The following is a 230686-nucleotide window of genomic DNA, read 5'->3' on the forward strand; positions in this document are numbered from 1 at the left end:
GGGCAGCACGCCCAGCACTGCGGCGATCGAGGTCATGCAGATCGGCCGTAACTTGTCGACCGCGCCCTTGATCATGGCCTCCCGCTTGTGCAGGCCCTGTTCGCGGCGCAGGACGTTGACCTCGTCCATCATCAGGATCGCGTTGTTCACCACGACGCCGATCAGCATAACGCCGCCCAGCAGGCCGAGGATGGACAGGGAATTGCCCGTCAGCCAGATCGCCAGGAACAGGCCGAGATACGAGAACGGCACGGTCATCATGATCATGAACGGCTGGGTCCACGATTCCAGGATGGCCGCGAGCAGCAGGTAGGTCAGGAAGATCGCGATGAGGACCACGGTTTTGAATTCGCCGAACGCCTCGGCCATTTTTTCGGCCATGCCGAGGAACATGACGCGGTATCCGGCCGGCAGGCTGGCTGCGATGGATTGACCCAGTTGCTCGACGGCGGTCCCCAGGCCGGCGCCGGGCGCGAGGTCGGCATAGACGCGCACCACGCGCTGTTTCTCGCTGCGGATGATCTGCACGGGCTGCTCGGAGTTCTCCAGCGAGGCGACGGTCTCCAGGTGCAGGGGCTTCCCGCCGGCGCCGGGCAGGTTCAGGGCCGGCACCTGGTCGCGGCCGGGTTCCTCGGCGTACTTGACGCGGATGTCGTAGGTGCGGTCGCCCTTCTTGAAGGTGGAGGCGATGAGCCCCTCGATGTCGCCGCGGAGGGCCAGGCCGAGGCCCCGGGCCGGCGCGCCCAGGTCGTGCAGGATCGCGCGGCGGGGCCGGATCCGGACCTCCGGCTTGCCGACCCGGATGGAATGCTCGATGTCCACGGTCAGCGGGTTATCTTCCGCCATGCGCGCCGCCTCGCGGCCCAGGCGGTTCAGCGTGTCCAGGTCGTCGCCGCTGATCTGGGCCTCGATCATCTTCGACGCGCCGCCGATGGTCGACGGGATCATCACGGAGTACTGGCAGCCCGCCTCGTCCTCCAGCAGGCGCCGGTACGCCTCGCGCACCGACTCGATGCCCTCCTTCCGCTCCGTTTTCGGCGCGAGCCGGACCAGGATTTCCGCGAGGAACGGGCCCTCGGAAACCTGGCCCAGCATGCCCTGGACCTTGCCGACGATCACCAGGCTGTCGCGCACCTCCGGCCGGCCCTCGAACTTCGCCGCGACGGCCTGCGCGCGCCGGGCTGTCTCGTCCACGTTGAAGTCGCCGGGATATTCCAGCTTGATGGACAGCTCGCCGGAGTCGGCCTGCGGGACGAAGGTCATGGAGACCCGGGGCGCGACGAAGACGAGGCCCGCCACGCAGAGCGCCAGGGTGACGGCGACGAGCAGGCCGCTCCGGCGCGACGCACGAAGCAGGGAGCCGCGGTAGGCCGCCTCGAGCTTTTCGTAGAACCGCTGCCACGGCCGGAACAGCCACTGCAGGCGCCGGTTGAACCGCGGCTCGTGCCGCAGCAGCAGGGCGGACAGGATCGGGGTGAGCGTGAAGCTCATGAAGAGGGACGCCAGCGTCGCCGCCGCGATCACCACGCCGAAGCAGCTCAACATGCGCCCGCTCAACGAGCGCATCATGCCGACCGGGATGAACACCACGATGTTCGTCAGCGCGCTGGCGAGCACGGCCACGGCGACCGCCGCCGTGGCCTTCTGCACGTCGTCCTTCACCCGGTCGCGGTGCCCGGACAGCTTGGCCGCGATGTTCTCGAGCACGACGATGGAATTGGTGACCAGGATGCCCACAGAGATGCCGAACGCGGTCAGCGTCGGCGTGTTGAGCGTGTACCCTAGCGACGGCATGATGGTGAACGCCGCCACGATGGAGGCCGGCATGCTGATGAACGCGATGAAGGCCGTGCGGATGTCCTGCAGGAACAGCAGCAGGATGGCGCCGGTCAGCAGGATGCCCTGGACCACGCTGCTCCAGGCGTCGTCCACCGTGGCCTCGATGAAGTCCGCGTCGTCCCGGAACCAGGCCAGCTCCATGCCGCCCGGCAGTTCCGGCCGGAGCTGTTCGACGGCCTCCCGCACGCGCTGGACCACGCGGACGGCATTGGCCTCGCCCTTCTTGACGATCTTGACCGCGATGCACGGCCGGCCCCGGAAGTAAGCCGCGGCCTCGACGCGCTCCGTGCCCATTGTGACGTCCGCCACGTCGCGCACGTAGACGCGCTCGCCGGCGACCACGCCGACCTGCAGGTCGGCGAGATCCTCGATCCGCCCCGCCTCGCCGTCGAACGTGACGGTAAACTCGCGCGAGCCGTCCCGCAGCGAGCCCGAGGGGATCTTGATGTTCCCCTCGCTGACCGCCCGGGCGAGGTCGGGAACGGTCAGCCCGCGCGCGGCCAGCTTCCCGCGGTCGGCCAGCACGTGGACCTCGCGCGTGGCCCCGCCCGTGATCTCGACGTTCGCCACGCCGGCGAGGGTGGAAAGCCGGTCGCGCAGCCGGTTGTCGGCGTAGTCGTACAGCTCGTCTGTCGCCAGGTCGCCGGTGAGCGCAAGGGTGACGACCGGCCGGGCGTTGACGTCGAACTTCAGGATGTTGGGATCCTCCACGGCCTCCGGCAGGTCGGCGCGGATGAGGTCGATCTTCTCCCGGACGTCCATGGCCGCGAGGTCCACGTCGCGGCTCAACTCGAATTCGATCAGCGTCTGGCACACGTTGTTCATGCACGTGGAGTGCAGGTGCCGGATGCCGTCCACGGCGACGACGGCGTCCTCGATCTTCTTCGCGACGGAGGTCTCGATCTCGTCGGGCGCGGCGCCGGGATAGACCGTCAGCACCGTGATGAACGGTAATTCGACCTGTGGCATCAGGTCCAGTCCGAGCTGCCGGTAGGCGAAGGCTCCGAAGAACAGCACCATCAGGATGACCGTGGTCATCGCGATGGGCCGCTTGATGGAGGCATTGGAAAGAAACATGGCGCGCTCCTTTCCCGGTCAGTCGAGGCGGACCCGGTCGCCGTCGTTCAGGAACGCCTGGCCTTCCACGACAAAGCCCCGGTCGAGCAGCGCGTCCGCGTCGAGCAACTCGGTGAACCCGTTGTCCGCGGGCCCCGGCCTGACCGGCGTCAGCACGGCCCGGTCCTCCTCCACGGCGAAGACGACCGCTTGGCCGCCGCGCAGGCCGATGGCCGCGGTCGGCAGGCCCCAGCCGCGGTGCTCGTCGAGCGTGACATCCACGTCGCAGAGCATGCCGGGGGCGTACCCGCGGGCGTCCGGCAGCGCGGCCCGGACCTCGAACGTCCGCGTGACCGGGTGAACCGAGGGCGCCTTGTATGTCACCGCGGCTTCCACCGGTTCGGCGCCGCGGGCGATCCGCAGGCGTGTCCGGTTCGTCTCGACCCGGCCGTAGTACTCCGCGCTCAAGACAAAAACCGCCTCCAGCCGGGCCGGGTCCTCCAGCTCGAAGACCGCCGCCCCGGCCGAGGCGTATTCCCCGAGCTCGACCAGCTTCCGCGTCACGGTGCCCTGGAACGGCGCGGTTACCGTGGAGTCGGCGAGCTGTTTCTCGGCGATCTCCAGCGCCGACCGCGCCTGCGCCTCGCGCGCCTTCGCCAGGTCCACCACCGCGCGGGCGTGGAGCAGCCCCGCCTCGGCGCTCTTGAACGCCGTCTCGGCCTGCTCGAGCGCGTTGAGCGTCACGGCCTTGTCGTCCCGGTAGAGCTTCTGGAACCGCCCATAGTCCAGTTCCGCCTTGGCGAAAACGGCCCGGGCCTCCGCGAGCGCGGCCTGGGCCTCGGCGCGGGACGCGGCCGCGACCTTCAGGTTGTCGCGCTCGATCTGGACCTTGCTTTCCAGGCTGGCCTTGTCGGTCTGGAAGAGCGGCCGGCCCGCTTCGACCGCCGCGCCCTCATCTACGAAGACCTCTTCGATCGTGCCCGCGACGCGGGCCGCGACGCGCGCGCGGTCCACCGCCCGGACCGTGCCCTGCACGCGCAACGCGCTCCGGAAAACCCGCTCCTCGGGTTGCGCGACGCTAACCTTGATCAGGCGGGCCGCGCCGGCCTCCCGGGCCGGTTTCCGGCCGCAGCCGGCCAGGCAGAGAAACAGCAGGATGATGCCAAGCCCGGCGACGATGCGCGGAAGATCATTCTTTTTCATGTTCGGAGTCCTTGTTCATGCCGATGACATCGCGGAAGACCTGCACCGTCATCGAGCGCGCGTAGCCGGCGCTCGCGAGGGCCGCCGCGGCGGCCTCGTCGGCGGCCAGGGCGTCCAGGTAGCGCGACAGGTTCTCGTAGCCGGATTCGTATTGCGCGCGCGCGTCCTTCCGTTCCTGCCCCGCCGCCCGGGCATTCTGCTTCGCGACGTGCCACTGCTCGTCCGCGTCCCGCACGCCCTTCCGCGCCTCGAGCACCTGGAGCAGCACGGACAGCGCGGTTTCCTCGCGCTCGACGAAGGCCTGCCGTTTCTGCGCCCGCGCCGCGCGGTAGGCCTGGATGTTGCGGAAACCCGTGAACAGCGACCACGCGCCCTGCAGGCCCGCGCCCCAGTACTGGTCGTTGACGGTGTAGGAATCCGACGTCGTGTAGAAATTCGCGAAGCCGTACAGCTCGGGCAGGAAAAGCGCCAGCGCGCGCAGGATCTCGTTCTTGTGCAGGGCGACCGCCTGGTCGCCGGCGTACAGCTCCAGCCTCTGCCGCAGGGCGATGAAGAGCCATTCCTCGACCGGCCGGGCTTCCACGGCCTCGGGATCCAGGACCGTCGGCTTCCCGTCCGGCGGCCCGGCGGCGATCCGGCGCAGCGCGGGATCGTCGATGGAGTCCGCCCGGAACGAGGCGTCCGCCAGCGGCCAGAGGTTCAGGGCCTCGAGCAGGCGCGACCGGGCGAGCCCGGCCTCGCGGTCAAGTTGCGCGGCCCGGAGCCGGGCGTTCATTTCCAGGGCGCGGACCTGCTGCAGGTCCGCGTCCCGCGCGTAGCCTTCCCGCGCGAGGGCGGCGACTTCCTTCCGCAGCGCGTCGGCCGCGTCGGCCTGGCGCCGGGCGGCCGCGCGCCGAGATTCGAGCACCGCCAACTGGAGAAACAGGCCGGAAACCTGGACATCCACGAACTGCTCCGCGCGCTCGCGGGAGAGGGCCCGGATGTCCGCGCCGCGCCGCGCGGAGGCGTAGAGCAGCCAGGCGTTCGGGGTGAAGACCGGCTGGGCGATCCGGATCGAGGCGAGGCGGATGTCCTGGTCCTGCGTTTCAACGGGGCTCTCGCCCATCCGGCGCAGCGCGGGCTCGCTCAAGTTGACCGCCTCGAACTGGGCCGAGACCTGGGGCAGGTAGGCGCTGAAGGCGGCTTGGCTGTCGATCCGCGCCAGGCGCTCGGCCAGCCGCGCGCCTGCGAGCGAAAGGCTGCGCTCGCGCGCGATCGCCCGGCAGTCCGCCAGCGAAAGCGAAGGGCTGTATTTTTCCAGGACCGCCTGCGTCTCGGCCACCAGGTTGGAGGACCACGCGTCGGCATGGTGCGCGCGCTGCTCGGCCGGCGTCAGGCTGGAACAGCCGGCGGCCAGCAGGGGAAGAAGCAGAAGGTGTCGGGGAAGAGTCTTCACGGCGTGGCCGTCCGGAAGGATAGGCGGGCGGTGATGCTGTCGGCCACGTGAAGGGCGGTTCGCTCAACCCAGTCCTCGCGGGAAAGACCCGGAGGAAACAGGTGGGCGTCCCACGGCGGCGCGCGGTGAATGTACACCACCACCTGCGAGGCCGCCGAGATCTCCCAGATGCGGACCTCGACCTCGTCGACGTCCTTCGGCAGGCCCATGCGGAGCAGCATGCCCAGGCTCATGCGCAGCGGCTCGAAGAAGCTTTCGTACAGGACGGGGAATACACTCGAGGGCCGCGTGCGCTCGTGGGCGGTCAACTGAACCATCCAGCGCGTGGGCGGCTTTTCCTCCGTGACCAGCCGGAGCGCCGTGCGGAACCATTCCAGCAAAGCGGCCTTCCAGGAATCCTCGTCGCGGACCGTGGAAGGGATGGCCATCAGGGGTTTGCCCACATTTTCGAACAAGGACTGGAAGACCTCGTGGTACAACTGCTCCTTCGAGCGGAAGTAGTAATTCACGGCGGCCACATTGACATCTGCCGCCTCGCAGATTTCACGCACACTGGTCGGCCCGAAGCCCCTGTCGGCGAACTTTTCCATCGCGGCCAGAAGAATGCGCTTTTTCGCATCTTCTTTATTTAAAACATGTTCAGTGTTCATGTGCACCGTATAAAACAAATGTATCAAACGATTGTTTTAACTCTATGCCGAGTTGGAATGGTTGTCAAGCGGGGGCCGCTAAAAATCGGCGAACACGAAGGTATGGTCGGAGGAAGGATTAGCGCGCCGAGGATCGAGATCGATGCCGGACGCCCGGCTCGTCTTGGCCGTGGGCGGCGAGGCGAGGATGTAGTCCAGCCTCCAGCCCAGCCCCCGCTCCACCGCGCGCGGGGTGCGGTAGTCGAAGAACGAGTACTGGCCCGGCTCGGGATGGTGCTTGCGGAAGACGTCCGTGAAGCCCCACGCGAGGCACTGCTCGAACGCCTCGCGCGCGGCGCGATGATAGCAGACGTGGTTTTCCCGTTCTTCGGGATTGTGGACGTCCAGCGGGGTGCGCGCGACGTTGAGGTCACCGAGCCAGATCACGCGGTCGCGCGGTGTGAAGTGCCGGTCGAAATAGTTCCGCAGCCGGGCGTACCATTCGATCTTGTACCGGTACATCGGGTGATCCACCTCGCGGCCCTGCGGGACGTAGGTGTTGATCACGTGCAGCTTCCCGAAGCGCGCGTGGATCAGGCGGGTCTCGTCGGCCGGGCCCTGGTCGTCGAACCCGAACCGCACCTCGTCGGCCGGCTTTTTCGAAATGACGGCGACGCCGTTGTAGCCCTTCTGGCCCCGGAACGCGGCGCGGTAGCCCGCGGCCTCGATCGGCTCGCGCGGAAAGAGTTCATCCACGACCTTGGTTTCCTGGACGGCGAGGATATCCGGCCGGTTTTGCTTCAGCCACGCGAGGACAACCTCCAGCCGGGACCGGATCGAGTTGGCGTTGAACGTCGCGATCTTCATGCGCGCGCCGCGGACTCCTGCTCCTTGAGCAGTTTCCGGATGCCCTTGCCGGCCAGCGCGAGCAGGCGGTCCAGTTCCTCGCGGGAATACGGCGATTCCTCGGCGGTGCCCTGGACCTCGACGAATTTACCCGAGGCGGTCATGACCACGTTCATGTCCACGGCGGCGGCGAGGTCCTCCGTGTAGCACAGGTCGAGCAACGGCCGGCCCTCGACGATCCCGACGCTGACGGCGGCGACGGCCTCGCGCAGGGGGTCTTCCTTGAGCGCGCCCTCTTTCAGGAGCTGGTTCACCGCGCGGCGCAGCGCGACCCACGCGCCGGTGACCGCGGCCGTCCGGGTGCCGCCGTCGGCCTCGATCACGTCGCAGTCGAGCCAGATCGTACGCTCGCCCAGCTTGTCGAGGTCCGTCACGGCGCGCAGGCTGCGGCCGATCAGGCGCTGGATCTCCTGCGTGCGCCCGCTCACCTTGCCCGTGCTGCTTTCCCGCGAGCTGCGGGGCTTCGTGGCGTAGGGGAGGATGCTGTACTCGGCCGTCAGCCAGCCGCCGGACACGTTCTGCGCCCGCATCCAGCGCGGGACGCCGGCCTCGATGCTCGCGCCGCAGATCACGCGCGTGCGGCCGAACTCGACGAGGACGGACCCGGCCGCGGCCGGGGCGAGGTCGGGGATGAACCGGATGGGCCTCAATTCGTCCGGCGCGCGGCCGTCGGCGCGCGCGGCCTTTTTCGCGGGCGCGGTCATGTGGCGTCCAGCGTGGCCCCGAGCTTCGCGGGCAGATCGGCGACGGCGACGCGCTCCTGTTTCATTGTGTCGCGGTCGCGGATGGTGACCGTGCTGTCCTCTAAGGTCTGGAAGTCCACGGTGATGCAGAACGGCGTGCCGATCTCGTCCTGGCGGCGGTAGCGGCGGCCGATGGCGCCGGCGACGTCCCAGAACGCGGGCCAGCGGCGGCGGAGCGTGTCGAAGATGCCGCGGGCCTTCTCCACCAGCTCCGGCTTGTTCTTCATGAGCGGGAACACGGCGACCTTGACCGGCGCCGCGCGCGGGGCGAAGCGCATGACCGTGCGGGCCTCATAGCCCTGGGGAGGCTGTTTCCCGGGCTCGGCGGGCAGCGGGGGCTGCCCGGCGGCCTCGGCGGTGGGCACCCACTCCTCGCGGTAGGCCTCGCAGAGCAGCGCGAGCGCGATGCGGTCCACGCCGGCGGACGGCTCGACGACGTGCGGGACGAACTTCTGCTTCGTCTCCTCGTCGAAGTACTCCATGGACTTGCCGCTGAATTCCTGGTGGCGGCTCAAGTCGAAGTTGCCACGCGCCGCGATGCCCTCGAGCTCCTGCGTGCCGAACGGGAAGTCGTACATCACGTCCACGCAGGCGCTGGCGTAATGGGCGAGCTCTTCCTTCGGGTAGACGTAGCGGTGCAGGTGGCCCTCGGGCAGGCCGATGGACTGGTACCACTTCATCCGCTCCGCGACCCAGTACTCGTGCCACTCCGCGTCGGTGCCGGGCTTGATGAAGAACTCCAGCTCCATCTGCTCGAATTCGCGCGAGCGGAAGGTGTAGTTGCGCGGGTTGATCTCGTTGCGGAAGGCCTTGCCGATCTGCGCGATGCCGAACGGGACCTTCTGGCGCGCGACCTCGAGGACGTTCTTGAACTGCGCGAAGATGCCCTGGGCGGTTTCGGGGCGGAGGTAGGCCACCGTCGAGGCGTCCTTGACCGGCCCGACATTGGTCTCGAACATCAGGTTGAAGAGGCGCGCCTCGGTGTACTCGTGCGGGCCGCCCTGCGGGCACTTGGTCTCCGGCAGCTGGTCCGCGCGCCAGCGGCCCTTGCATTTCTTGCAGTCCACCATGGGGTCGGCGAAGCCCTGGACGTGGCCGGACGCCTCCCAGATGCGCGGGTGCATGATGATGGAGGAATCGAGGCCGACGATGTCGTCCCGGTTCTGGACCATCGCGCGCCACCAGGACTCCTTGATGTTCCGCTTGAGCTCGACGCCCAGCGGTCCGTAGTCCCAGAACCCGTTGATGCCGCCGTAGATTTCGGAGCTCTGGAAGATGAAGCCGCGGCGCTTGCAGAGCGAGGCCAGGGCTTCCATGGTCAGTTGGGCTTTGTCCGTTGTCATGGGACCGGCATGGTGCGCCAGCGGGGGCGAACGGGTCAAGAGGTTTTGGGGAAAGGGTTCAGGGCTTAGGGTTCGGGGTTCAGGATCTGAACCCTGACCACCGAACCCTGAACCCTTTTCAGGCCACCCACACTTCCACGTTCCGGCAGCCGGCGACGGCGAGGCCGGCGGGCAGGCTTTCCGGCGTGTCGAGGAGCTTCCGGACCACGGCGGCTTTGTCGGGCCCGGACGCCAGGAAGACGACTTCCTCGACGTGCTGCAGCAGCCCCGGCGTAACGCTGATGCGGTGCGGCGGGTTCGGGCGCCGGACGGAGACGGCGAGCCGGCCCGCGCCGCGCCGGACGTCGGTCGGGCTGAACAGCGACGCCGTGTGCCCGTCGGTGCCGAGGCCCAGCAGGCCGAGGGTGAAATGCGCGCCCCCGTGCAGCAGGGCCTGCAGGTCCCGGTGGTACTGCTCCGCGGCCTCGTCGAGGGGAAGGCTGGTGTTCACGCGGAGCAGCCGGTCGCCGGGCACGGACAGGGCGGTGAACAGGTCCGCCAGCGGCCTGAAATTGCTGTCCGGGTGGGTGGGCGGGACGTAGCGCTCGTCGCTCAAGAAAAAGCGGAGCTCCGGGGCGGCAACGACGCCTTCGGCCGCGAGCGCGCGGTAGGCGGGAAGAGGCGTCCGGCCGCCGGAGAGCATGACGGCCCGCCACCGGGGCGACGGGTGGGGCGCGAGGTGCCGCGCCAGCAGCGCGACCGCGGCGTCGGTCAACTCCTCCGGCGAGGCGAATCGGCACAGTTTCATTCGCATTCGATCCCTTCTCGCGCGGCGAGTTCGCGGGTGGCGGCGGGGCCGGCGCTGCCGAACGGATAGGGCTCCGGCCGGACGCGGTCGATTTCCGTTTCGTGGAGGATCGGGGTGAAGATATCCCAGGCGGCGGCCAGCTCGTCGGCGCGGATGAAGAGGCTCTTGTCGCCCCGCAGGGCGTCGAGCAGGAGGCACTCGTAGGCGTCGGGGATGATCTCCTTGAACGCGGCGTGGTAGCGCAGGTCCAGCGCGGTTTCCTCGAGGCGGAGGGCCAGGCCGGGCGCCTTGTTGATGATGCGCAGGTTGATGGCCTCGTCGGGCTGCACGCGGATGATGAGGTCATTTTCCGGCAGGACGGGCAGCAGCCGGGCGAAGGGATTGCCCGGCACCGGCCGGAAGCGGACCCGGATTTCCGCGAGCCGCCCGTCGAGCCCTTTGCCGGCGCGCATGAAGAACGGGACTCCCCGCCAACGGTCGTTTTCGACGCGCAGCACGCAGGCGGCGTAGGTGGGCGTGACCGAGTCCGGCGCCACGCCGGGCTCCTCAAGGTACCCGGGCTGGCGGCGCCCGCGGCGCTCGACGCCGGTATACTGGCCCAGCACGAGGTCTTTTTGACGAAGGGGCGGGATGGCCCGCAGGACTTTCACCTTCTCGTCGCGCACGGCGCGGGCGTCCACGGCGGCGGGGCGCTCCATGGCCAGCAGGGAGAGGATCTGCAGCAGGTGGTTCTGCATCACGTCGCGTATGACGCCGATGCCGTCGTAGTAGCCGCCGCGCGAGCCGATGCCGATGTCTTCCTTCCAGCAGATGTCCACGCCCCGGATGAACTCGCGGCTCCAGAGCGGCTCGAACACGATGTTGGCGAAGCGAAGGACCAGCAGGTTCTGGACGAGTTCCTTGCCGAGGTAGTGATCGATCCGGTAGATCTGCCGTTCGCTGAAGACGTGGACCAGTTCGCGGGCCATTTCGTCCGAGGACGCCCGGTCGCGGCCGAAGGGCTTTTCCATCACCACGCGCGACCAGCCGCGGCCGGGGCCGCACGTGACGAGCCCGGCGTCGGCCAGGGCGTGGGCCACGTCGAGGAATACGGACGGCGGGATGGCGAGGTAGAAGAGGCGGTTGACTTCGGCGGTTTTCTCGAAGCCCTTCATGCGCCGGAACAGGTCGAGGAACGAATCCGCCGAGTGGTACTGGCCGGCCTGGTAGTGGCAGCGCGCGAGGAATCGGTCCATCCACTGGGCGCAGTTCGCGCCGGGCACATAGCGGCAGGTCAGGTGCTCCATCGCCTTCTGCCGGAACTCCGTGTCGGTCATGGGCGTGCGCGCGAAGCCGTAGAAGCGGACCTCGGGCGGGAGGAGGTTCTGGCTGAAGAGCGAGAAGAGGGCCGGCAGGATTTTTTTCTGGGCCAGGTCGCCGGAGGCGCCCACGAGGACGAGGCTCAACGGCTTGTCATGTTCCACCTGGAGCGTCGGCGTTTCGGTCATGGCGAAGGGCCTCGTCGTGGCGGCAGTGTACGCGAGGCGGCGGGTTTTCTCAAGGGGGCGGGCCGGTTGAATAACGGCGGGCCGGGCGCGTCGAAAGGAAAGAGAGGATGGACGCATGAGCACGTTCATGAACAGGGCGGCAAGGCGGTGGGGCGGCGTCGCGCTGGCGCTGTGGGGACTGGCGCTGTGCGGTTGCGAGGAGGACTACTGTGGCGGCTGCGGCGACCCGCCGCCCGCGGTGGTCGTCGAGGAGCCGGCCTATCCCTACCGCGTCGAGGTCTACGTGGCGGATCCCGCGGGATTCGCGGTGGCCTACGCGGACGTCGAACTGATCGTGGCGACCGTGCCGGAGCGGCGCGTATCCGGGTTCACGGGGTACGACGGGGTGGCCTGGTTCGAGGTCGACGCGTCGCCGGGCGTGACGCTGGTGGCCTACGCCAGCGCGCCCGGGTTCGAGAGCAATGCCGGAGACATCGGCACGTACGCCGGCGCCCAGGTCCTGCACATCGGGGTGTGTCTCTTCCCGTTGTACTGAATCCGCCCCCTCGGCCATACTTTGCAAAGTATGGCCGGGGGTCTTGCACATCATTCGGCCCCAGATGACGTGCTCGCGCCGCCCTCGTCCCGCGGCGGGAAAAATAACTCGCCGGAGGCCAGGGCCGGGGGGAGCACGCGAGGCGGGCCTCCGAACTGATGCACCCGCGGCACAAGGCCGCAGGGGTCTTCAGAAGGGATGTGCGGTACAGAGGTATGTCCGCGGCGGAAATCATGTCTCGCCAAGCGCGGCGGGCGTTATATAGTTCCCCCCCGATGGATGCCGCGGCCGCGCGCATCTTTCCGGGAGCAGGCGATGAATTGGTATCTGCGGAAGGCCGGGAGCGAAACCGTATACGGCCCGGTGGACGAGAAGAACCTCGAGGCCTGGGCCGCCGACGGCCGCGTGGCGCCCAATGACCTTGTCTCGGCGGACCGGCGGGAATGGAAGCCGGCCCCGACTGTTTCCAGCCTGAAGATGGAATGGGTGGCTCAATTGCCCGACGGCAAGCCGTTCGGGCCCGTGCCGTCCCAGGCCCTGCGCGAGTTGATCCGCAGCGGCGAACTGAAACCCGACACCCCCGTCCGATCCGCGAAGTCAGGACTGACCATGACGCTCTCCGCCCTGTTGGAGAGCGAAGAGAAACCCTCCGCGGCCGAGTTGAAATGGAAGGCCGAGGCGGAGGCGGCACGGAAGGCGTCGGCCGAATCGGAAACCCGCGCCGGCCAGGCCGATGCGGCGCTGAAAACAGCCCGGGAGACGCTGGCCCGGACGGAGCAGGAGCGAGACCGGGCCCTGCAGCGCGCCGCGGAGGCCGAGAAGAAGGCGCTCGATCTGGAAAAAAATGCCGAGGCGGCCGAGGCTCGGGCCCGGGCGGCGGCGGAACAACGCGCGGCAGAGCAGGCGAAAGCCGCGTCGGCCGCCGAGCGCCTCGCCGCCGAGACCCGGACCCTCCAGGAGCAACTGGACCGGGTCCGGCGGGAGACGGACGACGCGGCCGCCGCCGCGGCATCGGAAGCCGCCCAGGCGCGGGGTCGCGCCGAGCAGGCCGCCCGGGAAGCCGCGGAGGCCCGGGCCGCGGCCCAGAAACAAACCGCCGAACTGCAGGCGCGCTCCGCCCAGCTCGCGTCGGCCCGGGCGGAGATCGCTACCTGGAGGGAGCAGTGTGAGCGCGCCCGCGTCGCCGCGACGGAAGCGGCCGCGCAGGCGGAAAAGGCGCGGCAGGAGGCCGCGAAACCGTCCGCCGACCTGGTGCCCCGCGACCTCCTGGAAGAAGCGCGTCGGCGCATCGCGCAACTGGAGCGCGGGTACAAGCAGGCGCTGCAGACGGTCCAGCGCAGTCTTTCGGCCAGGGTCGGGGAAAACCAGTCCATGCCGCCCGAGCAACTGCGGCGGGGGGATATCGCGTGAGCCGGTCTCCATGAAAAAACGAAACTACACGATACGGGAGGCCGGGTTCGCGGATGCCCCGGCGATCTTCGCCATCATCAAGCGGCACCCGGACGAGTTGGTGCCCCGCCCGGTCAGCGATATCATCCAGAACATCGACCGCTTCCTCGTGGCGGTGGTGGACGGTGCGATCGTCGGCAACGTGTCCTGGGGCATCCTGCCCGAGATCGGGCAGGCCAAGCATCCGACGATCGAGATCAAATCCGTGGCCGTGGACCGCGCCTACCGCGGCACCGGGATGGGGCGGGCCCTGGTCCAGGCCGCGATCCGGCGCGTGAAGAAGCTGAAGCCCGAAATGGTGATCGTGCTGACGTTCAAGCCGGACTTTTTCCGGAAGTTCGGGTTCGCCGAGGTGCCCAAGGAGAGCATCATGCACAAGCTCTACACGGGTTGCGTGAACTGCACCAAGTACGATTCCCCGTTCACCTGCCCGGAAGTCGCGATGGGCTTGAAGTGGAAGTACGAGCCGCCGGCGCCCCGCGGGAAGTAAACCGCCTACTCCAGGCACACCAGCATCAGGTTGCCCTCGCCGGCGTCGGGCGCGATGATCATGTGCGCGAGACGCGAGGCCCCCGGCAACTCCACCGTCTGGCGCTCCTTGCCGGAGCGGATGAACTGGTCCAGCGGAGAGCCGTCCTGGATCTTGTCGAGCAGCCCCAGCAGGTCGCGCGCGGCCTTGTTCATGGCGACGACCCGGTGGTCCGCGTCGAGCAGCATGGCCGCCAGGTGCAGATCGTCCAATTCCTCCAGCAGCACGTCCTTGACCTGCTCGAGGCGCCGGATGCGGCCTTCCTGCTCGGCGCGGACCTCGTCCACCTTCTCATCGATCCGGGTTTCGATTTCCGCGGCGATGATATCCGCCGCCTGGGGCGGCGTGGCCTCGTTCTTGGAGACGGCGTCGAATACGCTGCTTACGAATTCCCGCAGAGGCCGGCGCCCGGAGGCGACCGGTTTCTGCCCCGCCAGGCGCGGGGGGGCCGCCCGAATCTCGGACGTGGTTTCGGACTCCAGGTCCCAGGATTTCGGGGCCGCGGACTTCATGGCGGGCCGGGCCGGTGATGCGGGCCCGGCCTTGGGGGCGGCCGGACCGGCCGCCGCCGGGCCGGCTTTCGCGGCGGCGCCCGTGGCCGGCGGATAGACGACGCGCTCGCGGCCGATGATGCCGTATTTGATCTTCTGTTCGAGGACGTGCCGGATGCCGGCGTTTTCCAGGCACAGGGTCAGGCCGCTCGTCTCCAACTTCCTGTCCGTGGCGAGCATGATGCCGGCAAAAGCCGAGAGTTCCGATGCCGTCAGGCCGGGCAGCAGCGAAACGCCCTTCACCCCGCGGTCCTCGAACCATTTCGCGGTGCTTCGCATCAGCCCGGATTCGGGTTCGAGCGCGAGCGCGCCGTGGCGGATCTGGCCGTCGGCGAAGTACAGGACCACCTCGCCGGCCTCGTCCATGGCCGCCGCCAGCGCGGCCAGCTGCTGCTCGACCGCGCGCTGGAAAGCCGGGTGCTGCACCTGGTACATCCGCGCGGTGCTGATCAGGCCCGCCAGCGCGCGCGCGGCGGCGGTCACCTGGCGGAGGCGCGGGTCGTTCTTTTCGGGCGTGCTGGCTGGGGGCGGCATACGGCTCTTCCTTTGTTACAAAAGAACAATCATCGTATTTTCAGCCGTCCTTGTAAAGCATAACGCGCGCTCGCCCTGCGCCGAATAATGGGCTTGCAGTTTGGGCTCCCGGCGACAAGATGCCCGCAGCCCCGAGGTGCCTCATGACGAAACTGGAACGCCTGGTCGCGGCCCTGGACCGCGAACTGCGCATCGATCAGTTCCGCGATGCGTCCCGCAACGGCCTGCAGGTGGCCAACGACGGCCGGGTCCGGCGGATCGAGTGCGGCGTGGACGCCAACCTGGAGTTTTTCGAAGCCGCCCGGCGCCGGGGGGCCGACCTGCTGATCTGCCACCACGGCTTGAGCTGGGGCGATTCCATGACCCGGCTGACCGGGGTTCAGTACCGGCGGGTCGCGTTCCTCATTCGAAACAACATGGCTTTGTATGCGGCGCACCTGCCGCTGGACGCTCACCCGCGGCTCGGCAACAACGTGCAGATCGCCCGCGCCATGGGCATTCGCGGGCTGAAGCCGTTCGGGAACTACCACGGACAGGTGATCGGCTGGGCGGGGCGCCTGGCAAGCCCCATGCCGTTCGCCGCGTTCAAGAAGCGCGCGGAGCGCGTCCTGCGCCACGGCCTGCAGACCATGGAGTACGGCCCGGCGACGGTGCGGACGGTCGCGGTGGTGTCGGGCGGCGCGGCGGACCTGGTCGAGGAGGCGGGGCGCAAGGGGCTCGACGTCTTCCTGTCCGGCGAGCCCGCCCTGCAGGCCCGGACCCCGGCGATGGAATACGGAGTGCACGCCGTCTTCGCGGGACATTACGCCACCGAACTCTTCGGCGTGCGCGCGGCCGGCGCATACCTGACCCGCCGCTTCCGGGTGCCGTGCGAGACGCTGGATTTCCGCGTGCCCTTCTGACGGGGCCGCGGCCCCGCCTTTTTTTGACTTGAGCCCGGCCGGGTTGTGGTGTTTGTTCACCCTGTTAAACCCAGAAGGAAAACCATGAGCAACAAGTTCTACGAGTTGGCGCAGCAGCAGCGGGTGGCCCTGACGCGGTTCATGCAGGACATCGTTTCGATCCCCTCCTTGAGCAGCCAGGAGGGCGCGGTCGTCGAGCGCATGGCCGCCGAGATGAAGAAGCTGGGGTACGACGAGGTCATCATCGATCCCATGGGCAACCTGATCGGCCGGATCGGCAACGGCCCGGTGAAGATCGCCCTCGACGGGCACTGCGACACCGTGGACGTCGGCAACGCCTCGCTCTGGAAGCGCGATCCCTTCAAGGCCGAGGTCGAAAACGGCATCCTCTACGGCCGCGGCGCCAGCGACCAGAAGGGCGGCGTGGCTTCCGCGATCTATTCGGCCGCGCTGCTCAAGCAGGCCGGCTTCCCCGAGAAGGCCACGCTCTACGTCGTCGCCTCCGTCCAGGAGGAGGATTGCGACGGGCTCTGCTGGCAGTACATCATCAAGGAGGACAAGATCGTCCCCGACGTCGTCGTCCTCACCGAGCCGACCAGCCTGAAGATCTACCGCGGGCACCGCGGCCGCATGGAGATCGAGGTCTCCACCGAGGGCCTCTCGTGCCACGGCTCCGCCCCGGAGCGCGGCGTCAACGCCGTGTACAAGATGGCCCCGATCATCCAGGACATCGAGAAGCTCAACGAGCGCCTGCCGCCCCGCGCCCCGCTGGGCAAGGGCACCGTGACCATCAGCCACATCCGCTCCACGTCGCCCAGCCTGTGCGCCGTCGCGGACAGTTGCACGATCCACCTCGACCGCCGCCTGACCGTGGGCGAGACGGAGGAGACCTCGGTCAAGGAGCTGTACGACCTGCCCTCCGTCAAGGCCGCCGGCGCGAAGGTCAAGGTGCTCGAGTACGCCGTGCCGAGCTTCAAGGGCCTGACCTACCCGACCAAGAAGTACTTCCCGACGTGGGAATTCCCGGAATCCACGCCGCACGTGCAGAAGGCCGTGGCCGCCTACCGGGGGACGTTCGGCGGGGAGCCGGAGGTCGGGCACTGGACCTTCAGCACCAACGGCATTGCCACGGCCGGCATGCACGGCGTGCCGAGCCTCGGCTTCGGCCCCGGGCACGAGAAGTTCGCGCACTTCCCGGACGAGCAGATCGAGATCGAGCACCTCGTCCGCGCCGCGGCGTTCTACGCCGCGTTCGTGAAGGAGTTCGCGGGCTGACGCCGCTGTAGCCGGGATCGCCGATCCCGGCCACAATCCCTGGCGCCCTCAATCGCAATAGCTGTGGTGTCCCGCCGGCGCGGCCGCGGCCGCGCCGGCCTGGCTTCGGCCGCTCATCCGCCTCCGCCACAGCTCCGCCAGGCCGCCGCGCGCGGTCTCGCGGTAGGCGCTTTGCAGGTCCGCGCCCGTCTGGTACATGACCTCGATCACGTCGTCGAAGCTCACCAGGTGCCGCCCGTCGGTGAGCAGGGCGAACACCGCGCATTCCGCGGCGCGCAGGCACGCGGTCATGTTGCGCTCGATGCACGGGATCTGGACGTAGCCCTCGATCGGGTCGCAGGTCAGGCCGAGGTGGTGCTCCATGCCGATCTCCGCCGCGTACTCGATCTGGCGCAGCGTGCCCCCGAGCAACTGCGCGCCCGCCGCCGCGGCCATGGAGCAGGCCGAGCCCACCTCGCCCTGGCAGCCGACCTCCGCGCCCGAGATCGACGCGTTGGCCCGGATTACCGATCCGAACAGCCCCGCGGTCGCCAGCGCCTCGAGGATGTCGCGGCGGGGCAGCCCCTTGACCGTGTGATAGTAGTAGAGCATCCCGGGCAGCACGCCGGCCGCGCCGCAGGACGGCGCCGTGACGATCGTCCCCCCGGCCGCGTTTTCCTCCGACACCGCCAGCGCGAAGGCCGCCAGCAGGGCGAGGTCGCGCTGGGGGCTGGCCAGGTCGCGGCCGCGGAGCAGGGTCGTGCGCGCCTTGCGCGCCAGCTTGAGCGGGCCGGGCAGGAAGTTCTCCCGGCTTTCCAGTCCCCGCCGGACGCTCGCCTCCATGGCCTCCCAGATGGTCTCCAGACGCGGCCACGGGTCGCGCTCGGTTTGTTCCACCAGTTGCCAGAACGGCAGGCCCTGCGCCTCGCAGACGGCCAGGTGCTCGGTGATGGTGCGGCCGGGATAGCGCGCGGGCTCGTCATCCCCCACGGGCCCGCTGTCGTCCCGCAGGTTGCCGCCGCCGATGCTGTAGACCGTCCACGAATCCGTCACGCGGCCTCCGCCGTCCAGCGCGTCGAACCGCAAGGTGTTCGGATGCTTCAGGCCGCCGGTTTCGGTGTCCCAGGCGAACTCGACCGGGATGTCTCCGAGCGCGCGCCGGATGCTCTGGTCCGTCAGGTGGCCGCGCCCGGTGGCCGCGAGGCTGCCGAAGAGCGTCGCGCGGATCGAGGCGGGCGGCGCGGGCTGCCGGGCGAGGAAGCGGCGGGCGGCGCGCTCGGGCCCGATGCTGTGCGAGCTCGAGGGGCCGGCGCCGATCTTGTACAGGTCGAAAATCGAGCCCACCACGGGCTGGTCCGTCTTCATGCCGCGATCATACTAGCCGCTGGCGGCGGCGGCCGCAAGCCGCTCCGGCCGCGCTTGCGCGCCGCGGGCGGCCGGAGTAAGGTAGCCGCCCGATGTCGGGCACCCTCTTCAACGCGGCGGGAAAGCAGGAACAGGCCGAGATGCTCCGCGCGATCGGCGCGAAGGATTTTGACGACCTCTTTATCCACGTCCCGGCCGAATACCAGACGAGAGAATTCCGCCTGCCCGCCGGCCGTTCCGAGCTGGAGATGATGCAGGTCCTGCGCGGCCTCGCGGCGCGGAATTCGGCGCGGCTGATCAATTTCTGCGGCGGCGGCTTCTACGACCACTTCATCCCGGCCGCCGTGGACGCCCTCTCCTCTCGGGGCGAGTTTTACACCGCCTACACGCCGTACCAGCCCGAGGCGGCGCAGGGTACGCTCCAGGCGATCTACGAGTATCAAACCGCCATCGCGCGGCTGACCGAAATGGACGCCGCCAACGCCTCGCTCTACGACGGCGGCACGGCCCTCTTCGAGGGCGTCATGATGGCCCTGCGCATCACCGGCCGGCGCCGCGTGCTGGTGGACCAGGGCGTCAGCCCGATCTACCGCACGATGCTCCGCAGCTACACCGCGAACCTCTCCATTGAGTACGAGGAGATTCCGCTGTCCGGCGGCCGGGCCGACCGCGTCGCGTTCCAGGCCCGCCTGAACCGCGACGTGGCCGCGGTCGTGCTGCAGAACCCGAATTTCTTCGGAAGCGTGGACGACCTGTCCGACCTGGCCGCCGCCGCGCGGGCCGTCGGCGCGCTGGCGGTGATGTCGGTGTACCCGGTCGCCCTCGGCCTGCTGAAAACGCCGGGCGCGATGGGCGCGGACGTCGCCACGGGCGAGGGCCAGAGCCTCGGCTTGCCGCTCTCGTTCGGCGGGCCGTACCTCGGCTTCATGGCGGTCCGGCAGGCCCACGTGCGCAAGATGCCCGGCCGGATCGTCGGCGCGGCGAAGGACGCGCAGGGGCGGCGCGGGTTCGTGCTGACCCTGCAGGCGCGGGAGCAGCACATCCGCCGCGAGAAGGCGATGTCCAACATCTGCACCAACGAGGCGCTCTGCGCCCTGCGCGCGGTGATCTACCTCTCGCTCGTCGGCAAGCGGGGGTTGGTGGAGGTCGCGCAACTGTGCGCCGCGCGCGCCGCCTACGCGCGGGAGCGGCTGCTGGCGATCCCGGGCGTGAAGCCCGCCTTCGACGCGCCGTTCTTCAACGAGCTGGCCCTCGCGCTGCCGCGGGACGCGTCGGAGGTCGTCAGCGCGCTCATCGAGCAGGGCCTTGCCGCGGGCTTCCCGGTCGGGCGCTATTATCCCGGCATGGAAAACGTCCTGCTGCTGGCCTTTACCGAGAAGCGGACGAAAGAGGAGATCAACATCCTGGCGGCCAAGCTGGAGGCCCTGCTGTGAATTTTTTAAACGCAAAGGCGCAAAGGCGCAAAGAAGGAAACAGGCAGTACTCAGATCCTCTTCGCGTCTTTGCGTCTTTGCGTTAAAAAACGGTCATGAGGTTACTATACGAAAAGAGCGTGCCGGGGCGGCGGGCGGCGCGGATGCCGGACGGCGCGGACGAGTCGCCGGCCCATATCCCGGCGGCGCTGCGGCGCGAGCGGCCGGCGGACCTGCCGGAGCTGGCGGAGGTCGAGGTGGTGCGCCATTTCACCGCGCTCTCCCGCCTGAACTTCTCCGTGGACACGCACTTCTATCCGCTCGGTTCCTGCACGATGAAGTACAACCCCAAGGCCTGCGAGGCCGCGGCCGCGCTGCCGGGCCTGGCGGACCTGCATCCGCTCTGGCCGCAACTGCGGCACGGCGGGATGCTGACGCAGGGCGCGCTGCAACTCCTCTATGAGACCGAGCGGATGCTCTCCGAGATCACCGGCATGGCCGAGACCACGCTTCAGCCGCTCGCGGGAGCGCACGGGGAGCTGACCGGCGTGATGCTGATGGCCGCCTACCACCGCGACCGCGGGAACCGCAAGACGCACATCCTCGTGCCCGATTCCGCGCACGGCACCAACCCCGCCAGCGCCGCGATCGCGGGCTACGACGTCGTCAGCGTGCCCTCGGACGCCTCCGGCCGGATGGATCTCGATGCCTTCCGCCGGGCGATCAACGCGGAGACCGCGGGCGTGATGATGACCAGCCCCTCGACGCTCGGCCTGTTCGTCGCCAACAGCCGCGAGATCGCGGACCTGGTGCACGCCGTGGACGGGCTGATGTACTACGACGGGGCGAACCTCAACGCCATCCTCGGCCGCTGCAAGCCGGCGGAGATGGGCTTCGACGTCTGCCACCTGAACCTGCACAAGACGTTCGCCACGCCGCACGGCGGCGGCGGGCCGGGCGCGGGGCCGGTGGGCGTGGCGGAGAAGCTGCGGCCGTTCCTGCCGATCTCCCGCGTCGTGAAACAGCCCGACGGGACCTTCGCGCTGGACTACGACCTGCCGAGGAGCATCGGCTACATCGCGCCCTTCTACGGCAACTTCGGCGTGATCGTCCGGGCGTACGCGTACCTGCTGATGCTCGGCCGCGAGGGCCTGCGCGAGGTCAGCGACATGGCCGTGCTGAACGCGAATTACATCCAGGAAAAACTGCGGCCCCACTTCGAGGCCGTCGCCGCCGGGCGCTGCATGCACGAGTGCGTGTTCAGCGGCAAGCCGCTCGGCGCGCACGGCGTGCACACGCTGGACCTGGCCAAGGCGCTGATCGACCGCGGCATCCACCCGCCGACGGTTTATTTCCCGCTCAACGTGCCCGAGGCGATCATGATCGAGCCGACGGAGACCGAGACGCGGGAGACGCTGGACCGGTTCGTGGACGCGATGATCGAAGTAGCCGGCCTCGCGAAGACCGATCCGGAAGCCCTGAAGCGCGCGCCGGTCACGACGCCGGTCGGCCGGCTCGACGAGGTCGCCGCCGCGCGGAACATGGACTTGGTGTACCGCCGTTGAGGACGGAGTGCGCCGGCAAGTCCCGATCGCGAAGCGCATCGGGACGCGACGGCGCTCTCGGCAGCGTGCCGGCGCTTGACGCCGCGCAAGAGCGGTGTCGCGCTTCGCTTGCCACCGCGCTCCGGCATTAGCGCGGATGCTCGCCGACCAGCGCCTTGAACACGCCTTGCAGCGCGGCGCCGAGGATCCCGGCCCGGATGGAACCGACCGGGGTCCAGCGGTCGAGCGCGCGGGCGGGGCGGACATCCGAGGCGGCCTTCAGCCACAGCTCCAGGCCCGCCACGGATTCCACGGCGCCTTCCAGGGAGTAGAGGTTGATGTGGGGTACCCCGCGGCTCAAGGCCACCGAAACCACTTCGCGCAGGTCGTGCACGGACCGCATGCCGTGCAGGTAGGAGATAAAGTGCTCGTCGCCTCCGAACAGCAGGGCGCGCTCGCGGTGCTCCGGAAACCCGCTTTGGTCGCCGATCAGCCCGAGGTCCAGCGCCGCGCGGTCCCCATGGAAGCGGTGGGCCAGCGTCGCGTAGCGGTTGACCATGGTGACGTACTGGGGCTGCGTCGCGTGGTAGCGGTAGGTGATATACGAGATGCGGTCCCAGCGGATCATGCTGAACGGCGCGTTGAGGGCGTCCTGCGCCGTGGTGTTGCCGTAGCGCAGGAAATCCAAAAACACGCGGTTGGCCGCGCCCATGACCCGGACCTCGCGGTCGTGCAGCTCCTCGATCAGCGCGTTGAGGTCGGCCACGGACGCGGCGAAGCGTTTCGCGTTCTTTTCGCGGCGGAGCGTGCGCGCAAGGCCCGGGATGTTGAACCGGCGCACGTGAGCGAACAGCTCCTTGCCCAGTAGGGGGCTGGGCTCGCAGTCGAACACGACCCAGCGGGCGTCGAGGCGCTCCTGCTCCGCCCACTCCAGGAACCGGAGCGCGAGCGCGCGCGTGGCCGCGATCGTGTCCTCGCCGACGTACAGGTGTTCCTCGTACGGGTGCAGGAACCATGCGACGACCGTGATCTTCCGCGCCGCGGCCTCCCGGTAGACGCGGGCGAGGTCCGGGTCGCCGATTTCACCGGGCCCGACGTGGAGCAGCAGGTCGCAGCGGTACTGCGCCAGCAGCGGCAGCGTGCCCAGCACGTCGCGGTAGGGCATGAACTCGCACCAGATGGCCAGGCGGGGGGGCGCGGCGCAGACCGGCGCTCCGCTGAAGCAGGCCAGCCAGCAGCCCAGCCAGATCGATCGTTGTCGGATGAAGCCCATGGCCGGCGAAAAAAGGTAGCCACAACGCTCCCGTGCGGCAATTACTTCCTGGCGAGCGCCTTGAAGAAGGTGTAGCAGAAAACCCCGTCCGGCTCCGTCGTGCGGTACAAGGCTCGAAGGCCTTCGTCGAAGGCGCCCGGATCGAGAAGACCGTCGCGGAGGGCGGGCTCCCGGACGCCCTCGATCATGGCGGTGAAGGTGTTCTTCGTGAAGCCCTCGACCAACTCGGGCCGGCTGGAATCGGCGTACACCATCCGGGGCGAGACGGCCACCCCGTCGAAACCCGCATCGAGGAGCAGGGGGTACAGCCGCCGGCCGATCATGGCGTCGCCGCCCGCCCGGCGCTGCAGCTCGACCTGGCAGTGAATCGCGCGGCGGGCGGCCTCGCTGTCGGGATGGAAATACGCCGAGCCGTGGTCGCCCTCGATCACCGTGATCGTGCCCCCCGGCCGCAGTTGATCCTTCAGTATCCGCAACGCTTCCACGGGCCGGGCCAGGTGTTCCAGGACAAAGCATACGAACACGTGGTCGAAAGTCTCCGGGCCGAAGGGCAGCTTGAATAGGTCCGCCTGCTGAAAGTGCACGTTGACCAGGCCTGCCGCCGCTACCTGCCGCCGCGCCTCCGCGAGCGAGCTTGCCGATATATCCACGGATGTGATCAGGGCCTGCGGACTGTTTCCGGCCAGGGTGACCGTCTGGGCGCCGACGCCGCAGCCGGCTTCCAGGACCCGGCTGCCGGGCGGGTACCGCGTGTCGGAATGCAGCAGTTCGACCAGCGTCGAGGCCTGGTCCTGGAGGCGGAGATTTTCCCGGGGATGGTACCCGTGCACGTAGGTGTTATCCATGCGAAGCCCCTCCGTGATTCACCCTCGGCGGACGAGCCTGGCCGCGTAGGCTCCGTCGGTCTTCGAACCGGGCGGGCGCAGGGTGCGTTCCGCTTCCATGGAAAAACCGGGATGCTCTTTCAGCCATGACCGGACCTGCTCTTCGTCCTCCTCGGGCTCGAGGCTGCACGTGCTATACACGATCCGGCCGCCGGGGGCAACGGTGACGGCCAGCGCGTCGAGCAGCGCCCGCTGCTGGCGGACCGCGCCCCGCAGGCGGTCCGCGTTGAACCGCCAGCGGGCGTCGGGCCTGCGGCGCAGCACGCCCGTGTTGGTGCAGGGCGCGTCCGCGAGGATCGCATCGAACCCGCCGCGCGCGTCCGGCGGCAGGCCTTTTTCGAGCAAGGCGGGATCGTCCGCGCGCCCTTGCGCCACGCGCACGAAATCGTCCTGGAACCGCGCCAGGTTTTCGCGGAGGCGGTCCAGGCGCCCGGCGGAGGCATCCATGGCGACGAGGAGCCCTCGGCGCTCCATCCGCTCGGAGATCAGGATCGTTTTGCCGCCCGGCGCCGCGCAGGCGTCGAGTACGCGTTCGCCCGGTTTCGGCGCGAGCAAGTCCACGGCCATGGCGGTAGAGGGATCCTGGACGGCGAACCAGCCCTCGGCGTAGCCGGGCAGGGCCTCCACGCGGTGGCCGTGCGGCAATTCGAGGAAGCGGGGATCGGCCGGGTGGGGGCGGACCTCGATGCCGGCGGCGCGGAGCCGTTCTGGAAAGTCCGCCGGGGCGCCGCGGGCCGGTCGCAGCGCCGCGGCGGGCGGCGTGTTATTCCATTCGCAGAGGCGGGCGGCGGCGTCGACGCCGTAGCGGGCGGTCCAGCGGTCCAGCAGGATGTCCGGATGGGAGAGGCGGATTCCGGGCGGCTGTTCCGCCAGGCGCGCCAGCAGGTTCGCCCGGTCGGCCTGCGCGCGGCGCAGCAGGGCATTGACGAAGCCGGCGGCGCGGGGGCCCTCCGCCGCGCGCGCGGCCTCGACGGTTTCGTGGACGGCGGCGTGGTCCCGCATGCCGTCCATGAAAAGCAGTTGCTGGAGGCCGACGAGCGCCAGGGCGTCCAGTTCCGGCCGGGGTTGGCGCGGCGCGAGCTGCGCGCGGAGCCAGTCCAGGGCGCGCCAGCCGCGGATGACCCCGTAGGCCAGTTCCATGGCCAACGACCGTTGGGTGGCGAGGCGATGGAGCAAGCGATCCGGAAACAGACCCTGGCTCAACCAGGCCGAGATGACCCGTGCCGCATCGAGGCGCGCCTTCGCGGATTCGGACGTGCGGAATTCCGTGTTCAAGACCGGGGGCGGAGCGGGGCGCCGGTCATGGTTTGGAAGGGTGCCGGTGTGGGATGATATTCAGGCCGCTCGGCACGTGATAGATATCCGTACAGACTGGAGTGGTGAGAGGTTTAAAGGTTTTCTTCTCCTCGCTGATCCCCCACAAATCCTTCAGCGCCATCACGCCCGTGTACTCCGGTTCGGGACTTTCCTCGTGCCTCCCCCATTTAAAAAAGCGCATCGTCCTCTCCGTTATGGAAAAGTGCTGTCCTCACCTGCGCAATATGTACCTAAACGTTTTACTCGTGTAAAGGCCGCACGCATTTTTTTACCGCGGTGCGGCCGGTCAAGGCTGCCGGACCCGGACGCGGAAGTACAGGCGATCCGCCGCGCCCATGGCGCCGGTATAGACGTTGACGGGCGCGGAAGCCGCGATGTTGGTCTGGAACATTTGCCAGGCGCCGCTGGCGGCGTTGGTGCGGAAATCCACGTCGTAGGTGCGGCCCGTGGCGCTCGGCCAGGCCAGGACGGCAGAGCCGGGTGTGGCCGCGCGGCGCGTGTCGACCTGGAAGACCGAGGTCTTGTTGGTCGGGATGGTTTCCGCCACGTATTCCTGCCAGGTGAGGGCCGTGTCTCCATCCTGGTCGCCGAGGGCGGCGTTGTCGAAGTCGGCGGTCCAGCCGTGCTGCGCCAGCCACCACTCGGGCACGTCGTGGACGGCCAGGCGCGCGGCGAAGGCCGCCGTCACCTGCCGCGGCCCATTCATGATGACCGTGATGGTGGCGTTCGTTTCCTCGCCGGAGGGCGCGTCGCCGCTCCATGCGTCGAAGTCGTAGTAGTTGGAAGGGGTCGCGGTGATCGTCACGTTGCTGCCCAGGGCGGCCCAGCGGTCCGCGGCGTTCACGCTGCCGCCCGCGCCGGACTCGCTGTTGAACCAGTAGCCGGTGGACCACAGCCAGGTCACGGTCGTGTTCGTCGACATGGTGAACTGGCCGGTGACGTTGGAGGTCCCGGAGGCCGGCGAGGAGCCGGTCCGCGTCCAGCCGGTCAGCAGGAACTGGGTGGTGCCGGCCGTGACGGGCGAATTCAGGTTGGTGCAGGCGCGGACCGAGCCGGCGGCGGCGCTGTCCTCGGCCGAGCCCGAGCCCGGGCCGGCCAGGTCGATGACCGTGATCGTCAGGCCGTTGTAGAGGAAGGTCGCCGCGAGGCTGTGGTTGTTCGTGACATTCGTGAACGTGTACGAGTTCGTGGTCCCGATCGAGGCCCCGTCCACCTTCACGTCGGCGATGGTGTAGTTGGTCGCGGCCGCGATGGTGAAGGTCTTGTTCTGGCCGAAGTTGACCGTGCTGTTGGTCGGCGAAATGGATCCGTTCGGGCCGGCCAGCACGTAGATCACCGCCGAGGTCGCCGGGACGGCGGCCTGCTCCAACTGGAACGTCTTCATCACGGCCATGTGCTGCATGCCCTCGACGCCGGAGTCGGTGCTTAGCGCCGGCGAGGGCGGGGTGGCCCAGACCCGGGTGTCGAAGACCATGCCGTACGGGAAGCTGGTGCCGCCGACCATGGTGTTGGTGTGTTTGGGGACGAGGTTCGTGCTGGTGAGGACGTAGTCGTAGTCGCTGTCGCGCCCGGCATTCGTATCCATGTCGCCGCTCTGGTCGCGCGACTGCGGCTGGTCCACGGCGATCGCGGAGAGCGTGGTGATGCAAGCCTCGCTGCGGGTGGGGGTATTCAGGTCACCCGCGATGGCGATCAGGGCGTGGGCCGGCCAGTTGGACTGGATGCAGCCGCGCAGGTACGTGGCCTGGTTGTTCCGCTCCGTGCTCCCGGTGGTCAGGAGGTGCACGCTGACGACGTAGAGGTCCTGCGTCCCGGGGATGTCGATGATCGCCCAGGCCATGTCGCGGTTGGACACGTACGGGTCCGCCCACTGACCGGAGGACAGGATCGGGTACTTGCTGATGATGCCGTTGGGGATCTGTTCGCCGTCGGTTTCCACGTAGTAATAGTGGCCCGTGCTGAACGCCGCGTCCACGAGGGCTCGCGCGCCGCTGGCGTAGTTGAATTCCTGGACGCCCACGACATCCGGCTGCAGGGCTTGGAATATCCGGATGCCCGGGTCGTGGTAGGCCTGGTCGGTCCCGCTGGAGAGGTTCGCCGCCATGACGGTGAACGACACGTTGGACGTGGACGTGGCCGGATCGATGAAGACCGCGATCTGTTCCGAATCCGAGCCGTCCTCGTTGTAGGCATGGAACGTCGTGACCCAGGACCCTGTGGCCGCCGGGTAGGCCCAGTTCAACTCGCCCGACCCGTCGCCGTAATCCACGAACACCGCGCCGTCCGGCAGGTTGCTCGCGACGAGCGAGACCGCGTCGTCGTCCGGGTCGCTGGCGCTGACGGTGAAGATCAGGCTGGATCCCTGCGTGCCCTCGCGGCTGCCCACCGCGGCCAGCACCGGCGGATCGTTGAAATTCCAGGTTCCGCTGGTGAGCCCGATGTCGTCCACGTAGTAAAACTCGCTGGTGGAGTTGTTGTCGGCGGCGATCTTGACGCTGACGCTCGAGGAGCCGTCGGGGATGCGTATGCGGATGGTGGCGTAGCCGTCGGCCCCGTCGCCGTTGAACGTGACCGGCGTGCCGGCGGTGGTATGGGCCACCCCGCCGGCCGAGTAGGACCAGGTCAGGTTGGCGACCGCGTCCGTGGGATTGGCCTCCTGGAGGGTGATGTCGGGGTCCGACGGGAACTCGCCGCCGTCCAGCGCGACAAAGACCTGCAGGCCGTCATAGTTTTCCACGCCGCCCGTGGACGCGCAGTGGAGGCTCAACATGATGGAACTGTGGCCGCTCAAGTCCACGTTGCTGAAGGTCAGGCTATCGTAGCCTCCGATCCGGCGCCCGTACCCGCCCGTGCGGGCCGCCGCGGCCAGGGTGGCGCCGTCGCCGCTGAAATCCCAGGTGTCGTTGGTGGACCCGTCGAAGCCCTGGAAGACGATGGTCCCGGTCGGGGCCACGGGGTTGACGAAGACCGTGATGGTTTCGTCGTCGGCCCCGTCGTCGTCCGCCGCGTTGAAGGTAACGGAATAGGTGCCGGTGGGCGAGGCGTTGGTCCAGAGAAACGAGCCGGCGCCGTTGGTCGGGAAAAACGCGGCCCCCGCGGGGAGGTTGCTGGCCGTCAGCGTGATGGCGTCGCCGTCCAAGTCGGTGGCGGACACCGTGAAGTTCAACGTGTTGCTCTCGATGATGGACTTGTTCCCGATGGAAGCCAGGACGGGCAGGTTGGTCGGCCCCGGCGGCAGGGATACGGTGATGACGATGGTCTCGGTGGCGACCCCGTCCTTGTCCGCGGCATAGAAACTCGAGGTGTACACCCCGTCGGGTGAGGCGCTCAACCACACGAAATTGCCGTTCCCATTGGTCGCGCTGAACTCCGCGCTGGGCGGCAGGTTGCTGGCCGTCAACGTGATGAGATCGTCATCCACGATATCCACGGCCTGCACGGGGAACATCAGGTTGTTCGAGATCGTGATGGACTTGTCGCCGATGGGCGCGAGGATCGGGGGCGCGTTGGATTCCGCGGCCGCGGTGGCGGCATAGCGGACCTGGTCCACGCTCCAGCGGGTGGAGCGATAGGAGGGCGAAACGTAGTAAAAGGCGACGAACACCTGCTCCTGGCCCACGTAGGCGGTCAGGTTGTTGGTGTGCTTGGCCCAGACATTCCGGTCCGCCGGGCGGGTATAGGAGAGGTCGGCCCAGGACACGCCGGCGGCCAGCGGGTCGCCCGTGCCGGGATAGTTGGTGGAAATCTTGACCGTGATGTCGTTGCCGCTGTTTTCCCGCTTGGTCCAGTAGGTGAGGATCGGATCCGTCACGGCCGTCAGGTTCAGCGCCGGGCTGATCAGCCAGTCGTCGCTGCTGGTGCCTTCCATCTCCATCTTCCACGAGGTGCTTTCCGCGCCGGGGAAGTTCACGCGCGACCAGTTGTCGCCGCTGGCCCGGCTGTAGTTGGTCCAGCCCTGCCACCCGTCCTCGAAGTCCCACAGGTTGCTGGTGACCGCGGACGCCGGCGGGTTGACCGTGATCGTGAGGGTCTCGAAGTCCGCGCCGTCCTTGTCCGCGGCGTAGAAGCTCGTCGTGTAGACGCCGTCGGGGCTGGGCAGGGCCCACGTGAACGTGCCGTGGCCGTTCGTGGAGGAGAGCACCGCGCCGGCCGGGGCGTTGCTCATCGTGAGCGTGATGGGGTCGTTGTCCGCGGAATCCGTGGCGTCAATGGTGAACTGGAGCTGGACGGCCTCCTCGGTCACCTTGTTTCCGATGGCGGCCAGGACCGGCGGCTGGTTGGTCGGCAGGCTGCTCGCCGCGTCGTAGTACAGCTCCACGAACTCGTTGGAGAAGTTGGACGCGTCCGCGTACTCGCTGATCCGCAGGCCCGCCGTGCCGTTGCCGGACGCGCCCGCGCCGGGCGTGGCCGTTTCCAGCGCGGCGGACGACCAGTTCCCTGCGTCCGAGGCGGCCCCCCCCAGGTTGGTGCGCTGGACCGACATGTATTGCGGGTTCAACGAGGCCGGGGTCGTGCCGTCCACCAGGACGCCCGAACCGTTGAGCAGCGTGTACGTCTCGCCCCCGTTCAACAACGGCAGGGTGCCGCCGGAATTGAGGAAGAGGACGTTCGTCCCGAGCGTAACCCCCCACGCGGCCTCGAACACGGACTGGTTTGCCGCGCGGGCCACGACGACGTACTGGTTCGGGCCCACCGTCGTGCTCGCCGGGAAGGTATAGGTCTGGGTGGCGTTGGACTGGATCAGGCTGTAGCCGCTGATGTCCAGGGAGGAACCCCCGCCCCCGGCGGCCGGGTTGACGGTGATCGTAATGGACTCCTCGTCGGAGCCGTCGTTGTCCGCCGCGTTGAAGGTGACGGAATAGGTGCCGGTGGGGGCGGCATTGGTCCAGAGGAAGGAGGCGGCCTCGTTGGTCGGGTAGAAGGCGGCGCCCGCGGGCAGGTTGCTGGCGGTCAGGGTCACCGTGTCGCCGTCGGTGGGCGTGGCGGTGACGGTGAACTGCAGGTTGCTGCCGACACCCACGGACTTTGCCCCGATGGCGTTCAGCACCGGCGGCGTGTTGGTCGAGCCGGCGCTGTAGTCCGTCACGGTCATGTCGTCGATGATGAGGTGCCCGTACTGGTTGTCGTTGAGGATGCGGATGCGGATCGCGCTGCTGGCGTCGTTCACGTTGGTGCTGTAGAGGGTGAACGTCGTGCCGGTATAGACCAGCGTGCCCACGTCCGTGTACGCGCCGCCCGCGACGGATTTTTGCACGCGGAACGTGCCGCCGCCGGTGTTGAGTTCGCGCCAGTAGAAGGACACCGTGCCGACCGTATCCAACGCGGGCGTGGCCAACTGGGCGCCGGCCGTGTCGTCGTTGATCCGTACCGCCCGGCCCGTGCCGCCGAGCGACGCCGAGGCGGCTTCGCCCAAAACGGAGAGGCCGGTCCAGGTCCCGCTGGACAGCAGGACGTTGCCGGTGATGTAGGAGCCGTTGGTGAAGGTGTCAAAGTTCTCGACAAAGTGGTCGGCGGCGAAAAGAGAACAGGGCCGCCCGCATAACGCGGCCGCCAGAATGCAAAGGGCTCCCAGCCTAAATCTCGGCATGTAAAACCTTTAAGTATTTCTGCGTAAAGTTGAAGGGTGACTATACCCCCGTGCCGCGCTGGTGTTTAGTCTGCCGCCCATACTTTTCGGACCGTGTTGCGGTTGATTTTTCGCCGGGAGCGGGGCATGGTGCGGCCGATGTTCCGAATCATCATGCTGCTGGGCGCGCTGCTGTTGGCGTCCTCCTGCGCCACGACACCGAAAGAGGCCCGGCGGCCCCCGGACCGGACGCTGAACATGACCGTCACGGCCTATTGCCCCTGCGGGAAATGCTGCGGCTGGCGTCGCAACTGGCTCTTCCGCCCGGTCATCAGTTCGGGACCGCGCCGCGGCAAACCCAAGGCCGTCGGCGTGACCGCCTCCGGGACAAAGGCCCGGCCCGGCACCATCGCGGCGGATACCCGCCTCCTGCCGTTCGGCACCGTCCTGTACGTGCCGGGCTACGGCTACGGCCGGGTCGAGGACATCGGCGGCGACATCCAGGGCCATCGCCTCGATGTCTTCTTCAAGCGGCATTCCACGGCCGAGGCGTGGGGCGTCCAGCGGTTGCCGGTCCGCGTGTGGTACGCGGCGCCGGCCGCCCGCTGATGCACACCCCCTCCGCTCCTGAACCCTGAACCCTGAACCCTGAACCCATCTTCCGATTCCACGCGACAAGCGGGGCCGGATGGTGTAGTGTAAAGGCGGTTTCAAAATAGGAGGAAACCTATGAGTCGCTGGGCATGGATGGCGGGCGCGGTGATGGCGGCGGTGCTGATGGCGGTCCCGGTGATGGCGGAGGAGGCGGCGCTGCAGGATGTCGAGTCCACCTTGGTCCAGGCGGTGGGCTACGACGCGGCCACGCAGACGCTGACGGTCAAGCTGGTCACGGACGGCAGCGTGTACGAGTACTTCGGCGTGCCGCAGGAAGTCTACGACCAGTTCATGGCGGCGGAGTCGAAGGGGAACTTCTTCGCCAAGAACATCAAGAACGTCTACAAGTTCCAGAAGAAGCAATAACGAAACCCCGGCCTCGAAAGGAAGGCGCAAGGCGCCGCTTCCGGGGCCGCCGGCTGCTTTCTTGAAAGCCCGCCCCGCCGGTTCGGCGGCGCGGGCTTTCTATGGTCTCTGGCCCGGCGCGGGTCAGCCGCGCGGGGGACGATCCTCGCGCGGGCGCGCCTCGTTGACGCGGACGGCCCTCCCGGCGATTTCCTGGTTATTCACGGCCTCGATGGCCTTGCGGCCCTCGTCGTCGTTGGACATTTCCACGAAGCCGAAGCCCCGGGAGCGTCCCGTTTCCCGGTCTTCCACGACCTTGGCCGACTTGACCTGGCCGAACGGCTCGAACGCGGCGCGGAGGTCCGCGTCGGTGGCTTTAAACGACAGGTTCCCGACGTATATGTTCACTCTCGTTGCTCCTGCGTGCTCGCTGCCCATTCCCGCCTTCCGGAAAGAGGCCGGCAGCAGGCCTCTCGCCGAGCATGCTGAAAGATAGGGGAGGCCCCGGGCCCCGGCAAGCCGATAAAATCGGGGCGGGCTGGGCGGTCAAAAGTTCGTCTTCGGGCGCCCGGGGCTCCGGGCCAGGGCGGTCGTCCGCCCCTCGAGAAGCCGGAGGCCGGCGCGTTTCAGCGCGCCGGGCACCGGAACCAGGACTTGCGCGCCCTGCGCCGTGACGGCCGCCTCGACCTCGTCGCGGGCCAGGGTGTTCCACCGGATCGGCCCGTCGGCGCACCGGGAAAATACCCAGGCGGTGCGCGTCTTCCGGGCTGGGCTCATGTCGGTGCGGATCCGGCTCTTCACGCGGGCCAGCAGCCGGAGCCGCTGCCAAGCGCCCAGCCGGCCTTCCAGGGCTTCCTGCAGTGCGGCGACGAACTGCCGGTTCCGGTCCATCCGCCCGAAGTCGGTGTCGGGCTTGCGCAGCCGGACGAACTCCAGGGCACGCCGCCCGTCGAGGTAGTTCCAGCCCGGCCCGAACCACACGGCGTAACCCCGCCCGCCCTTCACGGGGAAGAACGAGCGGTCCACCACGAGGTGGTCGATGTACACCTCCACGCCGCCGATGGAATCCACGATATCCTGCACGATCGGGAACCCGAGCACGACGACGCCGTCGATCGGGACGCCGAGCAGGCGCGACACCGTCTCTCGGGCCGCCCGCCGTCCGCCGCCCGGCACGCCGAAATAGTCGCCGTAGAAGAGGGCGGTGTTGATGCGGTTGGTCTGCAGGGTCGGCAGGCCGCGGATCGGCACGTACAGGTCGCGCGGCAGGGAGAGCCCGCTCATGCTTCGCCTCGCCGGGTCCGCGCGCAATACGAAGATGGCGTCCGACCGGCCCGGTTCCGACGCGGATCGCGTGTCCGAGCCCAGGACCAGGATCGTGAACGGCGCGGACGCCCATTCCGACCGCACCTGCCAGGCGGTCAGCCCGGCGGCGGCCAGGAGGCCCGCCCACAGAACGGCGCGCCGGGCGCCATGACGGCTTTCTCTCATGCGTGCAAAAACAGGCCCACGATAGGCGTCCGGCCCGTTTTTGTAAAGCGGCACCGGGCCGCTTGACTTTGGCGGTCCGGCGTTCAAAATGGCGCCTTTCACATCGGCCGGCGTCCGCCCCGCGGCGGTCCGGCGGGTAAAGGCGGAATCTATGTCGGACATACAACTTCAATGCCTCGGTTGCAGCAAGGCCTTCCTCGTTTCCGATGACCAGGCCGGGCTCCTGGTCCCGTGTCCCCAGTGCGGCCGCCAGATCGCCGTGCCCGTGCCGTCGGACCAGGCCGAGCGCGCGCCGAAGCTGGCCCTCCGCCGGGAGGGCCCCCTGGCGGCCGTCGGCATGAACTGCCCGTCCTGCGGCGCGACCATGCCGCCGGGCGCCGTGCTCTGCGTCGAATGCGGATACGATGTGCGCAAGGGCGTCCGGCTTGGCGAGACCCCGGGCTGGCCGCCGTACGTGCGCTGGCTGATCGCCGGCGCCGGCGTGATCATCGTGGTCATGCTCGTGAAGACCTTCCTGCGCCCCCATGCGATTTCCGAGATCGCCGCGCCGGCGCCCGCGGTGCAGGCCCCGCCGCCCGCGCCGACGGCGCCCGTGCCCGCGCCCGAAGCAGCCCCCGTCGCGGAGCCGGCGCCCGCCCCCCCGCCGGTGCCGGTCCCGCCGTCCGAGACGAACGCGCCCCTCGCCGAGCCGGAGGTTTCCGCGGAGGAGCTGACCCGCCTGGAGGCGGATTACCGCGCGTCGCTCCAGGGCCGCCTGGACCAGCAGCAGCCGCTCTACCGGCCGGGCGACGTCGTGGAACTGCGCAAGGTCAACGGGCTGGTCATCCGCGGCAAGCTCAAATCGGTGGATGCCCAGAACGCGCTGGTACTGCGCGAGGAGGGCGAAGCCTCCGTGCCGCTGGCCGAGCTCGACCGGGAAAGCCGGGTGCGCTGCGACGCGGCGTTCCGGGACAAGTTCATCGAGTACCTGGTCAAAAAGAACATCGGTTCGATCCGGCCGCCCGAATCCCCCTGACCGGCCGCCGGCTCTGAACAGCGGCCGGGCCGAAGGGTATTTTTTCCCCCGGGGTGCAGGGATAGCCTGTATTGACGACCACAGCCATGAAAGAGAAGCACAGCCTTCACGAACTCGAAGCCGAAGTGGCGGAACTGACGCGGCTGCTGGTGCAGTCCGAGCGCGCCCAGTCGCTGGGCGCGCTGTCCGGCGGCGTGGCCCACCATTTCAACAACCTGCTGTCGGTGATCCTCGGCTATTCCTCCTTCGTGCTCAACCGCGAGTCCCTCTCGAAGGAGGCCGCCGAGGCGCTGCGCAAGATCGCCGAGGCCGCCCAGCGGGGGCGCCGCCTGACGGAGGAGATCCTGGCGTTCCTCGGCGGCGACAGCGAGGAGGTCAAGCCGTGCAGCGTGCACGACACGCTGCGCCACGTGCTCTCGCTGCTCGAATCCCAGACCGGGACCGCCATCCGCGTGCGCACCCATTTCGACGCCCGCCGCGACACGGTCCTCTCCGTGCCCAGCGCCATCCACCAGATCGTCTTCAACCTCCTGACCCACGCGATCGACAGCCTGCCGGGCGGCGGCTGGCTGGAGGTCAGCACGACGAACGAGCGCATGGGCGGCGAGGCCGGGGAGCGCGAGTTCCTGCAACTCGACGTCGTGGACCTTTCGGAGAAGGGGGCGGAGCCCCGCCGCGCCGCGCCCGAGGCCGGCGCGCGCAAGAGCCTCAAGCTCTCCAGCGCCTACGGCATGGTCGGCCGCCTCGAGGGCTCGCTCGTCATCACCGAGCAGGGCGACGCGGGGAGCCGCGTGCGCGTCCTGCTGCCCGTCGGCGCCGCCGGCGCGGCGGCCCCCGAGGAGACGAAGCGCCGCCGGCGCCTGACGCCGCGCGTGATCTGGGTGGTCGACGACGACCCCATCTTCCGGGAGATGTGCCGCCAGGTCCTTTCCGACAGCGGCCACGAGGTCGAGGAACTGGACAGCGGCTCGGCGTTCAAGGAGCGCTGGCGCAAGGGCGGCGCGAAGCCCGACCTGATCATCATGGATTTCAGCATGCCGGAGTACAACGGCCTTCAGCTCTGCGAATGGCTCAAGGCCGAGGGCGGTCTCGTGCCCGTGATCCTGGTCAGCGGCTTCGCCGCCACGCAGCCGGACATCGCCAGGGCCCTGCGCCTGAAGCGGACCTCCTTCCTCCAGAAGCCCTTCTCGTTCCGCGAGATGACCGACGTCGTCACCATGGCGATGGGCGAGACCCTGATCGGGGAATAAAATAAGGGCGCCGGCAAGCGGCGCCCCTACTTCGTTCCCCGCGGAGGTCGATCAGAATTCGAACCGCACGCAGCCGCCGAGGATCGCCGTGTCGGTGTCCACGTCGATGTCGCCCCATTCCGTGAACTGGTAGCGGCCGTAGATGTCCAGGTGGAGGGCATCCGGCAGGACTTCCAGGTCCAGGCCGGCGCGCAGGACGTAGAACGGATCGTCCGCCCAGTCCTTGATGGGATCGCCGAAGTAATAGATGCCGACGCCGACGCCCGCATAGATCCAGCTGCCGAGGATGGCGAACGCCTGGGGCGCGTAGTCCGTGTCCCCCCGGCCGAGCACGCCGTCCGGGAAGAATTCCACGTCGGCCTCGATCCGGAACATCTCCGACGGACAGTACTGGTAGGACACGAGGTAGGACAGGCCGTCCTCGTCGAAGTCCTCGTCCACGTCGTCGATCACGCGCCAGTAGTTGACGCCGCCGCCGAGCCGGCTCTCCTGCGCCGCCGCCGGCATCGCGAACACGGAGACAAACAACAGCGCCAGCAGTACACCGATCGCTTTCTTCATGCTTTTCTCCTTTGCTGATGACGGCGCGCCTCGCGCCGGGCCGGCATATTGCCAGCTAATTATTCATTCTAGCAGACTTCCGCCGCGCGCAAGAAAAAAAGTCAACAAGATCGCGCTTTTGTGGTAAGCATGGAATCGTTTAACCATGGGAGTTCAACACATGCGCCGAACCATACTGCCCTCCATGCTCCTGCTGATTGCCGGCCTCGTGTTCACCGCGCAGGCCGATCCACCGAACACCGCGATCCTCGACGGCCGGCCCACGGAGTACGACGGGACCGACCTGGCCGGCACGTTCACCGGCGCGCCGCTGTGGGTCGGCAGCCTCATCACCAACCTGTACGTCACTTGGGACGAGGCGTACCTGTACGTCGCGCTGCAGGGTTGGGAGGCCGACAACAAGCTGGTGGTCCTGCTGGACGTGGACCCCGAGGCCGGGACGGGCGCGACCACGACGACCAACTGGGTGAACGTGGACCCTGCCTACATCAAGTACAACTGCGTGGGCTGGCAGGCCTCGGACGCCGCGGCCGACAGCTTCGGCCTGGATTACATGCTGGCCTCCGAAGGCTATTATAACAACGTCCTGCGGATTACCTACGACGGCGTGACGCTGGACACCAACGCCGTCGAGGCGCTGTTCGACCAGGGCAACGGCGCCGGCCCGCGCGGCACGCCGGTGGATATGGTCGTGCAGGCCGACGCGACCGCCTGCGACCTGAAGGGCTTCGAAGCCCGCATCCCTTGGAGCGTGCTGTACGCCGGGACCCGCTTCGGGACCGTCGACGCCGGCAAGGTCGTGCCGTACGGGGCGCGGCTGCGCCTCTTCGCCAACCTGCACAATAACGCGCCGGACAGTTCCTATAGCGCGTCGGACGTCATTCCCGCGCAGGTCAGCGCGGGCGCGGCCTACGCCGACGGGCTGCTCACCACGGCCGATTATGTCACGCTGGACGTGGACGCGGACAACGACGGCTTCCCGGACGTCGCCGCCGGCGACGTCAACGCGCCGTTCATCCGGGCGGTCGCCGGCGCGCAGTCCAACTCCATCGTTTACGCCCGCTTCAACGAAGACGTCGTGGAGGCGACGGCGACGAACCCGGCGAACTGGGAAGTGGGCGGGGGGATCCCGGAATCCGTGGACAAGCTGGCCGAGGACGCGTTCCTGCTGCACCTGACGAACGACCTGCCGGCGGCCGGGACGCTCGTGCCGGTCCGGTCGTTCAACATCGAGGACGCGGCGACGAACAGCAAGACCGCGTCGCTCTGCCTGTTCCCTTCGGACTCGGGCATCGCCACCGCGGTGACCGTCCGCTTCGTGCTCCAGACCGCCTCCGGGTTCGGCCGGACGAACGGCCTGGCCTACCACCTCAACGGCTCCACCGAGCCGCTGGAGTGGGGCTACCCGCCCTCGACCTCCATGCCGCTGGCGCTGCTCGGCGGCCCGCTCACGTCGTACTTCCGCGATGTCACCTTTCCGCCCGGCACGCCGACCCGGATTTACTACAAGTACAGCGGCATCCTGAAGAACACCGGCACGAACAACTTCGAGGCGATCCGCCTGCACAACTACGCCGACGCGTCGCGCTGGCTCACCCTGCCGACCGACGGCAGCAGCCTCGTGGTCACCGACTACCTCGGCGCGGCCGCCCATCCGTGGCGCGACCCGAACGACACGAACGTGGATCATTACGCGGCGTTGTACGCCGACGCGCGCCGCGGCGACGCCGGCGTGCGCGAGCGCGTGACCATGACCTTCCGGCTCGACCTTTCCGGCCGCGACCTCTACGGCGTCCAGCGCGTCCTCGTCGTCGGCGGCGACCCGCTGCGGGGCTACAACCGCAGCGGCACGGGCGTCAGCGACTGGCCGGGCAATGCCGCCGTGGTCGGCTGGGACCTCGGCGGCGTGGAGTTGGTGGACGACGGCACGCTGGGCGACGCGGCCGCCGGGGACGGCATCTACTCGCGCACGTGGGGCTTCACGACCAACGGCCTCGACGCCGCGCTCGTGGGCGATCCCTATTCCCTGGTGGGGGGGCGATTACTTCAGCGTGCCGTACGCCGGGAGCTGGGCGGACCGGCGTACGCCCCGCAGCTTCGCCTACAAGTACGCCGTGGTTTTCGGCGTCGAGGACGCGCTGCTGGACCCGGCCTCGGATGTCGAGTACTACATCGAAACGGGCGCGACGAACATCGTGCTCGACCCGTACGTGTGGGCCAACAGCGAACTGCCCTTCGCGCCGGCGGCCAACCCGCCGGAGCCCTACGCCCTTCAGCCGGTGGCCGGCGGGACGCGCGTCCTGTTCACGAACGCGATCGGCGAGGCCCAGCACGGCGTCCAGTTCTCCACCAACCTGGCCGCGGGCTGGGTGGATTACGGCCAGACGGCCGCGGGCTCGGGCGGGAACTGGACGGTGACCGTGGAGAACGCCAGCAACCCGATGTTCTTCCGCCTGTACGCCGGGGCGCATCCCTTCCAGGGCGTCTGGTGGGATCCCAACCCGCTGCCGGAAACCGGCGGGACGATGCGGATCTACTACACGCAGTACAGCCGCGGGCTGGCCGGCGACCGCAACGTGCAGATCGCGGGCAACTGGCCGGCCTCCGGCTGGGGGCCGCTCCCCATGACCTTCATCGGCGACGGCACCTGGTACTACGACCTGGCGGTGGACACCAATGTCATCGCCAGCCCGAACTTCGAGTTCAAGCCGCGCAACGTTTCGGGCACGGTCTGGGAAGGCGTGGGCGGCGGCGGGGACAACTACCGGGCGTACCGCGGCACCCTGCGCTCCACCTGGACGCCGAACTCGCCGACGAATGGCGGGACGATCACCATCACGTACGACCAGGCCGGCGGCCCGCTGGCGGCGGCGACCAACATCAATGCCCACCTCGGGTTCGACGAGACCTGGAACAATCTGACCACCAATGTCATGGCCAATATCGGGGGCACGGTCTGGGAATTGTCCATCCCCATCCCGACCACCGCCGTGTTGAGCGTGAACTGGGTGTTCAACAACAAGTACAGCGGCACCACGACCAACTGGGACAGCGAGAGCGGCGGCGGCCGGGTGTGGCGCGCCTTCATCAACAAGTAGGGGAGAAATCCATGAGCAGACCGCGCCGGGCGTTCACGTTGATCGAGTTGCTCGTGGTCATCGCGATCATCACGATCCTGATGTCCATCCTCATTCCCGTGGCCAAGCTGGGCGTCGAAAACGCCCGGCGGGCCACCTGCCGCAGCAACCTGAAGCAGATCGGCGCCGCGCTGTACCTCTACGCGGCGGACCCGGTGATGAACGGGGAGTTCACCCTCATCCGGCCCCGGCAGACGCCGCTCATCCGCCAGTGGCCCCTGCCGAGCCACGCCATGCTGCTGGGCGGAGCGCAGCCCGCCGGAGGCTTTGTCGACCCGACCTTTGTCAGCAACCGGGTGCGCAGCCTCCTTGTGGATCCCAAGGTCTGGGTGTGCCCCAGCGACAAGATCGACGGCGACAACAAGACGCCCGTGACGCCGGCGGCCACCATCGCGGCCCTCAACCGTTTCAACATCAGCTACATGTACATCGCGGGCCACCGGCTCACGGCCTCCCCGGAGAACGCGGCCGTCGCCCCCCTGATGTGCGACGAGGCCAACGCCACGGAAAACGGCTCGGCGACGCCCGGCGACATGCCGGACATCACGGAAGACGACAACCACGGCGCCGAGTACCGCAACGTGCTTTACCTCGACGGCCACGTGGCGGCGATCCAGAACGCCGACGCCGCCAACAGCATCTTCACCAACCTCGTCAACACCGCGATCCTGCAGAGCATCGACTGACCCCGGATTGTCTTGAGCCTGACCGTCCACGTGAAAGGGTGGCAGGCGGCGGCCTTGCTGCTGGCCGTCCTCGGCCTGTGGCTCTTCGCCCGCGCGCGGGCCTACCGCACCCTGGACACGGAGGCCGTGGAGGCGATCCGGCCCTGGCTCGCCGCCGCGTACATGTGGAACGCGCTGGGGGAAGCGGACCGGCCCTTTGAACGGATGACGGCCTCCGAGCAGAAGGCATTCTCGGACAAGGTCCTCGCGGCCGGCCGCGTGCGGATCACCTCGATCCGCGCCCGCGGCTCCGGGGACCATATCGTCTGCCGGGTCGAGGTGTCGGTGGACGGCCAGCCCCCGTCCGACGGCAAGACGGTCCGCTACTACGCCATGCGCTACTCGTCGCTCACCGGCTGGACCTACGAGGACGAAACAAGCCCGCTGCTGTACTACCTGACCCTATTCTGAATGTGGAGGCGGGCCGCCCCCGGCCCGCGCCGTCCCGCGACAAGCGCCGCGCGGGCGCGGCGTCTCCAGGGTCACTTACCGCAGATCGCCCGGATCGCCTCCCGCGCCGCGACGAGGCCGAAGACCCCCGTCACGCAGCAGAGACTCCCCAGTGTCCGGCGCGGGCGCCCGCGGCGCAACGCGCCGTCCGCCTCCGGCGGCGCCGGCGGGTGCCAGGGCGGTTCGTCCGAGTACACGCAGAGGACATGTTTCTGCAGCTCTTTCGGAACGCGGCCGCGGACTTCGCGGGCCAGCGGGCAGTCGCGCGTTTTTGAAAGCGGCGCCACTTTCACCGCCAGCGGATCGCCCCGGTTGGCCGCGCCCATGCAGGAGATCACCGCCCGCGCGCCCGCGCGGACGGCGGCGGTCAGCAGGGCCGACTTGGGCCCGACGCTGTCGATCGCGTCGATCACCACGTCCGGCGGCCCGGCCAGGATTCGGGGGAAGGATGACTCGTCGGCGAACAGTTCCAGCGCCTCGACCCGGCCGTCCGGGTTGATGTCGGCCACGCGCGCCGCGGCGGCCTCGACCTTCTTGCGGCCGAGCGTCGAGTGGAGCGCGGCGAGGTGGCGGTTCAGGTTGCTCGCGCGGATCTCGTCGAAATCCGCCAGGCGGAAGCGCCCGACCCCGGCGCGCGCGAGGGCCTCGAGCGCGAACGAACCCACGGCCCCCAGGCCGGCGATGACCGCGAGGGCCTCGCCCAGTCTCGTCACGGCGTCCGGGCCGAGCAGCAGTTCGTTGCGCGAGAAGAAGGCTGCATCGCGAGTCATTTTCTCGCCTCCCCGGCGACCTTGTGTCGCCGGAAGGAAAGGTTCCGGGCATTTTCAAGCGTGACGCGCGCCGTCTCCTCCAGCGTCCACCCCCTGATTTCCGCCAGCGCCCCGGCCACGTAGACCAGGTGCGCCGGCTCGCTCAAGGCCGGAACATGGGCAGAACCGTCAGCGGCGCGAATGACCGGCGGCAGGTCGGGGGCGTCGGTTTCGATGAGCAGCCGTTCCGCTGGCGCCCGCGCGGCGGCCTCGCGCCCGCGCCGGTTGTTCGAGCGGGTGATCGTGCCGGAGAAAGAGAAGTACGCGTTGAGTTCCGCCAGTTGTCCCATGAGTTCCGCGGGCCCGGAATAGGAATGCAGCACCAGGCCGGGCTCGTGGCGGCCGAACTCGCGCAGCAAGTCGGGCAAACGGCCCCAGGCGCGGCGGCTGTGAATCCATACGGGCCGGCCGAGCCGCCGGGCCAGTTGCAACTGGGCTAGGAAGACCTCTTCCTGTTCCGCGTCGTTCCGGTCCGGGATCGCATGGTCGAGCCCGATTTCCCCGACGCCGGCGCCGGGGTGCTCGATCAGCAGGCGTTCGAGGTTCTCGATCCATTGTGCGGAACGTTCGCGCAAGTACCACGGGTGAAGGCCGAACGCGGGGACGAGGTCCGCGTGCCGCCCGGCCAGTTCCGCGACGCGGGGCCAGTCGGATTCCGTCGAGCCGCAGCAGATCATCCGCTCGATGCCGGCCGCGCGGGCCCGGGCCAGGACACCGTCGAGGTCGGGCGCCAGCCGCTCGTCCTGCAGGTGGCAATGGGCGTCGATCCATGACCAGGCGGCGTCGCGGGAACGCCGCCCTCCATCCGCTTGTTTCTGGAGGGTCGAGCTCCCGCGAGACCGTAAGGATTCGAGCGCGGCCTGAAGGTCCGCCGGCAGCGGGGCCTGGAAGCGGCATTCCGTCCCGGCGCGCGGATCGCGGAAGGCGATCTCCGCCGCGTGCAGAAAAAGCCTCGGGATATCTTCCGAAGCGCGCCCGTACAGGCGGTCGCCCGCGACCGGATGCCCGGCCGACGCGAGCTGGCAACGGATCTGGTGCGTGACCCCCGTCCGGATGCGCACGTCGAGGAGCGTGTGCCCGGGCAGGCGCTCGCGCGGCTCGTATTCCGTGATCGCCCGCATGGGACGGCGGCCGCGCGTTCCGTCCCGGACCACGATCATCCGGTGCGCCTCGCCCCCCGCGTGCGCCAGGAACTGATCCAGCCGCCCCCCGCGCTCCACGTGGCCGATCACGAGCGCCACGTATTTTTTTTCGACGGACCCGGCCCGGAACTGGCGGCGGAAGAAGTCATAGGTGGCTTCGTCCCGCGCCGCCAGGAGAACGCCCGAGGTGTCCGCGTCCAGCCGGTGCGCGATGGCCGGGAACAGGGGATCGGGCCCGAGGGCCGACAGTTCCGGGTAGCGGGCGAGCAGGGCGCTGACGAGCGTGTGCGCGTCGCCGGGCTCCAGCGGGTGGACGGGCAGGCCCGCGGGCTTGTCGAGCACGAGGAACGCCGGGTTCTCGTGGAGCACGGCCAGGGGCAGTTCCGGGTTGGGCGCGGCCTTCCAGTCGGTGGTCTCCATCAACTCGACGATTTCGATCCGGTCGCCCGCCGCCAGCCGGGTTCCCTTGGCGGCCGGCCGGTCGTTGACATGGACGGCCTTCCGCTCGATGGCCCGGGTGACCAGCGGCCGGGTCGTGCCCGGCAGGCGCGCCACGAGAAAAAGGTCGAGCCGTTTCCCCGCGTCCGCGGGCGGCACCTCAATGACATGTTGACGAATCATAGCCTGGCGGGAGGCCGGCCCCGGCCGTCGCCGCCTACTTCGATTCTTCGCCCAGCACCCACCGCCCGTTGAACCAGAAATACTGGTCCGGGTGTTCGCGGATGACCTGGTCGAAAAACCCGATGACGTAGCGCGTCATCCGCTCGATATCCGAATCCCGGTCGAGCGCGGGATCGGGATGGATCGGCGGGAAGCCCAACCAGCGGTGCCGCGTCCAGCCCTCGCGGACGGCATAGGCCGGGATGATCGGGACGCCGGCCTCGCGCGCGAAGGCGGCCATGCCGGCGGGGATCTGGGCCGTGTGCCCGAGAAACGGCACGGCCACGAACTGCGCCTTGGCCCGCAGGTCCGGCAGGATGGCGAGCACCTTGCCGTGCTGCAGCCCCTTTACAATACCCATGAAGCTGTGAGCCTCGCGGAGGAACGACTCGATGCCCGCGGAGGCGCGCACGCGGTTGAGCCATTCGTAGGTGAGCATGTTCTTCTGGCGGCGGACGATGATCATCAGCCGGGCTCCCAGGAGCTGCATCCCCACGCCGGCCAGCTCCCAGTTGCCCATGTGCGGGACGGCCAGGACGGCTCCGCGCCCGTCCTTCATGTTCTCGAACAGCAGGTGGACGTCGCGCTGGTCCACCACGCGGTGGATCCACTCGCGGGTGACGAGGGGCGTGCGCATGGACTCGATGCCGTTGAACACCAGGTTGCGCCACGCCAGCCATAGGATTCGTCTGCGCTCGCGGGGGGATTTCGTGTCGCCGAACACCTGGGCGATCCGCCTTTCGAACTTGCGCATCCGGCGGCGGGCGACCAGGAAGGCCAGCCGGGCCAGCGCCCAGCCGAGGGCCAGCGCCGCGCGGTGGGGCAGCCGCCCGACGAGCGCGGTCAGGCCGCGCACGAGTCCGTATTCCACGTAATCGCGCACCCGGTGTTTCATTCGTCCTGCTCCACCACGATCCGGAACCCGACGTCGGCGTCCCGGTAGCCCGCGGGAAAGGATACGCGGTTGTACACGCGGAGGAAACGCGGATCGTTTTCCGCCCAGCTTCCGCCGCGGGCGAAGGCGCCGCCGGCCGGGTCCGGCGCGCACCACTCGAAGACATTGCCGGCCATGTCGCGCAGGCCGTACGGGTTGGGTGGGTAGGAGCCGACCTCCCGGGCCTCTTTCGCGGCGAAGCAGGCCCGGCCCTCGGGCGCGCCCCAGCCCCAAGGATAGCGCGCGCCCTCGAGCCCGCCGCGCGCGGCGCGCTCCCACTCCGCTTCCGTCGGCAGGCGGACGCGAAGCCTGGTCCGCTCCGAAAGCCAGCCGCAGTAGGCCTGCGCGTCGGCCAGGCTGACCCAGGCCGCCGGGCGGCGGGCCTGCCCGCGCGCCGGCCGGAACCGGTCCCCGCGGCGGACGATCTGCGGCGAGCCCGGGTAGCCCGCGGCGCCCGGGGTATTGAGCCATGCGACCCACTCCCGCACCGTCACCTCGTGAAGGCCCATGCGGAAGGCCGGGACTTCGACCTCGCGCCGTTCCTGCGGGGGCTCGGCCTCGCGGCCGCCCATGACAAAGCGGCCGGCCGGGATGGCGGCCAGGGGCGGCGCGCCCGCGGCGCGGTCCCCCGCTTTCACGACCCCGCCGACGAGCCCGCCCCCGAGCAGCGCCAGCGCCAAGTCTCTTCGTATCCTGCCGTGTCCGCCCATGGTGAAGACCCGCGGTTGTTGTAAAGGGCTTATAACCGCAAGACTGTGCTTTGACAATCTCCGCGAAACGCCCTATGCTTCTGCGCTCTAACTCCAGAGTGGAGGAATGCCCTCATGAAAAGCGATGCCTCGAGTCGTGATGGATCCGGATCCCTGGCCATGGGCCTCCTGCCGCTGGTGGCCCTGGGCGGTTTGCTCGGCTACCTGCTGGCGGGGGATATTTTCTCGGCCTCGATCCGCCACCTGGCCGCCTGCTTCAGCCTCGGCCTGGTCTGGGCTTACCTCTTCCTGCAGTGGCTGGACCTGGTCTCCGAGTACATCGCCTTGAAGGGCGACCCGGCGCCGGCCGAACTCGATGTCGCCGACCGCGCGGCGGTGTCCGCCCACCTCGAGACGCTCTGCGCCTCGTCCGCCTTGCGCGCGCGCCTTCGTCACCTCCTCAAGACGTGGAGTCTCGGATGGCAGCCCCGGCAGGTCATGGGCCTGGCCGGCTTCCAGAGCGCCCAGGCCAGGGGCCAGTTGTATGGCGGCGTGGTGTTCGCGCTCCTCCTGCTGGTGGTCGCCGTGTGGCTCCAGGGGAACACGATGTGGTTCTGGGGCGGGATGATGCTGCTGGGCCTGACCGTGCTGGCGCGCCAGACGCTGCTCCTGCGCGTGGACCGCTACATCGAGTGCCGGCTCCTCGCGCGGCTGCCGTGCAACATCCCGCAGACCGCCATGACCGCCGCCGACCTGGCCGGCGCGCTGGGCGGGGCGATCCAGGCGGCGTTCAAGAACCACGTGCCGCAGCCCGATGCGATGGCGGCCGCGATGCGGTCGGCCGTGGAGGGCGCGATGCAACAGGTGGCGGCCTCGGTCGAGAAGCTGCAGAAGAGCGTCGGGGAAGGCCAGGGCGCCGCGGCCGAGAAGGTCGCGCAGGCGCTGTCGGCCGCCACCGCCGATCTCAAGGCGGTCAAGGAGTCGCTCTCCTCGGCCACGGGCGATCTCAAGACCGGGCTGGCCGCGGGCGTCGGGCAGTGGAAGGGCGTGCTCGAGGCGCATTCGCAAAGCCTCGACAAGTCCCTCGCCTCGATCCCGGGCCAGCTGGCCAAGACCTACGGCGAGGGCGCCGGCCAGGTCGTGGCGGCTTTCAAGGACCACGCCGAGAAAGTCGCGGCGGCCAGCCAGGGACTCCAGGCCCAACTCGACCGCGTCGCGCAGTTCGGCAAGGAAATCGAGAAGGTCCTCCACGTCCAGCAGACCGTGGACGGCACGCTCAAGGCCGTCGCGGCGACCGAGGAGTTCCGCAAGACGCTCGACGTGCTCAACAAGCACGTCGAGGCCTCGGACAAGCTGCTGCGCGAGGCGGCCAAGCCCAAGACCATCCGCCTCGTGGAAAGCGACCCCGACGCGCAGGGCTGAAAAAGTGGCGCGGCCGTCCCCGGCCGCGAAGAGCGCGGGCGGGACGCCCGCGTCACGGCGCGCGGCCTCAAGCTTCTTCCGTCGCCGGCGGGGCGCCGGCCGGGGGCTGGATCTTGTTCACCCGCAGCGGGAACCGTACCTTCAGGTCGCCCTCCAGCAGGATTTCGATCCAGTGCGTGCCTTCCTCCTGGAAGACCACGTTCATGAAGGCCTCGATGTTCGTCGCCGTGGCCTCGGCGTTGGGCAGGCGCACGGGGATGTCCTTGCCCTCGGCGAGCGTGGTCAGGCCGTCGGGCCGCAGGATGCGTGTCCGCTGCTGGAAGGTGCCCTCGCCGCTGCACCAGCGGGTGACCATGAACAGCCGCGGGTAGACCAGCGGGAACTTCGGCGCGCCAATGGCGTCGAAGAGCCCGATGAGGATGAACTTGCCGTTCCGCTCCTGGCGCACATCGTCGCACAGGATGCTCGATTGCAGGTCCGGTATCATGCCTGGCGCCTTCGGGTTTTCCATGGCCCGAGTATGGGGTCCCCTCCGGCGAAAGAGAAGCCGGAAAGGCGGGTCCTTACCGCACCTTCTTCTCTTTGCGCCGCTTCTCGACGATGGCCTCGGCGAGGGCATCGGGCACGGCCTCGTAGTGTTCGAAGTGCATGCTGAACGAGGCGCGGCCCTGGGTCAGGGTTCGCAGCGCGTTGGCGTAGCCGAACATCTCGGCCAGCGGCACGAGCCCCTCGATGATCTGCATGTCGCCCTTCTTGGTCATGGACTCGATGCGTCCGCGCCGCTGGCAGACGGAGCTGGCGCACGGGCCCATGAACTCCTCCGGGGCGACCACCTCGACGGACATGACCGGCTCGAGCAGCTCGGGCTGGCCCTTGAGAAACATCTGCTTGAACGCGATGCGGGCCGCCTCCTGGAAGGCGAAGTCGTTGGAGTCCACCTCGTGGTACGACCCGTCGTAGAGCGAGATCCGCAGGTCCACCACCGGGTACCCGGCGAACGGGCCGGAGCGCAGGGCCCGGACCACGCCCTTCTCGACGGACGGGATGTATTGCAGCGGGATGCGCCCGCCGACGACGTCGTTGACGAACTCGAACCCGCCGCCGGGCGGCAGCGGCTCCAGTTTCATGCACACGTGGCCGTACTGGCCGCGCCCGCCGGACTGCTTGATGTACTTGCCCTCGCCGTCGACGGCCACCGTCGCGGTCTCGCGGTAGGCCACCTCGGGCCGCCCGACCTTCGCCGTCACGTTGAACTCGCGCTTCAGGCGGTCCACGATGATCTCGAGGTGCAGCTCCCCCATGCCGGAGATGATCGTTTCGGAGGTCTCGGGATCGAAGGCCACGGTGAAGGTCGGATCCTCGTCCGCCAGCCGGTGCAGCGCCTCGCCCAGCCGCTCCGAGTCGCCCTGCGTCTCCGGCGCGATGCTGATGGAGACGACGGGGGCCGGGAACTCGATGGCCTCGAGATGGATGGGCTGATCCTCGTTGCACAGCGTGTCGCCGGTCCGCGTGTCGGTGAGGCCGACGACGGCGACGATGTCGCCCGTGAAGGCCTCGGTGATCACCTCCTGGCGGTTCGCGTGCATGCGGAACAGCCGGCTGACGCGCTGGGTTTTGTCGCGGCTGCTGTTCAGCACCGTCGAGCCGGATTCCAGCCGGCCGGAGTAGATGCGGATGTACGTGAGTTTGCCCATGTGCTTGTCGGACACCACCTTGAAGGCCAGGGCGGAGAACGGGTCGTCGTCCCTGGGCTCGCGGGTGTTCACCTCCGGCTCGCGCGCGCAGATGATGGGCGGGATCTCGTTCGGGGCGGGCAGGCAGCGGATCACGCCGTCGAGCACGCGCTGGATGCCCTTGTTCTTGAAGGCGGAGCCGCAGTAGACCGGCACGACGCGCCGGGCGATGGTGGCCTTGCGCAGGATGCCCAGGATCTCGCCCTCGGTCAGGTCGCCCTTCTCGACGAACTTCTCGAGCAGGGCGTCGTCCTGCTCCGCGCACTTCTCGACGAGGTTGGCGCGCCACTTCCGCGCCTTGTCCATCTTGTCCGCGGGGATGTTCTCCTCGCGGAACGTGGTGCCCTGGTTGTCCTCGTCGTAGTAGATGGCCTTCATGGCGACCAGGTCGATGATGCCCTTGAACGATTCCTCCTTGCCGATCGGCACGACGACGGGCACGGCATTGGCGCCGAGGTCGGTCTGGATCTCCTCCAGGACGGCGAAGAAATCCGCGCCCACGCGGTCCATCTTGTTGACGAAGGCGATCTTGGGCACGTTGTACTTTTCGCTCTGGTGCCAGACCTTTTCCGCCTGGGGCTCCACGCCGCCGACGGCGCAGAAGAGGGCGATGGCGCCGTCCAGGACGCGCAGGCTGCGCTCGACCTCGACCGTAAAGTCCACGTGGCCCGGGGTGTCGATCAGCGTGATCTGGTGATCGCGCCAGGTGGTCGTGGTCGCGGCGGACGTGATCGTGATGCCGCGCTCGCGTTCCTGGGGCATCCAGTCGAGCTGGGCGGCGCCGTCGTGGACCTCCCCGAGCTTGTGCGTCTTCCCCGTGAAAAAGAGGATGCGCTCACTGACGGTCGTCTTGCCGGCATCGATGTGCGCCATGATGCCGATGTTCCGTATATTCGAAAGCGGTACCTGTCTGGGCATGGTGTCTTCCTTCCCGCGGGGGTTCGGTCGCGGTTCTGCGCGAGGTCGTCCCGGCCGTAAAAAGGCGGCGACTATGCCGGGGGAACCCCCGGCAGGCAAGAGAAAAAAGCGCTAAACCCCGCTGTTTTCCGGCGGCGCAAATTCTTTTTTGGCATCGGGCTCCCGGATGGGCTATAAGGAGTCCCGGTACCATGGCGGAAGAGTTCGGCGATCCCGCGGAGCGTAAAATTTGAAGACCGTACCGTTTGTCCATTTGCATTTTCACACGGCGTACAGCTTGCTGGACGGGGCCTGCCAGCCGGACCGCGTGATGGAGCGGGCGCAGGAGCTCGGCATGGCGGCCGTCGCGATCACCGATCACGGCGTGCTCTACGGCATCGTGGACTTCTACAAGCAGGCGCGCAGCCTCGGGATCAAGCCCGTGCTGGGCTGCGAGGTGTACGTGGCGTCCGACGGACGGCGGGAACGGAACGCGAACGCGCCGCGGCATCACCTGGTGCTGCTGGCCGAGAACCTGCAGGGCTGGCACAACCTCGTGCGCCTCGTCTCCCTCGCGCACCTCGAGGGCTTCTACTACAAGCCGCGCATCGACAAGGAACTGCTGGCGCAGCACCACGAAGGGCTGATCGGGCTTGCGAGCTGCCTGCACGGCGAGGTGGCCGCGGCCTGCGCGCACGAGGATACGGCCGCGGCGGAGCGCGCCGCCCGGGCCTACACGGAGATCCTGGGGCCCGGCAACTTCTTCCTGGAGATCCAGGACCACGGCCTGCCCGAACAGAAGACCGCCAACCGGGGCATCCTGGAGGTCGCCCGCCGGACCGGCCTGCCCGTCGTGGCCACCAACGACGTGCATTACCTCCGCCCGGAGCATGCCGAGGCCCATGAGGTGCTGCTCTGCCTCCAGACGCAGACCGTCATGACCGATCCCAAGCGAATGCGCTATGCCTCGAACCAGTTCTACATGAAAAGCGGCGAGGAGATGCAGCGCCTCTTCCCGGACCATCCCGAGGTCCTGGCGAACACCGTGGAGATCGCCGACCGCTGCAACGTGGAGCTGCGCCTGGAAAAAGACCTGCACTTCCCGAAATACGAGATCCCGGGCGGGAAAGACGAGAAGACCTACCTCGAGCAGCTCGGGCGCGAGGGGCTACGGCGCCGCTACGGCATCGAGGACCTCGATCATCCGAAGAACGACGCGGAAAAGAAAATCCGCGAGCGGTTCTTCTTCGAGCTGGGCGTGATCGAAAAGACCCGGTTCCTCAACTACTTCCTCGTCGTCTGGGACTTCGTCCGCTTCGCCCACGAGCAGCATATCCCCGTCGGGCCCGGCCGCGGGTCCGGCGCGGGCAGCATCGTGGCGTACGCGCTGGGCATCACGGGCATCGACCCGCTGCGGTACAATCTCATCTTCGAGCGGTTCCTGAACCCGGAGCGCATCTCGCCGCCGGACTTCGACATCGATTTCTGCCAAAGCCGGCGCGGCGAGGTGATCGAATACGTCCGCGAGAAGTACGGGCGCGATAACGTGGCCCAGATCATCACCTTCGGCAGCCTCGGCGCCAAGACGGTGATCCGGGACATCGGGCGCGTGCTCGAGATCCCGCTAGGCGAGTGCGACCGGTTGGCCAAGATGGTCCCGGACGATCCCAAGATGACGCTGGAGATCGCGCTCAAGCAGAATCCCGAGTTCCGCAAGGCCCGCGACACCGAGGACAACGCGCGGCGCATCCTCAAGTATGCCGAGGTGCTGGAGGGCCTGCCGCGCAACCCGGGCACCCACGCCGCCGGCGTGGTGATCGGCGAGAGGCCGCTGATTGAACTCGTTCCGCTCCAGCGGGATAAGGACGGCGAGGTCATCACGCAGTTCGAGATGGAGCCCCTCGGCGAGGTCGGCCTGCTGAAGATGGACTTCCTCGGGCTGAAGACCCTCACCGTCATCCAGGAGGCCGTCGACCTTGTCCGGTCCGGGCGCGGCGTCGAGCTGGACATGGCGAACCTGCCCATGGACGACGCGGCGACGTTCGACCTGCTCAACCGCGGCGACACCGTCGGCGTGTTCCAGGTGGAAAGCAAGGGGATGCGCGACCTGCTGCGGCGTATCGGGCTGACGCGCTTCGAGGACCTGATCGCCATGATCGCCCTCTTCCGGCCCGGCCCGATGAACATGCTGGACGACTACGTCAACCGGAAGCACGGCAAGGTCAAGCTCGCCTACGACCATCCTCTGATGGAGCCCATCCTCCGCGAGACCTACGGCGTCATGCTCTACCAGGAGCAGGTGCAGCAGGTGGCCAACGTGCTGGCCGGGTTCAGCCTGGGCCAGGGCGACATTCTCCGGCGCGCGATGGGCAAGAAGAAGAAGGAAGTCATGGACGAGATGGAGGAGAAGTTCGTCCAGGGCTGCCAGAAGACCAACCGCATCCCGCCCCGCGTCGCCAAGAAAGTGTTCGAAGACATCTCCCGCTTCGCCGGCTACGGCTTCAACAAGTCGCACAGCGCGGCCTACGCCATTCTCTCCTACCAGACGGCATGGCTGAAGACGCACTACCCGGTCGAGTTCATGGCCGCGCTGCTCTCGAGCGAAATCGGCAACACGGACAAGCTGCCCCTGCTGGTGGCCGAGGCGCGCGAGATGGGCATCGAGGTCCTGCCGCCGAACGTCAACGACAGCGAGGTGCGGTTCAAGCCCGTCGGCGACGCCATCCGGTTCGGCATGGCGGGGGTGAAGAACGTCGGGACCGGCGCCGTCGCGGCGATCGTCGCCGAGCGCGCGGAGCGCGGCCCGTTCAAGGGCCTGGTGGATTTCTGCGGGCGCGTGGACGCCCAGCTCGTCAACAAGAAGACGCTGGAGAGTTTGGTCAAGTGCGGGGCCTTCGACTTCAGCGGGATGTCGCGCGGGCGGCTCTTCGCCGGCCTGGACTTTGCCGTGAGCCATGCCGCGGCCCTGCAGCGGGACAAGCGTAGCGGGCAGACCTCGCTCTTCGACCTCCTAGCCCCGACGGAAGGGACGCCCGCCCAGGACGAACTGCCCCCGGGCGAGCCGTGGCCGGAAAGCCAGATGCTGGCCGCCGAGCGGGAGCTGCTGGGCTTCTACATCTCGGGCCACCCGCTGACCGCCTACGAGTGGGCGCTGCGGACCTTCGGCGTGGCCAACATGGCGGGCCTGGAGGCCGTGCCGTCCGGCGGCGCCGCGCGGGTCGGCGGCCTCGTCGCGCAGTTCCAGAAGAAGTTCACGAAGAAGGACGAGAAGCCGATGGGCGTGTTCCGGCTGGAACTGCTCGACGGCGCGGTGGAGGCCGTGGCGTTTCCCGACGCGTTCCGCGAGTACGGGGTGCACCTCCAGGATGCCGCGCCGGTGATGCTCTGCGGCGTCGTCAAGAAAGGCGACCAGACCAAGATCGAGGTCCAGGAGATCTACCCGCTCAAGGACGTGCACCGGATGTTCGCCGAGCGCTTGAGTGTGCACGTCCCCGCCGCCGGGCTCGACGACGCCAAGCTCTGGAAGATCAAGGAGCTGCTGGCCCGTCATCCCGGGCCCACCCCGGTCACGCTCTGCCTGCAGTTCCCGACGGGCGAAAAGGTTTTCGTCAAGGCCGACCGGACGTTTCACGTCGAGGCGGCGGAGGCCCTGGTCCGGGAGCTGGAGCACGTGGTGGGCGAGGACGGCGTCTACGTCGAGGTCGTCAAGCGCGCGTGCCGCAAGGAGAACGGCGCGCGCAACGGGCGGGGCCGGTGGGGCGGCCGCCCGGACTGAAGGCGGCCCGGCGGGATCAATGGATGCTCAACCAGTCGCGCACGGCCCCGGCGGCCGGGCTTTCCGGCTCCAGCTTCAGGAAGGCCTCGTAGTGCCGGCGCGCGAGCCCGTAGGTGCCGGCCTTGTCCGCGTAGAGCAGGCCGAGCGCATAGTGCGACGCCGCGTGGTCCGGGTGGGTTTTGAGGATCAGGGCGTATTGCTCCGCGGCGGCCTCCACCTCGTCCTGCTCCGCGAGCAGCACGGCCAGGTTGTAGCGGGCCGCCACGAGGTCCGGCTGCCGCTCCAGGGCCAGGCGGTAGGCGTCCTTCGCGAGATCGAAATCCCGGCGGGCGGTGTACACGATGCCCAGGTTGAAAAACGCCGTGGCGAAGGAATCGTCGTTTTCGACGGCCCGCAGGTAGTAAAAGACGGCGCGGTCCACGTCGCCCTGCTGCTGATACGTCGTGCCGCGGTTGTAGGCCTGCACGGCGGCCTGGAGGTCGCGGGTGGCGGGCGGCTTGAAGGACACGCGGCGCGCGCCGTCGCGGGATTCCGCGCGGGCCGGGGGCGCGGGGGGAGGAGGCTCGGGCGCCGGCGCAGGTTCCGGGGGCGGCGTCGGCGCAGGCTCGGCGGGTGCGGGGGGCTCGGGCCGCGGGGGCTGCAGGACCTTCAGGCGCTCCCGGGCTCGCACGACCCGCGGATCGCCCGGGAAGCGGCGCTCGAATTCGCGGTACGTGCGCGCGGCGGGTTCGGGCATGTCCAGCGGCTGGTCGTAGAGCGTCGCCATGAGCCAGAGGGCCTCGGGGTTTTCCGGTTCCTGCTGGACGACGGCCCGGCAGGCCACGAGGGCGGCATCGAATTCGCCCGTTTTGACGGCGGCCTCGGCCAGCCCGAGCTGGGCCAGCGAAAAGCGCGCATCGAGTTCCACGGCCTTCTTGAAACTCTCCAGCGCGGCGTCGGCTTTCCCTCGCTCGGCCAGGAATCGTCCTAGCGCGTAATGGGCCCGAGCCTGCTGCGGCGCGAGTTGGACGGCGGCCTGCAGGGCCTTCTCCTGCTTGCCGGCCTCGCGCTGCCGCTCTGCCCGGCCCGCGGCTTCAAGGCACAGGTGCAGCGCCGCGGCGGTATGTCCCCTGGCCGATTCCGCGGCCGCGTTCTTCAGCAGCGCCTCGTAGGACTTGGCCGCCGGAAGCGGAGAGGGCGAGGGGGCTTGGGGCGCCGCCGATTTCTCGGCTTTCTCGGCGGCCATGTCGCCGAGGGCGCGTCTCGCGTACTCGGCTTGGGGCCCCGCGTTCGCCGCCGTGTCGCCGCGAAGGGCCTCCAGGTATTTCCCGAAATAGGACTCCGCCTGTGCCGCGTCGCGTCCCTCGTGCAGCCGGGCGAGATTGAAGAGCGCCGGCGAGTACCGGGAGTCCTTTTCCAGCGCCTGCATGAAGTAGAACACCGCCGGGTCCCGTTGGCCGGCCCGGGCCTCGACGCACGCCAACGCGTTCAGGATGCGTGCGGATTGCGGCGCGCGCGCCAGGGCGACGGAAAGCACGCGCCTCGCTTCCGCCCATTGTCCCGACTGCGTGTACAGGGCGCCCATGAATTCCAGCGGGCGCGGGTCCCCGGGCCGGGACAGCGCGGCCTCCTGGAACAGCGACTCCGCGCGGGCGGGATCGCCGCTCTCGAAAAAGATCACCGCCGTGTTGTACAGGGGTTCGGGCAGATCGGGCGCCAGCCGGCGGCTGGCCTCGAAGGCTTCCAGCGCGGGCTGCACCTGGCCCATGCGCCAGCAGGCCACGCCGAGAAAGTGGTACGCCGCGGCGTTGTCCGCGTGGCCCGGCCGCCGCGCGATTGCTTTCTCCAGCAGGGCCCGCGCCCGGACCCATCGCTCGCGGTTGAATTCGCGCAAGCCGAGGCTGTATTCCCGTTCGCCCGGCGCCCCGCCGCAGCCGCCCAGGAAGCCCAGGCCCAATATGAACAGCGCGGCCGCGCCCGCCAGGCTCTTGAGTATGCTTCCCATGGTTTCCTGCCCGCGCCTTCAGGATAACGCAGGAGACAGAGCGCGGACAAGGAAAAGGGGGCGCCCAAATGCGCGGACAAGGTTGCCCCCCGCGACGGTCTTCTCCCGCGCGAAGCGCGCTGCTTTGAAGCGCCGATGGATATCGCCCGGCATCCGAAAAGCCGGCCGCTCATCCCGAGCGATAGCGAGGGATCTCGCGAAAGAGAACGGCGGGTGGGTTCGGCGGAGGGTCCTCTCCGGGGCCGTGATCGAAACGTGTCCTGCCGGTCCAGACATCGGCATCATGAAGCCGGCGCTGATGTTTCAGATCACGCGAGCGTCCGCGCGCCTTGCACTTCCCATCCGGCCGCCGCGGACGTGACAACACGCGGCCCTCCAGGTTGCGATATCACGAAGCCTGTGCTGAAGAACGCTGGAGGGCGCCGCCCCGTCTGCGCCTTCGGTTCCGGAGCGCGACAGGCGGTCCACCCCCCCCGGCTTGTTGCCAACCCGGCGTGCCCCGCCGGGCCCGGCCGCCGGTCCGATGCGAGTTTGCGCACGGCCAAGTCAGGCCGAGACCCAGACGGTGCGGGTGCGCGGTCCGTCGAATTCGCACAGGAACACGCCCTGCCACGTCCCCAGCCGCAGGTGCCCGCGCTCCACGAGAACCCGGACGGAGGAGCCCATCAGGCTGGCCTTCACATGCGCCGCCGCGTTGCCCTCCGCGTGGGCATAGTCGGCCCTCCACGGGACCACGCGCTCCAGCGCCGCCTCCAGGTCCGACATCACGTCGGGATCCGCATGCTCGTTGATCGTGATGCCGGCCGTGGTGTGAGGCACGAAGACGGTCACCGCCCCGTCCCGCACGCCCAGCGCGGCCGCCGCGCGCTCGACCTCGCGCGTGATATCCACGAAGTCCGTGCGCCGCTTCGTCGCTATGGAGAAGGATTCCATGGCGCCGACGATGCGCCGCGAAATCCGTAAAATCAAGCCATCGTCATCACCTCCCCCCGCGGCGCGCGGCCCGGCCAGCACGCGCGCCTTCACCAGTAGAAAGGAGCGAGGCCGGATCCATTCCACGAAAAAGAGCGGGCCTGTGCGGCGGCCGCTGCGTGCGGGTGGGGGCGATCTTCTTCGGCCTCGACGAACGGGCCGTTCTGCGATAGCGTGCGGCCCAACATATCCCTTGAAAGGAGGGTTTCGTGAAATTCATCAGGTGCCTGTGTCTGCTGGCGGTCGTGGCGAGCCTGGCCTCGTGCTCGGGCGGGAAATATGCCGACGCGAAAGCCGCCATGAACGATCAGATCTCGTTCATGGACGACTTCGTCTCCCAGGTCGAGAAGGCCGGCAGCGGGAAGGAAGTCGCCGCCGCCGTGAACCGCTACTCCGAGAGAATGTCCGCCATGATGGAGAAGAGCGAGAAACTCAAGGAGAAGTACAAGGGCGAGGATCTCGAGAATGCGCCGGAACTGAAGGAAGAGATGGAGAAGGTCAAGGCCGCGGCCATGAAGTTTGCCCAGGCCTTCATGAAAATCGGCACCCAGTACGGGGACGATCCGGAAGTCCAGGCCGCCATGGCCAAGTGGCGCGAGAATATGACCAAGATGGCGCAACCCTGATCGCGCCGCGGACTTCGGCGAGATAAGCCGACAAGAACCCCGGCGGGCTTGCCCCGCCGGTGAACGAGGGCGGGGACCCCTCGCCGGGCGTGGTCCTCGCCCTCTGCCTTCGTCAGACTACGGAAGAGTGATTTGTGTGCCGTCCGGCCGCGTGATGACCGGGTCCTCGCCGAGCGGATTGATCGTCAGCGTATGCCCGGGCGGGAGCGCGAGGGAGCCGGGCCGCAGATACGGCTCGATGTCCGCCTCGGTGACCTCTTCGCCGTCGTTCTTGCTCTCCTCCAGCGCCCACTGCTGCTTGGCGGCGTCCACGAGCCGCAGCGTATTGATCATCTGCGCGTGCTGCGCGTGTGAACGCGCCCTCGTGAAGCTGGGGATGGTGATGGCCGCCAGCATGCCCGCCGGCATGGCGGCGCCGAGGAGCAGGACTTCCCGCCCGCCGGTCGGGGTCACGGAATGCGTCAGGAGCCCGGTCGGCTTGACCACGCGCACGCTCGCGACCGAGCCTTTCATGCTCCAGCCAAAGAAGAGGTCCATGAGTTCGAGCGTCAGCTCGGCTTCCTCCTCATCCATGTCGCCCCGGATGGCGCCGCGCTGGATCTCGTACGCGGCGGCCTTGAGCCGCTCGTCGATGAACGTCAGCCCGTTATGCTCCGCGGGCAATCCCTGTGTCAGGGCCTGGAAGCCCGCCTCCGCCTTCAAGCCCGGGGCGCCGCCGAGCACGGCTACAGCCTGGGCGAGGACGTCCGGCGTGGAGCCCGCCAGCAGAAATCCCTCGTGCTGCGCGAGCGCGGGCTGCAGCGGGAACGGGGCCTCGGCGACGGCGGGGGAGACGTGGAGCGTGGCGCCCCCGGTCTGCTGTTCCTCGAAGGTCAGGCCGCTCCCGCCCAGGAGCGTCAGGAGGAGTTGCATCAGTGAGTCGTCCTTGACGCCGATCGCGATCAGCAGCGAGGGCTCGGGCACCTCGATCCCTTCCTCCCCGAGGGGCAGCGGCAGCGTTTTTTCCTTCGAGAGCTGCACGGACACGGCCAGTTCCCCGCTCAAGGAGGCCAGCAGCGCGTCGAGGTCCGCGCCCGCGGACGTCTTCAACTCATCCACGGCGGCCCGCATTTCCTCGTGCGCCTGTTCGCTTCCGACCTCGCGCACGGCGGCCTGGAGGAAGGCCCAGATGTCGGCGGGCTGGATATCCGCGGAGACCACCAGGGCGGCATCCGCGGGCAGCAGGTCCAGCACGCGCAGCGCGCGCGGGGCGCCCCCGAGCATGCGCCAGAAGAGGGGCTCGTTCTCCGCCGGCCGGCGGCCGATGAAGCTCTTGACCTCGAACAGCCCGTCCGGCCGCGGCTTGGAGCTCAAGCCGACGCTGACCCCGTCGTACAGGCCCTGGCCGCGCAGGAAGGCGTCCAGCCGCCGGAAGACATCCGCCGCCTCGGCGGCCGAGTCGTCCTGCTGGGCGACGCGCTCCATGGCCGCCTTGAACTTTCCGAGCAGGCCCTCGACCAGGTTCTCGATCTGGAAATACACGAACATGTCGCCGTGCAGGTCGAGTTCGGCGGCGGCCTGGTCGAACAACTCCGCCGAGCGCGCGGGATCGCCCGCGCGGGCGCCGGAGGGCAGGAGCAGCGCCAGCGCCATAACGGCACCGAGCCATCCGGAGTTAAACTTGCGAAGGCTGCCGCGACGCGTCTTCATCCGTGGTCTCCTTGTTTGTGGGGTTTGAACAACTGGCGGAGAGGGTGGGATTCGAACCCACGTTACCCTTTTGGGGTAAACACGCTCTCCAGGCGTGCCCAATCAACCGCTCTGGCACCTCTCCGCGATGACATAATAACCTGGCGCGACGCGCGTTACATGGCGCGCGCTGCGCCAGCCCTGATTTCTGTTACACGACTATTGCCATCCGCACGAGCACATACAGATCCGTATCCGCCACCCGGCGCCATTCAGAACCAGCGGCAGCCAAGCTACCAGCACGCCACCGGGGAGGCAAGCGGCAATCAGGCTCCGGGCGCGCGCCACGCGCCACGGTGAAGCCGGCATGAATTTTGTGGACGGCTTGGTCACATCCGCCGGGGTTCACCCGGTCTTTTTTCATAGCCTCGTGGGCGCGCCCCGGATAGAATCTCCAATCGGAAATTGATCCATCATGAATCATCGGTGCGGTTCGCTAACGGCGGTCGCGGCGGGACTGGTGGTTTCCCTCCTTCTTTTCTCGGCGTGCGATCCGCTTTCACGCCCGCCGCCCGAGACAGCCCTGCCCGCCGACTTCGAGCTCCGCTGGAGTAGCGGCGCGACCCACGCGGAGTGGGGGCGCAAGGAAGGAACCTTGAACGCGCAGGGCGAACTGGTCTGGGTCGAAAGCCGCGGCTCCGGTGACGAGGCCACCCGCACCGAACGGCGGGGCCAGGCGAGCCGGGAGCAGCTCGATGCCTTGTGGCGCGCGATCCAGGAGCACCGGTTCTTCAACCTGCGGGAACAGTACTCGAATCCGGGCGTCCGGGACGGTTTCTCCAGTTTCATCGCGGTCCAGGCCGGCGGCCGGGAACACAGCGTGGCCGTGATGAACACCCGGCAGGAGCGGTTTTCCGAAGTCATGAAGGTCCTGGACGCAATACGCCGGGAGGTCATCCCGGAGGAGCCGGAAACGGACTGAAAACGCCGCGGCCCGTGAATACGCGCGGGCCGGGGACGTCTTTACAGGCAAGCCGTCGGGGCCGCAATAAGTTGCCGATTCCCTGGGAGAAGACGACATGGTTCCGAAATTCTGCAGCCAATGCGGCGCGGCGCTGACCGCCGGCGCGAAGTTCTGTGAACAGTGCGGAACGGCCATCGCGGGCATGACGGCGGCCGCCCCGCCGGCTCCGGCGGTGGCGCTGCCGCAACCCGGCACATCTCCGCCGCCCGCGCCGACACCCATACCGATCCCGATTCCGGCACCGGCGCCCTCCCCATGGGCCGCCGGCCCTGCGCCACAGGCCGCGCCCTGGGTCTCGTCTCCCCAGGCAACGCCCTGGGCTTCTTCGCCCCGGGCCGGTCCGGCCCCGATCGTGGAGGGAGCCCCGTACGCGGGGATCGTGCAGCGCTTCGGCGCCCTGCTGGTAGACGGATTCCTGCTCGGTGGCCTCTGGTGGCTGGCCGGAGGCCTGATCATGAGGCAGCTCTATACGTGGTTCTGGCGGATGGGCCTTTCCCCGACCACGGGGATGTACGCGATCGGCATCCTGGCCGGCTGGCTCTATTTCGCCGGCCTGGAGTCCTCGGCCCGGCAGGGCACGATCGGGAAGATGATCTGCAAGATACGGGTCGTGGACCTGCAGGGCCGACGCATCGGGTTCGGCAAGGCGACCGGGCGCTACCTCGCCAAGATCCTCTCCGCCCTGCCGCTCGGCCTCGGCTTCCTCGCCGCCGCTTTCAGCCAAACCAAGCAGGCGTGGCACGACAAGTTGAGCGGGTGCTTTGTGGTGATGGACATGCATACAACATAGAAACATCGCCTAATTATGCAACAATTCAATCGCAATTTCAGCATCCTCTTGTTGTTTGCGTTGCTGTGGATTGTCCCCAAGCATTGTCATGCCGAATTTATACGCGAAATTGTTTGGCCACGTTTTCCTACTGATTCCGAGATCGAGAAGGCATACCAAGTCGCCTCACAATTAGATCATCCGCTCTGGGTTTCAAAAGCATATAAATTCCATAATCCACGATTACTCAGGAAGAATGTAGATGGGCGGTTGTATTCGTATACGATTGACGATGGAGCTGTGAATGCCCGGATGGGGGTTGTATTCTACAAGGTTGCAGGAGGGAAAGTACTATGGTCGTGGCTCGATTATGATAACGCGCAGAATGAGTGGAAATTCAGGACCCAAGTGCGCGGGGAAGGATCCTTCACAGATGCAGAACTGATTAGGAAAGCAGAGATTGAAGTAGATGAGATTTACAAGCCCGAATCAAATCATGGTTATGGGTATACTCCAGGATTCCCAGATCTGGATTCTTCAGAATGGGAAGTAGTTACTGGCTCCGGCGGCACAAGTGATTTGCCGGTGCTCCCCATCGCCGTGGGCACAGGCGTGACGCTCGCGGTGTTGGGTGCGGCGAAGAAGCTGCTTGCGAAGAGCAATGCCGCGCAGAAGCCGCAAGCCCAGGAGAAGGCGGAGAGTCGGGACAAGAAGAACGAGGTTGTCGGCTATGTCCTGCAGTTGAGCTCCGACCGGCTGGAAGTGGCTGTTGGGCGGCCGGCGCCGTTGCGGGTGAATGTCTGGAAGGTGGATGGCTGGGGCACGCCGACTGTAGCGACAGATGCGAGCATCACCCTGTCGCATCCCAACACGCGGGAGATCGTTGTAGATCCGGTGACGGTTAATGGCGGCGTTCTGAATGCCTCCGTCCGCCTGCTTGGGACGCCCACAGTCCCGGAAGCGGAAATCAAAGTGCGCGCGCAAACCAATACAAGCAGCCATGAAGCGACCGTCAAGATCGGATGGGTTAAAAAGGCAAGGTTCAGGCTCAAGGTTCGCCCATCCGATCTCCAAGAGCTTTCTCTCAACAATCCAGAAGTCAGGAACTCACTGGCTCGTGAATTTTATGTGGACATCAACATCCCCTAGAGAGGCGATCTAATGCTTCTATTACTATTAGTTCTTGGCGCGTGCCTGCTGACGGCCTTTTGTTTCCTTATCTGGCGGGTTGTTTCCCTGGAAAAAGCCTATGCCTGGGATCCAAACTCTCACGACAAAATGGCCTGCTACGCCCTTGACATGCTGCAGCAGTTGAACCCGAAAAGCCTTTTCGGCTGGGTGCTCGACCTGAGTCGGAAACACCCGGCGGAGACCTTTAGGAATGCCATCGAGATGCAGATCCGGCGGGGCACGATCGACGAGGATATGAACTCGATTATCCTTGTCGAAATACCGAAGTTCCGTGGTGTCAACGGGGCGTATCATTTCTACAATCCTGATCCTAACAATCCTAACCCCAAAAAGGGATTGAGTGACTCGGACTGGGGTACAAAACTATTAGGTGATATATCTGGTTGCGAAGTGCCCATGCCAAGCGCGCTAGAGCGGGCGACCTTCCGTGCTGCGAAAGCCGACCCAGGCTGGAACATGCGTGGACTTATCAATCGGAACTGGCATTTGGACAATGAGGGGCGCAACTACACCATATTGGACGCCGTCCTCTATCTGGAGTGGGGGTACTCTCACCTGGCGTTTTACGCCATCGGAAGAGTTCTCCACTTGCTCCAGGACATGGCGGTGCCGGCTCACACACGAAACGACTCGCATTCCGGGGAGTGCGGCGATTCGAAGGACCCGTTGGAGCAGTACGCCGCTAAAGAGGATGGTAACTACGAGATTTGGGACTTTCGCCCCGCCCGGAAGTATCCTTCCGGCGCCTCAGATATATTCTGGCAGGCCATCGAATCCTATGGATCCCATAAAAAGGCACAGCCCGCAGCGCTTTTCGTTGAACTGGCCAAGTGGTCCAACAGTGAATTCTACAGCCACAGCACGATCCCTGGCAATGGCGACTCCCATGACCCGAACGATCCAAGCAGGAAGCTTCTCCGGGGCGACAAAAGGGTGGACTGGAAAAAGTGCAGTCCGAACCCTGCGGCGCTCTGGCGGGTGCTGCGCAAGTTCGGCGACGGCCTCGAACATGCCTTCCGCCAGATGTTCCCGCAGGCTCCTGCGCAGTGGCAGCACGGCCAGCAGCTTGGCCAGAACATCCTTACAATTTGCGCTGGTGAAAACGGCGGCATTGCCGAATTGCGAAAAGCACTAGTCCTTATTCAAAGCACCTATTCTAGCTACATCAGAATCTACTTCGAAAGGGAATACGACTCCGGGGTCTGGAGGCCCGAAGACAGCCATCGTGCTGAGGGTCCATTGTTGGACAAAGGCCTAATGCACCGCTGCGCGTTCTTCTCTAGGCTGTATAAGTCGCTGGACATCAACCGTCTGTTGCAGCTTGCCGAGAGCCAGACGAGTGTCGACCAAGTGATTATGCAGTGGGTGGACACAATCCCCGAGGAGGGAATCCTATACGGCTATAATAATCTACATGGACCGTGCGCTCTCTCCGAAAACCAGATCCAAGAGCAATACCTTCAGACTGAGTCGACGGCTGTAGCCTACTGTGCTCACATGCTGAACAACTGGTTTGAACAAGCTTTTCGCCCCGGCCAAGGGCGCGGGCTTGGAATATGGCTTAACAAGTACTTCGCGCCAAGCGAGCGTCCCGGGATCGAGGTGCTTCGAGCGCCTTCGAACGACGAGACTCTGAAAGCCGACGTCGGGGCGGTAATTGGCGTGGCCAACCACCTGCCGGTGCCTTTGCCCCTGACCATCGAGATCGAATTGGTCAAGGACGGAACCGACAAAGAGTTATGGGAGAACGGACTGTCGCTGGACGTAATGACATTGAATTCAACGACCGCATCTATGGGGGGCGGTGGGTCGTCATCAGAGGCCAGTAATTCTCAAGTGTTTTTTGCTCCCGAGTCACAGGAAACACTAGTCTTTTCACAGGACTGCCCAAAGCAGGAGTTCCAAACGCAGGAGGTTAGTCCGTACAACCGCGCGACTCTCACAGGATTTCGCGTTCCCTCGTCTGGCAACCAAGGCGGCATCACTCGGGAGCAGGAGGCCAGTCTGAAGAAACTTGAACTACTGCCCAAGGGCGGGGGTGACAATCAGTTTCATGCATTCCTGATCCACCTAAAACCGAACGGTCAGAAATGAAGCCCGGGGGAGCTAAGGCACTGGCCTATGATTAAATGCTTTGTAATTGAAGGCGAAAGCATGCGTCCTGCCCTGCGGGAGGGCGATGTCATCGTGGCTTGTGGTCTGAAACGGCATCCTCGGGTGGGGGAGGTGCTCGTCTTTCGGGCTCCATTGGACGGCCGGGTGGTCGTCCACCGAGTGGCGCATGCGCTTGACAGTGCGGTGGTAACCCGTGGCGATGCCAATGCTTATGCCGATCCACACGTGATTGATCTCGATCAGATAATTGGTGTTGTAAAGCTGGCGATTCCCTGGTTGGGCCGCTTCTTATACCCGCTTCGCAAGGTTCGCCCGGCATGACAAAACCGTCCAACTGCCCGCTCTGTGGCGCCGAACTGAACGAGGGTTCAACAGTCTGCGATTTCTGCGGCCTTCCAGTTGTCACAGAGACTATCGATACTAAGTGGACAGAGGGGGTGTCCGCCCCCATGCCGCCGGCGCTCCACACGGGAGTCGCCAGTTCTGTCGATCAATCCTTCTCGCCCCGCGTGGCGGACCGATCCCTCGGGCCCCCCAAGACTTCGCCTGCGGCCGGATTGTCGTCATGTTGTGCTGGCTGCGGTGCGTCGTTGTCGCCCGGGGCCCGCTTCTGTCCTTCGTGCGGTAATCCGATAGCGGTCATAATAGCCACCGCCGGCATAAATTGTGTATTCTGCGGCAGATCTGTTAAGGCCGCCAGCAAGTTCTGTTCCGAATGTGGGCGTCCGGTCGAACGCAAGGATCGGCCACAAATCTGCTCGCAGTGCGGGCAGCCGATCAAGACAGGGGCCAAGTTCTGCGGTGCCTGCGGGGCGCCGGTCGCCGGGGGCAAGGGCAAGGAATGAAAGAGGAAGAATGACGGCGAAGTTTTGCAAGCAGTGCGGGGCGCCGCTGAATACCGGCGCGGCTTTTTGCGGCGGGTGCGGGGCCCGGTTCGAGGCGCCGGCGCCGGCCATGTCGTCGCCGTGGGCCGGCGGCGCGAGCCGTCCCGCCATGGCCTCGCCGTTCGAAAGCGCCGGGGCGGCAGGACGGGGCGCGGCCCGCGCGGTATCGGCCGCGGCGCAGATATTCAAGGGCGGCGGGGCCATGAAAGGGCTGGCGCCGCCCCGCTGGAACGTCGTGGTGGGCGAGACCCTGCCGTCGCCCATGGACTTGCTGAAGGCGAAGGCCGGGGAGATCCTGCGCGGGCCCGTCCGGAAACTGGCGGACGCCGCCCGGCAGGCCGTGTCCGCGCCGGCACCTGCTTCGCCCGCCCCGCGCGCGGCGGGTTCCTTTTGCGCCGGCTGCGGGGCCGCTTTGAAGCCGGGCGCACGGTTTTGCGGGCATTGCGGGAACCGTTTGGCGTAATATCAGGCAAGATGTATATCGAGCTTACAAGAAAGGAATGATATGGACCCGGTAACCATGGTCATCATAGCAGTCGCGGCAGTGCTCGTGCTGTTCCTGATCGGCACGTACAACAAGCTGGTCGGGCGCCGGAATGCCGTGATGAACGGCTTCGGCACGATGGACGTGCTGCTGAAGAAGCGGTACGACCTGATCCCGAACCTCGTCGCCGCCGTGCAGGGCTACATGCAGCACGAGCGGGCGGTGCTGGAGCAGATCACGGCCTTGCGCGCGCAGGCCGTGTCCGGGCGCCTGACGACCGAGCAGATGTTCGCCACGAACGCGCAGTTGGGAACCTTGCTGGGCGGCCTGCGCGTGGCGATCGAGAATTATCCCCAACTCAAGGCCAACGAGAACGTGCTGCACCTGCAGGCCACCCTGGCCGAGATCGAGGAGCAAATCTCCGCCGGGCGCCGGGCTTACAACGCGACGGTGCTGAACCTGAACAACGCGCTGGATATGTTCCCGTCGAGCCTGGTGGGGATGCTTTTCGGGTTCCAGCGCGCCGCGTTCTTCGAGGCCGGCGCGGAGGAGCGCAACACGGTCCCCTCGGTCAATATCGGCGCGCCGCGCTGACCATCGAGATCCTCAACTCAAGGAGGCTGTCATGTTCTGCCCGCAATGCGGAGGCTCGGTAAAGGACGGTGCAAAATTCTGCGAGGCGTGCGGCGCGCCCATGGCGGCAGCGCCGCCGCCGCCCGCGCCGGCGCCCCCGGCGGCGGTCCGGCCCTCCCCGGCGCCGGCCATGTCGGATCCGTTCGACACCTCGGCCTCGTCGGTGCGCAGCGCCGCTTCGCATAACAGCCAGGCCCTCATGGTGCCGGCGGTTATCATCGTGCTCGTGGTCGTCGCCGGCCTGGCGCTCTGGATCAGGCACAAGCGGAAGGAGCCCGGTCCCGCGGCCCCGGTCGAGGTGGAGCAGGCGGCCTCGCCCGTCGAAGAACCGGTTCCGTACGAGCCTCCGCCCGTGAGCGACGAGCCGGTTTCGCCATCGGGCAGCATCCCGTATGAACCGATGCCGGATTGAGGAGCGAGACCATGTTCTGCACGCAATGCGGGCAACAACTGAATGACGGGGCGCGATTCTGCACCGCGTGCGGCGCCGCCGTGGCGGCCCTCGCGGGGAGGGGGGCCGCCGCGGCGCCGGAGCCGCCGCCCGCGGAAGCGAAACCGCAGAGCCCCGACCGGATGCCCGTTCGGACGGAGGCCGAGTTTAGAACCTTCTATCAGAATTCCATTCTCCCCGCGCTGAAGGAAGTCGAGAAGCTGCGGCTGGAATGCCGCCGCCGCATCGTCGCGGTCCGCTGGATCACCTGTGCCTTCATTGTGCTGGTCCTGGCGATAGCCGTGGGATTGAGCAGCCTATGAACGCATCAGCCCGGCAGCCCAAAACGAGGGGGACGAAGGTCAAGCACGCGGTCATTGGCATAGCCATCACGCTGGGCATCATCTTGCTCTTCATGGTTTCCGTTGATCCGGGGATACTCCAGAAGCCGGTTTCACTCCTGATGGCCTTCGGCGCCCTGGTCGTGGCTACCGCCGTTTTGAATTTCTTCCTGGCCCTTGGCCGCTGGAAGCACAGAGCCTTCGTGAAGTACCACGACCAGTACAAGAAGACGGTCATCGAGGCCCTCATCCGGTTCATCGAGCCCAGCCTGAAGTACGAGGCCGACTCCCGCCTTTCGAAGAAGCTGTACGAACGAAGCGGGCTTTATCCGAGGCCGTATGGCCGCTATGAAGGCGACGACTTGATTTCCGGGAAGATCGGGAAGACGCCGTTCTCCTTTTCCGAGCTGCATACCCAGTACGCCACGGAGGGAAAAGACATTTTCGGCAATCCCAAGGACATCTGGCACACCATCTTTTACGGCCTGTTTTTTGTGTGCGAATTCAACAAGATGTTCAAGGGCCGGACCTACGTATTCCCGGACAAGCTGGAGAAGAGCCTCGGCGACCTCGGCGCGGCGTTGCAGAGGGAAAAGACGGCGTTCGGCGAACTGGTCAAGCTGGAGGACCCGGAGTTCGAGCGGCTGTTTGCCGTGTACGGGACGGACCAGGTTGTGGCCCGCTACGTCCTCTCCACGAGCCTGATGGCGCGGCTGACGGCGTTTCAGAAGAAGGCCGGGCGGGAACTCCGGCTTTCGTTCGTGGACTCCGACCTCTACGTCGCCATCCATTACGGGCACAACCTGTTCCAGCCCCCGCTTAACCGGTCGGCGATCAGTTACGACGACATCCGCGGCTACTTTGAGGCCCTGCAGCTCGTGCTGGGCATCGTGGACGACCTGAACCTCAACACGCGGATCTGGGGGGCGCGCGCGGTGGAGCACTTGAAGGCCAAAAGCGGCTCGGACGCCAACGAAGAATAACCGGCACGATGGAGGCCGGGAAAGGAATGGGCATGAAGACGATCGGCATGGCGGGGGCGGTGTTGTTGAGCGCGGTCATGATCGCGGGCGCGGCGGAGTGGGTGACGGAAGGAACGTTCAGCGCCAGTTCCACCTACGGGCCGAACACGCGCGGGAACGTGTTCGACGGCGGGCACTGGTGCGGCGCCAAGAACTGGCAGGACTGGATCCAGCTGGACTTTACCGAGCCCGTCGAGGTGGCGGCCATCAGCATCGGCATGGCCGGCACGGACATCACGACCCAGGACGCCCTCATCACGATCAAGCTGCAGGGCGAGGACGGCGCGTGGGTCGTCGTGGATGAACTCAAGGATACGAACGTCAACTATGAGGAGCTGTCCTTCGAAAAGCGCGGGAATTCCGTGCCCACCTATCGCAAGGACTTCGATCCCGTAGTGGCCAAGAGCTTCCGGCTGGAGCTGGTCGGCCACGGCTGGTTCCGGGCCGAGGATATCCGGATCTGGCGCGCCGGGGCGGAGGTATCTGTCGAGGCGCCCGCGACAGAGGAAGCCGAGCCCGGCGCAGAGGAACTCTCCGAAGACACCGAACGGATGCCGGAGTAGGCGGGTGGACGCTGTGCCGTCCCGCGCGCAAGCGGTTGTTTTTACCAAAACGAAAGGGTGAACGATGAAGGGCTCCGTTTCTTTTTTCATGATCATTTCCGCCGCCTTCCTGACGGTCTCTGGCGTTGCCCGCGCCGGGCCGGATTGGGCCTCGATGCAGCAGGAGATGAACGCCCTGGAGAAACAGAGTGCCTGGCTCGGCAAGGTGGCCCTGTTGGAGCGCGCGGGAGAGTTGGCCAACCAGGGCAACCTGGTTGCGCGCGTCGCGCTGTGCGGGGCGTACCTGGACGAGGACAGCCCCTTCCATGATCCGAGGGTCGGCGCGGTGCTGGCGCGCGACGTGGCGCGGGAACTGCAGGAGTGGGCGGACCAGGGCGACCCGGAAGCGCAGTGCTACCTGGCGGATTTCTACGACGAGGGCTGGGGTGTGGCGCAGGACGAAGAGCGGGCTGTCGACCTGATGCGCCGGGCGGCGGATGCCGGGCTGGCCAAGGCCCAGGTGGACTTGTGCAGGCGCTACCTGTACGGCGAGGGAGTAGAGGAGGATCCCGACGAGGCGGAGCGGTACCTGGACCTGGTCTTGAGTTCGCTTGATCCTGAAGCCTGCTTCGCCGTGGCTTTCGCCTACGGCGATCCGTATCTTTCGATCCGGGTCAAGGACAAGCAAAAGGCCCTTCATGCCTACGAGATGGCCGCGCAGTATGGACACGCGTTTTCCGCGTCCATCCTGGAAGATCTCTATCGAAAAGGAGAACAGGTCCCCCAGGACACCGCAAAGGCGGATTCCTGGCGCCGCAAGGCCGCCGAGCTGGGTTGGTCCGGCGCGGCCTACGAGTTGGCCGAGGAAGCCGTGGAGCAGGAGAACTTCGAGCTGGCCGTCCGATGGTTCAAGGTGGCGGCCGAAAACGGCTGGGCCCTCGCTTGCGAAAAGCTGGCTGAAATCTACGAGGCCGGCCAGGGCATCGAGGCCGACCCCTTCGAGGCCGGCCAGTGGCGCGAGAAGGCCGAGACCCTGCGGCGGGTCGAGGCCCTGGAGCGCGAGCCGGAGAAGGATCGCGTCTCCGAAGAACCCATCGAATCCGATGCGGAGCCGGAGCCTCCGTCCCTGGAGGACAAGGGCTTTCCAGCGATGCCCGATTGAACGGTCGCGCCGGCCGCGAGGCCGCAACCGATCCCGCGATGAGTCGTAACAAGGAGAATGAAGCATGAATCCGCTTGCTGTGATCCTTCCCCCGAGCCTGCGCGCGTTCACTTCTCCCCGGCCGCTCCGGAGCGGCCGCGCGGCTCCATGGCTCATCGCTTTGCCGCTGCTCCTTGCGTTACTGCCCGGGGCGAGGGCGCAGGAAACGGTGGGCGACATCATCAACGCGGCGCAAAAGGTCGGCACGGCCGGCTTCACGAAGTACGACGAGGCGCTGGTGCTGAAGAACATCAAGCAAATCCACCAGTTGCGCGCGCAGGGCCGGATCACGGACGCGCAGTACCAGAACGTCATGTCGTGGCACCAGGTCGAGAACGGGGCGCTGGGCCGGCAGGCGGGCGCCAAGACCGGGCTGATCGTTTCGTTCCAGCAGGTGGACCCCACGGCCGGGGCTTACCGCACGGGCTCGGACACCGATTTCCACGTCCGCCGCAAGGACGGCAAGCCCGTGACGCTGGAAGATATCCAGGCCGTCGAGCGCGCGTACCGGGTGCTGGTCAACGAGGAGGTGAAGAAGCGCAGCGAGGCCTCCGGCAAACGGGTGAACCCGTCGCCTTCCGCGTTCAACACCGACACGGACTTCATGGCCGCGACGGACGGGACCAGCGAGCAGGAGTTCAAGCGCATCGCCGAGTATTTCAAGTCCAAGGGCGCGGACGTGTACACGCGGTACGCCGCGGCGCAGGTGGAAAGCCAGTTGCGGAGCGGCGCGCCGGTCACGCTCGAGGGCGGCCACCAGTACATGGAGGAGATGCAGGACCAGGCGGCCAAGAAGCAGGGCAAGATCGACAAGCTCAAGGCACAGCTGGCGGGCGCCACCGGCCAGGCCGCCGCCGAGCTGCAGGGCCAGATCAACACGCTGGAGTACGAGCGGAACAAGTACATCGCGCGCATCACCAAGGTCAGCGCCGCGCTGGCGGCGCAGGCGGGCGCGCCCCCGCCGCCGGCGCTGTCCACGGAAGGCAACTATGCCGCCGCCGGCCGCCTGCAATTCGCCAAGACGCTCGGGGCCATCGCCGGCAGCTCGTCCGCCAGTCCCGAGATGCGCAGCGAGGCGGGCTTCCTCCTGGCCCTGCGCCTGCACGGGCTGCCTTCCAGTTCCAACGAGCGGGGCGCCATCCTGCGGGAGCTGGAGCCTGCCGTGGCCACGCAGGTGAAGGCCCAGCTCGTGCAGTTCAGCCTGCTCGACAAGACCCGCGAGGATCCGTCGCAGCTGCAGCGCCTGCGCGCGTTCCTGGAGAAGACCCAGACCGGCCAAAAAATGGTGGCCCACATGGCCTGGGCTTTCGACGAGCTGACCAGGGAGCGGAGCCGGGCCACGTCGTCCGCCCAGTTCCTCCAAACCCTGTATTCCGAAATGCGGGCGACGGGTCAGCAGGCCGGCAACCGGGCCATGCAGCTGTCGATGCTGCTGGGGCTCGCCGAGCAGGTCCGCGCCGCGAAGACTGATTCCGAACTGGCGATCGCGGTCGGCAAGACCCTGGCCTCGCGGACGTACTACGGGCTGATCGCCAGCTACATCTACACGGGCGTGGTGGAACAGGACGGTGCGGCCCTGGCCAAGGGCTTGATCATCCTGTTCTGCCCGGAGGCGGCGATCCCGGACGTCGTCAAGGCCATCGGCGACTCGGCGATCGCGATCACGACCAGCGTCGCGTTCGACAAGCAGTTGATGGCCCTCTACCTCGCGGCCCGGTTCGATCCCAAGACCGGCGACCTGCTGGGCATCGGCTCCTACAACGGGCCCGGCGCGCCCCACCAATTCCTTGACGACGCGCTGCTGCCCGGCGGGTACAACGCCGTCAAGGGGCTCTTCGACGAGGCCTTGGCCCTGGCCAAGCAGAAGAACCTGTCGGTGGAAGTCCTGGGCGGTCTCAACGCGGTCGGCGCACAAGCCCTGGTACGGGCGCTCGACGCCACGGTGATCAACGGCGAGCCGCTGGTGATGAAGGAAGACGGCCGGGTCCAGGAAGCCTGCGCCCAGGTGCGCACGGTGACGTCCGTGATCAACGACTTCGTAGAAGGCCTCGGGTTCGCGGACAGCGTGCCCCGCCAGGTGGACGGGTCCTGGTCGCACCCGAACCTCGAACCGTCCGCGCAGCGAAAGCTGAAGGAGCTGCTGGTGTTGCGCAGCCAGAAATGGGCGGACGTCAAGCAGGCCCTGGGCGACGCCATCCGCGCCAGCCTCGAAACGCGGTATCGCGCGGAAAAACAGCTCGGTGAGGGGGACCAGAAAGCCCTCGAGATGCTCGCCGAGATCGAGCAGATCCTGCGGGAACTGGGGATCTACAACTTCGGCATGGCCGCGATGGACTACGACGCGTCGTTCAACTTCATCCAGCGCGCGTTCTTCGTCAGCGCCAAGGAGCAGAAGATCAAGGCCATGGAGGTCATGCAGCGCTACAAGGCCGCCTACTCCGCGATCCTGGCCCTGCGCGAGACGGCCGAGAGCGTTTGCGCCGCCAACGGCGGCGGCCGGTTCACGCCCCGCCTGCTCACGGGCACGCCCCCCTTGACGGCCGATCCGGACCTCGACCGCGCCATGGCGGTCAAGTTCATCCAGACCGCGGTGAAGCAGTGGGAGAAGGACAAGGGAACGCTCCTGTGGATCAAACGCGACGGGCTCAACGACAACCTCGCCGGGCTGGATAGCGATTTCGACAAGCGGATCCTGCGGGAATACTGCGATTCGATCATGATCCAGTACAACGCCGAGGCGATACGCGATGCCTCGGCCCGGGCGGGGCAGCGCCTTCAGCAAGTCAACCGCACCGCCGGAGTCGATCCCGGCGCGGAGATCGTCGAAACCCCCTGGGGGTGGCAGGTCACCCAGGAGCAGAGCGAGAAGAGCCCGGCGCAAGCGCGCGCCACGATCACGCGTGAGCTAAACCGCCAGATGCAACTACTGGACGAGTTCAAGGAAAAATACAAAAAGCAGGATGGCACGCTGGTCATTCGCCCTCCCGCCGCCGTGCTCGAGGAACGCGCCGAGGCGCAGAAGATGTATGTCTTCCGGGTGGAGTCCCGCCACGTCCCGGCCGAGGCGGTGTTCACCTGGTTCGTGAACGGCCGCGAGGGTGGAAAGGGAGGGACGATATCGCATGCCTTCGCCGCCGCCGGTATCCACACGGTCACCGTGGTGGCGGCCTGGGTGCCGTCGGCGCGCGTCAAGCGGGCCGGGACCGCGAAAGCGGAGCTGCGCTGCGCCATCGGGGCGCCCGGCTCGCAGGCCGGCCGGGAACCCGTGCTGACCATCGTGGTCCCGGCGGAACTTGCCGAAGGAAAAGGGGTTACGGGAAAGAAGTACAGCTTCGGCCTGGCGCCGACAAATATCCCGGACAGCGCGGTTTTCTCGTGGTTCAAGGGCCTGGAAGCGCTCCCGAAGGGCAAGACCATCGAGCTGACGTTTGCGGAAGCGGGGCGCGTGGACCTGTCCGCGTCCGCCGAGTGGGCCGTCGCGGGCGAGGCGGCCGTCGAGGAAGTCTGGGCGCGCGCCTCGTTTACCATCGGCCCGGCCGGATCCGGCGCCGTGCGTATCGAGGGGCCGGCGACCGCGAAGGCGGGCGAGGAAGTCACGCTGACGGCGGTGATCCCGCCGACGGCGGGCCTGCGCGCGGAGGACGCCCGGTACGAATGGAAGGGCGCGGAGAAGAAGCCGGGCGGGAAGGCCGTCTTCAAGCAGCCGCCGGGCGAGTACACCGCGCACCTCGACGTCTACGTCCAGGATGCCCTCAAGGGCTCGGCGGATCACCCGATCAAGGTGACGGAGCCGCCCGTGGAGATCAGGATCACCCAGCCCGCGGACGGCACGGAGACGTCCCAGTCCACGACGCCCCTGTCCTTCACGATGACCGGGCACGAAAACGTCGCCAGGGTGTCGGTGATCTGGAACGGGAATGCGGCCCAGGTGCCGGTGGGGCCGGCCTTCACGGAGGACACCCAGGCGCTGGTCCCGGGCGACAACACGTTCGTGGTCGAGGCCGCCACGAAGGACGGGAAGACCGTCCGCAGCGCCCCGGTGCGCATCAAGTCCACGCAATCCCCGGAAAACCGGTTCCGGTTCCACATGAAGTGGCAGACCGAGGACACGGACATTGACCTGCACCTGTCGGCGCCCGGCGGCGGCCATTGCTTCTACGGGAACAAGCCCACGGACTTCGCGGAGCTGGACGACGACGACCAGCACGGCCCCGGCGACGAGATCATCACGCTCCGGCCGCTGACCCGCGAGGGCCGTTACCGGCTCTACATCCATTACTACGCCGACAACATGTCCGGCCGGGATACCCCGCCCGCCACGCCCGTCTCCGTCACGCTGCTGGACGGCGCGCGCCCGGTCCAGACGTGGAACCTCTCGCTGGGCGGCGTGGGGGATGAGCAGACCGTGATGACCTTCGACTGGGGCGTGACGGTCGAGATCCTGCCCCCGCCGAAGAAGCGCGTGATCATCGGCGAGACCATGGCGCTGGAGGTCAAGGCGGCGGCGCCGCAGGGCGCAAACCTGTTCGGGACCGCCACGCCCGCCGGGAAGATGACCTATCTCTGGCTTTCCGACAACAACGTGGCGTTCTCGCCCGACGAGAGCGAGAAAGGCCGGACCGTGGCCCGGTTCACGCGGCCCGGGAAAACCCGGATCCATGTCGCGGCGCGGACCGTGGAGGGCGGAAGCCAGAAAGTGGTCGCGCGGTCCGAGGACGTCGAGATCGAGGTCGTGCCGCCCGGCCTGACGCTCGAATTCGAGCCGGCCGAACCCTGCGTGGGCCAGGAGGTCACGGCCCGGGTCGTTGCCGAGCCGCCGCTGCCGAAAGAAGCCCTTCGATTCCAGTGGTATGTGGATGGGCCCACGGTGCGCTACGGCGCCAAGGAGGCCGGCGCCTACGTGTGGGAGTACACCTTCACGCCGAAGAAGCCCGAGCCGATCAGGATCCGGGCCGAGGCCATCACCACCGAGGGCGACGACGATGCCGGCGAGGCGGTCAAGACCTGCACGGCCCGGCTGTACGAGATCCAAACCGCGGTCAAGGGCGCGGTCTTTTCGCCGACACCGGCGAAGCCCCGCACGGACTTCAACACGGACGAGCATGTCGAGGTCGAGGCGTCTATCGCCCCGACCCCGGACGGCGACGTGCGCTGGAGATGGACGGCCAACGAAGGCACGACCCTGACCGCCGATATCAGCAAGACCGCCCGGGCCTACCGGCACGAGCCCGGCGTCGCGATGTTGACCGTGACCGCCCGGAACGGGGACGACGTCATCCTCGGCACGGGCACGGTCAGTTTCACCGTGGTCGAGGGCGGCACGGGTCCGAAGGCCTCGCAGAAGAAGATGGACGAGGCCCGCAAGGCCTGGGCGGCCGGGGAGATAGACAAGGCGGTCACGCTCGCCGGCGAGGCGCAAACGGCCAATCCAAAGGACGAGGCCATCCGGCGCGAGGCCGACCAGATGCGCAAGGACCGGGACGCCATCAAGCTTGCCGTGCGCGACGGCGAGGCTTTGCTGGGCCAGAAGAAACTGGCCGACGCGGAGAAGAAGGCGGACGAGGCGCTGCAACTGAACGGGAAATATCCGCCCTCGCTGGCCCTGCGCGACAAGATCGCCCAGGCCAAGAAAGACATGGTGGACGGCTGGCAGCGGGAATACCAGAAGGCGCAGACCCAGTACAACGCCGGCGACTTCGCCGGTGCCCAGGCCACCCTGGCGCCCGTGCTGAAAGGCATCCAGGAATCCGCCGGCCTCGCCCCGCCCGCGCTGGCCGGACAAGTCCAGGACCTGCAGAAGAAGATCGAGGCCGCTATCGCGCAGCTCAAGAAGGTCATGGCCAAGTCCGCCGAGATCACGGGCCTGCTGGGCCAGAACAAACTGCAGACCGCGATCAAGGGTCAGAACGACCTCGTGAACCTGGCCACCGGGCTGCCCGGCGATGGCGCAAAACGCATTAAGGACGACATGGCGAGCAAGATCGCCGCTGCGCAGCAGAAGTACAACGCCTTCATCGGCCAGAAGGACCAGGCCCACAAAGCCGCGGCTGACAAGCTGGACTGGAAAGCGGCGAAGCAGGCGGCCGAGGGCAAGCGGGAATGGGAACTCGCCCCTGCGGACGAGAACAAGCTCAAGGAACAGGTCGCCACCGCCGAGCGGAAGATCAAGGAGCAGGACGACGCCCTGAAGGCCGCGGACGCGGCGGAGCAGCAGGCCGGCTCCGGGACGCCCGCCTACTTCCTCGGCGGGCAGGCGGACCAGGCGATCCAGGATTTGAAGCAAAAGCAGCAGTTGTTCGGCTCGTGGGATCCGCGCCGGGCTCGGTTCGACCAGGCCATCCGGAAACTGGAAACCCGCAAGAAGGGGGAAAGCCTTTGGAGCCAGGCGAAGAACCTTTACGAAAGCGAATTTCCCAGGGTACAGGACCCCTACGATACCACGCTGCTGGAGAAAATCCTGGGCCTGTGCAAGCAAAGCCTGGACTTCGCGCCCGTCGAATCGCGGCGCGGGTTCCTCGTCACGCTCGAGACGCTGATCCGCGAGCGCAGGGAGAAGGCCGAGAAAAAGCGGAAAGCCGACCAGCTCTGGAAACAGGCCAAGGATCTCCTGGAGAACAACGGGGACATGAAGACCGTGGAATCCCTGTGCACCCAGAGCGTCCGGATCGATCCCTATCCCAGCGACGCCCACAAGGACTGGCTGTCGAAACTGCAGAGGGCCAACAAGCTGTGGGCCGAGGGCAAGCAGTTCATCGAGCCGCCGAAGGACATGGAGAAGGGCCTCGCCACGTGCGAGGAGAGCATTTCTCTGGCGTCCAACAAGTCCCGGCGCGATTTTGTGGCCGGCCTCCGGCAGCGACGCGCCCAGGCCCAGACCCTGCGCGGCGAAGGCGAACGAATCGAACAGGGCGGCACGATCCCGGACCTGCAGAAGGCCCTCGACAAGTACAGGGAGAGCCTGCGGCTGTGGCCCAATGCGGAACTGGAAGCCTACATCAAGCGGCTGCAGGCGAAACTCGACGGCATGATCGCGGAGGTCGTGCGGGGCCGGGAGCGGAAATACATATTCAGCAATTACAACATAGACGGCGTAAGCGAGGGATCGCCCCAACCCCCCTCGTTCACCGTCCAGACGCCGCAGTTGATAGAGTTCATCTGCACCTATCACTATAACGGCGCCAAGGGAGCGCAGCCTGGCACGATAGGGCTGCGCGACCAGAGCGGCCGGGTCTATGGCCCGTGGGAAGCCGGCATCGACGTGGAACTCGGGGGACGCTGGACCAACATAAACTGGGTCGTATTCCCGGGCATCACGATACCGCCGGGCACGTACACGGTGATGGATTCCGAAACGGCGACGTGGTCGTACAACAGTGTTTCGCGCGGGATCGGCTTCGCGCGCGTCGGCGGGTTCGCGCAGCCGGTCACGGTTTCCAGGGATTGCATTATGAGCGTGGCCATGTCGGGCTGCGGGGCGGGAGGCACGGCCGTTGACGAGAACGGCGTCGAGCACACCTACACGTTCTTCCAAAGCTCGGTGACCGCGACCGTCGGCGCCGCGCAGCAGGCCCGCATTACGGTCACCATGGGGGACGGGAAAGAGTACAAGGCGGAAGGCACCGGCCGTGCGGCCCTGACCTTGATGATCCCGCCCAATAGCCGGTACACGGTGCATATCCAGAACCTGACCGCGACCGGCCACTGCGAGTCCGTTCAGTCCTTCGAGACGGACGAACGGGGCCAGCCTCACGAGGCGGGAAGCATCGAGAAGCCGAAGCCGCCCGAGTGGGTCAAGAAAGTGACCGCGGCGGACTTCGTGGGCAGCTACCAGATGACGGATCCCACGAGAACGTTTGAGGCCTATAACGGCACGTGCGTATTGAGCGACGGCGGAACCGGTATCGCCCAGGAGCAAAACTTTGGCAAACTGGTCGGTAACGATCATGAGGTGGCCGGGGGTTACTACAAGATCCTCTGGCAGTTCAATCCCGGGAAGAACACCTTTGTGTTCAACTGGCGGACGCAGCCCGACCGCAGCACCTGGGGTTACTTTGAGGGGCAGATCTCGGGAGAGAGTTCCTCCGATTTCACCTTGAGCGGCCGCTGGGCCAACGGAAATCCCGGGCAGCTGCGCCTCCGCCGGACCTCGCAACCCCCGGTCCCGTCCGTCAACTTAAGCGGCAAGTGGATTGCCTATCAGAACAACAACAAGGTGGCGGACTGCGAAATCCGGCAGGACGGCCAGAATCTGGTCTTCATCATCACGAGTCGCACCCCGGCGCCTCGTTCGACCGGCAAGTTCCTGGATGCCGGTACGGTGGTGGCCACCGACTGGAATGCGGCCAGGGCCACGATCCGGGACGGCGGCCAGCGGCTCGACTGGGGCGATTCGGAATGGGTGCGGCCGGGCACGAATCCGACGGGCGTGGGATCGGGATCCTCGACCGGCGAGGGCTCGACGGACACGACAGCCTCATTCAACCCCACAAAAGATCCTGCATTGCTGCAGGAAGTCGTGGGCAGATGGCGAATCGTTATTAACACATATCCCGGATGGCTGGAGCTCAACAGCGGGCCAGAAGGATTGACCGGGCGAAACATCACGGATAAATGGGGCGTCTGGGTTAATCTTGTCAACCCGCAATATGATCCCGTGTTGAAGGAGATCAGATTTGGTCAAGCCAATAGCGCACAACAATTCAGAGGAACGCTTCGAAATGGCGCTCTAGAGGGGACCTTTGATGGCGTTTACAAGTGGTCGGCTACGCGTTGACCTCCGAACTAAAAAAATCGCGGACGTGTAGGCAAGATTCTGAAGATTCATTTCCTGGCGAGGGCTCATATGAGAGCTCATCTACTCAGTATTTCTGTGTTTCTCATCGCCGGCTGCGCGACGGTGGAGCTGGCGATGGACTCCGACGCGTACAAGGACAAGTGGGTCCGGGTGACGGAAGGCGACATGGGCGAGGAGGTTGATGGATCGCCCCTTTTTATGCCCGTAAAAAAGGAGCCTGCCATGAAAACCAGTGATGCGCATTCACCTCCCGGCGGCATGACCCGGCGCGAGTTGATAGCGCTGTCCTCGTTGGCCGTGGCGTCATAGGCAGCTCTTACAGACTTTTACGGCATTGGCTCGGAAATATTTCATGCATAATATACTTTTAATTAAACGGTTACATAATATTATGAAAATTCGATATGGAATATCGATATTTCATTATTGTATTAATAACTCATGATTGAGCGATCTCAACTGTTTCACGCGGTGGGGACGGCCTTGGGAAGAAATCCGGTAGCTGTCCTCCTGGGCCCACGCCAGTGCGGCAAAACCACCCTTGCCCGCATGGTGATCCGGGATCGGGCGGATGTCACTTTCTTTGACCTTGAGGATCCCGCCACGCTGGGGAGTTTTGACAACCCGGCCCTTGTCTTGCGCGATTTGCGGGGGTTGGTGGTGATTGATGAGGTGCAGCGGCGGCCGGACCTTTTCCCCCTTCTGCGTGTCCTGGCTGATCGCGATCCTTTGCCGGCGCGCTTCCTTCTGCTGGGAAGCGCTTCTCCATCCCTGTTGCGGCAGTCCTCGGAATCCCTGGCGGGACGCGTCGAGTTCATTGAAATGGGCGGGTTCAGCCTGGCCGAGATAGGGCCCGAGGCCTGGAAGAAACTCTGGTCTCGCGGCGGCTTCCCGAGATCGTTCCTGGCGGAGTCCGATCCGAATAGTCAAAGTTGGCGCGATCAGTTCATCGCGACGTTCCTGGAGCGGGATATTCCGCAACTGGGTTTGAATCTTCCCGCCCTGCAACTTCGCCGATTCTGGAGCATGGTGGCGCATTATCATGGCGCCAGTTGGAACAGCTCTGAAGTGGGAGGGGCCCTGGGGGTGGCCGACCACACGGCCCGGCGGTATCTGGACATCCTGTCCGGCGCCTACATGGTGCGCATCCTGCCGCCCTGGTTCGAGAATCTTGGCAAACGACAGCGCAAAGCGCCCAAGGTGTATCTTCGCGACACGGGGCTGCTACATCGCTTGCTGAATATCGGTGAAGGCGCGGCTCTGTTTTCGCATCCCAAGTGCGGCGCTTCGTGGGAGGGCTTTGCCCTGGAGCAGGCCGCCAGGGTCCTCGGGCTCACGGAGGTCTACTTCTGGGCCGTCCACGGCGGCGCCGAGCTGGATCTGTTCTGCCCGCGGAACGGGAAGCGTTACGGGTTCGAATTCAAGTACAGCGATGCCCCGGCAATAACTAAATCCATGCGAGAAGCCTGCAAGCTCCTGATGCTGGAGCGGCTCTTTGTTGTGTATCCCGGCCCACGGGAATACCCGATGGCCGACCGGGTGTCGGCCGTTCCGTTGTCCGGGCTTGGCGCCATTTCGATATGAACTGCGATGGAAATGAAAGGACCCTGCCATGAAGACCAACGATGAGCATCCCCCTGTCGGCAGAATGACGCGGCGCGAGTTTATGGCGTTGTCGTCCCTGGCCGCGGCGGGGGCGCTGACGGGGTGCGCCACCAATCCGGTGTCCGGCAAGCGGCAGTTGATGTTCTTCGGCAAGAGCAGCGAGCTGGAGTGGGACCAGGAGTCCGCGCCGCACCAGTTCTCGGCCGACTACGGGGCGGTGCAGGACGCCGCCCTGAACGCCTACGTCGCCGAGGTCGGCGGCGCGATCACGCCGCACGCCCACCGGCCGAACCGGCCGTACAACTACCGGTGCGTCAACGCCTCCTACATCAACGCCTACACCTTCCCGGCGGGCAGCATGGCCACGACGCGGGGCATCCTGCTGAACCTCCAGAACGAGGACGAGCTGGCCGCGCTGCTGGGCCACGAGATCGGCCACGTCAACTACCGCCACACGGCGGAGGCCATGACCAAGAACCTGATGATCACCGGCCTGGTGATCGTCGCCGCCCTCGCCGTCGAGGCGAGCACGGGCGAGGAGGAGTACACGCCGTGGATCACGGGCCTGGGCGCGCTCGGGTCCGGCCTGCTGCTGGCGAAGTACAGCCGGTCCAACGAGCAGGAGGCGGACAAGGTGGGCATGGATTACATGGTCAAGGCCGGCTACAGCCCCGAGGGCATGGTCGGGCTGATGGCCATGCTGAAGAAGCTGGACGGCGAGAAGCCGTGGCTCGTGTTCCGCATGTTCTCCAGCCACCCTTGGGGCAGCGACCGGTACGACGACGCCGTCAAGCGCGCCGGCTCGAAATACGCCCATCTGCGCGGGCAGCCGCTCCGCCGGGAGCGGTACATGGACATGACCGCGTCCGTCCGGCGCGCCAAGAACGTGATCGAGGAGATCCAGAAGGGCGACGACGAGCTGTCGGACGAGAAGCTGGACGCCGCGCTGTCCCACTACGGCAACGCCCTGCGGGCCGGCGCCGACGACTACGAGGCGCTGCTGAAGATGGCCAACGCCAAGCTGGCGCAGGAGAAGCCGTCGGAGGCCCTGAACTTCGCGCGCAAGGCGCGGGCTGTGTATCCCGCCGAGCCGCAGGCCTGCCACATGACCGGCATGGCGCACCTGGAGTTGCGGCGCTACGGCGAGGCGCTGGAGCAGTTCAACGAGTATGCGAACCTGCTGCCGGGCAATCCCCTCATCACCTACTACCGGGGCCGCGCCTGCGACGGCATGGGCCGGAAGGCGGACGCCGCCGAGTTCTACCAGCAGTTTCTGAACCAGGTGGAAGCCGGCGAGGAAGCCGAGTATGCGAGGAAAAGACTGACGGAGTGGGGATTTCTGGAGGAGGCATGAAAATGAATAGGACCGCGGCTCCTTGTCGTTGCCGGATGTTCCTTCTGGCGCTTGGGCTGGCCGCCTTGGTGGCGGCGTCCGGCTGCATCATGCGCATGATGTACGCGGATTGGCCGAGCGAAGTGGCGATGGAACCGGAGATCGTGCGCCTGGCTGGGCTGAATACCGAGCATGACGATTACAATGTCGGACTCCCGCCCCCGTCCATGGGCTTCGACGCCCTGCTGGTGTTCGCGAGCAATGCGCGTTCGCAGGGTCGGACGTTCGGTATCGAGACCGGGCGCCTGCGCGTCCGGCAGGATCCGTATTCGCCCTATGAAAAGAAGGACATGAGGCGCCCCGTGATCCAGGCTGAACGCGGCGGGCGGTTCGCTTTCATCCCGGAATCCCCGCACAACGTGCGGGGGCCCACGGGGTTGTTCAACGCCCCCAGGAGGCCGCGGCCCTATCCGCTGGTCTATTCCAATCTTCCTCCCGCGGAGGCCCGGCGAGGCACGAACGACCGGACGGCGAAAATCGTCGCCGATTTCGACAGCGGCGGCGCAGGGTATGTCATGGTGGCCGAACCGTTGTCCTGGAGCGAAGGCGGCCGGCCGGGGGACGGCGATGCCTGGATGTTCGATTTGGACGAGGGCGGTCGCCGGGACCTGTATTTCGTCGGGAAGGATGGAAAGCCGCGGCCCTTCTTCGGGAACCTGCCGGAGGCGGACGACGCCTATGCGACGTATGATTTCCGGCGGGACGAGTTGTACTTCAGCTCGAACCGGTCCGGCCGCTGGCAGCTTTACCGCGTGAAGAACCGGCCTCGCGTCCAGGACTTCAACCAGTGGCTGGGCGACGCCTCGCGGGCCGCCGACATCGAGCCGGCGCGGGAGTTCGAATCCGACGGGAACACGATGGCGCCGGTGGTGGACGGCGACTGGATGTTCTTCGCGTCCGACCGGAAGGGCGGGTATGGGCAATACGATATCTATGCCTCCAAGCGCGGCGCGAACGGCTGGGAGCGGCCGGTCAACCTCCAGAAGCTGATGCCGCGCGGGGTATCGCTCAATACGAAGGCCAATGAGTTCCGGCCGTGCGCGTTGTCCCTTGGAATCGCGCTCGAAGGCAACGCGGGTCATCGTTTCGACCAGCGGATCCTCGTGTTCTCGTCCGACCGCCCCGGCGGGCTGGGCGGCTATGACCTGTACCTGACCGCGTTACCCGAGAAGACGAAGGACTGAACACGCCGACTTCCGCCGTCGGTAGTCTGTAGTTCCGCTGTTGCAGCTGGATGCGCGCCCGCCAGGGGAGGCAATCATGACGGAGCTTAAAAAACAGTTCTGCGGACAATGCGGAGCGCCCCGGGCGTCGACTGCGCGCTTCTGTACCCGTTGCGGCCAGGCCTTTTCCGCGACCGCGCCCGATGCGGGCCCCGCCATGGCGCCCATGCCGGCCAAACCGCCGCCGCGGGAGATGTCCAGCCCGTGGCACACAGCGCCCGGGCCCGGCGCGCCTGCGCTCAAACTGGCGCGAGTCCCGGACCGCCCGAAGGCCGGTCCCGGCAAGCGAAAGGTCGGGTGCCTCGGCTGCCTGGGCAAGATGCTGCTTGTCCTGGCGCTGGCCGTCGGCGTCGTCGCGCTCGTGGTGTTCATCCGCGGCCGGCAGCCCAGCCGTAACATCGTGGTCGGCAAGCGGGTCTTCGTCACGAAAGAGAAGGTCGGCCCGGAGGGCGGCCGCGTCGCCGTGGAGGCCCCGGGCCATCCGCTGAACGGGTTCGCCATCGACGTGCCGAAGGACGCCTACCCGCGGGCGGTTTCGTTCGACATCGGCTACCAGCCGATCCGGGAGCACAACTTGGGCCCGGATTTCCATCCCGTGACGCCGCTCATCAGCGTACAGAATGGCGGCGGGTATGCGGAAGACCCGGTGACCGTGACCATCCCCGTCCCGGACGACCCGGACAAGTTTGCGATGGCGTTCTACTACGACCGCCGGTCGGGCCGGCTGGAGGGCCTGCCCCTGGCGGGCTCGGCCCCGGGAAGCATCACCGTGGTCACGCGACACTTCAGCGACGTGGTGGTCAGCTCGATCGATATCCGCATTTTACAGGGAGAGGTGGATGTTGACACCGGATTCAAGCCGGGGTTCGACGATTGGCAATTCACCAACCATGGATCGCTTGCCGCTCCCGTGGGTCATTGCGCGGGGCAATCCATCAGCGCCATGTGGTACTTCTATGAAAAACGGCCGGGCGAGCGGTGCCTGTACGGGCGCTATGACAACAACGACCGCGGCTACGGGACCATCGACTTCTGGCAGGACGATTCCTGGGGATATCGCCTGGCGTCCGCCGTGCAACGGGACTGCAATTGGGACCGTCAGGCCGCTCAATTCATGCGAAAGCTGCAAGCGTATCAAGACCGATTGACGATGAACGCCTTCAGGTACTCCATGCTGCTTACGCGCTCTCCCCAATACATTGCGCTGGCCTCCTCCACCGCTCCCAACCGGCATGCCGTCATTGCCTATCGAATCGCATCCGGCCGCCTGTACGTGGCGGACCCCAATTACCCGGGCATCGAGCGCTTCATCCGCTACGAGGACGGCCGGTTCCTTCCCTACAACTCGGGCGACAATGCGACGGCCATCGCGGAAGGCAAGGAAATATCCTACGACCGGATAGGGTACTGCGCGGGCAGCGCGCTGGTGGACTGGCCCCAGGTGGCCCGGCGCTGGGGACAGATCCAGGGCGGTGTGGCCGGCGACGATTATTTCGACGACGCCTTTACCCTGAAGGTGCTGGAAGCCGAGGGCGATCCGCCGGAGGAGGAATGGGTGGAACTGGCCGACGGCTATGAAACCGACGAGGGCAAAACAGCGCGGCCCCGGCCCGACCTGCGGGGCAAGATCGCCGTGGCGCTCTTCACGCCCACACCCCAGCGGTGTCTGTCGGCCTACCGCGGGACCCGCCTGCTTGCGCGGCAGGTCGCGCCGGCCGGGAGTTTCGCCATCGTGGAGCTTGAATTGGAAAAGGGCGTGAACGACCTCGGTTTTCTGGTCGAGCAGGAGAAGACCCACCAGGGCGAGACGAAGTGGCGCTACGTGGATTTCCAGCGTGTGACCGTGAAGTACGAGGAGGTCGACCTGGCGGGCCGCTGGAAGGGGACGCTGGCGATCGAGGAATCCGAGAAACTCATGCGATTCCTCGAGGAGATCGCCGTGTGGCTGGTCAGAGGCATCACCGGCGAGGCCGACGAGCAGAAGATACGGCAGAATTTCCGCGACCAGAACAAGACCCCTCCCGAGCCGAAGGAATTCATCCTGCAACTGGAAGCGGTTCCCGGCCGGAAGGACGCCTACGATGTGTACTACTATGACACGAAGGAGGACGGGGACACCGTCGAAATCCGCGACCGCGCGACCTACAAGGATGGCGTTCTTTCGTTCAGGCTGAACCATCCCGACGGCGCCGATCTTGTCTTTGAGGGGCGCCTGAAGGACAACCAGACCCTGTACGGCACCTTCAGCGCCAACCTGTGGATTATCCTCAGGAACGCGATATCCGGCCGATGGGAAGTGGACCGGACAGATTGAACAAGCACAAAGGAGGTTGCGATGAGTCGATGGAAACTGCGTCTGCTCATGCTATGCATCGCGCTCCCGATAGGCGCGCATGCCGGCAGCCTGTACGAGCTCCGCTGCGAAGACTGCGGCTACGAGGACCGGGTCAGCTTCGGCGGCGGCATGCTTCGCGGCCAGATCACCGGGTACTGCGCGACCTGCGAGAAATTCGTGCAGGTGGACTTCGAGCGGGAACGCGGCGGCCCGGAGCCGGAGGGCATGGCCTGGGACTCGATGACCGGGCGCCTGCTGCGGCTGTTCGCCTGTCCCGGCTGCAAGAAGCAGTTCGCGGAGATCCCGTCCCCCGAGGCCTTGGCCCGGTGCCCGCGGTGCGGAAGCGAGAAACTGGCGAAGGCGCTTCAGCTCCTGTTCGATTGAATCCCGGCCTCTCGGAACTCCGCCCTCCAGGCCTGTTGCTGGAGGGCGAGCGTCCCCGCGAGCCGTCATACCAGGTACGGGTGAGAGGCGGTACGAACGGCGTCGCAGAGCTCCGCCCTCCAGGCTTGTTGCTGGAGGGCGAGCGTCCCCGCGAGCCGTCACTGGCCCGACGACGATTTCTTCACCTGTGCGTGCGGCGCATGGGCGAGGACGTAGCGTTTCACCGCCTCGAAGTTCTCCTCTGTGCAGAACAGCGGCACCGGTCCGTACAGGCCGCGGGAGACATAGACCAGGCGCATGGACGGCAGGAGCTCGACCGACTTGACGTCCGGCCATGGGATGAACAGGTCGTCGCAGGCCCGCGCGCCCTTCCTCATGAGCAGGTGGTGCAACTGGCCCGTAACGGCGGCGGCCGTCGCGGCCGTGAACTGGCCCATGTTCCGCAGTTCCGATCCCGCATGGTAGTGCGCGCCCTCTTCCGTCACCGCGAAGAGCCCCTCCGGGCCGCCCTTCGGGCGATGCGTGAGCCACGCCGCCCACAGGTAGGACAGGCCCAGGATCAGCAGGACAACGCCGTTGATGATCAACACCGCCGGCCAGGCGTTCAGGAAGATGAAGAAGCCCGTGATGGGCGTCGTGATAATGGCGTAGAGGGCGAAAACGTATCGCCAGTACATGGGATAGGTCGGCCGGAACTTGCCGAGCCAGACGATGCCCACCTGGTGCTCTTGGCGATCCGTCATTTCGTCGGTGCGTTTTCCGCGTCCCCGGCGGCTTGCATCGCGACACCCCAGACCCAGCGCCACATCCCGACCGGCTTGCCGACGATCTTCGTCTTCGCGCCGATGCCCCAGTCCAGCAGTTCCATCTTCGCCTCCGGCGAATCCAGTTTCACCACGCAGAGCGGCGGCGCCTCGATGCTGACGGTAACCCTGGTCGGGTTTCCCTGCGCGTCGGTTGCGTCCACGGTGGCGGCCTTCAGCGAGCGGCCTTTCCACTCGATGGTCTTTTCCTTCGGCTCGCCGGAGAGGTTGTATTTGATGAACTGGCCCACGCCCTCCTGCTTTTTCTTAGGGTTCGGCTTCAGGTATTTTCCCGGCACCTCGAACGGCCGGTGGCCGGCAATCTGCACGTAGGCCTTCCGGGCCTCGCCCGGCCCCTCGCCGGTATCCGGCACCAGCAGGCGCGTCACCACGGCGGGCTGGTCGTTGGTGTACACCTCGATCTCCATCCAGTAGGCCTTCTTCCCCTTGCGCTGCTTCACCTCGTCGAGCACGGAGAAATACATCTTGTGCTCCTCGGCGCCCTCCCGGCCCGTCAGCTTGTACAAACCCCACGAGCCGGGGACGAAGCGAAATTCCCGGCCCAGCATGGGGACCGGCTGCTGCCCCTGCATGGGATCCGGATCGGCGGCCAAGGCGCCCCGGGCGATTCCGGCCAGGAGCGCCGGGCCGATGAACCCGCGGACCCATTGGCGCCATCGTCGAATAGTATTCATGTGCCCACGCTAGTCATCCGAGGGAGCGGAATCAATGAGAAAGGGCGGGCGGCTTCGTTCTCACGCCGGCCGCGGCGCGGGCTGCAGTTCGAGCAGGGCGATTTCCGGGAGGCAGTTGAACCGGACGGGCAGGCAGGCCCAGCCGATTCCCCGGGAGATGAAGACGCGGACGCCGCGCGGAGAGGTGCAGAGCCCGCTGGAATAGTTCTTGTTCCGCACCGGCAGGACGGGCGCGCCGAGAAACGGCAGGCGCACCTGCCCGCCGTGGGTGTGCCCGGAAAGCATCAGGTCCACCGGGCGCGAGAAGGCCGTGTCGGCGGTGTCCGGGTTGTGGGCGAGGACGATCCGGCATTCGGAGTCCGGCACGCGGCGCAACAGGTCGTCCAGGTCCCGGTGATCCTCCCACAGATCGCCGGCGCCCGCCAGCCACAGCCGCTGCCCGTCCCGTTCGAGGGGCGCCGTTCTGTGCCGCAGATCCTGGCCCGTCCGGGTCAGCCAGTCCTGCGACCGCGCGCTGTCCGCCCAGTGGTCGTGGTTGCCGAGCACCGAGTAGACCCCGAGCGGGGCCGACAGCCGGGCCAGCTCGGGCCAGACGGCGTCGATTTGAGCCGCGGATCGCCTCTCGTGAACGTAGTCGCCCGTGCAGAGAATCAGGTCGGCGCCGAGCGCGTTGGCGCGCCGGACGACGTCCCGGACCGCCGAAAGCGGAACGAGCGCGCCGAAGTGCAGATCGCTCAAGTGCGCGATCCGCAGGCCGGCGAAGGCGTCCGGCAGGCGCGGGACGACCAGCCGCCGCCGGCTGGTCACCACAAGATGGCGCTCGATGAACAGCGGGTAGCCGGCGGCCAGGCTGCCGGCCCCAACATAGCCCGCCAGTTTCAGAAAACGGCGGCGGCTGATCCCTCGCGCGGTCATGTCCACCCTATGGACCCGCTCCCGGCTTTTTACACTCAATCTTTTTTCCGGGCTGGCCGTCCGCCGGGGTGAAGGGGTAAAGTGCCGGCGACATGAAGCGCGCCGGTTTAGCGTTTTTTCTCTCGACGATGAGCCTGTTCTCCGCCGGGGCCTGGGAAATCCGGTACAGCCCGGTCCATCCGTCCATTGACCAGGAGATCCTGATCGAGATCCGCGGCGCGACGCAGGGCGCGACGCTGCATTGGGGCGTGAACGCGGTGGGTATGATCTGGGAGCAGGCCATTCCCGAGTATCGCCCGCCGGGTTCGGTGCTGGAAGGGATCGCGACGCGCACGGAGATGGAGGGCCCGGACGAGCGCGGCGTGCTGCGGGTCCGGCTTGGGCCTTTCAACAACACGAACCAACTCATCCGCGCGCTCAACTTCGCGATCCAGTGGAAGGACGGGACCTGGTCGAACAAGGACGAGAAGAACTACAACATTCCCGTTTCCTTCGGTCGCATCGAGGCCAGTCCGGAGGAGCCCACGATCAACGACCGCGTGGTCGTCCGCGTACGGCGCAGCCGCCCGGGCGGGCTGCTGCGCTGGGGCGTGAACGCGGAGAACCAGTTGTGGAGGCCGCCCCTGAAGGGCTACGGGCCGGCCGGCACGTTCGCCACGCCGGACGGGCTGGCCGTCGATACGCCCCTCGGCCGGCCGGACAGCAACGGGGTGTCCTCCGTCGTGCTCGGGCCGTTCAACCGCGCGGAGCAGGTCGTGCGGACGCTGCACATGGCCGTGCACTGGGGCGACGACTGGGACACGGACGCGGGCCGCAACTACAACGTGGAGATTTCGCTCCGGACCGGCGAGGAGGCCCCCGCGGTCCGCCTGATCTCCCCGCAGGACGGGGAGGTCATCATCGACAATCCCCTGGTCCAGCTCCAGGCCGAGCGCGCGGACCGGGCGGAGATGTGGCTGAACGGACGCTCCATCGCGTCGGTCGGCGAGACGCCGTTCGAGCTCAAGATCCCCTTCCGCCAGCTCAAGTACGGCCGGCACCAGCTCACGGCCCGCGCGGAGCGCGAGGGGCTCGTGGGCATGGAGGAGATCTTCTTCTGGAAGCTGCCGCCGCACCGCGTGGAGAACCTGCCGCAGGGCACGCCGTGGGGGCCGACGGTGAACGCGGACGGCACGGCGACGTTCACCCTGCACGCGCCGGGCAAGCGGTTCGTCTCGCTGGTCGGCGATTTCAACGGCTGGGACCCGTACGCGGACATGATGATCGCCTCGCCGGACGGCACGTGGTGGCTGACGCGGCCGCTCTCGAACGGGACGCACCGCTACCAGTTCTGCATCGAGGGCCGCCGGTTCCTGGCCGACCCCTACGCGCGGGACGTGGAGTGGAAGGACGAGTCGGGGCGCGAGGGGCACGAGCCCTGGCACGCGCGCGCGGTGCTGGAGGTCGGGCGCGCGCCCTTCGCGTGGGCGGCCACGAACTACACGCGGCCTCCGCTGGACCAGCTGGTGATCTACGAGTTTCACATCGACGACCTGGCGCCGGGCGGCGGGTTCACCGGCGTGATCGCGAAGCTCGACTACATCCGCGGCATGGGCTTCAACGCGATCGGGCCGATGCCGTGGATGGAGTTCACGGTGGATCGCAGCTGGGGCTACAACCCGGCGTTCCACTTCGCGCCCGAGTCGGCCTACGGGACGCCCGACGACTTGAAGCGGCTGATCGACGAGGCGCACCGGCGGGGCATGGCCGTGATCATGGACGCGGTCTTCAACCACATGGACCGCAACTCCGCGCTATACCAGTTGTACGGCGCCGACTACGACGCGAGCCCCTATTTCCGGATGTTCCGCGGCGAGAACTGGGGTTTCCCGGACCTGGACCAGTCGTCGCGCGCGTTCAAGCGCTACGTCGCGGACGCGATCGGCTACTGGCTGACCGAGTACCGGGTGGACGGCATTCGCTTCGACGCGACGCGCTTCGTCGAGTGGGAGGGCTACAACGACTGGGGCGCGGGCTGGCTGGCGTGGGCGGGGCGCCAGGCGGACCCGGGCAGCTACATGATCGCCGAGCACATCCCCTCCGATCCCGACCTCGTGAACCGGACGGAAATGGACACGACCTGGCATGACGCCTTTCGCTGGGTGGTCCGCTACGCCGTGGAAGAGGCCCGGCTGAACCGCGCGGAGCTGGCGCGATTGCTGGACCCGGTCCAACTGGGATTCACCAACGCGGCGCAGCGGATCGCCTACACCGAGAGCCACGACGAGGAGCGCGTGATGCGGGACCTGCGGCGCCGGGGCTATTCGAAGGACGAGGCCGCGCGCCGCGCGGTGCTGGCGCTGGCCGTGACGCTGACGGCCCCCGGGCCCGCGATGGTCTACGCGGGGCAGGAGATCGGCGAGGACACGCCGAAGACCGTCGGCTCGAACCCGCTCAACTGGCAGCGCGCGGAAGGCTGGTTCGGCCGGCGCGTGCGGAGGCTGCGGGACGAGGCGCGGGCGCTCGTGACGCTTCGGACCACCCATCCGGCGCTGCGCTCCCCCGCGGTCAAGATGGAGACACAGGGACTCCCGGAGGATGTGGCCGTGTACACCCGCGGCGAGGGCGGGGCCGCCGTGGTGGTGGCCGCGAATTTCGGACGGAGGGATCGCCGTGTGACGGTGACGCTGCCGGGCGCCGGGCCGTGGCGGGATGTCCTGCTGCAGAGGCCCGTGGCCCCGTCCCGCGGCCAGCGGATCACCGTCACGCTGGAGCCCGGGACCGTGGGCGTGTGGGCGACCGACCTGGTCCTGGCCGCGGCGCCGTGAAGGCCCCGGCGCTTGACCTTTGAGGTGTCCGGGCGTACGTAAGGCTGGTTCATGAAGACCTCGTTTCCATACGGCCGTTGGGCCGCCCTGCTGATCCTGGCCGCGCCGATGGCGGCGTCCGGCTGGGGCGGGCGCCTGCACATGGACATCAGCCGTGCGGCCGCCCGCGCCGTGCCGGAGGAAATGGAGGGCTGGCGCAAGTACGCGAAGTTCATGGCGTCGCACAGCATCCAGCCGGACCTTTGGAAGGGTTTTGATTCCACGGAGGACTCTCGGCATTTCATCGACCTGGAAAGCTACGCGCCGCTGTCCGCCACGAATCTGCCGCTGGACCGGGCGGCCGCGGAGGCCCGGTTGGCGGGCCAATCGAAGCCGCACGGGTACGTGCCCTGGGTGATCCTGGATTTGCAGGCCCGGCTGACTGCCGCCATGGCCGCCGGCCAGTGGGTGGAGGCGACCCGGATCGCCGCCGCCCAGGGCCACTACGTCGGCGATCTTCACCAGCCGCTGCATACCACGGAGAATTACGACGGCCAGCACAGCGGCCAGGGCGGCGTCCACCTGCGCTGGGAGGTGGGCATGCCCAACGAGTACTGGCGGAGCGGCCTGATGCCCGAGGCGCGGGTCGACTATGTCTCCAACCTGTGGCCCGCCATCCTGGGCTGGCTCGACCAATCGCACGCGCGCATCCCGGAAGTTCTTGACGCCGACGACCAGGCGGCGCGGCAGACCGAATTCAACGTGGAATCCCGCGCCTACTACTTCCACCTCTGGCAGGCGTCGAGCAACCTGTTCATCGAGCAGACCCATCTCGCCGCTTGCCGTCTCGGGAGCCTCTGGTACACGGCCTGGGTGGACGCCGGGCGTCCCGCGATCGATCCTCCGCCCGAGACGCTGTCCGAAGCTTCCATCTGGAAACCGGCCTCGCCGGCGGGCGAGCACGCCTCGTGGCCCTTTCTCGTGGCCTTCGGCGTCATCGCCCTCCTGGTCGTTCTTCTAAGCCTGCGCCGCCGTCCGGCCCCGCCCATTCCGTCCCGGTCGGTTTGAATCCGGCGTGCAATCGCCGCGGCCGCGTATACACTGGCGCCGTGAAGACGCTGCTGGTCACCTCGCGGGTCACGTTCGTCCCCGGGAACTACGACGCGCTCGTCGCGGGGCTGGCGACGTGCCCGCAAATCGGCGGACTGGTGGTGCTCGATAACCGCAGCGCCAAACTCCTCTCCAAGGCCGTCGGCCTCATCCTTCTGGGCGCGCCCCGTATCGGCCGGACCCTGCTCCGGAACTGGTTCGGCCCCTCCGCCCGCCGCCGCCGCCGCGCGTACGCCGAGACCGGCAAGCCGGCCTGGACTCTCCCGACCGTCAACTCGCCTGACGCCGTCAACCTGGTCCGCGAGCAAGGCTTCGACCTTGTCCTCAACGCCCGGACGCGATTCATCTACAAGGCCGACATTCTCGCCGCGCCGCGGCTCGGGTGCATCAACATCCATCACGGCCTGCTCCCGGAGCAGCGCGGCACGATGTGCGACCTGTGGGCGCTCTTCGATCGGCGGCCCGCCGGCTTCTCGATCCATGTCATGACCCCCGAGGTGGACGCCGGCCCCATCCTCGCCCGCGAACAGGTCTCCGACGGCTCTGACCGCGATTACCCCGCCTACCTGCTCAAGAGCAGCCGCCGGGAACGGGAAGTCGTGACGGCGCTGCTTGAGTCCATATCGCGCGGCGGGCTTCCCACCGGCATTGCAAACAAAGCCAGCCCAGGGCTGAATATGTTCAGAAGCCCCACCTTTCAGCAGATCAGGGTGATTAGGCGGCGAGGTTTGAAAATATGAAGAAGTCCTGTGGTGGCGCTTCTGCGAAGCGCCGCAGCGGAACGGCATGAAGCTTGTGAGTGGTAACATGGCCAAATCAAATCCCCTTCGCATCGGCCATCAGCCCGGCCGGACGCCGTTGAACAACGTGATCAGCTACATCGAGCGGCATCGCGCGGCGTTCCCGGACCGGCCGGCGCTGCGCTGGGTGGAGGCGGCGGATCGCGCGGCGTGGGACGGCCGCCCGTCTGCGCGCCTGCCGCATAGGGACATCTCCTTCGGCCGGTTCGCGGAGGGTATCGATCGCGTCGCGGCCGGGCTTCGGGAGCTTGGGCTTCGGCGCGGCGACCGGGCGATCATCTTCCTGCCGATGGGCGTGCTTATGTATACCGCCCTGTTCGCCGTGCAGCGGCTCGGGGCCATCGCGGTTTTCCTCGACTCCTGGGCGCGCCGCCATCAACTCGGCGCGAGCGCGGCCTGCGTGCAACCGAAAGCCATGATCAGCCACCGCTCGGCGTTCGACCTGGTCGCCGGCCTGCCGGAATTCGGCGGGCTCGATATCCGGATCGTCGCGGGGCCGGGTGCCGACGCCCCGTTCACGGCGCGGCTGGAGGACCTCGTGCAGCGCGCGGGATGCGTCCCCGTGGAGCCCGTGGAGCCGGAGGACACCGCCCTCGTCACGTTCACCACCGGCAGCTCGGGCGTGCCCAAGGGCGCGAACCGCACGCACCGGTTCCTCTGCGCGCAGCACGAGGCGCTGGCCTCGCTCCTGCCCTACGAGCCGGCGGACGCGGACTTGCCGGCCTTTCCGATCTTCTCGCTCAACAACCTGGCCTGCGGCGTGACCACGGTCATTCCGGCGCTGGATCTCGCCGCGCCCGGCCCGCGCGATGCCGCGGCGCTCGCGGCCCAGCTCCTGCACGAAGGCGTAACCTGCGCCACGCTGTCGCCCTCGATGCTGGTCGGCGCGGCGCGGTTCTGCGCGGAATCGGGGATCGAGCTCGACGGCCTGCGCCGCGTGGTCACCGGCGGCGCGCCGATCAGCCGGGACAACGTGCGCGACTGCCTGCGCATCGCGCCGCGCGCGGCGTGCTGGGTGCTCTACGGCTCGACCGAGGTCGAGCCCATGGCGCACATCGAGGCCCGCGAAATGCTCGCGCTCCCGGCGAATCCCGATCCCGAGATCGTCGAGGAAGGCGTCAATGTCGGGCGCATCAGCCCGGAACTGGAATACAAGTTCATCCGGATCCGGCACGGCCCGATCGACCTGAAGGAGGAGGGCTGGGCGGCGCTCGAGGTCCCGGCCGGCGAGGTGGGGGAGTTCATCGTCACCGGCGACCACGTCTGCCGCGACTACTTCAACAACGAGGAGGCGTTCCGGCGGGCCAAGATCGTGGACGGGGGCGGCCGGGTATGGCACCGGACCGGCGACCTGGCGCGCCTGGACGCGGCGGGGCATCTCTGGGTCGTCGGGCGCATCCACAACGTCATCGAGCGCGGCGGGCGGCTGTGCTTTCCCGTGCGCGCGGAGATGCTCCTCCAGCGGCTGCCGTTCGTTAAGCAGGCGGCCTTTCTCGGGCTGCCCGATCCGGCGCTCGGCGAGCGCACCGCCGCCGTCGCGGCGCTGGACCCGGCGAAGAGCGGCGAGACTGGCGCGCGCGCGGAGATCCTGCGCCTTTTCGCGAAGAACGGCATCCCGGTGGACGACGTGTTCTTCGTCGAGTCCATCCCCATGGACCCGCGGCATCATTCGAAGGTGGAATACGACATGCTGCGCAAGCAATTGGAGGGCGGAGCTCCCGCGACGCCGGAATCGAGAAACGGTCTCGCAGGAGCTCGACCCTCCAGTAAATGACCCCATGAATTTATTGCCCCAACGCAAACAGCCGGCGCACCCGACGCCTCTCGTCATAACGAATCAACCGGTCATTGTGTTCATGACGGCGTGCGTCAAGGGCAAGCGGCCGTTGCTGGCGAGCGAAGTTGCGCATCGCCTGTTGACCGAGTCGTGGAAAAGGGCGGATCTCTGGCGGGTCGGGCGTTATGTCATCATGCCCGATCATGTGCATCTGTTCTGCGCCCCGGCGGATATTGAATGCCGGGTGCGCGACTGGACAGGCTATTGGCGAAACCTTGTGACGAGGTCCTGGCCGTGCGCGTCGGATAAACCGATTTGGCAACGCGACTTCTGGGACACGCAACTACGGCGGGAAGAAAGCTATAATGAAAAATGGGAATATGTGCGCAACAATCCGGTGCGTGCAGGATTAGTGCAAATGCCCGAAGAATGGCCGTACGCGGGTGAATTGAACGTGTTGAGATGGTAATTGGAGGGCGGAGCTCCTGCGACGCCGGAACAGAGAAGCGGTCTCGCGGGAGCTCGACCCTCCAGGAAGAAGCGTGAAACAGGGTCCTGGAGGGCGGAGCTCCGCGACGCCGGAACAAAGGAATGTGAAATAAGAGAGCAAATGACTTCAGAATCGCCCAGCCTCTTCCGCGCATGGATGATGTTCATCCGCGAGCGCTTCCCGCCGGCGGCGAATGCCGTGATGGCGTTGTTTTTCTCCCTGGGCAACGCGGCGGTGGCCGCGCGACTGGCCGGGATTCCGTTTCCGCTGGCGCGTTGGAACATTGCGGCGGTGGTGACGGTGCTGTTCTTTTTCCGGCTGCGCTGCTTCGACGAGATCAAGGACTACGCGACGGATCTGGAGTTGAACCCGACCCGTCCGCTGGCGCGCGGGCTGCTGACGTTGCGCCAGGTCCGGATCATGTTCGGCGTGGTCACGGCGGCGGAGTTCCTGCTCGTCGCGCCGCTGGGCCTCCCGGCCCTGGCCGCGCACGCGGCGGCGGTCGCGTACAGCTACCTGATGTACCGCGAGTTCTTCGTCGGCGCGTGGCTGCGGCCGCGGCTGACGCTCTACGCGGTCACGCATACCGCGGTCTCGATCCTGCTCGGCTGGTCCATCGCGGCCCAGGTCCTCGGCCCCGCGCATGGGAAGTTCCCGGCGGCCGGGCTGCTCTTTGGGCTCGTAAACTGGATGCTGTTCAACGTGTTCGAGTTCGGGCGCAAGACCTTTGCCCCGGCGGAGGAAAAACCGGGCGCGGACAGCTACTCCTCGCTGTTCGGGCCGTGGGGTGCGGTGGCGCTCTGCATGAGCCAGGTCGGGATCGCGCTGCTGGTGCTGCATCGTTTATTTGGCGGTCCGGTCCCGCAACTCGCGCTGGCGGCGGTGCTGCTGGCGGCGGGCCTTGTCTACGCGGCGCGGCCGACGCGGGCGACGGCGCGCGCCTACCGCGCGGCGTCGGGTGTATACTTGATCCTTTTCTACCTGCTGGTTGCGGTCCAGGCCTGGCCGGGAGGTTGATCGATGCTGGTGACGCCACAATCCGTGGAATCGTTCGCCCGGCGCGAGGCCGGCGGCAAGGGCTTCAACTTGTTCCGGATGAGCGGCCTCGGCTTGCCCGTGCCGGAATGGGTCGCGCTCGGCCGAAGCGCCTTCGATCGGTTCGCCGCCGGCGGGCTGCGCGGACGGATCGAGGATCTCGTCGCCACCCTCGAGCCGGAGGAAGCCGCCGCCCGGATCGAAGAGCTGATCCTGGCCGAGCCCCTGCCGGCGGAAGTGGCGGATGAGGCCGCGCAGGCCTGGGCGCGCGTTTCGGATGGCGGCGCGATTTCGGTGCGGTCCTCCGCGGCGGACGAGGACGGGGCGGCCCACTCGTTCGCCGGCCAGCTTTCCAGTTTTCTTTACGTCACGAGCGCCGAGAACGCCGTCTTGTGCCTGCGCCGCTGCTGGGCCTCGGCGTTCTCCGCGCGGGCGCTGGCCTACCGGCGCGAGCGCGGCCTGCCCGCCCGCGGCGTCGGGATCGCGGCGATCTTCCAGCGCATGGTGGACCCGAAGGTGTCCGGCGTGCTCTTCACGTGCGACCCGGCGGCGAAAGACCCGTCGCGCTACGTCGTCAGCGCCGTCTACGGGGCGGGGGAGGGCCTGGTCTCCGGCGCGCTGGACGCGGACACGACCTGGCTGGACGCGGCCACGGGCGCGCCCGCGCGCCGCGTGATCGCGCTGAAGACCGAGCAGTTCCGGCGCGGTCCGTCGGGCGAGTGCGCGCGCGAGGCGGTGGACCCGGACCGGCGCGAGCAGCCGTGCCTGGACGACGCGCGGCTGGCGGAGCTGTACCGGCTGGGCCGGACGCTGCACGACTACTTCGGCCGGCCGCAGGACATCGAGTGGGCGCTGGCCGGCGGACAACTGTACCTGCTGCAAACCCGGCCGGTCACGACGATCGAGGAGAGCACGGAGGGCTACCCGAACCTCTGGGACAACTCGAACATCGTCGAGAGCTACGGCGGGCTGACCCTGCCGCTGTCGTTCTCCTTCGCCCTGCGCAACTACCGCGGTGTCTACGTCCAGTTCTGCGAGGTGCTTCGCGTGCCGCGCGAGGTGATCAAGGACATGGAGCCGACGCTCGCCCACATGCTCGGCTGCGTGAACGGGCGAGTGTTTTACAACCTGTACAACTGGTACAAGCTCGTCGGCGTCCTGCCGGGCTTCCGCCGCAACCGGGAATTCATGGAGACCATGATGGGCGTGCGCGAGTCGCTCGCGCCGGAGATCGCGGATCGCATCCGCCCGCACCCGTCGTGGACCACGCTTGCCGGGCGCTGGCGGCGGCTGGTGACCGGCCTCTCGTTCCTCGCCCACCACTTCCGCATCCAACGCCTCGTGGACCGGTTCCTGCGCGACTTCGATCGTGAGTACCGCGAGTTCCGGCGCCGGCCCTACGACCGGATGCGCAGCGACGAGATCCTGAACGCCTACCTCGAGATGGAGCGGCGCATGATGAGCCGCTGGAAGGCGCCGATCATCAACGACTTCCTCGTCATGGTGCACTTCGGCCTGTTCCGGAAGCTCACCGCGCGCTGGCTGGGCGACACGGACCCGAACCTCCAGAACGACCTGCTGGCGGGGGAGGGGCACATGGAGAGCGCCGAGCCGACGCGCCGCCTGATCGCACTCGCGGGCTGCGCCGCGGCGCAGCCCGAGCTGCGCGCGCTGATCGAGCGGACCCCGGAGGCCGACCTGCTCGAGGCGCTGAATCAAAGCGCGTTCAAGGAGTTTTTCGGCGAGGTGCAGGATTATCTGGACCGCTTCGGCTTCCGCTGCATGAACGAGATGAAGTTGGAGGAGCCGGACCTCTTTACCGATCCGTCGTTCTTCTTCGCCTGCCTCAAGAACTACCTGCGCAGCGGCACGACCGACCTTGCCGCGCTCGACCGGCGCCGCACCGAACTGCGCGAACGCGCCGAGGCGCTCGTGGCGGAGCGGCTGGCCGGCTGGCGGCTGCGCCTGTACCGCTGGTCCATGAAGCACGCGCGGAAGGCCGTGCGCAACCGGGAGAACACCCGCTTCGCCCGCACGCGCGTCTACGGCGTCGCGCGCTCGATGTTCCAGGCCATGGGCGAGGACCTCTGCGGGCAGGGTCTCCTCGATCGGCCGCGCGACATTTTCTACCTGGAATTGGACGAGGTCTCCGGCCTCCACATGGGCACGCTGACCGCGTATGACCTCAAGGCCCTCGTGGCGCTGCGGAAGAAAGCCTACGCGGAATTCGCGGCGGCGGAGCCGATGACGCGGTTCCAGACTCGCGGTCCCGTCTACCGGCACAACCGGTTCCTGGCGGAGCCCGAGGCGCCGGATCGGCCGGCGGACGGGAGCGCCGACCTGCGCGGCCTGCCGTGCTGTCCCGGGGTGGTGGAGGGCGTGGTCAAGGTGGTCAACGCGCCGGGCGACGACTTGAAGCTGAACGGGGAAATCCTCGTCGCGCCGCGGACGGACCCGGGGTGGGTGCCTCTCTACCCCAGCGTGTCCGGGCTGCTTGTCGAGCGCGGGAGCCTGCTGTCGCACTCCGCCATCGTCGCGCGGGAGATGGGCCTGCCGGCGATCGTCGCCATTCGCGGCCTGACCGCGACGCTCATGTCCGGCATGCGCGTCCGGATGGACGGCCAGGCTGGGACCATAGAAATCCTTGAGAATACTTAGGTGAGGCATATCCCCTTCGCTCAAGCCGGCAGAACCCCGCCAGCTTGCCCGGCGGGTGAACGAGTTTGGCGGCCAGCAGGATGTTGGCCGTTGAAAGAGAAGAAAAATGTGTAAGGTTTTGAGCGGTTAACCGAATCGGCCGCATATTTGCAATCAGCAGGGTCGTAGGTTATTTTTCCGGATACGAGTCCCTCAACGTGTCGGGAAAGCAACAAAAACAGGAGAAGCAGAAGATGAGTAACAAGTGGTTCGTGTTTGCAGTCGCAGCCATGTTGGCGGGTTCGGCATTTGCCGCTGACAAGGAATCTGGCGGAGTTACCCCTAATCTGGACAAGGGAACCAAGGTTCTTGAAGGCGCAGGGTTCATCAATGTGATGGGAGATGAATTACAAATTCAGCTCGCCTACGGCCAGTTCGTCGCTGACGGAATCGAAGTGGCCCTGCTCGCTGGATTACGCGACAACGATGCCTACATGAGCACCGAGTTGGGAGTCCGTGCCGAGTACAACATCGTCCTTGATTCGGCCCTTGTGCCATTCCTGGGCGCCGGCGTGGTCTGGGCCGATGCCGAAGCCGACGATAGCGATATCGACACCGACGCCGCCGTCTTTTCGGTTGGTGGTGGCGTGAAATACTTCATCCGCGACGACGTCGCTCTTGCCGTGGACGGCAGCTACCTTATTGCCACGGATGATATTTTTGTCGATAGTGAAGAAGAAGAGGTGCAGGATGACGAAGTCCGCATCCTCTTCAGCGTTCGCTTCTACTTCGACTAGTCGATATTCCGCTTGTCAGTTTATTCGTTTCGGCCAATGGGCTGCTGCGTACTGGCGACCCGCAGACGGCTTGCCAGTCCGCAGAGCCCTGACGATGCCCGCCTTTTTTCTGCTTTTGCCCCTGGGCGCGTTGACGCGCCAGGGGCAGAACCGAGAGTCCGCGCCCGTGGTGGCCAGACCTATTCACCTGCGGCGCAAGGCCGCAGGGGTTTTACAAGGATAGGAATTTTATTGTTTTCTCATGGTGACATCATGATGCGTCGGCATCTTGACATCACGCCGGCGCGCGATTAAGCTGTCATCATGAGAACGACGCTTTCTATTGATGACGACGTTTTATCCGTCGCCCGGGCCATCGCGATGGAGAAGAATCAGCCTCTCGGACAAGTCGTTTCAGACCTGGCGAAGAAGGGCCTGCGGCAAGACCGCCTCACGGTGGTGGCGGATGGCTTTCCGGTCTTCCGCGTAAAACACGGGACCCGTCCCATTACCCTGAAGGACGTGAAGCGCGCGGAGGATGAGCCGTGAGGCCCGCGCTGCTGGACGTGAATCTTCTGATCGCGCTGGCCTGGCCTTCGCACGTGCATCATGAGCCGGCCCATCGCTGGTTTGCCGGCAACGAGCGGTTCGGGTGGGCCACCTGCCCGCTGACCCAGCTCGCCTTCGTCCGGCTTTCCTCGAACAGCAGGATCATCGAAGACGCCGTACTCCCGCAGGAGGCGCTGGCCGTCATGAAGCGCATCATCCTGCTGCCGCATCATGTCTTCTGGACGGATGATCTTGATCCTTCGGCCCTGGCCGATGGGCCGTTCGCCCGCATCGGCAGCCATCGGCAGGTGACGGACGCCTACCTGCTGGCGCTGGCGGCCGCCCGCCAAGGCCGCCTGGCCACGCTGGACCGCGGCATGGCGGCCCTGGTGCCGTCGGATTGGAAAGCGGAAGAGGTCTTGACCGTAATCGAGTAGGAACAGAAGCGGATGCGGAGGGAGGCGCGCCATGCCGGCCCCAAGAAAAATCGCGGGTGACATCCTCAAGCAGCTTCTCGCCGGCGGGAACGCCGGGGACGAGGTCCATCGGCTGGCTCCCCGGCCGCCGGACAAGGATCCGTTGCCCCCGCACGTGCCGCACGGTAACGATCACACGGCCACGGGACTGGAAAAACGCCGGGCGTTTCTGAAGGAGCAAGGCCTGCGGATCGACAACCTGTCGGGCCTGATTCCCGACCCGGCGCCGGAATCGTTGGCGGGGCACGTCGAGAACTTCGTCGGTTACGCGAAAGTCCCGGTGGGCGTCATCGGGCCGCTGCGGGTCAACGGGGCGCACGCGCACGGCGATTTTTTCGTGCCGCTCGCGACGTCCGAGGGCGCCCTGGTCGCGTCGTACAACCGCGGCGCGTACGTGATCAGCCAGTCCGGCGGCGCGGCGGCGATGTGCCTGACCGAGAGCGTGTCGCGATCGCCCTGCTTCGCGTTCCGCTCCCTGGCCGACGCGGGCCTGTTCCTGGCCTGGGCGCTGCCGCGCTTCGAGTCGTTCCAGAAGATCGTGGCGACCACGTCCGGCCACGCGCGGCTGCTGGACCTACGGACCGTGATGCTGGGCAAGGAACTGTACCTGATTCTCGACTTCACCACGGGCGACGCGTCCGGGCAGAACATGGTCACGCTCGCGGCCGACGCGCTGGCGCGGCGCCTCGTCGCCGAGTCGCCGGTGAAGCCGGAGCACTGGTACGTCGAGGGCAACCTTTCCGGCGACAAGAAGGCGACGATGCTCTCGTTCCTGTTCGCCCGCGGGAAGAAGGTGGTCGCCGAGGCTGTGATCCGCCGGGACTTGCTGAAGAAGGTCATCCACGTCACGGTGGACGAGATGCTCGCGGGCTGGCAAGTCTCCGTGCTCGGCGGTATCCAGAGCGGGGCCATCGGCGCGCAGGGCCATTTCGCCAACGCCCTGGCGGCGCTGTTCATCGCGTGCGGGCAGGACGCCGCCTGCGTCGCGGAGGCGTCGGTGGGCCTGACGCGGATGGACAAAACCGCGGACGGCGACCTGTACGTGTCCATCAGCCTGCCGAACCTGATCGTCGGCACGGTCGGCGGCGGGACGACGCTGCCCGGCGCGCGGGAAGGTCTGGCGATGCTGGGCTGCGCCGGGGAGGGCGGCGCCCGGAAGTTCGCCGAGATCTGCGCGGCCACCGCGCTGGCGGGCGAGATATCGCTGACCGGCGCGATCATTGCGGGCGAGTTCTCGCAGGCCCACGCGCGATACGGGCGGAAACGCAAGGCGGAGAAGCCCCATGCCGGATGACCTCGCGCAGCGCGTGCGGCTCGACTTCATCCGCTACGCCAACTGCTGGGAGGATCCGCGCCTCCTGTTCGAGGCGCTTCAGCCCTCCGGCAAGCGGATCCTGTCCATCGCGTCCGGCGGCGACAACAGCCTCGCGTTGATCGGCGAGGGGGCGGAGGTCGTCGCCGCCGACTTGAGCCGCGCGCAGCTCGCCTGCGTCGAGCTCAAGATCGCCGCGATCCGCGAGCTGGACGACGCGGCCTTGTTCGCCTTTCTAGGCCTGCGGCCCTCGGCGGACCGGCTTGCGGTTTATGATAACAAACTGCGCCCGCGCCTTTCCGAAAACGCCGCCGCGTTCTGGACCGGCCGTCCCGGTGACGTCGCCGCGGGCCTCATCCACGCCGGCAAGTTCGAGAACTACTTCCGGCTTTTCCGGACGCGCGTGCTGCCGCTGATCCACGGGCGGCGGACGGTGGCGGCGCTGCTCGAGCCCCGGGACGCGGCGGGCCGCCGGGATTTCTATGACCGGCGTTGGAACAACCGGCGCTGGCGCTGGATGTTCCGGCTGTTCTTCAGCCGGCGGGTCATGGGGCGCTTCGGCCGCGACCCGGAATTCTTCCGTTACGTCGAGGGCTCCGTCGCCGACCGCATCCTGCGGCGCGCCGAGCACGCCCTGGCCGTTCTGCCGACGCACGACAACCCGTACCTGGAATACATCCTCACCGGGAATTTCGCCCGCGCCCTGCCGCCGTACCTCGAGCCCGCGCGCCTGGCGCGCATCCGGGCTCACCTGGACCGTCTCGCGCTGTTCGAGGGCCCGGCGGAGGAGGCTCCCGGCGGGTTCGACGGATTCAATCTCTCCGACATCTTCGAGTACATGCCGCCGGACCTGGCCGAGGCCGTGTACGGGAAGTTGCTCGACAAGGCGCACACCGGTGCGCGGCTGGCCTACTGGAACATGCTCGTGCCGCGCGCCTGCCCGGAAAAATTCCGGCCGCGCGCGGAGGCCTTGGACGACCTGGCCGCGCGTCTGTTCGAGCGGGACCGCGCGTTCTTCTACCGGCGATTCGTGGTCGAAGGAGTGCGGGCATGACGTGGCCATTGCACAGCGATCTCATCGGGGCTCTCGCTTTCGGCGTCCTGTTCCTGCCCGTGCTGGGCGCGGCGGAGTGGATGCGGCGGCGCGGCGCGGGCGGGGAGGCCACGCGGAAGGTCGTGCACGTGGCGGGCGGGCTGTTGAGCCTGGCCCTGCCGGGGCTGGTCCGGTCGCCCGCGACGGTGCTCGTCATGACCGCGGCGCTTTCGTTGCTGTTCCTCTGGGCGAAGCGGCACGCGGCGCTGCGGAGCCTGCACGGCGTGGCGCGGCGGACGAGCGGGACGGAATATTTCCCGCTGGCGGTGTTCCTCGTCTACGTCGTCACGTACGGCCAGTACTGGCTCTACGCCTGCTCGATGCTGGTCCTGGCCGTCGCGGATGCCTGCGCGGCGCTGATCGGATCGAAGTACGGCCGGCACCGGTACGAGGTCGAAGACGAGGCCAAGAGCCTGGAAGGATCGGCCGTCTTTCTCCTGATCGCGTTCCTGGCGCTGTGGCTCCCGATGGAACTGATGACCGGCCTGCCGCCCGTCGTGTGCGCGCTGTCGGCGCTGCTGGTGGCGGTGCTGGTGACCGGGTTCGAGGCGGTCAGCATGGGCGGGGCGGACAACTTGTTCATCCCGCTCGGCGTCGCGGTGATCCTCTCCAAGATCACGACCAAGCCGGTCGCCGAGATCGTCTACCAGAACATCAGCCTCCTCCTGTTGGGCCTGGGGATCGCGTGGGCGGCGCGGCGGACGCCGTCGTTCAACGCGGGGGGAACAATCCTGTTCGGCCTGTTCGTCTTCGGCGCGTGGTCCCTCGGCTCGGAGCGGTGGGCGCTCCCCGTATTGGCGGCCTTCATGGTCTACGCGGGGGCGCGGACGTTCATCCCCGGGCCCCGCGGGGCCCCGGCGCGTGTACGGGTGCGGGTCCTGTTCCGGGTGCTGGTGATCCCGCTGCTCCTGCTGGTGACGGGCAACATGGTGCGCCGCGGCCCGCAGTTTTTCCCGCCGTTCGCGACCGCGATGGCGGTCGTGCTGGCCTTCGGATTGTGGAACCACGTGCTGTGGGCGTGGCGGCCGGCCGGAATCCGGCGTCGCGCGCTTCTATTGCTCGTGGCCGCGATCGCATGGGCCGTGGAAATCGTGCCGGCCGGGCGCTGGCTCCCGGGGGGCGCGCAGATGCCCGGCCTGTGGCTTCCGGCGGGATTGGTCCTGGCCGCGTGCGCACTGGACGACGCCCTTCTCGGGCCGGGGCCCTCGTTCGACGGCGAGCGCGCCTGGCCGGCCTGGCGGCTTGTTCTCACGGCCGCGGCGGGCGCCGCCGTGCTGCTTGCGCCGCGGGGCCCGGGTTGAGGCGTCAGGGGGCCAGGGCCAGGCGGACGATTTCTTCGACGGTGGTTTTGGGGCCGACGCCGGAGAGGATGTCGCGGACGCGTTTCTGGGCGTCGGCCTGCTTGTAGCCGAGGGAGACCAGGGCCAGGATGGCGTCGCGCAGGCGCGCGTCCGGTTCGCCGGCCGCCGTCCCGGCGACGGCCTCGAGGGCCTCGCCCGCGGTGAGTTTGTCGCGCAATTCCACGACGATGCGCTCCGCGGTTTTCTTGCCGATGCCGGACACGGAACTCAACCGCTTCACGTCGCCCTGGGCCACGGCGGCCTTGAGGTCGCGGACGGAGAGGCCGCTCAAGGCGGTCAGGGCCAGGCGCGGGCCGATCCCGCTGACGCCCATGAGCAGGAGGAACAGGCGGCGCTCCTCGTCCGTCGCGAAGCCGTACAGGGCGTGGAGGTCCTCCCGCACGTGGTCGTAGGTCAGGAGCCGCAGGGGTTCGCCGGGCGCGGGGAGGCGATCGTAGCTGCTCAAGGGGATGAAGACCTCGTAGCCGACGCCCTGCACGTTGACCACCACGCGGGTCGGATCCTTTTCGACCAGCCGTCCCTCGAGGAAGGTAATCATGAAAAACTCCTAGCGCACCATTTCCAGCTGGTCGCCCCGCCGGGCCCGGCCCTCGAGGAGGGTGGCGTGGGCGGAGACCGGCTTGACCTCGACCACCTGCAGGCGCCCGACGATTTTCCCGGGCACCGATTCCAGTATGTTCCCGGTGACGGGGTCGGTGATTTCGCGGCCCTGCTCGCGGACGACAAACCGGTCGCCCGCGCGCAGGCGGGCGTTCGCCCCGCCGTTGATCACCACGTATTCCTCCCCCGCCTCGGCCACGCGGGGCTCCCAGGCGACGGGCGGCAGTTCCTTGAGGATGCGGCGGACGGCGTCGCGGAGGGCGGCCTCGGTGGCCCGGCCCAGCGGCGTGCGGAAGAAGGCCTCGCCGCCGAACGAAACGTTCTTATAGCGCCCCTCGCCGCCGCCCCCGCCGGCGGAGACCGACTGCGCGGCGCGGACGGAGGCGATGATCTCGCCCGACTCCACGTCGGAGATGTGCATGACGATCGAAACGCGGGCCCGGCTGCCGCCGCCGAACAGGCGCAGCCACGAGGACCCGCCGCCGGCCGCCGCGCGGCCCGTTTCGGTGAAGTCGGTGACGGAGCCGCGGACGAGGTAGCGCGCGTTTTTCAGGCGGCCCTTCACGACGCGGCCCTCCGCGCGGAACAGGTCGGTGCCCTGGCGGAGGATCTCGCCGACGACGGTGTCCAGGTGCTGTCGCTCGAGGACGGTGACCCGGCCGGAGTCCAGGAGCAGGGCGGTCAGGAGGTCGGCCATGCCGCTGCCGAGGTTCCAGCGGCCGGAGGCGTTGGAGAGGTTCTCGAAATCGGTGACGGCGACGACGGGCTGGATCATCCGCTGCCCGGCCGGCGCCCGCCGGGAGATCAGCGGGCCGGACGAGGGGGCGCGGCAGGCGGAGAGCCCGAGGCTTGCGACGAGGCCGGCCACAAGGTATGCGGAGCGGGCCATGACCTCCCCGGTTTTACTTCAGCGCGAACTCGCGGACGGAGCGGAGCATGTCTTCGGGGTAGAACGGCTTGTGGAACAGTTTCTTCACGTTGGGGAACTGCTTCATCTCCTCCTCGTCGAAGTCCGGGAACCCGGCCATGACGATGACGGGGACCTTGATGCCCTCGGCGGCCATGAGCATGAGCAATTCGGCGCCGTTGATCCCCGGCATGCGGATGTCGAGGAGCATCCCGCGGCACTTGGGATCGCGGAGGTGCTTGTAGGCGGTTTCGCCGTCGTAGGCGACCTGGACTCCGTAGCCCTCGTCCTCCAGCATAGTCTTCAACAGCTGGGTCAGCACCTTGTCGTCGTCTACCACCAGGATCATGTTGTGCTATCCTCGCTGCCGATTCTATCCCGCGCGCGGGCGTTGTCACGCGCGGAATACGGGAAAGCGATCGGCGATCCTGCCTGGCGCGCCGGGTTACGGGGCCGGCGTCGCCGCCGGGGCGGGCTTCCGGCTCGCCTTGGCCTTGAGCTTGAGCCTTTTCGCGCGGCGCAGGCGGGCTTTCCTTTTAACCGTGACTCTGTGTTGTTGTCCCATGGGCCGCGGCTTGTACCAGAAGCCGCCCCATCGAGTCAAGCCGCCGTCGTCTTTTTTTGCGGCGGCTCTTGACGAAATGGCCCGGATGGGAAATATATAGTCGCCTCTTGCGCCTATAATAGGCCGTATTATGGCTTGAAACGGGGAGTTATGGGAAAAACGCCTGTCAAATCCGCCAAAAAAGACAGTCATCGAGCCGCCGCGCCGCCGCGGGATGCCGCCCGCGGCGAAGCCGGCGGGGGCGGTGAACTCCAGATCCGGGTCAACCGTGAGGAGCGCAGCGCCAAGATCAAGGGCCTCATCAAGCTGGCCGGCGACCAGGGCTACCTGACCTACGACGATGTCAACGAGGCCCTGCCCGAGAGCGTGATCAGCCCGGACGAGTTTGACGGCATTCTCATCCTGCTGCGCGGCATGGATATCGAGGTGATCGAGGAGGCGGACGAGCAGCGCTTCAAGAGCCAGATGGAAAAGGAGGAGCGCGCCCGGCTGACCCAGCGCGTCGACGTCCTGGACGATCCCGTCCGCATGTACCTGAAGCAGATGGGCCAGGTGCCGCTGCTGACGCGCGAGCAGGAGGTGGAAATATCGAAGCGCATCGAGGAGGCCGAGCTCAACGCGCGCAACCTTTTCAACCGGTTCGGCTTCGCGTGCGGCGCCTACCTGGGCGTGGCTGAACGGTTGGAGAGCGGCAAGGAGCGCTTCGACCGGATCATCAGCGACAAGCACGTCGAGAGCCGAGAGAAGTATCTCAAGCGCCTGCCGGGCCTCCGCAAGGCGATCCTCAAGGATGTCGCGTCCATGCGGAAGAAGTTTGTCGCCGGGCAGAAGGTCAGCTTGAGCAAGACCGCCCGCCAGCGGATCCAGAAGACCGTCGAGCAGTACCGCGAGCGGCTGGCCGCCCAGTACGAAAAGCTCTATTTCAAGCAGAAGGCGGTCGAGGATTTCGTGACCGTCGCCGACGAGTGCCAGCACCGCTTCAAGGCCTGCCAAGACGCCATTGCCCGGCAGGAGCGCGTGGCCAGGAACAAGGGGCGCTCCGACACGTTGCGGCAGGAGCAGGCGCGCCTGAAGAAGCTCGAAGAAGAGCAGGGCTTGGCCACCGCGGACTTTGTCCAGGCTTACCACGATCTCAAGACGTGGCTGCGCAAGGGGTTGCGGGCCAAGGCCGAGATGGTGGAGGCCAACCTGCGCCTGGTCATCAGCATCGCCAAGAAATACACGAACCGCGGCCTGTCGTTCCTGGACCTGATCCAGGAGGGCAACATGGGCCTGATGAAGGCCGTGGAGAAGTTCGAGTACCAGCGCGGCTACAAGTTCAGCACGTACGCGACGTGGTGGATCCGCCAGGCCATCACCCGATCCATCGCCGACCAGGCGCGCACGATCCGCATCCCCGTGCACATGATCGAGACGATCAACAAGCTGATGCGCATCCAGAAGCAACTCGTGCAGGAGTTCGGACGCGAGCCCACGCCGGAAGAAGTGGCCGAGGAGATGAACCTGCCCGTCGACCGGGTACGCGCCGTGCTCAAGATGGCCCAGCAGCCGATCTCCCTCCAGAGCCCGGTGGGCGACAGCGAGGACACCCACTTCGGCGACTTCATCGAGGACAAGTCCGCGGAGAACCCCTCCGAGATGACCGCCTTCAGCCTGCTCAAGGAGCGGCTGCAGGAGGTGCTCAAGACCCTGACCGAGCGCGAGCAGGAGGTCCTGACGCTGCGGTTCGGCCTGGCCGACGGCTATTCGCGCACGCTCGAGGAGGTCGGCCGCAAGTTCGCCGTCACCCGCGAGCGCATCCGGCAGATCGAGGCCAAGGCCCTGCGGAAGATGCGCCACCCGACCCGCCTGCGCAAGCTCGACGGGTTCCTCGAATTCCCGGATTGACCCGGCGGCGGAATATCCTGCGGCGCAAATTGTAGTGGACAAATACCGGCCCCTGTCGAAACTGTGGCCTGAAAGGAGCTCGTCATGAGCACATGCCCCATCCAGAAAATCGTCAAGCGCGATGGCAACCTGGTGGACTACGACCGAGACCGGATCGCCACGGCCATCTTCAAGGCCGCCGCGTCCGTGGGCGGCAGCGACCGGGCGACCGCCGAGAGCCTGGCCCTTAAAGTGGAGCAGGACCTGGTCCAGGCCTATGGCTCCAAGGCCACGCCCTCGGTCGAGGATATCCAGGATATCGTCGAAGCCGTCCTGATCCGCGAGGGGCACGTCAAGACCTCCCGGGCGTACATCATCTACCGCCACCAGCGTGCCCAGGCCCGGGCGGCGCGGGCCTACGCGTTCGAGACCTCGGACAACATCCCCTACAAGAAGATTTACGAGGTCCTGCGCTGGAACATGGACCACGGCTGCGAGACCGTCGACGGCCTCAACAAGATCATCACCGATGGCAAGCTGCCGGACCTGGTCGCGGCCTGCGAGAAACGGTACAGCGACGAGGTCGCGCGAGGCGCGGAGGCCATGCTGGCGCGCCTGCCCGAGATGCGGCTGGTCATCATTGCCGGCCCGTCGTCCTCCGGCAAGACCACGACCACCATCAAGGCCAGCGAGCGCCTGAAGGCCGCCGGCGCCGAGCTGGTGGCCATCAACCTGGATCACTATTTCTTCGACCTCGAGATGCACCCGAAGGACGAGTTCGGGGACTACGACTACGAAACGCCGCAGGCGTTGGACCTCCCCCTCATCAACGAGCACCTCGCGGCGCTGCTGGCCGGCAAGACCATCAAGACCCCGCACTACGACTTCAAGACCGGCAAGCGCAAGCTCGACGTGCACGAGATGAGCCTGAAGCCCAACCAGATCCTCATGATCGACAGCCTGCACGGTCTGTACGGCGAGATGACCAAGAGCATCGAGCCGAACCGGAAGTTCAAGCTCTACATCGAGACGCTCGGCCAGGTGCGGACCGCGGACGGCACGTTCATGCGCTGGGCCGACAACCGCCTGCTCCGGCGGATGATCCGCGACAGCTGGCACCGGAACCTGCAGCCGCTCCAGACGCTCACACACTGGCACTACGTCCGGCGCAGCGAGATGAAGAACATCGTGCCCTACATCGGCACCGTGGACTACCTCGTCAACAGCGCCCAGCCGTTCGAGCTGCCGATCCTCAAGCACAAGCTCTTCAAGTTCTTCCCGGAGGCGTTGAAGCTCTACAAGGACGACGCCAAACGCCAGGATGCCTACCTGCGCGCCAAGCGCGTGCACGAGTTCTTCACGCCCCTGACGGCCGTGGCGGACGACTCGGTCGTCCCTTCGAAGTCCCTGATCCGGGAGTTCATCGGTGGCAGCGAGTACCACTACTGACGCGGCCGGCAGTCTTGTCGAGGCGTTCCGGGCGGCCGCCCGGGCCACCCCCGACGCCGTCGCGGTGTTGTTCGGCGGCCGCGCCACGACTTACGCTGCGCTGGAGGCCGGGACCGACCGGGTCGCCGCGGCCTTCGCGGCGCGCGGGGTGAAGCCCGGCGACCGCATCGGATTGTATTGCATCAACTCGGACGCCTTCGTCATCGCCTACTTCGGCATCGTCAAGGCCGGCGCCGTGGTCGTGCCGATCAACCTTCTGCTCAATCCGAAGGAAATCGCCTTCATTCTGGACGACGCCGGCGCGCGGGCGCTGATTTATTTCGAGGCGTTCGCCCAGAACGTCCAAATCCTCAAGCCCCAGGTCCGAAATCTCGAGTGGACTGTTTGCGTCGGGGCGCAGAATCCGTTGGGCGATATCCCCTTCGCCTCCTTGCTGACGGCCGAGGGGCCGTGTCCACGGCCGCCCGTGAACGCGGCGGAGGACCTGGTTGCGATCATCTACACCTCGGGCACGACGGGCCGGCCGAAGGGGGCCATGCTGACGCACCGGAACCTCGTGAGCAACGTGCGCAGCGTCCATGCCGCGCTGCGCTTCGAGCCCGGCCGGGATGTCGTGCTGGTGGTGCTGCCGATGTTCCACGCCTTCGCGGCGACCGCCGCCATGCTCTCGCCGCTGCTGGCCGGGTGCATGATCGTCCCGCTGCCGAAGTTCGACCCGGCGCAGGCGTCCGAGGCGATCCGCGCCTCCGGCGCCACGCTCTTTATGGGCGTGCCAAGCATGTTCAACCTGCTGCTCCGGCTCCCGCCGGAAGACACGGCCAAGCTGGCGTCGCTGCGGTTCGCTGTCTCGGGCGGCGCGGCGATGCCCGTCGAGATCATGCGCCAGTTCGAGGAGCGGTTCGGCAAGGTGGTCTACGAGGGCGACGGCCCCACCGAGTGCTCGCCCGTGACCTGCGTAAACCCGATCGGCGGGCGGCGCAAACTTGGCACCGTCGGCCTGCCCGTGCCCGGCGTCGAGATGAAGATCATGGACGGGCAGGGGCGGGAGCTTCCGCGCGGGCAGATCGGCGAGTTATGCGTGCGCGGACCCAACGTAATGAAGGGCTACTGGAGGCTGCCGGCGGAGACCGCGGAGGCGTTCTTCGGCGAATGGTTCCGCACCGGCGACCTGGGAACCGAGGACGAGGACGGCTACTTCTCCATCGTGGACCGTAAGAAGGACATGATCATCGTCAACGGGATGAACGTGTATCCCCGTGTCGTCGAGGAGCTCTTGTACAAGCATCCGGCCGTCCGCGAGGCCGCCGTGATCGGCGAGCCGGACGACCTGCACGGCGAGGTGCCCGTGGCGTACCTCTCGCTCAAGGAAGGCGCCGCGGCGACCGAGGCGCAGGTGCGCGCGTTTTGCCGGGAGAGCCTCGGCCGGCATGAAATCCCGCGCCGGGTCGTGTTCCTTCCCGACCTGCCGAAAAACGCGGCGGGCAAGATCATGAAACGCGAACTGCGCAAGGACGGCGAACGCGAAAGGGGCGTGCCGTGATGGATCACAAGCTTCGCGACACCCTGGCCCACGTGGCGCCCTTTGCCGCGTGGATCGCTTTGATCTACCTCCCCGGTTCGCCGTCGGGCTGGACCTACGCGGCGCGCGCCCTGGTCGGCCTGGCGCTCTTCCTGGGGCTCCGCCCGTGGGGCGGCTATGCCCCATTGCGGGTTCGGAATCTGCCGCTGGCCGCGGGAGTGGGCGTCGCGGTCTTCGCGGTCTGGATCCTGCCCGAGACGAAATGGGCGGCTCAATGGCCGGCCTTGCGGGAGTTCTACCTGAAGTACGCCGTGCTTCCCTGGGGCCGTCTGCCGGAGGTTGTTTCGCCGCCGCCCTACGCGCCGGAAACCTGCGGCTGGCCGCTGACCGTCGTCCGCCTGCTCGGGTCGGCCGTCATCATCTCCTTCATAGAGGAGTTCTTCTGGCGCGGCTTCATATACCGGTGGATCACCGCCCGGGATTTCCGGTCGGTGGACCTGGGCGTTTACGTCCGCAACGCTTTCTTCATCACGGCGCTGCTGTTCGGCCTGGAGCACGACCGCTGGCTGGTCGGCATCCTGGCCGGACTCGCCTACGGGGCGCTGGCGATCCGGACCCGCGACCTGTGGGCGGCCGGCATCGCCCACGCGATCACGAACTTCCTGCTGGGCCTCTACGTCGTCGCGACGGGCCAGTATGGATTCTGGTAACCGCGCTCGCCGGCCGGCGGCGCGATCCTCCCATTCCTCCCGGACGTGTGGCGCCCGGCGTGCGTCCTTTCTGCGCGCGTTCAACCGGGTCCGAGCGCCGGCGGGCGGCGGGATGCGGCAGGGCGTAGGGCGGGCGGAGCGCCCCGCGATGCCGCATCCGGCGGGACGGCCCCGCAAGCGGGCCCCTTCTGGCGTCGGGCTTGTTCCGCGATGGGCACTCCGGTCGCGGCCGAACCCGGGGGGTGTCGGCTATTCGATTGTCACGTCTGGTCGTGTACCGTTCGAGGCCCTCCTTTCTGCGGATGGGTATCCACAGAAAGAAAGGAATCATGCCCGGCCGATTCCACGGATTTTTTTACCAAGCTTGGAATCGCGGCGACGACTCCTCCCTTGACAGGACCGGGCAGCCTGGAAGTACATTCGGCCCGAAGTGAATCCGCCCCGGATCATTCGAACGCGCCGGTTGATTTTGCGCGCTATCAAGGAGAGCGACGCCCGGGCCGTGCACGACGCCTATGCCTCCGATCCCGAGGCGACACGCTTCCTCGCCTGGCGGGCCCACACGACGCTTGGAGAGACGAAGGCGTTCCTTCGCCAGGCCCGCCGGACCTGGCGCCAGGGAACCGAGCACCTGTGGGCCGTGATCGTCAAGCGTGGCGGGTTGATCGGATCCGCCGGGATCCGCCCCTGCGGACCGAGGATCGAGATCGGATATGTCCTTGGCCGGGCCTGGTGGGGGCGGGGGTACGCCACGGAAGCGGCCCGGGCGATGCGGGCGTGGGCGATGAAGCAGCCGCGGGTATACCGGGTGTGGGCGACCTGCGACGTGGAGAACAAGGCCTCGGCCCGCGTCCTCGAAAAAATAGGCATGACACGGGAAGGTATTCTTAGAAAATGGATCGTGCGCCCCGCCATGGACTCCGCGCCGCGAGATTCATTCTGCTACTCGAGCATCAAACCTCGTAAGCCGGGAAGACGCCGGAGGCCCGCGCGAACCGGCAAGGAGCGATGAGGCATGGCGGATCAATCCAGCGTGTGGGCGGCTTTTTTCAATGGGCACGCGCCGTTGTATGACGGCAACTGCTTTACCCAAAATACACCGTACGAAGTGCAGTTCCTGGTCCGGGAACTCGGGCTGAAGCCCGGGATGAGCATCCTGGACCTCGGCTGCGGCACCGGCCGGCACGCCGTCGAACTGGCCAGGCTCGGTTTCCGCGTGACCGGCGTAGATCTTTCCGCCGGCATGCTGGCGCAGGCCCGGGCCAAGGCGGCCGCCGCCGGGGTTGACGCGACGTGGATACAGGAAGACGCGACCCGGTTCTCGGCCGGGGAATCCTTCGATGCTGCGATCTGTCTCTGCGAGGGGGCGTTCGGCCTGTTGGGCGCCGGGGACGATGCGTTGGCGCAGCCCGCGGCCATCCTGCGGAACGTGGCCGCGGCCCTGAAACCGGGCGCGCCCTGCCTGTTCACGGTGCTCAACGGCTACCGGATGGCCCGCCGGCATCGGCAGGAGGATGTGGCCTCGGGAGAATTCGATCCCCTGTCCCTGACCGAAACTACGGACTGCACCACGGGGGACAAGGCCGCGATGAGGGAGCGGGGCTTTGTGCCCACGGAACTGGGCCTGTTGTTTGGCGCGGCCGGGTTGACCGTGGACCACATCTGGGGCGGCACGGCGGGCGCGTGGAACAAGGGGCCGGTGCAACTGGACGAGATGGAACTGATGGTGGTGGCGCACAAGCCGCCCGCCGCCTGACTAGCCGAAAAGCAGCCGGGGGGGTACACTGCATTGAGACGCGAGGAGCTGCGCTATGGATAACCTCATCAGCGGCATGGAGAAGCTGCGGAACGCCCAGAAGGCGGAGGAGAAGGCCGAGTTCGCCGCCGCCAAGGCCGAGGGCATGGCGAACCGCGTGGAGCGCTTGGAACGGGCGGTTACCCGCCTTACCTGCCTGAACCGCGCCATCTGGGAAATCTTGAGCGAGGCCGTTAACCTATCGGAGCAGGACCTGAAGGAGCGGCTCAAGCAGATCGCCGCGGAACAGGTCGAGGCCAATCGCGCCGGCAAGCCGGCGCCGCCGTGTCCGAAATGCGGCCGCCCGCTGGAGCGCGGGCGGAACATGTGCATGTACTGCGGGGCGACCCACGACGTCGGGAGCGTGTTCGACGCGCTGGTGTGACCCTGCGCGGAGGGAGGGAGTCCGCATGGCCAGGGGCATAGGGTGGGGCGCGCTGGGCTACTGGGTGGTGTTCTGGATTTTTGTGTACGGCGATTTCTATCTTTCCCGCCCGGTCGCCGCGACGGCCTTGAAGCTTTTTTTTCCCGTGGCCTGCCTCATGAACCTTTATGGCCTGGTCACGGCCCTGTCGCTGTGGAGCGTCCGCCGCCGGGAGGCGGCGGGCCTGCTGCTCCTTCACGCCCCCCCGCTGGCGGCCGTGGCCTACGGAATCTGGTGGCTCTTTTTCGGCGTCAAGATTTAGGACGGCCCGGTTCCTTCCGCCGCCGTGCTTAACACCTGCCGGATTCCCGGTTACTTATACGTACTAGCTGCAAGGAAGGCGCCCTTGTTCATGAAAACCCGCCGGGGATTGTGCGTGCTGTGGTTCCTGTATGCCGTCGGGGTGCGGGGCCAGGAGTGGGTGCCGCTGAAGAGCGGTTCGCCTGCGTGCGGAGGGGTGCGGGTCGGCGATTCCAGCGTGACGGGCCTGACGCTGGCGGCGGAGGTGTCGGGCTTCGTCCGCGGAATGGCCGTGCTTCCGGACGGCCGCTCCTACGACTTGGTGCAGGACCCGGGCGGAGCGAGCAGCCCGATCGGCCAGCCCGACGTGCCGTCCTTCACCCAATGGATCCTCGTCCCGAACGGGTGCGAAGTCCGCATGGCGGCCACGCCCGGCGCCTCGCGGGTGTTCACGGGCGTCCGCCTGGCGCCCGTTCAGCCGCCGCCCTCCGATTCGGGCGATTCTGCCGCGATGGCCCGCGACGAGGCGGTGTATGCGCGGGACGCCGATTACCCCGGGGCGTTCGCGTCGTTCGAGGCCATCACAGAAATCCGCGGGCAGGCGGCCCGCCTGGTCCGGCTCCACCCGTACCAGTACAACCCGCGCACGGGCGTCCTGACGGTATATCCCCGCCTCGAGGTGCGGCTGGACTTCATCGGGACGCCGGCGCGGCGCGATCCGCGGCTGGCGAGCCGCGCCTTCGACGGCCTGCTGCGGGGCGCGCCGAACGCGGACGCGGTCCTTGCCGCCGAGGCCGCCGCCCCGAGCCCGCGCGGGGTCTCGCCCTTCGGCGGGACGACGAACGGCTGCGAACTCCTGATCATCACGGCCGACGCCTTCACCAACGCCGCCTTCCAACTGGCGGAGTGGAAGATGCGGCGCGGGATCGCGACGACGGTCGTGACGACGAACGAGACCGGCAGCGCCACCAACCAGCTCCGCGATTACATCCTGAACGCCTACACCACGTGGAGCCCGGCGCCGGCCTACGTGCTGCTCATCGGCGACGCGGATTTCATCCCCCCCTGGTACAAGACGGACCACCCCGCCGGGGAGCGGAAGAACAGCACCGACCTGTTCTACGCCGACATGAGCGCGACGCTCGATTGGATCCCGGACCTCGCGATCGGGCGCTGGCCGGTGGAGACCGCGGCCCAGGCGACGAACTGGGCCGCGCGCGTCATCGCCTACGAGAGCGCGCCGCCCAGCCGCGCGCTGTTCGGCCGCTACTACACCAACGCGACCCTCTGCGCCTCGTTCCAGAGCTACACGGGGGCCGCCTACTACGGCTATTCCGAGCGGCGGTTCGTGAAATCGACAGAGGATCTCCAGAACTTTCTTGCGGACGCCGGCTACGCCGCCGAGCGGATTTACGCGATGTATCAAGGCACCAACCCGACGCATTGGGCCAGTTGGCTGACGGCGTCCAGCGCCATCTTCGAAAACGACAGCCCGCCCTGGGGCGGCGTGGCCCTGGCCGCGGAGTTGCTCAAGCCGGCCTTTCCGTGGAGCGGTGCGCGGACCAACATCCGCCTGGCCGTGAACAGCGGGACCTTCCTGCTGACCCACCGCGATCACGGCAACCGGTCCGGCTGGAGCAAGCCGGTCTTCACCAAGGCCACGGACGTGGACGGCCTGACCAACGGCATCCTGCGGCCCGTGGTCTGGTCCATCAACTGCCAGACCGGCTGGTTCGACAACGAGACCGACGACGCCGCGGCGGGCACGTCGGACAGCGACGAGTGCTTCGCCGAGCACTGGGTCCGGCACGCCAGCGGCGGGGCGATCGGCGTGCTCGCGCCGACGCGAACGAGCTACTCCTTCTACAATGACCGGCTGTTCTGGGGCATGGCGGACGCGGTCTGGACCAACTTTCTCGAATACCACGGCGTGTCGTACTCCGCGGTGGGCGAGCCGGCGTACCGCCTGGCCGACATCCTGAACCGGGCCAAGACGTATTTCCTCACCAAGTACTCCCTCTCCAGCACCTACACGAAATGCACCATGGAGATCTTCCACTGCCTGGGCGATCCGACGCTGGAGATGTGGACCGGCCTGCCGCAGGATTTGACCGTGGCGCACACCGGCCGCGTCCCGGCCGGCTCCGCCGCCGTGACGGTGGCGGTGGCGCAGGCCGGCGCGCGGGTCTGCTGCGTGTATAGCAACCGGATCCTCGGCACCGCCGAGGCGTCAGGCGGGGTCGCCGAAGTCGCGCTCGACCCGCCGCCGGAGGGGGGCGGCGACCTCTTCGTCACCGTCACCCTTCACAACTACCTGCCCTACCTCGGCACGGCGACGGTCTTCCAGGCGGACGCTGATGGCGACGGCCTGCCGGACGAGTGGGAAGAGGAGTATCTCGGCTCGACCGGCTCCGCTCCGGAGGACGACGACGACGAGGACGGGCTGGATAACTACGGGGAATGGATCGGCGGGTTCGACCCGGGCGACTCGAACTCGGTCTTCTCGGCGGGCGGCGAGCCGGCCGCCGAACCCGGGGCGTATGTTCTCCAGTGGCCCAGCGCCGCGGACCGGTATTACTCGATCTACCGCGCAACCAACCTCCCCGGGCCGTTCGTCCTGCTGGACGACGAGATCCCCGCCACCCCGCCGCTCAACGTCTACACCGACGCGCCCGCGGCGGAACTGGATCCGCTGTTCTACCGGCTGGTGGTGACCACCAACGCCCCGCCGTAAATGGGCGCCCGTGCTTTCACGGTCGGGACGGCCGTGTCACGTTGTCCCGAATATCGCTCGCTTTTTCCTCCCGCCGGGGCTATAGAACGCGCACGGAAACGAGCAAATAATGAAAAACGAAGCCACTCCGGACGCGGCGCCAGCGAAGCATTTCATCCGGCAGATCATCGAGGAGGACCTGCGCGCCGGGAAAAACGGCGGGCGGGTTGTCACCCGTTTCCCGCCGGAGCCGAACGGCTACTTGCACATCGGGCATGCCAAGGCGATCTGCATCGATTTCGGCATGGCCCGCGAGTATGGCGGCGAGTGCCACCTGCGGATGGACGACACGAACCCGACCAAGGAGGAGGTCGAGTACATCGAGTCCATCCAGGAGGACGTCCGCTGGCTGGGCTTCGACTGGGGGAAGCATTTCTACTTCGCCTCCGACTGCTTCGGGCGGATGTTCGACTGCTGCGCCGAGCTGATCCGGAAGGGCAAGGCCTATGTCTGCGGGCTTACGCAGGAGGAGTGGTCGAAGAACTACCGTGGCGCGCCACCGGCCCCGGGGAAGGAAAGTCCGTTTCGGAACCGGCCCGCCGGGGAGAGCCTGCGGCTCTTCGAGGAGATGCGCGCCGGGAAGCACGCGGACGGCACGCTCTGCGTCCGGGCGAAGATCGACATGACCTCGCCCAACCTGCACCTGCGCGATCCGGTCCTGTACCGCATCCTGCACGCCGAGCATCCCCACACGGGCAACGCGTGGTGCGTCTACCCGACCTACGACTTCGCGCATCCGCTCGAGGACGCCTTCGAGGGCATCACGCACTCGCTCTGCACGCTCGAGTTCGAGGTCCACCGCCCGCTCTACGACTGGGTGATCGAGAACCTCGACGGCCTGCCCTCGCGCCCGCGGCAGTACGAGTTCGCGCGGCTGAACCTGACCTACACGGTCATGAGCAAGCGGCGCCTGCTGGAGCTGGTGAACGAGGGCCGCGTGAAGGGCTGGGACGACCCGCGCATGCCGACGATCGGCGGGCTGCGCCGGCGCGGCTACACGCCGGAGGCGATCCGCGCCTTCGTCGAGGCCGTAGGCGTGACCAAGTTTGAGAGCCTTTCCGACGTCGCGCTGCTGGAACACTGCGTGCGCGACGACCTGAACAAGCGCGCCGCGCGCCGGCTGGCCGTGCTGAATCCGCGGCGGGTGATCATCGAGAACGCCGCCGACCTGCCCGCGAGCGTGAAGGCGGTCAACAACCCCGAGGATGAATCCGCGGGCGCGCGGGACGTGCCGATTTCCGGCGAGCTGTTCATCGAGGCGGACGACTTCATGGAAACCCCGCCGCCGAAGTATTTCCGGCTCACGCCGGGCGGCTCGGTGCGGATCCGGTACGCGGGCTTCCTGACCTGCCTGCGGGTCGAGGGCGATGCCGTGGTCTGCCGCTGGTCGCCGCCGGAGGCGAGCCTCAAGGTCAAGGGCACGATCCACTGGGTCAGCGCGAAGCATGCCGTGCCGGCGGAGATCCGGCTCTACGACCGGCTGTTCAACGTCGAGGATCCCATGGCGAAAGCCGCCGCCGAGGGCAAGGATTACCACGAGTTCCTGAATCCCGCCTCGATGCAGACTGTAGCCGGCTTCGTCGAAGCCGGCCTTGCCGGGGCGAAGCCCCTCGAGCATTTCCAATTCGAGCGCCTCGGTTACTTCAACGCCGACCCCGACTCCGCGCCCGGCAAGCCGGTCTTCAACCGGACCGTGACCCTGAAAGATTCATGGGCGAAGGAAGCAATGAGGGAGACAGAGCATGGGCGATCATCAAACAACACATCCCGCGAAGACAGACGGCATTGATTTGCATGCCACTTTGGAGCACGCACAAGCCGGCTATCAGAACGCGCAAGACATCATCAAGTTTGTAGACGCCAAGTCTGGCGCCGTTACCGGACTTTGTGCTTTGGCGATTGGGGGTGTCTTCGGCTTGTTGACCTGGTTCCTTGGTCTGGAAGAAACATGTCGGTCATTTACAATACAACTCATTCATCCGTGCTCCGCCGCCACCTTACTTCTTGCGCTTAGCCCAATTGCAGGCGCGGTTTCATTGGCCTTTTCGCTTCTAAGCCTTGTCGCGCGTCCACAGTTCACAACCGCCCGAACAGTATTATTCCCATGTTTTAAACTGACGAGAAAGACACGGGATGAAATCGACGAAGCCTACAGGAATAAAATCGTGGGCGGTATGACGAAAGAGGAGATTCGCATCGAGTATCACGACCAGATACTGAACGTCGGCTGTATACTGCAAAGAAAGATCGCACGGCACCGGGTAGCTGTGTTCTTTCTCGTTATGCAGTTGGTCGTGATGGCTTCCTCCGCCTTCGTCGTGTGCTCGGGGATCGCCACTAAGCGCTCTCAGGCTACGGCAACTTCTGTAACGACGAGCGTTGCGTCTGCTTCTGCTGTTTACGATACTCCGCCTCCCCCCTCACCGTCCCGTGCGCCCAGTAGTCCCACGAATCGTTCCAGCCGTCGATAGTTCCCCGAAACAAGGTCAACTGCCGGTGCAGCAGAGTCGCTGTGCTATTTAAAAGCCAGCGTGCGGCGAACTCTGCGGTTGGCCCCAAGCTCTTCTCCCGAAAGATCCTGAAAATCTCATCCTTCCAATGAAGGTTCAGCTCCGTACAGATGTAGCCTCGGTTGTCTATATGCCAATCGCCTCCAGCCGGGGCACGCCAAGTCTCCTCGCAGACTACGGCTGGCGTGTTGTCCATCCAATCGGGCAATACAATGATTCGGCACTTTGCCGTGGCCCTTGTTCTGATCCGAGCGTGGGATAATGGCACTGCTCCAGTGATTTCATAGCCGTTGACCGACCTTCGATGCCAACAACTCCTTGGTTCTTTCAGGCAGTCATATATACGGACCGCGAGGTTAAGCGCGATGTTTTCTGAAAGTATGGCTGGAGTCATTGCACCACCAGTGCGGTTTTGCGGGCGGCGTGTGGCGGCCAACTGGCACAACGTAAGGGCCGGTCTGTTGAGCACTAGCCTGAACCGTTGCATCTCTGACTTTTTCTTTTGTCAACCCGCGAGAAATCCGGAATCGCGAATCGAGTTCTTCGAACAAGTCTTGGAATTGCGAGTCAATCGCTTGATAGTCCTCTTCCGGGATGACGGTGTCCGTCCCCCGGACACCTTCCGCGTCAAGTGCATCCAATGATCGCCCAGGAGCCCACCCGGCAGCTACCATGAAGTCCCGTTTTGCGGTATGAACCGTGGCGAGAAGAATGACGGGGCGACTCCCATTGAACACTTCGCCACCAGCGCACCCAACCGCCCACCTCGTCTTTCCGAGAATGTGCGCCCATGGCCTTTTCTCGCGATCAGAGCCGGTTACTTGGCTGTGCCATTCTGCCGGAAGCTGAGCCGGAACGTACATCTGGGCAGCTTCGTAGGACTCCCCAGCGTATTTCGGGAGCACGATCAGGTTCGCGCAATCGCCAGCCCATGGCAGCTGGATGATCTTACGGTCTCGGGAGCCGGAGAATTGCTTTGCGAATTCGATAATTGAGACGAATTTCAGAACGAGCGCCTCGGTGTTTCCGGTTTTGAACGCTTCCTGCACCTCCTTTGTGAATCCATCGAGGTCGGCGCGCATGCAGAACGCTGACAGCTTGAGCGCTTGCCCGGGAGTAAAGTCACGTTCCGCAAAGTACCCTGATTGAACAAAGTTGACTTCCGGTGGGCCGCGCCGTTTTTCTAGTAGGAGGCTCGCTTCTGATGCCCTTGACAAGCGCTCGGTAAGCCGACCATCCATCAGGCCTTCGAAAACTTTAGCTACATGGCTGAGGTCGATATTGGTCCACTCGCTACTGTCCGACGGATACTGGATAGCACGAAGTATCTCGGACCTCATGGCAAGATGTCGCGCAGGCGTCTTGACGCGTCCATCTTTTTCGGTGCCCAACCTTTTTGCCGGCGCATTGGCCGCAGGACCCAGAGAGATGATGGAGCCATCGGCCCCGCTGCCCGACAGCAATATAAGTGCATCGCCATGGTCAGTGGCCAGTGCGAAGCCTTGGAACTCCTTTCCCGCCTTGGCACCAATCTTTGTGTAGACAAGTTGAGCGAAGGAAATAGCGAAGGCGATGACCTTATCGACCGCCGTCCGGTCTGCGGCGGCGCAGGGCATCAGAAGATGAATTCGTTCACCCTGCACCTCCAAGAGTTCCGCCTGTGTTTCCCGGGCGCACGCGTCAGCGATGGTCGCGTAGTCCTGAAGAATCGAAAGGTATCGCTGTGCATCCCGGGTGTCCTCTGCTGCGGTCATCTTCAAGCTGAGACGAAGTTCGCCGTAAACGTGGAAGCCCCTTTCCTTGGAACAATTGATATCTCCAATGGTGGGTCGTACATCTCTGCTTGCGCTCTCAACCAGTTGTCGAAGTCCTATCTGCTTGATCATCATTTCACCATGCCCTTTCTTCAGCCCGCTCACTTGATATACTACAGCATATGGCATGCCACATTCTTTTCTATTTTAACAAAATGTAAGCATTAAGAATTGGCATTGCGTTTATTATGCAAATTCTAACAATTTAGTATTAAGTTAAGAGGCGCACAATGCTGCGCCAATATGTGTCAGTGTGACTCGACGAAGTGCGCAGTCTGTCACGCTTGGGTCCGCCTAGTATTGACGCATTCTTCCGGGGCGGACCAGGGGTTGGTTAATCAATCAACGATTTGCGACGAATAAGCGGCGGAAACTGGTTCGCACAAGCGATTTTCGAACCCGAAAAGCAGATGCGGCATCGTCGCCCCGCGAGCGGGACAACCGCTTGAGCGCAACTGATTGACTCACGACCGCACCTGCCATAGTCTCCGCAGACATGACAGGGGAAAACTTGGAACTCAAGTTGCCGATCGAGCAGCCCGGCGTTCTTGCCGAGAAGCGGGGATATGCGTCACACCGCGATTACCTGAAGCGTGCCGCGCCCGAAGCCGATAAGCGGGCAGGGGTCATTCGGAAACAGGCGGCGGAGGCGTTCAAGGAGTACATCCGCAAAGAACCATGCTTCGTCATTCATTTCGCCGACGTCAACGCGACAGAATTGGGTCGTATCCTGGCCAAGTATCCGTTGCTGGCCAAACCGCTGATGATCCTCTGCAATATCGCGGAGCGGGCGATCGAGCGCGACCTTGGGCTGAAGGGTCTGAATTCATACCGCCCGCGGTTCCGCAGCGATTCCGCCAAGGCCCTCGCCGGCTACCTGAAGCCATTCCTGCCCGAGCGCATGGAGCTTGAGAGCTTCTGCTCCGTGGATCGGCTTATGTTTCTCGACAAGGAGATACGCAAAGAGAAGGGACGGTGGGAACGCTGGGTCCGATTTGCCCTCTCGAATGTCCTTGCGACCGAAGGAAAGCCGGGCGAGTTCAAGAAGCGTCATTTTGAAGTGGAGGGTGAGGACTTCGAGTTGGATGCCGCCTATCCCTCGTCTGGCGATATCGAGATTGCCGTGGATGTGAAACGGATCGAGGCCCGCCGGGACATCCATAAACGATGCGATGAAATCGTGAACAAGGCCGCGAAATTCAAGGCCGTTTTCCCGCGCGGCAAGTTCGTGGCATTCATCTACTATCCGTTCACGGAAGAGCATTCGCACATCTCCGCTCGCTTGAGGTCGGAGAATATCGACGTCGTGGTTTTTGCGAGCGAGAACGAAGATTCGATTCGGAACGCAGCGATAAGCGCGATCCGGACGAGGGTCAGCCCGTGACAGCGCGCGCCTCTACCGTCTCGAAGTCGAATTGCCTGTAGAAATCGCCCTTTTCGGCTTCGATCCGCTTTGTCGCATACGCGTGATAGTGCGGATCGATCTCGTAGCCCACGGAATGGCGCCCCCACTGGATCGCGGCGAGCAGGGTCGTGCCCGTTCCGGCGAAGGGATCCAGCACCGTGTCCCCCGCGAAGCTGAACATGCGCACAAGTCTCTGCGCCATTTCGACGGGAAACGGCGCAGGATGCTCGCGCGTACTTGCGCCGGTCATGGTCCAGGTCTGCTGGCACCAGAGACGGAAGTCCTCTTTCGGAATCCTGCTGAGTTCGCGTTGGCGTTCCGTGGGTTGCCGGTAGCCGCCGGGCTTGCGCTGCATCAGGATGAACTCCATATCGTTCTTGATGATGGCGTTCGGCTCGTACGGCTTGCCGAGGAACTTGCTCGACGTGTTGGCCTCGAATGCCGCGTTGGAAATTTTCAGCCATATAATCGGATTCAAGTTGTCGAACCCGATCCTTCGGCAGCGGACGGTAATGTCCGAATGCAGCGGCATCACAAGGTGCCGGCCGTGTTTGCGCCGGGCCAGGCAGACATCCCCGACAATACAAACCAGCCGGCCCCCAGGAACCAGCACGCGGTAGCACTCGCGCCAGACCTTGTCCAACTCGTCCAGGAACTGCTCGTAATCCGCCACATATCCAAGTTGCCCGGGATGCTGGTTGTATTCTTTCAGTGTCCAGTAGGGTGGAGAAGTCACCACCAGGTGGACCGATTCATTCGCGAGTTCTTGCATGGTGCGGCTGTCGCCAAGAATCAAGCGATGGCTTGTCGTGCCGTCAACGCTTGTCATCCCATACGATTCAACCGTCGCGGGGTCTCTCACCACGTGCTGTGTTCGCTTTCTCCCTGCCTTCACCATGCCAAAAAAGGGTATGCCATCGGGCGCCAAATGCCAATGTGAAAGCACGGTGTAAGTAATCTTCACGCGCGCAGTTGGGCTTCTCCATAAGGCTTTGACAGGCCCGGTTTTCAACTGGCATAGTGCGGCCGGCATGGGGAGGGCACAGCCGTGAGTAAACGCGAATACTGGGGCACGCGGGTCGGCGCGATCCTGGCGGTCACGGGCAGCGCCGTCGGGCTGGGCAATTTCCTGCGGTTCCCGGGCCAGGCGGCGAAGTACGGCGGCGGCGCGTTCCTGATCCCTTACCTGGTGGCCTTCCTGATCGTCGGCCTGCCGATGGCGTGGGCCGAGTGGGCGCTTGGCCGCTGGGGCGGCAGCCGGGGCCACAACTCCGCGCCCGGTATCTTCCGGCTTGTGCTGGGCTCCCGCAAGGGCGCGTACGTGGGCATGATCGGCACGCTGATGCCGCTGATGATCTACATGTACTACCTCTTCGTCGAGGCCTGGTGCCTGTCGTACGCGTGGGACTACCTGACGGGACACTTCGGGCGGCTCGGTGCGGACATGGCGGCGATCGAGGAGCATTTCCTGACGCTCGTCGGCGCGCGGGAGAACGGCGCGCTCTTCACCCCGGCCGCGGCGCGCATGCTGGTGTTCCTCGGCATCTGCTTCGTCGCCAACACGTTCCTGATCTACCGCGGGATCACCCGCGGCATCGAAAAATTCTGCAACCTGGCGATGCCGTTGCTGGTCGTCTGCGCGCTGATCGTCCTCGCCCGCGTGCTGACGCTGCCGGCCCACCCGGCGCACCCGGAGCAGTCGGTCGTCAACGGCCTCGGCTACATGTGGAACCCGACGAAACCCGGGCAAACCCTGTGGCAGACTCTGGCCAACCCGGAGATCTGGCTGGCGGCGACCGGCCAGATCTTTTTCAGCCTCTCCGTGGGCTTCGGCCTGATCCTGACCTACGCGACCTACCTCAAGCCCAACGACGACGTGGCCTTGAGCGCGGTCACCGCCGCCGCCGGGAATGAGTTCTGCGAGGTCGTGCTGGGCGGGATGATCGCCATCCCCGCCGCCTTCGTGTTCCTCGGCCCCGCCGTGGTCCAGAACCCGCCGGGCACGTTCGGTATGGGCTTCATGACGCTCCCCAACGTTTTCAACCAGATGCCGCTGGGCTCGTTCTTCGGCTTCCTGTTCTTTTTTCTGCTTTTCCTCGCGGCCATCACCAGCTCGCTCTCCATGCTCCAGCCCTCCATCTCGCTGCTCGAGGAGGGGCTGAAGATCGGGCGCAAGGCCTCGGTGAGCATCCTGACCTTCATCACGCTTGCCGGGTGCTTCTTCGTGGTCTACTTCTCCAAGGGCTTCACCGCCCTGGACACGCTGGACTTCTGGATGGCCAACTTTTTCATCTTCATCTTCGCGACCGTCCAGTCCGTGGTCTTCGCCTGGGTCCTGGGCATCGACAAGGGGATGGAGGAACTGCGGCGTGGGGCGGAAATCAAACTCCCGCGCGTCCTGCCGTTCGTGCTGAAATACATTTCGCCGGTCTATCTGCTCGTGATCTTCGCGCTCTGGGCCTGGAAGAACCTGCCGGAGCGCTGGCGCGCGATCGTGACGTTGCCGGAGGACGGCCCGCCGGTCGTGCTGCTCTCGGTCGTGCTCATCGCCGCCGTCATCGCCTTCTTCTCGATGATCGTCAGCAGTGCCAACCGCGCCTGGGACAAGGAGGAGCCGTCATGACCCCCGCCGGATGGATCATCATGGTGCTGGCCTGCGGCGGATTCACGGGGCTGCTCGCCTGGTGCATCCACAAGGTCGTTGCGACGCCCGAGGCGGCGGAGCACCTCCACGCCCAGGGCGACATCGACACGGGCGACCGGGAATAAGGGCGGGCCCGCTACCGGACGAATGGGCGGATGCCGTCCCGCCACAGGGCGTAGCCCGCCGGGCTGCGCTGCGCGGGCGGTACGGCAGGACAATCCGGTCCATATACCGGAGAACATCCGGGATGGTCGAGCCGCCGAAGCCGCGGTTGAGCATGGGTACGTCCGGGAAGTCGCCCGGGAGGTCCGGCCAGAGCCGGAGGGTCGAGCTGCCGACGAACAGGACGGCGTTCGACGGCGGCGGCTTCGCGCGGTCCGCGTTCTCGAAGGCGCGGATCTCGTCCGCGAACGGTCCTTCTGCCTGTGATACCAGGTACGGGTGAGAGGCGGTACGAACGGCGTCGCAGAGCTCCGCCCTCCAGTGGCAGGAATCATGGAGGGGCGAGCTCCTGCGAGCCCGAAATCTACCCGCATTCATCCGGATTTGGTATGAGCCGGCGGCCATCATCACCCCCCGTTTGATCAAGCGAGTTCGGGAGCCATGCTATGTCGGGACAGGCCCCCTGTAAACGTCGGAAGGAGAGCCCAAATCCGCGCGCAAGGACCTCCGACCTTATACGATGCCGTGCAGGTTCTCCTTGGCTGTCACGGTTCGCGGGACGCTCGCCCTCCAGGCGAGCACTTGATCCGCATCGTATAGAAAGCGTTCTGCCGGGCGAGCATCCACGCGAGCCGCAAAGACAGCGGCGGGCGCAGGGAGGAGCCATCCTTACGCGCGGATGGGGGGGGCGCTCGGCGCCGAAGCCCGGGCCGGGACGGCATCAGGCCGCTTCGCAGGCGAGGATCTTGTAGCCCAGCAGAACCACGAAGCCCGCCCGCGTGGCTTTCCAGCGCGGGGAGTCTGCGTAAGCCTCACCGAGCCGGGCGCGAATGTCCGCCATTTCGCCGGGTGCGATGCCATAGCGGTCGGCGAGCGTGGCCTCGTCCATCGCCAGGTCCGGGGCGTCGGCCACGCGGGTCACGCGGAAGCCGGCGTCCTCGCACAGGCGGATCAGCGAGTCGAGCGGCGGCAGCCACTTGTCGGAGTGGAGCCGCTCCAGCAGTTCGTCCACCAGCAGCGCATCCTCGGGGCGGGCGTTGCAGGCGGTCTGGTGGATGAAGAGTTCGCCCGGCCGGAGCTGCTCGCGGAGATGCTTCAGCAGCGGCTTCTGTCCCGCGAGCCCGGCGTAGTGCAGCGTGGAGCGCGTGATGAGCATCAGCCGTTCCGTTGCCGTGGCCACGGCGGCGCGCTGGAACTCCAGGAAGGAACTTTTCAGGGGCCGGATCCGGGGATCGGGCAGGCTTTCGAGCTGCCGATCCGACAGGTCCATGTCGTAGAGTTTCACCCCGGGCGGCAGTTTTCCGCGCCGGATCAGCTCCGCGAGGATGAAGCCTGTCCCGCCGCCGAGGTCCACCAGGACGTCCGGGGCCTTCGCGCGGAGGCCGGCCTCGATGACGTCGAGGAACGGCGCGGCCACGGCCGGATCGCTGAAGTACCCGCCGTACTGCGCCGCCCAGCGCCGGCCGTGCACGGCGGTCTCGCGGGCCACGGCCTCCTCCAGGATCCGCTCCGTATGGTGGTCCTGCCGCTCATGCTCCGAGGTCATCACTGCGCTCCTTGTTTCCCTCCCGCGCGAACCGCTTCATTCGGCCTACACCCCGCGCCGGGTCCCGGGTATGTTATCTTTCTAGAAGGCTTGCGGGCCATCCGATCAGTCCGCGTCAGCGGTGCGGATGCGCCCCATTACCTTGCCATCGGTCGCGGAACTCCATCCAGATGTCATAATACCGCCACGCCGGGGGCGAGTCCGGGCCCTGGTGGTGGTCGGGCCGCAGCGTCAGGCCGGTGGTCTTGAGCAGGACGGCTCGGACCTCCGGATTCTGTTCCAGCTTGGCTTGCATGGCCGCGCGGATCAGGCGGTAGAACGCGCCTTTGCGTTTTTCCGAGTAGTCCAGCCGGCGGCCCTGGTACGTGACCCACCGGATGCCGAGCCTTTTCATGTTTTCGTTGGCGGCCGTGCCGGCGGCCTTGGCCTCGAACCCGCTCATCCGGGCGACCTGCTCGCGGGTGTGGGGCCACGCGATCGACGGATCGCGCCGGCGCTCGTCGTCCGGCCCCTCGGGATACTTCAGCATCTGCCAGAAGCCCTCGACGCTCGCGTAGGTCTCGCCGTCCAGCGTGAACGGGGTCGGCGCGAAGTTGGAGAGGAGCCCCAGTTCCGTCCGCTTGGACAGGATCGCCTCGCCGGTCCCGGCGTCCTGCGGGAGGATTTCCCACGAGGCCGCTTGCTCCCGGGGCACGGGCGCCCACCACTCCGGCGGGTAGGGGCCGGTGGCCGGCCGGACGCAGCCGCCCGGCGCGGCCAGCAGTAGAAGCACAATGATTCTTCGCATGGATTTCTCATCGGTGGAGGCGAACCATCTTTCGCGGGTCGCCCAGCAGGCTTTCCACGTCGCGCCACAATTCCTTTTCGCGCGCGGGGAGCGGCGCGCCCGCCGCGAGGTCGTTCACCCTGCGCGCGAGGCGGATCCCCGCGAGGTAGAGCCGGAGGTCCGCTTCCTCGATATGCCGGGCCCGGTAGGCCTCCGGGTCCGTCTCGTACGTCGTCTCGTAGGCGCCCGGGCGGAGGGCCAGCGATTCGTTCAGCCAGCCCTCGATGTCCGTTTCGTCGTCCGAAACCTGCTCGCCGAACCGGCGTTCCAGGTGCTCCGCATACGCCGCGGCGGCCTGATGCGGCGGCAGGCCTGCGATATCCGAGCGGCCCGCCTCCAGCAGCCCGGAGTCCCACACGCGGTGCAGGGTCATGGGCGTCCCGAACCACGTTACCCGGATCGTCAGCCCGCCCTTGTCCTCCGGCCGGCCCGTGTGCAAAGGCTGGTGGATATCCCCGACCAGGTGCGTCAGGAATTTCAACGCATCCGTCTGCTCGGCGGGGGATGCGGCGGGATCGCGGAGGGTCGCGTCGGCGACCAGGATCGCGGCCACGAGCCCGCCCTTGAGCCGCAACGAGTCCGGGAGGGCTCGCAGGTTGTCGAGATACGTTGCGCCGTCCGGGATCTTCTCGATGTGGTACCAGATCGAGCCCCGGTACGGCTCCTTGTTCCGGATCGCGTCCGCCCAGTTGGCCGCGCTTGCCAGAGAAGGGTCATCCAGCCTTGTCTCCACGAACGCGCGGCCCGCCGGGGTGAGCCGGGCGTCCGCGAGCACCCCGATGGTGCGGTGCCCGAGCGGCCCCCAGGCCGGGGCGGGGCGGGGAAACAGGACGAGGAGAAGGAGGAGCCGCCGGCCGGCCGCCTGGACCCGTATTCTCATCGCCGGCACTGTGCGGCTTTCCCGGCCCGCGCACAAGCCGGAATCCCGCGGACGCTCGCGCGCGGCGGAGCTTGAGTAACCCCGGGATTGGGGCATACTGCTGGTCCCGCGCCGGATACCGCGGGGGAGGGCTCAAGCATATGCCGAAGAAGGAACAATTCCAGAGCGCGGAGTGGGTCACGTACCGGCCCCAGCTCAAGGTCGTGGATTGCACGGTCCGGGACGGCGGCCTGATGAATAGCCACCGGTTTTCCGACGACTTCGTCCGCCGCGTGTACCAGGCGTGCGTGGGCTCGGGCGTGGACTACATGGAGTTCGGCTACCGCGCCTCGAAGAAGATTTTTCCGCCCAGGGATTTCGGCCCGTGGAAATTCAGCGGCGAGGAGGATATCCGGCGCATCGTGGGCGAGAACAAGACCGGCTTGAAAATCTGCGTGATGGCCGATGCCGAGCGCACGGACTATCGCGAGGACATCATCCCCAAGAAGGACAGCGTGGTGGATTGCATCCGCGTGGCCTGCTACGCGCACCAGATCCCGACGGCGATCGACATGGTCCTGGACGCCGACGAGAAGGGCTACGAGACCACCGTCAACTTGATGGCCGTTTCCACGGTCCCCGTGTTCGAGCTCGACAAGGCGCTGGAGGTGATCGCGCAGAGCCCGGCCGCCGCCGTGTACGTCGTGGACAGCTACGGGGCGTTGTACATGGAGCAGATCGCCGACCTGGTCGGCCGCTTCGCCGCCGCCATGAAGGGCAAGAAGGAGATCGGCATCCACACCCACAACAACCAGCAGCTCGCGTTCGCGAATACCATCGAGGCGATCATCAAGGGCGCGACCCGGCTGGACGCGACCCTGATGGGGCTGGGGCGCGGGGCCGGCAACTGTCCCATGGAGCTGCTGTTGAGCTTCCTCAAGAACCCCAAGTACCTCGAGCGCGCCGTTCTCCAGTGCGTGCAGGAGACGATCCTGCCGATGCGGAAGGAGATGGACTGGGGCTACAGCATTCCGTACGCGATCACCGGCGTGCTTAACGAGCACCCGCGGGACGCCATCAGGCTGCGCGAGGGCGACCGCCCCGACGATTACGTGGCGTTTTACGACGAGATGAACGAGTAGCCCTGTTCTGGTCTTGCCCGCCGCCCGGGATTTCTCCATCATGCCGGCATGGAGGAGATGCGAACGGAACGGTCCACAAGGAGGGGCAGCCCATGAAGCGAATCGGCATCCTGATGGCATGCTTGCTGGCGGCGTTCGTGATCGGGTGCGAAGACGACGAGGAGGAGGGGGGGGGCGGCTCGGGCGTCAGCGGGACGTGGAAGGGCTCGGGTTTCTACGATGGCGGCGTGGCGCTCAATGATTTCACGATGACGCTCACCCAGAACGGGAATTCCGTCAGCGGCTCCTACGACATTACGCGGCCGAACCGGCACATGGCCGGCAGCGTGTCCGGTTGGAATAACAGCGGGACCCTGGACCTCACGCTGACCCCCCACGGCACCGTGGACGGCACCGTCAGCGGCGGATCGATGACGATCGTCTGGTGGGAGAGCGGCTTCGGCGGTGATGTCGAGGGCCAGGAGGCCCATCTCACGCTGAACAAGCAGTAAGCGGGCGGGTTCGGTTGCCGAGGCTGCGTCCCCGACGGGGAAGGAGTGTGCCATGAAGGAGTTGCGCATCGAGGACTTCCGCGAGAATCCCTTCCGCCTGATCGGGCAGGAGTGGATGCTGGTCACGGCCGGCGCGCGGGAGAAGTTCAACACCATGACCGCGAGCTGGGGCGGGCTGGGCGTCCTCTGGGACCGGAATGTCTGTTTCATCTTCGTCCGGCCCTCGCGCTACACGTTCGAGTTCCTGGAGAAATCGGCGGGCTTCACCCTGTGCTTCTTCGACGAGAGCTGGCGGGACAAGTTGCTCATGTGCGGCACGGAGTCGGGCCGCAACGTGGACAAGGCGGCAAAGGCCGGCCTCGCGCCCGTGTTCACGAAAGGCGGGAACGTCTGGTTCGAGCAGGCGCGGCTGATGATCGAGTGCCGGAAGATCGCCTTCACCGACCTCGACCCGGCGAAGTTCGTCGACCCGACGATCCGTCCGTTCTACGAGGGCCCGGACTACCACCGGGTCTACATCGGCGAGATCGAGCGGATCCTGGCGCGGTAGGCTTTCAGGGAATGAACGCCCCCGCCGATCCAGTGTACCGCGAGGAGTTCCTCGTCCCGCCGGAGGCCGTGGATACCAACGGCCACGTGAACAACGTGGTATACGTCCAGTGGATGCAGGACGTCGCCGTGCGCCATTCCGACGCGGTCGGCGGCACGCGGGCCCTGCACGACGCCGGCGGCAGATGGGTTGTGCGCTCCCACCATGTGGAATATCTTGCGCCGGCTTTTAGCGGCGACCGTCTCCGCGTCGCCACCTGGGTGACTGGTTTCCGGCGCGTGCGCACGCTCCGCCGCTACCGCTTCGAACGGGCCGCGGACGGGCAGGTCCTCGCGCGCGGCGAGACGGACTGGGTGTTCGTGGATGCCGGCACGGGGCGGCCCCGAACGATCCCGGAGGGTCTCCGGATGCTCTTTCCCCTGTGCCTGGAGCCGGCGCTGTGAAAAAACCGTCCAAGCCGATGGACGCCGCGGCGCGCGAGAAGATGCTGGCGGAGCTGCATCGCGACGTGGCCCTGCGCCAGCAGGGCTACCGCGAGCGCGCCCTGAAGCTGTTTCCCCACGTCTGCGCCCGGTGCGGGCGCGGCTTCGAGGGCCGGCGCCTGCGCGAGTTGACCGTCCACCACCGCGACCACAACCACGACAACAATCCGCCCGACGGCAGCAACTGGGAATTGTTGTGCCTCTACTGCCACGATCACGAGCACGAGGGCAACCTCATGGCGGGCCTCGGCGCGGTCGCGCAGGATGAGCGGGCGGCGCCCGGCACGTTCAGCCCGTTCGAGAACCTCGATTCGCTGCTGAAGAAGGACATCCCGCCCGAAGCGGGCCGCCCGGGAGAAAAGCCATGAAAAAAAGTGCCGTCGCCCTGCTGGTTCTTGCCGCCGCCGCCTTCGCGGAGGAGAGCTTCATACTGGCCGATCCGGAAGTCGGCGCGGAGTACGGGCCGTTCGTTTACAAGGACGGCGCGGTCATCGAGGTCTACGGCAGGCCCCTGACGCTCCGGAGGCTCGATACGAGGGCCGATGCGCTCAAGCACAAGCTGCAGCAGATCATAGTTCCCTCCATCGAGTTTCGGAACGCGGCCCTTCCGGACGTCGTGCGGTTCTTTGTGGAGGCCAGCATCGCCGGCGATCCCGAGGGAACGGGCGTCCACATCGTCCTGCCGCCCGAGCCGGCGTCCGGCGAGGCGCCGCCGCGGACGGTCACGTTGAGCCTGCGGCGGGTGTCGCTGTACGACGCGCTGAAGATCGTCGCCAACGTCGCGGGCCTGACGGTCCGGCTGGAAGAGAGCGGCGCGGTCCTTCTCGGCGGCGGCCGGGCGGAGGGCGCGAAGCCGTGATCCGGCGCTGCGCCTGGTGCCTCGGCGATCCCCTGTACGTGGAATACCACGACCGCGAGTGGGGCGTGCCGGTGCGCGACGACCGGAGGCTGTTTGAGATGCTGGTCCTCGAAGGCGCGCAGGCGGGCTTGAGCTGGCTGACGATTCTCAAGAAGCGCGAAAACTACCGGCGCGCCTTCCGCGGCTTCGATCCTGAAGTCGTGGCCCGCTTCACGGCGCGGGACGTGAAACGCCTGCTGGCCGACCCGGGCCTCGTGCGGAACCGGCTGAAGATCGAGGCGGCGATCCGGAACGCCCGCGGCCTCCTCGCCATCCGCGCGGAATTCGGAACGTTCAGCGCCTATCTCTGGAGGTTCGTGGAGGGACGGCCGGTCCGGAACCGCTGGCGGTCGTTGAATGAACTGCCTTCGCGCAGCGTCCTATCGGACATGATGAGCCGGGATCTGAAACGGCGCGGGTTTAATTTCGTGGGCTCCACGATATGCTATGCGTTCATGCAGGCGGTAGGGATGGTCAACGACCACGTCATCAGCTGTTTTCGACACGCGGAAATTCGGAAAATGGAACGGGCCGCAAGGCCCGGGAATAACAGGAGAAAGCCATGAATCGCCTGCTGTGCGCCGTACTTCTCGCCTTGGCCCTGGTCCTTCCCGCCGCGGCGGGGGAGCCGGAGTGGGATATCGAGGTCGGTATCGACAACAGCATCTACCCCTCGCTCATCATCGCCACCTCCACGATGGTTGACGACGAGGAGGAGCCCGATCCCTCCACGCTGGGCGATCCGTGGGGCTTCATCGGCGTGAGCATCGTGTCGCCGGCGGCCCATACCCCGGTCCGCGTCGAGATCTCCAGCGGCAAGCTGATCCAGCCGAGCGTCTGGGAAGGCGTCCTGGAGAAGAAGGGCGAGACCTATGAAATCTTTCCGATCCTGAAGTTTGACTACGACGCTTTGCTCGCCGTTCGTCAGCCCTTCCCGGAGGTCGTGACGGCGAGGGTTACGGTCAACGGCGAACTCCTGCCCGAAAAGAGCAAGCGCGTGCCCGTCCGTTCCGTCAACGACTGCATCCTGGCCTTTGAAGACGAAGACGGGGAGGTGTACGACACTTCGCAATTAATTGCCGCCTACGTGAACGAGAACCACCCGATCGTGGACCAGATCCTGGCCGAGGCGCTCAACGCGGGGTACGTGGACTCCTTCGCGGGCTACCAGAAGGAGGCGGAGGACGTGCAGAAGGAACTGGAGGCCGTCTACCGCGCCATCCAGGACCGGGGCTTCAAGTACAGCAACATTACCCGGGGCTCCGGCGAGTCCGCGACCGTCGGTGCGCAGCACATCCGGCTGATCGGCGACCAGGTCCGGGGCAGCCAGGCCAACTGTGTCGAGGGCAGCGTGCTCTTCGCCTCCATCTTCCGGAAACTGGAGATGGATCCGTTCCTGGTGTTCGTGCCGGGCCACATGTTCGTGGGCGTCTACCTCGACGAGAACCAGGAGGACGCCCTCTGCGTCGAAACCACGATGCTCGGCGATTCCTCCTTCGAGGACGCCGCGGCCACCGGCCAGCAGCAGTTCGAGGAGGCCCTGCCGTTTATACTGGGCAAAGAGGAACCCGAGGAGGGCGACGCGACGGACTATGCCGTGATCGACATTGCGGCGGCGCGCCAGATGGGCGTCATGCCCATTCGCGAGGCGGCGGCGGATGCCGTGCCGGCCGTGGGCATGCCGCCGGCCCGCCGGCCGCCCCCGTCCGTGGCGGACCGGGAGGAAGAAGAGGAGACCGCGGAGGAAGAGGACGCCGAGGCCGGGTACGAGTTGGAGACGGTCAAGGTCAAGGAACTGGGCGCGGCTATCCAGCTTCCGGGCGACTGGGAGACGGAAGTGGAGGAGGACTCGGCGGGCGATCCCCTCTTCACGGCATCCAGCGAGGACGGAAACCTGGTCGTAAATATCGGGATCATGGAGGCCCCGGGGATGAGCGCGTCGGCGCTGCTGAAGAAGTACCTGGAAGGCCTCGACATGAAGCTGGAAGGCGATGTCGAGAAGCTGGAGATCGAGGGCCTGCCCGCCGCCGTGGCGGGGGCCTCCGGCGAGATGGAAGGGGAGCCCCTCCTGGGCGTGATGATGATCGTGATCGGCGACGAGAAGGCCTACATCGTCCAGGCCCTGGCCTCGGAGGAAGCCTTCAACGACCACGAGGACCTGCTGGTCGAGATCATCAGCAGCTTTCGGGCCCGCTGAAACGGTCTGCCCGGAAAGAAAAAAACCGCGCCGGCTTCCCGGCGCGGTTTTCCGTCCCGATACGGCTGAACGATTATTCAACGACCGTGATGGTCTTGACCTGGAAGAGCATGTTCACGTCCGCGCCCGTGACTTCCACGACCTTCCCGTGCTTGTCGGCCAGGGTCATGCCCTCGCCGTTTTTCAGGTCCACCTTGTAGCCGTGGCCCGTTTCCGGGTTGATGTAGATGGCCCGGATGGTGCCGTCGGCTTCCTTCACCACGCTGACCCGGCCCTTGAGGGTCATGGCCTGGGCGCTCTCGACCGTCGAGGCGACCTGCTCGACCGCGGCCTCCGTGGCCGCCGTCACCTGTTCCGCCGCCGCTTCCGTCGCCGCCGCGGCTTCCGTCACGACCTGCTCCGCCGCCGCCACCGGCTCCGCGAGTTCCTGGGCCATGACCATTCCGCACGCGAACAAACCGACAACCAACGCCAACGCGATGCGCATTTTTTACGCTCCTTTCTGGGTTATGACGTATACTCTTCGGGTCAGGGTGTCACAAGATAATACGGGCGTTTTGAGGCGCGAAAGGAGCCAACACGATGACCACGATTCACGGTTATGCCGCCATGCAGCAGGGGCAGGCGCTTAAAGCGTTTGACTACTCGCCGAACGAGTTGGGCCCCATGGATGTCGAGGTGTCGATCACGCATTGCGGTATCTGCCATAGCGACCTACACCTGATCGACAACGACTGGAAAATCAGCACCTATCCTTTCATCCCGGGCCACGAAATCATCGGCATCGTGTCCGCCTCCGGGGCGCAGGTCACGCACCTGAAGGCCGGTGACCGGGTGGGCGTCGGCTGGCAGCGCGGCGCGTGCCTGGTCTGCGAGCAGTGCGCCGCGGGCCACGACCACCTGTGCCCGGCGCACGAGGCGACCTGCGTGGGACACCACGGCGGGTTCGCCGAGCGCATCCGCGTGGACAGCCGCTACGCGTTTCCCATTCCGGCGGCCCTGGCCGGCGAGAACGCGGCGCCGCTGTTGTGCGGCGGGGCGACGGTCTACTCGCCCCTGCGCCACCACGGCGTCCGGCCGGCCCACCGCGTCGGCGTGATCGGCATCGGCGGGCTGGGGCACCTGGCGCTGCAGTTCGCCGCGGCGATGGGCTGCGAGGTGACCGCGTTCTCCGCGTCGCCGGACAAGGAGAAGGAGGCGAGGTCGTTCGGCGCCCATCACTTCCTCTCCTCGCGCGAGCCGCTGAAGGAGCGGCGCGGCGGCGGGTTCCTGGACATCATCCTGACGACGGTCTTTGTGGACCTGGATTGGACGGCTTACCTGAAGGCCCTGCGGCCCAACGGCACGCTGTGTTTCCTCGGCGCGCCGCCGAGCCCGCTCTCCATTCCGGCCGGGCTGTTGCAGGGCGGCCAGAAATCCGTCGGCGCCAGCGTCATCGGCAGCCGGCACACGATCGCGGAGATGCTGGACTTTGCCGCCCGCCACGGGATCACGGCGAAGACCGAGGTCCTGCCGCTCGCGCAGGTCAATGCGGCGCTCGACCAGGTCCGCGCCAACCGGGCGCGCTACCGGATGGTGCTGGAGGCCTGATGATTGAAGCAACCGGGCGCTTGAAGTAGAAAGGATTGAGACCGCGAATGAAAAACCCGGAGACCATGTTTCAGCGTACATACCGGAGCCGGCCCTTCACGCGCCGGCGGGGATGCGTGCCGTGAGCGGGCGACAAGCGTGCGGCCTGGCCGGCGTCCTGCTCCTGGCCGCGGCGGCGGGCCGTGCCGGCGAGGGGCTCATCGATCCGCAGGAGGTCGAGAAGGCGGCCCGGACGATTGAAGCGGCCATGACGCAGATATCGGGTCCGCCGCCGGAGGTGCCTGTGGGCCGGCCCGCCTCCTCGTGGAGGGTGCTGTTGGCCACTCTTTCCATGGGGCCCGTAGAATGGATCCCCGATGCGGACCTCTACGCGGCGAAGGCCCAAGCCGAGGCAGTGCGACAGGACGCGCGCCTGCTGTCCCTTCGGGGGGACCGCGCGGCAGCCATCCAGAAGCTGGAGCAGTTCGCGGAGGAATGGCTGCCGGAGCCCATGGCTGGAAAGGTTCTGGAGGATGTCGTGGATTTGAGTTTTCGCGTCGCGGACTATGACCGCGCGTTGAAGACCCTGCGCAAGCTCATGGTCCAGCGCGGCAACGACCCGGTGCTGATATGCAACCTGGCTGCCGTGAAGATTCAGATGGGCCAGTATGACGAGGCGCTGGGCCTGCTGAATTCCATCGATGTGTTGGCCCTGCGTCGCGCGGACTTGCTGGCCTCCATTTTCTTCAACCGTGCGTGCATCTACAGCCGTCTGGGCCGCAAGGAGCCGGCCATCGCGGCGCTCTATTCCGCCTATACGACGCTTCCGGAGGCGACGGTGCTCTGGTTCACCGATCCCCAGTTGGACCCGATCCGAGACGATCCCCGTTTGAGCCCTTTGCGGAAGGCATTGAACCGGGCCCGCCAAAAAAACCCGGGGGGGGGGCTGCGCGTGGATTGGACGCTTCGCGAGGCTCCGGGGAATGATCCCTTGCCGCGCAAGGCCGGGGATGCGGCCCTGACGCTGGAGGCGTGGTAAATGGAGAATCCTTTTATCAGCGTGCGTCCGAAGGCACCCGACAGGCGGCCGGCGGTGCGCGTGCCGATCAAGCGGGGCGGGGAGGAACCGTCGCACCACCCTGTCGTGGCTTGGGTGGTGGCCTTTTTACTTCTGCTGGCCGGCCTGGTCGCCATGTGGCGGACGCTGCGGCGGGCGCCCGGCCGCGGCAGATCGCTGCAGCCGGAGCCGCCGATGGCTTACGCGGCCAGGACGGAGGACGTGCGGCTTCTCGTCGAACGGGCGACGAGAGTGCGACCGGAGATCGAGTACTGGGCGCTCCCCGAGGAACTGGAGCCGGAGCCGGAGGCGGTGGCGGCACCCGTTTTCGATTTCGCCCGCATGCAGCAGGCCGAGGCCTTGCGGCGCGTGGGGGCGCTTTACCTGCTCGAAGGCCGCCGTTCGCTGGCGCTGCTCGCTTTCGGCCGCTCCGTGGAGATCAATCCGCACAACTGGAAGCTATGGGAAAACATCGGGTGGTGGTTCCTGAAGGGCGGCGATTTCCCGTCGGCGCGGCGCGCGTTCGAAACGGCGCTGCGACTGGGGGGATATCGGGGCGAGGGCCCGACCGTGTTGGCGGCGATCTATCGCCGCGAGGGCCGGCTGCAGGACGCGTTGTACCTCTGGGATTGGAGCCGGCGGGAGGTGCGCGGCGAGTGGCCCCAGGCCGACCTCAACGAGGGACTCGCCCGCATCGAGGAGGGCCAGGATGAACCCGCCATCCGCTACCTGTCCCGCTATGTCGAAAGGCGCCCCGGGGACGTGCCGGCGCTGCGGGCCCTGGCCTTCGCGCAATCCCGCGCCGGGCAGTGGATGGAGGCCCGGCAGACGCTCCGGCAAGCCCTGGCGGACGCGCCGTCCTCCTCCGCCCTCCAGGCCGAAGCCGCTGCCGTGGCGGCCCAGAACTGGTTGACCGTGGAGGCCATGGAACACCTGGAGGCCCTGGTGGACCTGACGTCTGCCGCGACGGCGTACGCCTACCTTCAGATGCCGGCCTTCGACGGGTTCCGCAAGACGGAAATGGGCCGCAAGCTGCAGTCCGTTCTGATGATCGAGTCAGGCACTTCGGTCGTCTCGCGCGCCGAGGTTGAGGCCCTCGTGAGCGCGGAGATCGCGCCCCGCTTCGACGCGCCGTAGGCCGGAGGCCCGGTCAGCGGCGTCCGGCGGTCCGCTTCCACCGGACCACCAGCAGTCCGGCCCCGGCGAGGCCGAAGTAGAGCAGCGAGCTGGGCTCCGGCACGGCCCCGCCGCCGCCGCCGCCCGAGTAATCCCCGTCGTAGTTCAGGTAGACGTTGTTGGCGTCGTACGTGACGGACCACGCGCCGGCGCCGTTGTGGGGATTGGCGAAGCTGGACAGGTCGATGCCCGGCGTCGCGTTCCACGTCACGCCGCCGGACGCCTGGGCGATCAGCCACGTGTAGTCGGTCGTGTTGACGAAGTCATGCACGCTGCCGCCGGCGTTCGCCAGCGTCAGCGATGTGACGTCGATCGTGAACCCGCTGTTGACGGTAAGCGTGCTCGTGATGTTCTGCAGATCCCAGCCGGGATCGGTCCCCGCACCGGCGTCCACGTCGTTGATTTCCCACAGGTAGGTGCCGCCGCTGCCCCAGACCGTGGCGCCGAGGGTGATCGTGCCGGGGCTGTTGCCGGGGGAGATGACGCCGCCGGACCCTACGGTCACCGCGCCGACCGTGCCGTCGCCCATGAGCGTGCCGCCGACCACGCTGACGCCGGACCCCGCGTTCAGCGAGCCCTGCACGTTCACCGTGCCCTGGTTGACGTTGAAGACGCCCGAGTAGCTCGAGTTGCCGGTCAGGGTCAGCATGCCGCTGCCGCTCTTCGTGAAGTTCCCGGACCCGCTGACGTTGGCCAGGGCGCCGGCCATGGAGAACGTCACGCCGTTGTTTACGTTGATCGTGCCGGTCTGGCCGTTCGCCACGCGGAGGCCCGTGTCGGAATCCGTCGTCAGGTTGCCGGTGATCTGGAGCGTGCCGTTGCCGTTGAAGTTGACCTTGTCCGTGTAGCTGCCGGCCTGCGAGCCGAGCGCCGCCGCGTTGTTGATGACGACGGTTCCGCCCGCGATGTTCAGCATGTAGAAGCTCGACGAGTTGTCGCCCGAGATGGTCAGGGTGCCGGAGCCGCTCTTGTTGATCTGCGACGCGCCGGTGTCGGCCGTGATGGAGCCGCTGATCGTCACGCTGCCGCCGTTGGCCGCGATGTTCAGGTCGTAGTCGTCGGCCTGATCGAGGTCCACCGTTTCGGAGAAGGTCAGGCTGCCTCCGTTGGCGTTGATCGTCGTGTCGCGGTTGAACGTCGCGGTGCCGCCGGACAGCGTGTGCGAGCCCGCCGTGACGGTGATCGTGCGGGCGCCCGCGCCGCTGTTGACCGTGAGGTTGCCGAACGTCGCGCCGCTGCCGGCCAGTTCCAGCGTCGCGTCGTCCGCGCCCGCGTCCAGGCCGATGTACATGTGGCTGCTGGCGCTGATGTCGCCCGAGAGGACCAGGGTGCCGGCGTCGACGGCCGTCGCGCCGCTGTACCCGTTCGCCCCCGAGATCGTGACGGTGCCCGCGCCCTGTTTGCTCAACTGGCCCGTGCCGTTGATGTCCCCGCTCAAGATCAGGTTCTCGCCGGAGCCGGCCGTCACCAGGACGTCCTTGTTTAGGCCGATGTCGCCGGAGAAGGTCACCGTGCCGCCGGAGGCATTGTCGATCGTGCGCGTGCCCGTGCCGCTCTCCACGGTGATGGCCGCCCCGATCGTCACGCCGGCCGAGCTGATGTCCAGCTTCGAGTTGAACGTGCCGCCCGCCACGCCGACGTGGATGGAGCCGAGCGAGCTGATGGCGTTGTTGTGGTTGAAGCCCACCGTGCCGCCGTCGATGTAGAAGTCGCCGTCGAAGCTGTTGTTGCCCGTGATGCTGGTGGTGGTCCCGTCGCCGACGCGGGTGATGCGGGAGCCGTCCGCGCCGCTGATCGTCCCGGCCCAGGTGCTGTTGCCCTGGCCATTGAGCGTCAGGTAGGCGGTCCCCAGCGTCAGCGAGGCCCCGGAGACCAGGTCCAGGCTGTTGATGGTTTCGTTGTTGCTGTTCAGGTCAAAGGTGGCGCCGCTGGCGACTTCCACGTTGATGCTGTTGCCGATCACGTTGGCCGCGTCGAGCTGCAGCTCGCCGGCGTCGATATCGATCGTCCCGGCGCTGTACGAGGCGCCGAGGTGCACGATCGTGTTGCCCTCGATGTTCAGGTCGCCCGCGCCGCTGACCGCGCCGTTGAAATAGATGTCGTGGCCGCCGGTGGAATACACGCGGATGGCGCTGCCCTGGTTGTTGACCGTGCCGCCGAACACCAGGTCGCCGCTGCTGGCGCCGAGTTGAAGCAGGTCGCCCGCGTCGCCGTCACCCTCGATATTCAGGTTGATGGTCTGCGTGCTGTCGTCGTTGTTCGCGATTTCCGGGTCGTTGCCGCTGTAGTCGTAGAAGCGGATGGCGTCGCCGGAAATCGTGTAGGCACTCGCCCCGGAATTGAAGAACCAGCGGTACGTCGAGGAGAGATGGGCGTTGTTGTACGGCGTGTACGTCGTGGCCGCGCCGAAGTACTGGATGCCGAACCCGACGGACGATTCGGGATTCCAGTTGTTCCACCAGTTGAAGTTGTCCGAGCCGCCGTCGCCCTCCCAGGTCCAGGTGCTCTGGGCATACGACGAGGATGCCGCGGCCAGCAGCATCGCGGCGATGACGGGAACGGCCAGGCGGAATCGTCTCTGGTTCATCGTGAACTCCTGCTTGTGCGTTCGGAAACCTTCCGGTGACGAAAAATTGCGATTAAAATACTATATGTATTTAATTTAACAAGTACGACCTTGGTCCAATGCCGGGCTGGCCGCGGGGGCCGCGAGGCGCGGCCGCGCGGTTGTAACCGGCTTCATCATAACGTATAAGAAGCGGGCGGAGACATCAGAAGGGCGGGCATCCCGGTGATACTGAAAGATCAAGGGCCGGCGCCCCGGACCCGGCGCGGGTTCTGGTCGCGACTCGCGCTGGCCGCGGTCCCGCTGGCGCTCCTCGCGGCGCTGGAGGGCGGACTCCGGTGGCGGGGATACGGCGGCCACCCGCCGGTGATCCGCGAGATCGGGGCGGTCAACGGCCGGCGGCTCGTGGAGGTCGAGGCCCGGGCCACGCGCGATTACTTTCTCGGCACCGTGCCCGGCCGCGGCGGCGGCCGCCAGTCGTCGTTCTACCAGCCCAAGGACTCGAACACGGTGCGCATCGTTCTGGCCGGCGAGTCCGCGATCCTGGGCTTTCCGCAGCCGCCCCCGCTGACCGCCGGGTCCTTTCTAGCCTGGGCCTTGCGGCGGGTGTGGCCGGACCGCGAGGTGGAGATCATCAACCTCGGGACGACCGCGGTCGCGAGCTATCCCGTGTACGACATGGTGCGTCAGGTCCTGCCGTACGACCCCGACCTGGTTGTGGTCTACGCCGGCAACAACGAGTTCTACGGGGCCTACGGCGTCTGCTCCACGCACTACGCCGGCGCCTTCCCGCTCCTGATGCGGCTGGCGCGAGCGGGCCAGGCGCTGGCCCTCGTCCAGTGGGCGCAGCGCCTGCGCGCGCCGCCGGACGCGCCGCCGGACCGGATCCTGATGGAGCGAATGATGCGGGAGCGTGCGGTGCCGCCCGATAGCTATCTTCGCCGGCGGGCGGCGGAGAATCTCGCGTATCACGTCGGACGCATCGCGGATCTCTGCCGGGCCCGCGGGGTGACGGTCATGATCTGCACCCTCGCCGCCAACGAGCGCGACCTGGCGCCATTCGGCGATTCCGACGCGGCGCGGGCGGCCTACCGGCGCGGCCGGGAGCTGGTTGAGGCGCCGCGCGGAGAGGAGGCCGCGGCCGCCTTCCAGCAGGCGATCGATCTCGATCCCATGCCCTGGCGGCCGACGTCGCTCCAGAACGAGGCCCTGCTTCGGGTGGCGCGGGAAAAGAAAACCCTGCTCTTCGACGCCCGGCGCCTGTTCCGCGAGGTCAGCCCCGGGGGCTGCACGGGCTGGGAACTGATGGACGATCACGTGCACCCCTCGCTTGCGGGCCAGTACCTGCTCGCCTTGGGACTGGTGAAGACCCTGGCCGGCGAGGCCGGGCGCCTGCAGGTGCACCTCGGCCGGGTCCAGCGACTCCCATCCTTGGAAATCGCCGCCGGGCAGCTCGGACGCAACGTTTACGAGGACTACGCGGTCGCGCAGGGGCTGGTGAACCTGTTCCGTGCCGCCATGTTCCGCGCGTCGAACCCGCAGGCCCTCGTCCGGGCCGAGCAGCGGTTGGCCGTGGCACGGGAGCGCCTCGATCCAGGGATCGCCGGGCCTTTCATGGCGGCCATGGAGGATCGCGCGGCGGGCCTGACCTATTCCGTGCCGGCCTCGGGCATTGCCGCGGAGATGTTCCTCGCCGGGGGCCGGGTCGACGGCGCTCTTCCGCTTCTGGACTTTGCCGTTCGCTCGCTGCCCGAATACGGGAAGATGCGCCGCCTCTACGCCGCCATGCTGTACGCGGGGCGCGCCCGCCGGATGGGGGGATTGAGCGCAAGGGACCGGGAGGGCGTCCTTGGGGAAATCCAGCGCGGCCGCGTTCTGCTCCGCTACGGGGCCGATCCCAGCGGCCTTACCGAGTATGCCCTGGGCCGGCTGCTGGAACTGCTGGGCGAAACGGCGGAAGCGAAAGTCTCGTTCGAGGCCGCGGCGCGCAAGGACCCGGGGCTTGATTCGCGCTGGCCGTTCCCGCCGGCCGGTCCCTGACTCCGCCTACAGGCCCAGCGCGCGGGCCTTCTGCTCGATGAACTCGCTCCAGAGCTTCTCCTGGCTCTCGCGCAGCAGCCGCGCCCGCACGAGGTCGTGCGATTCCTCCGCCGTCATCGGCCGCGCCGACCGGGCATCCAGCCGGCGCACGAGCAGGTAATTGTTCCCGTCGGGGAAGACCTCCGCTTCGCCGTTGGTCATGGCGGTCAGGCGGGTCCAGATGGGAGCGGCCACCCGGTTCGCCGTGAACCACGGGTCCGGGTTCTGCGCGGTGACGTGGACGAAGCCCCGCTCGGCCAGGCGGGCTTCCACGTCCTCGCCGGCGGCCAGCTGGGCCCGCGCCCATTCGAGGTGCTGCGTCTGCCGGCCGGAGATCGAGTAGACGTCCAGTTTCAGGGCCGGGGGCGCGACCAGTTGCGCGGATAGCGCCTCGGTTTCACGGGCGATCTTCTCGTCGGTCGGAGGCCGGGCCGCGCGGATGACGTCGTTCTTCACCGCCTGGATGAGGATGTCCCGGCGCGTTTCCTCGATGGCGCGCTGGACGTCGATCCGCTCGGTCAGGCCGCGGCGGGCGGCCTCCTGCGCGATCTCCTGCTCCAGCGCGTAGTTGCGGTAGTTGGACATCAGGTTCGTGCTGGCCAGTATGTTCTGCCCGACCTGTTCCGACATCATGTTCCGCACCAGCTCGGCGGCCACGCCGAAGTCGATGGCCGGCGGCTGGGCCGATACCGGGAGGGACAGGCCCGCGCACACGGCGGCCGCGAAGAGCGTTCTCATGGGAAGGACTCCTTTCATGGGTTGGATCCGCGGGAGAGGAAGGTCGGCAGCGGGTCCTGCGCCAGCAGGGTCTCGGCCACGGTTTCGCCCAACCGCTCGCGCAGGGCTACGCGCGCCTCCTCGTACAGGTCCGCGCGTCCCCGCGCCTGCTGCACGCGGGCCAGGGCCGCCTGGACGAAGGGCTGGTTCGGCTGGAGATCGCGCGCGCGCTGCAGCGATTCGAGGGCCGCGGCGGCGTCGCCCTGCGCCCACTGGACCACGCCGAGGTTGTACCAGGCCCGCAGACTTTTCGGATGCTCGGCCGCCAGCGTCTCGAGGATCGCCAGGGCCTCGCCGGAACGCCCGACGCGGTGAAGGGCGGCCGCCAGATTGAGCCGCACGGAGGGGCTCTCCCCGTCGACCCGGGCGACCTCCTCGTACACCCGCAACCCGTTGGCATGGTCACCGCCGGCCAGCAGGGCGAAGCCCAGTTGCTCCAGCCGGCGCACGTCCCGCGGCCGGAGGCGGGCGGCGCGCCAGAAGCATTCCGCGGCTTCGTCGATCCGGTTGGCTAACAGCAGCGCCTCGCCCAGCCGCGCGTGGGAGCCCGGATTCTGCGGGTTCCTTGCGAGCGCCTCGCGGGCGTCGCGGATCTGCTGGTCGACGTCCGGCGGCCGGCCCAGTTCCGCCAGCGCCCGCGCGGCGGACGATGTCGACAACATCGACGGAAGATTAAGGTAGCCGCCCGGTTCCTCCTTCAGGTCGCCCGGGTCCGATACCAGGACCGCGGCGCGAGCGGATAGCGCCAGGCAGAAGAGGCCAATCCACGGCGCCCGCAGGCTCATGGTGCGCCTCCTTCCAGGCGGGCGCGGTGTTCGGCGAAGGGCGGCTCGCGCAGCAGGACTTCGGCCTGATCCGCATCGAGCCGCTTCACCGTCTCGACCCAGAACCTGTGCGCCTCGTCGAGCCGGCCCTGCCGGAGGGCGACGCGCGTTGACGCCAGCCAGGCCTCGGGGACGCCGGGCTGGCACTCGCGCCACTGCGCGGCGACCTGCGCGGCGCGGTCCAGCCGGCCGGCGGCCTCCGCGAGCCGGATGGCGTTACCCATCAGGTACGCGTCGTTCTCATGGCCGTCCAGGAACGGAGCCAGCGCGTCGTGGGCCGGGCCCGGGAGGTCGAGGCCTTCGAGGGTGACGGCCAGGTTGTTGGCGACGAGAAAGTTGGTGGGATGGAGTTCGGCGAAAACCAGCCAGCGCATCGCCTGGGCGGCCGGCTCGCCGCCAAGCCGGCCGAACGTGCACAGGTTCTCCAGCAGTTTGGCGTTACACGGGAACCGTACCAGCAAGCGGCGGACATCCAGTTCCGCGCGCAGCAGGTTGTTGGATCGGACGTTTTCGAGCATGGCGTCGAGCCCCTCCGCGTAGAAGGCCTGGTCCTCCTCGGAGGAGGGGGCGGCCCGGCTCCGCGCGATCGCGGGCAGTTCGCGATCCAGGGTGTCTTTCCAGGCCGGCCATGAGGGTTCCAGGAGCTGCCCGTAGAGAGCCGCGCCCGCGGCCAGCACGGGCTCCCCGGCGCCGGCGTAGTACGTCCGCAGCTGCTCGACGGCGTCGGCCGATTTCGGATCGACCCGCAGCGCGTCGCGGTAGAGCGCCTCTTCGACGGCGCCCGCGCCGGCCAACTGCGCGCCGCGCGCCAGCAGGTGATCCTGCCAGACGGCGTCCACCCATTCCCGTGTCCAGGGTTTCAGTTCCGCCGCGGCCGCCGCCGCCGCGAACAGGCCCGCCCACAGGAGCATGATCCACCCGCGCATGCGCGCATACTCGACCGACTCGGGCTGTGTGTCAAGCGGGCGAAAGGGGGGGGGCGCGCCGCGCGTCAGGGCAGGAGCACGCGGCAGCGGAACATCGCGTTGGAATCCGCATAGCCCCAGTACCACGAGACGGGGCCTCCCGTCCCGGGCTTGTCGGTGAACCGCCCCCCCCAGGTGCCCGAGCCGGCCCGCGGGACGTCCTCCAGCCGGTACGAGCGCGTGGCGGCGGTCTGGACGTCGACCCGGATCGCGCCGCTGTCGGGCGCGATGCCGACGAACCGGGGGTAGTCGGTCGCGTCGTTCGGGTCGGTGTCGGCGATGAACTCCTCCAGGTTGGGAATCGTGTCGGTATCGCCGTGCCCGGCCGGGTCGCCGCCGGTCGCCGATCCGAAGTTCGCGTACTCCCACCCGTCGGGCATGCCGTCCCCGTCGGAATCCACCATGAGATAGCGCGAGAACTCCGACGTTTCCTGGCGCAGCGTGTGGCGCGCGGTGGCCGTGACGAAGCTGGGCGGCGGCGTGGGCGTGGGGAGGACGCTGTTGGTGAATCCGGCCATGCCCGCTCCGTCTGTCACGACCGCCTGCGTGCCGAGGAGGACCTCGCCCTCGCCGTACCCCGTGGCGTCGCAGCCGCTGTTGCCGAAGAACTCGATGACGAAGGCCGTGCCGGGCGTGCTGTCCAGGTAGCCGCCGATCGCCATCGTGGCCCCGGCGTTCGAGGCCAGCGTGAGCACGGGATAGTTCTGGAGCTGGTTGGGCCCCGTGTCGGGGTCCTGGGTGTCGTTGGGGGTCCGCCCATTGTTGCCCAGGTCAATTCCGAGATCGATGTTCAGGTACAGGCTGTTCGCCGTGATCAGGTTGCTCACCGCACCGCTGTCCCACACGGACACCCCACGCGCGCCGTTATGTGCGATGACATTGCCCTCGATCCGGTTGCCGATCGCGTTGGCGCCGGATACCGAAACGCCATCCGCCCCGTTGCCCATGATGGTGTTGCCCTCGCCCGCCCCGCTGCCTCCGACCAGGGTCCACGGCGCGCTGACTCGGATGCCATTATCCCCGTTGCCTAGGAGAGATATGCCGTCCGGGCCCAGCCCAATGTAATTACCTTGGATCCGGTTTGCCCGGCTCTCGGCCTCCGTCAACGCCACGCCACCCCCCCCGTTTCCGGAGATCACGTTCCGGTGCGCCGCGCCCGCGCCGCCGATCAGGTTGGTCGACGCGCCCTGCATGATCTGCACTCCCTGCAGACTATTCGAGACAACCGCGCCCGTGGCGCCGAGCCCGATCCAGTTGCCGCGCACGACGTTGTCGTGCGCGCGCCCCCCGATCAGGCGCATCCCCCAGGTATTACCGGAAATCAGGTTGCGCTCCGCCGCGACCAGGCCCCCGATGGTATGTCTGGCGCCCTCGATCACAATACCGACGACGTTGCTTATGGCCGCCGTGCCGCTCACGTCCGTGCCGATGTAGTTGCCGATCACCGTCGTATTGCTGGCCCACTGCACAAGGTACACGCCGAAACTTCTGTTGCCGCTGATGACATTGCCCTCGCCCGCGGCGGCCCCCCCGATGAGGTTGCTCTGGCCGCTCAACACCTGCACGCCGTGATCGTTGGGCTGCGCCGTCAGCCCATCCGTCCCGACCAGGTTCCCGAGCACCAGGTTGTGATCGCCGGATAAATAGACGCCGGCGTTCCCGTTGGACGTGATCACGTTGCGCAGCAGGGGCCCCGCGCCGCCGATGACACAGCGGCGAGAGGTTTCCAGGATAATGCCGTTGACCGTGTTGCTCGAGATCCGGCAGTTTTCCACCCGGGTGGAAAGCCCCCTCCGCAGGGTGATCCCGTTTCCGCTCCACTTCGAGATATTCAGCGCGCGGACGACCGCCGAGGTCGAGTCGCTGATCAAAAGCCCGTCGGCCGCGCCCGCGAGGCTACCTTCGATCGTCACGAGCGGCGTCCCGGCGAACCCGGGCTGGGTCGTCCCGTCAATGATCAGGCCGCTGCTGTAGCTCGTCGGCAGCGCCGAGGCCGGCTGAATCCGGTACGGGGCCGCCAGGTTGAACTCGATGGTATCCGCGCCCGGGTTGGTGTTGGCCGCCGTGATCGCCCAGCGCAAGGTGCCCCCACCGCTGTCGGCGCTGCTGGTCACCGTGTACGTCGCGCCGGCGGCGAGACCCGGCAGGCCAAGGATGAAACAAGCGACAATGATTCTGTGCCGGGTGCGCATGAGGCCCTCCTCGATATTGGTCGCAGGTTGCCGTGAAAATATCTCATGCGTTCTCCGCCGGCAAGCACGCGGCCATGGGAAGGCGTTGCCGGGCGTCGGCAAGCGACGCCCCCCTCGTGTTTGGCCCTTCTCTCATCCTGCGATGGCGTAAAGGACGGATGATTCGAGATCGTGAGGATTTTATGAGACTTCTGGGCACGAGGGATTCCGGGCGTGAAGTCGCCTAACCCGGGGTGAAAGACACGAGACCAGAGCTCGCAGCGCAGTTGGTTGATCGCGGCGGCTGTTGTGATGTGAGGGGTTGATCGTGAGCGACGCCAAGCCGGAGGAGGCAAGGTGGGTGCGAACTGGCTGCGGCCATCAGGAGCATGGCGAAAGCGGCGTCCGCCGCGGCCGGGACATGCTGAACGGAGTGGGGATTGCGCACACGGGCTTGGCCGACGCCCAGCAGCGTCTTTTCGTCGCGGACGTTGACTTCGATCCCCCAGCGCCACAGGTACGCCTGCAACACCTGCTGGAGTGGAAGAGCGGCATCGGTGCAGATCATACCAAATCCGGGTGAATGCGGGTAGATTTCGGGCTCGCAGGAGCTCGCCCCTCCATGATTCCTTCCACTGGAGGGCGGAGCTCTGCGACGCCGTTCGTACCGCCTCTCACCCGTACCTGGTATGAGCCCATACGAAGTTGACTTGGAATGGAGCCCCCAACGGATCCGGCCGCCACGCGGTGGCCGGGATCTTGTGTCCGCGTTTGCGCAGGATCGAGTCGTCCAAGGCCACCACCAAAGGATGGCCTTCCGGCAACGACTCTTCCGCGGCTCGTCGGACCGCGTCGAGCAACCGACTCGGGTCTACGCGATTCCGGCCATACAGCCGATACGCCGCGGACCCATCCCGGAACGGTTGCCCCGTGGTGGACAACAAACCGGTCAGGGTATGTTCACCCAGACACACCCACTGCGCCAGCAAGTGCGAGTGCAGCCGATCCCGGCGGCGTTCTTGAGCGCAGACCGGTCCGGCTTCGGCCAGCAACTGGTCAAAGGCGTCCATCAATGGGAGGACTTTTTTTTACTGTCGATCGGGATCGCCGGCGCGTTGCGCCGCCGCAGGATCAGGACCTGGCGGTTGTCGATGATCCACTCGCAGACTTCCCCTTTCGCGAACTGCATCGCTTGGGCAATGGGCGCTGGGAAGTTGATATACCACTGCCGGGAGTTCTTCCGATCAATCAACTGAACTCGTGTTGGGCATCCGTTCGTAGGAGCCTCCTTTCAGGTATCTATGTATATAACTAGATAACCCGATGCAAGAAAAAAGGTCAAACAACGCCGTTTTCATCCCCCCGACTAGAAAAGAGCCAAACACGAGTTTCACGCGCAACGCGTGAACTACAAACAGGCCCCGGCCGTTTAACCGGACAGCCGTGAAAAAAACAACGAAATATCGAGAATAATAGGCTAATCATGTATGGGTGCTCGGGGGGGGACTTGAACCCCCACGGCTTGCGCCACATGCCCCTCAAACATGCGTGTCTGCCATTCCACCACCCGAGCCCTTGGAGGGGATGATGGATACCGTACCCGGCCGCAGGATGCCGCGCAAGAGCAATCAGCAGGCGGATTGAAGGGCGGGGTGCGCTACGCGCCGGCCGGCTCGCGGTGCGGGTCGGGGCGGACGGACTGGATATAGCTGACGCCGATCAGCGCCCGGGTGATCGCGGAATTGTCGAGCAGGTGGCGCATGTCCACGAATTCGCCGTCCTGCACGACGCGATGGATCTCGTCCTCGAGGTCCGTCGGCCGGTCGGGGAACGGCTGCTCCTTGAAAAGGACGGCATGGTTGTGCAGGAGCTCGGTCCGGGCGCCGATGTTGGCGGGGTGCAGGTAGAAGGCCTTGTTCAGCTCCGCGGCGTCGAACGCGTCCAGCGAACCGGTCAGGTCCGCGCCGACCCCGCACATGAGCATGGTCACGTTCCGGTGCCGGGGCTCGCGGTCGCACGCCATCCAATCGCCGATATTTGAGGGATCGGTGATCAGTCCTCCGTTGGCCGGGGCAAGCGGGGCCACGGGCGAGCGCAGCACGCCTGACCCGTACACGGCGACGGCCTGCGCCCGCAGCGCCAAGCCCAGGAGCCCCTTGAAATCCGGCCGGCGGCGGCGGGCGAGCTGGAACAGGGCGCGGTACAGCTGCGAAATCGTCGCGCCCGCGGCGTCCCGGCTTTCGAAGACTATGAACTCGTCGAACCCGCCGGCGAGGGAGATGTTGTAGCCGGTGCGGATCATGACGTGGCCCTTATCCGCCTTGGGGATCAGGAAATCCGGCGTGTCGTGCCCGTCGGTCGGCAGCCAGACCATCGTGCCGCCGATGGTGATCATTTCGCCCATGATTTCGAAGAAATCCTCGGGAGCGCGGCCGAGTCCGCCGAGCCCGATGGAGTATTCCGTCTCGAAGAACCGCTTGGAAAGCAGTTGGTCCGTCGTCACGCGGGCATGGAGCACATCGCGGACGTCGCCGAGCACTTCGACGGCGCCCGGGCCGCCGCCGGCGTTCATGATGCGGACCGAGCCGTGCTCCAGGGCGGCGGTTTCCAGGCGATCCCAGTTCTCCCGGTTATGCTGGCGCAGGGCGATGCGCCGCGCGCCGACGCGGGCCTTTTCCACGTTGTCGAACTGCGGCAGGACATCGGCAAAGCCCGTGACCTCCAGGACTTCCCGGCAATATTCCTGCAACCCGGCGAGCACGAGCGCCCCGCCCCGCCGCGCCAATTCCTTGTGCGTCGACAGCAGGACGCGGACGCCGGCGCTGCTGATGTAGTCCACGAGGCTCATGTCCAGCAGCAGGCAGACCGTATCGGCGACGAGGTCTTGTTTCAGGCCGGCCGCCAGCTCCCCCGAGCCGAAGGCATCCAGGCGGCCCTCCAGGATCAGGTGCAGCACCCGGTCGGCCTGCTGCGCGGTGATGTTCATCGGCATTCATTCTATGACGGATTACCGCCCGCGCACAACCGGCGATTGCGCCCGTCCTGCCCTGCGGCCAGGGGCGGCCGCGGGCTACACCGAAGACCGCCTCGTCAGCGTCGGCGTAGCGCGGCCTCGCCCTCGAGGCCGGCGCATTTCCTGCGTTCGCGGGGCGGGGGCGCCCCGCCTCCACCCACTTGATTTGACGCAAAAGGCTTGCGGAGTTGGAAAGGCCTGTGGAAGACTGGCCTCCGTTCGCAGGAGCTTTCCAAACGATGGGCGGATGGCTGAAAGGCGCACTGACGGGGGCCGTGCTGGTGACGGCGCTCTGGCTGCTGGCGCCCCAACGCTCGATTCGGCACGAGGACGGCGCGGTCGAGATCACCTTCATGGGGCCGGATGGCCCGATCAAGGGCGCGCTCGAGGATTCCATCCGCGAGTTCGAGCGGTTGAGCCGTCTGCGCCACGAGACCGATCCCTCGTACCCCGTGTACCGCGTTATCTCCGGCCAGCACGCCTCGCGCAACCAGGTCGAGGACCCGACGCGGTTCATCGTCAGCGTCGCCGGCGGCATGCCGCCGGACGTGATCTTCTTCGACCGGTTCGCCATCAGCGAGTGGGCCGCGCGCGGCGCGTTCATGCCGCTGGACGACCGCCTGGCGCGCGACGAGAAGGCGTGGCAGGACTGGCAGGCGGACTCCTCCCGGCCGGAGCCCTGGCCCGGTGCCCTCGAGGAGCCGCCGCGCGCAAAGGGCGCGTCGCCTCTCGCCGCGGTTGTGCCCATTCGCCAGGCGGATTTCTTCCCGGCCTGCTGGGACGAGGCGGTATATCGCAATCCGCTGACGGGCGAGCAGGGGACGTACGGCATCCCGAACAACGCGGACAACCGCGTGCTGCTCTACAATAAGGACATCCTCATCCGCCACGGCTACACCAACGAGCTCGGCGAGGCGCAGCCGCCCCGCACGTGGGAGGAACTCGAGGCCATGGCGATCGCGATGACCGAGCGCGACGCGGCCGGCAAGATCAAGACCATCGGCTTCATCCCGAACTACGGCAACTCGTGGCTCTACCTCTACGGCTGGCAGGCCGGCGGCGAGTTCATGAGCGCCGACGGGAAAACCTGCACACTGAACCATCCGCGGGTCGCCGAGGCGCTGGATTTCATGACGCGCATCTACGACCGGCTCGGCGGCGCGAGCGACGTCTACGCCTTCCAGACCACCTTCCAGGGCGACGCGCTGGACCCGTTCATCCAGGGCAAGGTCGCGATGAAGATCGACGGCGTCTGGATTTTGAGCTCGCTGGCCTTCTACGGCCGCGATCTCAACTTTGGCTCCGCGCCTCCGCCGATGCCGAAGCGCGAGCTGGACGCCGGCCGGGCGCCGATCTCATGGCTCGCGGGCTGGGCCTACGCGATTCCCTCGACCGCCCGCCAGCCGGACGGCGCGTGGGAGCTGATCCGCTACCTCGTCAGCCAGCGTTCGCTCGCGATCATGCTGGAGAGCGAGTACTTCACCTACGCCAGCCAGGGCCGGCCCTACGTGCCGCGCCAGTACCCGAACCGCGCGCAGAACGAGTACGCGTTCGAGCGGTACGTGCAGAACAACCCGAACATGGAGCCGAAGTTCAAGGCGGCCATGAAGCAGTTCAACGACCTGCTCACGAACTCCCGCTACCGGCCCGTGACGCCCGTGGGCCAGAAGCTGTGGAACGCCCAGATCTGGGCGATGGAAGACGCCATCTTCAAAAAGAAAGGCGCGAAGGAGTCGCTGGATTACTACGCCGCCATCGTGCAGCGCGACCTGAACCTGCTGCTCGACCCGCCGAAGGGCCGGCCGGTCCGGAGTTGGGCCTGGTTCTTCTGGGTCTACGGCGCGCTGGTCGTGCTGGCCGCGGTCGCGGCGTGGTGGTGGGACACGCAGCGCAAGGGGCTGGAGGGCGGGCGTACGGCCTACTTCCGCGCCGAGTGGCGCGGCGGCGTCGCCTGCGCGCTGCCGTTTCTGATCGGATTGATCGTGTTCACCGGCGGCCCGCTGCTATTCTCGATCATCATCAGCTTCTGCTCGTTCGACGTGCTGAACCCGGCGGTGTTCACGGGCCTGCGCAATTACGCCTTCATGTTGCGCGGCGACGAGCTGTTCTGGAAGTCGCTCTACAACACGGTGTTCATGGTGCTCGGCATCCCGCTGGGCATGGTCGTGGGGCTGGGCATCGCGCTGCTGCTCAACCTGAAGGTGCGGGGCGTGGCGGTCTGGCGGACGTTCTTCTACCTGCCGAGCATCGTGCCGGCGGTCGCGTCGAGCATCCTGTGGATGTGGATGTTCAATCCGCAGAGCGGCATGCTGAACGCCCTGCTGGGCGCGGTCGGGATCGAGGGCCCGAACTGGCTGCAGGACGAGCACACGAGCAAGTGGGCGCTGATTCTCATGGGCCTGTGGGGCGCCGGCGGCGGGATGATCATCTGGCTCGCGGGCCTGAAGGGCATCAGCGAAAGCTACTACGAGGCCGCGGCGATCGACGGCGCGGGGACCTGGCACAAGTTCCGGTACATCACCCTGCCGATGCTCACGCCGTATATCTTCTTCAACCTCGTCATGGGCCTGATCGGCACGTTCCAGATCTTCACGCAGGCGTTCATCATGACCGCGGGCGGCCCGGTGAACTCGACGCTGTTCTACGCCTACCACCTCTTCAACAACGCGTTCCGTTACCTGAACATGGGCTACGCCGCCGCCATGGCGTGGTTCCTGTTCCTCATCGTCGTCGTGCTGACGGCCGTCCAGATGAAGATTTCGAGCAAGTGGGTGCATTATGAAGGCGAGTGAAGAGAACGATGAACGATGAATGATGAACGATGAACGGTCATTTGAATACGCGAGGCGGCGGCTGGCCGGGTTGAGCCGGGCACTGCTGATCTACGGCCTGCTGCTCGGCGGCGCCGTGGTCTTCGCTTTGCCGTTCGCGTGGATGATCGGGACCAGTTTCAAGGTGGACCGCGAGATCTTCGGCGGCAGGATCACGATCTTGCCCATGCGGCCCGACCCCGTCGCCGCCTCGCCGTACATGGACGCGCGGTACTATCGCGCGCCGGCCGACGCCGACTATCCCCGCGTGCGGCCGGTCATCGAGCAGGCCCTGGCGGAACAGAACGTCGGCCCGGCGGACATCCTCGCGCCCGGACTGCACCAGCGCCTGCAGCAGGTCCTGCCCGCGGCGGACTGGACAAAAACCGACGCCGAACTGGGCGCCGCGGCGCGGGCGCGGCTCACGCCGGAGCTGATCGAGGACGTCCGCGACAACGTCGCGCGCGCGCTGCTGCTCGGCCCCGTCCGCGTCCGCAGCGTCGACCTGCAGGAGGCGGACCTGACCGGGGGCGCGCCGGTCTCGGCGTTCTGGAAGGTGGAGAGCACGATCGCGGCGCGGCTGATGGACGAGACCAACGCCACGCCGCCGGCGGCCGCGCTGAACTACGATTTTGGCAACGAACGTGCCGCGCAGATCACGTTGACCGCGACGCTCGACCTGCCGTTCGCGGCCGACCGGCTGCACCGCGTGACGCTCTTCCTCCGCCCGGACGACTCGTGGCATCCGCTGGAGTTCACGCTGGAGAAGGGCGGGGTGCAATATCGCGGCCGGCGCCCGGAATACCTGGGCAACTTCAACTGGGGCAGCGTCACGCTCCAGGAAGCCGGGCCGGACGACGAGTCCATGAAGATCCGGCTCTGGCTGCCGTACGAGAAGGCGGACGCGGGCCCGCAGTACGAGTCGCGGCCGGACAAGGCGAAGCTGACCGTCGTGATGCGCCGTAACACGCAGGCCGGGGCGTGGTGGGCCAAGGTCCAGCGCAATTACCGGGGCGCGCTGGACTACCTGCCGTTCTGGCGCTACGCGGCGACGAGCGTGTTCCTGGTGATCCTCAACATCGTCGGCAACCTTTTTTCCTGCTCGTTGGTGGCGTACGCCTTCGCGCGGCTGCGCTGGCCGGGCCGCGATCTGTCCTTCGGGATCATGCTGGCGACGATGATGATCCCGCCGCAGGTGACGATGATTCCGTACTTCCTGATCATCAAGTCGCTGGGCTGGTACAACACACTCACGCCGCTCTGGTTCGTCAGCTTCTTCGGCAACGCGTTCAACATCTTCCTCCTGCGCCAGTTCATGAAGGGCATCCCGCGCGACCTCGAGGACGCGGCGAAGATCGACGGCTGCAACGTGTGGCAGATCTACTGGAACGTCATCCTGCCGCTGATCAAGCCCACGCTCGCGTGCATCGCGATCTTCACGTTCATGGGCGTGTGGAACGACTTCATGGGGCCGCTGATCTACTTGAGCGACCAGCGGCTCTACCCGCTCTCGCTGGGCCTCTACGCCTTCAACGTCCAGGCCGGCGGCAACTACGGCATGATGATGGCCGGCTCGCTCATGATGACCCTGCCCGTGGTCGTGATCTTCTTCTTCGCCCAGAAGTACTTCATCCAGGGCGTCACGCTCACGGGGATGAAAGGTTGAGATTGCCGAGCCACCATGAACGCGGTGCCGCCGAATCCCGGGGCAGGGGTTAAACTCCCTGCTCGATCTTGGTCTTGTGGATCACCAGGGAAGGCTGGCCGGCGAGTTCCCGGCAGGCAGCTTGAAAGCGCCGGACCGTGTCGACGCGCGCGTCATCCAAAGAAGACGCCTTCAGGTGGACTTCGCAGGTCAGGCTGTCGCCGGTCGGCAGCTGGTGGGTGAGTTTCACCTTGTACGAGTCGGTCATGGTCTTTCTCTCGTGTGTTCCGTTGTTTATTGCCGCAACCTGAAAAAGCCCATCGGTTCGGTATAAGGCAGGACGGCGTTCGTGCCGTCGCGCCCGGCGACGACGGTCCACTTACCGGTCAGCGAGGGGCTGAACTCCAGGACATGGTCGTTGGCGAGGATGTCCCAGCCCAGTGCGATCTGGCCGTTCTGCAGGCGGGCGGCCAGTTCCGCTTCTTCCACCTCGAACTCGTAGGCCGAGATGCCACCCAGCCAGTTGCTGCACCCCTGTTCCGTGGCGCAGTAGATGCGCCGGCCGTACGGCGTCAGTAGGTCGGCCTTGTTGCCGAAAGGGATATCGTTCGTAGCGGCGGGGAAGACGTTGGTGCCGTCCGTAATGCCGTACCACGCGCCGCAGCCGTTCGGACCGCCTTCGCCGCAGTTGAAATAAACCCGGTCCCGCACGGCAACCATGCCCTTGGGCTTGATGCCGGTCGTGGCGCCGTTGCAGACGAAGAGGCGGGTCAGTGTGCGGCTCGCCGGGTCGAAGAATCCGGCCGCCCCGCTGCCCTTGCCGCCGTTCAGGGTCAGGTCGCCGCCCTCGTCCGTCGTGTAGTACAGGCGGCCGCCGAAGGGCAGCAGGGCCTTGATGCGCGCGCCGTGGTTGCTGGCGTTGAGGTTGACGAGGTTGGTGGCCGTCCCGGCGGCGAGATCGAGCAGGCCGATCGAGCCCGCGCCCTTGCCCGTCTGCTGGGTCGTGTCGCCGCCCTCCCGCGTGCCGAAGTACAGCCGGCCGTCGAACCACACGGGCCGGGCCTCCGGCTTGATGCCAAGCGCGGCATGGAAGCTGACCACCGTGGCGAGCCCGCCTTCGAGCGAATAGCGCATCAGCGCGCCTTGGTTGGACGCCCCGCCGGCCTCCGCGAAGAAGTAGAAACCGTCGCCCAGCAGGAAGGGCGCGCTCTTGGCCGAGGTCGCGTTGGTGAATTCGCAGAGGCGCTCGACGGTATGCGCGGCGAGATCGAAGCGGCCGATATAGCCCAGGTTGGCGGCGCCGCCCTTCTCGGTCACGAACCACAGGCTGTTGCTCATCCGGCAGGCGCCCTTGGCCTTGGTCTCGACGTCGAACTTGTGCCAGGCCGTGACGGTTCGGCCGGCGGGGTCGAATTGCCCCACGTATCCGTAGGCGTACGCGCCGCCCTTCTCGCAGGTGAAGTACAGTTGGCCGTCCACCGGCGCGAACGGGCCCTTGATTTTCGTTTCCTCGGGGAAGCTGAACAGGTTCGTGGGGCCCTCCGCGCGCGCGGTGGCGGCCAGGGCCCCCAGGAGAAGCAGCACTCCGGCTGTTTTCTTCACACCTTCACTCCTTGTCTTGCACGGCTTTTTCCTCCTCCTTGGTGCGCACGCTGTACGCGGCGCCGCTGGGCAGGACGAGGTTCGCGTAGCCGTGGTGCCAATCCTTGGGGCCGTGCTCGCCTTTGGCGATCTTCTCCATGACGGTCAGCGGGTCCTCGGCCTCCCACGGCTTGAACGGGTCGCCGGCGACCAGCTCGCCGCCCTTCGTGAAGAACGTGGCCTTGGCCGTGCCCAGGTCCTTCTTCAGCACGCCCTTGACCTCGTAGCTTTCGCCGCGCCGGGTCCATAGCGGGGCGTCGTCCTTTGCGTCCCCCGAATCCGCGGGGCAGCGGAAGACGCGGACATCGCCTACGTACGGGTACAGCGCGGTCTGGATCCCGTTCCCGATCGTGTTGAGGACGCGGCCTTCCGCCCGGTCGGACGCGGACAGCGTCTTCTTCTTGATCTCGTACTTGGGCGGGAGCAGGCCGGCGTGGTCGGCGGCGTACAGGACGTACCCGACGCACACCTGCCGCAGGTTGGCGAGGCAGGCCTGGCGTTGGGACCGCCACCGGGCCGTCCGGACCTGCACGGTGAGCAGTCCGGTCAGCAGGCCCAGCACGGTGACGACCGTCAGCAGCTCGGTCAGCGTGAACCCGTCCGCGGCGCCGCGCCTCCTCACGGGGTCGCCCTCCCGGCCGGGAGATGGGGATAGAGGGTTCGCATCAGTGCCGGCCAGTTGCCGCGCAGCGTCGCGTACGACTTGCCCAGTTCGCGCAGGGGCTTGTTCAGCAGCTTCAGACCGACGAGCACCGCGGCCAGGTCGCCGAGGGCGATCCGGTCGGGAACGAGCGGCAGTGGCCAGGCGCGCGCGCCGACGATCAGGATCAGCAGCATCACCCATTCGGCCAGACCGAGGAGCGCCTCCATCGCGCCCGTGAGGGTCTCGAGGACGACGAACCGCCGGAGCAGCTTCCGCTGGCGGTGTTTCAGGCCCTCGGATGCGCCCTCCGCGACGTGGGCGGTCACCTCGCAATTCGCTTCCAGCACGCGCCGCTTGGCGCGCTGGAGCAGGGGGGTCAGGAAAAGGGGCCCGAGGACGCCGGGCGCCGCGCTGGCGAGCAGGGCGCCCAGCCAGGCCGGCGCCAGCATCAACTGCCAGCCCGCGACGGCCGCGAGGCGGAACAGGTCGCGCCAGATGTTGGCGTAGAGGGGGGACAGCGCCTTCTTGGCTTCGACGCAGTCATAGACCATGCGCGTCACGTCCTCGGTGGGATTGAGGACCGGCCGCCTCCGCAGCAGGTGTCGCTGCAGGGCAAAGACGACGGTGGACTCGTAGACCTTGCGCGTGACGCGCTCGACCATGCGGAGGAGGGCCAGGCCGAGCGCAATGCCGAGGTAGAGCCCCGTATGCGGAAGCGCCAGCCGGGCAAGGGCTCCGCCGGCCTTCTCCAGGGTCCCGACCGCGTCCCGCGCCACCCACGACAGGCTGGGCTCCGCCACGCTGAAGAGGATCGTCGCGGCCAGCTGCGCCGTGAACCACGCGGGATAGGTCCACAGCACGCGCCATGCATCGCGCAGCAGCACGCGGGAGGTGATGCGCGCGGGCGGTTCCGCGCCGATCTCCCAGGCACAGGGCTTCTCCACGACGGCGACGCTCACCCGGATTCCTTTCCGCTCATACTCCGGTAAGCGTCCAAACCCGTGAAAAGGTTCACGTCCGGCGCGCGGCTGTTCGATGCGGGGGTGAAGGGGCTGCCGGCGTTCTACAATCCGGCCAGCTTTCGCTTGAACTCGTCGAGGATGGCGGTCGTGATGTAGTGGGAGTCCACCTGGTGAATGCGCTGGCCCGCCTGCGTAGCCCGCGCTTTTGTAAGATGGTTCAGGCGCACCAGTTCGAGTAACATTTCCAGGCCCCAGAACACCGTCACCTTATTGGCGTCGCAAAGCTTGTGCAACTTCTGGTCGTTCGACCAGACCGCGCCGTTGTTGTCCCGCGCCACGACGAAGCAGAGCCGATCCTGGCGAGACGGGCCGCCGCGCATGGAAGCTTCTTCGATCTGCTGCATCGTGACTTCTAGAATTTCTATGCCCAGTCCCTGCGCTTCGGCTTCCGTCAGTTGGTCCACTTCTTCCAAGATGTTGCGTGGGACCCGGATGGGCAGGAACTTCGCGGAAACAACCCCGAGAATGTCGCGGCAATCCGCCTTGCAGAAGTCAATCAGCACACACGCATCGGAGATGAGGAGGACCGGTGGGCCTTGATTCAAGGATGAGCCTCCCACTCGGCCAGCAGTTCCCTCGTTTCCCCGATGCTCATCCGGAGCATCTCGGCCGAGCGGCTCACGCTGATCTCGTTCTTGATGAGCGCCTGGCGGACCAGGAGCGCGAAACGGTCCTCGTAGAAGTCGTATTCGTTCAGTCGCACGGGCTCTTCGGCGGGTCGCCGCGGCGACGTGGGAACCAGCGGCTCGGGTTCCCGCTTGTAGTTCAGCTTCCCGCCGGTCCGTTGCTCGAAAGCGGTCTTGAACTGCCAGAATATCTTCCTCTTGTCCGCCAGCCCGGTTTCGCACAGGCGGTAGAGCACCGTCATCCAGCTCACGCGGAACGTCCGCTTGGTTTTCAGCACGCGGTCAACCCAGTGCAGGCCCATGTTCCGATCCCATTCCGCCTTGAAGGCATCCTGCGGCATCAGGAAATGGGAGGCGAAAAGATCCGCCTCTCTTTCCTGCCGGGCATCCTCTTTTTCGACCTCGGGGTTGAACGAATCCTGGTGAAGAAGCAGGTGGCCCAGTTCGTGAGCGGCCGTGAATATCTGGCGTTCAACAGGAATGGGTTCCGCCGCGTTTACGGCAACGGCCGGACCGCCGTCGTCGGCGCCAACGGAGAAGCCAAACAGCCCCTTGATATGCGACTGGACGATCCGGACCTTCACCCCGCCTTGCTCCAGAACGTCGCATACGTTGGGCACGCAATCTTCGCACGAAATGCCGAAATTATCGCGTCGTACACTCTCCGCGAACCGGGCAATGTCCGCGGGCTTTCGGCTCGCAGGCTCAATGCGCACCTTTGGGCGCTCTTTCAGCATGTCCTCCAACTCGTTGAAATCAGCAACCCATTCCAGCGTATCAACAATCAACTGCTGGCGTTCGGCCCGCTCCTGGGCCGTGAGCGTGCTGTGCGCGCGAAAACGGAGCGTCTTTGGCTCCGGGGTCTTGGCGACCAACGCAAACACGTCCGTCGCAAGGGCGCGGGCTATCGCATCCAGCGTTGCAACGCGCGGCTCCGCCTTCCCGGTCTCGATGGCGCGGTACGCGACCCGGCTGATCCCGGCTTTTGCCGCCGCTTTCTCTTGCGTCATTTTCCGGATGGTTCGGAATCGCCGCAGGTTAATGGCAATCGAGTTGTTCATGTTCCCCTCTTAACGGTAGACTACGCTAACTTGTCATTTTGTAAATAATTATTATTAATGAAAAGTAAGGCTCGAGTGAAAAGGCATTCCGGTCCGTTTTCTTGAGCGCACAGGAAGAAGCTTCTTTTTCGACCAGAAGTACCTCATCCAGGGCGTCACGCTCACGGGGATGAAAGGTTGAGATTGCCGAGCCACCCTCCCGGGTGGTAGCGTGGAATTCTATCGTTAAATCCCGTTGCGGGAGTGGAGGTTGGAATGAAGCGGATGCTTGGCCCCTGCCTGATCCTTGTCCTGTTCTTCGGCCTGGCCGCCCCGGCGCAGGTCCCGTCCCTGATCAACTACCAGGGCCGGCTCATCAGTGGCACGAACCTTTACTCCGGAAGCACTGCGATCGTGTTCCGGCTGTACGGGTCCCTCCTGGGCGCGGACGTGCAGTATGTCGAGACGCAGACCGTGACCGTGGTGGACGGCCTGTACTCCACCCGGTTCGGGGGGATTCCCGATTACGGGACCCTGGCCGCGGCCCTGACCAACCAGCCGCTCTTCCTCGAGGTCCAGGTGGGCGGAGCGGTGCTGACGCCCCGGGAACGCGTCGCGGCCGTGGCGTATGCCGTGGTGGCCGAGGGCGTGGAACCCGGAGCCATCACCAGCAGCATGCTCGCCGATGACGCGGTGACCAGCAACAAGATCGCGAACAACACCATCACGGGAGCCAAGATCGTCAACAACTCCCTGACCAGCGATGACCTGGCCGCCGGGGCCGTGGACACGGACGAACTCGTGGACGGGGCGGTGACCTGGTGGAAACTGCAGGACGGCGGCTACTGGCGGCTGGCCGGCAACGCCGGCACGACGAGCGACACGCATTTCATCGGGACCACGGACGACCAGGCGCTGAACTTCAAGGTGAACGGCTCGCGCGCGTTTCGCCTCGTGCCGAACGCGAGCGGTCCCTCCGTGATCGGCGGGAGCGAAGCCAATACGAACGTGAACTCGATGTACGGCGTGACCATCGCGGGAGGCGGCACGGCCGTGTTTCCGAACCGGGCTGGCGGCTCCCATTCCACCATTAGCGGCGGGTATGGAAACGAGATTGATACCACCCTGGCTGTGATCGGGGGTGGCTACCTCAACGCCGTGCGGAGTCTGGCGTCGGCAGGCGTCATCGGCGGCGGCGAGTATAATGCCATCAGCAATAGCTCTCCGTTTGCCGTGATCGGGGGCGGATTCGGCCACAGCATTGGAACAAACTCCTATTATGCCACCATCGCCGGAGGCCGCGGGAATACGGTGGCAGGGTATGCCTCGCTTATCAGCGGCGGGTCGAACAATATGGTGAAAGGAAGCAGTTCGGTGGTCGGAGGGGGGGAAGACAACACGGCGATTGCGGACCGCAGCGTGGTGGGTGGGGGGGCGTCCAACGTGATGTCCAACGCCTGGGCGTGCGTCATCGGCGGGGGCGTGGGCAATACCATTATCGCGCCGTACGGGTCTGAATACTCCACGATCGCGGGGGGTTGGGGCGGCCGGATCGAGAACTCGGCCGACTATGCCACCATCGGCGGAGGAGAGGGCAACCTTGTGTCGAATCAGTATGCCACCATCGCCGGCGGCTGGCGAAACGTGGCCCGGGGCCAGAGTTCCACCGTCGGCGGAGGCAGCTTCAACGATGCCCGGGGATTTGACGCCGCCGTCGCGGGGGGAAGAAATAACGCGGCGCGCGAGGATTACGCCTTCGTGGGCGGGGGTCGGGACAACCAGGTAAGCAACGAATACAGCGCCATCACGGGTGGACGGACCAACAGGATTTTGGCTGCTCCGTATTCGTTCATCGGTGGGGGGAGTGACAACATCGGGCGGGACGAGTCCTACATCGTGATCGGCGGGGGAAATCGCAATGACGCCCTCGCGCGGTTCGCCACGATCGCCGGCGGGACCCGGAATGTCGCGGGCGGCACGGCCTCGTTTGTCGGCGCCGGGACCAACAACCAGGCGGTGGGCGCCTTCTCCGCCGTCGCGGGCGGTCGGGGCAACCTGGCCAATGCCGAGGGCGCGACCGTTTCGGGCGGGTCCGGCAACGGCGCGGATGCCCTGTCGTTTGTGGGCGGCGGCGCCGGAAACCTGGCGGCGGGGCGGGCCGGGGTCATCGGCGGCGGGTCCAACAATGCCGTGGTGGCCGGTGCGGACTACAGCGCCATCGGCGGCGGCGTGAACAACCAGGTCGGCGGCGACTACGCGACCATCCCGGGCGGCCGCGACAACCAGGCGAGCAACGCCTATTCCTTTGCTGCCGGCCGGCGCGCCAAGGCGACCAATGACGGGTCGTTCGTGTGGGGCGATTCCATAGACATGGATGTGGGTTCCCGCGGCGCCAACTCGGTGACGTTCCGCTGCGACGGCGGGGTCAGCTTCCAGAACTTCGACGAAAGCTCGTACGCGAGATGGACGCCGGGCGCCGGGAGCTGGTCCATCGTGAGCGACCGGGCCCTGAAGGAGAACATCGCGCCGGTGGACGGCCGCGACGTGCTGGAAAAAGTGGCGGCCCTGCCCATCGCGGAATGGAACTACAAGGGCTACGCGCAGCGCAACATCGGCCCCATGGCGCAGGATTTCCACGCCCTCTTCCCGTTCGAGGGCAGCACCGATACCTCGCTGAACTCCGGCCATCTCGACGGCGTGGCCCTCGCGGCCATCCAGGGTCTGTACGGCCTGGTGAAGGATCTCCAGGCCGAAAATGAACAGCTCAAAGGCGAGCTGGCCGCCCTCCGCGCCCGGATCTCCACCGCCGAAGACCGCGACTGACGTCAGCCATCCTTCAGGAAATCCAGCACCTCGGCCGGGTGCGTGGCGGCGTCCGCGACCTTGGGCCAGTGCTTGAGGACCTTGCCGTCGGGGCCGATGACGACCGTCGAACGGATCGTCCCCTCGACCGGCTTGCCGTACATCAGCTTCCTGCCCCACGCGCCGTAGGCCTTCATGACCGCCAGGTCCGGGTCGGAGAGCAGGGTGAAGGGCAGCTTGAAGTCCTTGATGAACCGGTCGTGCGCGGCGAGGCTGTCCCGGCTGACGCCGAGCACGACGGCGTCGCGCTTCGCGAATTCCTTTTTCAGGTCGCGAAATCCGCAGGCCTCCTTCGTGCAGCCGGGCGTGTTGTCCCTCGGGTAGAAATACAGGACCACCGTCCGCCCCGCGTAGTCCTTCAAAGCGTGCGTCTTTCCGTCCGAGCCCTTCAAGTTGAATACCGGCGCCCTCTTGCCTGCGAGTGTTTTCATGGTGTGGATCCTTTCGCGCCCACTATAGCCCGCGTCGCGCGGTTTTCCAGCAGGCGGGTCGGAACCCTACCGTGTTTTGGCGGCGCGGCGCTCCATGGCCAGGGCCCGGACCTCCGGGTCGAGTTCGTCCAGGATGCGCGCGAAGTCCGCGTCGCCCGCGGTGTCGCCGAGGATGACGGAGAGCAGGTTATCCGCCGCGCGCCGGGTCGCCAGGTCGGCGGTGAAGGGCGGGGAAAGCCAGGCGTCCAAGGTGCGGTCCGGATCGTATCCCGCCGCGGCGATCCCCCGCCGCGCCGCGCGGGACGCGGCGACGGCGTAGGGCAGCCCGGGGCTCTCGGCCTCGAGTTCCCGGGTCGCCCGGCTGCTGGCCTCCTGGAATCGCTCCAGGTCCGGCGCGGCCAGCGGCATGACGGAGGACCCGGCCGGGGCCGGCGCCATTTCGGGTGATATGACCGTTTTGCTCGACGGCGCGGCGGGTATTTCGGGTGACATGACCGATTGGCTCGATGCCGCGGCGGGGCGCGGCGCCTCCCGCCGTGCCAGGAACCACACGACCGCGGCAAGCCCGATAACCAGGATCACCAGTCCCTTGCGGGACGCTGGATGGAGCGCGGCCATGACGCGTCAGGGCAGGAAGACCCGCGAGCGGAAATGAACGGGCGTGCCGAGGTCGTTGGTGATGGTGATGCTCAAACTGCCGCCGTCGGCCTCGCCGGACCGGTTGTACCCGAGGGGCGTCCACGTCCCTTCCGCGAGGTCGCTGCAATACGAGATGTCGTAGAGGCGGCTGTTCGTCGTGGGCGCGCCGATTTCCACCGTGAACGGGCCCGCGCCGGGAGCGCCTGCGACGCCCAGCCGGGCGAAGAACGAGCCGCCGTTGGTGGGATGGGTGTCGGACCAGTACTCCTGCAGGTTGCTGAACCCGTCGGCGTCCCGGTCGTCGTCGTCGCCGGAGTTCAGCCCTGTGAGCTGGTACCGGTCGCGCCAGTCCTGCGGGATCTGGCTGGCGGTGCCCTCGCGCACGATCTGCACGACCACGCTGGTCGAGGGGCCGGACCCGGCGGCGCCGAGGCGCGTCAAACGGTTGAAGAAGAAGTCGTAGTCCGACCCCGCGCCCGCGTTGTAGTTCCAGGCCCGGAACACGGCGATGGACTGGTCCGCGGCGGTGATGAGGCTGCCGGTGTTCGTGCGCGTGGTGCTGCCGTACGGGGTGATCCGCGCGCGGAAGGTGGTCGGGCTGGTCAGCGTGAATTCCACGTCCAGCCCGGCGGACGTCCAGCCGACGTCGGTGGTCGTGCTGCTCATGCTGTAGAAGGTGTCGCCGCCGTTGAAGAAGAACTCCCACAGGGTCGTGCCGGCCGCGTTCTGCAGGGCCACCCCGGTGCCGCTGCCCGTGTTGATGAACCCGTTGTCCATCCGCACCGAGACGGTCTGGCCGACCGCCAGCGCGTTGGTCAGCAGGCGCTTGGCCTCGGACAGGTTGCCGCTGTTGGCGTACAGGCCCCACGCCGGCGCGCCGATGTTCACGGTCCCATGGTTGGCCATGAACCGCCCGTTCTCGCTCGAGTTGCCCGAGCTGGTGTAGAACTGCCACGCGCCCCAGCCGGAGCCGCCGTTGTCGGACAGGTCCCACGCGTCGTTGTACACGGCGTTCGTGCCGTCATCCGTCGCCAGCACCGCGCTGCCCGCGTTCGTGGCGGAGACGACGATCCGGTTGGTCCCGACGCCGAGCCCGATGTCGGCGAGGGACCACGAGAACCCGATGGCGCCCGTGCCGGTCGCGCCGGTCAGCTGGTTGCTCCACGCGAGGCCGGCCCAGTTGAGCGCGTTGGCCACGCCCTGCAGGGTATAGTTGGTGGTGCCCTCGGCCACCGCGATCGCGGACGGCGGATTCGTGACCAGCAGGTCCGGCGGCAGGGGCTCGTTATCGAGAATCGTGACCGTCTGCTGGCTTGGCGCGCCGAGTTCGGCCCCGACGACCCCGCTCAACGAGGCCGAGAAGGTCTCGCTGCCCTCGTAGCTGCCGTCGTCCGCGAGGACCACGTCGAAGTACTTGTTCGCCAGGTCGCCGGCCGCCCACTGGAGCGTGCCGTTCGTCGCGGTGTAGTCCGAGCCCGCGGCGGCCGTGCCGTTGGCCGTGGCGAAGGCGACGCTGACCGCGCCCGTGGCCGCGCCGGTGCGGTTCGCGTACACCCGCACGCTGCCCGCGTTTTCCGCGGCCGAGTTCGTGGCCGCGGTGAACTGTAGCGTGTCGCCGACGTCGCCGAAGCTCACCCGCAGCGCGGCGGCCGCGCCCGTGTCCGGCAGCTTGATGCCGATCCGGCCCTCGCCGGTGATCAGCCAGCCCTGGGCGCCCGCGCCGAAGTTGGCCAGTTGCGCGAGCGGCGCGCCGTTCAGGGTTACGCCGTGGACGACCGAGGTCCCGGGGTTGTAGCAGTAAACATAAAAATCGCGGGTTCCCGTGCTGTACGTGCCCTGCTTGGCCTCGATGGTGAAGTCCCACGCCGCGGCCGTGCGCGCGCTGACCATCCGGCGCCGGCTGTACTCGCCGCCCAGGTAGTCCCACGTCTCGCCGTCGTCCTCGTGCAGCGTGAACTCGCTCGTGCCGCTGGGCCAGCAGTTGATGTCCATCCAGCCGGGCTGGCTCTGGTTGGCGTACTGCATGGACGCGCTCATGGGAATGATGGCGCCGGACCGGACAAACAGGGGCGCCTTGCCCAGCGGGGCGCTGACGGTGACCGTCTGGCCGCCGGCGTACTTGTCCCCGGACGGCGAGCTGTTGGGCGAGCCGGACGGCCAGTAGTACCACTCCAGGCCCGGCGCGTAGGGCAGGTAGACCGTGCGGGTGGACGCGCCCTCGTTGTAGATCGGCGCCGACAGGATGAAGTCGCCGACCAGGAACTCGTAATCGCTCAAGCCGTACGTGTTGGCGTCGGCGGAGTAATCGAACACGGGCGGAACGTTCATCGGCTCGCCGGTCTGGGTGGACTCGTAGGCCAGGGTGTACAGGTAGGGCATCAGCCGGTAGCGCAGCTTGATGAGGTCGCGCATCTGGCTCTTGTAGGGCTCGCTGTAGCGCCACGGCTCGCGGTCGGCCGAGTTCTCGTTGGCGTGGTTGCGGAAGAACGGCGTCAGGCAGTTGAACTCGGTGGAGCGCACCATCAGCTCGGCCGACGGCGTGCCGGAGAAGCCGCCCACGTCGTTGCCGTACCAGGCCGCGCCCGCGATCATCGCGCCCATGCCGAACCGGATCGTCGCCCGCTGGTAGAACCAGTTGGCGGCCGTGTCGCCGCTCCAGCTTACCCCGTACCGCTGCAGGCCGGCGTTGCCGGACCGGCTCAACACGAACGGCCGCTTGTTCGCATCCTTCGCCAGCATCGTGTTGTAGCTCTGCCGGGCGCAGCGCAGCCCGAAGTAGTTGCGCTCGTTGGACCACCACCGCCGCGAGTCGGTGCTCGAGGTGCCGAACTTGCCGTCCAGCCACAGCAGGCCGTTGTACGGGATCCCGTCGCCGCCCTCGGGTTCGGTCAGATCGTTCCAGATGCCGGAGAAGGCGATGCTGTTGTACCAGCTCACGATCCGGGTCTGCCACCAGGTGTTCATCGGCGTGCTGCTGTAGTCGAACCACGAGACCGCGCCGGTGTAGATGTTGCGGGTGACGGTGCTCCCGCCGTTGTCCTTGATGAAATGCATGTTGTTGTTGGCGTCCGTGTAGTGGGCCGTGTCGCCCGGCTGGAGCCACGGCTCGATCAGCGGCACCACCTTCACGCCCCGCGCGTTGCAGTAGTTGACCATGCCCGCCGGGTCGGCGTAGCGGGAGTTGAACGCGAGCTGCCGGATCTGGCCGTCGCCGATGTTGCCGTCCGCGTTCGCGTCCATGTAGTCGAGGTCGAGGTACACGGCGTCGAGCGGGATGTCCTCCACCGTGGCCTGGTTGGCGATGTACTCGACCCACGCCTGGTTGTCGTACGAGAAGCGCGAGAGGTGGTGGCCGAGGCCCCACTTCGGCAGCATGGTCGGGCGGCCGGTCAGCTCGGAGAAGCGGTCGATGACCTTGGGCATGCTGTGCGAGGCGCCGCCGCCGATGAAGAAGTAATCCATGCGCCCGTCGCCAGCCTCGAACGAGTAGCGGGTCTCGCCCGAGACATTGAACTTGAACAGCGGCCGGCAGGGGTTGTTGAAGAACACGCCGTACACGAAGGCCGGGTTGCCGCCGGCCGCCGGCTGGACGCCGTAGAAGAATGGGATGTTCATGTAGGTCGGGTTCTGGTACTCGCCCCAGTTGAACGTGCCGGTGTTCCAGCAGTCGATCTCGCGGCCGCGCCGGTTCATCGGGCCGCCGTACTCGCCCAGGCCGAAGTAGGCCTGCCCGCTCGGCATGATCTTCTGGCACTTCAGCTTCGAGGAGCCCGTGCCGCGCTGGCCGGTGTAGCTGTACCCCGCGTCGTACTCCATGAAGTCTTCCTGCAGCAGGTAGAACCCGCTCTTGTCCTTGAAGTGAATCTTGAGCGGCGTCTTCTCCACCTCGATGTCCAGTTGGCTGGTCTGGATCACGTACTTCGAGCCCTGGTCGCTGATCGTCGCGCCGGCGGAGGTCCAGTCGGCCAGCGGCTTGGCGATCATCGGCTGGTCCGTCTCGAACGGGCCGACCCAGTGGTAATCCACCCGGACCACGTCCGCCGCGAACGGGGTGACCTCGACCGAGCCCCCGCCGCTCAACGCGAACGAGGCGGTGATGTTGCCGGAGGGGCTGTTCGTGGTCAGCGTCAAGCCCGTGACGTTGCCGGCCGAAGTCGCCGCCCGGGCCGGCGAAAGCCCGACGGTCATCGGGGCCGTGGCCGCCAGGAGCAAGAGCAGTCGTCGCCCGCGGCCGGCAAACGGCGAGAGGTTGAAGCGACGCGTATTCCTGGTCATAAATGGCCTCTTTTTAGGGGCGACCGCCCGCCCGCGACCCATGCAAACTTCATTACAGTACAAACAAGCCGGAATTAAGTTAAGCGTTTTAATATTAATATTTTTGTGGGGGCGAGGGGCTGTGCGTCAGGGTGCCGGGCGAGCCGTTTACGGCCTCGATAGAACGACATTGTCCGGCGTGAAGAGCTGCCGGTCGGGGCCGGCGGACCGGTGTTCCGTTAAAGTACGGACGGGCGCCTACCGGAAGAACAGCGGGCTGAAGTAGACCCAGAAGACGAGGATGAGGGCGCCGAGCAGGATGCTCAACCCGAGGTTCATCCGGGATACCGGTTCCGCCCCGCGCGCGGCGGCCGGCGGCGGGAAGACCGCGAGGTTCTTTTCCGTCGGCGGCGGGCCGGCGAGGCTGACGCCCACGAGGACCGCGCCGGAGACGAGGAACAGGATCACGGCGAAGTGGAGGAAGTTGACGCTCGCGTAGGCCTTGAGCCAGGCGCGGTCGTTGATCCAGGCCCAGCCGCTCTTCATCCCGAGCTCGGTGACGAACCGGAACGCGCCGAGCGCGAAGCCCGCCAGCAGGGCGGCGAGCGCGCCCCGGCCGTTCATGCGGCGCCACAGCAGGCCGAGCAGGAACACCACGGCGATCGGCGGCGAGATGTAGGCCTGCACGGACTGGAGGTAGACATAGAGCTGGCTGCTCATCCGGCCGATGAACGGCAGCCACAGCACGCCGACGACCACGAGCGCGACGGTCGCGAGCTGCCCGGCGCGCACGAGCTCCTTCTGCGAGGCCTGCGGCCGAAGGTGGTGGTAGAAATCCATCACGGCCAGGGTCGAGCTGCTGTTGAAGACGCTGGAGAGCGAGCTCATCAGGGCCGCCAGCAGCGCGGCGACGACCAGGCCCTTCACGCCGGACGGCAGGAGGTTTTCCACCATGGTCGCGTACATGTTATCCGGCGCGGTCCCCGGGAACAGCCGCGCGCCCGCGAGGCCGGGCAGGACCAGGATGAAGACCGGCAGGATCTTCAGAAACCCCGCGAAAATCGTCGCGCGTCGCGCGTCGGCCAGGTGGCGGGCGGCGAGGGTGCGCTGCACGATCATCTGGTCCGTACACCAGTACCAGACGCCGAGGATCGGCGCGCCGAAGAGGATGCCGGTCCAGGGGAAGTCGGCGTCCTGGAGGCTTTTCCACACGGAGAAGAACGAGGCGGGCAGCCGCTCGGTGAGGCCGGCGAAGCCGCCGATTTCGGGCCGGGCCATGGCGACGGCGGTCAGCACGATGCCGCCGCCGATCAGGATGCCGGCCTGGAGAAAGTCGGTGTAGATCACCGCGCGCAGGCCGCCGAAGGCGGTATAGAGCCCGGTCGCGGCCAGCAGGACGATGGCGCCGACGTACATGTTCCAGCCCAGGATCGTGCGCAGGACCAGCGCGCCGGCGTACACCGCGACGCTGACCTTGGTGAAGACGTAGGCGATCAGCGAGATGGCCGAGAGGTAGTTGCGGCAGCTCCGGTTGTAGCGGCGCTCGAGGAATTCCGGCATCGTGAACACGCCGGTCCGCAGGTAGAAGGGCACGAAGAACCAGCCGAGCAGCAGCAGGATGAAGCAGGCGAGCCACTCGAACTGGCCGACCGCCAGGCCGCTGGCCGCGCCGCTGCCGGCCAGGCCGATGAAGTGCTCCGCCGAGATGTTCGACGCGAAGAGGCTGGCCCCGATCGCCATCCAGCCGATGCTCCCGCCGCCAAGGAAGTAGGCTTTCGCGTCCGCGCGGCCCTTGCGGCTCGAGGCCCAGCCGATCAGCCCGACGACGACGAAATAGCCCAGCAACACCACGATATCCAGCATCGACAGTTTGCCCAGCATGCCGTCCTCCGTGTTGAGGCCCAGCATGTTGCAATAGCGGAGCAAAAACAAGTCCGGCGGCCGGTTTTCTGAACCCGCGGTTGACTCGGGCCCCCCGCGGATGGCACCATGAACCCCGGACGTCGGGGCGAAAATCAGGAGAACGGGATGCCGGACCGCCGGATGGAAGGGCTGGAGAGTTACCTGCTGACGGTCATCGAGGACCGCCGGCCCGGCCGCTTTCCCGCCTTCCTGCGCTTTCTGCTCAAGCAGCTATCCCTGCTTTTCGCGGTGATCGTTCAAGTTCGCCTGTGGCTTTACATCCGGGGTCTCTTCCGGCACCACACACTCGGTTGCCAGGTCATCAGCGTCGGCAACCTGACCGTCGGCGGGACGGGCAAGACCCCCGTGGTCGAAATTTTCGCCCGCTCGCTCCAGCGCCAGGGCCGCAATGTCGCCATCTTGAGCCGCGGCTACAAGCGCGACAAGCCGCCCTTCCTCACCCGGTTGGCCCGCCGGTTTAGCTTTCGCAAGGATGCCGCCCCGCCGCTGGTCGTCTCCGACGGGCAGCGGCTTCTCCTCGACTCCACCACGGGCGGCGACGAGCCGTACCTGCTGGCCTCGAACCTGCCGAACGTCAAGGTGCTGGTGGACAAGGACCGCGTGAAGGCCGGCCGCTACGCCATCGAGAAACTGGGCTGCGACACGCTACTGCTGGACGACGGGTTCCAGTACCTGCGCCTCAAGCACTGGGCGGATATCGTGCTCGTAGACAGAACCAACCCGTTCGGCAACAAGCGGTTGCTCCCGCGCGGCATCCTGCGCGAGCCCATCCGAAACATCAAGCGGGCCTCGTTCATCTTCATCACCAAGTCCACCGGCGACGGCGCGCCGGAACTGCGCAAGACCCTCCGCGAGCTTAATCCCAAGGCGGAAATCATCGAGTGCCGGCACTGCCCGCGGCACCTGCGGGACGTGTACACGGGCGAGAAGAAGGAACTCGATCACCTGCGCGGCCTGGAGGTCGGCGCGGTCTCGGGCATCGCGGTGCCCAAGGGGTTCGAGGACGAATTGGTCCGCCTCGGCGCGAAGGTGCTCTACCACAAACGTTACGCCGACCATCACCGGTACACCCAGCAGGAAATCCTCGACGCGATCAACCGGAGCCTTCAGAAGGGCGCGAAGGCGATCGTGACGACCGAGAAGGACGCGGTCCGGTTCCCGATGATCGAGCGACGCGACCTGCCCATCTACTTCCTGCGGGTGGAGATCGAGCTGTTGAGCGGCGAGGAGGATTTCCATGCCTGCATCTCCCGCATCTGCTTCAAGTAACGCCGGCGGCGTCCTGGTCTGCGTCCCCAACTGGGTGGGTGACGGCATCATGGCGATGCCCGCCCTTCAGGAGTTCCGGAGACGGAATCCCGGCGCGCGGATCGTGCTGCTGGTGAAGCCGGCGATGCGCCCGCTCTGGGCCATGCACGAGGTGGCAGACGCGCGGGTGGAGTTGCAGGCCGGGCTCCGGCCCGCCGTGAATTCGGTCGTCGCCGCGCAGTGCGAGCGGGCCGTCATCCTGCCGAACTCGTTTCGCTCGGCCTTGATTCCGTGTCTTGCCGGAATCCCGGAGAGACGCGGGCGGCCGGGCCACTGGCGGCGGTGGCTGCTGACGGACGTTGTCGAGCCGGCCCGCGGTCCCGCGCGGGAGCACCAGGTCTACGAGTACCTGGATCTCCTCGCGCCGGGGACGCCGACGGCCGGCTACGACCCGCCGCGCCTGCGGGTTCCGGACGCCGCGCGCGAGGCGGCCCGGTCCCGGTTGGCGGATCTCCCCGCGCCGAGGGTGGCGCTGCTGCCGGGCGCGGCGCGGGGGCCGTCGAAGCAATGGCCGGCGGCTCATTTCATCGAACTGGGCCGGCGCCTGGCCGAACAGCCCGGCGCGCGGCTGGTCGTCCTCGGCAGCGCCCGGGAGGCGGAGTTGTGCGGCCGCGTCGCGGGCGGCATCGGGCCGGCAGCGCGCAGCCTGGCGGGGGAAACGTCCATGGCCGACTGGGCCGCGCTGATCGAGGCCTGCGACCTGGTGGTCTGCAACGACAGCGGCGGCGCGCACGTTGCGGCGGCCGTGGGCCGGCCGGAAGTCGTGATCTTCGGCATGACCGATCCGGCGCGCACCGCGCCCCTTGGCGCCCGCTGCCGGGTCATCCGGGCGGAGGGCCCGTGCTCGCGCGACATCGCCCGCGACGACCCGGAAGCGATAAAAAAACTGGCCTCGATCACGCCGGAACGGGTATATCAGGCCGCGCTGGAGTGCCTGGCGGGCCGATGACCGTGCCCCGCTCCGGGAACGGGAAACCGCATGCGCGAACAGATTTCCGCCTGTATCACGGCCTGCGACGAGGAGCAGAACATCCGTCGCTGCCTGGAAAGCGTGAAGTGGTGCGACGAGATCGTCGTCGTGGACAGCTTCAGCGCCGACCGCACGGTGGACATCTGCCGCGAGTACACCGATCGCGTGGTGCAGCACGAGTGGCTGGGGTATATCGGGCAGAAAAACCTGATCCGCGGCATGGCCCGGCATCCGTGGGTGCTGTTCGTGGACGCGGACGAGGAGGTCTCGCCGGCGCTGCGCGATGAAATCCGGGCGCAGTTCGAGGCCGGGACCGGCCCGTACGCGGGGTTCCAGTTTCCCCGGATGGTCTACTATCTCGGCCGCTGGATCCGGCACGGGGAATGGTACCCGGACATCAAGCTGCGCCTGTTCCGGAAGGACCTCGGCCGCAGTGAGGGGCAGGAGCCGCACGACCGCGTGGCCGTGGACGGCCCGGTAAAGACCCTGGAATCACCCCTCCATCATTACACCTATAGCGACATCTGGGAGCACTTGGAGACGATGAACCGCTTCTCGACCATCACGGCGCAGGAGAAATTCCGGCTGGGCGAGCGGTTCCGGTGGCGGGAATTTTTCTTCCGGCCGGGCTGGCGCTTCTTCAAGGCCTTTTTTCTGAAGCGCGGCCTGCTCGACGGCCCGCCGGGCCTGGTGATCGCGCTGATCAGCATGTTCGGCGTCTACATGAAATACGCCAAGCTCTGGGAACTGGAGCACCGGAAGGGCGGGGGGGCATGACCCCGCCGTTCCGGAGGAAAATCAGGGCGGGGCTCGCGCTGCTGGCCTATCTCGTCGGGGCGATCTTCCTGGCCGCCGCGGTTTCCGTGGCCGTTGTACGGCTCATGCCCTATGTCCCCCCAGGCGTGGTGGAGGCGGTGCTTCGGAAGGGGCCGGAAAAGGTCACGGCCCGCTGCTTGCAGGGATTCCTGATCCTGCTCCTTCCCTGGCTGATCAAGCGGCTCGGTTGGCGGGGCTGGCATGACCTGGGCTTTTCGGCGGAAGACAGTCCGGCGGCCCGGCCGGGGTTTCAGCAACTCGGTCGCGGCCTCGTCTTCGGCCTTCTGACCATGGGCGTGGTCGTCGTGGCCATGACGTCCGCCGGGGCGCGGATGCTGGAGCCGGCCCGCCTCTGGAACCTGAACCCGCTGAACCTGCTCTTCTACGCCGCCGCCGCCCTGGCCGTGGGCTTTTTCGAGGAGGCCCTGGCCCGCGGGATCCTCTTCCGGGTGCCCGCCCGGATCTGGGGTGCCCTGCCCGCCGCCGCGGTCGGCAGCGTCCTGTTCTCCCTGGCCCATTTCGCGGATGTCGATCCCGCGGCCTTTCGGTATGCGTCCTACTGGACCTCGGTCGCGGCCGTGGTGAAATCCCTGCTGGCGAAGCCGGAAATCACGGGCGAATTCGCCGTCCGCGCCCTGAACCTGGCCCTGCTGGGCGGCGTGCTGTGCGCGTTCGTCGCCCGCACGGGAACAATCTGGTTCGCCATCGGCGCGCATGCCGCCTGGGTGTTCGTCATCCGGCTCAACAGCCTGCTGACGGCGCACGTGCCCGGTTCGGGCGGCGGCTGGTGGGGCGGGCTGAAGTCCGACGGCACGGATTCGCCCTGGACGCTGGCGATCATGGCGGCGATGCTGGCGGCCGCGCTCTGGTGGCCGCGGTCCAGCCCCAAGAAACCGCAACTCGCGGCCGTGACGCCCGTGCCACCATTCTGGGAGCCGCCGTGGTCGCGCTGGGCGTGGGGGCTGCTGCTGGCGACCGCGTTCGCGGTGCCGTTCTCCATCGCCCTCGCGCAGACCTGCGGCGGGCTATGCCTGGTCTGCATGGCGGCGGCCGTCGCGCGCCGTCGGCTCCGACTCGAGATCCCGCGGCTCTTCTGGCCGGCGCTAGCCTTCGCCGTCATCGCCGTCCTGTCCGTGGTGCTGGGGCCGGAGCCGTTCCGGCTGGTGAAAAAAACGGGGCGCCTGGTCTGGTTCCTGTTCATCCCCGCCGCGGCCATGCTGGCCCCGACCGTGCCGCGCCGTACGGCGCTGCTCAAGGCCTTCGCCCTCGGCAGCGGCGTGCTGGGGCTGAAGATCGTCCTCCTGAATTCCTGGACGGCCTGGCGCGGCGAATCGGAACTGCTGGCCAACGTCCCCGATTTCTTCGGGCGGCTCGTGGCGTTGGGGTCGATGACCGCGGGCCAGATGCTGATGATCGGGCTCCTGGCGACCGCGGCCCTGTTTTTATGGTGGCGCTCCCGGGGAGGGATCGCGCGCGCGTGGTGGGCGCTGGCGGCCGCGCAGGCCGCCGGGCTGATCCTTAACTTCAAGCGCGGCTCGTGGATCACGGCCGTCCTGCTCGGCGCGGGCAGCCTGGTCGCGCGGCGGCGCTGGCTGTGGCTGCTCGGCCTGCTCGCGCTGGTCGGCGCCGCCCTGTGCGCGCACCCGGTCCGCGGCCGCGTGGAACAGCTCCAGGGCGAATGGGATTCGCACGGCGGCGGGCGGCTGACCATGTGGACGCGCATCGCGCCGGCCCTCGTGGAGCAGTACCCGCTCGGCGTGGGCTACCGCTCCGTGACGCCCGCCCTGCTCCGGCGCATCGAGCCCAACGTCGAACGCCGCCGCAACCATCTCCACTCGAACCCGGTCCAGGTGCTCGTCGAAACGGGCTGGATCGGCCTGCTGGTCTACCTCGCCTGGATGGGCCTGGCCGCGGCGGAAGCCGCGCGGCGCCTTCGCGCCGCCCCGGAGTCCGGCGAAGCCCGCGCCCAGGCCGTGGCCTTCACGTGGATGCTCGCGGGACTCCTGCTCAACGGGCTCGTGGAATATAACTTCGGCGACACGGAATTAATGATCGTGCTGGCGGTTGTCCTCGGCGCGCTCTCGGCCGACCCCCGGGAGGGCCCGGCATGAAACTCTCTCCGGCGCCGCGGGCGACGCCCAGCCGCTACACGGGCCACTTCGACGCCGAGTACTGGGAGCCGGGCCTGCCGGAAAAGATGGAAACGCTGCCCGCCCTTCTCGCGGCCGGCGAGACGGTCCAGGTCGGCGGGCGCAGCCGCGTGGTCCGGCTGGTCCTCTACAAAAAACGCCGGCCGGTGGAAGTCGCCGTCAAGTCGTTCGGCCGCGCGTCGCTGCTCAAGGACCTCTCGGACCGGCTGCTCGGCACCAAGGCCCGGCGCTCGTGGGAGGCGGCCGAGCGGCTGCGCGAGCGGGGCGTCGGCACTCCCGCGCCCGTCGGCTACCTGGAGCGCTGGCGCGGGCCGCGGCTCCTCGAATGCTATTACTTCTCCGAGTACGTCCAGGGCCTGGCCAGCTTCCGCAACGAGTTGATCCGTCTCTACCGCCGGGATCCCGACTGCGGGCGGCTGATGACGCTGCTGGAGACCGTCGCCCGCGCCGTGCGGGCGCTGCACGAGGCGGGCGTGTTCCACGGCGACCTCGGCAACCAGAACATCCTCCTGCGCCGCGCGGGGCCTGACGAATGGCGCGACGTCCAGTTCGTGGACCTGAACCGCGCCCGGCTCCGCGCCGTTCTCTCGAATCGCGACCGCGCCCTCGACCTTTCCCGCCTCACGCTGCCCTCCGATTTCCTGCGCGTGTTCATCGAGATGTATTTCGCCGCGCCGCCTCCCGCCGGCTTTCTGCGCTGGGAGCGTCATTTCCGCCGCGCCTTTGCCCGTCACACGGCCAGCCGGAACATCCGGCATCCCTTCCGGGCGCTCAAGGAAAAAGGGCGGCCGAGCCCGCCGGAAACGACGTACCCGCCCGAGCCGGAGATCTGGATCTGGGACGAGCGTTCGGGCCAGGCCATCGGCGCCCTGCAGCCCCGGGACCGCCGGCGCTATTATCCCGCGGGCAACGCGTTCCGCACGGCCGGGGCCGTGCTGCGCGCCACTCTTCCGGTTCGACGCCAGTACCGGAGGCTCCTCCCCGAGTGCTACGCGAAGCCGGTGGAATTGCGGCACCGGTTCGGCGTCGCGCTGCATCCGGAGGAGCCGACCGTCGAACGGGAACTGGCCCTGCTGGACGGACTCGGGCGCATCCCGGTGATGCTTCGCTTCTACCATCATCGCGGCCCGGCGCACTGGGAGTTCACGGCCCGGGTGGCCCGCGACCTCCGGGCGCGGGGCTGCCCCGTGGCCGCGGCACTGGTCCAGGACCGCGCCGCGGTGCGCGAGCCGGAGCGCTGGAAGGCCTTCGCCGAGCAGGTGCTGGAGCAGGCGGACGGCGTGGCGGACTGGATCGAGGTGGGCCACGCGGTGAACCGGGTGAAATGGGGCGTGTGGGACTGGCGCGAGTACGGGCGGCTGGCGCGGGCCGTCGCGGAGTTGGCGCCTCGGCATCCCAAGTTGAAGTTCATGGGGCCCGCGGGCATCGACTTCGAATACCCGTCGGTGCTGGCGCTCCTTGAGCAGGCGCCGCCCGGCTTCCGGTTTCACGCCCTGTCGCATCATCTCTACGTGGACCGGCGCGGGGCGCCGGAGAACACGCAGGCGGGATTCGATCTCGAACGGAAGTGCGCGTTGGCCCGCGCCATCGCGGCGGCGTCGCCGGCCTGCGAGGACCGGCTGATCCTCTCCGAGGTCAACTGGCCGCTGAAGGGGCAGGGGGTGTGGTCTCCGGTCGGGTCGCCCTACGTCTCGCCCGGCCCGCGGTCCGGCGACCCGAGCGTGTCGGAACAGGACTACGCCGACTTCATGATCCGCTACCTGGCGATGGCTGTCTGTTCGGGCATGGCGGAGCGCGTGTACTGGTGGCGGCTCGTGGCGCGGGGTTACGGCCTGGTGGACGACACCGACCCCGCGGCCTGGCGGCCGCGCCCGGCGTACGAGCAGCTCAAGTTTTTCCTGGGGCTCCTGGGGGGCGGGCGATTCCTGCGCCGGATGCCGGCGCCGGGGAGCGAGCGCCGGCTGACCTTCGAGACGGCGGAGGGCCGACCCGTGGTGCTGGCCTGGTCCAGCCGCGGTTCCGCTGAAACCATGAACCCTGAAGGCGGTTCCGCCGTGCTGGATGCGCGGGGCCGGGAAATGTCCGGGATGATTGCCCTGGGCGGAGCGCCGGTGTATTTAATGGATCGTCATGCATAAAGCCGTGAGCGAATCCGTGGAACTTTCCGTCATCATGCCGGCCTTCAACGAGGAGGCCTGCATCGAGGGGACCGTGCGCGAGGTGCATGAGGTTCTGCTCGGGACCGGGCGCCCCTTCGAGATCATCGTCGTGGACGACGGCTCGACGGACGCCACGCCGGCGCGGCTCCAGGCGCTGGCGGCGGAGTTGCCGGGCCTGCGCGTGATCCGCCTGACGCCGAACTCCGGCCAGAGCGCGGCGATGAAGGCGGGCTTCCGGGCGGCCCGCGGAGGCCTTCTCGTCACGATGGACGCCGACGGGCAGAACGATCCGGCGGAGATCCCGCGCCTGCTGGAGCGGCTGGAGCGCTGCGACGTCTGCTGCGGCTATCGCGAGAAGCGGCAGGACACGCTGGCCAAGCGGGTGGGCAGCCGGTGGGCCAACGCGATCCGGAACCGGGCGTTGAAGGAGCAGGTTCGGGATACCGGCTGCACGCTCAAGGCATTTAAAGCAGAGTGGGCGCGGGATCTGCCCCTGGAGTGGCGGGGCATGCACCGGTTCCTGCCCGCGCTGATGGCGATGCGGGGGGCGCGGATCGAGGAGCTCCCCGTGCATCACCGGGCCCGCGCGGGCGGCCGCAGCAAGTACACCAACTGGGGCCGGCTGAAGGAAACAATCTGGGACCTCTGGGCCGTGCGCTGGATGCAGAAGCGCCACCGGCGTTTCACGGCGGAGGAGCAGGCGTAGTGCCGGTTACGGCGTGACCCAGACCTTGGTCCGGTAGCAGGCGTTCGTGCCGCCGGCTTCGTCCGCCTCGTGCAGGCCGTCCGCAGCGGCGTCAAAGACGGCCCCGATATCGGTCCAGGCGCCGGCGGCCAGATTGCTGCACACCTGCAACTGGTAGCTGTGCCCCGCCTTGACGCCCCAGGTCAGCCGCGTGCCGGCCTCCGGCGCCGCGCCGACATCGAGCAACTGGAAGAATTCGTCGCGGTCGGTCAGCGACGTGCCCGCGATGGCCTCCTCAAGGTCGCCCACCTCGTCGCCGTCGGTGTCCCCCGAGGTCGGGTCGCCGCCGAACAGGAACTCGTTGCTGTTGACCAGCCCGTCGCCGTCGTAATCCGCGGCGCCGGTCCGCGCCAGGTCCCCGAAATACGCGATCTCGTTCCCGTCGCGCATTCCGTCCGCGTCGGCATCCTTCGTGTCGCCGAAGGCGTACATCGCGAGGTTCGTCCGGTTGCCGTTGGCGTCGTAAAAGTACCGGAGGCCCGCGTTGGTGACGACGCCGACCGAGTACCCGGCCGCGGTCAGCCGGCCGGCCGCGTCGTAGAAGTAGCGCACCTTCTCCGCCGCCCGCCCGGCGGCGGCGACCAGGAGCAGGGCGGCTGCCAGGAGTCCCGTTTTCATCATCGCCTTCATCATTCGTAATCCCCGGCCTGGATGAAATCGCCCGAAGAACCCGCGCCGCCCTCCGTCGCGATCACGGACAACTGGTCCTGCTGCGCGGGCCAGTCCACGGCCCGGACGCTGTCGCCCCCGCCTCCGCCCCCGCCCATGATCCGCTCGATGAGATTCCAGACGGCGTCCGCCTGGCTCCTGGCCTGGATGGCCGTGTTCTCATCCAGGACCGCCGTGGGATTGAGCGGCTGCGCGGGGCTCGCGACGGCCGACAACGGATTCAAGTCGCCTCCGCCCCCCCCCAGCGATCCGTTGTATTCGATGAGCCGCCACTCGCGGAGCATCCGTTCTATATCCCGCGCTCTTTTCTTTTCCCAAAACCGCTGATACCTCTCTTGGTTCTTCGCGCGTTCTCGATACATCTTCGCCATTTCGCCGGCGTGTTCCATTTGTGATCTATGGTGAGCAATCGCCTCCTTCACGCTGTACTGTACGGGAACTCGAACGGGTACTTTTTCAATAGCCGTCGGAGTCGGTCTTTCCCACACGGTTCTATACGCCGTGTACGTAAGAACCCCCCTGGCCGCTTGTTCCTCCCGGAAGATCGCGGCCTTCAGGTCATCCCGCGCGGTCTGTTCCCAGCCTTGCGCCTTTGCGATGAACTCTTCAGGCGATCGTCGCGCTTCATAGTCGAGCAGAGCGTAGGTCCAGGCTGTTTGCTGCTCGCACATGACCTGTGCAGCAGCGTCGCTTAGGAATGGAGACTCGGGAGCCAGGCCATTCACGTCGCTATAGTCGCTGGGCGCGTTCCAGGCGTACGGGTAGGGATTGAGGGATTGCGGCTCGGCGAGGTCGGGCCACAGCGGCTCGGGCGACAGGAACCGGCCCGTATCGGCGTCGAGGTAGCGCGCGCCGGCCTGGTAGAGCGCGCCGCCCGCGCCCTCCCGGCGCACGCCGTGCCGGCCGAGAAACGTGAAGGGCTGGTCGTTCGTTCCCTGGTGCGCGAGCGGCCGGCCGAAGGGCGTGTAGGCATACGCGTCCGCGATCCCGCCCGCGCCGTCCGTCAGGGCCAGCGTGCTGCCCGCCCGGTCCCCGTGATAGAAATACGCCTTGTTCCCGTCGGCGGCGTCCACGAGGTAGAGCAGCTCGCCGCCGGGCGTCCACACGTAGTAGCGCCGGGAGGTCCCGGTCGCCGCGTCCTGCTCGGCGACGATCGGCGCGCCGTACAGCCCGTACGCGCGGTGATAGCGCGTCGTGACGTCGCCCTCGGCGCGGCTGACCAAGGCGCCCAGACCGTCATAGGAGAGCGCCGCGCCGGCGGCGCGAACGAGCCGGCCGGCCGCGTCCCATTCGAACGCGCCGCCCGGCGAGTTGGTCAGCCGGCCATTCGGATCGTGGGCGTAGCCGGCCGAGGCGATCTGCGAGGCGTCGTCGTAGACGAGTGGACGGTTGGTGCTGAACAGGCTCTCGGCGACGGACAGCGGCGCCTCGCTCTCCATCTCCGTCACGGAGCCCGCCGCGTCGTAGGTGCAGCGCAGGTCCAGCACGGCGCCGTCCACGATCCGCGTGATCCGGCCCGCACCGTCGCGCGTCAGCTCGGCGTCCTGCCCGTTGGACCGCTGGAGGCCGGCGACCCGGCCGTCGGCGTCGTAGGCCAAACGCACCCACGCGCCGCTGGCCGAGTCCGCGACGTTGGTCACCAGCCCGCGGGCGTCATAGGCGTAGGTCACGGTCGGCCCGCCGGGATAGCCCACCGCGACCAGCCGGCCTTCGGCATAGGAGACCGTGACGGTCCCGCCGCCGCACACGGAACGAATGACCCGGCCCTCGGCGTCGTAGATCAGGTCAATACCGTTCCCGCTCACCGGGCGCCCGGCCGCGTCGTACCCGAAGGACAGGTTGAGCCCGCCGCTGAAGGCGCTGTTGGTCAGGTTCCCGGCCGCGTCGTACGCCAGGGTCATCGTTACGCCGTCGGACCGGTTCATCTCGTGCAAGCGGCCGTAGAGGTCGTGGGTGTACGTGGTGGTCCGCCCGAGCGGATCGGTTTTCCGGACGAGGCGCCCCATCGCGGTATACCCGAATGTCCACGCCCGGCCGTTCCGGTCCAGGAGATTCGTCACCAGCCCGAGGGTATTGTGCTGGAACGCCGCCGATCCGCCGTCGGATTCCGTCACGGCGGCCAGGCGCCCCTCGGCGTCGTAGGCGTAGTGCGTCGCGCGGCCGGCCGGGTTCGTGACCGCGACCAGGCGGCCCAGGGCGTCCAGCGAGTACGACTCCGCCTCGCCCAGGGCGTTGGTCATGGACGTCACGCGGCCCACGGCGTCCCGGCCCAGCGCGAGACGCAGGCCCGCCGACGAGGTCCGTGAAACCGGCCGTCCCTCGATGTCGAAAGAGAACTGGCTCTCTTCGCCGGCCGGATCGGCGGCGGTCGCCAGGTGGCCGGCGAGGTCGTACCCGAACGTGTTCGTGCCGCCGGACGGAAGCACCACCCCGCGGACACGGCCCATGACGTCGTAGAGGAACCGCGTCGTCTCGCCCTCCCGGTTCGTGGTTGCGACGACCCGGTCCATCAGGTCGTAGCCCGCCGCGGCGGTTTCTCCGAGCGGGTCCACGGAGCGCGCGAGCCGGCCGTTGGCGTCGTAGTTGAATGCGATGCCCTGGCCCAGGGCATTGGTCGCGCCGGTGATCCGGTCGTCCGCGTCGTACGCGAGAGCGGTTCCCTCCCCGTCCACGTTGGTTGTGGCGACGGGCCGGAACGCCTCGTCGTAATAGTAACGCAGGGTCCCGAGGTCGGCGTCGCGGGTCCAGGCGAGGGTCCCGTTGGTGGTGTAGGTGTACGACAAGGTCTGCCCGTTCTCGCTCCAGTTCACGGTGTACGCCTGCGTGTTATAGGCGTAGGTGGAGACCCCGCCGGCGGGGTTGGTGACGGACGTAATCTGGCCGCGCTCGTTGCAGGCGTAGTGCCAGGCGGCGCCCGCGCGGTCCGTGCGCCGGACCAGGTTGCCGCGCCCGTCGTACTCGTTCGTCTCCGAGGTCCCGTCGGGATACACCACGCCGGCCAGGTTGTAGAAGGTCTGTGTGACCACCTCGCCGCAAAGCGGATTGGTGAAGACCTGGGCCTGGGCGCTCCAGGCCAGCCGCATGACCTGGCCGAGGGCGTTCGTGGTCACCTCGAGCTTGCCCGAGGTCTCGCCCCAGGCCATGGCCGAGGTCCGTCCGTAGCGGTCCCGCACGGTGGCCGGCTGGGCATGGACGGAGCGCGTGAACTCGGTCCGGTTCGACCACGGGTCGGTGACGGCCAGCAGCCCGCCGTACGCCGAGGCATGCTCGTACATCGTCACGCTCCCGTCCGGCTGGGTCTGGGTCACCCGGTTGGTATTCTTCGCGTAATCCATTGTCATCGTGTTCCCGTAGGCGTCGGTCCGGCCGGTGAGCCGGACCCACGCCTTGCCGGCGTTGGTGACCACGGCGAACGCCTGGGTGTAGACCGCGTGGCCCAACGGGCGCTCGACGGCCTTCACCGCGGGGATGCCCATGGCGACCCCGGGGCCAAAGTAGGCGTAGCGCACCGTGGTCGTCGCGCCCGCGGCGTCCACGATCGACCGCAGGACGGTCAGGCCGCCGCAGTCCGGGGCGTTCGTTTCATAGAGCACCCGCGCGGTGCGCCCGGCCTGGTCGGAGACCGATTGCAGCACGTTGTTCGAGTACGCGAAGACCAGTTGCCGCCCCAGGTGATCCACGACCGACGCGGGCGCGAGGCACTGCGGGAAGTTGGTCGAGAGCGGCGCGACGTCCAGCCGGTTCCCGTTCCGGTCCATGATGCAGGCCGGGCGGCCGAACGGCATGTCCTCCATCGGCCCTGTTTTCTGGAAGACCAGCACCAGGCCGCGGTGCGGGTCGGCGAGGTAATACCAGCCCTCGATCCCGGTTCCCGTCTCCGTGAGGGCGTAGCGGATCCGGGCGTTGTCGCGCAACTGCCAGGGATTATCGCCGGTTTCCGACACGAAGCGGACCTTGTCGCCCGTGTCGAGCGTCACGTCGGCGAAGGTGTTCGTCGGCGACATGGGCGTTTCCTCGACCATGAAGGAGAACGAATGGCGGAACCCGTGCCGCAGCCCCTGGGCGGGCATCTGGTCGCCCCGGTGGAACAGGCGGAAGGACATCGGCAAGGGCCCGCCCAGTTGGAAAAGCGGCATGGAAAACCCGTAGATGCCCGAGCCGGCGTCCACCGTCTCGTACACCGCGCCCTGCGCGCGGCCCGCTCGCGCGTGACACAAAATGACTCCCGCGACCAGGATCAAGACGGACCTGAAGCGCCTCTCCCGCATGCCGCCCTCCCAAGACGCATCATGAAAACCTGATTCGAGCGTGTCAAGCTATTGGGAAGAAAAAGTAAAAAAGTGGCCCAGCCGTCCCCGCCCGGGAACCCCGGGGTCAGGCGCCGAACGGTGCGACGACCTGGAGGCCGGGGAAGGCGGCGGCGACCGCGGCCTCGTCCCGTCGCTCGAAGAGCAGCTTCAGGTTGGGCCCGGCGTCCATGGTGAAGTACACGGCCAGACCTTGTTCCCGGAGCGCGGCGATCTTCTTCATGGCGGCCACAGATTCCGGAAGCCAGTAGAGCACCGGCGGCCACGCGGCGATCATCGTCGCGTGCATCGCCAGCGCGTTGGATTCCGCCGCGCGGCCGAGCCGATGAAAATCCCGATCGCGGATCGCCGCCCGGACCTCCAGCAGGTCCTCGGCCACCTTGGCCGGCCACGCCGGGTACAGCGGCGACGTCTCCGCCGTGCGCTTCATCCCGGCGCGTGAGCCGATCGCCTTCTCCTCGCCGGAGACCACGACCAGCCCCATCCGCAGGTCCGGCCAGGTCTCCGCCAGCGGCCGGGCATAGCTGTCCATCCCGTCCTCCGCCTCGCCCGCGTGCCACTCGACGAACCCGTGGAAGACCGACCGGCACGCGCTGCCGCTGCCCAGCCGCGCCAGGATCGAAAGCGCGCGCGCGTCGAGGTCCCATCCGAACAACTGGTCCAGCGCGCGAACCAGCGCCGCGAAGCCCGAGGCCGAAGACGCGAAACCCGCCGCCGTGGGGACCGTGTTGCGGGCGTCCAGGCGGAAGCCCATCGCCGCTTCCGGACGAAACAGGTCCATGTACGCCGACACGCGGCGCGCGAAAGAGGAATCCGCGGGCAGCGGCTCGCCGTTCAGGATCGCCTCGTCGGCGGCGGCCGGGCGAACGGCCACTTCCGAGCCCAGCTTCCCGAGCGACACGGAGAGGCTCGAGGTCACGGGCAGGTTAAGCTCCTCGTCGCGCTTGCCCCAGTATTTCACCAGGGCGATGTTCGACGGGGAGAACGCACGGCCCTCCGCGCCGGGGGTCACGCCCCGGCCGGCCAGGATTCGCTCCACGATGTCCTTTTTAGTCAAACGTCACCCCCGCCGGGCTGATGCCGGCCTCGATCCGTTGCCCGGGCCAGTCCGCGCGGTCGGATCGTCCCAGCCCGACGACGCAATCGCCCAGGCCGGACCCCGAGATCTTCGAGCCCAGGATTCCGCGTTCCGCGCGTAGCGCGTACACCAGTTCGGCCATGCGCGCGTTGCTGACGCCGAGGGCCTCCAGGAGGCCCTGCTGGATGTTCAGCAGTTCGCCGAGCTTGCGCGATGCCCCCGCGCGCACGGCTTGGAATCCGGCGGCGCTGGTCTGGTCCATGAGATCGAAGATCGCGCCGAAAAATTCCGGCTGCGCCCGCAGGGCGCGCTCGACGCGACGGACCACCTCGGGCGTCGGCGTCTTGCTGCCGGAGTAGAGGAGGACCAACGGGAGCGTCCGCGGCAGGCGCTGAACCCGGGCGGGCGTGGCCCGGTACAGCAGGATACCGCCGAACACACTGGCCACAACGTCGGCCCCGGACCCGAGACCCTGGACCTCCCGGATGATCTCCCGGCCGGCCAGGAACAGATCCCACAGCCGGGGCCTGCGCGAGCGCGTCCAGCGTTCCAGCGCGGCGCAGGTGGCCACCGTGACCGCGGCGGAGGATCCCAGTCCGACGTTGTGGGGAAAATCGGACTCGATGGACAGGTCAAACCCGGTCGGCACGCGGACCTCGTATCGCCGCAGCGCGGCCATGACGAAGCGGAACTGGGCCGGGGTCTTGAGCCGGCCCAGCGGCATTTCCACCTCGCCCAGTGCGGAGGTCACCCGGACCTGGCCGTCAGCCCGGGGCGTCAGCCGGACCCGGATGCGCCGGTCCACGGCGGCCACGAGGGCGCGCCGGCCGTGGACCACGGCGTGCTCGCCCATGAGCATCAGGCTGCCCGGCGCCGAGGCCTGGAAGGTTTCGCTCACCGGGAACCGTTGTAGCAGCATCCGGCGCGCCGCGCAATCTGCCGGCTGGTTTTTTCACGCTTCGGCTGTATATTCGTATTTTATAAGGGGACGATATGAACTGGCTTGCCAACCTGCATCCCGTGCTCCAGGCGCTGCTCGCGACGCTTTTCACGTGGGGCGTGACGGCGCTGGGCGCGGCCGGCGTATTTTTTTTCAAGACCATCAACCGCCGCGTGCTGGACGCCATGCTCGGGTTCGCGGCGGGCGTCATGATTGCCGCCAGTTTCTGGTCGCTGCTGGCCCCCTCGATTGCCCTGGCCGAGGAGATGGGCATGGTAAAGTGGTGGCCCCCGCTGGCCGGGTTCCTGGCCGGTGCGCTGTTCCTGTACGGGGTGGACCGCATCCTGCCGCACCTGCACATGAACCTGTCGCCGGACAAGGCCGAGGGTATTCATACACACTGGCAGCGCAGCATCCTGCTGATCCTGGCCATCACGCTGCACAACATCCCGGAGGGGCTCGCCGTCGGCGTGGCCTTCGGCGCCGTGGCGTCGGGCATCGAGTCCGCCACCCTGGGCGGGGCGATCGCCCTGGCCGTGGGCATCGGGCTTCAGAATTTCCCCGAGGGCCTGGCGGTATCCGTGCCCCTGCGCCGCGCCGAGCTCACGCGGTGGAAGGCCTTCTGGTACGGCCAGGCCTCCGGCCTCGTGGAGCCCGTCGCCGGCGTAATCGGCGCCGCCGCGGTGCTGGTCATGCGCCCTCTCCTTCCCTACGCGCTGGCCTTCGCCGCGGGCGCGATGATCTTCGTCGTGGTCGAGGAACTGATTCCCGAGTCGCAAAGCTCGGAGAAGACCGACGTCGCCACGCTCGGCGCGATCGCCGGCTTCGCGGTGATGATGCTCCTCGACGTCGCCCTGGGCTAGCCCGCCCGCGCCGCCTACTCCAGGTCGCGGTCCGCGAGTGCGCCCTCGTCCAGGCCGAGGTAATGGCCCAGCTCGTGCAGGTAGGTCGTGCGCGTTTCCTCGCGGAAGCTCTCCTCGTCATACTCCGCGTAGTCGGCCAGGTTCTCGATGAAGAGCAGGATCTGCGCGGGCAGGTCGCCGCCCGGCGTGTCCGCCATTGGCAGGGCCTCGCCGACGAACAGGCCGAGCAGTTCCGGGTCCACGCCGTCGCGCTGCATGGCCCGCGTGGGACGCGGCACGCAGGTGACCGGGATTTCCGCCGCGCGCTCGCGCAGCGAACGCGGCAGGCGCGCCCGCGTGCGCTCGACCTCCTGCTCGGCGAGGCGGATCCAGCGCTGGAGGGAGGGCATGCTCATTCGTGTTCGGCTCGCGGGACGCTCGCCCTCCAATCCATCGGTTTCGACTGCGTCATGGAGGGCGAGCCTCCGGCGAGCCGCGCGGAATTCCCGTTTCCCGCTGCTTCCTCAAGATATCCCAGTACGCCCCGCGCGCGCCGGCGGCGAGGGCGCGGACCAGCGGCTCGTTGTCGTTGTAATTATAGCTTTTCGTCGCCGTATCCTCGTCCGGAGGCGGCTCGAAGAAACGCGGATCGCCCGCGATGATATCCCGGACCAGCGCCGCCGGGCGGCGGCCCAAGGCATTGGCGATGTAAAACGTCGGCCACATCAGGTTCACCGGCCCGTCATACTTCCGACGGATGGCCGGATTCGTTTCCATCGGACCCTCCGCCGCGATCCGGCGGGTCAGCGGCAGGCCGGGATACATCCGCACACCGAGGGCCGCCCCGACGCAATCCGGCTTGAGGATGCGCAGGAAATCGATCGCTTGCCGGACGGTCGCGGGCATCTCGCCGGGCCCGCCCAGCATGAGGTCCACCATGGTCGTAATCCCGGCCGCGCGGGCGGCCCGCACCGCCGCCGCGAGATCCTCGACGCGGTGCCGGACGCCGTACGCGCGCAGCATGATGGGGGTGGCGGCCGGCCCGGTGAAGTTGATGCCGACGCAGCCGGCCTGCCGCATCGCGCGCGCCAGGTCGGCGTCGAACGGCGCCACGGCCAGGTAGGCGTACCAGCGCAACCGCTCGCCGAGCCCGCGGCGAATCCATTCCTCGCAGACCGCCCGCGCGTGCTCGACGGGCACGTTGAACTCGCCGTCGCACAGGTGCAATACGTCCACGCCCTGCCGGATCAGCGCCTCGGCCTCGTCGGCCGTGTCCTCGGGCGGCCGGCATCGGGCGCGCGCGCCCTTGGCGATCGGGTCGGCGCAGAAGTCGCACGCCAGCGGACAGCCGCGCTTGGTCTCGAGGCCGATCTGCCCGCCCAGCCGGAAGTAGGCGGCGTTGTCCACCGTGTCCCGCTCCGCCGGGACGCGCAGGGGGCCATCGCCGCCCCAGGCGGGCGGATTCAGGCCGTGCGCGGTCACGAGCCCGGGCACGGCGCCCGGGCTTTCGCCCTGCTCCAGCGCCCGGTACAGCGCCGGCAAGGCGGCCTCCCCGTCGCCGCGGATGCCGCAGTCGGCGCCGGTGAACTCCAGGATCTCCCGCGGAAATATGGAAAACCCCGCGCCGCCCAGGACCAGGGGGGCTTCTGTCAGCCGGCGCAGCGCACGGACTGTGTCCCGCAGCGGCTCCACGAAGGAGGCGGCGCTGGGCCAGAAGGAATCGTCCGCGTTGCGCAGGGAGAGACCAACGAGCGCCGGGCGATGCGCGCGGAAAAAAACCTCCAGCGCGGCATCGGGATCGGGCGCGAGGCCAAGATCGAGCAGGTGTGTCTCGATCCCCGCGGCGCGCGCGGCGCCGGCGACGTAGTCGAGCCCGATCGGCGCGATGGCCGGCCGCATCCGGTTGGTATTGATCAGCGCGAGCACGGGATCAGGATAGCGCAAGCGGGCGCAATCGGAAGCCGTATTCGAGGCCCGGGGGCGGCATGCCGCGCGATCTCCGCGCCTAAAATGAATAGCTCGCTGTCACGCCACCGAAAAAGATGTCCGTGTCGGGATAGACGCCGTTTTCGTCCATGTCGTCGCGCACGTCGCCGTCGAGGATGGAGCTGAACGAGCCCTTGAGCCCCACGGAGGCCTTCTCGTTCAGCGCGTAACGCAACACGGCGTCCGCCTGCGCGTGCGTCAGCGCCGAACCCGCATCGGACCCGTAGTTGCTTTCAACGTAGTACTCGCCCGCCACTCCGAGGACCGCCCCCAGGTCGAGCGATATCGCATCCGTCAGCCCGAAGCCGTGGCCGACCGTAAACAGGATGATCCAGTCGTCCTGGTTGTCCAGTTCGTGGCAGAACTTGGCGGCCGGCGAAAGCGGCACGTTAGAGGCCTTGATTTGGGCAAAGACCTGATAGGATCCATCGGCGGGGCTTTCGGAGACCGAGGCCACCGTGTCGTCTTCGTTCAATTCGACGACGCTGCTCGCCTGCGGATAGACGTAGTAGATCGTGCCCACGGACAGGCCGAGCGGCCCTTCCCATGGGGCGGTCCAGTTCAGGCCCAGGTCAAGCTCGCTCCACTCCCCGGCCGTGTTGGGCGCGGTGGAGGCCGGATTGTCCGTCAGGTCCATGTTGGCCCACAGGCTGAAGCCGAGGCCCAGCGGCCCGGCTACGTCCAGTCCGGGCTGGAAGACGGCTTCGTCGTTATACACCAGGCCGTTATACACGTAGGCGGAAAGGATATCCGCGTATGTCGAACCGTCCGCGGCCAGCGCGGACACCGGGGCCGCCAGCGCCGCCACCAGCATCATCAGGGCTATCGTTTTTTTCACGGCTTATTCTCCTTGGACAAGTGGATCATGCCCACCACGAGCCATATCGGTCTTTTCACCGCCGCTTGTCAATGCCGCAACTCATCTTTTCTTCCCGCTCGAGTCCCCGGCAAGATTCGGCTGTTTGGCTTGAGTTTATCCTCTCCTCGTGCCAGATTCCCATCCCCGTGGATTTGCACCAAACCAGTTCGGCGGCAGGGCCATGCGAGGTCCGGCGGGTCGCCAGCCGCGACGAAGGCGAAGCCGTCTCGGCCTTTTTACTCCAGCCCGGGCTTTTCGGCACCCCCCTTACTCCCGGCGAACGCGACGAATTCAGCACCCGGCCTGTCGCCTCCATCGGCCGCCCGGATGATGCCTATTGGTTCGCGCGGGACAACACCAGGACGATCCATGCCGTGATCGGCGTCCGCATGAACGTCGAACGGACAGGAATCTACGAAGTCAGCGCCCTGGCGATCCATGCCGCCCACCGACGCCAGGGTCTCGGACGCCGGCTGCTGCAACTGGCCCTGCGCTTCGTGGCCGATTCCGGGGGGCGCGGCTTGCTCTTTGAAACCTCCTCTGATCTTTCCTATGCGCCCATGCACACTCTGCTGGCGGACCTGGGGTTCAAACAGGTTGGCTGCTTCCCTGATTTCTACTATCCCGGGGAGGACACGCTCTGGTACTATCGGCCCGTTGGCCGCTGACCAACCTTGAACAATCCATGGCTCGATGGCGTCCCATTTTACCGGTTCTCATCGCCCTGACCTGCCTGTCCGGCGGCCTGCTGATCGCCCAGCGCGACAGCATCCCCGAGTCGTTCTCGCTCTCCAGCACCGTCCCGTTCGAGCAGCTTTCCAAGGCCGCGCGCGGCGCCGACGGCACCCTGGCCGTGGTGCTGGACTCCAACAAACGCATTGCCCGCGTCGCGCCCGACGGGACCCTGACCTGGCTCATCGCGGCCATCAATGACCCGCAGAAGGGTTTCTTCTTCGCCAACGAACTCACGTTCGACCCCGCCGGGAACCTGTACGTGGCCAGCACGTACATCGATACCGCCACCTTGACGGTCAACCGCGAGGCCGTCGTGCGGTTCTCCGCCGAAGGCCGTCCCGAGGCCGTTCTCTACTCGATCGAGCACTCCCCCGACCAGTACACCGACAACATCGGCCTGATCCGGTCTCTCCAGTGGACGCCGGACGGCCTGCGCTTCTGCCTCGCCCGCGAGGACGGCATCCACAGCGTGCTGGTCGATTCCGCCGGGGCCGCCCCGGCGCGGGAAACCGTCACGCCGTACCCCGGCGATGCACCCATTGTGATCTATGCCACGATCTCCGCCGACGGCCGCGAGCTGGCCTACTCCACCGCCGCCACGGAAATCTACACCGCGACGCCGGACCGGGCGCCCGTCCAGCGCTACGACGGCCGCGACATGCCCGACGAGGTGGTGTCGATCCCGTCCGACCTGCATTACCTGGACGGCCAACTGTACTTCTCTGATCTGGGCCGCGACGCCATCATGCGCCTGACGGGCGATAATGCGGCCGAACCGATCTTCAACCGCGACGTCGCCGCGGCCCTCGGCTACGCGGACGACTTCTACGAGTGCAAGAGCTTCCAGCTCACCCCGGACGACCTCGTGCTGCCGAACAACGGCAAGGTGGTCCATTTCCATACCCGCGCGCCCGCCGCCATCACCACCACGGATCACGCGCGGGGCAACGCCGCGCTATGGATCCGGCGGGCTGCGATCTGGCTGCCGCTGGCGCTCTTCGCCCTTGGCGCGGGCGCGCTGGTGTTCCTGGCCATCCGCCACGCCTCCTCCGACGGCCGCCGCATGGCCAAGCAGATCGCCCTGGTGGTCCTGATGATCGGCACCGCCGTGGGCATCACCACCTACATGATCTTCAACAACATGAGCCGCCGCCTCGCGGAGGAGGCCCGCAACAACCTGCGCGGCTACCTGGAGGTCGGCCGCCTCGTGGTGGATGCCGACGCCGTCGACCGCATCCAGCACGTCAAGCATTACATGAACGCCGATTACCAGGCCGTGCTGAAGGAACTCCGCCAGACCATCACCCGTGAAGGCGTCATCGATCCGAGCACCTATTCCGGCGTCTACAAGGTTTTCGGGGACAAGCTCTCGGCCCTGGCCTACCACGACGGCCTGCGCGGCATCTTCTATCCCTACGATTACCAGTACGGAAAATCCATCTATGCCGAGGTGGCCCGGACCGGCACCCCCTACGTCGGCGAGATTGTGGATATCTACGGGGTCTGGCTCAACGGCGTGGTGCCGCTCGTGAATTCCAACGGCGTCACCGTCGGCCTGCTCGAGGTCGGCGTGGACCAGTCCGCCCAGCGCGAGGCCAACCGGGCCCTCTTCAAGAGCACGCTGATGGACCTGGCCATGGTCCTCTTCGTGCTGCTGTTCATCTTCTTCGAAATCGGCTTCTTCAGCTCCCACGTGTTGGACCGCGCCGACCGCCGCGACGCCGCCGCCGGCCAGCGCTACGACGAAGGCGCCCTGCGGTTCGTGTCGTTCCTGGCCCTCACCGGCGTTTTTCTCTCCGCCTCGTTCCTGCCGCTCTACAGCAAGTCGCTGGCCCCCGCCCTCGGCCGCATCCCGTTCGACGTCGTGATCGGCCTGCCCATGGTGATCGAAACCCTCTGCGGCGCCGTGATCGCGCTGCTCTATGGCCATGTCCGCCTCCGCGCGGGACTCAAGACGGATGTCGTGCTGGCCTGCCTCGTCATCACCGGCGGCATGGTCGTGACCGCCCTCTCGGACACGTTCGCCCGCCTGATCGCCGGCCGCGTTCTCGTCGGCATGGGCATGGGCCTCCTGATGATAGCCTTCCGCACCTATTTCCTGATCGAAAAGGACGAAGCCCGGAAGGAATCCGGCATCATCGCGCTGACGGCCGGGGTCGTCGCCGGCATCAACGTCGGCTCGGTTTCCGGGGGCATGCTCGCCGCGCGCGTGGGGATGAGGCCGGTCTTTGCCATCCAGGCCGCGCTGCTGGTGCTGGCGGCCGTCGCCGCCCTGGCCCTGGTTCGGAAACGCCGCCGCAGGCCGGCCGGCGACCGGGCCGCGGGAGCGCCCTCCTCGTGGGCTTTTCTCCTCGACCGCGCCGTCTGGAGCTTCTTCCTCTTCATCTTCCTGCCCGTGACGGCCTGCGGGCTGTTTCTCGGATTCCTTTTCCCGCTCTTCGCCGAATCCCAGGGCTGCTCGATCAATGAAATCAGCCTGGCGTTCATGATGTTCGGCGCGGCCAGCGTGTATCTCGGCCCCGCCCTGACCCGGCTGGCCACGAACCTGTTCGGCGCGCGCCGCGCGATGCCCATCGGGGCGCTGGTCATGACCGCCGCCCTGCTGCTGTTCGCCGCGCTCCGGACCCTCGCCGCGGCCTATGCCACCATCATCCTCTTCGGCCTGACCGAAAGCCTGCTCTTCAACCAGGGCCTTTCGTACTACTCCTCGCTCCCGGGCGTCCGCCGCTTCGGCGAAGACAAGGCCATGGGCATCTACAACCTCTTCGAATCCGGCGGCGAGGCCATGGGCCCGATGGCCTTCGGCCTGGCCGCCAGCCTCAACCTGGGCCTCGGCATCTTCGCCATTGCCGGCGCCCTGGGCGTCTGCGCCGTCGTCTTCTGGGCCGTCAGCCCGCGCCCCGGGGGAGACCGTCCGTGAATCTGGTGGCGTGGTATCGCCGGCAACCCATCCGGCGCAAAATCTTCATCCCCTTCTTCGGCATCACCCTGTTCTCGTCCACCCTCTTCACCCTCTACGGCTTTAAACAGAACGTGAAAGCCATCCAGGACGGGATCGACAAGCGCCTGCTCATCGCCGCGACCACGATGCCCCAGCTTCTGCCCGCGGACTACTTCGAGCGCGTCCGGGATCCCGGCAGCATCGCCGGGGAGGAGCACTGGAACAACACGCGGCGGCTGGACATTTTCCTGCACAACATCGGCGGCACCTACCTCTATGCCCTGCACCAGGAGAGCAATCGCTACTACTTCGTGGCCTCCGCTGACACCGGCACGCCGTACTGGGTGCAGTACACGAATCCGGCCCCCAACATCTACGAGGTCCAGAAGGACTGGAAGGTCAACATCTCCACGACCCCCGACCCGGATTTTGGCCTGCTGCGCTCGGTCGTGATGGGCTTCAGGGATTCGTCCGGCCGCCGCTTCATCGTCGGCGCCGACATCCATGCCTACGAGGTGCAGGCGCTCAAGCGCCGCGCCTTCCTGAACTTTTTCCTGATGGGCGCCGCCAGCTTCCTCATGGCCATCCTCTTCAGCTACGCCGCGAGCTATTCCATCACCCGGCCCCTGAACCGGCTTTCGAACTTCACCCGCCGCCTGGTCGAGGGCGAGTTCTCCAACGACATCCGCCTGAATCCCGCCCTCTTCCCCGACGGCAACCGGACCAGGGCGGAAACCGCCATCCTGGCCTACGACTTCGACCGTATGCAGTCGAACCTGGCCGGGCACATCGAACAACTCAAGCTGACCCAGTCGGCCCGGGAACGCGCCGAAAGCGAACTGCGCATCGCCGGCCAGATTCAGGAAACCTTCCTGCCCGGCCCGTTCGACCCCGCGGTGCTGGGCGGGCGCGTCCAGCTCCAGGCCGTCATGAAGACCGCCAAGCAGGCCGGCGGCGACTTGTACGACTATTTCCCGCTCGACGCCGACCACCTGTTCTTCGCCGTCGGCGACGTCTCGGGCAAGGGCATGCCCGCCGCCTTGTTCATGTCGGCCGTGGTCGTCCTGCTGCGGTCCGCCGCCAAGCAGTGGCGCGATCCGGCCGATATCCTGCGGCATGTCAACGACGATCTCGCCATCCGCAACGAAAGCTGCACGTTCGTGACCCTCTTCATCGGCATCCTCGATGTCCGCACCGGCGAGGTGGTTTTCGCCAACGGCGGCCACAACCCGCCGCGCCGCCGTACGGCCGACGGGACCGTCGCCGCCGTGCCGGCCAAGCCCAACATGGTCGTCGGCGCCCTGGACGGACGGACCTTTGCCCACGATACCTTGAGCCTGCAGCCCGGCGACACCCTCATCCTCTACACCGACGGCATCACCGAGGCGTTCGACGAGGCGGAGCGCCTGTACGGCGGGGAGCGCATGGACCGCCGGCTGGCCTCTTTCCCGCCGGAGTCATCCGTGGCGGATATTCTCCATGGCGTGGTGGCCGACGTCGCGGCCTTCAGCGGCGCGCGTGAACAGTCCGACGACATCACGATGCTGGTGGTGCGTTATAACCCCGGCCCGTAGGCCGGCGCCCGAAGACCGGCTCGGGACGCCTCCCCGCGCCGCGCCAACTGGACGGTTGAGTTTCGCGGAGCGCGGGGGTAGCATCCCGGCTGCTTTTTCACGAAGAGGAGTCGCCATGAAACACCGCCTTGCCTCCCTGCTGCTCTGCGCGGCCGCCCCCGGCGTTTTTGCCGCCAGCCCCGTCCGGGAACCCGTCTCCTTCCGATACGCCTGGGACGTCGGGTTCGGGCGCAGCGTGTTCGTCGTCGGCAGCCACGACGACCTCGGCGCGTGGAGCCCGGAGGCCGCGGTCAAGCTGTACTGGACCGCCGGCAACGTCTGGACCGGGCAGGTCGCCGTGCAGGCCGGCGCGGCCCTGGAGTACAAGTTCATCGCCCGCACCAACTCGGCCGAACAGTACTGCAACGGCGACAACGTCGAGTGGATGGCCGGCACGAACTGGCCCGCGCAGGTCGCCGAGCAGCCCGACGCGCCGTACACCGGCAAGACCATCCTCTACCACAGCGGCTGGACCAACGCCGGGCTCGTGTACCGCGTCGGGACGAACTGGTACGGGGCGGCGATGGAGCGCCTCGGGGCCGGTCGGAGCGGCGGAGAGTATCTGTACCAAGCCTCGGGCTTCGGCGTGGAAGGTGAGCCGATCGAGTTTGTTCCATACGGCCACGCCGGCGGCGTCCAGTACTGGGACCACGCGCCCTATGGCGGCTACGGCGACAGCAACTACTACACGACGCTGGACGTGTTTTTCCTGCAGGACGGGCACGTCTTCAACTACCGGCCGCCGACCAACGTATCGGCCAGCCGGATCATCGGCACGAACGTGACATCGAGCTGGGCGCCGACGATCCCCTCGCGCGGCGTCCGCATCTACCTCCCGCGCGGCTACGACCAGAACACGTGGAAGCATTACCCGGCGCTCTACATGCACGACGGCACCAACGTGTTCCAGCCCGGCGGCGCGTACGGTTGCTGGGACGCCGATATCCTCGCCGACCAAGAGATCAGCCAGGGCCGCATGCGTGAGTGCATCATCGTGGCGGTGGACACCACGCCCAAACGCGACTCGGAGTACTGCCCGCCCGGCGACCAGTATGGGCCCGAGCCGGGCACGGGCGACCAGTACGCCAACTTTCTCGTGCACAATGTCCGCCCCATGGTGGACACTCATTTCCGGACGCTGAACGACTTCGACAACACGCTCACGGCGGGCTCGTCCATGGGCGGCCTGATCAGCGCCTACCTCGGCCTCGCCACCAACGTCTTCAGCAAGATCGGGGCCTTCTCCCCCGCGTTCCTCGTCGCGCCGAATTTCATGGCCTGGATGGACGCGCAGGACACCCGGGGCGTGCGCATGTACATGGACGACGGCACCGTGGACCTCGAGGTCGACCTGTGGCCGGACACGTGGGGCGCCTATGACCTGCTGATGCAGGACGGGTATGTCCCCAACGATGACCTGCTCATGGTCGTCGGCTGCGGGCAGACCCACAACGAGGCCGCGTGGGCCTCGCGCCTGCCGCGGGTCTACCAGTACCTGTTGAGCCTGTGGGACGAGCCAAACCTGCTGGCCCAGGAAGAATACCCGCCGGAGGTCGGGCTGGCCGGCTCGACGAACTACGCCGTCGCCTTCACCGCCCTGCGCGGGCGGACCTACGCGCTGGAACGCTCGCTGACGCTGGCCGGCGGCTCCTGGAGCAACGCCGGCTCGCTCGCGGAGGAATCGATGCCCTGGGCGCCGCGCTCGATCGCCGACACGAATCCTCCCGCGGTCAGCGGGCCCGTGTTCTACCGCGTCTCGGCGGGCGCCTGGCCGCCGTAATGCCCTGGAGTGCCGGCGGCAAGGCCCCGACGCCAGGTCGGGGCCGCGACGCCGCTCCGGCTCCTGTAGCGGCGCCGCGCTGCGTTTGGCGCCGCACCCCGAGCGTCACGCCAACCCCCGTTCGAAATTTCCCCGATGGCTTCCGCGCGGCGCGCGGCCGGCCCGCACCTGCCGCCATAGATCGCGGACCTCTTCCGGCGAATACGGCCGCCACGAGAAGTCCGCCCTGAAATGCCGCGCGCCCGCGGCTTCGAGTTCAGGCAGCCGGTCGGCCAGGCAGAACGGCGAGCGGTTGACCACGATCATACGGCATTTCCGGTTCACGGCCAGCAGCCGGTCATTGTGGGAGGATCGCAGCTCGATCTGCCGGAACTCGCACGCGGCCGGACCCGGGCAGCGCCCGTCCCGCGCGACTTGGATGCAGTTCTCGGCGATGTACAGCGGCGTGTCCTGGGACACGATCACCCCCGCCCGCGCGCCGAACCGCGCCAGCAACTCGCGCATGTTCTCCAGCCCATCCTCCGGCGAGAGCAGGAACCGCCGCGCGCCCATGTCCAGCACCTGCGCGGCCGCCGAGGTGTTCATGACATACACCGACCAGTCCGTCGAGAGATCGGGCCCGCCCTCCCATGACCCCAGCCCCGCCGCCTCCCACTTTGACCAACCCGCCGCGCGGAGCGCCTCGACGCGTTTCCACATTTCCGCCGCTTCCCAAGACCGGACGATCAGCGGCAGGGCGATGCGCAGGCGCTCGCGGCCGATTTTCCCGGCCAGACCTTCAAACGCGGACAGCGCCGGGACAACGACCTCTTCCGCGGCCTGCCAGTCCGGGTCGTCGAAGGCGGCCAGGGCGGACGGGTCGTCCACCTTGAGGCTCCACGTCACCGCGGCGGACACCTTGTCCGCGGGAACATCTTTCTCCAGCGATGATCGAACAACTTCCACGCGCCGGGCGTGCGATTCCTGGCGCCGGGCCTCCAGCGCGCTCATCAACTCCCGGCGTAATGCGTTGAGCCGGGATACCGGGACAAACAAGCCCGCCGGATTCCGCAGTTCCAGGGACGCCAGCTCGAAACGGGTGTCGCCGAGCTTCTCGAACGCCTGCTTCGCCGCGAGTTCGGTCTTCGCGACATCCTTGGCCGGCTCGAACAGGCCCGGCAGGACGGCCTCCGCCGCGATGTCCCCGCCGGCATCGGCGCGGGCTGTCAACGCGTCGGGCTTCAGGTCCAGTTCCACGCGAACCGGCCGCCGCGCGCGGAATACGCCGGGCCGCGGCATCTCGAAGCGGTACTTTCTTTTCACGGCCTGCGAGGAGGAGCAGTAAACCGTCGCGCCCGCCGGAATGGGCGGATGGTCCGCCGGCAGGCCCACCTCGAGCTCGCCCGCGGGCGCTTCAAATGCGGAACGCCCTTTTACCCGCAACGCATCCACGGGAAACCCGAACGGTCGGTCCTGTCCGGGCAGGTCGATCTGCAGGCCGTCGTGCCGTTCGATCGGACGCGTCGCGGCAATCCGCAGCCACGATGTTCCGCCCTTGTCATGCCGCAAGCCCTCTGCCGCTCCTGCCGGCGTGCCGCGATGGCCCACCGTTTCCGTATCCACGACGTCTCCGCCGCGCCGGTCTTCGACGTGCAGCTCGGTCCACGGCCGGCTGAAGATGGACTGGATGTCCGCCTCGCATTCCGCGCGGCCCGCCGCGTCGAGCGTCCCGTCCAGCAGCCGGCGATAGAAGTTGACCGTCGCGGCGACGTAGAGCGGGCCTTTCATGCGGCCTTCGATCTTGCAGGAGGCCACGCCCGCGGCGCGCAGGGCCGCGATGGCGTCCGGCAGGGCCAGATCCTTCATGTTGAAAAGGAATGATCCCTGTTTTTCCCCGGCGATGGCGAACCGGTCGCGGCAGAGGTAGGCGCACCGCCCGCGGTTGCCGCTGCGGCCCAGCGCGTGGGACGACATCAGGCACAGCCCGCTATAGGCGTAGCAGAGCGTGCCGTGGATGAAGACCTCGGTCTCGATCCCGGGCACGGCCGCGCAGTCGCGGACCTCGTCCAGCGTCAGCTCGCGGGCCAGCGTCGCGCGGGCGAAGCCCAGCTCCCGCAGCCTTTCCACGCCCGCGCGGTTGTGCACGGCCATCTGCGTGCTGGCATGGAGCCGGAATTCCGGGAAATGCTTTTTCGCCAGCCGGTACACGCCGAGATCCTGCACGATCAGCGCGTCCACGCCGATTTCCGAGAGCGCGCCGAGCGCCTCGATTACGCCGGCCAGATCGCGCTCCAGAACCAGCGTGTTGAGCGCGGCGAACACGCGGCGGCGGGGCACGAGGGAGTGCGCGTAGGCGGTGATCGCGTCGATGTCGTCCAGGGAGAAGTTGACCGCCTCCGCGCGCGCGGAGAACTGCGGCAGGCCGAGGTAGATCGCATCCGCGCCGTACGCCAGCGCGGCATAGCCCGCCTCCGGCCCGCCGGCGGGGGCCATCAGCTCGATGGAATCACGGGTGTTCAAGACCGATTTTCCAATGATTGGAAAAAAACACGGACAATTTTCCAAACATTGGAAAAATTATGCCCCCTTTTTTCCAAACATTGGAAAACTTATTTTCCCAGCCCCACGAGCCGGAACGCGCGATCCACGCGGCGGAAATGCGGGGCGAGGTCGAAGACGGCCGCGATCTCCTTCGCGGACAGCACCGCGAGGACATCGGGATCGGCCAGCACCAGCTTTTTCAGCGACTGGCCCGTGCGCCAGCTTTCCATGGCGTGATACTGGACCAGCCCGTAGGCGTCCTCGCGGGAGAGCCCTTTCTCCGTCAGCGCGAGGAGCAGCTGCTGGGAATGGATCAGCCCGCCGGTGAGCTCCAGGTTGCGGAGCATCTGCTTCGGATACACCTGCAGGCCGCGCACAAGTCCTTCCAGTTTCGCCAGCATGTAATCCAACGCGATCGTCGCGTCGGGCAGGATCACCCGCTCCGCGCCGGAGTGCGAGATGTCGCGCTCGTGCCAGAGCGCGACGTTCTCCATCGCGGTCACGGCGTAGCCGCGCAGGAGCCGCGCAAGCCCGCAGAGCCGCTCGCCGACGATTGGGTTGCGCTTGTGCGGCATGGCAGACGAGCCCTTCTGCCCGCGGCCAAAGAACTCCTCGACCTCGCGGACCTCGGTGCGCTGAAGGTGCCGGAACTCCTGCGCCCAGCGCTCGACCGAGGCACCGACCAGCGCCAGCGCGGAGACATAGTCCGCGTGCCGGTCGCGCTGGAGGACCTGGGTCGAGAGCGCGGCGGGTTTCAGGCCCAGTTTGCGGCAAACATATTTTTCCACGAACGGGTCGAGGTGCGCGTGCGTGCCAACGGCGCCGGAGATTTTTCCGACACGGACGATCTCGCGCGCGGACTCCAAGCGCCGGAGCGCCCGGCCGAACTCGTCGTACATCAGGGCCATCTTGAGGCCAAAGGTGATCGGCTCGGCGTGGATGCCGTGCGTGCGGCCGATCATCGGCGTGTGCTTGTAGCGGCGCGCCTTCGCGGCCGCCGCGCGCCGGACGGCTTTGACGCCGTCGATCAGCAGGTCCGCCGCGCGGACCATTTGGACGGACAACGCGGTGTCGAGCACGTCGGAGCTGGTCAGGCCCTTGTGAATGTAGCGGGCGGCCGGGCCGACGTTCTCGGCGACGTTCGTGAGGAAGGCGATGACGTCGTGGTTGACCTTCCGCTCGATCTCGTCAATGCGGCGCGGGCTGAACTTCGCGCGGGCGCGGATGCGCTTGAGGTCGGCGGCGGGGATCTGTCCCAGCTCGTGCATTGCCTCGCAGGCCCGGATTTCGATCTCGAGCCAGATGTTGAACCGGTTCTCGTCCGTCCAGATCGCGCCCATCTCGGGCCGGGTGTATCGGGGAATCATCGCGGGCGTCCTTTCTTCACGGAATACCGGGCACGCTGTTCTTTGACTTGGAAGCCGATCTGCTTTCTCGGCGCCTCCGGCGGCGGAAGGAGCAGGGGCCGGATTTTCTGATAGAGATCTCTCAACGCGGTGTCGTGCGCCAGGAGCGTCCTTTCGATTTCCGCCAGGCGCTTCTCCCACTCCACGCGGCCCTGCAACTGCTCGCGCATCTGGACGAAGGCACGCACGACGAACACGCTCATCTGGACAGCCCGCGGGCTGTTTAAAACCGTGGCCGCCATGATGGCGCCGTGTTCGGTGAAGGCAAAGGAGCGGTAGGTTTGTCCCCGGTGCCTTCTGGATTTTCTTCCTTTTTGTGGTCCAGCGAAACCATCTACTTGATTATCAGCATGTTGCGATGTGCTGGTCGCAATTTGCGACCAGTTCGTTGCATCTTCTCTATTGTCAACATGATAAGGAGAGCCGGTCGCAATTTGCGACCGCATGACCTTTACCTCTTCTGGCGTTAGCTGAAACATGAAATCCGGTGGAAATTTATGCGCATTGCGCCGGATTTGCTCGTTGAGCCTCTTTGTGGACACGCCGTATAGCCGAGCGAGGTCGGCATCGAGGATGACTTTCAATCCGCGCATTGTCAGGATCGCGGATTCGGCTCCCGGCACCTTCTCTTTGTCAGCGGCCATTCGGATCGCTCCCGGCCTTCTCTTACAGCTTCCCGGCCGCCGGGACAATGGCATTCTGGAGTGCGCGGGCAACGAGTCTGCGAGGCGACCGCGCTTTCATAGCGGCGTGGCGCTTCGCTTCCCGCCGCACTCCGGGGCCTACAACCGCACGCGGTAGACCGCCGCGCGGTTGGTGGGTCCGGTGTCCGTAAGGCTCGCGGCCGTGTTGCTGCCGACGACGGCGTTCGTGACGAAGGTCCAGGACGGCTGGATCGGCGACGCCGCCCGCTCGAGCGTGGCCGTGGCCCCGACGGACAGGTTGGTCAGCACGGCGCGGAAACCCGCGGACCAGTCCGCGCGCCGGACGGTCGGCGCGAGGGAGTCGAAGATCGCGAACGCCCGCCGGGGTACGCCCGCCACTTCGCTGAAAGATCCGCCGACCGCCAGCGACTGGTCGTTGGGCGCGGGCGCGATGGCGGCCGTCGTCTCGTCTATCCCGGGATTCCAGCTCCGCAGCGTCCCGTCCAGCACGTAGGCGGCGAGGTGGTGTCGGGCCTGCCCGCTGATATTGGTGAAGGAGCCGACGGCGTACAGCGTTTGCCGGTCGGCGGAAAGGGCCAGGTCATAGACCCGCTCGTTGGCGTTGGGATCCCAGGCCGTCACCGCGCCGTTGGTCGCGTCCACGGAGGCGAGGTGGTTCCGGGGCGTGCCGGCGATGTTGTCGAAGTCGCCGCTGATGAAGAGCGTCCTTCCGTCGGGCGAGAGGACGATGTCGTCGAGCATGAAACTGGGCTGGGGATTCCACGCCGTGGCGACGCCATTGGTGTCCACTGCCCCGATCCACCAGCGCGGCTGCCCGCCGAGTTCCCAGAAGGCGCCCGAGACGTAGAGCGTCCGGCCGTCCGGCGCGAAGGCGAGATCCTCGACGTGGAAGTTGGCCCCCGCGCTCCAGCCGCGGGCCCGGCCGTCGGCGTCGAGGACGGCGAGGTAGCTGCAGTTGCTGCCGCCGATGCTGGTGAACGCGCCGCCCACGTAGAGGAACCGGCCGTCGGGCGAGGGCTCGATGGCCATCACGGCGCTGTTCGGATTCGGGTTCCACGAAGTCACCTGGCCCCGCTCGTCCACCGCCGCCACGCGGAACCGGGCCTGGCCGCCGACGTTAGTGAACAGCCCGGCGACGTAGATCGTGCGGCCGTCGCGCGACAGGAAGACGTGGTCCACCATGTAGTCGGCGCCGGGATTCCATTCGGTCGCGCGCCCGCTGGCATCGTCCACGGCAGCCAGGTATTGCCGGGGCACTCCGCCGACGCTGCTGAAGCTGCCCCCGATGAACAGGTCCCCGCCGGTGGAGAACTTGATGGCCTCGGAAGAGCCGTTGCCATGAATAAACCAGGAGGTCGCCACGCCGCTGATCGCGTTGATGGCGGCCAGACGTGTTCTCGCCTGTCCGCCGATCCGGGAGAACCCGCCGCCCACGTAGAAGGTCTGGCCGTCGGGCGAGCGCTCGAGACTGGTCACCCCGCCGTCCGCCCCTGCGTCCCATGTCAGGGCGTTGCCGTTCACGTTGTCCACCTTGGCGAGGCCGACCCGCGCGGCCCCACCCAGGGAGGTAAACGTGCCGGCCACGCATACGGCGGATTCCGATGGGACCGGCAGGATCTCGGCCACGCTGATGTTCGCCATGCCGGAATTCGGGTTCCACGCCGTGGCGTCGCCGGCCAGGGTCACCGCGGCGAGATTGCGCCGGGCCTGTCCGCCCATGTTGGTGAAAACTCCGCCCAGGTAGATCGTGTTCCCATCGGGCGCGATGGAAAGCGTGTTGATATACCAGATGTGTCGCGGCGGATCCCAGGCGGTCACTCCGGCTGTCTCGGTGGATAACGCTGCCAGGTCAGGGCGGTAGATCCCGTTGATGTGAGTGAAATTGCCGCCAACGTACAGCGTCTTGTCGTCCGGAGAAAGCGCCAGGGCGCCAACGTATTGCGGCAGGTTGGTCGAGAAAAAGACGGGGGTCCATGCCTCGACCGCGCCGGTCAGGGCGGTCAGCGCCGCGAGGTTGGTGCGGATCTGGCCGTTGACGAGGGTAAAGCGGCCGCCGACGTACAGCCGGCTGCCGTCGTAGCTCAAGACCATGCATTCCGCATCGGCGTCGGCGTTGGCCACCCAATCCGGATCCGGCGAGCCGTCGGGCCGGATACGGGCCAGCCGCTGCCGGGCCAGGCCGCCGACGCTGGTGAACGCCCCGCCGATGAACCAGCCGCCGCGCCCGTCCGAAACGGCGCAGTTCACCTGGTCGTCGATGTTCAACGCGGGCGCCCGGACGGCGCCCGTGGCCGTGCCGGAGACGAACCCGTATCCCGTCCACGGGCCGAGGTACTTGAAATCGCCGCCAAGGTAAATCGTGTCGCGCGTCCGCGCCATAGCCATGACGCGGTGGTCGGTTATCCACGCGGACGCGCGGGGGACGGATTGCGGCTCATCGGCCCGCGCGGCGGAGCAGGTGATACCGAAAAGCACAGCGCCCCAGGTTATGCCTCGACCGGCCATGGGCCCTCCGGCCGGAAGGTATATCCGATTTCCGGCCGGGCGAAAAGCGCTCTAGAGCGGCGCCGCGCGCCGCTTTGGAGTGCGCGGGGAAGCGAAGCGCCACCGCGCTAGAAGTCGTCCGGGATGTTGACCTTGTCCGTCTTGAACGTCTCCAGTGTTTTGACAAACGACGGCCGGGCCGTTCGTTCGAGCCAGCCCTGCGAGCACCACGCGTAATTCGCGGCGTTGTCGGCCACGCCGTGATGGACCGGGTTCTGATGGACATAGCGCAGGCGGGCCAGGCGCGAGACCTGGTTCAGGATGCGCGTGTCCCAGTAGTTGTGCCACACCTTGCGGCCGGGCGCGCCGTCCAGGCGGTTCAGCCGCTTCGCGCTCAACTCGTGAACCCGAGCGATAAGCCAGCGCAGCGTCCCGGGATCGTCCGGCGAAAGGGCCACGAAGTGATAGTGATTGCACAACACGGCCCACGCCTGGAGGTTCCAACCCCACCGATCCGCCGATTCGAGGAGCAGGTCTCGGACCAGGGTCAGGCGGACGGGGGAGTGAAGCAACGGAGCCTTCAGGTAGGTTCCCGACGTGACGACATAGAGGCCGCGCTCGGAGAGGCGATGCGGCGGGGCGTGGGGCCAGCAGGATGTTGTGTTCACAACATAAGAAAGGAGGGCGGGCGGCTCGATTCCACGGAAAAATGGAGCGGGGCCGCGTCGCTCCGCTCCTTGTCCCCGCACTCCGGAGTGCGGCGGGAAGCGAGGCTTGGCGAGCGCCACGCCGCTTTGGAGTGCGCGGGGAAGCGAAGCACGACCGCGCTTAATACGGCCATTTCCAGTCGCGGATCTCGGGCATATCCTCGCCGCGGCGGCGGATGTACTGCTTGTGCTCGATGAGCTTGTCGTGGAGCCACTGCTTCACGTGCGCGGCGGTGTTCCGCAGGCGCGGTACGCGGTCAATGACGTCGTCCACGAGGTTGAACCGGTCGAGCTCGTTCATCACGACCATGTCGAAGGGCGTCGTGGTCGTGCCCTCCTCCTTGTAGCCGCGGACGTGGAAGTTCTCGTGGTTGGTCCGGCGGTAGGTGAGGCGGTGGATCAGCCACGGGTAGCCGTGGAAGGCGAAGATGACGGGCTTGTCCATGGTGAACAGGCTGTCGAAGTCCTTGTCCGAGAGCCCGTGCGGGTGCTCGGTGTCCGGTTGCAAGCTCATCAGGTCCACCACGTTGACGACGCGGACCTTCAGGTCCGGGAAGTTCTTCCGCAGGATGTCCACGGCCGCGAGGGTCTCGAGGGTCGGGATGTCGCCCGCGCAGGCGAGAACGACGTCCGGCTCGGCGCCGCGGTCGTTGCTGGCCCACTCCCAGATGCCGATGCCCTTGGTGCAGTGCTTGATCGCCGCGTCCATGTCGAGGTACTGCAGCGCGGGCTGCTTGCCGGCGACGATGACGTTGACGTAGTGCCGGCTGCGCAGGCAGTGGTCGGTGACGGAGAGCAGCGTGTTGGCGTCCGGCGGGAGGTAGACGCGGATGATCTCGGCCTTCTTGTTCATTACGTGGTCGATGAACCCGGGGTCCTGATGGCTGAAGCCGTTGTGATCCTGCCGCCAGACGTGCGAGGTGAGTAGATAATTGAGCGAGGCGATCGGCCGGCGCCACGGGATGTCGCGCGTGGTCTTGAGCCACTTCGCGTGCTGGTTGAACATCGAGTCCACGATGTGGATGAACGCCTCGTAGCAAGAGAAAAAGCCGTGCCGGCCGGTGAGCAGGTAGCCCTCGAGCCAGCCCTGGCAGGTATGCTCGCTCAAGATTTCCATCACGCGGCCGGCGGGCGCGAGGTGCTCGTCGGTGACCAGCACGTCGGCCATCCAGGCCTTGTCCGTCGCCTCGAAGACGGCCCCGAGCCGGTTGGACGCCGTCTCGTCGGGCCCGAAGATCCGGAAGTTGTCCGCGTTCTGTTTCATCACATCGCGAAGAAACACGCCCATGACGCGGGTCGCCTCGGCCTCGGCCGTGCCGGGCTTTTTGACGGCGACGGCGTAGTCGCGGAAATCGGGCATGCGGAGGTCGCGCAAGAGCAGGCCGCCGTTGGCGTGCGGGTTAGCGCTCATGCGGCGCGCGCCCTTCGGCGGGAGGGCGGCCAGTTCGGGGGCCAGCCGGCCGTCCTTGTCGAACAGCTCGCGCGGCCGGTAGCTCTTCAGCCACTTTTCCAGCAATTTCACGTGCGCCGGGTATTTCGCCAGGCCGGAAAGCGGAACCTGGTGCGAGCGCCAGGAATCCTCGGTGGGCTTGCCGTCCACGGACTTCGGGCCGGTCCAGCCCTTCGGCGTCCGGAGCACGATCATCGGCCACTGCGGGCGCACTGGATTGCCGCCGCGGCGGGCCTTGGCCTGGATGGAGCGGATTTCATCGAGCGCGCGGTCCAGCGTCGCGGCCATGAGCTGGTGCATGGCCCCGGGATCGGAACCCTCGACGAAGTGGGGCTTGTAGCCGTAGCCCTCGAACAGCTTCGCGAGTTCGTCGCCGCCGATGCGCGCGAGGACGGTCGGGTTGGCGATCTTGTAGCCGTTGAGGTGCAGGATCGGCAGCACGGCCCCGTCGCGGGCCGGGTTGAGGAATTTGTTCGCGTGCCAGCTGGCGGCCAGCGGGCCGGTCTCCGCCTCGCCGTCGCCGACGATGCAGGCGACGACCAGGTCCGGGTTGTCGAACGCCGCGCCGTAGGCGTGGGAGAGCGCGTAACCGAGCTCGCCGCCCTCGTGGATGGAGCCGGGGGTTTCCGGCGCGACGTGGCTCGGGATGCCGCCGGGGAAGGAAAACTGCTTAAAGAGCCTCTTGAGGCCCTCCGCGTCCGGCGTGATGTTCGGGAACACCTCGCTGTACGTCCCCTCCAGCCAGGCCTGGGCGACGGTCGCGGGCCCGCCGTGGCCGGGGCCGATGATGTAGATCATGTCCAGGTCGCGCGCCCGGATGGCGCGATTGAGGTGCACGTAGAGGAAGTTCAGGCCGGGCGTCGTGCCCCAGTGCCCCAGCAGCCGCGGCTTGATGTCCTTCAGCGTCAGCGGCTTCTCCAGCAGCGGGTTATCCAGGAGGTAGATCTGGCCCACGGACAGGTAATTCGCGGCGCGCCAGTAGGCGTCCATCTTTCGCAGTTCGTCGCGGGACAGGGGGGCCTTGGCCTTCGCAGTCATGTTGCTTCTCCGGTTGATCGGCGCGGAACTTGTTGAAATTATCGCCCGGTTCGCCCAAACTTCAACCCGGAATCCATGAGAGCGGCCAACCAGGAGGGCAAGCCATGAAGCGGTTCGCGGCGATTTCGGCAGGCATAATGCTGGTGACGGCGGGATGGGCGGAACTGCCTCCATCCAAAACACTCGCCAAGCCCCTATCCATTTCCATCATCCATCCCATCCAGCTGGTCGGCCAGGACCAGGCGGTGCACGGCCTGCGGCTGAACCTGATCCACGGGTCCAACGCCGAAGTCACCGGCCTGGACCTCGGCCTCTTCAACGCCGTGGAAGGCCGGCTGGACGGCTACCAGTACGGGCTGGTCAACTACGTGGCGGGCGATTTCCGCGGCGCGCAGACGGCGATCGCGGTCAACCTGGTCCGCGGCAGCGGCTCGGGTGAGCAACTCGCCCTGGTCAACTTCGTGGACCACGACCTGGCCGGGTGGCAGGTGGGCGCGATCAACCGGGCGGGCTCGGTGGAGGGGTGCCAGGTCGGCCTGATCAACTTCACCGAGTCCCTGACAGGCTTCCAACTGGGCGCGGTGAATTGGACCACGGAGCTGGACGGGCTCCAGATCGGCGTCCTTAATTTCGCCGCCGGCAAGAAGTCCTGGAAGCTCCTGCCGATCGTCAACGCGGCCTGGTAACACCGAGCCGCTCGGTCGCGGCAGGCTGCCGGACGCCCTGTGGAGCCCTTGCTTGCTCTTGCCGGGGGATATCTTTATCTTCGCGGCGAGACCATGAGCGATTTCCAAAACCGGTCGATTCTGGTGACGGGGTCGACGCGCGGCATCGGCCTGGCTGTCGCGCGTGCGGTCTTGCAGCGCGGGGCCACAGCCGGCATTCACGGGCGGGATCCGCAACGCGTACTGGCCGTCTGCCGGGAATTGCAGGCCCTGGGCGGCAGGGCCATCCCGTGCGCAGGCGACTTCACCGAACCCGGAAACGCGCGCGCCGTGGTCCGGGAGTTCCTGAAGGCCGCCGGCCGGCTGGAAGGGCTTGTGAACTGCGCCGGGATGGGCAAGGCGCGCGCGTTTCGGGCGGTGACGCTGGAGGATTGGCGCCATACCTTCCGCATCAACCTCGAGGCGGCGCTGCTGGCCACGCAGGAGGCGTATATCCACATGCGCCAGCAAAAGAGCGGCGGCATCGTGAACGTCGCGTCGCTGGCCGCGCACGGCCCCGGCCGGTGGATGGGCGCCGACTACGCCGCGAGCAAGGCGGGGCTGGTCAGCCTGACAAAAAGCCTCGCGCTGGAGGCGGGCCGGTTCGGCATCCGGGTCAACGCCGTGTCGCCGGGCATGGTGGAAACCGATATGACCGCGGCCCTGACGGAATCATTGAAGGCCGGCGTCGGCGTCCCCTTGGAGCGGTTTGGGCGACCGGAGGAAGTCGCCGAGGCTGTCCTTTTCCTGCTTTCCGACGGCGCGGCCTATGTCACGGGCCAGGTGTTGCACGTGGACGGCGGGCTCTGGATGGGATCCTGAAAGGACATCATGACGGAAACGCATCGGGTGGTGGTAACCGGGCTGGGCATGGTCACGCCCCTCGGGCTCAACGAGCCGGCGCTGCGTGAGCGGTTGTTCGCCGGCCGCGGAGCTATTCGTAGAATCACCGGCTTCGATCCCGCCCCCTTCAAGTCGAAAAACGGAGCCGAAGTGGAGGCGGATGCCTTGTCGGCGGCGCTGGTCGCTCGCGGCTGGAAGCCGTCCGACCGGGCCATGGACATGGCGCTGCTGGCCTCGGCCCAGGCGCTGGAGCAGGCGGGATTGCTTCCGGCCGGCCCCGGCTCTCCGGGAGAAGATACCGCCGTCCTGTTCGGGACCGGCTCGGGACCGTCCCACGCCGTCACGGATTCGTGGCTGGCCTACTTCGCCCAGGGGCCGCGCGGCGTGCGGCCCACCACCGTGCCCCGCTGCATGTTGAACGTGATCAGCTCGCAGGTCTCCATCCGCTTCGGGCTCAAGGGCAGCAATTATGTCGTGGTGGCGGCCTGCTCCTCCTCCACCATGGCCCTCGGGATTGCCTACCGGATGATCCTGCACGGATACGCCCGGCGCGTGCTGTGCGGCGGCAGCGACTCGATGTTTACCGCGCCGCTGTACGCCGGCTGGGACAACCTCGGGGTGATGTCCCGCGCCGCGGAAGCCGACAAGGCCTGCCGCCCCTTTGACGCGGATCGCGACGGGTTCGTTTTGGGGGAAGGCGCCGGCGCCGTGGTCCTGGAATCACTCGAGGAAGCCCGCAAACGCGGGGCGCGCATCCGCGCGGAAATCCACGGGTACGGCGAATCCTCGGACGGCACGCATATTACCCGGCCCAGCGTGGACGGCCAGGCGGCGGCCATGGCGGCCGCCCTGCGGTCCGCCCGCATGACGCCGGCGGACATCGACTTCATCAACGCGCACGGGACGGCGACCAAGGCCAACGACGAGTGCGAGGCCGGCGCGATCCGCGCGGTGTTCGGCGCGGAGGCGGATCGCGTCCCCGTCGTTTCGTCCAAATCCTTCTTCGGGCACCTGCTCGGCGCGGCGGGCATCGTGGAAACCCTGGCCGCCATTCTGTGCCTCGAAGACGGGCGCCTGCACCCTAACCTGAACCTTGATCATCCCGACCCGTTGTGCAATCTTCGGCTGGTCGGCCGGGAATCGCTGGAACTCCCGCTGCGGACCTGCATGAAAAACAGCTTCGGATTCGGCGGGAGCAATGCCGTGGTGATCCTGGGCGGGTACAAGGAGCAAGGGCCATGACGCGAAACGAAATCCTCGACAAGCTGCGGGCCATCATGGCGCGGACCAGCCAGGCCTCCGTGGACTGGAACAGCGTGGGCGAACAGAGCACGATCGAATCCCTGGGCATCGACTCCCTGGCGATGCTGGACCTGATGTACGATCTGCAGCAGGAATTCGGGATCGAGTTCGAACCCCAGGACCTTGTGAAGGTGGCCACGGTGGGCGACCTGGCGGCGTTCATCGAGGGGCGAAAGAGTGCGTGAGGCGGCTCCGGCATCTGATCGAGTACGGGCTCGTCCGGGCGCTGCTCTTCCTGATCGATCGCCTGCCCCTGGGGCTCTGTGACCGGCTCGCGAACGCCGGCGCGGACCTCTTCTATGGCTTGCACGCCTCGCGCCGCCGGACCGCCATCGACAACATCCTGCGGGCGGGCATCGCCGCCGATCGCCGGGAGGCGGCCCGGATCGCCCGCGCCTCCTTCCGGCACTTCGCGCGGCTCGTGGTGGCCTCCATCAAGTCGGACGCCTATTTCCGGAATCGCCCCTGGCAGGAGTGCATCGACTGGCAGGCTTCGCCGGAGCTCCTGCGGATCCTGGACGATCCGGCGCAGGGGTTGATCCTGGCGTGCGGGCACCTCGGCCACTGGGAGATTGCGGCGCAATTGCTCTCGCATCGCAAGCCGGTTGTAGGCATCACGCGGCGCATGAACAATCCGTACGTCGATCGCCTGATGCAGCGCCGAAAACCGCGCCATCGCTTCGAGCTCACCCCCAAGCACGACGTCAGCATGGGCCGGCTGGTCTCCGCGCTCAAGGACGGGAAGGTCCTGGCCATCATGATCGATCAACATGCCCGGGATCGCGGCATGATGGTGGATTTCTTCGGCCAACCGGCCTCTACGCACACGGCCATCGCCCTGCTGCACCTGGTGACGAAGACCCCGCTCTGTTTCGGGTACTGCATCGAAACCGCCCCCATGCGGTTTCAATTCCATGCCGTGGGCCCGCTCCACTTTGAGCCCACCGGTGACAAGCAGGGAGATGTGCGGCGCATTCTCGAGCAACTGAACCGGGAACTTGAAGCCGCCATCCGGGCACATCCCGATGCTTACATGTGGGGACACCGGCGCTGGCGGGCTCCGAAACCGGTCCAGCAAGGCCAGTGAAGCCCCCGCAAGGCGAGAGAGGACTCCGCGTCGTCGGGCACCCCGGCGCCGCTCCCGCGGTCCGCCTGCAGGGCGCTCCTTCCACCGCTCGGATCGGTGCTTTTGCGTCGCCCGGATGCAGGTCGGGCGGCGGCCGCGGATCACGCCGTCCCCGCGCCTTGCCGGAATCGCCCGCCCCGGGCCCTGTGTTCCCGGCGCGGAAATATCCCGTCCGCCGCGGGACAACTGGAGCCGCCAGCCTGTGGCGGTGGATGCCCAAGCCGGGCCGGCTGTTCGCATTATGGCCCGTTCCGGTGTCCTGTCATCCCGGGCGAGACATCTTCGGGGCCGCAATAACGCTGGAGATTCCTCGCTTCGCTCGGAATGACAAGCCATCGTTACTGCGGCGGGTCGGCGCGAAGAGCTGATGCCAAGCCGCCACGCCTTGCGATGACCCGCTTGCGGCCCTGTATTTTGCGCCTCCCGTTCAGGAGGCTATATTCCGCGTTTTCTCTATTCTCTCGGTAATCACGCTCCCTTCCGAGGCCGGCGGCGACGGCCTTCATAGTAAGAAAGGAAGGGACACGCCGGCATTCCACGAAAATCGTGCGTTTCTTGTGTTCGCAGGGAGGGGCGGGGTACAATGCGCGCTGGTTCAGCAACAGGGAGCGGCCGCATGGCGGAGGAGACGCGGGAAGAAGAGCCGTCCAGGTTCCCACCCACCCGGTGGACCCTCGTGGCTCACGCCCGGAACGACTCCGACACGCAAGGGCTCGCGGCCTTGGAGGAGTTGCTGGCGGCATACGGGCCGGTCCTGCGCCTCTATCTCGTCCGGAGCCTGCGCCTGCCGCCGGAGCAGGCGGAGGACCTGGTCCAGGAATTCATGGCGCGCCGCATCTTGCGGGAGCGTCTTTTGGACCACGCGGACCGCGCGCGGGGCCGATTCCGGTCGTTTTTGCTGAAGTGTTTCCTGAACTTCGTCCGGAGCGAGCAACGCAAGCAGCGGGCGGCAAAGCGCGGGCCGCCGTCATCGCACATGGTCAACCTCGATGAGCACGCGGCGGAAATCCCGGATCCCCGCCCGGCCCACAGGGACTTCGACGCGCTGTGGGCGCGGCAGGTCATCGGGGCCGCCCTGGCGCGCATGGAACAGGAGTGCGCCCGGAAAAACCGGAAGGATATCTGGGTCATCTTTGAGCAACGGGTGCTGAACCCCATCTTCTCGGGCGACGCCCCGCGCTCGTACGAGGAGCTGGTCGCGGAACTCGGTCTGAAATCCCCCCTCCACGCCTCCAACCTGCTGATCACGGCGAAGCGGAGTTTCCAGCGGGCGCTGGAGGCCGTGGTGCGCGAGACGGTGTCGAGCGAGTCGGCGGTGGCCGCCGAACTCGCCGAACTGAAACGGGCGCTGGCGGGCGCGGTGGCTCCAACGCATCGTCCATAGGTATGGAGGCGGGCCGCCCCCGGCCCGCGAATCAGTCCCGGATACGAAATGCCGTTTCCCGCGCAGGATCGGCCCCTGGACCGCGTAGTACAAGGTGAGGGACAACCACGAGGCAAACCATGAATGACTCTTCCGCGCAAGTACACGAGGCCCACGGCGGAAAGCTGGCCCACCTGCTGGATCCGGACGGCCCCATGACGGAATGGCGGCCGGAAGAGCTCGGGGCCGTGTTCCGCCACCAGTTGACGGCGCCGGTCCAATTCGACCTGGCGGGATTCGACCCCGCGTTCGCCGCGCGCGTCCGGCTGCTCTCCGGCGCCCAGGGGCTCCTGGTGAAGAGCTTCCGGGATCTCTTCCAGCATCCCCACCCCCCGGTGGCGCTGCTGGAGGCGGTCAAGGATTTCGCCAAGCGCGCGGCGCGCAGCCGGGAGGCGGTCCTGCCGCGGGATGTTGCGCGGATGCTCTACTACCTGTCCATCGCCGCCGCCCTGGTCCATTGTCACAAGCGCATCACGTCCCTGGAGGCGGCCGAACTGTTGCGGGGTCTGAAGTGGGCCCGGGGCCAGGAATGGCTGGAGGACGATATGCGCGGCCTGCTGGACGCCGGCATCCGTGAACTCGAGTCCGCCCGGGAGGAGAAGTCATGAACACGCACGACCCGAAGTCCGAGCTGAACACCGCGCCCATGTCCGAAGGAGGCGCGGACGTGACCCAGACGATGATCCAGGAAGGCATGCTCAACGCCCCGGCGCGGCCGGGCGCGCGGGGCGGGGTGGGCCGCTTCGAGATTCTCCGGCCGCTGGCGACGGGCGGCATGGGACAGGTCTTCCTGGCGCGGGAGCCCGTCACGGAGGGCCGGGTCGCGATCAAGATGATCCGGCCCCGGTACCGGAAGGAGGAGTGGGTGGTCCGCCGGTTTCTCACCGAAGCCCAGCACATGTACCGCATGTCGCACCCGAACATCCTGAAGGTGCTCGAGGTTTCGGATCGCCCGGAGGGCCCGTATTACGTCATGCCGTTCGTCGAGGGCGGGAGCCTGGCCCAGGCGATCAAGCCCGGCCGGCCGCTGCCGGAGGATCGCGCGCTGGACATCGCGCGGCAGATCGCGGACGCCCTGCAGTACGCCCACGCCCGCGGCATCATTCATCGCGACCTCAAGCCCGCCAACGTGCTCCTGGACCAGGACGGGCGGGCCTACCTGACGGACTTCGGCCTGCTGCGCACCGTGTTCAACGATGCGATGGTCGATCCCGACAAGAGCGCGCCCGAGGGGACGGCCGCCTACATGTCGCCCCTGGCCGCCTCCGGCAAGGCCGAGGACACGCGCTGCGACATCTACGCCTTCGGCGCGGTGCTCTACGAAATGCTGACCGGGAGCAAGCCGTACGAAGGGATCAACCCGAAGGCGATCGTGGACAAGATCCTGGCCGGCCCGCCGCGGCCGGTTCTTCAAGTCAATCAGGAGGCGTCTCGAGCGCTCGCGCGGATCGCGGAATGGTGCATGGCGCGCGAGCTGCGCGACCGGTACGCCGAGATGAAGGACGTGGTCCGCGACCTGGACCGCGCGGCCCGGAAAGAGGAGCCCCTCGGTCCGCACGGCGTCCCGGAGGGCGAGGCGGTCATGGTGCTGAAGTTGAGCGGTAAGCGCTCGATAGGGAAAGTACTGGCGGCGGCCGGCACATTCCTGCAAGGCCTCTGCGCGGCGTCCCTGCTCTGGACCGTCATCCAACTCGCCTTCAGTCACCTGGGGGCCAAAACGCAACAGCCCGTATCCCTGGCCCAGGCTCTCGGCAGTGCCACGGCGCCGTTTGCCTTCGGATTTCTCCTCGGCGGCGTGGCCGGGTGGTTCATGCTTATCCTGGCGCTGGGGGGCTGCCGATACCGGGCCCCGTGGTTCTACCGCGCGCTACACATCATCGCGATTCCCTGGCTGCTGATCTTTCCCGTAGGGACACTCGTGAGCGTGCTGGTCCTGATTCACCTCCGGCAGCACAAGGCCGAGTTTGCTTCGGAACCGCCGCCGGCCAAGCCGACGCTCTTCATGTACGTTGAGAGCGTCGTGGTCGTGCTGATCGCCGTTGCCGTCGCCGGGCTATTCGGCCACCTCGCGTACAGCATGGTCCGCCGACATGCGAGAACGCGCCTCCATCCGCCTTCCGCGTCGAGGCTCGCTTCCGGCGCCGCCCAGGATCTTTCCGCCCGGGCCTGGCGAGTCTGGCGCGAGCAGAAGTTCGAGGAGGCGGAGAAACTCTTCCTGCAGGCCGCGGAAGCCGATCCGAAACTGGCGGATGCGTGGAACGGGCTGGGGTGGGCCCGCCAGAACATGGGCCAGGCGCAGAACGCCAGGGAGGCCTTCGAGCGCTGCGTGGCCCTCGACCCTAAGAACGCCGGCGCCCTGAACGGCCTCGGCTGGATCGCGAAGAGCGAGCGGAAGCAGCACGAGGCCATACGGTACTGGGAGTTGGCCGTCGCCGCCGAGCCCGGCGCGACCGCCGCGCTAGCGGGCCTCGCGTCCACCCAGTATGAATTGGGCTACTACGACCTCGCCGCCCGTCACGCGCAAAACTGGCTGGACCTCGAGCCCGGCAACGCGGAGGCGAAACGCATCCTGGCCGAGGCCCGGGTACGGCTTGACGAGGCCAAGGCGCAATCGCCGGAAGAGAAGCGCGGCGCGGACGCGGCCCGGGATCCCAACGTCACGGCCATCTGGCGCCGGTGGCACAAGCAGCAGTTCGAGGAGATCCATGGCGAGAGGCTGGACCATCCGAAGGCCGCCACCGAGACCCGACAGGCCCTGGAAGAGACGACCTGGAATTACTTCCTCCGGCAGGGCGAGGAGCGCCGCAGACAGAGGCTTCCCGGCGCCACGGAGGAACAGCGGGCCCAGATCGAACAGGCCATCCGGGACCTGCGGAAAGAGCGTGACGACATGATCCGCCGCCTCCTGCAGCCGGGAAGCGCAAAGCTGTTCATCCTGTACGAGGACGGCGTCGCCTACCGTGGCATCCTGCGCGCGTTCAAGGCCGCCCTGGCGGAGAAAGGCCGGACCCTTGCCCCGCCCACGGAATGGAACCTCATGAAGCTGATGTGGACGACTAGCGACGACGTGTACAAGTTGTCCGGAAAATCGGGCGGGGACAACGAGCCGCTGACCTCGACGCGGTGGCGTGAATGTTTTCTGGCCGATGCCAAGTCTTACCTCGAGGAACAGGACTTTGCGCTGCTGGGGCCGATCATGGAACAACTGCCCCGCCCCGCCGAGCGGGACGAGGTGGACGCCGCGCATGGGTTCATCCTGCGGAACCTGAAGACCGACCTCGCGGACAATCAGAAGCAGCTATCCGAACAAAAAGAGACGGCCCTGCGCGACCTGATGGCCGCCCTGGACAAGGAGCAGCCGTTGCCGGAGCCGATGTCCGACGAGGCGGCCCGGCAGCATTGGGAAGGATGGCAATCGGCTTTCGTGCAGCGGGCGGCAGCGATCCTTGACGCGGAAGAGCACGCCCTACTGAAGAAGCAATTGGAGCAGTTTGAAAACATCGGCTGGGCGGCCGAGCGATGGGCCGCGGGGCCCGTCGCCGGACAAGGCGGGGAGTTGATCCCGGCGCCGGAGCAAATGGTGAGTATCCGGTTCACGGATGCACCGCTTCGAATGGTCGCGGATTTCTATGCCGAGCTGACCGGCCGATCCGTCATCCTGTCTCCCCAGGTGGACGCGAAACTCACCTGCACGCTGAAGTCCAACGGTCGGGTGCCGAAGCAAGAGGCCCGGCGCCTGATCGAGGCCTACCTGTCCGCCGCCGGCCTCGTGCTCACGCCGGTGGGAAATAACTCCTTGCGAATTGATCCTTCTGCGCCGGCCGTTCCGGCGGGAAATGAGCCGCCGCGGATCATCGGCACGACGCCGGCCGTCGGCGCGGCCGAGGTGGACCCGGCGACGAGCGAGATCACGGTCACGTTCGACCAGGACATGGCGGGCGGGTTCTCCTGGACGGGCGGCGGGCCCGATTACCCGGAAGTCACCGGCGGCCCGCGCTGGCGCGACGCCCGGACGTGCGTGTTGCCCGTGAATTTGGAGGCCGGGCGCTACTACCGAGTCGGGATTAATTCCAAGAGCCACCGGAATTTCCGGAGCCGGGCCGGAATGCCCACTCCGCCCGCCGCGATCTATTTCACCACGCAGGGCGCGAGCGAGGAACTGAAGGCCAAGACGCAAGTGCCGACCGTTCTGGAAATGAGCCCGGCAAATGGTGCGACGGACGTGGACCCCGGCCTGACGGAGCTTCGCGTGACCTTCAGCGTCCCGATGGGCGGAGGCTTCTCCTGGACCGGCGGCGGGCCGGAGTATCCGGATGGCGTCGAGGGCAAAGGCCCGTATTGGACCGCCGAGCAGCGGACCTGCGTGCTGCCGGTCGAACTGAAGCCGAACCACGGCTACCGGCTCGGGCTGAACAGCTTCTCGCACAAGAACTTCCAGAGCGCCGCCGGCGTGCCGCTGGAGCCGGTGAGCTATACATTCAAGACCCGAGAGGCGCGTTGACGCGGTCCGGGAACCCACCCCCGGCCCCTCCGGAGGAGGGGAGGATGATGCAGGCGCACGGCCTCACGCCGCCCCGAGCCAACGCAGGACCAGGGGCCGCGCCCAATCCGTCATCCGGGCATACGCTTCCGGGGTCAGGTGCAAGCCGTCTTCCAGGAAATAGGCGCCCACCGGGCGCCCGTCGCGGAAGTAAATATCATTGGGATCGGCGTACAGGTCCGTGCCGCGCAGGAGCACCGCGGCCCGGCAATTCAGTTCGTCGATCAATTCCCAGCGGCCCTCCTTCTGCGGGGCTTTAATGATGCCGAAGTAGGCCAGCGGCAATGCGCCGACCAGAGCACGGCAGCGCGACAGGTTTTCCAGGATCACGCCGGCGGGCACGTTGTTGTTCAGATCGTTGCTCCCGGCGTAGAGACCTACGGCCCCGGGCGCCTCGGACTCGAGGACCGCGGGCAGCCGCGCCACCCAGTCCCGCGTGGTCGTTCCGCCCACCGCCCGGTTGATCACCACGTGCCCCGGCGCCACCCCGGCGACGCCGGCCCACGCCTCGAAAATAGAGCTGCCGACGAAAAGAAGCCGGCTCATTCGTCGCGACCGGGTTCGACCAGGGCCCGGAGGGAGTCGTTGGACGGGAATCCCCCCGGCTGCCAGGCGCGATCGTAGGCGCCCCGGCTCACGGGCTCGCCGGCCCGGCCGGCGGCGGCGAGGCCCAGCAGGAAGCGGTAGAGGGGGTCGAAATCCGGATGCCGGTCGTTGCCCCACTTGGCCACGGCCCGCTTCCGGTCCCCCGCGAGAACAAAGATCAGCGGCCGCGATTCGTCCGGGACGCCGGCGCGGCCCGTAATCTCGATCGCGAAAAACGAATGCCGGCCGAGAAGCACCTTCAGTTCCGCCTGCTGCTCGGCCGTGAGGGCAAACGCGTACCGCGTTTCCTGAAGGCCCTGCTCGCCCGCCGCCGGCGGGCCGACGGCGCGGCAGGTCGCCTTTCCGTCCTTCGCGATCCAGAGGTCCACGCCGCCCCATAGCCCCTGCACGTCCAGGAGCACTACCTGGTCCGGCAAGGAGGCCGTGTCTTCCGCGACCGCCCCGCAGGCCGCCATCGCAAGCGCCGCCAGGAACCATATCTTCTTCATACGCCTCCTCCTTCCCTTCAGGGTCCGTTGCGCCGAGCCGGCGCCAAGTCGATCCAGTACCGCCGAAGCGTCCTTCCCGATTCGGGATCCGTCCCTGTGCCGTCGAACCGGCCGCCGCAGCTTTCGATCACGCGGATGGACGGCGTGTTGTCCGTCGCCACCGTCAGCAGGGCCTGCGGTTCGCCCAGCCGGGTCAGCTCGGCCAATGCCAGACGGAGCGCCGCCCTCGCGTACCCGCGGCCGCGCCGGTCGCGGCGGACATAGAGCCCGATATGCCCACCATGCACCCGGAGTTTCTCATTCAGGTGATGACGCATCCGCACCATGCCCACGGCGGCGCCGTCCGCGTCGATCACCCAGAACACCGTCTGCGGCACCAGGCCGGGGCGCACCTTCGCCGGATCCGTACCTTCGACGCAGCCCCGGAGATATTCCTCCAAGGTCAGCTTCCCCGAGGGCACGGGCGTTCCCATGTACCCGTTCTCCCCGTCGCCCAGGTCGCGGAGCAGCTCCGCGAGTCCGCGCGGCGGATTCATGGACGCCGGTTCGAGATGCATGCTTCTGGCTTTTTTGTTCATGGATATTGATTAGCAGGTTCCCCGGATGAAGTCATACCACGTACGGATGAGAGGCGGTACGAACAGCGTCGCAGAGTTCCGCCCTCCAGTTGCAGGAACCATGGAGGAGCGAGCTCCTGCGAGCCCGAAATCCACCCGCCTTCATCTGGATTTGGTATCATTACGCAGGCGCGCGGGTGGGTCAATCCCGGACCATGCGGGCGCGGTAGAAGCGGTTGGTCTTCGTGGTCGGCAGGCCGCGGCCGCACTGGCCGGAATCCACGAAGGCGACCGTGCTCGTGGCGGCCGTGTTGGTGAAGAAGGGCCGCCACGTCCCCTTGAGCCCGGCGTCCGCGGACTCGATGACGTAGGTCACGCGGGCGAAGGCGCTGAAACTGACGTGGACGTTGTTGTTGGAGCGGGCCTCGCGCGTGGCCAGGATATGCGGCTCGAGATTGCGGAACCCGACGTTGACGCGGCCGACGGGCTGGGTGAACACCCCGATGGTGTTCGTGGCGCCCCGGGGCAGCCAGATATCGCCCGTCGTGTTGTACCCGAAGGGGAGCGTGACCCGCGCGTTCGGCGAGCCGTTCGTGTTGCTCAATTTCACGGTGATGCTTCGGCCGTCCGTCAACGCGTCTATGGGGACGGCGAAATTGCCGCTGGCGGTCGAAAGGTCTCCCGTGCCGTACCGCGTGGCGCCGTCGAAGAGCGTGACGACGATGTTCGACACGCCCTCGCCCTCGTCGTAGATCCCGTTGGCGTTGGCGTCGAAGAAGATCGTGTCGGTGAAGAAATGCCCGCTGGACCGGGCGCCATAGTCCTGGACATCGTAGGTCCAGCCGCTGGCCGGCCGATAGGCGTTGCCGACGCCGAGTTCCCGGTAGTCGGCGCCCAGGATGATCCGGCGGTGCCCCCGGTCCTCGATGATGCTGTCGCGGAATATCCCCTCGTGGAACGCGCGGCCCGAGGCGTAGTTCCCGCCGATGCATTCCCCGTAGGCGCTCCACGTGTAGCCCTGCGCCGTGAGGCGCTGGCCGGGCGTCGAGTTGAGAGGGTAGTAGTTGGCGGACGGGCTGTTGTGCTGGAATATCCCGGTCTCGGCCATGTCTCGGGCGTGGTTGGTGGCGGTGAGCCGAAGCAGCCGGTGGGGCGCCAGGGGCGGCTTCGAGGCCTTCCAGGGAGCCCACTCCGCCGGCGTCGTGCCGAAATCGTTGTTCGCCGAGGTGTCCTCGCAGCAATCGTAATCCGGATGCCCGCCCGCCGTGGAATTGACCAGTCCCAGCCGGTCCGCCTCCTTCTCCGGATCGAACCGCGCGCGGTTAATCCACCAACGCTGCGCCTCCTGCCGGGCATTCAGCACGCCGTCGTTGGTGTAAAGCGTCTGGCCGACCGCCCGGCCGGCGGCCAACAACCCCACCAGCGCGACCCAGATTCCGCCTGTACACCTCCCCATCATAACGGCGGCCCTCCTAAGAGTTTCATAGCAACATTTCAGCCGCCGGTCAAACCGGCGTGCCGCGCTGAATTTTTCCGGCCGTTCGCGGTATACTGGTTCGCGGACGGGGGCTCATGCGTTTTGAGACATACCGGGTGGCGCTGGCGCTGCTGGCCTGGGGCGGGCTCGGCGAGTCCGCCCGCGCCGAGCCGCCGCTGCTGTTGGTTCACCCGGGCGGCTGGCACGCGGGCGTGACGAATTTCGCGGCGTTCAAGCAGCGGCTGGGCTACGACGTCCGCCTGACCAACCTCTGGGACGCCACCGCTGGGCAGACCAGCAGTCCGGCCGCGCTGCGCTCCACGCTGCTTTCGTTCTACACCTCGCTGGCCGCGACCCAGCAGCCCGGCTACGTCCTGTTCGTCGGCAACTTCCAGGCCCTGCCCGCGCCCCTCTTCCGGGTGGCCGCCGGCGACGCGCCCTACTTCTCGGACATCTATTATTCCATCCCGGACGTCGAGTTCGACGCCAACGGCAACGGCACCAACGCCGAGTACGGAACCTCGGGGGACATCACCTCCGCCCAGTACGACGCGTTCTTCGCCGCCTTGAGCAACAAGCTGGTCGTCGGCCGCCTCCCCGTTGCGGCCACGGCCGGCGTCGAAACCGTGCGGAGACTTCTCGACGCCTCGGTCGCGTTCGAGCGGGAGACCGGCGCACGGAAGAGCCAGGCCCTCCTGACCGCGGGACGGATCGACACCAACCTGACGCTGGCCGACAGCTGGGAGTACGTCGTGCGCGACCTGGCCGGGCAGCTCGGGTCCAACTGCCCGGACCGCACGTTCGTCACCGTCGCGCACGTCGCCTCGAACTATGCCGACCGGACGGGGATCGACTACGCCGTGGAGGGTGACAGCTTGAGCGCCGGGTACACGGAGGGCCAGAACATCGTGCGCGGGCTCTGGCAATCCAACGACGCCTGCGCCTTCCTCTGCAACGTCTCGCACGGCGGCTCGACCTACGACTTCGCCCTGCGCCGCAACGGCGCGGGCTTCCCGACCAACGTCCACGCGGCCATCGTCCTCTCCATGTCGTGCGCCTCGTACGACCTCGGCGCGGCGGCGCTGACCGCGGGCGTCGCCGCGGTCTACCTCGGCTCGACGGCCGTGGTGACGCCCGACGTCGCGACGCTGCTGTCCGGCCAGAAGATGGTCTCCGCCGAGGTGCAGCAGAGCGCGACGCGGAAGATCTTCGGCGCGACGCAGACGGTCGGCCGCGTGTTCCGCGAGGAGTTCGATTGGTACGTGGACACGCTCCCCGGGCGCGGCTGGCTGACCTACCTGACCGACAAGACCGGCCTCCTGCGGAACGTCGTCGGGTTCCAGATCCTCGGCGACCCCACGCTGCGGCTGGAGCACCCCGACGCGGACGCGGACGGCCTGCTGGACCCGGAGGAAGAGTCCATCGGCACGCTGCCGGGGAATCCGGACACGGACGGCGACGGCCTGCCGGACGGCTACGAGTTTTACGCCCCGACGCTCGATCCGCTCGTGGACAACGGGCCGGACGTGGACGACGACGGCTCGATCAACGGCGATGAATGGATCGCGGGCACCGACCCCCTGTCGGACTCGGACTACCCGTGTCTCGTCTGGACCGGCGACCTGGCGCTGTCGTGGGCCGGCGTCACGGGGCGGCTGTACACCGTGCAGCAGGCCACGAACACGCCGCCGTTCGACTGGCAGGCCTGTTCTTCCGTGTCCACGGGGGCCGGCATCCGGCTCGAGTTCCGGCCCGAATCCGGCCCGGCCGCCTCGTTCTTCCGGCTCTCCATTACCCGGCCGTAACCGCGCCTGGCGTCCCGCGAGGCGGCGCGTCAGGGGTCCTGTGCGATTCAGGGTAACTCGACTACCACTCTGTGGTACCTGGCCGGGGCGCCGTTGGTGTCGGTCATTTCGTCCGGCCCCCCGGCGCCGGGGCGCGGGGGCGCGCCGGGCACCGGATTCCAGGCGCCCCCGGCGAGCTCGTCCGTGAACTGGAACGAGTACACGCGCCCCGTCGAGCCGGGCTCGAAATGCACGACGACCGGCGGGCCGGATTCGATGCCGATGACCCGGAAGACATCGTTGCTGTCCTTGGGGTCGGTGTCGGCGACGTACTCCTCCGAGTCCACAAACGGATCGTCGTCGAAATTGTCGTCCCCTCCGTCGCTGCCGTCCAGGTCGTCGAAAAAGCGAAGCTCCCAATCGTCCGCCAGGCCGTCCCCGTCGGTATCCCCGGGCGTCGCCACGCGCAGTTGCGCGGCGTCGGAGAGATAGCGCAGGAGCCAGAACCGGTCGCCGGGCAGGGCCGGCAGGTTGGTGGCGGCAAAGAGGCCCTCCAGCGGGAAGGCGCGCACCAGGTCGAAGCGCGCGCCGGGCGGGGGCTCGTAGCCGCCGAGCAACTCGACCGTCAACGCGCCACTGATCCGGCCGGTGAGGCTGATCCACAACTGGTCGTAGGACGCGCCCGGCTCGGCGCCGGCCAACTCCATTCGCAAGGCGGGGTTCGTGCCCACTTGCGTGTAGTTGTCCTGGATTTCCAGCCGGCCGGCGGACTGTCCCGGGGAGACGAGGCCGCCCGAATGATACAGCGCCCTCGTGATGGCGCCCGTGCCGGCGAGTTGACCCCCGGACACAAGGAAGGACAGATTGCCGCCCCAGGTGCCTCCGTCCATCAGGACCAGGCCATCGTACAGCTGCCCGACGGGAAGCGAGGTCTTTCCGCTCCGGAAGACGCTGGTGCCGCCGTACTGATAAAACGAGACATGCACGGAGCTGGTGCCCATGCCCGCGAACGTGACGGAGCCCCGGTTATAGAGGTTGGCGAAGCCTTGCCCGATGATGGCGGGATTGGTGCCTGCCATGGTTATGCGGCCAGAGGGCAGGTTTGAAATGACGCCCGACACGCGGAGGGCGCTGGCGGTTTCGCCGCGGACGGTGACCTCGCCCGAGTTGTACAGAACCCCTTGCAACGCCTGGGTCCACGCCCCCGGCCCGCCGATCAGCATGGACCCGTAATTCACAAGCGCTTGCGTCGATGACACGCCCCCGCCGAGCCAGTGGAAGCCGCCGCCCTGCGCGTTCAGGACCGCGCTGGTGGAGCCGAAGAACACGGCCTGGCCGCTCTGCAGGACCATCGCGCCGGCGCCCTGGACCGTCGTCGTGCCGCCGAACCAGTTGGTGCCGGTCCTCATGTGGTAGAGGGCGTCGGTGTCGAGTTGGTAGTTTCCGCCGTAATTCGTGCCGAAGCTGCTCTCCACGCAGACCACCCCGGCCGAATGGGCATAGACGGAGCCACCCCAGTTGTGAAACGAGGCCTGGGGCCAGGCGGACGTGGTGCCCTGGTGCACGGAGAACGTCCCGGCGTTGTGGAACGAGCCCGTCCCCTGCATGGTGAACAGGTTGGTCGGGGACGCGCCGACGGTCGTTACGCCCTGCGTGGCGTTGTGGAACAGGCCGTCCAGTCGGCACGACGGCGTCTGGACGAAGGTCACCTCGCCCTGGTTCATGAAACGGCCGCTGATTTCGCTCGGCGCCATGCTCGTGACGATAAGGTGTCCCTGGTTGAGAAACGACCCGCCGCCGCCGAACCGGGCGTTCTGCCAGGTCCCGGTTCCTTCCAGGGCCCTCATCATCGCACCCGTATCAATCGTCAGCGCGCCGCCGTCCACGGAGCAGGCCGCGACGGTGACGTTTCCCGTCACCAGAATGGAGTGGCTGACGTGGGCATGAGCGCCCGCGCCGGGAGAGCCCGACAAATGCGTCGGGTTGGTCCACGTGGCCGTGTCGTGCCACGAACCGTGCTGCACGGTGTAGAAGTTAGGGTCGGCCGGAAACGCGGCCACGAGAGCCACGGAATAGACCAGGCCCAGACAAGTAAAAACGCGGGCATTTTTCATGGCAACCTTCCTGTATTCATTGAGCGGGCCGCTCGACGCCCCCCCCGGTGGCGCCTCGACGGGACGGCGTTGGTGTTGGTCGGATCGGTGTCTGCGATGTGCTCCCGGAAAAGGGCGTTCCCATGATGAGCGCCGCGCGCGGCGCACGCCAGGGCGAGTTCGGCAAACCCGTGGTTTTCGATACCACCCGAAGCGTTGCGTGCATGAGAGGCTCCCCTTTATGACCGGTACTATCGAAAAAAACGTTCGCCAGTCCATCGGGGAAAACCCCGATGCCGGGAAGCTTGCCGGGCCTGCTATGATGGGGGAGATGAATACGAGGGGGCTCATCCTGGCCGCGGTCTTTCTCGCCGCGGCAGGGCTGGCGACGGCGGCGCAGGAGGCCGGCCAGGTCTGGCTCTCCCGCGTCGGCGACGACCCCGCCTGGGCCGCGCCGGACCTCGACGAGAGCGATTGGCGGCGGAGCGACGGCCCGGAACCCCTGACGCTGCGGCGCTATCCCTGCCGCGGCTGGTACCGCCTGCATTTCACGCTTCCCGCCGCCCGGCCGGAAGGGGGCTGGGGGGTTGTGCTCGGGCGGATCCAGACGGCGGACGAGGTCTTCCTCAACGGGGTCTTCATCGGCGGCGAAGGGGTGATCGCGGACCGGTTCGTGGACGCGCTGTACAAGACGCGGGTCTACGCGCTGCCCGGCGGGTTGCTTCGGTCGGGCGGAAACGTGCTGGCCATCCGCGTGCAGAGCAGCCTGGACCGGGGCGGCTTCCTCAACGTGCCGGCGGTGTTCGGCGATCTCGGCGCCCTGCGGGCCGCCACCGAAAGGCGCGCGGCGCGGCGCAAGCAGCTGGAGGCGTTTTTCCTCGGCATGCTTTCGGTCGCGCTGGCCTTCTGGCTGGTGCTGCTGGTCTATGGCGTCCGGCAATCCGAGTACTTATACTTCGGCGCGCTCGTCGGCCTGCTGGCGATGACCTTCCTGCTGGAAAGCCTGCTGTGGTACGACGCCGGCCTGGCGACGCCGCACACGCAACGGCTCTGCATCAGCTTGTTTCTCCTGCTGCCCCTGCCGCTCCTGCTGTTCGGCGCGCGGCTGGTGCAAGGCGTACGCCGCGCCCGCGCGCACAAGCTCCTGGCCGCGTGTTGCGCCGTCTTGAGCCTGGCCTGCCTGCTGGGCGGAACCCTGCGCGTCGTGCGCGTGGCGGAACTCTGGTGGTGGTTCATCCTGCTGGCCCTCGGCATCCTGCTGCTCCAACAGGCCTGGCGCCTGCGCGCGTGGCGGCTATCCGCCGCGCCGCTGGCGGTGGCCGTCGGCCTGGCGCTGTTCGGGCTTTTCGCCCTGCTGGAGCAAGGGCTGCCCTCGCGCATGCTGACCGCCGTCCCGTTCGGCCTGTTTCTCCACGCAGGCTTCGCCTCGCTCGCCGCCTCGCTCGCCTGCGCGCTGGCGGTCCGCTTCCACCACGCGAACGAACGCCTGCGCACGCTCTCCCGCCAACTGCTGGTCGTCCAGGAGGACGCCTGCAAGCGCACGGCCTCCGCCCTGCACAACGAGCTGGCCCCGACCCTCGCCGCCGTCAAGCTCGACTTGCAGATCTTCCTCCGCAAGCACGCCCTGACGGCCGAGGGCCGCCGCGTGGTCGAGCAGCTCGCCGCGGCCATTGACCAGGCGCGCACGCTCTCCCGCGAAATGCACCCCGTCGCCGTGGATCACCTGGGCCTGCCCGCCGCGCTGCGCGCGCTGGCCGGCCGCCTCGCCGAGGTCAACGGCTGGACGCTGCGCCTGGACCTGCCCGACGCCCCCGGCCTCACCGGCCCGCACGCCGCCTTGTTGTACCGGATGGGCCAGGAGTTGCTCTACAACGTGGCCAAGCACGCCGAGGCGCATCACGTGGAGGTGTCCCTGGCCGTCGGCGAGGACGGCGCCCGCCTCGCCGTGCGCGACGACGGCAAGGGCTGCGATCCCGGGACCACGCCGCCCGGCATCGGCTGGATCAGCCTGCGCGAACGGGCCGAGACCCTGGGCGGACGCTGTCGCATCATGCCCCGGAAGGAAGGCGGGCTGGAGGTGACCCTATGGATTCCCCCGCGCTGATCCGCGTTGTCATGGCCGACGACCATCGGCTCTTCCTCGACGGCCTGCGCCGGCTGCTGGAGGAGCAGCCGGACCTGACGGTCGCCGCGGCCGTCGCGACCGGCGCCGAGGCCCTTGAGGCCGCGCGGCGCGAGCATCCCGACGTCCTGTTGCTGGATATCGACATGCCCGATGGCAATGCCTTCGCCGTCGCCGACCGCCTGAAAGAGGACGGCGCGCCCGCCCCGCGCATCATCCTGCTGACCATGCACAACGAGCCCCCCTACGTCATCGCCGCCTCCCGGCCGGACGTGCAGGGCTTCGTCCTCAAGGACGCCGCGTTCGAAGAGCTGGTGGAGGCCATTCGGAAGGTGCATGCCGGCGGCCGCTACATCGGGGCGGGCGTGACCGGAGCCCTGGGGGACAAGTGCCCCCTGTCTGCGCGGGAAATCGAGATCCTGCGGTGCGCGGCCCACGGCATGACCACGCAGGAAACGTCGGAGGCCCTGAAGATCAGCGTCAAGACCGTCGAAACCCACCGCGGCCACATCCTCCAGAAGCTCAACGCCCCCAACATGACCACCGCCGTTCACCTGATGGATCGGCGCGGCCTGTGAGCCCGCCCCCGTCCCGCCGTTCATCCCGCGCTCGCGCATCCCGATCCGAACGGAGGGATTCGGCACTTCGCATGATGGACCCGGTCCAACGGGGTGCTGTCATCCCGAGCGAAGCGAGGGATCTCCGAGATCTCCAAAACGCCGTGGATGGCTCCCGCCTGAAGCGGGCAGGCTGCTTCGCCCGGAACGGCCATGCATCGCTTCCGCGGCCGGCGTGCCGTAGTGCGATGCTGGAGGGATTCGTATTGCCCGCGGCGCGCGGGTGGACTAGCATGGAAATGGAATCATGCTGACCTTCGCGGAAGAAATCGTGCTGCTCGCGCTCGACGAGAAGGAGGGCGTGATCACGGAGCTGCCCCACCAGGCCCTGCACACCGCCATGGCGGGCGCGGTGCTGATGGAGCTGTCGCTGCTCAACCGCGTGGACGCGGACGCGAAGCAGATGCACGTGGTGGACGCCGCGCCGACCGGCGAGCCCATCCTCGACACCGTCCTTCAGGTTCTTCACGAGGGGCGGGCGGAGCGGTCCCTCACCTGCTGGTTGAACCGGCTGGCGGGCCACTATGCCCACGAGATCCTCCGCCTCTCGCTGGCCGGGATGGTCCGCAAGGGGGTCCTGCGCGAGGAGAAGCACCGCTTCCTCTGGGTCTTTCCCGACCGGCGCTATCCCCGGCTACACGACCGCGAGTTCATCGAGGTCCGCGCCCGGCTGCGGCAGGCTTTGCTCGGCACGGACCTCCCCGAGGTGAGGGACATCGTGCTGATCAGCCTGCTGAACGCCTGCCGGCTGATCCCGCGGGTTCTTTCGGACGACGAGTTACCCCGCGCGCACGCCCGGATCGCGCAGCTCTCGCGCCTGGACCTCATCGGCCAGGCCCTCGCCCGCTCGATCCGCGAGATCGAGTTCGCCTTGAGCCTGCCGATGATGCTGTGAGGCGACGCATGCCCCTCCACATCACAGGCGAAGACGAAGACCTGGCCCCCCTCTTTCACGACGAAGCCAGGGCCCGAGAGGCCCTGCGCTCGAACCCGGAGAAGAAACCATGAACATCACGTCCACGCGCCAGGGCGACCTCGCCCTGGTCCGGCTGGAGGGAAGACTGGACGCCGCGACCTCGGCGGCGGCCGAAAAGCAGTTGGCCGACCTGGTCGCGGCCGGGGCGCGCGGCCTGGCCCTGGACGGCACGGCGCTGGATTACATCAGCAGCGCCGGCTTGCGCGTCCTGCTCTCGCTCACCAAGAAGATCAAGGGCGCGGGGGGGCGTATCGCCCTCGGCGGCCTGCAGCCGCAGGTGAAGGAAATCATCGAGATCGCCGGCTTCGCCAGCATCGTGCCGGTGTTCGGGTCGGCGGACGAGGCCCGGCGGGCCTGCGAGGGCTAGGCCGGGAACGCGGCCATGCCCGACGAACTCCGCATCCATGTCGCGAACCGGCTCGACGAACTCGAGCGGGCCGAGGCCGAAATGTCCGCCTTCCTCGACGCGCGCCGCGTGCCGGCGGGCAGGCGCTACGCCGCCTCCCTGGCGCTGGAGGAGATGCTCACCAACATCATCAAGTACGGCTACGACGACGCGGCCGAACACCGGATCGACATCCGCGTCGAGTCCGGAGAGAAGGAACTGGCGCTGACCCTCGAGGACGACGGGCACCCGTTCGATCCGACGGCCCTGGCGGAGCCCGACACCTCGCGACGGGTGGAGGACCGGACTGTCGGCGGGCTGGGCATCCACCTTACGCGCAAGCTGACGGACGGCATGACCTGGCGGCGGGAGGGCGGGAAGAACATCGTTCGGATCCGTATCCGGCGGGCTGGCTGAACCGCGGCGGGATTGCCGACGGCGCGGTAATCTGGTAGGGATGGGAAAAACCGGACGGGAGGACAACGTGCAATTTCAGGACAGCCGGATGGGCAAGGCGTGGGTGATCGAAGTGGCCGGCCGCGTGGACGCGGCGGGCGCGGCGCTGCTCGAGGCGCACTGCCAGAAGGGGCTCGGCCGCGGAGAGACCCACCTGGTGGTCGACCTGGCCGGCGTGGATTTCATGGCCAGCGCGGGCCTGCGCGCGCTGTTGAGCCTCGCCAAGAAGGTCAAGCCCCTCCAGGGCCGGCTTGTCATCTCCGGCGCCGTCGGCCCCGTGAAGGAAATCTTCGACCTCGCCGGCTTCTCCACCATCCTGCCGATGTGCGAGAAACTGGAGGAGGCCGCCGCGCTGGTCATGTGACGGCGGCCGCGCGGATCCCATGCGCGCGCTCCTTTTCGACGGAAGCCTCCGCCTCGTCCAGGATCATCCCGTGCCCGGGCCGCGCGCCGGCTGGGCGCGCATCCGCGTGACGCTCGCCGGCATCTGCCGGACCGACCTGGAAATCGCGAAGGGCTACATGGGCTTCCGCGGCGTGCTCGGTCACGAGTTCGTCGGCGTCGTGGATCGGTGTGACGATCCCGCGTGGATCGGCCGCCGCGTGGTCGGCGAGATCAACGCGGCGTGCGGCCGGTGCGACTGGTGCGCGCGGGATCTCGGCCGCCACTGCCCAAACCGCGTCACGCTCGGCATCGCCGGCCTGGACGGCTGCATGGCCGACTACTGCGTGCTGCCCGTGGAGAACCTGCGGGACGTCCCGCCGGCCCTGCCGGATGAGAAGGCCGTCCTGGTCGAATTGCTGTCCGCCGCGTGCGAGATCCTGGAGCAATACCCGCTGAAAAACGACGAGCGGGTGATCGTGCTCGGCGACGGACGGCTGGGCCTGCTGTGCGCGTGGGTCCTGGCCACCGCCGCGCGGGACGTTACGCTGGCCGGCCATCATCCCGAAAAACTCGCGGCCGCCGCGTGGCGCGGGCTGCGCACGACGCCACGCGCCGACGAGGTCGCGCCCGGCGCTGACCTCGTGGTCGAGGCCACCGGTTCCGCGGGGGGGCTGGAGCAGGCGATGGCGCTGTGCCGGCCGCGCGGGACCATCGTGCTGAAATCCACCCTCGCGTCCGGGAAGGCGCTCAACCTCGCGCCGGCCGTCATCCACGAGCAGACGATCCTCGGCTCGCGCTGCGGGCGGTTCGACGACGGGCTCGCGCTGATGCAGCGGTTTCCGGACATGCCGCTCGAGCGCCTGGTCACCGCGCAGCGGCCGATCGAAGAAGCGCTGCATGCCTTCGAGCTCGCCGGCTCCGGCCGGGCGCTCAAGGTGCTGCTGCGGATCAATCCCTGAAAGAAACCACGGATTGCACGGATGACACGGATTCACAATCCGATCCGCGCTATCCGCGTAATCCGCGGTTCTCCTCGGGCCAGTCTGACGGCTCGGATTTCAGGAAATCGTGCCACGCCGCCCGGGCCTTTTGCAGCGCGCGGCCGCGGTGCGAAACCGCGTGCTTGGCGTCGGCTTCCATCTCCGCGAAAGTCTTCTCGAAGCCCTCGGGCACGAACAGCGGATCGTAGCCGAAGCCTTGCGTCCCGCGGATCTCGTGGATGATCCGCCCCTCGCAACGCCCGTCCACCGTGCGGGCTTTTCCGGACGGGCTGGACAACGCGACCACGCAACGGAACCGCGCGCGGCGGTTCGTCACGCCCTCCAGCGCCTTCAGCAGCTTCGCGTTGTTGGCGGGATAGCTGACCGGTTCGCCGGCGTAGCGGGCGGAGTACACGCCGGGTGCGCCGCCGAGCGCGTCCACCTCCAGCCCCGAGTCATCCGCCAACGCCCAGCACCCCGTCGCGCGCGCGAGGGTCGCGGCCTTCTTGATCGCGTTCGCCTCGAAGGTCGTCCCGTCCTCCTCGACGTCCGGGATCTCCGGGCGGTCCAGCGCGCTGGACAGCTCCAGGCCGGGCAGGTTGAAGAGCGTACGGATTTCCTCCAGCTTGTGCCGGTTGCGCGTGGCGAGGATGAGCTTCATGTCGAGGCCGGAGGGTCTAGGGCTCGACGGCGACCCAGTTGAGGCGCGTGCGCGGCGGCACGCTGCCGGAACGGATGAACTGCAGGTAGGTGTCACTGGCGAAGCCGATAGCGGCCGAGCCGCCGATTTCGAGGAGCCCTGCGACGCCGTCCACGCCCTCCTCCGAGAAGACCGTCACGGGATCCGCCGACCAGGATGACCCCGTGTTGTTGGCCGCCCGCACGAACTTCAGCACGTCGGCGCCCGCCGCCCAGTACGCGACCGCGGGATTGCTGCTGATCACGGCCAGCGAGGGATACACCCCCGCGGTGCCGTTGGTGTCCACCCAGACGGGCGTGCCCCAGGCGGTGCCGTTCACATCGGTGGCCCGCGCGTAGAGGAGGGCGCCGGCGGTGACGAAGTGATAGGCGATCGCCGGATTGGTCCGGACGATCGCCATCGAGGAATACCACCCGCCGTTCGTATCCACGAGGACGGGGGTCTGCCAGGTGGCGCCCGACACGTCGTTTCCGCGAACGAACATGAGGTCGCTATCGAACGAGGCGAAGGAGATGGCCGGATTGCCGTTGACCGTGAGCAGGCTGGTGCCGTAGGTGTGCATGCTCGTGGCGACCGTCACCGGCGCGCCCCAGGCCGTTCCCTGGCTGTCCGTGGCCCGCACGTAGACCAGGTCGTTGCTGGTCGAGTAGTAGCTGCTCATCGCGGGGTTCCCGTTGATCACCGCCAGGGAGACGTGCTGGCCGATGTTCCCGTTGGTCAGGACCTCCGCGGCCGTGCCCCACGCGGCGCCGTTCGTGTCCGAGGCCCGGATATACAGGAGGTCGTCGGACGAGGAGTTGTAGAATCCGATCGCCGGCGAGCCGTCCACCATGGCGAGCGAGCAGTAGCTGGCGTACCCGTTCGTGTAGAGCCGGATGGGCTCCCCCCAGGCGGTCCCGTTGGCATTGGAGGCGCGGACGTAGAACAGGTCCAATTCCGAAATGTCGCCGCCCCGGTAGGCCATCGCGGGATTCCCGTTGACGATCGCCATGGAGCAGTACTGCGCCGCGTAGTCCCCGTTCGTCACGACCTGCTCGGAGAGGGACTGCACGCTGATCCGGGCGGTGAAGCTGTTGGTTGTCGCCTCGCGGAGGTGGAGATTGGGCGACCAGTCGTAGTCCGCGCCCGACTCGATCGCCAGGGTCACGATCGGCGCCGCGTCGAAGGCCGCGAGGAACGCCACCGAGAGGTTGGTCGTGAAGGCGGCGAAATCGTAGCTGTTGCTCCGGATGAGCACGTCCAGCGACTGCACCCCCGACTGGTAGGCCTTGGCCAGGTCCAGCGCGGTGATCGAACCGTTCGCAATCTGCGCGCTGCCGACGGCGCCGATGGCGATGGCGGTGCTTTTCACGCTGCCCGCACTGAAATGGTTGGATTGCAGGGCCCCGTCCGCGATCTGGGCGCTGCCGACCGCGCCCGTCGCGAGGTGCACGTTGGAGACCGTGCCGGCCACGAGGGAGCCGCCGCTGATGCCCGTCAGCCCCGCGCCGCCGCCGGAGAACGACACGGCGGAGACCGAGCCGCTCGCCTGCACGGCGCCGTCCGATTTCACGCGGAAGAGGGCCGCGGTGTTCGCGTCGTACACGACGAAGCCGGTCGTGCCGTCAGTCGTGTCCAGCTCGGCGGCGATGTCGCCGGCGCCGGCCGGAGCGAGCGCGGCAAGCAGGAGCCCCCCGCCGACGCGCAAGATGCAGGTTCTGTTCATGGCGCTTCTCCTCATCCGGTCAGGGCAGATCCACGCCCACCCGGTAGAAATAGGTGGTCACCGAGCTGACCTCGTCCGTGTACACGTTCTGCGGGAGCACGGGCCCGAGGCCCGAGGCGATCACGGTGAACGAGCCGTTGGTCAGGCTCTCGCGCCGCTCGATCGTGTACTCCCGGCGTGCGGCGGCGTCCCAAGTCAGCCGGAACGCCTCCGCGCCTTCCCGTTCTCCCGACACGGTGAAAACGGATTCGTCGTCGTTCGGGTCGGTGTCCGCCACGTACTCCTCGCGGTTGGACATCGTGTCGGTATCGTCGTCGTCCCCGGCCGCCGCGAGAACCCGGTCGAGGAAGTGGTCGAATTCCCACCAGTCCGGCAAGCCGTCGCTGTCCGAGTCGCCGACGAGGTCGGTGACCTGCAGGTCGTCGCCGACCGCGGCCAGTGCCCAGTCGTCGGCCGAGGCGCCGCCGAGGGCGAAAGCGTCGTAGGCGCTGCCGGGCCCGCCGTCCACGATGACCTGGTCCAGTGGGACCGCCGCGGCGGCCTTGGTCATGTGCACCTGGCCCGTGCCGCCGACCGCGCCGGCGGCGACGAGCCGGTCGAGCGAGGTGTGCGTGGCCGCGTAACACGCGAAGACGCTCCCGGCGTGGAACGCGAGCGTGTCCGTGAAGGTCAGGGT

Annotated in this window: 185 protein-coding genes and 2 tRNA genes (1 of these 187 cut by a window edge); 106 read left to right on the top strand and 81 right to left on the bottom strand. The window is 67.2% G+C overall.

Features of this window, described 5'->3' with window-relative positions; genetic code table 11:
* From KA248_00005 to zwf, 9 genes are all read right to left on the bottom strand, one after another.
* Nucleotides 1-2916 (bottom strand): efflux RND transporter permease subunit (locus KA248_00005; GenBank protein ID MBP7828275.1); only part of this gene is annotated, 2916 nt, incomplete at its 3' end.
* Nucleotides 2917-2934: 18 nt separating this feature from the next.
* Entirely contained in the window at nucleotides 2935-4098 is a 1164-nt protein-coding gene (locus KA248_00010) for an efflux RND transporter periplasmic adaptor subunit (GenBank protein ID MBP7828276.1), read from the bottom strand.
* Entirely contained in the window at nucleotides 4085-5533 is a 1449-nt protein-coding gene (locus KA248_00015) for a TolC family protein (protein ID MBP7828277.1), read from the bottom strand. Before KA248_00015 ends, KA248_00010 begins: the two co-directional genes overlap by 14 nt.
* Nucleotides 5530-6123, bottom strand: a complete 594-nt coding sequence (locus KA248_00020) for a CerR family C-terminal domain-containing protein (GenBank protein MBP7828278.1) — start codon at nucleotides 6121-6123, stop codon at nucleotides 5530-5532. The genes KA248_00015 and KA248_00020 overlap by 4 nt, the downstream gene beginning before the upstream one ends.
* A gap of 138 nt (nucleotides 6124-6261) precedes the next feature.
* Nucleotides 6262-7029: an exodeoxyribonuclease III gene (gene xth, locus KA248_00025; GenBank protein MBP7828279.1), complete on the bottom strand. Its 768-nt coding sequence runs from the start codon at nucleotides 7027-7029 to the stop codon at nucleotides 6262-6264.
* Nucleotides 7026-7772: a ribonuclease PH gene (gene rph / locus KA248_00030; protein ID MBP7828280.1), complete on the bottom strand. Its 747-nt coding sequence runs from the start codon at nucleotides 7770-7772 to the stop codon at nucleotides 7026-7028. The genes xth and rph overlap by 4 nt, the downstream gene beginning before the upstream one ends.
* Nucleotides 7769-9127: a glycine--tRNA ligase gene (locus KA248_00035; protein ID MBP7828281.1), complete on the bottom strand. Its 1359-nt coding sequence runs from the start codon at nucleotides 9125-9127 to the stop codon at nucleotides 7769-7771. The genes rph and KA248_00035 overlap by 4 nt, the downstream gene beginning before the upstream one ends.
* Before the next feature lie 145 nt (nucleotides 9128-9272).
* Nucleotides 9273-9941: a 6-phosphogluconolactonase gene (locus KA248_00040; protein MBP7828282.1), complete on the bottom strand. Its 669-nt coding sequence runs from the start codon at nucleotides 9939-9941 to the stop codon at nucleotides 9273-9275.
* On the bottom strand, nucleotides 9938-11428 hold the full coding sequence (gene zwf, locus KA248_00045) for a glucose-6-phosphate dehydrogenase (GenBank protein MBP7828283.1): 1491 nt from the start codon (nucleotides 11426-11428) through the stop codon (nucleotides 9938-9940). The genes KA248_00040 and zwf overlap by 4 nt, the downstream gene beginning before the upstream one ends.
* A gap of 115 nt (nucleotides 11429-11543) precedes the next feature.
* Here zwf and KA248_00050 point away from each other — a divergent pair, with 115 nt between their 5' ends.
* The 3 genes from KA248_00050 to KA248_00060 all read left to right on the top strand — a co-directional run bounded on the left by KA248_00050 (nucleotide 11544) and on the right by KA248_00060 (nucleotide 13902).
* Nucleotides 11544-11963, top strand: coding sequence for a hypothetical protein (locus tag KA248_00050; GenBank protein ID MBP7828284.1), 420 nt, complete (start codon nucleotides 11544-11546; stop codon nucleotides 11961-11963).
* 315 nt (nucleotides 11964-12278) lie between these two features.
* The gene (locus KA248_00055) at nucleotides 12279-13373 is read left to right on the top strand and encodes a DUF4339 domain-containing protein (protein ID MBP7828285.1); all 1095 of its coding nucleotides are present in this window, start codon (nucleotides 12279-12281) and stop codon (nucleotides 13371-13373) included.
* Between the two features lie 10 nt (nucleotides 13374-13383).
* Nucleotides 13384-13902, top strand: a complete 519-nt coding sequence (locus KA248_00060) for a GNAT family N-acetyltransferase (GenBank protein MBP7828286.1) — start codon at nucleotides 13384-13386, stop codon at nucleotides 13900-13902.
* 5 nt (nucleotides 13903-13907) lie between these two features.
* Here the strand turns inward: KA248_00060 and KA248_00065 are convergent, their stop codons facing one another.
* On the bottom strand, nucleotides 13908-15026 hold the full coding sequence (locus tag KA248_00065; protein ID MBP7828287.1) for a hypothetical protein: 1119 nt from the start codon (nucleotides 15024-15026) through the stop codon (nucleotides 13908-13910).
* Nucleotides 15027-15169: 143 nt separating this feature from the next.
* On the opposite strand from KA248_00065, the gene KA248_00070 reads away from it, so the two are divergent.
* Nucleotides 15170-15928, top strand: coding sequence for a Nif3-like dinuclear metal center hexameric protein (locus KA248_00070; GenBank protein MBP7828288.1), 759 nt, complete (start codon nucleotides 15170-15172; stop codon nucleotides 15926-15928).
* Between the two features lie 84 nt (nucleotides 15929-16012).
* The gene (locus KA248_00075) at nucleotides 16013-17203 is read left to right on the top strand and encodes a YgeY family selenium metabolism-linked hydrolase (protein MBP7828289.1); all 1191 of its coding nucleotides are present in this window, start codon (nucleotides 16013-16015) and stop codon (nucleotides 17201-17203) included.
* Between the two features lie 48 nt (nucleotides 17204-17251).
* Here KA248_00075 and KA248_00080 read toward each other — a convergent pair whose 3' ends face one another.
* A complete protein-coding gene (locus KA248_00080; GenBank protein MBP7828290.1) occupies nucleotides 17252-18526 on the bottom strand; it encodes an L-serine ammonia-lyase, iron-sulfur-dependent, subunit alpha in 1275 nt (424 codons plus the stop codon).
* Between the two features lie 113 nt (nucleotides 18527-18639).
* Here KA248_00080 and gcvPA point away from each other — a divergent pair, with 113 nt between their 5' ends.
* Together gcvPA and gcvPB are read left to right on the top strand one after the other, a co-directional pair.
* Nucleotides 18640-19980 carry an aminomethyl-transferring glycine dehydrogenase subunit GcvPA gene (gcvPA, locus tag KA248_00085; protein ID MBP7828291.1) on the top strand — a complete coding sequence of 447 codons (1341 nt, stop codon included), beginning with the start codon at nucleotides 18640-18642 and terminating at the stop codon, nucleotides 19978-19980.
* 95 nt (nucleotides 19981-20075) lie between these two features.
* Nucleotides 20076-21524, top strand: coding sequence for an aminomethyl-transferring glycine dehydrogenase subunit GcvPB (gcvPB, locus tag KA248_00090; GenBank protein ID MBP7828292.1), 1449 nt, complete (start codon nucleotides 20076-20078; stop codon nucleotides 21522-21524).
* A 127-nt stretch (nucleotides 21525-21651) separates the two neighbouring features.
* On the opposite strand, the gene KA248_00095 is transcribed toward gcvPB, so the two are convergent.
* The 5 genes from KA248_00095 to KA248_00115 form a co-directional block, all read right to left on the bottom strand.
* Entirely contained in the window at nucleotides 21652-22776 is a 1125-nt protein-coding gene (locus KA248_00095; GenBank protein ID MBP7828293.1) for a hypothetical protein, read from the bottom strand.
* A 41-nt stretch (nucleotides 22777-22817) separates the two neighbouring features.
* Nucleotides 22818-23621, bottom strand: a complete 804-nt coding sequence (locus KA248_00100; GenBank protein ID MBP7828294.1) for a methyltransferase domain-containing protein — start codon at nucleotides 23619-23621, stop codon at nucleotides 22818-22820.
* Between the two features lie 18 nt (nucleotides 23622-23639).
* Nucleotides 23640-24935: a 16S rRNA (cytosine(967)-C(5))-methyltransferase RsmB gene (gene rsmB, locus KA248_00105; protein MBP7828295.1), complete on the bottom strand. Its 1296-nt coding sequence runs from the start codon at nucleotides 24933-24935 to the stop codon at nucleotides 23640-23642.
* Nucleotides 24936-24960: 25 nt separating this feature from the next.
* The gene (locus KA248_00110) at nucleotides 24961-25158 is read right to left on the bottom strand and encodes a hypothetical protein (protein ID MBP7828296.1); all 198 of its coding nucleotides are present in this window, start codon (nucleotides 25156-25158) and stop codon (nucleotides 24961-24963) included.
* A gap of 105 nt (nucleotides 25159-25263) precedes the next feature.
* Entirely contained in the window at nucleotides 25264-30564 is a 5301-nt protein-coding gene (locus KA248_00115) for a hypothetical protein (protein MBP7828297.1), read from the bottom strand.
* Between the two features lie 126 nt (nucleotides 30565-30690).
* Here KA248_00115 and KA248_00120 point away from each other — a divergent pair, with 126 nt between their 5' ends.
* Together KA248_00120 and KA248_00125 are read left to right on the top strand one after the other, a co-directional pair.
* Nucleotides 30691-31152: a 3D domain-containing protein gene (locus KA248_00120; GenBank protein MBP7828298.1), complete on the top strand. Its 462-nt coding sequence runs from the start codon at nucleotides 30691-30693 to the stop codon at nucleotides 31150-31152.
* A gap of 120 nt (nucleotides 31153-31272) precedes the next feature.
* Nucleotides 31273-31563, top strand: a complete 291-nt coding sequence (locus KA248_00125; protein ID MBP7828299.1) for a KTSC domain-containing protein — start codon at nucleotides 31273-31275, stop codon at nucleotides 31561-31563.
* Between the two features lie 123 nt (nucleotides 31564-31686).
* On the opposite strand, the gene KA248_00130 is transcribed toward KA248_00125, so the two are convergent.
* Together KA248_00130 and KA248_00135 are read right to left on the bottom strand one after the other, a co-directional pair.
* Entirely contained in the window at nucleotides 31687-31950 is a 264-nt protein-coding gene (locus tag KA248_00130; GenBank protein MBP7828300.1) for an RNA-binding protein, read from the bottom strand.
* A 138-nt stretch (nucleotides 31951-32088) separates the two neighbouring features.
* Nucleotides 32089-33033: an LCP family protein gene (locus tag KA248_00135; protein MBP7828301.1), complete on the bottom strand. Its 945-nt coding sequence runs from the start codon at nucleotides 33031-33033 to the stop codon at nucleotides 32089-32091.
* A 151-nt stretch (nucleotides 33034-33184) separates the two neighbouring features.
* Between KA248_00135 and KA248_00140 the strand changes: the two genes are divergently transcribed.
* Nucleotides 33185-34048 (top strand): zinc ribbon domain-containing protein, encoded by an 864-nt coding sequence (locus tag KA248_00140; GenBank protein MBP7828302.1) that lies wholly within the window; start codon nucleotides 33185-33187, stop codon nucleotides 34046-34048.
* A gap of 86 nt (nucleotides 34049-34134) precedes the next feature.
* Entirely contained in the window at nucleotides 34135-35298 is a 1164-nt protein-coding gene (locus tag KA248_00145; GenBank protein MBP7828303.1) for a response regulator, read from the top strand.
* Nucleotides 35299-35349: 51 nt separating this feature from the next.
* Here KA248_00145 and KA248_00150 read toward each other — a convergent pair whose 3' ends face one another.
* The gene (locus tag KA248_00150; protein ID MBP7828304.1) at nucleotides 35350-35859 is read right to left on the bottom strand and encodes a hypothetical protein; all 510 of its coding nucleotides are present in this window, start codon (nucleotides 35857-35859) and stop codon (nucleotides 35350-35352) included.
* 3109 nt (nucleotides 35860-38968) lie between these two features.
* On the opposite strand from KA248_00150, the gene KA248_00155 reads away from it, so the two are divergent.
* Nucleotides 38969-39682: a prepilin-type N-terminal cleavage/methylation domain-containing protein gene (locus KA248_00155; protein MBP7828305.1), complete on the top strand. Its 714-nt coding sequence runs from the start codon at nucleotides 38969-38971 to the stop codon at nucleotides 39680-39682.
* 12 nt (nucleotides 39683-39694) lie between these two features.
* Entirely contained in the window at nucleotides 39695-40132 is a 438-nt protein-coding gene (locus tag KA248_00160) for a hypothetical protein (GenBank protein MBP7828306.1), read from the top strand.
* Between the two features lie 71 nt (nucleotides 40133-40203).
* On the opposite strand, the gene KA248_00165 is transcribed toward KA248_00160, so the two are convergent.
* From KA248_00165 to KA248_00180, 4 genes are read right to left on the bottom strand one after another with little or no spacing between them, the layout of a single operon-like run.
* Nucleotides 40204-40941 carry a tRNA threonylcarbamoyladenosine dehydratase gene (locus KA248_00165; protein MBP7828307.1) on the bottom strand — a complete coding sequence of 246 codons (738 nt, stop codon included), beginning with the start codon at nucleotides 40939-40941 and terminating at the stop codon, nucleotides 40204-40206.
* Complete coding sequence (locus tag KA248_00170) at nucleotides 40938-42743, bottom strand: RluA family pseudouridine synthase (GenBank protein ID MBP7828308.1); 1806 nt, start codon at nucleotides 42741-42743, stop codon at nucleotides 40938-40940. The genes KA248_00165 and KA248_00170 overlap by 4 nt, the downstream gene beginning before the upstream one ends.
* Nucleotides 42744-42777: 34 nt before the next feature.
* A complete protein-coding gene (locus KA248_00175) occupies nucleotides 42778-43677 on the bottom strand; it encodes a lysophospholipid acyltransferase family protein (GenBank protein MBP7828309.1) in 900 nt (299 codons plus the stop codon).
* Entirely contained in the window at nucleotides 43674-44396 is a 723-nt protein-coding gene (locus KA248_00180; protein ID MBP7828310.1) for an SUMF1/EgtB/PvdO family nonheme iron enzyme, read from the bottom strand. Before KA248_00180 ends, KA248_00175 begins: the two co-directional genes overlap by 4 nt.
* Before the next feature lie 144 nt (nucleotides 44397-44540).
* Between KA248_00180 and KA248_00185 the strand changes: the two genes are divergently transcribed.
* Nucleotides 44541-45827 carry a hypothetical protein gene (locus tag KA248_00185; GenBank protein MBP7828311.1) on the top strand — a complete coding sequence of 429 codons (1287 nt, stop codon included), beginning with the start codon at nucleotides 44541-44543 and terminating at the stop codon, nucleotides 45825-45827.
* A 67-nt stretch (nucleotides 45828-45894) separates the two neighbouring features.
* Here KA248_00185 and KA248_00190 read toward each other — a convergent pair whose 3' ends face one another.
* Together KA248_00190 and fusA are read right to left on the bottom strand one after the other, a co-directional pair.
* On the bottom strand, nucleotides 45895-46314 hold the full coding sequence (locus tag KA248_00190; GenBank protein MBP7828312.1) for a hypothetical protein: 420 nt from the start codon (nucleotides 46312-46314) through the stop codon (nucleotides 45895-45897).
* Between the two features lie 76 nt (nucleotides 46315-46390).
* Entirely contained in the window at nucleotides 46391-48478 is a 2088-nt protein-coding gene (gene fusA, locus KA248_00195) for an elongation factor G (protein ID MBP7828313.1), read from the bottom strand.
* Nucleotides 48479-48707: 229 nt separating this feature from the next.
* Between fusA and KA248_00200 the strand changes: the two genes are divergently transcribed.
* The gene (locus KA248_00200) at nucleotides 48708-52232 is read left to right on the top strand and encodes a DNA polymerase III subunit alpha (GenBank protein MBP7828314.1); all 3525 of its coding nucleotides are present in this window, start codon (nucleotides 48708-48710) and stop codon (nucleotides 52230-52232) included.
* Nucleotides 52233-52248: 16 nt separating this feature from the next.
* On the opposite strand, the gene KA248_00205 is transcribed toward KA248_00200, so the two are convergent.
* Together KA248_00205 and KA248_00210 are read right to left on the bottom strand one after the other, a co-directional pair.
* Complete coding sequence (locus KA248_00205; protein MBP7828315.1) at nucleotides 52249-54216, bottom strand: tetratricopeptide repeat protein; 1968 nt, start codon at nucleotides 54214-54216, stop codon at nucleotides 52249-52251.
* A gap of 546 nt (nucleotides 54217-54762) precedes the next feature.
* Nucleotides 54763-55149, bottom strand: coding sequence for a secondary thiamine-phosphate synthase enzyme YjbQ (locus KA248_00210; GenBank protein ID MBP7828316.1), 387 nt, complete (start codon nucleotides 55147-55149; stop codon nucleotides 54763-54765).
* Nucleotides 55150-55397: 248 nt separating this feature from the next.
* Between KA248_00210 and KA248_00215 the strand changes: the two genes are divergently transcribed.
* Entirely contained in the window at nucleotides 55398-55814 is a 417-nt protein-coding gene (locus KA248_00215; GenBank protein ID MBP7828317.1) for a hypothetical protein, read from the top strand.
* A 117-nt stretch (nucleotides 55815-55931) separates the two neighbouring features.
* Here the strand turns inward: KA248_00215 and KA248_00220 are convergent, their stop codons facing one another.
* Complete coding sequence (locus tag KA248_00220; protein MBP7828318.1) at nucleotides 55932-57503, bottom strand: hypothetical protein; 1572 nt, start codon at nucleotides 57501-57503, stop codon at nucleotides 55932-55934.
* Nucleotides 57504-57536: 33 nt separating this feature from the next.
* Nucleotides 57537-57627: transfer RNA gene (locus tag KA248_00225), tRNA-Ser, on the bottom strand.
* A gap of 330 nt (nucleotides 57628-57957) precedes the next feature.
* Between KA248_00225 and KA248_00230 the strand changes: the two genes are divergently transcribed.
* The 20 genes from KA248_00230 to KA248_00325 all read left to right on the top strand — a co-directional run bounded on the left by KA248_00230 (nucleotide 57958) and on the right by KA248_00325 (nucleotide 83852).
* Nucleotides 57958-58464, top strand: a complete 507-nt coding sequence (locus tag KA248_00230; protein ID MBP7828319.1) for a hypothetical protein — start codon at nucleotides 57958-57960, stop codon at nucleotides 58462-58464.
* A 97-nt stretch (nucleotides 58465-58561) separates the two neighbouring features.
* Nucleotides 58562-59296, top strand: a complete 735-nt coding sequence (locus tag KA248_00235) for an RDD family protein (protein MBP7828320.1) — start codon at nucleotides 58562-58564, stop codon at nucleotides 59294-59296.
* Nucleotides 59297-59311: 15 nt separating this feature from the next.
* Nucleotides 59312-60424, top strand: a complete 1113-nt coding sequence (locus KA248_00240) for a hypothetical protein (protein ID MBP7828321.1) — start codon at nucleotides 59312-59314, stop codon at nucleotides 60422-60424.
* Nucleotides 60425-60436: 12 nt separating this feature from the next.
* The gene (locus tag KA248_00245; protein ID MBP7828322.1) at nucleotides 60437-62560 is read left to right on the top strand and encodes a hypothetical protein; all 2124 of its coding nucleotides are present in this window, start codon (nucleotides 60437-60439) and stop codon (nucleotides 62558-62560) included.
* Nucleotides 62561-62587: 27 nt separating this feature from the next.
* Nucleotides 62588-62902, top strand: coding sequence for a signal peptidase I (locus KA248_00250; GenBank protein MBP7828323.1), 315 nt, complete (start codon nucleotides 62588-62590; stop codon nucleotides 62900-62902).
* Entirely contained in the window at nucleotides 62899-63426 is a 528-nt protein-coding gene (locus KA248_00255) for a zinc ribbon domain-containing protein (protein MBP7828324.1), read from the top strand. Before KA248_00250 ends, KA248_00255 begins: the two co-directional genes overlap by 4 nt.
* A 10-nt stretch (nucleotides 63427-63436) precedes the next feature.
* Complete coding sequence (locus KA248_00260) at nucleotides 63437-63928, top strand: zinc ribbon domain-containing protein (GenBank protein ID MBP7828325.1); 492 nt, start codon at nucleotides 63437-63439, stop codon at nucleotides 63926-63928.
* Nucleotides 63929-63970: 42 nt separating this feature from the next.
* Nucleotides 63971-64543, top strand: a complete 573-nt coding sequence (locus KA248_00265; GenBank protein MBP7828326.1) for a LemA family protein — start codon at nucleotides 63971-63973, stop codon at nucleotides 64541-64543.
* A 31-nt stretch (nucleotides 64544-64574) separates the two neighbouring features.
* Entirely contained in the window at nucleotides 64575-64994 is a 420-nt protein-coding gene (locus tag KA248_00270) for a zinc-ribbon domain-containing protein (GenBank protein MBP7828327.1), read from the top strand.
* Between the two features lie 11 nt (nucleotides 64995-65005).
* Entirely contained in the window at nucleotides 65006-65335 is a 330-nt protein-coding gene (locus KA248_00275) for a zinc ribbon domain-containing protein (GenBank protein MBP7828328.1), read from the top strand.
* Nucleotides 65332-66336, top strand: a complete 1005-nt coding sequence (locus tag KA248_00280) for a DUF3137 domain-containing protein (GenBank protein ID MBP7828329.1) — start codon at nucleotides 65332-65334, stop codon at nucleotides 66334-66336. The genes KA248_00275 and KA248_00280 overlap by 4 nt, the downstream gene beginning before the upstream one ends.
* A 32-nt stretch (nucleotides 66337-66368) precedes the next feature.
* On the top strand, nucleotides 66369-66938 hold the full coding sequence (locus tag KA248_00285; protein MBP7828330.1) for a discoidin domain-containing protein: 570 nt from the start codon (nucleotides 66369-66371) through the stop codon (nucleotides 66936-66938).
* A gap of 88 nt (nucleotides 66939-67026) precedes the next feature.
* Nucleotides 67027-68079: a sel1 repeat family protein gene (locus KA248_00290; GenBank protein MBP7828331.1), complete on the top strand. Its 1053-nt coding sequence runs from the start codon at nucleotides 67027-67029 to the stop codon at nucleotides 68077-68079.
* A 64-nt stretch (nucleotides 68080-68143) separates the two neighbouring features.
* A complete protein-coding gene (locus KA248_00295; protein ID MBP7828332.1) occupies nucleotides 68144-76891 on the top strand; it encodes a hypothetical protein in 8748 nt (2915 codons plus the stop codon).
* Between the two features lie 96 nt (nucleotides 76892-76987).
* On the top strand, nucleotides 76988-77221 hold the full coding sequence (locus KA248_00300) for a hypothetical protein (GenBank protein ID MBP7828333.1): 234 nt from the start codon (nucleotides 76988-76990) through the stop codon (nucleotides 77219-77221).
* A gap of 132 nt (nucleotides 77222-77353) precedes the next feature.
* Nucleotides 77354-78496, top strand: coding sequence for an ATP-binding protein (locus tag KA248_00305; GenBank protein ID MBP7828334.1), 1143 nt, complete (start codon nucleotides 77354-77356; stop codon nucleotides 78494-78496).
* Between the two features lie 28 nt (nucleotides 78497-78524).
* Entirely contained in the window at nucleotides 78525-79871 is a 1347-nt protein-coding gene (locus KA248_00310) for a M48 family metalloprotease (GenBank protein MBP7828335.1), read from the top strand.
* 35 nt (nucleotides 79872-79906) lie between these two features.
* Nucleotides 79907-81094 carry a PD40 domain-containing protein gene (locus tag KA248_00315; protein ID MBP7828336.1) on the top strand — a complete coding sequence of 396 codons (1188 nt, stop codon included), beginning with the start codon at nucleotides 79907-79909 and terminating at the stop codon, nucleotides 81092-81094.
* Between the two features lie 205 nt (nucleotides 81095-81299).
* Nucleotides 81300-83447, top strand: coding sequence for a hypothetical protein (locus KA248_00320; protein ID MBP7828337.1), 2148 nt, complete (start codon nucleotides 81300-81302; stop codon nucleotides 83445-83447).
* 21 nt (nucleotides 83448-83468) lie between these two features.
* The gene (locus KA248_00325) at nucleotides 83469-83852 is read left to right on the top strand and encodes a hypothetical protein (protein ID MBP7828338.1); all 384 of its coding nucleotides are present in this window, start codon (nucleotides 83469-83471) and stop codon (nucleotides 83850-83852) included.
* Nucleotides 83853-84010: 158 nt separating this feature from the next.
* Here the strand turns inward: KA248_00325 and KA248_00330 are convergent, their stop codons facing one another.
* The 3 genes from KA248_00330 to KA248_00340 are packed head-to-tail and all read right to left on the bottom strand — an operon-like array spanning nucleotide 84011 to nucleotide 86304.
* A complete protein-coding gene (locus KA248_00330; protein MBP7828339.1) occupies nucleotides 84011-84595 on the bottom strand; it encodes a hypothetical protein in 585 nt (194 codons plus the stop codon).
* On the bottom strand, nucleotides 84592-85350 hold the full coding sequence (locus KA248_00335) for a hypothetical protein (GenBank protein MBP7828340.1): 759 nt from the start codon (nucleotides 85348-85350) through the stop codon (nucleotides 84592-84594). Before KA248_00335 ends, KA248_00330 begins: the two co-directional genes overlap by 4 nt.
* A 60-nt stretch (nucleotides 85351-85410) precedes the next feature.
* Nucleotides 85411-86304 (bottom strand): metallophosphoesterase, encoded by an 894-nt coding sequence (locus tag KA248_00340; GenBank protein MBP7828341.1) that lies wholly within the window; start codon nucleotides 86302-86304, stop codon nucleotides 85411-85413.
* A gap of 53 nt (nucleotides 86305-86357) precedes the next feature.
* Between KA248_00340 and KA248_00345 the strand changes: the two genes are divergently transcribed.
* The 13 genes from KA248_00345 (at nucleotide 86358) to KA248_00405 (ending at nucleotide 102407) form a co-directional block, all read left to right on the top strand.
* Nucleotides 86358-89072: a DUF3459 domain-containing protein gene (locus KA248_00345; protein MBP7828342.1), complete on the top strand. Its 2715-nt coding sequence runs from the start codon at nucleotides 86358-86360 to the stop codon at nucleotides 89070-89072.
* A 51-nt stretch (nucleotides 89073-89123) separates the two neighbouring features.
* Nucleotides 89124-90119, top strand: coding sequence for a hypothetical protein (locus tag KA248_00350; protein MBP7828343.1), 996 nt, complete (start codon nucleotides 89124-89126; stop codon nucleotides 90117-90119).
* Nucleotides 90120-90160: 41 nt separating this feature from the next.
* Nucleotides 90161-90901: a hypothetical protein gene (locus KA248_00355; GenBank protein MBP7828344.1), complete on the top strand. Its 741-nt coding sequence runs from the start codon at nucleotides 90161-90163 to the stop codon at nucleotides 90899-90901.
* Nucleotides 90902-90968: 67 nt separating this feature from the next.
* Nucleotides 90969-92735 (top strand): AMP-binding protein, encoded by a 1767-nt coding sequence (locus KA248_00360; GenBank protein MBP7828345.1) that lies wholly within the window; start codon nucleotides 90969-90971, stop codon nucleotides 92733-92735.
* A gap of 4 nt (nucleotides 92736-92739) precedes the next feature.
* A complete protein-coding gene (locus KA248_00365) occupies nucleotides 92740-93207 on the top strand; it encodes a hypothetical protein (protein MBP7828346.1) in 468 nt (155 codons plus the stop codon).
* Nucleotides 93208-93348: 141 nt separating this feature from the next.
* The gene (locus KA248_00370; GenBank protein MBP7828347.1) at nucleotides 93349-94245 is read left to right on the top strand and encodes a manganese transporter permease; all 897 of its coding nucleotides are present in this window, start codon (nucleotides 93349-93351) and stop codon (nucleotides 94243-94245) included.
* 3 nt (nucleotides 94246-94248) lie between these two features.
* Nucleotides 94249-96921: a phosphoenolpyruvate synthase gene (locus tag KA248_00375; GenBank protein MBP7828348.1), complete on the top strand. Its 2673-nt coding sequence runs from the start codon at nucleotides 94249-94251 to the stop codon at nucleotides 96919-96921.
* Nucleotides 96922-97154: 233 nt separating this feature from the next.
* Entirely contained in the window at nucleotides 97155-97697 is a 543-nt protein-coding gene (locus KA248_00380) for an outer membrane beta-barrel protein (protein ID MBP7828349.1), read from the top strand.
* A gap of 303 nt (nucleotides 97698-98000) precedes the next feature.
* A complete protein-coding gene (locus KA248_00385; protein MBP7828350.1) occupies nucleotides 98001-98225 on the top strand; it encodes an antitoxin in 225 nt (74 codons plus the stop codon).
* Complete coding sequence (locus KA248_00390; protein ID MBP7828351.1) at nucleotides 98222-98662, top strand: VapC toxin family PIN domain ribonuclease; 441 nt, start codon at nucleotides 98222-98224, stop codon at nucleotides 98660-98662. The genes KA248_00385 and KA248_00390 overlap by 4 nt, the downstream gene beginning before the upstream one ends.
* Before the next feature lie 31 nt (nucleotides 98663-98693).
* Nucleotides 98694-99995: a hydroxymethylglutaryl-CoA reductase gene (locus KA248_00395; protein ID MBP7828352.1), complete on the top strand. Its 1302-nt coding sequence runs from the start codon at nucleotides 98694-98696 to the stop codon at nucleotides 99993-99995.
* Nucleotides 99985-101067: a DUF3419 family protein gene (locus tag KA248_00400; protein MBP7828353.1), complete on the top strand. Its 1083-nt coding sequence runs from the start codon at nucleotides 99985-99987 to the stop codon at nucleotides 101065-101067. Before KA248_00395 ends, KA248_00400 begins: the two co-directional genes overlap by 11 nt.
* Nucleotides 101064-102407, top strand: a complete 1344-nt coding sequence (locus KA248_00405; GenBank protein ID MBP7828354.1) for a hypothetical protein — start codon at nucleotides 101064-101066, stop codon at nucleotides 102405-102407. The genes KA248_00400 and KA248_00405 overlap by 4 nt, the downstream gene beginning before the upstream one ends.
* 4 nt (nucleotides 102408-102411) lie before the next feature.
* On the opposite strand, the gene ruvA is transcribed toward KA248_00405, so the two are convergent.
* Genes ruvA through KA248_00420 form a run of 3 tightly spaced genes read right to left on the bottom strand, consistent with a single transcriptional unit; the run spans nucleotide 102412 to nucleotide 104323 of the window.
* The gene (gene ruvA / locus KA248_00410; protein MBP7828355.1) at nucleotides 102412-103005 is read right to left on the bottom strand and encodes a Holliday junction branch migration protein RuvA; all 594 of its coding nucleotides are present in this window, start codon (nucleotides 103003-103005) and stop codon (nucleotides 102412-102414) included.
* Nucleotides 103006-103014: 9 nt separating this feature from the next.
* Nucleotides 103015-103956, bottom strand: coding sequence for a hypothetical protein (locus KA248_00415; GenBank protein MBP7828356.1), 942 nt, complete (start codon nucleotides 103954-103956; stop codon nucleotides 103015-103017).
* Nucleotides 103957-103969: 13 nt separating this feature from the next.
* Nucleotides 103970-104323 carry a response regulator gene (locus tag KA248_00420; GenBank protein MBP7828357.1) on the bottom strand — a complete coding sequence of 118 codons (354 nt, stop codon included), beginning with the start codon at nucleotides 104321-104323 and terminating at the stop codon, nucleotides 103970-103972.
* Between the two features lie 366 nt (nucleotides 104324-104689).
* On the opposite strand from KA248_00420, the gene rpoD reads away from it, so the two are divergent.
* From rpoD to KA248_00475, 11 genes are all read left to right on the top strand, one after another.
* Complete coding sequence (gene rpoD, locus KA248_00425) at nucleotides 104690-106426, top strand: RNA polymerase sigma factor RpoD (protein MBP7828358.1); 1737 nt, start codon at nucleotides 104690-104692, stop codon at nucleotides 106424-106426.
* 84 nt (nucleotides 106427-106510) lie between these two features.
* A complete protein-coding gene (locus tag KA248_00430) occupies nucleotides 106511-107854 on the top strand; it encodes a response regulator SirA (protein MBP7828359.1) in 1344 nt (447 codons plus the stop codon).
* The gene (locus tag KA248_00435) at nucleotides 107832-109394 is read left to right on the top strand and encodes a long-chain fatty acid--CoA ligase (protein ID MBP7828360.1); all 1563 of its coding nucleotides are present in this window, start codon (nucleotides 107832-107834) and stop codon (nucleotides 109392-109394) included. The genes KA248_00430 and KA248_00435 overlap by 23 nt, the downstream gene beginning before the upstream one ends.
* Nucleotides 109391-110083: a CAAX prenyl protease-related protein gene (locus tag KA248_00440; protein ID MBP7828361.1), complete on the top strand. Its 693-nt coding sequence runs from the start codon at nucleotides 109391-109393 to the stop codon at nucleotides 110081-110083. The genes KA248_00435 and KA248_00440 overlap by 4 nt, the downstream gene beginning before the upstream one ends.
* A gap of 463 nt (nucleotides 110084-110546) precedes the next feature.
* The gene (locus KA248_00445) at nucleotides 110547-111095 is read left to right on the top strand and encodes a GNAT family N-acetyltransferase (GenBank protein ID MBP7828362.1); all 549 of its coding nucleotides are present in this window, start codon (nucleotides 110547-110549) and stop codon (nucleotides 111093-111095) included.
* A 3-nt stretch (nucleotides 111096-111098) separates the two neighbouring features.
* Entirely contained in the window at nucleotides 111099-111839 is a 741-nt protein-coding gene (locus tag KA248_00450; GenBank protein MBP7828363.1) for a methyltransferase domain-containing protein, read from the top strand.
* 55 nt (nucleotides 111840-111894) lie between these two features.
* On the top strand, nucleotides 111895-112263 hold the full coding sequence (locus KA248_00455) for a hypothetical protein (GenBank protein MBP7828364.1): 369 nt from the start codon (nucleotides 111895-111897) through the stop codon (nucleotides 112261-112263).
* A 25-nt stretch (nucleotides 112264-112288) separates the two neighbouring features.
* Nucleotides 112289-112564 carry a hypothetical protein gene (locus tag KA248_00460; GenBank protein ID MBP7828365.1) on the top strand — a complete coding sequence of 92 codons (276 nt, stop codon included), beginning with the start codon at nucleotides 112289-112291 and terminating at the stop codon, nucleotides 112562-112564.
* A gap of 90 nt (nucleotides 112565-112654) precedes the next feature.
* Entirely contained in the window at nucleotides 112655-115276 is a 2622-nt protein-coding gene (locus KA248_00465; protein MBP7828366.1) for a hypothetical protein, read from the top strand.
* Nucleotides 115277-115385: 109 nt separating this feature from the next.
* On the top strand, nucleotides 115386-117104 hold the full coding sequence (locus KA248_00470; GenBank protein MBP7828367.1) for a glutamine--tRNA ligase/YqeY domain fusion protein: 1719 nt from the start codon (nucleotides 115386-115388) through the stop codon (nucleotides 117102-117104).
* Nucleotides 117058-117786 (top strand): hypothetical protein, encoded by a 729-nt coding sequence (locus KA248_00475; GenBank protein MBP7828368.1) that lies wholly within the window; start codon nucleotides 117058-117060, stop codon nucleotides 117784-117786. Before KA248_00470 ends, KA248_00475 begins: the two co-directional genes overlap by 47 nt.
* 395 nt (nucleotides 117787-118181) lie before the next feature.
* On the opposite strand, the gene KA248_00480 is transcribed toward KA248_00475, so the two are convergent.
* Nucleotides 118182-119744, bottom strand: coding sequence for a hypothetical protein (locus KA248_00480; protein ID MBP7828369.1), 1563 nt, complete (start codon nucleotides 119742-119744; stop codon nucleotides 118182-118184).
* Between the two features lie 406 nt (nucleotides 119745-120150).
* On the opposite strand from KA248_00480, the gene KA248_00485 reads away from it, so the two are divergent.
* Nucleotides 120151-121023, top strand: a complete 873-nt coding sequence (locus tag KA248_00485) for a hypothetical protein (protein MBP7828370.1) — start codon at nucleotides 120151-120153, stop codon at nucleotides 121021-121023.
* Here the strand turns inward: KA248_00485 and KA248_00490 are convergent.
* Nucleotides 121013-121873 (bottom strand): site-specific DNA-methyltransferase, encoded by an 861-nt coding sequence (locus tag KA248_00490; GenBank protein MBP7828371.1) that lies wholly within the window; start codon nucleotides 121871-121873, stop codon nucleotides 121013-121015. The two genes, KA248_00485 and KA248_00490, sit on opposite strands and share 11 nt — an antisense overlap.
* A gap of 219 nt (nucleotides 121874-122092) precedes the next feature.
* Here KA248_00490 and KA248_00495 point away from each other — a divergent pair, with 219 nt between their 5' ends.
* Complete coding sequence (locus KA248_00495; protein ID MBP7828372.1) at nucleotides 122093-123667, top strand: sodium-dependent transporter; 1575 nt, start codon at nucleotides 122093-122095, stop codon at nucleotides 123665-123667.
* Nucleotides 123664-123813 carry a hypothetical protein gene (locus KA248_00500; GenBank protein MBP7828373.1) on the top strand — a complete coding sequence of 50 codons (150 nt, stop codon included), beginning with the start codon at nucleotides 123664-123666 and terminating at the stop codon, nucleotides 123811-123813. Before KA248_00495 ends, KA248_00500 begins: the two co-directional genes overlap by 4 nt.
* A 758-nt stretch (nucleotides 123814-124571) precedes the next feature.
* On the opposite strand, the gene KA248_00505 is transcribed toward KA248_00500, so the two are convergent.
* The 3 genes from KA248_00505 to KA248_00515 form a co-directional block, all read right to left on the bottom strand.
* Entirely contained in the window at nucleotides 124572-125396 is an 825-nt protein-coding gene (locus KA248_00505; GenBank protein ID MBP7828374.1) for a hypothetical protein, read from the bottom strand.
* A gap of 115 nt (nucleotides 125397-125511) precedes the next feature.
* Nucleotides 125512-126183, bottom strand: a complete 672-nt coding sequence (locus tag KA248_00510) for an NADAR family protein (GenBank protein MBP7828375.1) — start codon at nucleotides 126181-126183, stop codon at nucleotides 125512-125514.
* A gap of 7 nt (nucleotides 126184-126190) precedes the next feature.
* Nucleotides 126191-127102, bottom strand: coding sequence for a hypothetical protein (locus tag KA248_00515; GenBank protein ID MBP7828376.1), 912 nt, complete (start codon nucleotides 127100-127102; stop codon nucleotides 126191-126193).
* A gap of 140 nt (nucleotides 127103-127242) precedes the next feature.
* On the opposite strand from KA248_00515, the gene KA248_00520 reads away from it, so the two are divergent.
* The 8 genes from KA248_00520 (at nucleotide 127243) to KA248_00555 (ending at nucleotide 132841) form a co-directional block, all read left to right on the top strand.
* The gene (locus KA248_00520; protein ID MBP7828377.1) at nucleotides 127243-128223 is read left to right on the top strand and encodes an aldolase catalytic domain-containing protein; all 981 of its coding nucleotides are present in this window, start codon (nucleotides 127243-127245) and stop codon (nucleotides 128221-128223) included.
* A gap of 92 nt (nucleotides 128224-128315) precedes the next feature.
* Complete coding sequence (locus KA248_00525; protein ID MBP7828378.1) at nucleotides 128316-128714, top strand: hypothetical protein; 399 nt, start codon at nucleotides 128316-128318, stop codon at nucleotides 128712-128714.
* A gap of 52 nt (nucleotides 128715-128766) precedes the next feature.
* Entirely contained in the window at nucleotides 128767-129264 is a 498-nt protein-coding gene (locus KA248_00530; protein MBP7828379.1) for a flavin reductase, read from the top strand.
* 11 nt (nucleotides 129265-129275) lie between these two features.
* The gene (locus KA248_00535; GenBank protein ID MBP7828380.1) at nucleotides 129276-129707 is read left to right on the top strand and encodes an acyl-CoA thioesterase; all 432 of its coding nucleotides are present in this window, start codon (nucleotides 129276-129278) and stop codon (nucleotides 129705-129707) included.
* Nucleotides 129708-129751: 44 nt separating this feature from the next.
* Nucleotides 129752-130114: a YajD family HNH nuclease gene (locus KA248_00540; protein MBP7828381.1), complete on the top strand. Its 363-nt coding sequence runs from the start codon at nucleotides 129752-129754 to the stop codon at nucleotides 130112-130114.
* Nucleotides 130111-130605, top strand: coding sequence for a hypothetical protein (locus KA248_00545; protein MBP7828382.1), 495 nt, complete (start codon nucleotides 130111-130113; stop codon nucleotides 130603-130605). Before KA248_00540 ends, KA248_00545 begins: the two co-directional genes overlap by 4 nt.
* Nucleotides 130602-131210, top strand: a complete 609-nt coding sequence (locus KA248_00550) for a DNA-3-methyladenine glycosylase I (protein ID MBP7828383.1) — start codon at nucleotides 130602-130604, stop codon at nucleotides 131208-131210. The genes KA248_00545 and KA248_00550 overlap by 4 nt, the downstream gene beginning before the upstream one ends.
* Nucleotides 131207-132841 (top strand): hypothetical protein, encoded by a 1635-nt coding sequence (locus tag KA248_00555; protein ID MBP7828384.1) that lies wholly within the window; start codon nucleotides 131207-131209, stop codon nucleotides 132839-132841. The genes KA248_00550 and KA248_00555 overlap by 4 nt, the downstream gene beginning before the upstream one ends.
* A gap of 73 nt (nucleotides 132842-132914) precedes the next feature.
* On the opposite strand, the gene KA248_00560 is transcribed toward KA248_00555, so the two are convergent.
* Nucleotides 132915-133328, bottom strand: coding sequence for a hypothetical protein (locus KA248_00560; GenBank protein ID MBP7828385.1), 414 nt, complete (start codon nucleotides 133326-133328; stop codon nucleotides 132915-132917).
* A 95-nt stretch (nucleotides 133329-133423) separates the two neighbouring features.
* Between KA248_00560 and KA248_00565 the strand changes: the two genes are divergently transcribed.
* The 3 genes from KA248_00565 (at nucleotide 133424) to KA248_00575 (ending at nucleotide 136604) form a co-directional block, all read left to right on the top strand.
* Entirely contained in the window at nucleotides 133424-134431 is a 1008-nt protein-coding gene (locus tag KA248_00565) for an NAD(P)-dependent alcohol dehydrogenase (GenBank protein MBP7828386.1), read from the top strand.
* 121 nt (nucleotides 134432-134552) lie between these two features.
* Nucleotides 134553-135449: a hypothetical protein gene (locus KA248_00570; GenBank protein MBP7828387.1), complete on the top strand. Its 897-nt coding sequence runs from the start codon at nucleotides 134553-134555 to the stop codon at nucleotides 135447-135449.
* Nucleotides 135450-136604 carry a tetratricopeptide repeat protein gene (locus KA248_00575; GenBank protein ID MBP7828388.1) on the top strand — a complete coding sequence of 385 codons (1155 nt, stop codon included), beginning with the start codon at nucleotides 135450-135452 and terminating at the stop codon, nucleotides 136602-136604.
* 13 nt (nucleotides 136605-136617) lie between these two features.
* On the opposite strand, the gene KA248_00580 is transcribed toward KA248_00575, so the two are convergent.
* Nucleotides 136618-139230, bottom strand: coding sequence for an autotransporter-associated beta strand repeat-containing protein (locus KA248_00580; protein MBP7828389.1), 2613 nt, complete (start codon nucleotides 139228-139230; stop codon nucleotides 136618-136620).
* Nucleotides 139231-139434: 204 nt separating this feature from the next.
* On the opposite strand from KA248_00580, the gene KA248_00585 reads away from it, so the two are divergent.
* Complete coding sequence (locus KA248_00585; protein ID MBP7828390.1) at nucleotides 139435-141249, top strand: SGNH/GDSL hydrolase family protein; 1815 nt, start codon at nucleotides 139435-139437, stop codon at nucleotides 141247-141249.
* Nucleotides 141250-141255: 6 nt separating this feature from the next.
* Here KA248_00585 and KA248_00590 read toward each other — a convergent pair whose 3' ends face one another.
* From KA248_00590 to KA248_00605, 4 genes are all read right to left on the bottom strand, one after another.
* A complete protein-coding gene (locus KA248_00590) occupies nucleotides 141256-142026 on the bottom strand; it encodes a hypothetical protein (protein ID MBP7828391.1) in 771 nt (256 codons plus the stop codon).
* 14 nt (nucleotides 142027-142040) lie between these two features.
* Nucleotides 142041-142850 carry a tetratricopeptide repeat protein gene (locus KA248_00595; protein ID MBP7828392.1) on the bottom strand — a complete coding sequence of 270 codons (810 nt, stop codon included), beginning with the start codon at nucleotides 142848-142850 and terminating at the stop codon, nucleotides 142041-142043.
* The gene (locus KA248_00600; GenBank protein MBP7828393.1) at nucleotides 142847-143815 is read right to left on the bottom strand and encodes a hypothetical protein; all 969 of its coding nucleotides are present in this window, start codon (nucleotides 143813-143815) and stop codon (nucleotides 142847-142849) included. The genes KA248_00595 and KA248_00600 overlap by 4 nt, the downstream gene beginning before the upstream one ends.
* Before the next feature lie 65 nt (nucleotides 143816-143880).
* Nucleotides 143881-146046, bottom strand: coding sequence for a right-handed parallel beta-helix repeat-containing protein (locus KA248_00605; GenBank protein ID MBP7828394.1), 2166 nt, complete (start codon nucleotides 146044-146046; stop codon nucleotides 143881-143883).
* A gap of 307 nt (nucleotides 146047-146353) precedes the next feature.
* Here KA248_00605 and KA248_00610 point away from each other — a divergent pair, with 307 nt between their 5' ends.
* Nucleotides 146354-146608, top strand: coding sequence for a hypothetical protein (locus tag KA248_00610; protein MBP7828395.1), 255 nt, complete (start codon nucleotides 146354-146356; stop codon nucleotides 146606-146608).
* A 91-nt stretch (nucleotides 146609-146699) separates the two neighbouring features.
* Here KA248_00610 and KA248_00615 read toward each other — a convergent pair whose 3' ends face one another.
* The 4 genes from KA248_00615 to KA248_00630 all read right to left on the bottom strand — a co-directional run bounded on the left by KA248_00615 (nucleotide 146700) and on the right by KA248_00630 (nucleotide 149011).
* Complete coding sequence (locus KA248_00615; protein ID MBP7828396.1) at nucleotides 146700-147095, bottom strand: transposase; 396 nt, start codon at nucleotides 147093-147095, stop codon at nucleotides 146700-146702.
* Nucleotides 147095-147277 (bottom strand): hypothetical protein, encoded by a 183-nt coding sequence (locus KA248_00620; GenBank protein MBP7828397.1) that lies wholly within the window; start codon nucleotides 147275-147277, stop codon nucleotides 147095-147097. Before KA248_00620 ends, KA248_00615 begins: the two co-directional genes overlap by 1 nt.
* Nucleotides 147278-147517: 240 nt before the next feature.
* A tRNA-Leu gene (locus KA248_00625) sits at nucleotides 147518-147598 on the bottom strand.
* Nucleotides 147599-147682: 84 nt separating this feature from the next.
* On the bottom strand, nucleotides 147683-149011 hold the full coding sequence (locus tag KA248_00630; GenBank protein ID MBP7828398.1) for an STAS domain-containing protein: 1329 nt from the start codon (nucleotides 149009-149011) through the stop codon (nucleotides 147683-147685).
* Between the two features lie 266 nt (nucleotides 149012-149277).
* Between KA248_00630 and KA248_00635 the strand changes: the two genes are divergently transcribed.
* Both KA248_00635 and KA248_00640 read left to right on the top strand, forming a co-directional pair.
* Entirely contained in the window at nucleotides 149278-151830 is a 2553-nt protein-coding gene (locus KA248_00635; GenBank protein MBP7828399.1) for an extracellular solute-binding protein, read from the top strand.
* A 19-nt stretch (nucleotides 151831-151849) separates the two neighbouring features.
* Nucleotides 151850-153514 carry a carbohydrate ABC transporter permease gene (locus KA248_00640; protein MBP7828400.1) on the top strand — a complete coding sequence of 555 codons (1665 nt, stop codon included), beginning with the start codon at nucleotides 151850-151852 and terminating at the stop codon, nucleotides 153512-153514.
* A gap of 49 nt (nucleotides 153515-153563) precedes the next feature.
* Here KA248_00640 and KA248_00645 read toward each other — a convergent pair whose 3' ends face one another.
* The 6 genes from KA248_00645 to KA248_00670 form a co-directional block, all read right to left on the bottom strand.
* Nucleotides 153564-153761 carry a hypothetical protein gene (locus KA248_00645; protein ID MBP7828401.1) on the bottom strand — a complete coding sequence of 66 codons (198 nt, stop codon included), beginning with the start codon at nucleotides 153759-153761 and terminating at the stop codon, nucleotides 153564-153566.
* Between the two features lie 26 nt (nucleotides 153762-153787).
* A complete protein-coding gene (locus KA248_00650; protein MBP7828402.1) occupies nucleotides 153788-155095 on the bottom strand; it encodes a hypothetical protein in 1308 nt (435 codons plus the stop codon).
* A gap of 4 nt (nucleotides 155096-155099) precedes the next feature.
* Nucleotides 155100-155756: a prepilin-type N-terminal cleavage/methylation domain-containing protein gene (locus KA248_00655; protein MBP7828403.1), complete on the bottom strand. Its 657-nt coding sequence runs from the start codon at nucleotides 155754-155756 to the stop codon at nucleotides 155100-155102.
* Complete coding sequence (locus KA248_00660; protein MBP7828404.1) at nucleotides 155753-156736, bottom strand: ABC transporter ATP-binding protein; 984 nt, start codon at nucleotides 156734-156736, stop codon at nucleotides 155753-155755. Before KA248_00660 ends, KA248_00655 begins: the two co-directional genes overlap by 4 nt.
* 104 nt (nucleotides 156737-156840) lie before the next feature.
* Nucleotides 156841-157302 (bottom strand): hypothetical protein, encoded by a 462-nt coding sequence (locus tag KA248_00665; GenBank protein ID MBP7828405.1) that lies wholly within the window; start codon nucleotides 157300-157302, stop codon nucleotides 156841-156843.
* A 38-nt stretch (nucleotides 157303-157340) separates the two neighbouring features.
* Nucleotides 157341-158486, bottom strand: a complete 1146-nt coding sequence (locus KA248_00670; GenBank protein MBP7828406.1) for an ImmA/IrrE family metallo-endopeptidase — start codon at nucleotides 158484-158486, stop codon at nucleotides 157341-157343.
* A gap of 255 nt (nucleotides 158487-158741) precedes the next feature.
* On the opposite strand from KA248_00670, the gene KA248_00675 reads away from it, so the two are divergent.
* Nucleotides 158742-161288, top strand: a complete 2547-nt coding sequence (locus KA248_00675; GenBank protein MBP7828407.1) for a tail fiber domain-containing protein — start codon at nucleotides 158742-158744, stop codon at nucleotides 161286-161288.
* 2 nt (nucleotides 161289-161290) lie between these two features.
* Here the strand turns inward: KA248_00675 and KA248_00680 are convergent, their stop codons facing one another.
* The 4 genes from KA248_00680 to KA248_00695 form a co-directional block, all read right to left on the bottom strand.
* Nucleotides 161291-161758, bottom strand: coding sequence for a peroxiredoxin (locus tag KA248_00680; GenBank protein ID MBP7828408.1), 468 nt, complete (start codon nucleotides 161756-161758; stop codon nucleotides 161291-161293).
* A 66-nt stretch (nucleotides 161759-161824) separates the two neighbouring features.
* Nucleotides 161825-162376, bottom strand: coding sequence for a hypothetical protein (locus tag KA248_00685; protein MBP7828409.1), 552 nt, complete (start codon nucleotides 162374-162376; stop codon nucleotides 161825-161827).
* 6 nt (nucleotides 162377-162382) lie between these two features.
* Nucleotides 162383-166672 carry a DUF4968 domain-containing protein gene (locus KA248_00690; protein ID MBP7828410.1) on the bottom strand — a complete coding sequence of 1430 codons (4290 nt, stop codon included), beginning with the start codon at nucleotides 166670-166672 and terminating at the stop codon, nucleotides 162383-162385.
* Nucleotides 166673-166909: 237 nt separating this feature from the next.
* Entirely contained in the window at nucleotides 166910-168520 is a 1611-nt protein-coding gene (locus KA248_00695; GenBank protein ID MBP7828411.1) for a sodium:solute symporter, read from the bottom strand.
* A gap of 159 nt (nucleotides 168521-168679) precedes the next feature.
* Here KA248_00695 and lpxK point away from each other — a divergent pair, with 159 nt between their 5' ends.
* Genes lpxK through KA248_00725 form a run of 6 tightly spaced genes read left to right on the top strand, consistent with a single transcriptional unit; the run spans nucleotide 168680 to nucleotide 176683 of the window.
* Nucleotides 168680-169843 (top strand): tetraacyldisaccharide 4'-kinase, encoded by a 1164-nt coding sequence (lpxK, locus tag KA248_00700; protein MBP7828412.1) that lies wholly within the window; start codon nucleotides 168680-168682, stop codon nucleotides 169841-169843.
* Nucleotides 169812-170831, top strand: a complete 1020-nt coding sequence (waaF, locus tag KA248_00705) for a lipopolysaccharide heptosyltransferase II (protein ID MBP7828413.1) — start codon at nucleotides 169812-169814, stop codon at nucleotides 170829-170831. The genes lpxK and waaF overlap by 32 nt, the downstream gene beginning before the upstream one ends.
* Nucleotides 170832-170861: 30 nt before the next feature.
* On the top strand, nucleotides 170862-171629 hold the full coding sequence (locus tag KA248_00710; GenBank protein ID MBP7828414.1) for a glycosyltransferase family 2 protein: 768 nt from the start codon (nucleotides 170862-170864) through the stop codon (nucleotides 171627-171629).
* Nucleotides 171626-173779 (top strand): CPBP family intramembrane metalloprotease, encoded by a 2154-nt coding sequence (locus tag KA248_00715; protein ID MBP7828415.1) that lies wholly within the window; start codon nucleotides 171626-171628, stop codon nucleotides 173777-173779. Before KA248_00710 ends, KA248_00715 begins: the two co-directional genes overlap by 4 nt.
* The gene (locus tag KA248_00720; GenBank protein MBP7828416.1) at nucleotides 173776-175956 is read left to right on the top strand and encodes a hypothetical protein; all 2181 of its coding nucleotides are present in this window, start codon (nucleotides 173776-173778) and stop codon (nucleotides 175954-175956) included. The genes KA248_00715 and KA248_00720 overlap by 4 nt, the downstream gene beginning before the upstream one ends.
* Nucleotides 175949-176683 carry a glycosyltransferase family 2 protein gene (locus KA248_00725; protein MBP7828417.1) on the top strand — a complete coding sequence of 245 codons (735 nt, stop codon included), beginning with the start codon at nucleotides 175949-175951 and terminating at the stop codon, nucleotides 176681-176683. Before KA248_00720 ends, KA248_00725 begins: the two co-directional genes overlap by 8 nt.
* Nucleotides 176684-176689: 6 nt before the next feature.
* Here KA248_00725 and KA248_00730 read toward each other — a convergent pair whose 3' ends face one another.
* The 4 genes from KA248_00730 to mvk form a co-directional block, all read right to left on the bottom strand.
* Entirely contained in the window at nucleotides 176690-177340 is a 651-nt protein-coding gene (locus KA248_00730) for a hypothetical protein (protein MBP7828418.1), read from the bottom strand.
* A gap of 11 nt (nucleotides 177341-177351) precedes the next feature.
* The gene (locus KA248_00735; GenBank protein MBP7828419.1) at nucleotides 177352-181659 is read right to left on the bottom strand and encodes an RHS repeat protein; all 4308 of its coding nucleotides are present in this window, start codon (nucleotides 181657-181659) and stop codon (nucleotides 177352-177354) included.
* 106 nt (nucleotides 181660-181765) lie between these two features.
* Complete coding sequence (gene mvaD, locus KA248_00740; GenBank protein MBP7828420.1) at nucleotides 181766-182755, bottom strand: diphosphomevalonate decarboxylase; 990 nt, start codon at nucleotides 182753-182755, stop codon at nucleotides 181766-181768.
* Nucleotides 182748-183695 carry a mevalonate kinase gene (mvk, locus tag KA248_00745; GenBank protein MBP7828421.1) on the bottom strand — a complete coding sequence of 316 codons (948 nt, stop codon included), beginning with the start codon at nucleotides 183693-183695 and terminating at the stop codon, nucleotides 182748-182750. The genes mvaD and mvk overlap by 8 nt, the downstream gene beginning before the upstream one ends.
* Before the next feature lie 74 nt (nucleotides 183696-183769).
* Here mvk and KA248_00750 point away from each other — a divergent pair, with 74 nt between their 5' ends.
* Nucleotides 183770-184579 (top strand): ZIP family metal transporter, encoded by an 810-nt coding sequence (locus tag KA248_00750; protein ID MBP7828422.1) that lies wholly within the window; start codon nucleotides 183770-183772, stop codon nucleotides 184577-184579.
* Nucleotides 184580-184593: 14 nt separating this feature from the next.
* On the opposite strand, the gene KA248_00755 is transcribed toward KA248_00750, so the two are convergent.
* From KA248_00755 to KA248_00765, 3 genes are all read right to left on the bottom strand, one after another.
* A complete protein-coding gene (locus KA248_00755; GenBank protein MBP7828423.1) occupies nucleotides 184594-184974 on the bottom strand; it encodes a metallopeptidase family protein in 381 nt (126 codons plus the stop codon).
* A gap of 52 nt (nucleotides 184975-185026) precedes the next feature.
* Nucleotides 185027-186484, bottom strand: a complete 1458-nt coding sequence (locus KA248_00760; GenBank protein ID MBP7828424.1) for a cobalamin-dependent protein — start codon at nucleotides 186482-186484, stop codon at nucleotides 185027-185029.
* 79 nt (nucleotides 186485-186563) lie between these two features.
* Nucleotides 186564-187382 carry a hypothetical protein gene (locus tag KA248_00765; GenBank protein ID MBP7828425.1) on the bottom strand — a complete coding sequence of 273 codons (819 nt, stop codon included), beginning with the start codon at nucleotides 187380-187382 and terminating at the stop codon, nucleotides 186564-186566.
* Between the two features lie 167 nt (nucleotides 187383-187549).
* Between KA248_00765 and KA248_00770 the strand changes: the two genes are divergently transcribed.
* The 4 genes from KA248_00770 (at nucleotide 187550) to KA248_00785 (ending at nucleotide 194472) form a co-directional block, all read left to right on the top strand.
* Nucleotides 187550-188071 (top strand): GNAT family N-acetyltransferase, encoded by a 522-nt coding sequence (locus KA248_00770; GenBank protein ID MBP7828426.1) that lies wholly within the window; start codon nucleotides 187550-187552, stop codon nucleotides 188069-188071.
* 17 nt (nucleotides 188072-188088) lie between these two features.
* Nucleotides 188089-191058: an MFS transporter gene (locus tag KA248_00775; GenBank protein ID MBP7828427.1), complete on the top strand. Its 2970-nt coding sequence runs from the start codon at nucleotides 188089-188091 to the stop codon at nucleotides 191056-191058.
* Nucleotides 191055-192653 carry a SpoIIE family protein phosphatase gene (locus KA248_00780; GenBank protein MBP7828428.1) on the top strand — a complete coding sequence of 533 codons (1599 nt, stop codon included), beginning with the start codon at nucleotides 191055-191057 and terminating at the stop codon, nucleotides 192651-192653. The genes KA248_00775 and KA248_00780 overlap by 4 nt, the downstream gene beginning before the upstream one ends.
* Before the next feature lie 115 nt (nucleotides 192654-192768).
* Nucleotides 192769-194472 carry a hypothetical protein gene (locus KA248_00785; GenBank protein ID MBP7828429.1) on the top strand — a complete coding sequence of 568 codons (1704 nt, stop codon included), beginning with the start codon at nucleotides 192769-192771 and terminating at the stop codon, nucleotides 194470-194472.
* Between the two features lie 105 nt (nucleotides 194473-194577).
* On the opposite strand, the gene KA248_00790 is transcribed toward KA248_00785, so the two are convergent.
* The 6 genes from KA248_00790 to KA248_00815 all read right to left on the bottom strand — a co-directional run bounded on the left by KA248_00790 (nucleotide 194578) and on the right by KA248_00815 (nucleotide 204742).
* On the bottom strand, nucleotides 194578-196971 hold the full coding sequence (locus KA248_00790) for a U32 family peptidase (protein ID MBP7828430.1): 2394 nt from the start codon (nucleotides 196969-196971) through the stop codon (nucleotides 194578-194580).
* 89 nt (nucleotides 196972-197060) lie between these two features.
* Nucleotides 197061-198359, bottom strand: coding sequence for an adenylosuccinate lyase (locus KA248_00795; protein MBP7828431.1), 1299 nt, complete (start codon nucleotides 198357-198359; stop codon nucleotides 197061-197063).
* Nucleotides 198356-199042, bottom strand: coding sequence for an ORF6N domain-containing protein (locus tag KA248_00800; GenBank protein ID MBP7828432.1), 687 nt, complete (start codon nucleotides 199040-199042; stop codon nucleotides 198356-198358). Before KA248_00800 ends, KA248_00795 begins: the two co-directional genes overlap by 4 nt.
* A 138-nt stretch (nucleotides 199043-199180) precedes the next feature.
* On the bottom strand, nucleotides 199181-201448 hold the full coding sequence (locus KA248_00805; protein MBP7828433.1) for a hypothetical protein: 2268 nt from the start codon (nucleotides 201446-201448) through the stop codon (nucleotides 199181-199183).
* A 227-nt stretch (nucleotides 201449-201675) separates the two neighbouring features.
* Nucleotides 201676-202215, bottom strand: a complete 540-nt coding sequence (locus KA248_00810; protein ID MBP7828434.1) for a hypothetical protein — start codon at nucleotides 202213-202215, stop codon at nucleotides 201676-201678.
* 160 nt (nucleotides 202216-202375) lie between these two features.
* Nucleotides 202376-204742 carry a phosphoketolase family protein gene (locus KA248_00815; GenBank protein ID MBP7828435.1) on the bottom strand — a complete coding sequence of 789 codons (2367 nt, stop codon included), beginning with the start codon at nucleotides 204740-204742 and terminating at the stop codon, nucleotides 202376-202378.
* A 104-nt stretch (nucleotides 204743-204846) separates the two neighbouring features.
* Here KA248_00815 and KA248_00820 point away from each other — a divergent pair, with 104 nt between their 5' ends.
* The 8 genes from KA248_00820 (at nucleotide 204847) to KA248_00855 (ending at nucleotide 214641) form a co-directional block, all read left to right on the top strand.
* Nucleotides 204847-205428 (top strand): hypothetical protein, encoded by a 582-nt coding sequence (locus KA248_00820; protein MBP7828436.1) that lies wholly within the window; start codon nucleotides 204847-204849, stop codon nucleotides 205426-205428.
* 93 nt (nucleotides 205429-205521) lie between these two features.
* Nucleotides 205522-206268, top strand: coding sequence for an SDR family oxidoreductase (locus tag KA248_00825; GenBank protein ID MBP7828437.1), 747 nt, complete (start codon nucleotides 205522-205524; stop codon nucleotides 206266-206268).
* A gap of 9 nt (nucleotides 206269-206277) precedes the next feature.
* A complete protein-coding gene (locus tag KA248_00830; GenBank protein MBP7828438.1) occupies nucleotides 206278-207531 on the top strand; it encodes a beta-ketoacyl-[acyl-carrier-protein] synthase family protein in 1254 nt (417 codons plus the stop codon).
* Nucleotides 207528-207776: an acyl carrier protein gene (locus KA248_00835; GenBank protein MBP7828439.1), complete on the top strand. Its 249-nt coding sequence runs from the start codon at nucleotides 207528-207530 to the stop codon at nucleotides 207774-207776. Before KA248_00830 ends, KA248_00835 begins: the two co-directional genes overlap by 4 nt.
* Complete coding sequence (locus KA248_00840) at nucleotides 207773-208678, top strand: lysophospholipid acyltransferase family protein (GenBank protein ID MBP7828440.1); 906 nt, start codon at nucleotides 207773-207775, stop codon at nucleotides 208676-208678. Before KA248_00835 ends, KA248_00840 begins: the two co-directional genes overlap by 4 nt.
* 655 nt (nucleotides 208679-209333) lie before the next feature.
* On the top strand, nucleotides 209334-210101 hold the full coding sequence (locus KA248_00845) for a sigma-70 family RNA polymerase sigma factor (GenBank protein MBP7828441.1): 768 nt from the start codon (nucleotides 209334-209336) through the stop codon (nucleotides 210099-210101).
* 119 nt (nucleotides 210102-210220) lie between these two features.
* Nucleotides 210221-210748, top strand: coding sequence for a hypothetical protein (locus KA248_00850; GenBank protein ID MBP7828442.1), 528 nt, complete (start codon nucleotides 210221-210223; stop codon nucleotides 210746-210748).
* Complete coding sequence (locus tag KA248_00855) at nucleotides 210745-214641, top strand: protein kinase (protein ID MBP7828443.1); 3897 nt, start codon at nucleotides 210745-210747, stop codon at nucleotides 214639-214641. The genes KA248_00850 and KA248_00855 overlap by 4 nt, the downstream gene beginning before the upstream one ends.
* Nucleotides 214642-214704: 63 nt before the next feature.
* On the opposite strand, the gene KA248_00860 is transcribed toward KA248_00855, so the two are convergent.
* The 4 genes from KA248_00860 to KA248_00875 all read right to left on the bottom strand — a co-directional run bounded on the left by KA248_00860 (nucleotide 214705) and on the right by KA248_00875 (nucleotide 217790).
* The gene (locus KA248_00860) at nucleotides 214705-215226 is read right to left on the bottom strand and encodes a hypothetical protein (GenBank protein ID MBP7828444.1); all 522 of its coding nucleotides are present in this window, start codon (nucleotides 215224-215226) and stop codon (nucleotides 214705-214707) included.
* Nucleotides 215223-215774, bottom strand: coding sequence for a hypothetical protein (locus tag KA248_00865; GenBank protein MBP7828445.1), 552 nt, complete (start codon nucleotides 215772-215774; stop codon nucleotides 215223-215225). The genes KA248_00860 and KA248_00865 overlap by 4 nt, the downstream gene beginning before the upstream one ends.
* A 17-nt stretch (nucleotides 215775-215791) precedes the next feature.
* Nucleotides 215792-216331 (bottom strand): GNAT family N-acetyltransferase, encoded by a 540-nt coding sequence (locus KA248_00870; protein MBP7828446.1) that lies wholly within the window; start codon nucleotides 216329-216331, stop codon nucleotides 215792-215794.
* Nucleotides 216332-216533: 202 nt separating this feature from the next.
* Complete coding sequence (locus tag KA248_00875) at nucleotides 216534-217790, bottom strand: hypothetical protein (GenBank protein MBP7828447.1); 1257 nt, start codon at nucleotides 217788-217790, stop codon at nucleotides 216534-216536.
* 113 nt (nucleotides 217791-217903) lie between these two features.
* Between KA248_00875 and KA248_00880 the strand changes: the two genes are divergently transcribed.
* A complete protein-coding gene (locus KA248_00880; protein MBP7828448.1) occupies nucleotides 217904-219613 on the top strand; it encodes a hypothetical protein in 1710 nt (569 codons plus the stop codon).
* 47 nt (nucleotides 219614-219660) lie between these two features.
* Here the strand turns inward: KA248_00880 and KA248_00885 are convergent, their stop codons facing one another.
* Complete coding sequence (locus tag KA248_00885) at nucleotides 219661-221706, bottom strand: hypothetical protein (GenBank protein ID MBP7828449.1); 2046 nt, start codon at nucleotides 221704-221706, stop codon at nucleotides 219661-219663.
* Between the two features lie 310 nt (nucleotides 221707-222016).
* Here KA248_00885 and KA248_00890 point away from each other — a divergent pair, with 310 nt between their 5' ends.
* The 7 genes from KA248_00890 to KA248_00920 all read left to right on the top strand — a co-directional run bounded on the left by KA248_00890 (nucleotide 222017) and on the right by KA248_00920 (nucleotide 227584).
* Entirely contained in the window at nucleotides 222017-223789 is a 1773-nt protein-coding gene (locus KA248_00890) for a hypothetical protein (protein MBP7828450.1), read from the top strand.
* Complete coding sequence (locus tag KA248_00895) at nucleotides 223771-224385, top strand: response regulator transcription factor (GenBank protein ID MBP7828451.1); 615 nt, start codon at nucleotides 223771-223773, stop codon at nucleotides 224383-224385. The genes KA248_00890 and KA248_00895 overlap by 19 nt, the downstream gene beginning before the upstream one ends.
* A gap of 286 nt (nucleotides 224386-224671) precedes the next feature.
* On the top strand, nucleotides 224672-225319 hold the full coding sequence (locus KA248_00900) for a GPP34 family phosphoprotein (GenBank protein ID MBP7828452.1): 648 nt from the start codon (nucleotides 224672-224674) through the stop codon (nucleotides 225317-225319).
* A gap of 109 nt (nucleotides 225320-225428) precedes the next feature.
* Nucleotides 225429-225767, top strand: a complete 339-nt coding sequence (locus KA248_00905) for an STAS domain-containing protein (GenBank protein ID MBP7828453.1) — start codon at nucleotides 225429-225431, stop codon at nucleotides 225765-225767.
* Nucleotides 225768-225782: 15 nt separating this feature from the next.
* On the top strand, nucleotides 225783-226202 hold the full coding sequence (locus KA248_00910; GenBank protein MBP7828454.1) for an ATP-binding protein: 420 nt from the start codon (nucleotides 225783-225785) through the stop codon (nucleotides 226200-226202).
* A 67-nt stretch (nucleotides 226203-226269) separates the two neighbouring features.
* Nucleotides 226270-226605, top strand: a complete 336-nt coding sequence (locus tag KA248_00915) for an STAS domain-containing protein (GenBank protein MBP7828455.1) — start codon at nucleotides 226270-226272, stop codon at nucleotides 226603-226605.
* 19 nt (nucleotides 226606-226624) lie between these two features.
* Nucleotides 226625-227584 (top strand): alcohol dehydrogenase catalytic domain-containing protein, encoded by a 960-nt coding sequence (locus KA248_00920; protein MBP7828456.1) that lies wholly within the window; start codon nucleotides 226625-226627, stop codon nucleotides 227582-227584.
* Nucleotides 227585-227633: 49 nt separating this feature from the next.
* Here the strand turns inward: KA248_00920 and KA248_00925 are convergent, their stop codons facing one another.
* The 3 genes in view from KA248_00925 to KA248_00935 are tightly spaced (at most 19 nt apart) and all read right to left on the bottom strand, a layout consistent with a single transcriptional unit that may run on beyond the window.
* Nucleotides 227634-228266, bottom strand: coding sequence for an XTP/dITP diphosphatase (locus tag KA248_00925; protein ID MBP7828457.1), 633 nt, complete (start codon nucleotides 228264-228266; stop codon nucleotides 227634-227636).
* Between the two features lie 16 nt (nucleotides 228267-228282).
* Nucleotides 228283-230010 (bottom strand): hypothetical protein, encoded by a 1728-nt coding sequence (locus tag KA248_00930; GenBank protein ID MBP7828458.1) that lies wholly within the window; start codon nucleotides 230008-230010, stop codon nucleotides 228283-228285.
* A gap of 19 nt (nucleotides 230011-230029) precedes the next feature.
* Nucleotides 230030-230686: the 3' portion of a hypothetical protein gene (locus tag KA248_00935; GenBank protein ID MBP7828459.1), read on the bottom strand. 225 nt of this gene lie beyond the right edge of the window; only the last 657 of its 882 coding nucleotides appear in the window; the start codon falls outside the window, past its right edge; it ends in the stop codon at nucleotides 230030-230032.

The sequence above is a fragment of the Kiritimatiellia bacterium genome (assembly GCA_018001225.1).
Classification (GTDB): Bacteria; Verrucomicrobiota; Kiritimatiellia; order CAIQIC01; family JAGNIJ01; genus JAGNIJ01.

Bases quoted from the DNA above. Each gene is read 5' to 3' on its own strand.
- KA248_00010 (MBP7828276.1), bottom strand. From the start codon at position 4,098: ATGAAAAAGAATGATCTTCCGCGCATCGTCGCCGGGCTTGGCATCATC.
- KA248_00020 (MBP7828278.1), bottom strand. From the start codon at position 6,123: ATGGAAAAGTTCGCCGACAGGGGCTTCGGGCCGACCAGTGTGCGTGAA.
- xth (MBP7828279.1), bottom strand. From the start codon at position 7,029: ATGAAGATCGCGACGTTCAACGCCAACTCGATCCGGTCCCGGCTGGAG.
- rph (MBP7828280.1), bottom strand. From the start codon at position 7,772: ATGACCGCGCCCGCGAAAAAGGCCGCGCGCGCCGACGGCCGCGCGCCG.
- KA248_00035 (MBP7828281.1), bottom strand. From the start codon at position 9,127: ATGGAAGCCCTGGCCTCGCTCTGCAAGCGCCGCGGCTTCATCTTCCAG.
- KA248_00040 (MBP7828282.1), bottom strand. From the start codon at position 9,941: ATGAAACTGTGCCGATTCGCCTCGCCGGAGGAGTTGACCGACGCCGCG.
- zwf (MBP7828283.1), bottom strand. From the start codon at position 11,428: ATGACCGAAACGCCGACGCTCCAGGTGGAACATGACAAGCCGTTGAGC.
- KA248_00050 (MBP7828284.1), top strand. From the start codon at position 11,544: ATGAGCACGTTCATGAACAGGGCGGCAAGGCGGTGGGGCGGCGTCGCG.
- KA248_00055 (MBP7828285.1), top strand. From the start codon at position 12,279: ATGAATTGGTATCTGCGGAAGGCCGGGAGCGAAACCGTATACGGCCCG.
- KA248_00060 (MBP7828286.1), top strand. From the start codon at position 13,384: ATGAAAAAACGAAACTACACGATACGGGAGGCCGGGTTCGCGGATGCC.
- KA248_00065 (MBP7828287.1), bottom strand. From the start codon at position 15,026: ATGCCGCCCCCAGCCAGCACGCCCGAAAAGAACGACCCGCGCCTCCGC.
- KA248_00070 (MBP7828288.1), top strand. From the start codon at position 15,170: ATGACGAAACTGGAACGCCTGGTCGCGGCCCTGGACCGCGAACTGCGC.
- KA248_00075 (MBP7828289.1), top strand. From the start codon at position 16,013: ATGAGCAACAAGTTCTACGAGTTGGCGCAGCAGCAGCGGGTGGCCCTG.
- gcvPA (MBP7828291.1), top strand. From the start codon at position 18,640: ATGTCGGGCACCCTCTTCAACGCGGCGGGAAAGCAGGAACAGGCCGAG.
- gcvPB (MBP7828292.1), top strand. From the start codon at position 20,076: ATGAGGTTACTATACGAAAAGAGCGTGCCGGGGCGGCGGGCGGCGCGG.
- KA248_00095 (MBP7828293.1), bottom strand. From the start codon at position 22,776: ATGGGCTTCATCCGACAACGATCGATCTGGCTGGGCTGCTGGCTGGCC.
- KA248_00100 (MBP7828294.1), bottom strand. From the start codon at position 23,621: ATGGATAACACCTACGTGCACGGGTACCATCCCCGGGAAAATCTCCGC.
- KA248_00110 (MBP7828296.1), bottom strand. From the start codon at position 25,158: ATGCGCTTTTTTAAATGGGGGAGGCACGAGGAAAGTCCCGAACCGGAG.
- KA248_00115 (MBP7828297.1), bottom strand. From the start codon at position 30,564: ATGCCGAGATTTAGGCTGGGAGCCCTTTGCATTCTGGCGGCCGCGTTA.
- KA248_00120 (MBP7828298.1), top strand. From the start codon at position 30,691: ATGGTGCGGCCGATGTTCCGAATCATCATGCTGCTGGGCGCGCTGCTG.
- KA248_00125 (MBP7828299.1), top strand. From the start codon at position 31,273: ATGAGTCGCTGGGCATGGATGGCGGGCGCGGTGATGGCGGCGGTGCTG.
- KA248_00135 (MBP7828301.1), bottom strand. From the start codon at position 33,033: ATGAGAGAAAGCCGTCATGGCGCCCGGCGCGCCGTTCTGTGGGCGGGC.
- KA248_00140 (MBP7828302.1), top strand. From the start codon at position 33,185: ATGTCGGACATACAACTTCAATGCCTCGGTTGCAGCAAGGCCTTCCTC.
- KA248_00145 (MBP7828303.1), top strand. From the start codon at position 34,135: ATGAAAGAGAAGCACAGCCTTCACGAACTCGAAGCCGAAGTGGCGGAA.
- KA248_00150 (MBP7828304.1), bottom strand. From the start codon at position 35,859: ATGAAGAAAGCGATCGGTGTACTGCTGGCGCTGTTGTTTGTCTCCGTG.
- KA248_00155 (MBP7828305.1), top strand. From the start codon at position 38,969: ATGAGCAGACCGCGCCGGGCGTTCACGTTGATCGAGTTGCTCGTGGTC.
- KA248_00165 (MBP7828307.1), bottom strand. From the start codon at position 40,941: ATGACTCGCGATGCAGCCTTCTTCTCGCGCAACGAACTGCTGCTCGGC.
- KA248_00170 (MBP7828308.1), bottom strand. From the start codon at position 42,743: ATGATTCGTCAACATGTCATTGAGGTGCCGCCCGCGGACGCGGGGAAA.
- KA248_00175 (MBP7828309.1), bottom strand. From the start codon at position 43,677: ATGAAACACCGGGTGCGCGATTACGTGGAATACGGACTCGTGCGCGGC.
- KA248_00185 (MBP7828311.1), top strand. From the start codon at position 44,541: ATGAAAAGCGATGCCTCGAGTCGTGATGGATCCGGATCCCTGGCCATG.
- KA248_00190 (MBP7828312.1), bottom strand. From the start codon at position 46,314: ATGATACCGGACCTGCAATCGAGCATCCTGTGCGACGATGTGCGCCAG.
- fusA (MBP7828313.1), bottom strand. From the start codon at position 48,478: ATGCCCAGACAGGTACCGCTTTCGAATATACGGAACATCGGCATCATG.
- KA248_00205 (MBP7828315.1), bottom strand. From the start codon at position 54,216: ATGGGAAGCATACTCAAGAGCCTGGCGGGCGCGGCCGCGCTGTTCATA.
- KA248_00210 (MBP7828316.1), bottom strand. From the start codon at position 55,149: ATGGAATCCTTCTCCATAGCGACGAAGCGGCGCACGGACTTCGTGGAT.
- KA248_00220 (MBP7828318.1), bottom strand. From the start codon at position 57,503: ATGAAGACGCGTCGCGGCAGCCTTCGCAAGTTTAACTCCGGATGGCTC.
- KA248_00230 (MBP7828319.1), top strand. From the start codon at position 57,958: ATGAATCATCGGTGCGGTTCGCTAACGGCGGTCGCGGCGGGACTGGTG.
- KA248_00235 (MBP7828320.1), top strand. From the start codon at position 58,562: ATGGTTCCGAAATTCTGCAGCCAATGCGGCGCGGCGCTGACCGCCGGC.
- KA248_00240 (MBP7828321.1), top strand. From the start codon at position 59,312: ATGCAACAATTCAATCGCAATTTCAGCATCCTCTTGTTGTTTGCGTTG.
- KA248_00245 (MBP7828322.1), top strand. From the start codon at position 60,437: ATGCTTCTATTACTATTAGTTCTTGGCGCGTGCCTGCTGACGGCCTTT.
- KA248_00250 (MBP7828323.1), top strand. From the start codon at position 62,588: ATGATTAAATGCTTTGTAATTGAAGGCGAAAGCATGCGTCCTGCCCTG.
- KA248_00255 (MBP7828324.1), top strand. From the start codon at position 62,899: ATGACAAAACCGTCCAACTGCCCGCTCTGTGGCGCCGAACTGAACGAG.
- KA248_00260 (MBP7828325.1), top strand. From the start codon at position 63,437: ATGACGGCGAAGTTTTGCAAGCAGTGCGGGGCGCCGCTGAATACCGGC.
- KA248_00265 (MBP7828326.1), top strand. From the start codon at position 63,971: ATGGACCCGGTAACCATGGTCATCATAGCAGTCGCGGCAGTGCTCGTG.
- KA248_00270 (MBP7828327.1), top strand. From the start codon at position 64,575: ATGTTCTGCCCGCAATGCGGAGGCTCGGTAAAGGACGGTGCAAAATTC.
- KA248_00275 (MBP7828328.1), top strand. From the start codon at position 65,006: ATGTTCTGCACGCAATGCGGGCAACAACTGAATGACGGGGCGCGATTC.
- KA248_00280 (MBP7828329.1), top strand. From the start codon at position 65,332: ATGAACGCATCAGCCCGGCAGCCCAAAACGAGGGGGACGAAGGTCAAG.
- KA248_00285 (MBP7828330.1), top strand. From the start codon at position 66,369: ATGAAGACGATCGGCATGGCGGGGGCGGTGTTGTTGAGCGCGGTCATG.
- KA248_00290 (MBP7828331.1), top strand. From the start codon at position 67,027: ATGATCATTTCCGCCGCCTTCCTGACGGTCTCTGGCGTTGCCCGCGCC.
- KA248_00295 (MBP7828332.1), top strand. From the start codon at position 68,144: ATGAATCCGCTTGCTGTGATCCTTCCCCCGAGCCTGCGCGCGTTCACT.
- KA248_00305 (MBP7828334.1), top strand. From the start codon at position 77,354: ATGATTGAGCGATCTCAACTGTTTCACGCGGTGGGGACGGCCTTGGGA.
- KA248_00310 (MBP7828335.1), top strand. From the start codon at position 78,525: ATGAAGACCAACGATGAGCATCCCCCTGTCGGCAGAATGACGCGGCGC.
- KA248_00315 (MBP7828336.1), top strand. From the start codon at position 79,907: ATGTTCCTTCTGGCGCTTGGGCTGGCCGCCTTGGTGGCGGCGTCCGGC.
- KA248_00320 (MBP7828337.1), top strand. From the start codon at position 81,300: ATGCCGGCCAAACCGCCGCCGCGGGAGATGTCCAGCCCGTGGCACACA.
- KA248_00325 (MBP7828338.1), top strand. From the start codon at position 83,469: ATGAGTCGATGGAAACTGCGTCTGCTCATGCTATGCATCGCGCTCCCG.
- KA248_00330 (MBP7828339.1), bottom strand. From the start codon at position 84,595: ATGACGGATCGCCAAGAGCACCAGGTGGGCATCGTCTGGCTCGGCAAG.
- KA248_00335 (MBP7828340.1), bottom strand. From the start codon at position 85,350: ATGAATACTATTCGACGATGGCGCCAATGGGTCCGCGGGTTCATCGGC.
- KA248_00345 (MBP7828342.1), top strand. From the start codon at position 86,358: ATGAAGCGCGCCGGTTTAGCGTTTTTTCTCTCGACGATGAGCCTGTTC.
- KA248_00350 (MBP7828343.1), top strand. From the start codon at position 89,124: ATGAAGACCTCGTTTCCATACGGCCGTTGGGCCGCCCTGCTGATCCTG.
- KA248_00360 (MBP7828345.1), top strand. From the start codon at position 90,969: ATGGCCAAATCAAATCCCCTTCGCATCGGCCATCAGCCCGGCCGGACG.
- KA248_00365 (MBP7828346.1), top strand. From the start codon at position 92,740: ATGAATTTATTGCCCCAACGCAAACAGCCGGCGCACCCGACGCCTCTC.
- KA248_00370 (MBP7828347.1), top strand. From the start codon at position 93,349: ATGACTTCAGAATCGCCCAGCCTCTTCCGCGCATGGATGATGTTCATC.
- KA248_00375 (MBP7828348.1), top strand. From the start codon at position 94,249: ATGCTGGTGACGCCACAATCCGTGGAATCGTTCGCCCGGCGCGAGGCC.
- KA248_00380 (MBP7828349.1), top strand. From the start codon at position 97,155: ATGAGTAACAAGTGGTTCGTGTTTGCAGTCGCAGCCATGTTGGCGGGT.
- KA248_00385 (MBP7828350.1), top strand. From the start codon at position 98,001: ATGAGAACGACGCTTTCTATTGATGACGACGTTTTATCCGTCGCCCGG.
- KA248_00395 (MBP7828352.1), top strand. From the start codon at position 98,694: ATGCCGGCCCCAAGAAAAATCGCGGGTGACATCCTCAAGCAGCTTCTC.
- KA248_00400 (MBP7828353.1), top strand. From the start codon at position 99,985: ATGCCGGATGACCTCGCGCAGCGCGTGCGGCTCGACTTCATCCGCTAC.
- KA248_00405 (MBP7828354.1), top strand. From the start codon at position 101,064: ATGACGTGGCCATTGCACAGCGATCTCATCGGGGCTCTCGCTTTCGGC.
- ruvA (MBP7828355.1), bottom strand. From the start codon at position 103,005: ATGATTACCTTCCTCGAGGGACGGCTGGTCGAAAAGGATCCGACCCGC.
- KA248_00415 (MBP7828356.1), bottom strand. From the start codon at position 103,956: ATGGCCCGCTCCGCATACCTTGTGGCCGGCCTCGTCGCAAGCCTCGGG.
- KA248_00420 (MBP7828357.1), bottom strand. From the start codon at position 104,323: ATGATCCTGGTGGTAGACGACGACAAGGTGCTGACCCAGCTGTTGAAG.
- rpoD (MBP7828358.1), top strand. From the start codon at position 104,690: ATGGGAAAAACGCCTGTCAAATCCGCCAAAAAAGACAGTCATCGAGCC.
- KA248_00430 (MBP7828359.1), top strand. From the start codon at position 106,511: ATGAGCACATGCCCCATCCAGAAAATCGTCAAGCGCGATGGCAACCTG.
- KA248_00450 (MBP7828363.1), top strand. From the start codon at position 111,099: ATGGCGGATCAATCCAGCGTGTGGGCGGCTTTTTTCAATGGGCACGCG.
- KA248_00455 (MBP7828364.1), top strand. From the start codon at position 111,895: ATGGATAACCTCATCAGCGGCATGGAGAAGCTGCGGAACGCCCAGAAG.
- KA248_00460 (MBP7828365.1), top strand. From the start codon at position 112,289: ATGGCCAGGGGCATAGGGTGGGGCGCGCTGGGCTACTGGGTGGTGTTC.
- KA248_00465 (MBP7828366.1), top strand. From the start codon at position 112,655: ATGAAAACCCGCCGGGGATTGTGCGTGCTGTGGTTCCTGTATGCCGTC.
- KA248_00470 (MBP7828367.1), top strand. From the start codon at position 115,386: ATGAAAAACGAAGCCACTCCGGACGCGGCGCCAGCGAAGCATTTCATC.
- KA248_00475 (MBP7828368.1), top strand. From the start codon at position 117,058: ATGGGCGATCATCAAACAACACATCCCGCGAAGACAGACGGCATTGAT.
- KA248_00490 (MBP7828371.1), bottom strand. From the start codon at position 121,873: ATGACAAGCGTTGACGGCACGACAAGCCATCGCTTGATTCTTGGCGAC.
- KA248_00500 (MBP7828373.1), top strand. From the start codon at position 123,664: ATGACCCCCGCCGGATGGATCATCATGGTGCTGGCCTGCGGCGGATTC.
- KA248_00505 (MBP7828374.1), bottom strand. From the start codon at position 125,396: ATGACCTCGGAGCATGAGCGGCAGGACCACCATACGGAGCGGATCCTG.
- KA248_00510 (MBP7828375.1), bottom strand. From the start codon at position 126,183: ATGCGAAGAATCATTGTGCTTCTACTGCTGGCCGCGCCGGGCGGCTGC.
- KA248_00515 (MBP7828376.1), bottom strand. From the start codon at position 127,102: ATGAGAATACGGGTCCAGGCGGCCGGCCGGCGGCTCCTCCTTCTCCTC.
- KA248_00520 (MBP7828377.1), top strand. From the start codon at position 127,243: ATGCCGAAGAAGGAACAATTCCAGAGCGCGGAGTGGGTCACGTACCGG.
- KA248_00525 (MBP7828378.1), top strand. From the start codon at position 128,316: ATGAAGCGAATCGGCATCCTGATGGCATGCTTGCTGGCGGCGTTCGTG.
- KA248_00530 (MBP7828379.1), top strand. From the start codon at position 128,767: ATGAAGGAGTTGCGCATCGAGGACTTCCGCGAGAATCCCTTCCGCCTG.
- KA248_00535 (MBP7828380.1), top strand. From the start codon at position 129,276: ATGAACGCCCCCGCCGATCCAGTGTACCGCGAGGAGTTCCTCGTCCCG.
- KA248_00545 (MBP7828382.1), top strand. From the start codon at position 130,111: ATGAAAAAAAGTGCCGTCGCCCTGCTGGTTCTTGCCGCCGCCGCCTTC.
- KA248_00555 (MBP7828384.1), top strand. From the start codon at position 131,207: ATGAATCGCCTGCTGTGCGCCGTACTTCTCGCCTTGGCCCTGGTCCTT.
- KA248_00560 (MBP7828385.1), bottom strand. From the start codon at position 133,328: ATGCGCATCGCGTTGGCGTTGGTTGTCGGTTTGTTCGCGTGCGGAATG.
- KA248_00565 (MBP7828386.1), top strand. From the start codon at position 133,424: ATGACCACGATTCACGGTTATGCCGCCATGCAGCAGGGGCAGGCGCTT.
- KA248_00575 (MBP7828388.1), top strand. From the start codon at position 135,450: ATGGAGAATCCTTTTATCAGCGTGCGTCCGAAGGCACCCGACAGGCGG.
- KA248_00580 (MBP7828389.1), bottom strand. From the start codon at position 139,230: ATGAACCAGAGACGATTCCGCCTGGCCGTTCCCGTCATCGCCGCGATG.
- KA248_00590 (MBP7828391.1), bottom strand. From the start codon at position 142,026: ATGAGAACGCTCTTCGCGGCCGCCGTGTGCGCGGGCCTGTCCCTCCCG.
- KA248_00595 (MBP7828392.1), bottom strand. From the start codon at position 142,850: ATGAGCCTGCGGGCGCCGTGGATTGGCCTCTTCTGCCTGGCGCTATCC.
- KA248_00600 (MBP7828393.1), bottom strand. From the start codon at position 143,815: ATGCGCGGGTGGATCATGCTCCTGTGGGCGGGCCTGTTCGCGGCGGCG.
- KA248_00605 (MBP7828394.1), bottom strand. From the start codon at position 146,046: ATGCGCACCCGGCACAGAATCATTGTCGCTTGTTTCATCCTTGGCCTG.
- KA248_00615 (MBP7828396.1), bottom strand. From the start codon at position 147,095: ATGGACGCCTTTGACCAGTTGCTGGCCGAAGCCGGACCGGTCTGCGCT.
- KA248_00630 (MBP7828398.1), bottom strand. From the start codon at position 149,011: ATGAACATCACCGCGCAGCAGGCCGACCGGGTGCTGCACCTGATCCTG.
- KA248_00635 (MBP7828399.1), top strand. From the start codon at position 149,278: ATGGGCGGATGGCTGAAAGGCGCACTGACGGGGGCCGTGCTGGTGACG.
- KA248_00640 (MBP7828400.1), top strand. From the start codon at position 151,850: ATGATGAACGATGAACGGTCATTTGAATACGCGAGGCGGCGGCTGGCC.
- KA248_00645 (MBP7828401.1), bottom strand. From the start codon at position 153,761: ATGACCGACTCGTACAAGGTGAAACTCACCCACCAGCTGCCGACCGGC.
- KA248_00670 (MBP7828406.1), bottom strand. From the start codon at position 158,486: ATGAACAACTCGATTGCCATTAACCTGCGGCGATTCCGAACCATCCGG.
- KA248_00675 (MBP7828407.1), top strand. From the start codon at position 158,742: ATGAAGCGGATGCTTGGCCCCTGCCTGATCCTTGTCCTGTTCTTCGGC.
- KA248_00680 (MBP7828408.1), bottom strand. From the start codon at position 161,758: ATGAAAACACTCGCAGGCAAGAGGGCGCCGGTATTCAACTTGAAGGGC.
- KA248_00685 (MBP7828409.1), bottom strand. From the start codon at position 162,376: ATGGCCGCGCTCCATCCAGCGTCCCGCAAGGGACTGGTGATCCTGGTT.
- KA248_00690 (MBP7828410.1), bottom strand. From the start codon at position 166,672: ATGACCAGGAATACGCGTCGCTTCAACCTCTCGCCGTTTGCCGGCCGC.
- lpxK (MBP7828412.1), top strand. From the start codon at position 168,680: ATGCCGGACCGCCGGATGGAAGGGCTGGAGAGTTACCTGCTGACGGTC.
- waaF (MBP7828413.1), top strand. From the start codon at position 169,812: ATGCCTGCATCTCCCGCATCTGCTTCAAGTAACGCCGGCGGCGTCCTG.
- KA248_00710 (MBP7828414.1), top strand. From the start codon at position 170,862: ATGCGCGAACAGATTTCCGCCTGTATCACGGCCTGCGACGAGGAGCAG.
- KA248_00715 (MBP7828415.1), top strand. From the start codon at position 171,626: ATGACCCCGCCGTTCCGGAGGAAAATCAGGGCGGGGCTCGCGCTGCTG.
- KA248_00720 (MBP7828416.1), top strand. From the start codon at position 173,776: ATGAAACTCTCTCCGGCGCCGCGGGCGACGCCCAGCCGCTACACGGGC.
- KA248_00725 (MBP7828417.1), top strand. From the start codon at position 175,949: ATGCATAAAGCCGTGAGCGAATCCGTGGAACTTTCCGTCATCATGCCG.
- KA248_00730 (MBP7828418.1), bottom strand. From the start codon at position 177,340: ATGAAAACGGGACTCCTGGCAGCCGCCCTGCTCCTGGTCGCCGCCGCC.
- KA248_00735 (MBP7828419.1), bottom strand. From the start codon at position 181,659: ATGCGGGAGAGGCGCTTCAGGTCCGTCTTGATCCTGGTCGCGGGAGTC.
- mvk (MBP7828421.1), bottom strand. From the start codon at position 183,695: ATGCTGCTACAACGGTTCCCGGTGAGCGAAACCTTCCAGGCCTCGGCG.
- KA248_00750 (MBP7828422.1), top strand. From the start codon at position 183,770: ATGAACTGGCTTGCCAACCTGCATCCCGTGCTCCAGGCGCTGCTCGCG.
- KA248_00755 (MBP7828423.1), bottom strand. From the start codon at position 184,974: ATGAGCATGCCCTCCCTCCAGCGCTGGATCCGCCTCGCCGAGCAGGAG.
- KA248_00775 (MBP7828427.1), top strand. From the start codon at position 188,089: ATGGCTCGATGGCGTCCCATTTTACCGGTTCTCATCGCCCTGACCTGC.
- KA248_00785 (MBP7828429.1), top strand. From the start codon at position 192,769: ATGAAACACCGCCTTGCCTCCCTGCTGCTCTGCGCGGCCGCCCCCGGC.
- KA248_00795 (MBP7828431.1), bottom strand. From the start codon at position 198,359: ATGATTCCCCGATACACCCGGCCCGAGATGGGCGCGATCTGGACGGAC.
- KA248_00800 (MBP7828432.1), bottom strand. From the start codon at position 199,042: ATGGCCGCTGACAAAGAGAAGGTGCCGGGAGCCGAATCCGCGATCCTG.
- KA248_00805 (MBP7828433.1), bottom strand. From the start codon at position 201,448: ATGGCTATGGCGCGGACGCGCGACACGATTTACCTTGGCGGCGATTTC.
- KA248_00815 (MBP7828435.1), bottom strand. From the start codon at position 204,742: ATGACTGCGAAGGCCAAGGCCCCCCTGTCCCGCGACGAACTGCGAAAG.
- KA248_00820 (MBP7828436.1), top strand. From the start codon at position 204,847: ATGAAGCGGTTCGCGGCGATTTCGGCAGGCATAATGCTGGTGACGGCG.
- KA248_00825 (MBP7828437.1), top strand. From the start codon at position 205,522: ATGAGCGATTTCCAAAACCGGTCGATTCTGGTGACGGGGTCGACGCGC.
- KA248_00830 (MBP7828438.1), top strand. From the start codon at position 206,278: ATGACGGAAACGCATCGGGTGGTGGTAACCGGGCTGGGCATGGTCACG.
- KA248_00835 (MBP7828439.1), top strand. From the start codon at position 207,528: ATGACGCGAAACGAAATCCTCGACAAGCTGCGGGCCATCATGGCGCGG.
- KA248_00845 (MBP7828441.1), top strand. From the start codon at position 209,334: ATGGCGGAGGAGACGCGGGAAGAAGAGCCGTCCAGGTTCCCACCCACC.
- KA248_00850 (MBP7828442.1), top strand. From the start codon at position 210,221: ATGAATGACTCTTCCGCGCAAGTACACGAGGCCCACGGCGGAAAGCTG.
- KA248_00855 (MBP7828443.1), top strand. From the start codon at position 210,745: ATGAACACGCACGACCCGAAGTCCGAGCTGAACACCGCGCCCATGTCC.
- KA248_00860 (MBP7828444.1), bottom strand. From the start codon at position 215,226: ATGAGCCGGCTTCTTTTCGTCGGCAGCTCTATTTTCGAGGCGTGGGCC.
- KA248_00865 (MBP7828445.1), bottom strand. From the start codon at position 215,774: ATGAAGAAGATATGGTTCCTGGCGGCGCTTGCGATGGCGGCCTGCGGG.
- KA248_00870 (MBP7828446.1), bottom strand. From the start codon at position 216,331: ATGCATCTCGAACCGGCGTCCATGAATCCGCCGCGCGGACTCGCGGAG.
- KA248_00875 (MBP7828447.1), bottom strand. From the start codon at position 217,790: ATGATGGGGAGGTGTACAGGCGGAATCTGGGTCGCGCTGGTGGGGTTG.
- KA248_00880 (MBP7828448.1), top strand. From the start codon at position 217,904: ATGCGTTTTGAGACATACCGGGTGGCGCTGGCGCTGCTGGCCTGGGGC.
- KA248_00885 (MBP7828449.1), bottom strand. From the start codon at position 221,706: ATGAAAAATGCCCGCGTTTTTACTTGTCTGGGCCTGGTCTATTCCGTG.
- KA248_00890 (MBP7828450.1), top strand. From the start codon at position 222,017: ATGAATACGAGGGGGCTCATCCTGGCCGCGGTCTTTCTCGCCGCGGCA.
- KA248_00895 (MBP7828451.1), top strand. From the start codon at position 223,771: ATGGATTCCCCCGCGCTGATCCGCGTTGTCATGGCCGACGACCATCGG.
- KA248_00900 (MBP7828452.1), top strand. From the start codon at position 224,672: ATGCTGACCTTCGCGGAAGAAATCGTGCTGCTCGCGCTCGACGAGAAG.
- KA248_00905 (MBP7828453.1), top strand. From the start codon at position 225,429: ATGAACATCACGTCCACGCGCCAGGGCGACCTCGCCCTGGTCCGGCTG.
- KA248_00910 (MBP7828454.1), top strand. From the start codon at position 225,783: ATGCCCGACGAACTCCGCATCCATGTCGCGAACCGGCTCGACGAACTC.
- KA248_00920 (MBP7828456.1), top strand. From the start codon at position 226,625: ATGCGCGCGCTCCTTTTCGACGGAAGCCTCCGCCTCGTCCAGGATCAT.
- KA248_00925 (MBP7828457.1), bottom strand. From the start codon at position 228,266: ATGAAGCTCATCCTCGCCACGCGCAACCGGCACAAGCTGGAGGAAATC.
- KA248_00930 (MBP7828458.1), bottom strand. From the start codon at position 230,010: ATGAACAGAACCTGCATCTTGCGCGTCGGCGGGGGGCTCCTGCTTGCC.